The organism is Pantoea sp. 18069 (assembly GCF_902706035.1).
GTDB lineage: Bacteria > Pseudomonadota > Gammaproteobacteria > Burkholderiales > Burkholderiaceae_C > Comamonas.
Genome location: NZ_CACSJA010000002.1, coordinates 1 through 225687, shown reverse-complemented (window position 1 = coordinate 225687; position 225687 = coordinate 1). Strand labels below are relative to the sequence as shown.

The following is a 225687-nucleotide window of genomic DNA, read 5'->3' as shown; positions in this document are numbered from 1 at the left end:
GGGACCTCGCCTGCGGGCGTGGCCACGGTGCGCCAGCGATTGCGGGCCTGCAGTTGCGGATGGGCCCACAGCCGGGCCATGTCGTTGACCTGGGCGTTGGCAATGCCGGCTTCGTCCAGGCGTTGCACCACCTGGGCGGCCGTGAGGTGGCTGAAAATGCGCAGGATTTCGTCCTGCAGCACCTGGCGGTTTGCGTTGCGCCGGGCATTGCTGTCAAAGCGCGGGTCGGTCGCGAGTGCGGGCGCGCGCAGCACCAGGGCGCAGAACGCCGTCCATTCGCGCTCGTTTTGCAGACCCAGCATCACGGTGGCGCCATCGCCGGCGGCAAAGGGGCCGTAGGGGTAGATGCTGGCGTGCGAAGCGCCCGTGCGCGGCGGGGGCGCCGCGCCTTCATAGGCGTAGTACAGCGGGTAGTTCATCCACTCGCCCATGGCTTCAAGCATGGACACGTCGATGTGGCTGCCTTCGCCGGTCCTGCCGCGCAGCAGCAGTGCCGACAGGATGTTGGAGTAGGCGTACATGCCGGCCGCGATGTCGGCCACCGAGATGCCGGATTTGCTGGGTGTCTCGGGCGTGCCGGTGACGGACAGGAAGCCCGCCTCGCTCTGGATCAGCAGGTCGTAGGCTTTCTTGTCGCGGTAGGGGCCGTCGGCGCCGTAGCCACTGATGTCGCAGACGATGAGCTTGGGATTGTGTGCCTTGAGCGCTTCGTAGGACAGGCCCATGCGCGCGGCCGCGCCGGGCGCGAGGTTTTGCACCAGCACATCGGCCGTGGCCAGCAACTGCAGCAGCGCGGCCAGGGCCTGCGGCTGCTTGACGTCCAGTGCCAGGCTTTCCTTGTTGCGGTTGAGCCAGGTGAAATGCGAGGACTGGCCGTTGACGCGCTGGTCGTAGCCGCGCGCGAAGTCCCCGCTGCCGGGGCGCTCGATCTTGATGACGCGCGCTCCCAGATCTGCCAGCTGGCGGGTGCAGAACGGCGCGGCCACCGCATGTTCCAGCGAGACGACGGTGATGCCATCCAAGGGTCGGGTCATGGAAGTCTCCAGTGGAGTGGGCGGGCTGCGGTGTCGTTGCGGCTCAGAACGAGCGCGGCAGGCCCAGCACATGCTCGGCGACAAACGAGTAGATCAAGTTGGTGGAGATGGGCGCGACCTGGTACAGGCGCGTTTCGCGGAACTTGCGTTCGATGTCGTATTCGCAGGCAAAGCCGAAGCCGCCATGGAATTGCAGGCAGGCGTTGGCCGCTTCCCAGCTGGCCTTGGCCGCCAGGTACTTGGCCATGTTGGCCTGGGCGCCGCAGGACTGGTGGGCGTCGAACATCTCGCAGGCTTTCCAGCGCATCAGATTCGCCGCTTCGACTTCGATGAAGGCGTCGGCAATGGGGAACTGCACGCCCTGGTTCTGGCCTATGGGGCGGCCGAACACCTGGCGCTCCTTCACGTATTGGGTCACGCGGTCGATGAACCAGTAGCCGTCGCCTATGCACTCGGCGGCGATCAGCGTGCGCTCGGCGTTGAGGCCGTCGAGGATGTACTTGAAGCCCTTGCCTTCTTCGCCGATGAGGTTTTCTTCGGGGATTTCCAGGTTTTCGAAGAACAGCTCATTGGTCTCGTGGTTGACCATGTTGAGAATGGGGCGCACGGTCATGCCGTTTTTCTCGGCTTCGCGCAGGTCCACCATGAAGATGGACATGCCTTCGCTCTTCTTCGTGACTTCGGCTAGCGGTGTGGTGCGCGCCAGCAGGATCATGAAGTCGCTGTGCTGCACGCGGCTGATCCAGACCTTCTGGCCGTTGATCACGTAGCGGCCGTCCTTCTTGACAGCGCTGGTCTTGATCTTGGTGGTGTCGGTGCCGGTGGTGGGCTCGGTCACGCCCATGGACTGCAGGCGCCATTCGCCGCTGGCGATGCGGGGCAGGTACTTTTGCTTTTGCGCTTCGCTGCCATGGCGCAGCAGCGTGTTCATGTTGTACATCTGGCCGTGGCAGGCGCCGGAGTTGCCGCCCGCGCGGTTGATCTCTTCCATCACCACGCTGGCCTCGGTCAGGCCCAGGCCCGAGCCGCCGTATTCCTGCGGAATCAGCGCGGCCATCCAGCCGGCCTGGGTCAGCGCATTGACAAAGGCTTCGGGGTAGCCGCGCTCCTCGTCGATCTTGCGGAAATACGCATCGGGAAACTCGGCGCACAGCGCGCGCACGGCGTCGCGGATATCGTGGAAATTGTTGGAGCTGGTTTGTTCGATCATGGCGGTTTGCGGGAATCAAGAGGGCGGGTAGGGCGCAGGCAGGGCAGCTGGTGGCGCCGGGCTTCAGAGGATTTTTGCCGTGGCCTGCATGGTGAGCCAGCCTTCGTGGTCGCAGGCCCACAGCGCGATGGTCTTGCCGTCAGGTGACGGCTGGCCGAGCACGGTGAAAGGGTTGAGGTCGTAGGTGGGGCGCACGGCCTTGAAGGAGAAATCCGTGACCACCGCGCCGGGGGCGTTGCGGCGCAGCAGGTCGATGAGCAAGGTGGCGATCAGCGGCCCGTGCACGACCAGGCCGGGATAGCCTTCCTGCTGCGTGGCGTAGCTGCGGTCGTAATGGATGCGGTGGCCGTTGAAAGTGAGCGCCGAGTAGCGAAACAGCAGCACCGGATCGGGCGTGATCTGGCGCACCCAGGCGGCGCTGGTCTCGGCGGCCGTGGGCAGGGGCGCGGGCTCGCCCGGCTGCGCCGCGCCGCGGTAGACGATGTCCTGTTCCTCGGTCACCGCCACGCCGCGGGCATTGCCCGACGCATGGTGCAACTGCACGAACAGCAGTTCACCCGAGCGGCCTTTTTTGTGCTCGACGGACAGGATGCGCGATGTGCGCTGCACGGCTTCGCCCACGCGCAGCGGGTTGTCCGGGTTCCATTGCACGCGGCTGCCGGCCCACATGCGCCGGGGCAGCGGCACGGGGGGCAGAAAGCCGCCGCGCGCCGGGTGGCCGTCCGCGCCCAGCTGGCTTTGCGGTGCCACGGGCACGAAATTCATCCAGTGCCACAGCGGCGCCAGCGCGTCTGCCGGTTGCGGCGGGGGATCGTTGCGATCGAGCATGGCGCTGAAAGCGCCCACTGCATGGGCGCTGATTCGGTCGCTCAAGGTCTCGGTCTTGCCAACCCAGGACTGCAGCAGAGCGATCTGCTGCGGCGTCAGGGAAGCTGCGGATAGGACATTTTCGGAGTGCATGGCTGCATGCTCGCTGGCAATGCCGGTGCACGCAATCTGAGAAATTGAAACGTATCCTTAGCCTTCGGTGAAGACGGGGGTGCGCCGCAGGTGTTAACCCTTGGAAATTCAGGCCCCGCGGCCTGTGCAGGCCCCGGACCAGGGGGAACTTCCACGTTTCCGAACACCATCCTTGCGAATCCCGAATTGGCGATCCCGGCGGCTGGCGGCATGCTTGCCAGCAATGACCCGGAATCACCCGGGCACAACCGCAAGGACTGACATGAGCAAGATGCTAGAAGGCAAAGTAGTTGTAGTCACCGGCGCCGGCGGCGGCATTGGCCGTGACATGGCACTGTCCATGGCCACCGAAGGCGCGAAGATCGTGGTCAACGACATCGGCACGTCGACGACCGGCGAAGGCACGGACGCCGGCCCCGCGCAAAAGGTGGTCGAGGAGATCAAGGCCCTGGGCGGCCAGGCCGTGGCCAATACGGACAGCGTTTGCGAAGCTGCCGGCGCCGCGCGCATCATTGCCTGCGCCGTGGACACGTTCGGCCGCATCGACGGCGTGGTGAACAACGCCGGCATCCTGCGTGACCGCTTCTTCCACAAGATGAGCCTGGACGAGTGGGACGCCGTGATCAAGGTGCACCTGTACGGCAGCTACTACATGAGCCGCGCCGCCGCCAACCACTTCAAGGAGCAGGAAAGCGGCGCGATGGTGCACATGACGTCCACTTCGGGCCTGATCGGCAACCTGGGCCAGGCCAACTACAGCGCTGCCAAGCTGGCGCTGGTGGCGCTGTCCAAGTCCATCGCGCTGGATATGCAGAAGTTCAACGTGCGCTCCAACTGCATTGCACCCTTTGCCTGGAGCCGCATGATAGGCTCCATCCCCACCGACACGCCCGAGCAGCAGGCGCGCGTGGCCAAGATCCAGCAGATGACGCCCAACAAGATCGCGCCGCTGGCCGTGTACCTGCTGTCCGACCAGGCCAGGGACGTGAACGCCCAGGTGTTCACCGTGCGCAATAACGAGATTTTCCTGATGAGCCAGCCGCGCCCCGTGCGCTCGGTGCACCGCAGCGAAGGCTGGACCGCCCAGGGCATCGCCGAGCACGGCATGCCCGCGCTGCAGCGCTCGTTCGTGCCGCTGGAGCGCTCGGGCGATGTGTTCAGCTGGGACCCGGTCTGAGCAGGTGGCGGCCATGGCCATCTCCTATGCGTCTCTCAAGCAGCGCGTCTTCGCGCCCGTGCGCCAGCATTACAGCGAGCGCGACACCGTGCTGTATGCGCTCAGCCTTGGCTTGGGCAACGACCCGCTGGACGACAAGGCCCAGGCCTTCGTCTATGAAGGCGCTGCGGGCGGCCTGCAGGCCCTGCCTTCGCAGGCCGTGGTGCTGGGCTTTCCCGGCTTCTGGGCGCGTGAACCGGATACCGGCATCGACTGGGTCAGGCTGCTGCACGGCGAGCAGCGCATGCGGCTGCACCGTCCGCTGCCGGCCAGTGCCGAGGTGGTGGGCCACAACCGCATCACCCACCTGACCGACAAGGGCGAGGGCAAGGGCGCCATCATGGTGACCGAGCGCCGGCTGGAAACCACGGACGGCGAACTGCTGGCCACGGTGCAGCAGGTGACTTTTCTGCGCGGCGACGGCGGCTACAGCCTGCAAGGCGGCGGCCAGCCCAGCGATGCGCCGCTGCCCGCGCTGCAGCCCACGCCCGCGGACCGCGCGCCCGATTTCACCGACACCCAGGTCATCCGCCCCGAGGCCGCGCTGCTGTACCGGCTGATGGGCGACTTCAACCCGCTGCACGCCGATCCGGCCGTGGCGCGCAAGGCGGGCTTCGAGCGCCCCATCCTGCACGGCCTGGCCAGCTATGGCCTGGTGGCGCATGCGGTGCTGCGCCAGTGCTGCGACCACAATCCCGCGCGCCTGAAGGCGCTGGATATCCGCTTTGCCGCGCCGGTGTATCCGGGCGAGACGCTGGTCACCGAGATCTGGCGCATTCCGGGCCAGCCGCTGCAGCTGCAGCTGCGCGCCCGCGTGCTGGAGCGCGACAAGCTGGTGCTGAGCCACGGCTTTGCCGAGCTCGCGTGAATCTTCCATCACCAGGCTGTCGGCGCTTCAGGGTGAAGCGCCGCAGCCGCATTGGTTCATCAATCCTGCAATGGAGTCCGCCATGAGCGCATCCCCCGTATTGACCACCGTGAAGGATGGTATCGGCACCATCACCTTGAACCGCCCCGAGGCACGCAATGCGCTGAACCAGGCCATGCGCCCGGCCCTGGCCGCGGCCATCGCGCAGATGCGCGACGACGCGCAGGTGCACACCGTCATCCTTACCGGTGCAGGCGGCGCCTTTTGCTCGGGCGGCGACATCGGCCAGATGCTGGACACCCGCCAGGCGGGCCTGCCCTGGCGCGAGCGCATCCGCAGCCTGCACCAGTGGTTTCCCGAGCTGGTGAACATGGAAAAACCCGTGATCGCCGCCGTGGACGGCCCGGCCTTTGGCGCGGGCATGAGCCTGGCGCTGGCGGCCGATTTCGTGCTGGCCACGCGCCGCGCGCAGTTTTGCGCCGTGTTCGGCCGCATCGGCCTAATCCCCGATCTGGGCGCCATGCAATTGCTGCCGCGCATCGTGGGCCAGCAAAAGGCCAAGGAACTGGTGTTCACCGCGCGCACGGTGGCGGCCGAGGAAGCCAGGCAGCTGGGCATCGTCTACGAGGTCGTGGAAGACGGCGCCGCCTTGCAGGACGCGGCGCTGGCACTGGCGCGTCGCTTTGGCGAGGCCTCGACGGCCGCCATCGGCATGGCCAAGACCATCATGAACCAGGCGTTCGAGCTGGATGCCCGCGCCATGGCCGAGCTCGAAGCCTATGCCCAGACCATGTGCCGCAGCTCGGACTACCACCTGGATGCGGTGCGGCGCTTTGGCGACAAGCAGCCGCTGCGCTTCGACTGGGATCGCAAGGCGTGAGCACGGACGCTCTGGTGCAGGGGCTGCAGGCCCTGCTGCGCGCCGGCGATACCCTCTGGTGGGGGCAGGCCACGGCCGAGCCGCTGACCCTCACGCGCGCGCTGGTCGAGCACCGCCACGCGCTGGCCCGGGGCGGGCGGCTGCGGGTGTTCGTCGGTATCGGCGTGTCGGACACGCTGCGGCCCGAGCAGGCCGACGTGATCGACTTTCTGGGCTACTGCGCCGCCGGCCCGCACCGCAAGCTGGCCCAGGCGGGCGTGCTGGACATCGTGCCCAGCCATTACTCCCATTTGCCCGGCCTGATAGAGGGCGGCGTGCTGCCTGCCGACGTGGTGCTGCTGCAGGTCTCGCCGCCCGACGACCAGGGCCGCTACAGCCTGGGTCTGGTGCACGAATACCTGCCGGCCGCGCTGCGCAAGGCCCGCGTGGTGATCGCCGAAGTGAACCCCGCAATTCCCTGGACCCATGGCAGCGTTTACCTGACAGCCGACGATTTCGCCTTGCTGGTTGATGCCGAGCATCCGCCCTTGAGCCTGGAGCGCAGCGCGCCCGGCCCAGTGGAGCAGGCCATTGCCGGCCATATTGCCGCCCTGCTCGAGGACGGCGCCACGCTGCAGGTGGGCATAGGCAATCTGCCCGAAGCCGTGCTGTCGGCCCTGCATGGCCACCGCGACCTGGGACTGCACAGCGGCGCCGTAGGGGACGGCATTGCCGCCCTGGCCGAGGCGGGCGTGCTGACCAATGCGCGCAAGAGCCTGGATGCCGGCGTGGGCATTGGCGGCATCCTGATGGGCAGCGAGCGCCTCAGGAACTGGGCCCACCGCAACGCCGGCTTTGCGCTGCGCGAGACCGGCTACACCCATGACGCGCAGGTGCTGGCCGACAGCCACAAGCTGGCCGCGATCAACTCGGCCGTCGAGGTGGACCTCACGGGGCAGGTCAATGCCGAAGTGGTCGGCGCCACCTACGTCGGCGCCGTCGGCGGCGCGGTGGACTTCCTGCGCGGCGCGGCGCGCAGCCGCGGCGGCCTGCCCATCGTCGCCCTGCCCGCCACGGCCAAGGGCGCCACGCGCATCGTCGCCCAGCTGTCCGGCCCGGTGAGCACGCCGCGCAGCGATGCCGGCCTGATCGTCACCGAATACGGCGTGGCCGACCTGCGCGGCCAGCCGCTGTCGCGCCGCGTGCGCCGCCTGATAGCCATCGCCGCCCCCGAGCACCGCGCCGACCTGGAGCGCCAGGGCCATGCCCTGCTGCGCCAGTGCGGTGCAAGTTTCCACTGATTCTTTCGAACCTTCCATTGCAGGAGAAAACCATGCGCAGAGCCGCCATCGTCACCCCCCTTCGCACGCCTGTCGGCACTTTCGGCGGCAGCCTGCGGCCCGTAGCGGTCGAGGAACTGGCCGCCATCACCGTGCGTGCCGTGGTCGAGAAAAGTGGTATCGACCCCGCACGCATAGACGACGTGGTGTTTGCCCAGTCCTATGCCAGCAGCGAGACGCCTTGCGTGGGCCGCTGGGCGGCGCTGCAGGCCGGGCTGCCCGTCGAAGTGCCGGGAATGCAGCTGGACCGGCGCTGCGGCGGCGGCCTGCAGGCCGTGGTCACGGCCGCCATGATGGTGCAAAGCGGCGCCGCCGACGTGGTGATTGCCGGTGGCGTCGAGAGCATGAGCAACATCGAGTACTACTCCACCGACATGCGCTGGGGCGCGCGCTCGGGCAATGTACGCTTTTATGACCGCCTCGACCGGGGCCGTGAGCGCTCCCAGCCCGTGGAGCGCTTTGGCAAGATCTCGGGAATGATAGAAACCGCCGAGAACCTGGCGCGCGACTATGGCATCACGCGCGATCAGGCCGATGCCTTCGCGCTGCGCAGCCACCAGCGCGCCGCCGCTGCCTGGGAGGCGGGGCGCTTCGATGACGAGACCATTGCGGTGACCGTGCCCCAGCGCAAGGGCGAGCCGCTGCGGTTTGCGCGCGATGAAGGCTTTCGCACCGATATCTCGACCGAGAGCCTGGGCAAGCTGCGCACGCTGATCGCGGGCGGCACGGTCACCGCCGGCAACGCCAGCCAGCAAAACGACGCCAGCGCTGCCTGCCTGATCGTGGCCGAGGACAAGCTGGAGGAACTGGGCCTCACGCCCATGGCCACGCTGGTGGGCTGGGCCGCCGCGGGCTGCGAGCCTTCGCACATGGGCATAGGCCCGGTGCCGGCCGTCAGGAAGCTGCTGTCGCGCCTGAACCTCCAGCTCGACCAGATGGATCTGGTGGAGCTCAACGAGGCCTTTGCCTGCCAGGTGCTGTCCGTGCTCAAGGGCTGGGAGTGGAACGACAGGGATGCGATCGAGCACAAGCTCAACGTCAACGGCTCGGGCATCTCGCTGGGCCACCCCATAGGCGCCACCGGCGTGCGCATTCTGGCCACGCTGCTGCATGAGCTCGAGCGCCGCAAGGGCCGCTATGGCCTGGAGACCATGTGCATAGGCGGCGGCCAGGGCATTGCGGCGGTGTTTGAACGCTTCTGACCCTCATCTGCGGGCAAACCCTCGCTAAAGGCAGGTGAACACGGGCTTTGCCAAAAGCAGATTCCCACGGCGGTTCGCGCGCCGCATTATCGGTGCCTTGCCCAGCGGCACGCGGCCAGGCCCGTCCTGTCCGGTACCGCGCCCCACAACATTGATTGCAGGAGACAACACATGATCGCTTCCCGACGCCGACTGGCCGCAGCCACCCTGATCCTGGCCCCGATGACTGTTGCGATGCTTGCGGCGATGCCCGCCGCCGCGCAGGACGCGCAACCCGTGCGCCTGATCGTGGGCTATTCCGCCGGAGGCCCCGTTGACCAGGGCGCGCGCCTGTTCAGCGTGGCGCTCACCAAGGAGCTGGGCACTTCGGTCATCGTGGAGAACAAGCCCGGCGCCAATGCCACCCTGGCCGGCGGCGAAGTCGTGCGCGCCAAGGCCGATGGGCTGACGCTGTGGTTCGCCGCCAGCCCGACCATCACCATCAGCCCCAACGTGATGGGCAAGATGGCCTTCGACCCGGCCAGGGACCTCACGCCCGTGGCGCCCATCCTGAGCTACTACAACGTGCTGGTGGTCAACCCAAAGGAGCCCTACAAGAACACGCAGGAACTGGTGGCCAACGCCAAGGCCAACCCGCAAAGGCTCAACTACGGCTCGGCGGGCGTGGGCGGCTCCAACCACCTGGGCGCGCTGCTGTTCGCCAAGCGCAGCGGCATCGAGATGAGCCACATCCCTTACAAGGGCAATGCGCCGGCGATGACCGATGTGATCGGCGGCCAGCTGAACATGATGCTGGACATCATCAGCACCGCCAGCCCCTACATCCACAGCGGCAAGGTGCGCGCCATCGCCGTCAGCTCGCCGCAGCGCAATGCCTCCCTGCCCGATGTGCCCACCTTTGCCGAATCGGGCATTGACGGCCTCAAGGGCTTTGACGTGGGCGGCTGGTACGGCATTTACGGCCCCCAGGGCATGGCGCCCGAACTGGTGGCGCGCCTGAACAAGTCCATCAACGCGGCATTGGCCCAGCCGGAGCTGCGCAAGCGCTTCAAGGAACTGGGCTACGAGGAATGGACGGGCGCGCCCCAGAAGCTGGCCGAGCGCGGCGCCACGGAACGCGCCATGTGGGCTTCGGTGACCCAGGGCATCGTGGTGGACTGAGGACCGCATGAGTGCACGCATCCACCATCTGCTCGACCGCTGGCTTGGTGAAGCGCCCCAGCGCGCCTTCATCCATCTGCCTGACGGCCGCAGCCTGAGTTTTGCTGATCTCGGCGTGCTCACCGACACGGCCGAAGCCGAGTTGCGCCGCCTGCAGGTACGCGCCGGCGACCGCGTGCTGGTCGTGGCCGAGAACTGCCCCGAGCATGCGGCGCTGATCCTGGCCTGCAGCCGCGTCGGCGCCTGGTCCTGCGGGGTGAACGCACGCATGGCGCCTGGTGAGATCGATGCCTTCGCCGCCAAGGCCGATGCGCGCGTGGTGTATTTCACCGCCGCGGGCTCGGACAGCGCCGCCGCCCACGCCCGGCGGTTTTTCGCCCGGGACTCGGCCTTGCCGGGCATGCAGCACAGCCCCGTGCGCCAGGAGGCGCAGGCCGAGACCGGCGCGCTGCAAGGCGAAGTGGCGGCGCTGATCTTCACTTCGGGCACCACCGGAACGCCCAAGGGCGTGATGGTGGGCCATGACGCGCTGGCCCATTTCGCGCGTGTCTCCGCTCAATCGCGCGCGCTCGGCCCCGAGGACCGCAGCTATGCCTTCGTGCCGATGACGCATATCTTCGGCCTGGGCACGGTGCTGCTGGCCTCGCTGCATGCGGGCGCCCAGATGGTGATGCGCCCGCAGTTCGACCCGGCGCAGTTGCTCGAGGCGCTGGCCCGCCATGGCGTCTCGCAGCTGCAGGGCCCGCCCGCGCTGTACGCGCGCCTGCTCGCCTATCTGCAGGAGCAGGGCATTGCCCGCCCCGAGGCCCCCGCGCTGCGCTATGTCTACACCGGTGCCGGGCCGCTGGATGGGACGCTCAAGAAGCGCGTCGAAGACGCTTTCGGCCAGGCGCTGCACCACGGCTATGGCCTGTCGGAATACGCGGGCTCGGTGCACCTGACGCGCCAGGGCGAGCAGCGCGGCGACACCAGCGCGGGCTATGTGGTGGACGGCGCCGAGGTGCGGGTCACCGACCCGGCCACCGGCGTGCCCCTGGCGGCGGGCGAGCGCGGCGAGCTGTGGATTCGCGGGCGCGGCCTGATGCCCGGCTATTTCCGCGACAGCGAGGCCACGGCTGCCGTGATGCGCGAGGGGGGCTGGTATGCGAGCGGCGATCTGGGCGAGCTGCATGCCGACGGCGCGCTGTTCGTGGTCGGGCGGCTCAAGGAAATGATCATCCGCTCGGGCTTCAACGTCTATCCGGCCGAAGTCGAGCTGGCGCTGGGCGAGCTGCCCGGCATACAGCGCAGCGCCGTGGTCGGGCGCCCCGAGAAGGACGGCAACGAGGAAGTGATTGCCTTTGTCGAGCTGTGCCCCGGCGCCACGCTGGACCAGCCCGCGGCCCGCGCCCATCTGCGCAGCCGCCTCGCGCCCTACAAGCTGCCCTCGCACATCGTGGTGGTGGCCGAGCTGCCCACCAGCCCCAATGGCAAGGTGCTCAAGCGCCTGCTGCAGGAGCAGGCGCTGCAGGCCGGCTGAACCGGGAAGGCCCCAGCAAAGGGGCAGCGAGCCCTTCGACGGAGCTCAGGACGCCGCCCCGCAGCTGCGCCGGCGCCGGGCCGCCCATCCGGCGTCAGCGGCAGGTGGTATTTTTCAGCGCTCGCATCGTTCGCAGCCCACGCAACTGGCGCGTCCCAGCAAGGGGACACCGAGCAAGGGCCGCCCCGCAGCGACGGTGTTGTCCCCCTCCACCGAAGGTTGAGAGGGGGAAGACGCGTCAGCGGCTCAGGGGGTGCTTCAGTCTTCACTCACAAGCTTGATATCGCAATAGGCCTGCAGGCCTTCGATGCCGCACTCCGAGCCCCAGCCGCTTTCCTTGACACCGCCAAAAGGTGCTTCGGACATGGAGACATTGAGGCTGTTGATGCCCAGCATCCCGGTCTGCAGGCCGCGCGCCAGCTGCATGCGCGTGGGGCTGTGCTGGGTGAAGGCATAGCTGGCCAGGCCGTAGGGCAGGCGGTTGGAGCGCTCTATGGCTTCCTCCACGCTGTCCACGCGGTTGATCAGCGCCAGGGGGCCGAACGGCTCCTCGTTCATCAGGCGCGCATGCTCGGGCACGCTGGTCAGCACCGTGGGCTGCCAGAAGAATCCCGGCCCCGCTATCGCCTGGCCGCCGCACTCCACGCGCGCGCCGTGCTGCACGGCATCGTCGATCAGGCTGCGCATGGCCTGCTGCCGGCGCGGGTTGGCCAGGGGCCCCAGGTGGCTGGTCTCGGCGAGCCCGTTGCCCGGCACCAGCTTGCGCGAGCGCTCCACAAAAGCCTGAACAAAGGCGTCGTAGACCTGCGCATGCACATAAAAGCGCGTGGGCGCGATGCAGATCTGGCCGGCATTGCGAAACTTGCCGGCGACCAGCATGTCGGCCGCCTGGTGCACATCGGCGTCGGCACAGACGATGGCCGGCGCATGGCCGCCCAGCTCCATGGTGGCGCGCTTGAGCCCCTTGGCGGCTTGCTGTGCCAGCAGCTTGCCTATGGCCGTGGAGCCCGTGAACGAGAACTTGGCCACCACCGGGCTGTCCAGCAGATAGGAGGAGACTTCGCCGGGCACGCCGAACACGGCATTGAGCACGCCCGGCGGCAGGCCCGCATCGTGCAGGGCGCGCACCAGTGCCAGGCCCGTGGCCGGTGTTTCCTCGGCCAGCTTGAGGATCAGCGTGCAGCCCGCGGCCAGGGCGCCGGCGATCTTGCGCGCCGGCGTGACGGCCGGGAAGTTCCAGGGGGTGAAGGCCGCGCACACGCCCACGGGTTCGTGCAGGACGGTGATGCGCTGCGTGAGCGTGCGCCCTGGCACCACGCGGCCATAGTTGCGCCGGCCTTCCTCGGCGTACCAGTCGAAAGTGTCGGCGCTGGCCAGCACTTCCAGCCGCGCTTCGCGCAGTGGCTTGCCCTGCTCCAGCGTCATGGTCAGGGCGATGGTGTCGGCGCGCTCGCGCACCAGCGTGGCGGCGGCGCGCAGTATGCGCGAACGCTCCAGCGGCGCGACCGCGCGCCAGCCGGCAAAGGCCTGCCGGGCCGCCTGCAGCGCGGCATCCAGATCGGCGCGCGTGGCATGGGGCAGCCGGGCCAGCACCTGGCCTGTGGCGGGGTTCAGCACGTCTTCGGTGCGGCGGTCCCCGGCCTCCAGCCAGCGGCCGGCGATGTACAGCTGCGGCTGGGCGTAGCTCAGGGGCGTGGCGGATTCGTATTGCATCAGGCCTCCATGCGAATGATCTGGCGTATGGCTTCGCCGCGCGCGAGGCGGTCAAAGCCTTCGTTGATCTGGTCCAGCGTCAGGTAGCCGGTCACCAGCTTGTCCACCGGCAGCTTGCCGGCGGCGTGCAGCGCCAGGTAGCGCCCTATGTCGCGGCGCGGAATGCAGCTGCCCATGTAGCTGCCCTTGAGCGTGCGTTCCTCGGCCACCAGATGCCATACCGGCAGGCTGATGGCCTGGGCATGGGCCGGCAGGCCGGCCGTGACGGTCTGCCCGCCACGGCGTGTGATCCGGTAGGCCATTTCCAGTGCCTTGGCCGAGCCCACCATCTCGAAGGCGTGGTCCACGCCGCCGCCCGTAAGATCGCGTACCTGCTGTACTGCATCGGCATCGCTGGCGTTGACGGTGTCGGTGGCGCCGCACTCGCGCGCCATGGCCAGCTTGTCCGCATTGAGGTCCACGGCCACCACGCGGGCCGCGCCTGCGGCGGCGGCGCCCATCACCGAGGACAGGCCCACGCCGCCCAGTCCCACCACGGCCACGGTCTGGCCTGGGCCGACCCTGGCGGTATTGGCCACGGCGCCCACGCCCGTCATCACGGCGCAGCCAAACAGCGCCGCCAGCTCCAGCGGCACGGACTTGTCGATCTTGTGCACGCCCCGGCGCGAAAGCACGGCATGTTCGGCAAAGGCCGATACGCCCATGAAATGCGCGATGGACTGCCCGTCCTGGGACAGGCGCCTGGCGCCCGACAGCAGGGTGCCGGCCACGCCGGCCTGGGCCGCGGGCTCGCACAGCACGGGCCGGCCTTCGGCGCAGGGCAGGCAACTGCCGCAGCCGGGCACGAACAGCAGCACCACGTGGTCGCCGATGGCGAGATCGGTCACGCCTTCGCCCAGGCCCTGGATGATGCCTGCGGCCTCATGGCCGAGCACGATGGGCGTGTCGCGCGGGCGGTCGCCGTTGATGATGGACAGGTCGGAGTGGCAGATGCCCGCGGCGACCACTTTCACCAGCACTTCGCCAGCGCCGGGCGGCGCGAGGTCCACCTCCCGGATTTCCAGCGGGCGGCTGTCGGCATAGGGCGCGTCGGCGCCGGTTCGCGTGAGTACGGCGGCTCTTGTCTTCATGATGCCTTCACCAGTTTGCAAGTGCTCTTGGACAGGGGGCGGAAAGCCTGATCCCCGGGAATGGTGCTGAGCACCTTGTAGTAGTCCCAGGGGTACCTGGACTCCTCGGGCGTCTTGATCTGCACCAGATACATGTCGTGCACCATGCGGCCGTCCTCGCGCACCTTGCCGTTTTGCGCGAAGAAGTCCTCGATGGGCATCTGCTTGAGCTGGCGCGCCACGGTGGCGCCGTCGTCGCTCTTGGCGGCCTGCACGGCCTTGAGGTAGTTGGTGACCGCCGAATAGCCGCCGGCGTGGATCATCGACGGCATCTTTTTCATCTTCTCGAAAAAGCGCCGCGACCAGACGCGCGTGGCATCGGTACGGTCCCAGTAAAAGCCCGAAGTGAACACCATGCCCTGGCCATGGCGCAGTCCCAGCGCATGAACGTCGTTGATGAACAGCAAGTTGGGCACCAGCGTCTGCTTGGGCGTGATGTTGAACTCGCGCGCCGCCTTGATGGTGTTGACCGTGTCGCTGGTCGCATTCGCCAGGTTGATCACCGAAGCCTTGGAGGCCTGGGCCTGCAGCAGGAAGGAGGAAAAATCGCTGGCGTTGAGCGGGTGGGAGGTCGTGCCCACCACCTTGCCGCCGCCCTCCTTGAGGAACTCGGTCACATTCGCCGCCATGGCCTTGCCGAAGGCGTAGTCCACGCCCAGGATGAACCAGTCCTTCTTGCCCTGGGCCAGGATGCCGTGCACCGCGCCATTGGCCAGCGCATAGGTGTCGTAGGTGTAGTGGATGGCCGTGGGCGCGCAGTGCTCGTTGGTGAGAATGTCCGAGGCGCCGCCGGTGTTGATCACCATCTTTCCGCGCTCACGCGCCAGATTGTTCACGGCCACCGCCACGGCCGTGTTGTTAATGTCGACGATCAGGTCCACGCCGTCGCGGTCGAACCAGGTGCGTGCGTGGGTGGCCCCCACATCGGCCTTGTTCTGGTGGTCGGCCCAGACCACTTCGATCTTCTTGCCCAGCACCTGGCCGCCGAAGTCCTCCACCGCCATCTTCACGGCCTCCAGCGAGCCGCGCCCGGCCGTGTCGGCATACAGGCCCGACATGTCGCTGAGCACGCCTATGCGCACCACCTCATCCGAAATCTGCTGGGCCTGTGCCGCGGCACTGCACAGCAGGCCTGCGCCCAGGGCGCAGGGAAGAATGGCGCGGTGCCGTTCTAGAAAACGTCGCATGTTCATCTCCTTGTCGTTGTTGTCGGATGGGGTGGTGGGGCGGCGGCTGTCAATCGGGCCGGATGCCGGCCGTCTTGACCACCTGGGCCCACTTGCGCAGCTCGCTTTGCAGGCGCTCGTGCATCTGCTGGCGCGTGCCGGGATCGGCTTCGGCGCCGGCCGCCAGCAGGCGCTGGCGCACGCCGGGGTCGCGCAGCGCCGTGTTGAAGTCGGTGTTGATCTTCTCCAGCACGGCCGCTGGCGTGCGGGCCGGCGCGAACAGGGCGGCCCAGGAATAGGCCTCGTATTCGGGCAGGCCCGACTCCGCGATGGTGGGCACTTCGGGCAGCATGGCCGAGCGCTGGCGGCTGGCCACGCCCAGCACCTTGATGCGGCCCGACTTGATGTGCTGCAGCGCGCTGGGCGCGTCGGCGAACATCAGCTGCACCTGCCCGCCCAGCAGGTCGTTCATGGCGGGCGCGCTGCCCTTGTAGGGAATGTGCTGCAGGAGGGTGCCGGCATGCATGTTGAACAGCTCTCCGGCCAGGTGGGTGCCGCCGCCGTTGCCCGAGGAGCCAAAGCTCAGCGTGCTGCCGGGCTGCCCGGCCAGGGCGATCAGTTCGCGCACATTGCCGGCCGCCACCGAAGGGTGGGCGACGAGGAATACCGGAAACATCGCGGCAAAGCTCACCGGCACGAAATCGCGCTCGATGTCATAGCTCAGCCTGGCGTGCAGCGCCGGGTTCACCGCGTGGTGGATGGAGCCCACGAACAGCGCATAGCCGTCGGCCGGCTCCTTGGCGGCCGCCGCCGCACCGACCATGCCACCGGCTCCGGCGCGGTTGTCGATCACCGTGGGCTGGTGCCAGATGTCGCCCAGTTTTTGCGTGAAGGCGCGCGCCGTGGTGTCGACCGGGCCGCCGGGCGGAAAAGGCACGATGAAACGCACCGGCCGCGCAGGCCAGGCATCGGCGGCATGGGCAAAGGGGAGCAGGCTGCCGGCGGCCAGGGCACTGCCGGCGGCCAGTACCTGGCGGCGTCGGGGCGAAAAGGAAGATGGGGGCATCAGGATTCTCCGAAAGCGACGGTCATTTGCCGCCGAGCCCATTCTGGTCACGTCGCCTGCTGGCGTGCTTTGTGAATGCGAAAGGCGCGCTTTCAGCGCTCTCAAGCGGGAATAACCCTTGTTGATCGCGCTCAAGCGCCCTCGTGAAGCCTCCCTTTCAGATTGGCGAATTGAAGCGGGCGCTGGATGCAGGCATGCTGGCGGCACGCCGCTGCGTCCGGCATGGTTTGCCGGGCGCCCTGCCAAGAACCAGATCACGAAAGCCCTGTCCATGCATATGAGCGTACAGACCCACTACCAGGCCGAGCTGGATGCCGGCCGCTTTTGCCTGCAGCACTGTCCGCAGTGCCAGCAGCATGTCTTCACGCCGCGCGAGCTGTGCCCGCATTGCGGCGCCAGCCCCCTGCGCTGGGTAGGTGCCAGCGGCCTGGGTACCGTCTATTCCACGAGCACCATCTCGCGCAAGCAGGACGCAGGCGGCAACTACAACGTGGCGCTGATCGACCTGGACGAGGGCGTGCGCATGATGAGCCGCGTCGAAGGCCTGGCCCCTGAAGCGGTGCGCATCGGCCTGCGTGTGCAGGCCCAGGTGGTCCACAAGGACGGACGTGGCCTGGTGCTGTTCCAGCCTGCGCAGGAAAAGGGAGCGCCAGCATGAACGCCCGATCGAACATTCCCCGCTCGGCACTCGATGCGGCTGCCGTGAACCGCCCGCTGCGCGCACGCGTGGCCATCGCCGGCGCCGCCACCTATGGCTGCGGCGAAGCGCCCGGCATGGACGACATGACGCTGCTGGTGCGCGCCGCGCACGCCGCCGTGGCCGACGCCGGCCTGACCATGCAGGACATTGACGGCCTGGCCACCTGCAGCGTCAACGCCAGCATGTGGACCATGCCGGTGATCGAGCACCTGGGCATCAACCCGACCTATGTGGACGGCACCATGATCGGCGGCAGCAGCTTCATTGCCCATTTGCTGCCCGCGATGCGCGCCCTCGAGGCCGGCCAGTGCAAGGCCGTGCTCGTGTGCTACGGCAGCGCGCAGCGCTCGGCCACGTTCGGGCGCAAGGAAGGCCAGGCCGCGCGCCGCTTCCTCGACCCCCAGCCCTACGAGTTCCCCTTCGAGCCCGTACTGCCCGTCACGGCCTATGCGCTGGCTGCCGCGCGCCACATGCATGAATTCGGCACCACGCGCGAGCAGCTGGCCGAAGTGGCCGTGGCCGCGCGTGCCTGGGCCCAGCGCAATCCCGAAGCCTTCATGCGCGACCCGTTGAGCATCGAGGACGTGCTGCGCGCACGTCCCATTGCCAGCCCGCTGGGCGTGCGCGACTGCTGCCTGGTGACGGACGGTGGCGGCGCCATCGTGCTGGTGCGCGCCGATCGCGCCAGGGACCTGCCCCAGCCCCCGGTCTATGTACTGGGCAATGCCACGGCCATCTGGAATCGCCAGATCTCGTGCATGCCCGACCTGACGACGACTTCGGCCGCCCAGTCCGGCGCCCAGGCCTTCGCGATGGCGGGCCTGACCGCGGCCGATATGGACATGGCCCAGCTCTACGACGCCTTCACCATCAACACCTTGCTGTTCCTGGAAGACCTGGGCTTTTGCGCCAAGGGCGAGGCCGGCGCTTTTGTGCAGGACGGCGGCATCGCCCCCGGTGGGCGGCTGGCCGTCAACACCAATGGCGGCGGGCTGTCCTGCGTACACCCGGGCATGTACGGCATCTTCGCGCTGATCGAAGCCGTGCGCCAACTGCGCGGCCAGGCCGGCCAGCGCCAGCTGGGACGCCATCGCACGGCCGTGGTCCATGGCAACGGCGGCACGCTGTCGAGCCAGTCCACCGCCATCCTCGGCACAGCCGAAATGCTTTGAGCCCCCACAAGAAAGATGAAAGAACATGATCCGCGACCAAGAAACCCTGCAAGCCCTGCTCGACAGCGTGCGCCGCTTTGTGCGCGAGCGCCTGGTGCCGGCCGAAAACGAAGTGGCCGAGACCGACGAGATTCCCGAGACCATCGTGCAGGAGATGCGCGACCTGGGCCTGTTCGGCATGACCATTCCCGAACATTTCGGCGGGCTCGAGCTGACGATGGAAGAGGAAGTGCGCGTGCTGTTCGAGCTGTGCCAGACTTCGCCGGCCTTTCGCTCGGTGATCGGCACGACGGTGGGCATTGGCTCGCAGGGCATCTTGATGGACGGCACGCCCGAGCAGCAGGCGGCCTGGCTGCCCAAGCTGGCCACGGGTGAAATCATGGCCTCGTTTGCGCTGACCGAGCCCGAGGCGGGCTCCGATGCGGCTTCGCTGCGCACCACAGCCACCCGGGACGGCGACCACTACGTGGTCAACGGCAACAAGCGTTTCATCACCAACGCGCCGCATGCCGGCATGTTCACGCTGATGGCCCGCACCGACGCGGCCAACAAGGGCGCGGGCGGCGTCTCGGCCTTCATCGTCGACGCCGGGAGCCCCGGCATCAGCTTTGGCAAGAACGATGTCAAGATGGGCCAGAAGGGCGCCCACACCTGCGACGTGTTCTTCGACAATGTGCGCGTGCCCGCGGCCAACCTCATCGGCCTGAAGGAAGGCCAGGGCTTCAAGACGGCCATGAAGGTGCTGGACAAGGGCCGCATCCACATTGCCGCCGTCAGCGTGGGCGTGGCCCAGCGCATCTTGCGCGACGCGCTGGGCTATGCACTGGACCGCAAGCAGTTCGGCCAGCCCATCTGCGAGTTCCAGCTGGTGCAGGCCATGCTGGCCGACAGCCAGGCCGAACTGTATGCCGCCGAATGCATGGTGCTCGACGCCGCACGCCGCCGCGATGCGGGCCAGAACGTCTCGACCGAAGCTTCGTGCTGCAAGATGTTCGCCACCGAAATGGTGGGCCGCGTGGCCGACCGCGCGGTGCAGATCCTCGGCGGCTCGGGCTATCTGGCGGAGTTCGGCATCGAGCGCTTTTACCGCGACGTGCGGCTGTTTCGCCTGTACGAGGGCACGACGCAGATCCAGCAGATCATCATTGCGCGCAACATGATCCGCGAGGCCAGGAACGCATGAGCACCACCTTGTCGGAGCGCAGCTCCTTCATGCGCCTCATAGGCGCTGCCCAGGTGAGCGCTCCGCCCGGCAAGGTGCACATTCGCCTGCCGCACCTGCGCGAGGAGCTGCTCAACCAACTGCCTGCCGCGCACGGCGGCGTGCTGATGACGCTGCTCGATTCGGTGATGTCGCGCGCGGCAAGCGAGCTGCCCGAGGCGCCTTCGCAGACCGCGGTGACGGTGGAGATGAGCAGCCGCTTTCACCGCCCCGGTCGTGGCGCGTTGTTGGCCGAAGGCTGGGTGGTGCACGCCAGCCGCAGCCTGTGCAGCTGCGCGGCGCAACTGACCGACGAAGACGGACAACTGGTGGCCACGGCCCATGGCACGTTCAAGTATTGGCTGGCGCCAACGAAATTGGAGAGCACCCCCTGAGCCGCTAACGCGTCTCCCCCCTCTCATCCTTCGGTGGAGGGGGGCGGCAGCCTCGCTGCGGGGCGGCCCTTGCTCGGTGCCCCTTTGCTGGGGCGCGCCGGTTTCACAGGCTGTGAACTAAACAAAAGGCTTTGCCAGATGGCCGGCCCCCAACCGTTCGCTCTGAGCGGGGTAAGCGAGACGAGTCTCGCCAGGCGTTATCAAGAAACAGCGTGGCATGAGGACAGGCCGTTCATGGTGCGACGGGCGCGCCGAGCGAGGCTCACCACGAACGGTTTTTCCCCGTTCGCCCTGAGCAAGGTAAGCGAGGCCAAGCCTCGCAATGCGTTGACAAGAAACAGCGTGCTCAAGTTAAAGCACGGCCTCAAAATCCCGTTCGTCCTGAGCCTGTCGAAGGATGAACTGGCGCACTGGCCTAGGGTGGAGACACCCTTCGACGGGCCCGCCTAGGGAAGCTCAGGGCGAACGGCCATTAGCTATTCGTTTTGGAAAAAAATCATGACTTTGCGATCGCTGTTTGCATAAATCGGACCATTGCTAAGCCATTGATTTATTTGGAAAAAAAGCTGTTTCTTGAGAGCGAAGTCGAAGGGCTATTTGCGGCAAGGCGCCCGCTATCGCGTCCGTCGCCCCCTCAATCGAACTTCAACTGGCCCTGGGCGTCGGCGACCAGCAGCTCCACCAGTTCCTGCGCAAACGAGGGCAGGGCCTCCAGGCTGCGCACGCAGATCTTCATCTCGCGCACCGACCAGGCATCCGACAGCGGCACGAGGGCGATGGCCATGGCCTGCGCATGGCGGCTGGCCGCCGATTCGGGCAGCACGCCCACACCCACGCCGGACTCGATCATGCGGCAGGCGGTCTCGAAATTGCTGACCTGGATGCGCTGCTTGATGGGGCGGTGCAACTGGTCGCTGGCCTGGCGCAAAAAAGCATGGATGGCGGTGGATTCCTGCAGGCCGACGTAGTCCAGATCCAGCGTGTCGGCGAAGTCGATCTGCATCTGGCCGTCCAGCGGATGGCCCCGCGGCACGACCAGCACCAGCCGGTCGCGGCGGTAGGGGAGGGTCTCCAGGTTCTCGGTGCGCACCAGGCCGGCGACGATGCCGATGTCGGTCTGCCCTTCGGTGACGGCGCGCACGATGTCGTGCGATGGGCGTTCGCGCAGGTCGATGTTCACGTCCGGGTTGCGGCGCAGGTAATGGCGCAGCACGGGAGGCAGGAACTCGCCCAGCGAGGTGGTGTTGGCAAACACCCGCACATGGCCCTTGATGCCTTGCACATATTCCTGCATGTCGCCGCGCAGATGTTCGATCTGGCTTTGCACCATGCGCGCATGGGCCACGAAGGCCTGGCCCGGCGGCGTCAGCGTGACGCCCTGGCTGGTGCGGTACAGCAGCTTGGTGCCTATGCTTTCCTCGAGGTTCTTGATGCGCGTGCTGGCCGCTGGCAGAGAAATGAAGGAAAACTCCGCGCCGCGTGTCATGCTGTTGGCGTCGGCGATGTGCACCATCAGGCGCAGATCCACAAGATCAAAGTGCATAGTCATGGCAGGCATTCTAGGACCTGTCATCCGCTATCTTCCGGCCTTTCTCGACCTGCGAGGCGGCCGTGTCATGCATGGTTGCGAATGCCATCTTCCACAAATGTGAAGCCGCGCCCGGGGCGCGCGTCATAGGATGGCCGGGCACAGCCCGATGCGGCTTCCTCCTGAAATCCGAGTCCCCCCATGAGCGCCATCGAACCCACCTCCGCCCCTACTGCCGCAACCTCTCTCGCGCCTTCCATGGACACCCGCCCAGGCGCACTCGGCCACCTGCGCGTGCTCGATCTCTCGCGCGTGCTGGCCGGGCCCTGGTGTACCCAGAACCTGGCAGACATGGGGGCCGACGTCATCAAGATCGAGAAACCCGGCGAAGGCGATGACACGCGCCACTGGGGGCCGCCCTTCTTTCCCGACGCCGAGGGCCAGCCCACGGCGAACGCCTGCTACTTTGCCGCCTGCAACCGCAACAAGCGTTCGGTCACCGTGGACATGGCCACGCCCGAGGGCCAGCAACTGATCCGTGCGCTGGCCATGCAAAGCGACGTGGTGGTGGAGAACTTCAAGACCGGCGGCCTCAAGCGCTACGGGCTCGACTACGCCAGCCTGAGCGCCCTGAACCCGCGGCTGATCTACTGCTCGGTCACCGGCTTTGGCCAGACCGGCCCGTACGCGCCGCGCGCCGGCTACGACCTGCTGGTGCAGGCCATGAGCGGCATGATGAGCATCACCGGCCGCGCCGACAGTGAACCCGGTGGCGGGCCCATGCGCGTGGGCGTGGCCGTGATCGACCTGTTCACCGGCATGTACGCCACCACGGCCATCCTCGGCGCCGTCGAGGCCCGCCACCGCACCGGTCGCGGCCAGCACATCGACATGGCGCTGCTGGATGTGGCCATGGCCGTGCTGGGCAACCAGGGCACGGGTTACCTGAACACCGGTCATGTGCCCGGTCGCCAGGGCAACACCCACCCCAGCGTCGTGCCCTATCAGGACTTTCCCACGCAGGACGGCAACGTGCTGCTGGCCATAGGCAACGACGGGCAGTTCGGACGCTTTTGCGAGGCGGTCGCTGTGGACTGGGCGCGCGACGAGCGCTTTGCGACCAATGCCGGGCGCGTCATCCACCGCGAAGTGCTGGTGCCCATGATGGCCGAACTCACCCGCAGCCGCACCACGGCGGCCTGGGTGGCGCTGCTGGAGGACAAGGCCGTGCCCTGCGGACCGATCAACCACATAGGCCAGGCTTTCGAGGACCCGCAGGTGGTGGCACGCGGCCTGCGGGTGGAGCAGGAGCGCTATCCCGGCGCCCAGCCACCCGCGGGGCAGACCATCAACCGCGTGGTCACCACGGCCAGCCCGCTGCGGCTGTCGGACACCCCGGTCACGCTGCGCCACGCACCGCCGGCCCTGGGCCAGCATACCGACGAGGTGCTGCACGCATACCTGGGGCTCGATGCCGCTGCCCTGCAGGAATTGCGCGGCAAGAAGGTTCTGTGAGCGCAGTCCCGGACAGCGTCAAATAATGGCCGACTTGATTTGCCGGTCAAATTTCACTGTTATGATTCACGCTGTCGGATTCCTGAGCACGAGAACCTTATCGGTGATCGATGCAAAAAGGCTTCCAGGTCAGTGGTGGTTTCACTGCTTTCCGCCAAAGCGGCTGTAGCTCAGCTGGATAGAGTACTTGGCTACGAACCAAGGGGTCGTGGGTTCGATTCCTGCCAGCCGCACCAAACGACAAGCCCCAGAACAGCAATGTTCTGGGGCTTTTTCGTTTGTCCCGCGCACATGCAGCATGACGGCCGTCTGGTGCAACGCATGCGGGCATGCATTTGCGGGTCAGCGCCGGGACAGGCCTCGGGGCATTGCCTGCGGCAATACGCCATCGATTGGGCGGAATACATTGCAATTTGGTCGCATCGATGCCCGATGGAGTTGCTGGCGCTCGCGTCGCAGTTCATTCAAGACCACAAGGCCGCCGAACACCAGTGCCCAGGCGCCGAGCAGGAATGCGATGCAAGGCGTGACAACGCCTTTGATGATGCACAGCGCGGCGCCCATCGAAGTGGCAGCCAGAACAAGCTTGGCAAGCAAATGTTTCATCATGGCATTCGTCTATTGGATTTTGGGTTGCTTGTATTTTGGCTATCTGTCGTCCATGGGAAAAGAGCCTTTGCCGCCGGAAAGCCTGGGTTGTGCCGGTCGCGCCGCGCCCCGGGACTGCAGGTCCCGGGGCTGATCGTTCTCATTGGAAGTCTGCAGTGCGAGGCCGTGCGGTGTCTTCGATGGCCGATGGAGCCTCACGCCGCGAACGCCTCGACTCCAGCCAGATCAGAATGGCACTGAGCAGCAGCCCCCAGGCGCCGAAGAAGGATGCAATGGAAGACTGGAGAATGCCCCGGGCAATGCACAGTGCAGCTCCCATCAGTACGGTGACCAGAAGCAGGTCGGTAAACAATCGTTTGTTCATAGTGGTTTACTATTAAATAAAACAATTATTGTTATTTTGACTATTGACCGAATGTAGGCGAAGTTCCTCTGTGCTTGCCCTACGGCGGGAGCCAGCGATGTCGGTCAAAGAATTCCGGGGTTTCTTCTGCGGCGCAAATTTTTGGTCTATAATCGAATGCTTAGCGGCTGTAGCTCAGCTGGATAGAGTACTTGGCTACGAACCAAGGGGTCGTGGGTTCGATTCCTGCCAGCCGCACCAAACGACAAGCCCCAGAACTGAAAGGTTCTGGGGCTTTTTCGTTTGTGCGGTCCACTTTGGTGTGAAGATCGGTGCATGAGCAAGGCTTTCACCAAAGAATCCGACGCCGGGGATGACGAGGACGATCCGGGCGCGCTGGCGCCCATTCCGGCCGGCAGCAAGAACTACATCACTCCCCAGGGATACCAGCGCCTGCGCGACGAGCTGTTCGCGCTGATCGATACCGAGCGTCCGCAGATCGTCGATATCGTCCATTGGGCGGCGAGCAATGGCGACCGTTCGGAAAACGGCGACTATCTCTACGGCAAGAAGCGCCTGCGCGAGATCGACCGGCGCATCCGCTTTCTGACCAAGCGCCTGGAAATCGCCGAAGTCGTCGACCCTGCCGTGCACGCGGGCAGCGAACAGATTTTCTTTGGCGCGACCGTGACCTATGTCGAGAACGACGGCATGCAGCGCAGCGTGACCATCATGGGCATAGACGAAGCGAACAGCGCCCAGGGCGAAGTCAGCTGGATCTCGCCGGTCGCGCGCGCACTGCTCAAGGCGCGCGTGGGCGACGAAGTCGCGCTGCAGACGCCGGGCGGCGTGCGGCTGCTGGAGGTGCTGGAAGTACGTTACCCCGAAGCACGGGCATAGCTTGCTTGCGCGTCATCGATAACTACAAAGCATGAAACTGGCGTGCCCCAGCAAGGGGGCAGCGAGCCCTTCGACGGAGCTCAGGACGCCGCCGCGCAGCGAGGCTGCCGCCCCCCTCCCGCGCAGCGAGAGAGGGGGAAGCGGCGCCAGCCGCTCAGGGGGTGTCAGTCCACCGACGGCATGATGCGCATCGCCTTGATGACCACCGGGGCGCGGCGCAGGTTGCGCAGCGCGGCTTCTACCTGCTGCTGGTTCCTGACCGAGACCACGAAGCGCAGGTCGGTCGTGCCCATGGGCGCTTCATCGACCATTTCGAGGTGCTGGATGTCGACTTCGGCATCTGTGAGTTCGGAGGCCACGCGCGCCAGCACGCCCTTGCCGTTGCGCACGGTGACCAGGATGCCGCTTTCGAACACCTGGGTCAGGCCTTCGGCCCATTCGACGGAGATGAAGCGGTCCGGGTCCTTCTCGTAGAGGCGCTTGACGATTGCGCAATGCGCATGGTGCACCATCAGGCCTTCGCCGCGGCCCAGGTAGCCCAGAACCGGGTCGCCGGGTACCGGGCGGCAGCAATGCGCGAAGCGGATCGAGGCGTTGGTGCTGCCGTCGAGGCTCACCGTACCCTGGGAAATCTTGTCCTTGGCGCTGTAGCGTTCCTGGCTCAGCAGCACGGCGTTGGGCCGCTGGCCATGGTCGCCCAGCAGCACCATGATGCGCGCCGCGACCAGGCTGGCGATGCGCCGGCCCATGCCGATGTCGGTCAGCAGTTCGCTGCGGCTGCGGTTGCCCGTGTCCTGCAGCAGCCGGTCCCAGAGCGCCTGGTTCGCCTCATCCTGCGGCGGCAGGTGTTCGATGCCTTCGGCGCGCAATGCCTGCGACAGCAGCTTTTCTCCCAGGCTCGCGGACTCGCTCTGGGCCGAAGTCTTGAGGTGGTGGCGGATCTTGGAGCGCGCGCGCGCGGTTTTCACGAAGCCCAGCCAGGCTGGATTGGGGCGCGCGTTCTCGGCGGTGATGATTTCGATCACGTCGCCGCTCTTGAGCTCGGTGCGCAGCGGCACGTCCTCGTTGTTGATGCGCGCGGCCGTCGCATGGTTGCCGATCTTGCTGTGGATCGCGTAGGCGAAGTCGACCACGGTCGCGCCGCGCGGCATGGCCATGATTTCGCTCTTGGGCGTGAACACATAGACCGCGTCGGGGAACAGGTCGACCTTGACGTGGTCCCAGAACTCGGTCGCATCGCGCGTCTCGTTCTGGATGTCGAGCAGCGACTGCAGCCACTGGGTGCTCATCTGCTCGCTGTCGCCGGGGCGCTGCTGCGCCTGGTAGAGCCAGTGCGCGGCGACGCCGGCTTCGGCGACGATGTGCATTTCCTCGGTGCGCATCTGGAACTCGATGCTCACGCCCGAAGGGCCGACCAGCGTGGTGTGCAGCGACTGGTAGCCGTTGTTCTTCGGAATCGCGATGTGGTCCTTGAACTTGCCGGGCACGGGCTTGTACATCTGGTGCAGCACGCCCAGCGCCGTATAGCATTCGGTGACCGAAGGCACGATGACGCGAAAGCCGTAGATGTCCGTGACCTTGGCAAAGCTCTGGTGGTTCTTCTCCATGCGCAGGTACAGCGAGTACAGCGTGCTTTCGCGGCCCGCGAGCCGCGCCTGCAGGCCCTGGCGCGCAAACTGCGCATCGACTTCGGTCTGCACGCGCTGCACCAGGTCGCGGCGGCGCGTGCGTGACTTGGCAATCGCCTTGGACAGCGTCGAATAGCGCCACGGATGCAGGTGGCGGAACGACAGGTCCTGCAGTTCGCGGTAGGTCTGGTTCAGGCCCAGGCGATGGGCGATGGGCGCGTAGATCTCCAGCGTCTCGGACGCAATCCGGCCCCATTTGCTGCGCGGCATGTCCGACAGCGTGCGCATGTTGTGCGTGCGGTCGGCCAGCTTGATGAGGATGACGCGCACGTCGCGCGCCATGGCCAGCAGCATCTTGCGAAACGATTCGGCCTGGTTTTCCTCGCGGGTATTGAACTGCAGCTTGTCGAGCTTGGTCAGTCCGTCGACCAGTTCGGCCACGGGCGTGCCGAAACGCGCGGCCAGGTCGCCCTTGGTGACGCCGCAGTCTTCCATCGCGTCGTGCATCAGCGCCGCCATCAGTGCGGGTGCATCAAGCTTCCAGGAAGCGCACAGCGACGTCACGGCAATCGGATGGGTGATGTACGGGTCGCCGCTGCTGCGCCACTGGCCGGTATGGGCCTGGTCGGCGAACAGATAGGCCTGGCGCACCTGTTCGATGCTCGCGCTGTCCAGATAGCCGAGGTTGTCGAGCAGCGCGGAAAATGCGGCCCGGGAAACGGCAGTGGCCGAGGCGGCGGCCTGCGCGGATACGGCGGCCGCACTCGCCGGGCTCTCTGGTGCCGGGGCAGTGACAGGGAGGGTGGCGTCTGGGACAGGTGACTGGGGCTGGACCGCTTTCATACCTTTAATGTAGCGCGCTCGCTGTTGGGTTTCGCATTGCACAAAAAAAAGCACCGCAAAGCGGTGCCTCTGTTGCCGTTTCGGCTCGCCGTGACGGCAGCGTCCGGGGTCAGCCCGGAACCTTCTTGAGCATCTCCAGGCCGACCTTGCCGGCGGCGATTTCGCGCAGGGCGGTGACCGCCGGTTTGTTCTTGCTTTCGATCTTGGCCGTGTGGCCTTGGCTCAGCATGCGGGCGCGGTAGGTGGCGGCCAGAACGAGTTGGAAGCGGTTGGGGATTTGCTCCAGGCAGTCTTCAACGGTGATGCGTGCCATCAGGATACTCCAGGGAAATTCAGGTGATATTGAGCGACTCGAAGGTATCGGCACGCGCACTTCGCTGGGCCGCATACTTGAGTCGCTGGGCGTGAATGATCGCTTTCAGATCGAAAAGCGCAGTCTCGAACAACTCGTTGATTATAACGAAGTCGAACTTTTGCACCTGGGCCATTTCCTCGCAAGCGTTCTTCAGGCGCAGCTCGATCACTTCGGGGCTGTCCTCGCCACGGTTTTCCAGGCGCGCGCGCAGCTCTTCCCAGCTCGGCGGCAGGATGAAGATCAGCACCGCCTCGGGGAAGGCCTGCTTGACCTGCAGTGCACCCTGGTAGTCGATCTCGAGCAGCACGTCGGCGCCGCCGGCCAGGCGCTCGGCGAGCGCGCGCTTGGACGTGCCATAGCGCTTGCCATGGACATTGGCCCATTCGAGGAACGCATGGTTGGCGACCATGGCGTCGAATTCATGCTCGGACGCGAAGAAGTATTCGCGCCCGTGCTTTTCCTGGCCGCGCGGCGCGCGCGTGGTGTGCGAGACCGAGGGCGAGACATGGGCGTCGAGCTCGCGCAAGGCCTTGACCAGGCTGGACTTGCCGGCCCCACTGGGGGCGGCGACGACAAAGAGATTTCCGGGATGTTGCATAAGCGGATCGGTGCGCCGGGTTGGCGGCGTCTTGCAAAAAGGGCGCTTGCGCGCCCTGTGAAATGGTGGTTTATTCGATGTTTTGCACCTGCTCGCGCATCTGCTCGATCAGGACCTTCATGTCGACACTGATGCGGGTGAGCTCGAGCGCGGCGGACTTCGAGCCCAGGGTGTTGGCTTCGCGGTGCAGCTCCTGGATCAGGAAATCCAGGCGCTTGCCGATTTCGCCGCCTTTTTTCAGCAGGCGCTCGATTTCATCGAGGTGCGAGTCCATGCGCGTGATTTCCTCGGCCACGTCGATGCGGATCGCAAACGCCGTGGCTTCGGTCAGCGCGCGGTCCTGCGCGGCCTCGGGCGCGACCGAGCCTTCGGCCAGCGCCATCGCGTCTTTCCAGCGCTCGACAAAGCGCTGGCGTTGCTGCTCGACGAGCTGCGGAATCAGCGGGGTGGCGGTCAGCGCGAGCGCGCGCAACTGCTGCAGCCTGTCGTGCAGCATGTCGGCCAGGCGCTTGCCTTCGCGCGCACGCGCCTGCACCAGCGCTTCGAGCGCCTGGGTGGCCAGCGCGGGCAGCACGCTGCTCCAGTCCTGGCCGCGGTCGCCGTCGCCCGCGCCGCACAGGCGCAGCGCGTCGGACACGCTCAAGGGCCGCGCGTTGGGCAGCCAGGCCTGGATGGTGTCCTGCGCCGAGACCAGGCGCTGCAGCAACTGGGGCGAAGGCTGGGGGACGCTGCCACTGTCTTCGGATTCGATCGCGGCGCGCACTTCGACCTTGCCGCGCTTGAGGCGCGCGGTCAGCAGGGTGCGCAGGGCCGGCTCGTGCATGCGCAATTCGTCGGGCAGACGGAACGACAGGTCGAGGAAGCGGCTGTTGACCGAACGGATCTCGAGACCGAGTCGCCGGTTGCCCGCAGGCGCTTCAGCACCCTCGGCAGACGCGCCGTGCTGGGCGCTGGCGTATCCGGTCATGCTGTAAACTGACATTGGACTTTTGATGGTTGCTTGCAATCCGCTGATTATCCGGGTTCCGCCCCATTCACGAGGTTTACCCGTAAAAAATGTCTTCCAAGATCAAGCCTGCCCCCCTTCCTGCCGATAGCGTGATAGGGGGATACCGCATTGTGCGGCGCTTGTCTGCCGGAGGATTCGGCGTGGTCTACCTGGCGCTCGACGCCGCGGGCCAGCAGGTGGCGATCAAGGAATACCTGCCCGCGTCGCTGGCCTTGCGCGACCCGGGCGAGCGCCTGCCGCGGGTCGTGCCCGAGAAGCTGTCGCTCTACCGGCTGGGCCTCAAGAGTTTTTTCGAGGAAGGGCGATCGCTGGCCCAGCTGTCGCATCCGTCGGTGGTCAGCGTGCTCAATTTCTTTCGCGAGAACGAGACCGTCTACATGGTCATGAATTACCTCGAAGGCGCGAACCTGCAGGAATTCATTCTCACGGCGCGTGGCGTCAAGACCGACAAGGTGCTGCGCGAATCATCGATACGCTCGCTGTTCGACGAGGTGCTGCGCGGCCTGCGCATCGTGCACCAGCACAAGATGCTGCACCTTGACATCAAGCCGGCGAACATTTTCATCACCGACGACGACCGCGCCGTGCTGCTCGATTTCGGCGCGGCGCGCGAAGTGCTGTCCAAGGAAGGCAGCTTCATCCGGCCGATGTATACGCCCGGCTTCGCGGCTCCCGAGATGTACCGCCGCGGCGAGACCATGGGGCCGTGGACCGACATCTATGCGATAGGCGCCTGCATCTATGCCTGCATGCAGGGCGTGCCGCCGCCGGCGGCGCCGCAGCGGCTCGAAAAGGACCGGCTGGGCCAGGCCCTGTCCAAGCTGCGCGGGGTCTACTCCGACAAGCTGATCGAGGTCGTGGAATGGTGCATGGCGCCCGATCCGCTGTCGCGGCCGCAGTCGGTGTTCACGCTGCAAAAGGAACTCAACCGCGAAGCCGAGCGCCGCCATACCCGGCTCAGCATGGCCGAGAAAATGCGCCTGCAGATCGGCGCGCTGGTCAGCGACACCCGCAAGAGCGTGCAGAAGATCAGCGGCGCGCGCGGCACGCCGCCGGCGCCATGAAGTTCTCGGTGTTCCAGCTCAGCCGCCGCGGCGGGCGTGCGAAGAACGAAGACCGCATGGGCTACTGCTACACGCGTGAAGCCTGCCTGCTGGTGGTGGCCGACGGCATGGGCGGGCATGCCCAAGGCGAAGTCGCGGCGCAGATCGCGCTGCAGCAGTTCTTTGCGCTGTTCGAGGCGCGTGCCACGCCGCAGCTCGCCGATGTGCCGGCCTTTCTGGCCGAGGCCTTGCTGCAGGCCCATCACCATATCCTGCGCTATGCGCACGAGCGCCGCATGGCCGACGCACCGCGCACCACGCTGGTCGCGGCGCTGTTGCAGCAGGGCCAGGTGCACTGGATTCACTGCGGCGATTCGCGCCTGTATCTGCTGCGCGGCGGCGCGCTGCTGGCGCGCACGCGCGACCATTCCTATCGCGCGAGAGCCGAGCGTTCAGTCCCGCCGCAGGCCAGCGTCAGCCGCAACCTGCTGTTCACCTGCCTGGGCTCGCCGACGCCGCCGCTCTATGACCAGGCCGGGCCGAGCCGGCTCGCGCGTGGCGACCGCCTGCTGCTGTGCTCCGATGGACTGTGGGACCCGGTCAGCGATGCCGAGCTGCTCGCGGGCCTGGCGCGCGATCCAGTATCCCTGTGCGTGCCACGGCTGGTGTACGCGGCGCTGCAGCGTGCGGGCAGCAGCAGCGACAATGTCACCGCGATCGCGCTGGAATGGGAAATGCCCGGCCCGCAAAGTCCGCTGCAGCGCATTTCGACCGCAGCGCCGCACGACGATGTGCTCGCGTCGACGCTGCCGCCCGAAGCGCTGCAAGCGCCCGAAGACGAGCTCAGCGATGCCGCCATCGAGCGCTCGATCGCCGAAATCAACGCCGCCATTCGCCACCCCGGCGAGCCCCGGCGCTGAAAACTTTTTTGTCATCGCAGGCGCGCCCGGCGCGGCCCTGCCATTGGATCCATGAAAATTGTCCTAGCCTCCAACAACCGCGGCAAGCTCGTCGAGCTGCAAGCCATGTTCGCCCCGCTGGGCGTGGAACTCGTCTGCCAGGGTGACCTGTTCGAAGGCGAGGCGCCCGAGCCGCATTGCACTTTTGTCGAGAACGCGCTGAGCAAGGCGCGCTTTGCGGCCGAGCGCACGGGCCTGCCCGCGATCGCCGACGATGCCGGCATGTGCATCGATCACTTCGGCGGTCTGCCGGGCGTCGATACCGCCTACTACTGCACCCAGTTCGGCTACGAGAAAAGCGACGCCAACAATGTGCGCGCGCTGCTCGAGCAGCTGCAGGGGGTGGACAACCGCCGCGCGGCCATGGTCAGCACGCTGGTCGGCGTGCGCAGCGCGCGCGACCCCGAGCCGCTGATCGCCGTGGGCCGGGTCCAGGCGCTGATCGCACCCGCGCCGCGCGGCGCCAACGGCTTCGGCTTCGACCCGGTGCTGCTGCTGCCCGAACTCGGCCTGACCTTTGCCGAGATGGACCCCGCGCTCAAGCATGCGCACAGCCACCGCGGCCAGGCAACGAAGCAGATGCTGGCACTGGTGCGCGAACGCTGGATGTGATGATGATTCCGATCGAACCCGTGGCCTCGGGGCCTGGCGCAGACAGCGGGCCCGCGGTGCAGCGCGACATACAGCACTACATGCGCCCGGGCACGCTGCAGCTGGGCAGCCTGCCGCCGCTGTCGCTGTATATCCACCTGCCCTGGTGCCTCAAGAAGTGCCCGTACTGCGATTTCAACTCGCACGAATGGCGCAAGGGCGACGCGCAGACCGGCCTGCCCGAGGCGCGCTATGTCGACGCGCTGATTGCCGATCTCGAGGCGGCGCTGCCGCTGGTCTGGGGCCGCACGGTGCACAGCATCTTCATGGGCGGGGGAACGCCCAGCCTGTTTTCGCCCGCGGCCATAGACCGGCTGATCGCGGCCGTGCGCGCGCGCGTGCGCATGGAGCCCGACTGCGAAATCACGCTAGAGGCCAACCCCGGAACGTTCGAGAAGGACCGCTTTCGCGCCTACCGCGCGGCCGGCGTGACGCGGCTGTCGATAGGCGTGCAAAGCTTTGACGACCGTTTCCTGCGTGCGCTCGGGCGCGTGCACGACGGCGACCAGGCGCGCGCGGCCGTGGCCGAGGCGGCCGAGGCCTTCGAGACCTTCAACCTCGACATCATGTATGCCTTGCCCGGCCAGACGCTCGAGGACCTCGATCGCGATTTGCAGACAGCGCTGTCGTTCAAGCCGCCGCATATCTCGATCTACCACCTGACCATCGAGCCCAATACCTATTTCGCCAAGTTCCCGCCGGCCATTCCCGAGGACGACACGGCCTATGCGATGCTCGACCGCATCAGCGAAACGACGGCGCGCACCGGCATGCAGCGCTACGAGATTTCGGCCTATGCCCAGCCGGGCCACGCGTGCTTCCACAACACCAACTACTGGCAGTTCGGCGACTACCTGGGCATAGGCGCGGGCGCGCACAGCAAGCTGAGCTTCGCCCACCGCGTGGTGCGCCAGGTGCGGTTTCGCGATCCCGCGCGCTACATGGACCAGGCGCTCGCCGGCCATGCGCTGGCCCAGGACAACGAAGTGCGCCGCGCCGAGCTGCCGTTCGAGTACATGCTCAACGCGCTGCGCCTGCGCGAGGGCTTCACGCTGCAGCAGTACATGGAGCGCACGGGCCTGCCGTTGAGCGCCATTGCCAAGGGGCTGGACACCGCCGAGCGCAAGGGGCTGATCACGCGCGCAGCCGGGCGGGTGACGCCTACCGAGCTGGGGTTTGATTTCCTCAGCGATTTGCAGGAGCTGTTTTTGGCGGATTGAGGGGCCATGACTCGGCGCGAACAGCCTGCCCTCAAGTCAGGGAAATATCACCCGCAGCGCACCGCCAGAATGCGGCCCGTGGCATCGACTTCCAGATTCAGGCGCTCGGCATTGAATTCACGCGTTGTCACCTGGCCCGGATGCAGCACGCGCGCCATGGCCGCGCCCGCGCGCTGGCGTGCCTGTTCGAGGTTCTGCGAAGTGTTGGTGCGGCCTACGAAGCCTTGCGCGGGCTGGGCGTTGCAGATCTGCCTGGGCGCCGGTGCGGGCGCGGTGGTGGCGCCGCTGCTGCTCCAGGGGGTGCCCATGCTGCTGCAGCCCGCAAGAAGGGCCAGCGCGATGGCGCAAACGGAAAGGGAAGCAGTGCGCAGTGGCATGGAAATTCCTGACAGAGTGATACGTTGCCAGCACCTTAGCCTAAACCTGTGGCAATCGACGTCACAGACCGTAACCAGGGCGCGCGCGCACCCCTAGCCCAGCAAATCCATTTCGATGTGCGCGTACTCGCTGAGAAAGCGCAGTTGGGCCCAGTGCACGATCTGGCCCTTGCGGTCTTCGGCCCAGCGCAGCGTCTGCAGCAGCGGCGTGCCCAGCGGCACGCCCAGGTGGGTCTGGATCAGTTCATCGGCGGGCGCGACGCTCAGGCGCTGGCGGGCCGCCGTGAGCGGACGCGGGCCGCGCGTGAGCGCCTCGACCACGGTCAGCTGCGGCAATTGCGGCGCGATCCGGTCGTAAAGGCTTTGCTCTATGTACATCTGGCTCAGGCAAAACGGCTGGTCGCCGCAGCAGTGCAGGCCCAGCAGGCGCTGGTAGGCCGGGGCCAGCTCGCCCTGTACGCTGCTCAGGCCCGCGGGAATCACGGGCCGGCAGTCGGCTTCGCTGGCCAGCAGGCGGTAACCGGTGTTGCTGTGAAACACCACCAGGTCCTTCCAGGTCGAAGGCAGCAGAAACGACGGGGGGCGCAGGGGCGCGGCCATGACCTGGGTGCCGCCACGCTTGCGCGTCCTGAGCAGCCCTTCGCTGACCAGGTTGCCCAATGCCATGCGCACGGTGGTGCGCGAGGCGCTGTGCAGCGCTTCGAGCTGCTCCACGGTGGGAATCGAGCTGCCTACGGCCCACTGCCCGGTGACGATCTTGTTGCGAAACAGACCGGCAAGCTGGAGGTAGCGCTTTTCCTGGGGAGCGCGGGGTCCTGCATGTGTCTCGGGCGGCATGGCGTGCATCGTCTGTAAATATTGTGCTGATTCTGGTATTTAAATTGCAAAGCAAACCTAGGGGAAACCCAGGGTTCTGGGAGATGCCCGGGCGAGCCCCGGTTGCAGTGGGGCGCAAGGTTCACTGGAGTGGTCAATTTCCTGGCAAGCCATCGATTATTTGTAGGACTTTTACACTCCACGCACAGAAGGCCGCGGGTGCGGCCGGCGTTGGCCTGGAATCGGGCCGGGGATGAAACGGGCAGCGCCCGCAAGCAGGAAGTTGGATGCAAAAGCACGCATGGCAGTTTTTCCGTGCCGGAGGGGTGGACCAGGTGGCCATCCGTACCGGAGAAGATATCGCTCGCATTGGCGAGCTCGACCAGACGCTGTGGGTGGCGCTGGCCTGCCCGACGCGCGGCATCGAGTTCGACAGCGCGACGCTGGACCTGATCGACCATGACAAGGACGGCCGCATCCGTGCGCCCGAGCTGGTGCAGGCCTGCGAATGGGCGGTCGCCCAGGTCAACGACCCGGATGTGCTGACCAGTGGCAGCGATGTGCTGCAGCTCGCGAGCCTGCGCACCGATACCGAGGACGGCGTCGCGCTGCGCGCCGAAGCCGAGCGCATACTGCGCTGGGCCGGGCGTGCGGGTGCGCCCGAGCTCGCGCTCGCCGACGTGCAGCAGCGGCTGGCCGCGCTGCATGCCATGCCGTTCAATGGCGACGGCCTGATCAACCCCAAGACGCTGCCGGACGCTCCCGAACTCGCCGACCTGGTGGGCCGCATCATGGAGCGCTACAGCAGCGACCAGGGCAGCGATGGCGAGCCGGGCATGGGGCGCGCGGCGCTCGACGCCTTCTTTGCCGACCTGCGCGCCCTGCAGGCCTGGAACGACCAGGCGATGGAGCACGCCTGCGTGCTGCCGCAGCGCGAGCAGGCCGTGGCCGCGGCCCAGGCCCTGAACGCCGTGCAGGCGAAGATCGAGGATTTCTTCGCGCGCACGCGCCTGGCCGCGTTCGACGCCACGGCGCTGGTGCCGCTGAGCCCCAGCGTCGAAGGCTACGCGCTGCTGGGCCAGGACCTGCTGAGCAGCGCCAGTGCGTCGATTGCTGCGCTGCCCCTGGCGCCCATCGTCGCGGGCGGCGACCTGCCGCTCACGCATGGCCTCAACCCGGCCTGGCGCGAAGCCATGCAGGAATTTCGCCGCCATGTGGTCGTGCCGCTGCTGGGGCCGCACACGCTCATCCTCACCGCCGCGCAGTGGGAGGGGGTGCAGACCCAGCTCGCTCCCTGCCAGGCATGGCTTGCGAGCCACCCTGAGACCGCGCTCGGCGAGATGCCGCTGGCCGAAGTGCAGGCGCTGCTCGAGGACGGCACGGAGCAGCGGCTGCAGCAGCTGATCGCGCACGACGAGCTGGAAAGCGCGCACAGCGTGCACGCGCTGCGGCTCGAGAAGCTGATCCGTTTTCAGCGCGACCTGCTCAAGCTGCTCAACAACTTTGTCTCGTTCGCCGACTTCTACCGCCGCCAGGGCGCGGCTTTCCAGGCCGGCACGCTGTACCTCGACGGCCGCAGCTGCGAGCTCACCGTCGATGTCGCCGATGCCGCGGCCCATGCCCAGCTCGCGGGGCTGGCCAAGGTCTATCTGGCCTATTGCGACTGCCGGCGCAACGGCGAAAAGCGCAGCATCGCCGCGGCCTTCACGGCCGGCGACGTGGATTTCCTGCTGGTCGGGCGCAATGGCCTGTTCTACGACCGCGAAGGCAATGACTGGGACGCGACCATCAGCAAGATCATCGAGAACCCGACCAGCATAGGCCAGGCGTTTGCCGCGCCCTACAAGAAGTTCCTGCGCATGATCGAGGAACAGGTGGCCAAGCGCGCGGCGGCCAAGGACGAGAGCGTCACGGCCGGGCTGTCGGCCCAGGCCCAGTCGCTGGCCAGCACCCCGGCCGCGGCGGTGACCGCGGCCACGGCCCCGGCGGCGCGCAAGACCGATGTCGGCACCGTCGCGGCGATCGGTGTCGCGCTGGGCAGCCTGAGCGCGGTGGCCGTGGGCATCTTCGGCAAGTTCATCGAGCTCGGCCCCTGGATTCCGATCGCGCTGCTGGGAATGATCGTGGCGATTTCCGGGCCGAGCATGCTGATTGCCTGGCTCAAGCTGCGCCAGCGCAGCCTGGGGCCGATTCTCGACGCCAGCGGCTGGGCGATCAACGGGCGCATGAACATCAGCCTGCGGCTGGGGCGCTCGCTGTCGCAGACCGCCAAGGTGCCGGTGCAGGCGTCGCGTCTGCTGCAGGACCCTTATGCGGATTCGCACTCCGGTGCCTGGGTCGCAGGGGCCCTGGTGCTGGCGCTGTCCATGGGCGTGCTGGCCTGGCGCCTGCAGTGGATGGATCCATTCCTGTCATCGGCGTGGCAGTCGGCCCCGGCGGCGGACGCCGCGCCTCGGCCGGCCACGCCTTAGCCGGCCGCGCCTACCCCTTGAAGCGCAGCGCCTTTTCTATCTTGTTGCGCGCCACGGTGGTCCTGGGCACCTTGAACGGGAACCAGGTGCGCACGTCCTCTTCGACACCTATGCCGTGCATGTAGTTGTAGATGGCTTTCTTGAGCACCGCGCCCAGCGCGTCGTGGTCCACGCCGCTGGGGTCGTGAAAGCCTATGTCGTTCTTGGCGAACTGCACGGGCGGCATGGGCGTGAGCGTGATGCCGTATTCCTCGGGGTTGAGGCCCACGGGTGAGTGCACGGTGCAACTGAAGCGGTGAAAGAACCCGCTCTGTATGCAGCCGTTCTCGAACAGCTGGCGCACGTATTCGAGCGCGTCGACGGTGTCCTGCACGGTCTGCGTCGGAAAGCCGTACATCAGGTAGGCGTGGACCAGGATGCCGGCTTCGGAAAACGCCTTGGTCACGCGCGCCACCTGCTCGACCGAGACGCCTTTCTTCATCAGCGCCAGCAGCCGGTCGGACGCGACTTCGAGCCCGCCCGAGACCGCGATGCAGCCGCTGTCGGCCAGCAGGTTGCACAACTCGGGGCTGAACGTCTTCTCGAAGCGGATATTGCCCCACCAGCTGATGTCGCTGCCGCGATCGAGCAGCTCCTGGGCCAGTGTCTTGAGCGCCTTGGGCGGCGCGGCTTCGTCGACGAAATGAAAGCCCGTCTGGCCGGTCTCGGCGACGATGGCTTCAATGCGGTCGGCGAGCACGGCAGCGCTCGCGCCTTCGTAGCGGCCTATGTAGTCGAGGCTCACGTCGCAGAAGCTGCATTTCTTCCAGTAGCAGCCGTGGGCGATTGTCAGCTTGTTCCAGCGGCCGTCGCTCCACAGGCGGTGCATGGGGTTGAGCATGTCGAGCAGCGACAGGTAGTGGTGCAGTGGCAGGCCGTCCCAGGTGGGCGTGCCGACTTCGGCAAACGCCACGTCGGCCTCCATCATGTTGGTGTAGCGCACCACGCCTTGCGCGTCGCGCAGGTAGGTGCGCACCAGGCGCGAGGCGCCGCGCTGGCCCTGCAGGTGCTCGAGCAGCGCCAGCAGCGGGCGCTCGCCCGCGTCCAGCGTGACGAAGTCGAAGTAGTCGAACACGCGCGGCTCGGTGAGTTCGCGCAGCTCGGTGTTGACAAAGCCGCCGCCGAGCACCAGGCGGGTACCTGGTGCATGCGCCTTGATGGTCTGGGCGATGCGAAACGCCGCGTAGACCGAGCCCGGAAACGGCACGGACAGCAGCACCACGCCGGGCCGGTGGCGTTCGAGCATCTCCAGCGTGAGCTGGTGCAGGGCCTCGTCGACCAGCGTCATCGGCGCGGCCAGTGCCTGCGCCAGCGGCTCGAAGCTCGCCTGGCTGCCGGCCAGCGACTCGGCGTAGCGCACGAATTCAAAGCGCGCGTCGGCCGCGTCGCGCAGCACGTCGGCGACATCGTTGAGGTAGAGCGTCGCCAGGTGCTTGGCGCGGTCGTGCTGGCCCAGCGCGCCGAAGGCCCAGCCCAACGGGTCGCCGCTGCCGTCATCGATATAGCCTTCGAGCGCGTCGAAGCGCGGGCCTTCGGGCAGGTACTGGCGGCTCACGATGCGGTGCGACAAGGTGCTGTCGCGGCCTTGCAGGAAGGTGATCACGCGCGCGATGGTGGCCAGATAGCGGTCGCGCTGGCCCATGAAGGACTGCACGGCCGGGCTGAACGGCCGCTCGGGATTTTCCGCGTGCTGGGCCTCGACCAGGTCGATGACCTGCTGCAGGCCGGCCGGCGACAGCAGGCGCAGCACCAGCGCCAGTGCCAGGTCTTCCTGCACGGCCGAAATGCCGCGCGAACGCAGAAAGCCCGTGAGGTAGGCCGTCGACGGGTAGGGCGTGTTGAGCTGCGTCATCGGCGGAATGACGGAGAGGATGCGCAGCGGCGCGGTCGGTTCAGTGGGCATGTGAGGCGGTCGGGCGGGGCGGGGCGCGGAGGTGGGGGCCAAAAGAGGACGCAAAGGCGCAGGGTCCCTGGGCCTGATCGTCCGGCGTCCGCGCGACACGGCCGGTCTCAGGCAAAGCCCATGAGTATAAAAAGATTGGCGAAAACAGCGCTGGGTGAAGGTCGCTGCGCGCCTGGCGGCTTCAGCCGCCCGGGGCGCCGCTGCCTTCGGAAATCCAGACCTTGCTCGCGCTGCCGCTGCGCGAGACCTGCATGCGGTACTGGTAGCGCTCGGGCGCGTAATAGCCCAGCAGGTACTGGATGGGGCGCTTGCGCGCGTCGTAGACCACGCGCCTGACCTGCAGCAGCGGCGAGCCCGCGGGGATCTTCAGCGCCAGCGCCACATGCGCGGGCGCTATTGTGGCGCTCAGCTCCTGCTCGCCGTGGTCGAATGGGAAGCCGGCCTTTTCCATCAGCGTCAGCAGCGGCACGTCTTCCAGCAGGTGCTGCTCTATCGCCGCGCCGACGAAGTCGGGCAGCACCACTTCGGAATACATCACGGGCGCGCCGCCGGTCTTGCGCACGCGCCGGATGCTGAGCACGTTCGCGGCGGGCGGCAGTTGCAGCAGCCGCGCGATATCGGCGTCGCAGGGCTGGCGCCGGCTCGACAGCACCTGGATGCGCGAGCGCAGGCCCAGGCTCACGATGTTGTCGAGCAGGCCGTTGTGCAGCTTGGGGTGCCGGGTGGCCATGGCCTGGCCTATGGGCAGCGTGCCCTGGCCGCGCAGCCGCGTCACCAGGCCTTCTTCCTGCAGCCGCGCCAGCGCCGAGCGCACGGTGACCCGGGCCACGCCAAAGGACTCGGCCAGCGCGCGTTCGCCGGGCAGCGGAATGCCCACGGGGTAGGTGCCGTCTTGCAGCCTTTGCCGGATGGCTTCCGCGACCTGGCGAAAAAGAGGGGGCGGGGCAGTGCGGGGCATGGCAATCAGTCGGGTCGCCAGAAGGCTGGCAAGTGACAAATTATGCGCATGCCCCGGCAGGCGCGCCGCGCCTCAGGCGTAGGTTTCGCCCAGGGCCAGCAGTTCGGGCGTGCCGATGAGGGCGTTGAGGCCGTCGAAGCCCAGCATCCGGCCCTGCCAGGGCGCGGTCGTGCCATGGCTGCGCAGGCTCGCGAAGTAGGCTTGCAGCGTGTGCGCCAGCGCGCGCACCGTGCCGCCGGGGAAGATCACCAGGCTGAAGCCCAGGGCCTGGAGTTCATCGGCGGGCGTGATCGGCGTTATGCCGCCTTCGACCATATTGGCCATCAGCGGGCACAGGTGGCCCAGTTCGCGCTTGACGACAGCCATCTGCTCCCGGGTGCGCACGGCTTCGACGAACAGCAGGTCGGCGCCGGCCTCGGCGTAGCGCGCGGCGCGCTCCACGGCCGCGTCCAGGCCTTCGCTGGCGATGGCGTCGGTGCGCGCGATGACCACGGTGTCCTGGTTGCGCCGCGCGTCGACGGCGGCGCGGATCTTGCCGCACATCTCCTGCGTGCTGATCACCGACTTGCCCTGCAGGTGGCCGCAGCGCTTGGGGCTGGCCTGGTCTTCGAGCTGTATCGCCGATGCGCCCGCGCGCTCGAGGTGCTGGACCGTGCGCCGCACATTGAGCGCATTGCCAAAGCCCGTGTCGGCGTCGACGATCAGCGGCAGGTTCACGCGTTCGCGGATATGCGCCGTGACGCTGACCACATCGTCGAGGCTCAGAAAGCCGATGTCGGGGCGGCCGAAGCGCGTATAGGCGATGCTCGCGCCCGACAGATAGCAGGCCTCCATGCCGGCCTGCTCGACCAGCAGGGCGGTGAATGGGTCATAGACGCCCGGGGCGACGACGATCTGGGGCTGCTGCAGGCGTTGCTTGAAGTTCATGCGGTTTCCTCGGGAGTGGGATGGGGCCGGCTGGCCAGGCGTTTGCGCAGATGCGGCACCAGGCCGCCGTCGTTGACCAGGGTCAGCAGATGCTCGGGAATGGGGCTGCAGCGCAGCTCCAGCGCCTGCTGCGGCCCTTGTCGTGGCACTTTCAGCGTGGCCTGCGCGAGATCGAGCTGCGCCTGTGCCTGGTCGGCAATGCCCCAGGCGGGCGACGCCGCGGATTTCGGGCCGATCAGCAGCGGCAGGCCGAGGTTGAAACCGTTGCGGTAGAACAGCCCGGCAAACGACTGCGCGATCACGCAGCGCACGCCCAGGTGGCGCAGCACTTCGACGGCCTGTTCGCGCGACGAGCCCGTGCCGAAGTTCTTGCCGCCAATCACGATATCGCCGGGCCGCACGCTGGCGGCGAACGCCGGGGCGATATCTTCGAGGCAGTGCCGGGCAATGGTTTCAATGCCGAACTTCATGTACTTGCCCGGCGCGAGAAAGTCGGTGTTGATGTCGTCGCCAAACACCCAGCAGGTGCCCGGGGCGTTGTCCAGTGCGTTCATGCGAGCATCTCCCGCGGGTCGGTGATGCGGCCTGCGACGGCGGACGCCGCGACCGTGTAGGGCGAGCCGAGGTAGACGCGCGACGACGCCGCGCCCATGCGGCCCTTGAAATTGCGCGCCGTGGTGCTGATGGCCGTGGTGTCTTCGGCAAACGTATTGGCGCCGTAGCCCGCGCAGGCGCCGCAGCTGCTGGGCAGCAGGCGCGCGCCGGCGTCCAGAAGAATCTGCAGCGTGCCGTCGGCCTGCGCGGCCTGCCGGTCCCTGGCGCTTGCGGGCGCGACCATCAGGTCCACGCCCCGCGCGATGCGCCGGCCCTGGAGCACAGCGGCGGCCATGCGCAGGTCTTCTATTTTTGCGCCGGTGCAGGCGCCGATATAGGCGATGTCGACTTTCTCGTCGCCGCAGTCCTGCGCGGCTGCGGCCAGCGCGGGCGAGCCCGGCGCCGAGACCAGGGGCGCGAGGCTGCCGGCCGACATGCGGTGGTGGGCCAGCAGCGGCGCCTGGGCGTCGGTCTGCCAGTGCGTGAAATCCTGCAGGTCCCGGTCCGCAACGCCGCAGGCCACAAGCCAGTCGCGCGTGGTCGCATCGGGCGCGATCAGGCCGGCCTGGCCACCGAGTTCGGCGGTCATGTTGCAAAGCGTCATGCGCTCGTTCATCGACAGCGCGCGCACCGCCTCGCCGCAGTATTCGACGGCCTCGTACTGGCCGCCGTCCATGCCGAAGCGCGTGCACATGTGCAGCATCATGTCCTTGGCGCAGACCCCTGGCGCCAGCCGGCCGCTCCATTCCATGGCGATGGTGTGGGGCACGCGCAGCCAGATCTCGCCGGTGACGACCACGCCCAGCATCTCGGTCGCGCCAATGCCGAACATATAGGCGCCGAACGCGCCGCCGGTGCACGAATGGCTGTCGCCGCCGACGGCAAACATGCCGGGGCGGATATGGCCGTGCTGGGGCGTGACCACATGGCAGATGCCCTGCTCGTCGTAGAAGTTCTGTATGCCCTGCTCGCGCACCCAGTCGCGCGCGATGCGCACGATCTGCGCGCTGTCGGCGTCGGCCGCGGGCACGTAGTGGTCGGTGACGACGACGATCCTGGCCGGGTCCCAGACCCTGGCGCCCAGCGCGTCGAGGTGGGGCTTGATTCGGCGCGGGCCCCCCGAGTCATGCATCATGGCCAGGTCGACGCCGCAGGTCACGAGTTCCTCGGGCGCGACCTGCGCCCGGCCGCAGGCCCGGGCGACGAGTTTCTGGGCAAGGGTCTGCGGCATCATTCGACCGTGGCTCCCGACTTCTTCACGATGTCGCCCCAGAAGTCCACATCCTTCCTGATGAACTCGGCGAACTGCGCGGGCGTCATCGTCGGCACGGTCGCGGCTTCGCTGTCCATGCGCTTGCGGAAATCGGGCGAGGCGATCGCCACTTTCACGGCGCCGTAGAGCTTGTCGACCACGTCCTTGGGCATATGGGCCGGTCCGAACAGGCCGAACCAGGCCTGCGAGTGGTAGCCCGGCACGGCCTGGGCGATCGCCGGCAGGCCTTCGAACTGCGCCAGCGGCTTGGGGCTGCTCACGCCGAGGAACTTGAGCGTTGCGCTCTTGTAATGCGGCAGAACATTGATGGTGCTGGCGAACATCAGGTCGACGGTGCTTGCCGACAGCAGGTCGGTGAGCGCCGGGCCCGTGCCCTTGTAGGGGATATTGACGATCTCGGTCTGCGTGGCCAGCTTGAACTGTTCGGCCGCCAGATGCAGCGACGAGCCCTGTCCGCCGATCGCGAACGTCAGCTTGCCCGGATTCTTCTTCGCATAGTCGATCAGCCCCGGAATGTCGTTGAACGGCGCATTCTTGCGCGCGACGAGCACGCTGGGCACCTGGGCGACCATGGTGATGGGCGTGAAATCCGCGACGGGATCGAACGGCAGCTTCTTGAACAGCGTGGCGTTGATGGTGTGGCTGGTGAAGCTCATCAGCAGCGTGTTGCCGCTGGGGTCGCTCTTGGCGACCTGCTGCGCGGCGATGTTGCCGCCCGCGCCGGGCTTGTTCTCGACGATGACCGTGCGGCCCAGCGTGCTGCCCATCGATTGAGCGATCACGCGCGCCAGGGTGTCCGTGGAGCCACCGGGCGTCGCGCCGACGACGATGGTCAGCGGGCGGGTGTTCTGCGCGGCCACGGTCTGCACCAGGGCCATGGCCGCGAGCGCACCTATCGTCAAGCTTGTCCAGCGTCGGTTGGGTTTCATCTTGTCTCCTGTCGTTATGGGGCTGAGCGGCTATGGTCGGCGGCCCGCGCCGCGGTCTCAACAGAACCTGGTGGTTCCATCGGGTTTACACGCGGGCGGCGGCGGCGTTGTCGGACGCTGCCGCCTCTGCGGTTTTCCACCTACCGCTTCGCGCCCGGGCCGGGTAGAGTGCTGCGAGTCGCGCGTCTGCGCGTTGCGCTTTCACCCCCTGTTGTCTGCAAGGATTTCTGCCGTGGCTTCCATTTTCGATAGCGATCTTCCCCGCAATGGCGCGAATACCGCGCCGCTCACGCCGCTGGCCTTCATCGCGCGCACGGCCGAGGTCTACCCCGAGCGCCTGGCCATCGTGCACGGCGCGCTGCGCCAGACCTGGGGCCAGACCTATGCGCGCTGCCGCCAGCTGGCAAGCGCTTTGCAGCGCAACGGCATAGGCAAGAACGACACCGTGGCCGTGCTGCTGCCCAATACGCCGCCCATGGTCGAAGCGCATTTCGGCGTGCCCATGGCGGGCGCGGTGCTCAATGCGCTCAACACCCGGCTCGACCCCGAAGCGATTGCCTTCATGCTCGACCATGGCGAAGCCCGCGCGGTGATCGTCGACCCCGAGTTCGCGGGCCTGCTGGCCAAGGCGCTGACGCTGCGCCAGTCGACCGGGGAGCTGCTGGTCGTCGAAGTGCAGGACGCGCTGTACGGCGCGGGCAGCCAGCCGCTGGGCGGCATCGACTATGAGGATTTTCTCGCCAGCGGCGACGCGCATTTCGCCTGGACGCTGCCGGCCGACGAATGGGATGCGATTGCGCTGAACTACACCAGCGGCACCACGGGCAACCCCAAGGGCGTGGTCTACCACCACCGCGGCGCGGCGACGAATGCGATCAGCAATGTGCTCGAATGGGACATGCCCAAGCATGCGGTCTATCTCTGGACGCTGCCGATGTTCCATTGCAACGGCTGGTGCTTTCCCTGGACGCTGGCGCTGCGCGCGGCCGTCAACGTGTGCCTGCGGCGTGTCGACCCGCAGGCGATCTTCGATGCGATATGCGACCACGGCGTGACGCACTACTGCGGCGCGCCCATCGTGCACGGCATGCTGGTCAATGCGCCTGCTGCGATGAAGGACGGCCTGCCCACGGGCGTCAAGGCCATGGTTGCCGGCGCCGCGCCACCGGCGTCGATGATCGAAGGCATGGAGCGCATGGGCTTCGACCTGACCCATGTCTATGGCCTGACCGAGACCTATGGCCCGGCGGCTGTGTGCGCCCAGCATGGCGACTGGGGCCGGCTCGACATCGGCGAGCGCGCGCGGCTGAACGCGCGCCAGGGCGTGCGCTTTCACCTGCAGGGCGATGTGCGCGTGCTCGACCCCGAGACCCTGCAGCCCGTGCCCCAGGACGGCGAGACCATGGGCGAAATCATGTTCAAGGGCAATATCGCGATGAAGGGCTACCTCAAGAACCCCCAGGCGACGCTCGAGGCCTTCGCGGGCGGCTGGTTCCACAGCGGCGACCTGGCCGTGCAGTACCCCGACGGCTACATCAAGATCAAGGACCGCAGCAAGGACATCATCATTTCGGGCGGCGAGAACATCTCGTCTATCGAAGTCGAGGACGTGCTCTACCGCCACCCCGACGTGCTTGCCGCGGCCGTGGTCGCCAAGCCCGATGCGAAGTGGGGCGAGACGCCCTGCGCCTTCATCGAGCTCAAGGCCGGCTCCACCGCCACGCCCGAAGAAATCGTCGCGCATTGCCGCAAGTACCTCGCGGGCTTCAAGCTGCCGCGCGCCGTGGTGTTTGGCGAGCTGCCCAAGACCAGCACCGGCAAGATCCAGAAGTTCGAGCTGCGCAAGGTGGCGGGTTCGGCGTCGTCTATCGATGTCTAGCGGGATTGTTGAAGGTCCGACGGGGCGGGGCAGCGAGCGTCCAGTCTTCGGCGGAGCCTGCTTTGTCCGCCGTTCGTCCTGAGCGAGGTATGCGGGACAAAGTCTCGCCATGCGGTGACAAGAAACGGCGGGAAGTGAGACCGGTTGCCTGAATACCGGGGCTTCGATTCTTCGGCCGGTCTTTGGCGAGCAGGTCATGCATCGCCGCTGTTTGCCCAAATTGGGCGGGGCCCGCCGCCAGAGCCCTTGCGGCATGGGTCCAATGCGGGTTCGGTCTTTTGGCCCGGCTGTGGTATGGTCGGCGCGCTAAAAACGACAAGAATCCCGGGGACTTGCGCGACAGGCCCTGGAACACCGAGACCGCGCCATGAAATCCACTACCGAGTTCCAGCAGTTCAAGCGCGAGCAGCGCAAGATCGTCATGGTCACCGCCTATGACTATCCGGGCGCCCGCTATGCCGAGGCCGCGGGCGCCGACACCATTCTGGTCGGCGATTCGCTGGGCATGGTGGTGCTGGGCTATGACTCCACGGTGCCGGTCACCGTCGACGACATGGTGCACCATGCCAAGGCCGTGCGCCGCGGCGCGCCCGGCACCTGCATCGTGGTCGACATGCCGTTCGGCAGCTACCACGCCGGGCTGGAAAGCACCACGCGCTGCGCCGTCGACATGATGCAGCGCAGCGGCGCCGACGCGCTCAAGGTCGAAGGCGCGGGCGAAGTGATCGACGTGATCCGACGCCTGACCCATGTCGGCATTCCCGTGGTTGCCCACCTGGGCCTGACGCCGCAGTCGGCCGCCGTGCTCGGCGGCTACAAGGTGCAGGGCCGCGACACCGCGGCCGCGCAGCAGATCATGAACGATGCGCTGGCCTGCGAAGCGGCCGGTGCCTGTGCGCTGGTGCTCGAATGCGTGCCCCAGCAGCTCGCGGCGCGCATCAGCGCGCAGCTGGCCATTCCCACCATAGGCATAGGCGCGGGCCCGGGCACTGACGGCCAGGTGCTGGTGTTCCACGACCTGCTGGGCTATGGCAGCCACCGCGTGCCCAAGTTCGTGCAGCAGTTCGCCGACGTCGGCACCCCGGTGCAGGACGGCCTGGCCGCCTATGGTCAGGCGGTGCGCAGCGGCGCCTTCCCCACCGAGGCCCACAGTTTCAACATCAGCGATGCCGTGCTTGAACGGCTTTACGGCGGCATCGTGCCCGCCGCCTCCTGAATTTAGCCCCTGGAAGATTGGCTGTTATGCAACGCCTGACCCGAATCACCGACCTGCGCCAGTGGCTTGCCCATGCGCGCAGCCAAGGCAAGACCATTGCGCTGGTGCCGACCATGGGCGCGCTGCACACCGGCCACATGGCCCTGGTCGAGAGCGCGCGCCAGCAATGCGACCTGGTGGTGATGAGCATTTTCGTGAACCCGCGCCAGTTCGGCCCGAACGAGGATTTCGACGCCTACCCGCGCGACCTCGACGCCGACTGCGCGCTCGCGCAGGCGCATGGGGTGGATGCGGTGTTCGCGCCCGCGACCGAAGAGATGTACCCGCATGCCGCGGGGCCGCTGATCGTTGCCGGCCGCCAGGCAAACATGCTGTGCGGCGCCTCGCGCCCCGGGCATTTCGACGGCGTGCTGCAGGTGGTCTGCAAGCTGTTCAACCTGGTGCAGCCCGAGCGCGCGTTCTTCGGCCAGAAGGATGCGCAGCAGGTGGCGATCATCCAGACTTTTGTGCGCGACTACAACCTGCCGCTGGAGATCTGCGTCATTCCCGTGGTGCGCGAGGCCGACGGCCTGGCGAAATCGTCGCGCAACGTCTATTTGAATGTCGAGGAACGCGCGCACGCGCCCGCGATCCACGCGGCGCTGCAGCTGTGCCGCGAACGGCTGCAGGCCGGTCTGGCCCCCGATGCGGCGCTCCAGGCCGCGCGCGCCCTGATTGCGGGCATTCCCGGCAGCCGCATCGACTACCTCGAGCTGCTTGCCTGGCCGGACCTGCTGGCGCTGGGCGACGACGACGCGAGCTGCATCGCGCTGGCCGCGGTCCACGTGGGCCGCACCCGACTCATCGACAACATCACTTTCCAGAGGTAAGCCCATGTTCCGCATGCTGATGAACAGCAAGATCCACCGTGCCCAGGTCACCCAGGCCGATCTCAACTACGTCGGCTCGATCACCATCGACCAGGACCTGATGGACGCCGTGGGCATCGTCGCCAACGAGAAGGTGCACGTGGTCAACAACAACAACGGTGCGCGCTTCGAGACCTATGTGATCGCCGGCGAGCGCGCCAGCGGCGTGATCTGCGTCAACGGCGCGGCCGCGCGCCTGGTGCAAAAGGGCGACATCGTGATCATCATCGCCTACGCCTATGTCGACGCCAAGGAGCTCGCGACCCATGTGCCGCGCGTGGCCATCATGGGGCCCGACAACCGCATCAGCCAGTTGCTGTCCGCAGAACCGGCGCTGACCGTGCTCTGACCGCAGACGGACTCTCCTGGCGCCGGCCTGTGCCGGCCCGCACATTCCGCCCCGGCAGCCTTTGCGCTGCCGGGGCGTTTGTTTTTGCGGATTCACCGGGTCCCGCCGTGGCCCGGCCTTCGTCGCGTATCTCCGGGGTGTTTGGCGCGTCGTGCACCGTGTTTTGCGTGCAGATGCACGTTCAATCGCGTACAAAGTGCGAAAACGCAGCGAACAGCCCGCAACTGCCCGCTATGTTCCGTCTTTTTTGACGGAACATGCGGTGGCTAAAATGGCCCTGAAATTTGCGAGAAGTTGTTGAAAGAACGCGTGTTTTTAGTGGCAAGATGAGCGAAATTTGGTTTTGAAGGGCCTGCTTATGCGCCGGTCCGGACCATGGACTTTCTTCACGCGACTGCCTTATGCCTGCTTACTGCGCTCCGACCCCCTCCGGTCCGGGCATGATTTCTCCGCCCCGTATCGAACTCGCGCATGTTCGGCTGGTGCGCGGCCGCACCCAGGTGCTAGAGAACCTGAGCCTGGTCTGGGACCAGCCGCGCATAGGCCTGATCGGCGACAACGGCGCGGGCAAGACCAGCCTGTTCCGGCTGCTGTGCGGGCTGGAGGCGCCGGCCGCGGGCGAAGTGCTGTTCGACGGCCAGAACCTGCATGCGGCCGGGCGCGAGCGCACGCGCTGGGTCGGCATGATGTTCCAGAATCCTGACGACCAGATCATTTTTCCTACCGTGGAGGAGGAGCTGGCGCTGGGCCTGCAGTCGCGCAGCGCTTCCAGGCACGAGGCCAAGGCGCAGGCGCGCGAATTCCTCGCCCAGCGCGGCCTGGCGCACTGGGCCGAGCGCGCGATCAGCAGCCTGAGCCAGGGCCAGCGCCAGATGGTCTGCTGGCTGGCGCTGCTGATCGCGGCGCCGCGCACCGTGCTGCTCGACGAACCCTATGCAAGCCTGGACCTGCCGGGCCAGGCCCAGCTTGCGGACGACATTGCCGCGGCCTCGCAGCAGGTCATTGTCTCCACCCATGTGCTGGCCCATGTACGCGACTACCCGCGCGTGGTCTGGCTGGACCAGGGCCGCGTGCGCGGCGACGGCCCGGGCGAAGAGGTCTGCGCGGCCTATGAAGCCGCGGTGCAGGCCGCCGTCGCGGCCCGGCGCGCGCTGGGCACGGCCACTGCGGCCCACGGCCACTGACACCATGGGCAGCCTCTACAGCGATCTCCCCACCTGGCTGCACCGCTACAGCGCCGGCTTCAAGCTGGCCTGCATGGCGCTGGCCGGCACGCTGCTGTTCCTGATCGACAAGCCCTGGGTGCTGGCCGTCTGCGCGGCGGGCGCCGCGCTGCTGTGGCTCAGCCTGGGCGAGGCCACGCGCGTCGCGCGCCGGCTGATTTTCTCGGTGCTGCTGGGCGCGCTGCTGGTTGCGCTGTTCCATCTGTGGATGGGCCGGCCGGTGCTGGCCGCGGTGAGCTCGCTGCGCCTGGCCAGCGCCTGCGTGCTGGGCGTGGCGCTCACCGTGACCACGCGCCCCATGGACCTGCTCGAAGTGCTCGACCGCTGGCTTGCGCCGCTCGCGCGCCTGGGCCTGCAGCCTGAGCGTATTTCCCTGCAACTGGGATTGATGCTGCGTTTCACCGAGCATTTTTTCGTGCAATGGAAAAAACTCGACGATGCCTACCGCCTGCGCACCGGCCAGGCCGGGGGGCTGCGGCTGATCGCGCCGCTCACCGTGCAGATGCTGCAGGCCGCGCGGCGTGTGGCCGATGCCCTCTATGCCCGCCTCGGCGGCTGATTTCCTGTTTCCTGATTTCCGATTGACCCAACCCGAGTGCCAACCATGAAAACCGCCATTTCCCGCCGCCAGTCCGAATCCATGGCCCTGGTGGGCCTGTTTGCCGCGTTGATCGCGGTCATGGGCCTGATCCCGAAAATCGACCTGCCTATCGGCGTGCCGATCACGCTGCAGACGCTGGGCGTGATGATGGCCGGCTGCCTGCTCGGGCCCTGGCGCGGGCTGCAGGCCGTCCTGCTGTTCCTGATCGCGGTGGCCGCGGGCCTGCCTTTGCTCGCCGGCGGGCGCGGCGGCCTGGGCGTGTTCATGTCGCCAACTGCCGGTTATCTGGTCGGCTTTGCCGCGGCCGCATTTGCTACCGGCCTGGTGATGGCGATGCTGCCCAAGACCACGCCGCTGCGCGCGGCCTGGAGCGCGCTGATTGCGTCCGTGGTCGGCGGCGTGCTGGTGCTGCACAGCTTTGGCATCGCGGGCCTGGTGCTGGTCGCCAAGCTTTCGCTGGCCCAGGCTTTCTGGGGTGACCTGGTGTTCGTGCCCGGCGACCTGATCAAGTGCGTGCTGTGTGCGCTGGTGGTGCACACGGTGGCCAAGGCGCTGCCCGACTGGCGCTTTGGTGGTCGCAACGCCTGAGCGGGTTGTCGATGCAGATTTCCTGCGCGCTGTCGCTGGCTGTGCCTGACCTGGGCGCGTCCTTGCCCGCGCCGTTCGAACTGGTGCACGGGCCGCTCGCGCACTGGAGCCAGGTGCAGCCCGAGGCCGTGGCGCTGTCCAATGGGCACGAGCAACTGGGCTTTGCGCAGTTGCATGCGCTTGTCGAGCGGCAGGCTGCGGCGCTGCGCGCGCGTTCGGCGCCGGCCACGGTGCTGCTCCAGGGGAGCGGCTCGGGCCTGGAGCGCATTGTCGAGTTTCTTGCGGTGGTTGCGAGCGGGCGCTGCGCTGCCGTCGCCGACCCCGAATGGCCCGCGGGCGTGCAGGCGCGCATCGCCGCGCAGTTCGCGCAGCAGCCGCCGGCCGATATGCCTGAACCAGGGCCGCAGACACCGTTCTATATCGGTTTCACTTCGGGCAGCAGCGGCCTGCCCAAGGGGTTTCGCCGCGACCATCGCTCATGGACCGAGAGCTTTCGGGTCTCGGCCCAGGACCTCGGGGGCGCCGCGACGCAGCGCGTCTTCGCGCCCGGGCGCCTGTCGCATTCGCTGTTCCTGTTCGCCGCGCTCTGGGGGCTGTGGAGCGGCGCGGGCGCAGAGATCCAGGAGCGCTTTTCCGCGGGCCGCGCGCTCGCGCGCCTGCAGTCCGGCGAGTTTCCGTTGCTGGTGGCTGTTCCCAGCCAGTTGCAGCTGATGCTCGAATGGGCGCAGCGCCGCCATGCGCCGCCGATAGCCGGTGTGGCGCTGCTGCTGATCAGTGGCGCGCGCTGGATGCGCGAGCGCACGCCCGCGCTGCAGGCGCTGTTTCCCCAGGCGCGCATCATCGAGTTCTACGGCGCGTCCGAAGCCAGCTATATCGCCTGGATGGACGCCGATCCGCAGGCGCCCGCGCAGGCAGTGGGCCGGCCGTTCAGCAATGTGGCGCTGCGCATAGGCGCCGACCCGCTGGCCGAGGGGGCGGGCGACAACGGCGGCGAGCCGGGTCTGATCTGGGTGCGCAGTCCCATGCTGTTCATCGACTATGTGGGGCATTCCGACGGCTCGGCCGCGCTGCGGCGTGGCGACTGGCTGTCGGTGCGCGACATCGGCCATATCGACGCCCAGGGCTGGCTGCACCTGCGCGGGCGTGAAAGCCGCATGATCGTGACCCAGGGCAAGAACCTGTTTCCCGAAGAGGTCGAGGCGCGCCTGCAGGCCCATCCGCAACTGGGCCAGGTGTCGCTGCACGGCGTGGCGGACGGCCTGCGCGGCCATGCGGTGCACGCGGTGCTGCAGTCGCCGGTCGACGATGTCTGCCCCATGCCCGACGCGCTCGCCCTGGCGCAATGGTGCCGCGAGACGCTGGAAAGCTTCAAGGCGCCGCGCCACTGGTGGCTGTGGCAGGGCCCGTGGCCGCTCACGGCCAGCGGCAAGACCGACCACGCGACGATTGCGCGCGCGCTGCTGTGCCAGGAGCAGGGCGATGCCGCAGCCGGCACCGCGCCGCGGTATCTGCAGCCATGGTCATGAACCCGGTTTCCATTCCCGTCATTGCCTGGGCGCGCAGCCCCGTCGCCCCGGTGGGCGGCGCGCTGTCGCGGCTGCAGCCCCATGAACTCGCGGCGCCGCTGGTGCGCGCGCTGCTGGCCCAGGCCGGCTTGCCGGCCGAGGCGGTAGACGCCGTGGTGCTGGGCAATGCGCTGGGCGCGGGCGGCAATCCGGCGCGCATGCTGGCGCTGGCCGCGGGCCTGCGCGAGAGCGCCGCCGCCTATACCGTGGACACGCAGTGCTGCGCGGGGCTGGACGCGATCACGCTGGCCTGTGGCCTGCTGGCATCGGGCCAGGCGCGCATGGTGATTGCCGGCGGCGCCGAAGCCTGGAGCCGCGCGCCGATACGTCAGCACCGGCCGCTGCAGCCGCAAGACCCCGCGATTGCGTATGAGCGCCCGGCGTTTGCGCCCTGGCCCGCGCGCGACCCCGACATGCTGCAGGCCGCGGCCGACCATGCCCAGCGCATCCAATGCCAGCGCGTGGCGCAGGACGCCTATGCGCTCGCCAGCCATGGCCGGGCCGTCGCGGCACGCGCCGCGCTGGGCGCGGAAATCGTCGCGCTGCAAGGCCTGGACCATGACGCTTATCCGCGCGCGCTGCGCGCCGAGCGCGTGGCGCGCATGCCTGTTGCCGCTTTCGCGGCCGTGGCGCAGGCACCGGGCGGGGCCGATTGCGCCGTCAGCACCGTGGCGATTTCTCCCAAGGCCGACGGCGCGGCGCTGCTGCTGCTGGCTACGCCCGAAGCCTGCAGCGCGTGGGGGCTGCGGCCCGCGGCGCTGTGGCGCGGCGCCGTGAGCGTGGGCGGTGCGCCCGAAACACCCATGCTCTGCGCCGCGACCGCCGCGCGCGCATTGTTGGAGCGGCTCGCGCTGGGCGTGCACGACATCGACCGTTGGGAACTGCACGACGCGTTTGCGGTGCAAGGCCTGGCCTTCCGTGCGGAACTGGGGCTGGCGCCCGAGCGCATCAACGCCCAGGGCGGCGGGCTGGCGCGCGGCCATCCTATAGGCGCTTCGGGCGCGATCGCGGCCGTGCGCGTGCTCGCGCAACTGCAGGCGCAGACGCGAGGGCAAAATGCGGGTCCTCAGCGCGGGCTGGCCTGCATCGCCGGCGCGGGCGGCCTGGGCGCGGCCGCGATCTTTGAAAGCCTGCGCGCCTGAACGCGCAGCCACATGCATGCATTCTTCCTCTTCCGATTCCTTGACATCCACCGGGGCCGCAGACTATGTGGCGCTGGTGCGCAGCCGCCGTTCGGTGCGCGGTTTCCTGCCCGAGCCCGTGCCGCAGGCCTTGCTCGAAAGCCTGCTCGAGACCGCACGCCAGGCGCCCAGCGGCGCCAACCTCCAGCCCGGTCGCTTCTGGGCGCTGCAGGGCGCGGCGCGCGCGCGCGTGAGCGCGGCGCTGTGCGCGGCGGTGCGCACGCAGCAGCCCGCGCGCGAGGAGTACGACTACTTTCCCCAGCCCATGCCCATGCAACTGCGCAAGCGCCAGGTGGCCGCGGCGCAGGCGCTGTATCGCAGCCTGGGCATTGCGCGCGGCGATGCCGCGGCGCGCCAGCAGCAGTTCGAGCGCAACTACCGCTTCTTCGACGCGCCCGTGGCGCTGCTCGTGACGCTGGACCGCGATTTCGGCAGCGGCGGTTTCATGGACTTGGGGCTGTGCCTGCACGGCCTGCTGATGGCGGCCCATGCGCAAGGCCTGGGGGCCTGCGCCATCGGCGCGCTCGCGTCCTACCCGGAAATCGTGCGCCGCGAGCTGGGCCTGCCCGACAGCGAAGTCGTGGTCTGCGGCGTGGCCCTGGGCTGGCCCGACCCGCAGGCGCCTGACAACCAGACGCAGACCGAGCGCGAGCCGCTGGCCCAGTATTTCCAGGTGCTGGCTTAGGATTCCCGTTGTGCTATCGATTCGGGCCCGAAACGCAGGATGAAGCGCGTTTCCTCGGGCTGGCTGTCGACCAGCACCTGACCTTTGTGCATCTGCATGATGGACTGCACGATCGCAAGCCCCAGCCCGCCCGAGTCGCCGGGCTGCGCGCGCGCCGGGTCGCAGCGGTAGAAGCGATCGAACAGCCGGCCCAGGTGCTCGGCGGCTATGGGCTCGCCCTGGTTGACGACTTCGATGTCCAGCCCCAGGGCATGCGCCCGGGTGCGCAGCGTGATCACGCTGTCGGCCGCGCCGTAGCGCAAGGCATTGGACACCAGGTTGGCCAGCGCGCGCGCCACCAGGGAGAGGTCAGCGACCAGATGGCCCTGGGCCAGGTTGCGCATCTGCATCCGGCGCTCTTCGGCCATGCCTTCGAAATAGTCGCAGACCCGGCCGGCGAGCTCCGACAGGTCCAGGGGCCGCAATTGCAGCATGGCTTCGGGCTTTTCCGCGCGCGCGAGAAACAGCATGTTGTCTATCATGCGCGCCAGGCGCTCGTATTCCTCCTGCTTGGAGACCAGCAGGTTCTCATAGTCCTCGACGCTGCGCGGGTGGTTGAGCGCCTGCTGGTTCTGTCCCATGAGGTTGTTGAGCGGTGTGCGCATTTCATGCGCGAGGTCCTCGGAAAAGCGCGACAGCCGTGAATAGCCTTCTTCCAGGCGTTCGAGCATGAGGTTGAGCGCGCTCGTCAGGCCTTGCAGCTCCTGCGGCTGCCGTTGGGCATCGAGCTGCAGGCCCAGCTGCTGCGGGTGGATGGCCGCGGCCTGCAGGCTCAGGCGGCGCAGCGGCAGCAGGCCGCGGCGCACCACTTCCCAGCCCAGCGCAAAGGCCAGCAGCACGCCCGCCAACCAGGCAAGACCGAGGTTGGCGCGGTAGGCCGCGAGCATCTGGATGCGCGAGGTCAGCAGCGTGCCGGTGATCACGTTGAGGCTGCCGGGTGGGTATTCGACATGCGCCCAGGCCAGCCGTGCGGGCTCGGCGCCGGGGTTGTCGAACAGCACCGGGTCGCCGGCGGCGGGCAGGGCCGGGCGCTGCATGCCGGCGGGATTGATTTCCGCCACCAGCTCGCCGCTGTCGTTGGTGATCCAGAGAATGTTTTCCTTGCTGCCCAGCGTGTGGGCATAAAGGTGGAGGTGTTGCCGCAAGGTTTCCACATACTCGGGGTCGCCCGAAAGTATGCGCATGCGTTCGACGCGGGCGATCAAGGCTTGGTCGTCACGCTGCTCGAGTTCATTCTTGAGCGTGCTGTAGACATATATGCCCATGGCGCCAAACAAGATAGCGCTCACGGCCGCGAACATCAAGGCCAGCCGCAGGCGCAGGCTGATCTGCTCGAATCTCTTCATTCCGTTTCTGCCTCGATGCGGTAACCCATGCCGCGCACGGTCTGAATGAGCTTGGTGTCGTAGCCGTCGTCGATCTTGGCGCGCAGCCGGCGTATCGCGACGTCCACGACATTGGTGTCGCTGTCGAAGTTCATGTCCCAGACCTGGGAGGCAATGCGCGTGCGCGACATCACTTCGCCCTGGTGCTGCAGCAGCAACTGCAGCAGCGCGAATTCCTTGTTGGTCAGCTCTATGCGCTGGCCCTGGCGCGTGACGCGCCGGCGCAGCAGGTCCATCTCGAGATCTGCGAGACGGAACAGGTCGGGCTCGCGCAGCGGCGTGCGGCGCAGCAGCGTGCGCACGCGGGCCAGCAGTTCGGCATACGAGAACGGTTTGACCAGGTAATCGTCGGCGCCGAGTTCCAGCCCCTTGACGCGGTCTTCGATCGCGTCGCGCGCGGTCAGGAACAAAACCGGCGTCTGGTGGGTTTCACGAAACTTGCGAATGAAACTCCAGCCGTCCATTCCGGGCAGCATGACGTCGAGAATCAGCAGATCAAAATCGGAGTTGCGCGATAAATGCAGGCCATCGACGCCGTTATATGCGACTTCGACCTGGTAGCCGGATTCCGTCAAACCCTTTTGAAGATAATCCGCGGACTTGACTTCATCTTCAATGATCAATATGCGCATGGGGTGCTTTTCCCGTTCCGGTGGAAGGCAGTAATGGTAGTGGGTAATGCGATTTCAGACATGACAAAAACGTAATGTCTGCGCAATCTTCGCGTCAGCGCTCCTGTCACAGAATTGTCTTCATCCGCTTAGGTGCCGGCCCGTCGGACCGCTGCCTTCCTTGAACACCGTTTGAAAGGTTCCCATGAACTCCATCCGTCACAGCGCTTCGATTCTGATTCTGTCCCTCACGGCCGTGGTCGCAGGCCAGGCCCTGGCCGCCGAACCCGCCGCCGGCCTGAGCCGCGCACAAGTCCTTGCCGACCTGGCCGATGCCCGGCGCACGGGCAACATCATCGAAGGCGAAATCGGCCTGCCACGCAACGCACTCTACCCGCAGCAATACCCCGCGCAGCAGCAAGCAGCCGGCAAGACACGTGCCCAGGTGCTCGCCGAATTCGCGCAGGCCCGCGCCAATGGCGAGTTGTTCGAGCCGGTCACGGGCGCGCGCATGAGCGATCTGCGTCCCGACCTCTATCCCCAGGCCGCGCAAGGCCAGGCACTGACGCGTGACGAAGTGATCGCTGGCGTTCAGCAGGCGCGCGACGCCGGCCAGCTGTATTTCGGCGAAGGCGGTTGATCCCGGCCGCAGGCCTGTGAATGCAAAAACCCCGCCATGGCGCCATGGCGGGGTTTTTGCATTGAAGTGGTCCGAGGGGCTTCCTGGTTAATCCATGGTCAATTTCTGCTTGACGACCACGTCCTTGTAGACCGCGAGCTCTTCCTTCATCTGCTGGGCGAACTTCTCGGGGGTGTCGGCCTGGATGATGGAGCCGGTTTCCTCTATGCGCTTGCGGATTGCCGGGTCCTGCAGCACCTTGCGCACCGCAGCATTGACCTTGTCGACGATTTCCTTGGGCAGGTTCTTCGGGCCGAGGATGCCGTAGTAGGCCATGCGGTTCACGGGCTCGAGGCCGACTTCCTTGAACGTCGGCACGTCGGGCAGGGCGGGCACGCGCTCGGGCGCTGCGACCACGAGTGGGACCAGGCGCTTTTCCTTGATGAAGGGCAGGGCCGAAGGCAGGTTGTCGAAAATCAGCGGCACCTGGCCGGCAACCGCATCGTTGAGCGCCGGGCCCGAACCGCGGTAGGGCACGTGCATGATGTCCGTGGCCGTCGACAGCTTGAACATTTCCATCATCAGATGGGTGATCGAGCCCGTGCCGGGCGAGGCGTAGGAATACTTGGCGGGGTTCTTCTTGATTTCCTCGAGGAACTGCTTGTAGTTCTTGCCCGCGAACTGGGGATGGGCCGCGATCACGTTGGGCGTGGCCGCAATGTTGATGACCGGCGTGAAGTCGGTCGCGACGTTGTAGGGGATCTTGGGGTTGATCGCCGGGTTGGTCGCCGTGGTCGACACGGTGGCCATGCCCAGGTGGTAGCCGTCGGGTGCGGCACGCGCGGTTTCCGCAGCGCCTATGCTGCCACCGCCGCCGCCGCGGTTCTCGACGATCACGGGCTGGCCGAGCTCACGGCCCAGCGGATCGGCGATCACGCGGGCGATCAGGTCGGTGGTGCCGCCCGCGGCAAAAGGCACGAGCAGCTTGATGGGTTTGCTGGGATAGGCGGACTGCGCGAAGGCGCTGCCGAAAAGGGAAAGAATGCCCAATGCCAAAATGCTTTTGCGAACCATTGAATTGTCTCCAGGTAATATTTTGTTCAACGTGACAATATGCTAATGGAATTGTTGGTTGTTCAGTTTAGCGGCGACAGTTAAATACTTCAGTATTTTCCCTTGGTGGTATTTTTATTTGAGGCGTGCTGGTGCCTGCATAAAACCCGACAGGATTTTCTGCATATTAAATACGGGCCCGGATAAGGATATTGTCCGGCCCTGTTGCACGACGTGATGGCGGCCGGGTAGGCCGCATCCGCTGCGGCTTTAGATAGCGCGGGCCGTGCGCAGCGCGTCGATGCGTGCTGCGTCCAGCCCCAACTGCTGCAGCACCTCATGGGTGTGCTGGCCCAGTGCGGGCGGCGCGCGGTGGTAGACCACGGGCGTGCCCGACAGGCGCATCGGGTTGGCGACGCCGGCCACGGCCGGCATGCCGCCATCGGTGTCGCGCGGCAGTTCGATGCGCAGGCCCCGGGCCTTGACCTGGGGGTCGTCAAAGGCCTGCGCCACGGTATTGATGGGGCCGCAGGGCACGGCCTTGTCTTCGAACAGCGCGATCCAGGCGGCCGTTGTGCGCTGCAGCAGCACGGGCTCCATCAACGCCAGCAGCGCCGCGCGGTGCTGCACGCGTGCGGTGTTGGTCGCAAAGCGCGCATCCTGCGCCCAGCCGGGCTCACCGATGGCCGCGCAAAAGCGCGCGAACTGGCCGTCGTTGCCTATCGCCAGCAGCACGTTGCCGTCCTGGGTCACGAAGTCCTGGTAGGGCGCGAGGCTGGGGTGCACATTGCCCGCGCGGCCCGGCGCTTCGCCGGTCGCGAGATAGCCCGCGGCCTGGTTGGCCAGCACCGCCATGCCCACGTCGAGCAGCGCCATGTCGATGTACTGGCCCTGGCCGCTGCTGTGGCGTGCGTTGAGCGCCGCGAGAATCGCATTGCTTGCGTACAGCCCGGTGAACACGTCGATCACCGCGACCCCGGCCTTGAGCGGACCGCCGCCGGGCGTGCCGTCGGCGTGACCCGTGATGCTCATCAGCCCGCACATGGCCTGGACCATCAGGTCGTAGCCCGCGCGCTCGGCATACGGCCCATCCTGGCCGAAGCCGGTGATAGAGCAGTAGACCAGGCGCGGATTGAGCGCCTTGAGGCTGTCGTAGTCGAGGCCGTACTGGCGCAGGCCGCCGACCTTGAAGTTCTCGACCACGACATCGGCTTCGCGGGCCATCTCGCGCAGCAGCGCCTGGCCTTCGGGGTGGGCCATGTCGATGGTGATCGAGCGCTTGTTGCGGTTGCAGGCCGTGAAGTAGCTGGCGTGGCGCGAGTCCTGGCCGTTCTCATCGCGCAGGAACGGCGGGCCCCAGTGGCGGGTGTCGTCGCCCGCGACCGGGCGTTCCACCTTGATGACGTCGGCGCCCAGGTCGGCCAGCATCTGGGTGCACCAGGGGCCGGCAAGCACGCGCGACAGGTCGAGGACCTTGATGCCGGCGAGGGCGGTGGGGGGGGGTGTGGTCATGGGGGCTTCGACTGGAGGGAGGGCCGTTCATCCTTCGACGCGGCCGGCTAGGCAGGCTCAGGGCGAACGGGACAACCGTTCGTGGTGAGCTTGTCGAACCATGAACGTCCTGTCCTCAGGCTCAGGACGTAAGGAACTGCCGAGCGGCACGGAGGCCATGCCACCCGGCTGACTGCAATCAGTTCGCGAACGCCGCAATCCCGGTCTGCGCGCGGCCGAGAATCAGCGCATGCACATCGTGCGTGCCTTCGTAGGTGTTGACCACTTCGAGGTTCACGAGGTGGCGGGCGACGCCGAACTCGTCGCTGATGCCGTTGCCGCCGAGCATGTCGCGCGCCAGGCGGGCGATGTCCAGCGCCTTGCCGCAGTTGTTGCGCTTGATCAGCGAGGTGATCTCGACCACGTTCTGGTGCTCGTCCTTCATGCGGCCCACGCGCAGCGCGGCCTGCAGGCCCAGCGTGATTTCGGTCTGCATGTCGGCGAGCTTCTTTTGCACCAGCTGGTTGGCGGCCAGGGGGCGGCCGAACTGCTTGCGGTCCAGCGTGTACTGGCGCGCGGTGTGCCAGCAGGCTTCGGCCGCGCCCATCGCGCCCCAGGCGATGCCGAAGCGCGCGCTGTTGAGGCAGGTGAACGGGCCCTTGAGGCCGCGCACTTCGGGGAAGGCGTTTTCTTCGGGAACGAACACATCGTCCATGACGATTTCGCCGGTGATCGAGGCACGCAGGCCGACCTTGCCGTGGATGGCTGGAGCGGTAAGGCCCTTCCAGCCCTTTTCCAGGATGAAGCCGCGGATCTGGCCGACTGCACCGGTCTCGGAGACTTCCTTGGCCCAGACGACGAACACGTCGGCCACGGGGCTGTTGGTGATCCACATCTTGCTGCCCTTGAGCTTGTAGCCGCCGTCGACCTTGTAGGCGCGCGTGGCCATCGAGCCCGGGTCGGAGCCGTGGTCGGGTTCGGTCAGGCCGAAGCAGCCGATGAAGTGGCCGCTGGCCAGCTTGGGCAGGTACTTCTGCTTTTGTTCTTCGCTGCCGAATTCGTTGATGGGCACCATCACCAGCGAGCTTTGCACGCTGGCCATGGAACGGTAGCCCGAGTCTATGCGTTCGATCTCGCGCGCCACCAGGCCGTAGCTCACGTAGTTCAGGCCGGCGCCGCCGTATTCGGTGCCAATGGTCGGGCCCAGCAGGCCCAGCTCGCCCATCTCGCGGAAGATGGTGATGTCGGACTTTTCATGGCGGAACATTTCCAGCACGCGCGGCGCCAGCTGGCCGTCGCAATAGTCACGCGCGGCGTCGCGCACCATGCGCTCGTCTTCGGTGAGCTGTTGGTCGAGTTGGAAAGGATCGTCCCATTGGAATTGGCCGGCCATGTTGTGTCTCCTCGGATGCGGTGGATATGCGGGGCGCTTGCGTCACCTTGCTGCGGTTTGCGCATGGTGGGCAGGTACTGGCAGCGATCGTAGGCCGTTGCCTTTACCCGGGCAAACGATTTGTTTGCATCCAGATATGAGATTCATGCATGAATGGGTGGGTCGGGCGGAGCGGGCCACTGCTGCTGCACGCTCTGCGTGAGCAGCCCCGCGAAAGCCTGCGCGGCCGCGCTGCGCGAAGTGCGCGCATTCCACAGCAGGCTCGCGGTGCGCAGCAGCGGCGGCTCCAGCCCGAGCGCGCAAAGGCCCTGGCCATGCAGCGCCGCGGCGCGCTGCGGCACGATGCAGGCCAGTTGCGCGCCCCAGTGGCAGGCGGCGATCAGCGCGTGCACCGATTCCATCTCGACCATCACCTTGGGCTGCACGCCCGCGGCGCGAAAATGCTCTTCGAGCAGCCGCCGCGTCGCAAAGCGCCGCGACAGCAGCGCCAGCGGCACGTCCTGGAGCTGGCGCAGTTGCAGCGGTGCCCGGCCCGCGAGCGGGTGCGAGGCATGGGCGACGAACTGCATGTGCTCCTCGAACAGCGGTTCGGAATCGACGCCTGCGATGCCCGCGGGGTGAAAGGCCATTCCCAGGTCCAGGTCGCCGCTGAGCAGCAGGGCTTCGATCTCGGGCGCGAGCAGCTCGCGCAGCACCACATGGATCTTGGGGTAGCGCGCATTGAACGCCGCCACGGCCGAGGGCACCAGCGTGTGCAGCGACGTGGGAATCACGCCCACGGTGAGCTGGCCGGCCTGCAGGCTCGCCAGATCTGCCAGCGCCATGCGCCCGGCTTCGAGCTCCTGCAGCGCGCGCGCCGCGTAGTCCTTGAACACCCGCCCAGCCTGCGACAGCTTCAGGCCCCGGCCCACGCGCTCGAACAGCGGCACGCCCAGCTCCTCCTCGATCTGGCGCAGGCCGTGCGACAGCGTCGACTGGGTGACGAACAATTGCTTGGCCGAGGCGGTCAGGTGCTCGGTGCGGGCAATGTCCAGAAAGTAGCGCAGCTGTCGGATTTCCATGCAAGCAGTCCAGGCAAAAGGTAAACGTTCGAAATTATCGAATGAATCAACAGAAATAAATCATTGGATTGGATAAATAACCGACATTAAGCTGTACTCCAGCGGCATTTTTCTTCCTGCCCAGCCGCCGCAAAGAGATCCGCATGAGCAACGAATTCACCATCGAGCGCATCCAGGTGCGCATTCTGGACATCCCCACGATTCGCCCGCACAAGCTGTCGTTTGGTGCCATCCAGCGCCAGAGCCCGGTCATCGTGCAGCTGTGGCTGCGCAACGGCGCCTGCGGTTTCGGCGAAGCCGCGACCATCGGCGGCCCATCGTGGAACGAGGAGTCGCCCGAGAGCATCGCCCATGCAATCGAGAACTACCTCGCGCCGGCCGTGCTCGGGCAGCAAGCCGGCGGCATCGAGCAGGTGCTGGCGCGCATGGACCTGGCCTGCAAGGGCAATGCGTTTGCAAAATCAGCCGTGGAGATGGCGCTGATCGATGCGCTGGCGCGCACGCTGGACATTCCCGCCTGGCAACTGCTGGGCGGCAAGCTGCACCAGAGCCTGCCCCTGGCCTGGACGCTCGCCAGCGGCGACGTGGAGCGCGACCTGCAGGAAGCGCAACTGCGCCTGGAGCAGGGCCGCCACCGGATCTTCAAGATGAAGATCGGTGCGCGCGCCCCCCAGGACGATGTGGCCCATGTGAGCCGCATCGCGCGCGGCCTGCCCGCCAGCGCCACGCTCACGGTGGACGTGAACCAGGCCTGGGACGGCAACACCGCGCGCCGCTACCTGCCCCAGCTGATCGAGGCCGGCGTGACGCTGATCGAGCAACCCGTGGCCAGGTGGAACGTGCCCGCGCTGCGCCAGCTGACGCAGGAACTCCAGGGCGCGCTGATCATGGCGGATGAAACCGTCTGCACGCCGCAGGACGCGATGATGCTGGCGCGCGAGCAGGCCTCGCATGTGTTCTCGCTCAAGGTCGCCAAGCACGGCGGCCTGCTGCGCACGCGCAAGGTCGCGGCCGTGGCCGAGGCGGCCGACATCGGCTGGTATGGCGGCACCATGCTCGAGACCTCGATAGGCAGCGCGGCTTCGGCCCATGTGTTCTCTACGCTGCCCGGCGCCCACCATGGCTGCGAACTGTTCGGCCCGCAACTGCTGGTCGACGACATCGTCGAGCAGCAGATGGCTATTCGCGATTTCGAACTGCAGCTGCCCGACGGCCCGGGCTATGGCCTCACGGTCTCGCTCAGCCAGCTCGACCGCTTCGACCGCGCGCTTGCCGGCCAGCAGCCGCTGCACGTGGACCTGGGCGCAGCCCGCGCCTGACATTTCCCGGCCCCACGCCCGCAGCGTGCGGCCCCATCCTCAAAGGAGACGCCGATGTTATTTCTTGTACGCATGGATGTGCGCATTCCCCATGACCTGCCCGCAGAGCAGGTCAACGAGATCAAGCTGCGCGAAAAAGCCTATTCGCAGGAATTGCAGCGCGATGGGCGCTGGCAATCGATCTGGCGCGTGGTCGGCGAATACGCCAATTACAGCGTCTTCAACGTGGCGTCGAACGACGAACTGCACGACCTGCTGCAGGGCCTGCCCCTGTTTCCCTACATGGACATCGACGTGACACCGCTCGCGCGCCATCCCTCGGCGATCGCCTGAGCGCCGCTGTCCAGAACCAAGCACCTCTGAAGGAGACAAAAAATGAAAACCCGCTTTCTGCAAAAAACCCTGCTCGGCGCCGCGCTCGCCGCCTGTGCCGTTTCCAGCTTTGCCCAGGGCACCGTCGGCAACTGGCCCGACAAGCCCGTCAAATGGATAGTGCCTTTCCCGCCGGGCGGCGCAATGGATGCGATCGCACGCACGCTGGGTGAAGTCGCGGGCCGCAAGCTGGGCCAGCCTTTCGTCATCGAGAACAAGGCGGGCGCGGGAGGCAACATCGGCGCGGACGCCGTTGCCAAGTCGCCGGCCGACGGCTACACGCTGATGATCACCTCGATAGGCATGGCAACCAATGGCGCGCTCTACAACAAGCTCAGCTACGACCCGATCAAGGATTTCGCACCCGTGAGCCTGCTGGCCGTGGTGCCCAACATCCTGGTCGCCGGCCCCAAGCAGTCCGACGTGAAGAGCGTCAAGGACTTGATCGCCAAGGCCAAGCAGAATCCCGACAAGCTGACCTATGCGTCGGCCGGCAATGGCACTTCGATCCATCTCGCGGGCGCGAGCTTCACGTCACTGACCGGCGTGAAGATGCTGCACGTTCCGTACCGCGGCAGCGGCCCGGCCGTGACCGATCTGCTCGGCGGCCAGGTCGACTTCATGTTCGACAGCATCACCTCGGCGCGCCCCCACATCGAGGCCGGCAAGCTGCGTGCGATCGCCATCACCACCAAGACGCGTTCGCCGTCGCTGCCCGACGTGCCCACGGTCGCCGAAGCCGGCGTTCCCGGCTATGAAGTCTCGCCATGGTTCGCGACCTTCATGCCCGCGGGCACGCCCGCGCCCATCGTCGAGAAGCTCGGCAAGACGCTCAACGAAGCGATGAACGACCCCGAAGTCAAGAAGCGCCTGAGCGTGATAGGCGCCGAGCCCATTGGCAGCACGCCGCAGGCGCTGGCTGCCCACCTGAAGACCGAAACCGAGCGCTGGACCCAACTGATCAAGGAATCCAACATCAAGGTCGATTGACCTTATCCTTACCGGGCCTGCTTGCAGGCCCTTTTTTCATCCAGCCCCCATTTTTTTCGCTGCTGCCATGCCCGAATTGCATTCCATCGTCCAGGGACAAGGTCCCGTCATCGTTCTGAGCCACGCGCTGGGTTGCGACCTGCACATGTGGGACGAAGTCACCGAACTGCTGCAGGATCGCTACACCGTCGTGCGCTACGACCACCGCGGCCATGGCCGCTCGCCGGCCAGCGACACGGATTTCAGCATGCATGACCTGGCCAGTGACGCGGCGCAGCTGATCGCGCGCCTGGGACGCGGCCCGGTGCATTTCGCCGGCGTGTCCATGGGCGGCATGACGGCCCAGGCGCTCGCGGCGCTCCACCCGGACGCGGTGCAGAGCATCACCGTCGCCAACTCGGCCGCGCACTACGACGCGGCTGCGCGCCAGGGTTGGCAGACCCGCATCGAGACCGTGGCGGCGCAGGGCGTGGCGGCCATTGCCGATGGCGCCCTGCAGCGCTGGCTGTCGCCCGATTTCCTCGCAGGCAATCCGGCGCGCGTTGCGCAGATGCGCGCCACGCTGGTGCAGATTCCCGCCCAGCCCTACGCCCAGGCCTGCGCGGCGGTCGCGGGCATCGCCTTGCACGAAACCAATCCCTCGATCCGCTGCCCGGCGCTGGTGATAGGCGGCACGCTCGATGCGGCGACGCCGATGGCGCTGTCCGAGGAAATTGCCGCTGGCATTGCCGGCGCCGAACTGGCCTCTATAGAAGCCGCGCACATCAGCTGCGTGGAGCAGCCGGCGGTGTTTGCGCAGCTGCTCGATGGATTTATCCAGCGGGTCTGAGCGGCCCCTCAGTCCGCTGCAGGAAACGCCCCCTGCAGCAATTCCCGCAGCGTATTGGCCACGCCATGGCGGCCTTCGCGCCGCCAGGCGAGGTGCAGTTCCACATCGAGCCCGGTCACATTGGCCATTGGCTTGAAGCAGACGTTGGCGTAGCGCAGCTTCATTGCCGAGCGCGGCACCAGCGCAATGCCCACGTTCGCATCGACCAGCGCCAGAATCGAGTGCGTATGGCTCAGGGTCTGCACCGTTTCGGGCGCCACGCCGTTGGCGCGCAACTGGCCCGCGACGATCTCGTACAGGTAGCGTGACTCCGACGGGCAGAACTCTATGAAGGCCTGGCCTTGCAGCGCCGACAGAGGCACTTCGTCCTGCGCCGCCAACGGATGCTCCAGGGGCATGGCCAGCATGAACGGCTCGCGCAGCAAGGGCGCACAGGCACTGAAGCTGCGCGGCGCGAACGGCCGCACGATACCGATGTCGATGCGGTCGGCGCCCAGGGCTTCGATCTGATCGACCGACTGCATTTCGCGCAGCACCAGGTGCACGTCGGGCAGCCGCGCGCGAACGAACGCGAGCAGCTGCGGCAGTATCGTAAAGCTGGCTGCAGGGATGAATCCCATGGTGACGCTGCCGGCTTCGGCCTGCATCGCGCGGCGCGCCGCGAGCGTCGCCGCCTGGCTGCGGCGCAGTATGTCCTCGGCCTCGCGCAGAAAGATCCTGCCGGCCACCGTCAGGCGCACGGCGCCGCCCGAGCGCTCGAGCAGCTGCACGCCGACTTCATGCTCTAGCAGCTGGATCTGCCGCGTCAGCGGTGGCTGCGTCATGTTGAGCAGCACCGCCGCACGGCCGAAATGCAGCTCGGAAGCCACGGCCACAAAGCATCGGAGTTGGGTGAGTTGGAACATGATTCATTTATTGAATTGCGCCATCCGATGTCTGGATTGGACGCGACTGCCATGCGCTTCTAGAGTCACTGCATTCGTCCAACAGTACCCATGGGAAAGCACATGACCTCTTTTACCGGCCCGGCATTGCGCGCAGCGCTCAATGGCATTTCTGGGATTCTTGTCACGCCCTTCGATGCGCAGGACGCAATCTGCAGCGCACCGCTGCAACCCGTGGTCGACCGCGCCGTCGATGCCGGCGTGCATGTGCTGGTGGCGAATGGCAATACCAGTGAATTCTATGGGCTGCAGGCCCAGGAGGCCGAACGCATGGTGCATGTGGCCGCCGAGTGCGTCGCCGGCCGCGTGCCCTTGCTCGGCGGCGTGGGCCGCAGCGTGCACGAGGCGCGTGCCCTGGCCCGCGCGTCGGTCAAGGCCGGCGCCGATGCCCTGATGGTGCACCAGCCGCCAGACCCGTTTGTCGCGCCGCGCGGCGTGGTCACCTATGTGCAGCAGATCGCCGAGGCGGCCGAGGGCCTGCCGCTGGTGCTGTACCTGCGCAACGAGAACATCGGCCTGCCGACGATAGAAGCGCTGTGCCGCATCCCCGAAGTCGTGGGCGTGAAATGGGCCTCGCCCACGCCGCTGCTGCTGGCCGAAGCGATACGCCGTACCGCGGACCGCAATCTCGCCTGGGTCGGCGGCCTGGCCGAAGTCTGGGCGCCGCCGCTGTACGCGGTGGGTGCGCGCGGCTTCACTTCCGGGCTGATCAATGTGTTTCCCGAACGCTCGGTCGCGATCTACAACGCGCTAGAGCAAGCCGACTACGCGCTGGCGATGCGCCTGATCGGCGAGATGCTGCCGTTCGAGGAGCTGCGCGCCCAGGAGAACAACGGCGCCAACGTCACCGTCGTCAAGGCCGCGCTGCAGTGGATGGGCAATGACTGCGGTGCCACGCGCGCGCCGTCGGCATGGCCGCTGAGCGCCACGCAGCAGCAGCAACTCGACACGCTGCTGAACGGCTGGAAGGCGTAAGCGCATTTCCACCGCAGCGGCGGGATGGCCTGCCGCTGCGCCTCCTTTCCCTGTGAGCGACCCATAACTATTAAGGACAAACCATGCCTGCACGCCGCACTCTCCTCGCCCTTGCACTGCTTTCCTGCTCCGGCGTTTTCGCCCAAAGCTTTCCGTCACGGCCCATCACCATCGTGGTCGGCTCGACCGCGGGCAGCGCCACCGATGGCCTGGCACGCGCCGTGGCCGCCGAAGTGGGCAAGGAAACCGGGCAATCGGTGATCGTCGACAACCGCGCCGGCGCCTTTGGCGGCATTGCGGCCCAGCATGTGGCGCGCTCGCAGCCCGATGGCTACACCGTCTTCATGACGACCAACACCACGCAGTCGGCCAACCCCCACCTGCTCAAGAAGCTGCCCTACGATCCGCTCAAGGATTTCGCGCCGGTGGCGCTGCTGGCCAAGGGCCCGCTGCTGCTGGTGGTCAACCCCAAGCTGGGTGTCAACAGCATTGCCGAACTGGTGGCGCTGGCCAAGCGCCAGCCGGGCAAGCTCAACTACGGCTCGGGCAGCTCGTCGGCACAGGTGGCAACCGAGCTGTTCCAGCAGATGACGGGCACCAAGTTCAACTACGTGCCGTACCGCGCGAATCCGCCGGCGGTCATGGACCTGATCGCGGGCCAGACCGATCTGATGATTGTCGACCTGGCCACGACGGTGCCCCAGGTCAAGGCCGGCAAGCTCAAGGCGCTGGGGATCAGCAGCCCGGGCCGCCTGTCGCTGATGCCCGGCGTGCCGGCGATCAGCGAGTCCTTGCCGGGCTATGAGTTCGGTTACTGGAATGCGCTGTATGCGCCTGCGGGAACGCCCGCGCCCGTCGTGCAAAAGCTCAATGCGCTGATGCGCAACGCCATGCAGACCGCGACGGTGAGCGGTGTCGCGCAGCAGTCGGGCATGGAAACGGCGCTGTCGACGCCCGAGGAAATGGACCGCTTCCAGATCGCCGAGTACGAGCGCTGGGGACGCATCATCAAGGCGGCGGGCATTCAGCCGGAGTGAGTTTTCGGCCCGTCCATCTTTGACGGGCCCAGGATGCTCGAGAAGCAGCAGCGGCTTGTTCATGAGGACAGGCCGTTCATGGTTCGACAGGCTCGCCACGAACGGGTTTTACCCGTCGCCTCGGTTTTTGTTAATTGCCTCCACGGAAAGACTTTGATGCTGCAATCCACCGATGCCCGCAGTGGCGCCTTGCATGGCGCTGCGTGGGATGAATCCTCGCCCGAACAAATCGACGCGGCAGTTGCCGCTGCGGCTTCGGCGGCCGACGCCTTTGCGGCCAAGTCGAACGCGCAGCGCGCTGCGTTCCTGCGTGCCCTGGCCCAGGCCTTGACCGACAACGCGGCCGCCTTGCTGCCGGTTGCCGACCGCGAAACGGCGCTGGGCCTGCCCCGGCTCGAAGGCGAACTGGCGCGCACCGCTTTTCAGCTGCGCGGTTTTGCCGACGCCGTGGAGCAGGGCGCGGCGCAGGCGTTTCTCGACGAGACGGCAATGGCCGGCGCGCCGCCCGCGGGCCGGCCGCGCCTGAGCCGCATCCAGGCGCCACTGGGCCCGGTCGCGGTGTTTGCCGCAAGCAATTTTCCGTTTGCGTTCTCTGTGCTTGGCGGCGACAGCGCGAGCGCCTTTGCCGCGGGCTGCCCCGTGGTGCTCAAGGCCCATCCCGGACACCCGCAGCTCTCGCGTGACGTCGCGGCGATCGCCGCGACGGTGGTCGAACAATGCGGCCTGCCCGCGGGCGTGTTCCAGCTCGTCGAAGGCGCGTCGGTCGCGGTGGGCGTGCAGCTGGTGCAATCGCCCGCGATCGCCGCCGTGGCGTTCACGGGCTCGTTCAAGGGCGGCACGGCGCTCGCGCGCCTGGCGGCCGACCGCCCCCGGCCTGTCCCGTTCTATGGCGAACTGGGCTCGGTCAATCCGCTGGTGGTATTGCCCGCGGCGCTGGCCGGCGGCCCCGATGCACTGGCCCAGACCCTGGCCGATTCGATCTGCCTGGGCGCGGGGCAGTTCTGCACCAGTCCCGGCGTGATCGTGGTCTTCAAGGATGCGCCGGGCGATGCGTTTGTGCAGCAGCTGCGCACGCGCCTGGCCGCTGCTGCGCCGCATGCGATGCTCAATGCCGGCATTCGCGCGGCGTTCGAGCGCGGTGTCGATCAATGGCGCCAGCATGCCAAGCTGCAGGTGCTGGTCGATGGCCGGCAGCCGCAGGGCAATCCCCGGCCTTTTCTGGCGCAGGTCGATGTGGCGGACTTCCTGGCGGATCACCGGCTGCACGAGGAAGTGTTCGGCTGCGCGGCGCTGGTCGTGCGCGTCGATGACAGCGCGCAGGTGGTTGCGCTGTTGAACGCCATCGGGGGCACGCTCACCAGCACGCTGTGGGGCGTTCCTGCGGGCGACGTGCAGCCCGACGAGGCCGTGCTCGCGGTGGTGCGCACGGCGGTGCAGGTGTCTGGCCGCGTGCTGTTTTCCGGCGTGCCCACGGGCGTTGCCGTCACGGCCGCCCAGCACCATGGCGGACCTTTTCCCGCGTCGACGGCGCCATTCACCACCTCGGTAGGCTATGCGGCGGTGCAGCGCTTTGTGCGGCCGCTGGCGCTGCAGGATGCGCCTGGCTGGCTGCTGGCGCGCGAAGGCGCGTTCCTCTGAGCGATTGCCGGGCCGCGCGGGGCGTGGGTTCTCGGTGTGGCTACAATTGAATAGGAATGATTCTTGTTTATTGTGGGGTTTTCGTCCCGCAGGAGAATCGGGACCCGCCTCATGCCTGCCGTTCAGCCATCTGCCCACAGCGAAATCGCCGCGCTCTACACCGACCACCACGGCTGGTTGCAGGGATGGCTGCGCAAGAAAGTCGGCAATGCGTTCGACGCCGCCGACTTGGCGCAAAGCACTTTCCTCAAGCTGCTGTGCAGCCAGGGCGTGGGGCAATTGCAGGAGCCGCGCGCCTACCTTGTGACCGTGGCGCGCAATCTGCTGCTCAACCAGGTGCGCCGGCGCGCGATCGAGCAGGCCTACCTTGATGCATTGGCGGCATTGCCCGAACCCGTTGCGCCACCGCCCGAAGCGCGGCTGATGGTGCTCGAGACACTGGTTGAAATCGATCGCCGCCTCGGGCATCTGCCCGCGCTGGCCAAGCAGGCGTTTTTGCTCGCGCAGATCGAAGGCCTGGGCCACGCCGAAATCGCGGCCGAGCTGGGCATTTCGGTTTCCACGGTCAAGCGCCATCTGGCCAAGGCGGCGCTGCGCTGCTTTTTTCCGGAGTAGGCGCAATGCCGGCATTGCGCGAAACATCGGGCGAGGCCAGCCAGGCCATCTCCACCGAAGTCGCCCAGCAGGCGGTGCAGTGGTGGATGACGCTGCGTGGCGCGCCGGCTTCGGTGTCCGCGCGCCAGCGCGCGGCCTGGCAGCAATGGCGCGCGCAAAGCCCGGTGCATGAAGCCGCGTGGCAGCGCATCGAATCCGTGGGCCAGCAGATGGCCGGCATTTCGCTGCCGCTGGCGCGTGCCACGCTCGCCGGGCCGCATGCGCAGCGTCGGCGGCGCAGCGTGCAGTTGCTCGTGGCCCTGGTGGTGACTGGGGGCAGCTTTTCGTTGCTGCGGCAAACGCCCACGTGGCGCGCCTGGGCCGCCGATGAAGTTGCGGCCCTGGGCGAGCAGCGCCGGCTCGCGCTGCCCGACGGCGGCGCCATCGTGCTCAACACCGGCAGTGCGCTCAATATCCGCTACGGCAGCGCGCAGCGCGTGGTGCAGCTGGTGCGCGGCGAAATACTGGTGCAGACCGTCGCCGATGCGCAGCGCCGGCCGTTCATGGTCGAGACCGCGCTGGGCAGCGTGCGCGCGCTGGGCACGCGTTTCACGGTGCGCGAACGCGATGCCGGCGTCAGCGTCGAAGTGTTGCAGGGCGTGGTCATGTTGACGCCCGCGCAGGCACCGCAGGCCACGCAGCGGTTGCAGGCGGGCGAGCAAGGCATATTCACGTCGCTGCAGGCGCAGAGCAAAGGCGCGCTGGATGAGGCCGCAGGCGCCTGGGCCGACGGCATGCTGGTCGTGTCGCGCATGCGGCTGGACGATTTTCTTGCCGAGCTGGGTCGCTACCGGCGCGGCCGGCTGGGGTGCGAGCCGGTCGTTGCGCACCTCTTGGTGTCGGGCGCCTATCCGCTGGCCGACACCGACCGCGTGCTCGCGGCGCTGACCAGCGCGCTGGCCGTCGAAGTGCATTTCTTCTCGCGCTACTGGGTGATGGTGCGGCCGCAAAAATAAATGAGCTGATTGTGCACAGATGGGTGTCATCAGAGCAAGGAGCGCATCGGTATGCGCTCACGGCTCTTTTCATCCTCTCCTTTCCACAAGGCTTTCCATGCGCCCCCAGACTGTGCAGCAGCTTCCCTTTGCCGATTCCCTTGCCTGCGTGCCTTTGCGTCCCGGCCCGGTCGCGCTGGCGCTGCGCGTGCTGTGCGTGGGCACGCTGGCGAGCCTGGCCGTCGCGACCACGATGGCGCCGAAGTCGGCCCGGGCCCAGGCGGGAACGCAGCAGGGCGCAGCGCAGCGCCAGTACGCGATTCCCGCGGGCCCGCTGGAAACCGTGCTCAATCGCCTGGGGCGCGAGGCGGGCGCGTTGCTGACCTTCGATTCGACGATCACCGACGGCCTGCGCAGCGGCGGCGTCAACGGCCAGTACGCGGTGCAGCAGGCGCTGGAGCAGGCGCTCAAGGGCACCGACCTGATGGTCGTGCGCTCGGCCGGCGGCGGCTATGTGCTGCGCGCCATTCCCACGGCGTCCCAGGGCGCGGGCGGTGCCACGCTCGCGGCCGTGACCGTCACGGCAGCCGCGCGCGGCGATGGCCGCACCGACGGCTCGGGCAGCTACGCCGCCGGGCCGTCGGCCGGGGCCACGGGGCTGAGCCTGACGCTGCGCGAAACACCGCAGTCGGTCACCGTGGTCACGCGCCAGCAGATGGATGACCAGGGCAGCACCAGCGTGTCGGACGTGATGCGCCAGGCCGCGGGCATCACGGTGCAGAGCTACGACAGCGAGCGTTCGAACTTCAACGCGCGCGGCTTCTCGATCACCCAGTTCCAGTACGACGGCGTGGCCAAGGACTATGACGGTGTCTACGATTGGGGCGCGACCAACAGCGACATGACGATCTTCGATCGCGTCGAAATCGTCAAGGGCGCGACCGGGCTGATGGGCGGCACGGGCGATCCGTCGGCGGCCATCAACTTCATCCGCAAGCGCCCCGGCGACCAGTTCGCGGGCGCGGTCACGGCAAGCCTGGGCTCCTGGAACAATGCGCGCACCGAACTCGATCTGTCGAGCCCGCTCAACGCCAGCGCCAGCGTGCGCGGCCGCGTCGTCGCCGCCTTGCAGGACCGCGAGTCGCACCTGGACCACTATCAGCAGAAGAAAAGCGTTTTCTACGGCGTGGTCGAGGCCGATCTCACGCGCGACACGCGCCTCACCGTGGGCGCCGACTACCAGAACACCGATCCGCGCGGCTCGACCTGGACGGGTTTCCCTCTGTTCTTCAGCGACGGCAGCCGCACCGACTGGGAGCGTTCGTTCAACCCCGCGACCACCTGGAGCCAGCGCAAGCTCACGTCGCGCAACCTGTTTGCGACGCTGGAGCAGCGGCTGGCGAACGACTGGAAGTTCAAGCTCACGGCGAACAATGAAAGCAGCAAGCACCGCTCGCTGCTGGGCTCGGCCAGCGGCGGCTATCCCGACCCGGTGACCGGCGAAGGCATGTACTTCTTCATGGGCGACTTCCGCGGCAACCGCACGCAGAACACGCTCAGCGCAAGCCTGTCGGGACCGTACGAGCTGTGGGGCCGCACGCACGAAGCGATGTTTGGCGCGACCTGGTCCGACACCAGCACCGACGGCCCCTGGTCCGATTCGCTGTACCCGGCGCTGCCGGGCAGCATCTTCGGCTGGAGCGGCAACTATGCGCAGCCCGCGTTCCCGCCGATCGCCGCCTATGAAGACAAGCGCCGCCAGTCGTCGTTCCATGGCGCCACGCGGCTGCGGCCCACGGATGCGCTGTCGGTGATCGTCGGCGCGCGCGTGAGCCGGGTCGATGCCAGCGACAGCCGCGTCTACGCCGACGGCGTCACGCCGGCGCTCGAGAGCAGCATGCGCACGCGTGGCCAGGTCACGCCCTATGCGGGCCTGGTCTATGACCTCAACGACCAGTATTCGGTCTATGGCAGCTACACCAGCATCTTCTCGCCGCAGACTTCGCGCGATGCCAACCGCCAGTTCCTGCCCGAAGTCCAGGGCAAGAGCTTCGAAGCCGGCGTCAAGGGCGAGTTCCTCGACGGCCGCGTCAATGCCAGCCTGGCCGCGTTCCGCATACAGCAGGACAACCTCGCCGAGTACGTCGATTTCGTCGACGGCGAGTCGGTCTACCAGGCCATCAAGGGCGTGACCAGCAAGGGCCTCGAAGCCGAAGTCAGCGGCGAGATCGCGCCCGGCTGGAACCTGCAGGCCGGCTATGCCTACGCCCATGTGCGCAATGCCCAGGGTGGGCATGTCTATGGTTCCACGCAGATGCTGAGCCAGCCCGCGCAGACGCTGCGGCTGTCGACCAGCTATCGGCTGCGCGGCGACTGGAACGCGCTCACGGTGGGCGCCGGCGTGACCTGGCAGAGCGCGACCGATGGCCGCGTCTGGCACCCGGTGGCCAGCGACTACGCGGGCATCCGCCAGAAGGGCTATGCGCTCGTGGGCCTGATGGCGCGCTACCAGTTCAGCCCGCAGCTGTCAGCGGCGCTGCACATCAAGAACCTGTTCGACACCCAGTACTACTCGGGCCTGGGCCTGTTCGAGACCGGCTTCTACGGCGAGCCGCGCAGTGCGTCGGTGACGGTGCGCTACCAGTTCTGACTGGCCACGGGCGCGATCCTGTTCATCGTCAAGCGCCGGCCCAGGCATCTGGGCGAGTTCGGCGCCGCGCCTGCGCGCGTCTACCGGCTGATCGAAGCCGCGAACGTCGCGGCCGTTGCCGGCCCGGGCGCGGCCTGCATAGGCTATCGCTGGGCCAACCGCCTGGTGCCGCCAGGCCTGGCGCACCGCGACGATTGGGAGCTCGCGGTCTGTTTCGGCATCTGGGCGCTGGCGCTGGTGCATGCGCTCGCGCGCCCGGCCGCAGTGTTCGGATCGGCTGCGGTGCTGGCGCCGGGCCTGGCATTTGCGCGTTGATGCTGGCGCTTATCCCCACCACAGCGGCATCAGCCGCCGCACTTCATCGCGCGCGAAGCGGTCGTCCATCAGAAACAGTTCGCCGGTATCGTTCTCCGAGCGAATGACGCGGCCCGCGGCCTGCACCACCTTGCGCAGGCCGGGGAACAGATAGGTGTAGTCGTAGCCGGTGCGCGTGCCGAAGCGCTGCTGCATGCAGCGCTTCATGCTTTCGTTGACGGGGTTGAGCTGGGGCAGGCCCAGCGTGGCGATGAACGCGCCGATCAGCCGGTCGCCGGGCAGGTCTATGCCTTCGCCAAACGCGCCGCCGAGCACGGCAAAGCCTATGCCCTGGCCACCTGGCTGGAAGCGGGCGATGAACGCCTGGCGGCTGTCGTCGCCCATGGCGCGCACCTGGCGCCAGACCGGGGGCGCATCCGGGCACGCGCACAGCGCGTCGGCGACGCGCTCCAGATAGTCGAAGCTGCTGAAAAAGCTGAGATAGTTGCCCGGGCGCTTGTGGAACTGGTCGCAGATCAGCGCCACGATGCGGTCCACCGAAGCTTCCCTGTCCTGGTAGCGCGTGGACACGTCGCGCACGATGTGCACGGCGAGCTGCGCGGCCTTGAACGGCGCGGGCACGTCTATCCACGGTGTGTCGGCGGGCAGGCCCAGCGTGTCGCGGTAGAACGCGGCGGGGCTCAGCGTGCCCGAGAACAGCACCGTCGCATGCGCGGCCGCATGGCGCGCGAGCAGGTGCGGCGCGGGAATCACATTGCGCACGCACAGGATGGAAGCGCGCTTGCGCCCGCGCTGCGGCGCGAGCAAGGTGATGTCGAACAGTGCGTTGTCGTCGAGCTTTTCCTCGAGCACGGCGAACTGAAGGGCTTCGAGATAAAAGCCCAGCACCGGGTCGCCGGGCAGCATGGGGTGGTCGGCATTGGCTTCGGCGATCAGCGAGATGGCTTTTTGCAGCGCGGCCATGAAGTCCAGCGGCACCTGGGCATGGCATTCATAGGTCTGCTGCTGGCTCTCATGCAGCGTATTCCACGCGCGCTGCAGCGCGTTCAGCGCGGTGCGAATGCGGCCCTTGGCATTCTTGCGCGCCGCCGCGAGTGCGAGCGGCGACAGCTCGGCGGTATACATGCTGCGCGCGCGGTCGAGCAGGTTGTGGGCCTCGTCGACCAGCACGCCCACCTTCCACTGGTTGGCCTGCGTCAACGCATGCAGCATGGCCGCGCCGTCGTAGAAGTAGTTGTAGTCGCCGATCACGACATCGCTCCAGCGCGCCATTTCCTGCGTGAGGTAATAGGGGCAGACATCGTGCGCGAGCGCCACTTCGCGCAGGTGCGCGCTGTCCCAGACGGCGTTCACTTCAAGCACCGCGGCGCGCGCGTCGGGCAGGCGGTCGTAGAAGCCCTTGGCCAGCGGGCAGGAGTCGCCGTGGCAGGCCTTGTCGGGGTGTTCGCAGCTCTTGTCGCGCGCCTGCAGCGTGAGCGCGCGCAGCGGCGCGGCGCCCGTGGACTGCAGCTGCTGGTTGACCTGGGCCAGTGCCTGCGTCGCCAGCCCATGGCCCGTGCCCTTGGCGGTCAGGAAGAAGATCCTGTCCAGCCCCTGGTCGGGGCAGGCCTTGAGCATGGGAAACAGCGTGCCTATGGTCTTGCCAATGCCCGTTGGGGCCTGGGCCAGCAGGCAGCTGCCGCCTTCGGGTGCGCGCGCGCAGCGGTAGACGGCCACCGACAGCGCGCGCTGGCCCGCGCGAAAGCTGCCCCAGGGGAAGGTCAATGCCGTCAGCGCCTGGTCGCGCGCGCGGCGGTGGGCGTCCTCGCTTTGCGCCCAGCGCAGAAAGCGTGCGCACTGCGCTTCGAAGAACGCCTGCAGATCGGCGGCCTCGAAGACTTCGGTGATGGCATGCTCCTTTTGCGTGCCGATATTGAAGTAGATCAGCGCGACCTTGAGCCGCTGCAGCGAGCGTTCTGTGCACAGCAGGTGGCCGTAGATCTTCGCCTGGGCCCAGTGCAGCGCGCGGTGGTTGGCGCGGATCGCGTCGAGGTTGCCGCGGTAGGTCTTGATTTCCTCGAGCTGCCCGGCCACGGGGTCGTAGCCGTCGGCGCGCCCGCGCACCCGCAGCGTCTCGTAGTCGCCCTGCAGCGCCACTTCGGCCTCGTAGTCGGCGCTGCGCCGCGACTGCACCAGCATATGGCCTTCCATGCCCTGCTGCGCCGTGGGCGCGGGCGTGAAGCGCAGGTCGAGGTCGCCCTGCTTGGCGGTGAACTCGCACAGCGTGCGCACGGAGACGGTGTAGCTCATGCTGCGTCCTCGGCTGTGCGCCATTGCACATGGCAGACGCTGACCGGAATGCCGTGCTCGCTGCAGTACTGCAGCCAGCGTATCTGGTTGTCCTGCAGCTTGTCGCCCGGGCCTTTGACTTCGACGAGCTCATAACGTCTTTCGTCGGGCCAGAAGCGCACCAGGTCGGGAAGGCCGCTGCGATTGGCCTTGACGTCGGCCATCAGCCGCGCAAACAGCAGCTTCAGGTGCGCGGCGCTGATGCAGTCGAGCGCCAGGCGCAGCAGCGGCTCGGACAGCACGCCCCAGTACACGAACGGCGACTGCACGCCCTGCTTGTCGGCGTAGCGCGCGAGAATGGTCTGCGCGTAGCCGGGCGCGTCGAGCTGCGCGAGGCAGCGCGCGAATTCCTCCGCCCGGCGCGCGCTGAAGTCGGGCGCGCTCAGATCGGCGGGGCCGCTCTGGAACGGGTGGAAGAAAGCCCCCTGCACGGGCGCGAAGATCGCGGGCCAGCACAGCAGGCCGAACAGCGAATTGACCAGCGCGTTCTCGACATAGAACACCGGGCTCGCGTCGCTGTGCCAATGCGCGCGCAGCGCGAACTCCACCGACATCGGCACGGCGGGCGGATCGAGCACGAGGTCCGCGCGCATGCGCACCAGCGCCTGGTTGGCCGCCGGACGTTGGCGCGCCTTGGCCTGGCCCGTGTTGCGCAGCAGGCGCGGCAGCATGCGCCCCAGCTTTTGCAGCTCCTCGTCGCTTTCGGGCGCCTGCTGTGCCTGCAATGCGTGCTGCAAGGCTTCGCCATGGCGCCCGAGGCGCTCGAGCACGCGTATGCGCCGCTGGCGCGCGCCGGGGTAGGGGCACTGCGCATAGACGCGCAGCGCATCGTCCCAGAGCCCCGCGCGCTCGCAGGCATTGCCCAGGCGCAGCAGCAGCTTGGCGCGGCGTTTTTCCAGCCAGGGATTGCGGCTCTCGCAGGCGGCGATGGCCTGCAGTAGGGCCGCGGGGTCCGCTCCGTCTTCCATCGCCTGGCGGCAGGCCTGCAGCGCGAGGTAGGCATCGATATCCTCCCTTGTCTGGAAGGCGCGCGAGGCGGCGTCGAAGGCCACGCTTTCGTACTTGAACACGCCCAGGTCGGCGAGCACGAACTCGGTCCAGTTCTGGTGCAGGTTGCCAAAGAACATCAGCCGCAGGCGCTCGCTGCGTTCGCCCAGCATCACGCGCCATACGGGCTCGCTCGCCTGCGGATGCCATTCGGCATAGCGCCGGGGCGCGTCATGCACGCTGGCCAATGCCTGCAGCCAGTCGGACTTGCGCGTGCCGCCGCCGCGCTGCGCGCTCGCAAAGACCTCGGCAAGTTCGCTGCGGGTGTGCAGGTCGAACAGCTCCTCGAGTTGCATGGGGGCCTGGGTGTCGAGCCAGCCCAGGGCGAGCAAGGGTTCGGCGGCTGCCTGGATCTCGGGGATTTCCTCGTAGACCAGCCTGGACGCCCGGAACCACGGACCGCGCCGCATCAGCATGCGCACCAGCAAGGCCCGGGACAGGGGCGAGAGCGCGGCGAACTGCGCGAGGAAGTCGCGTTCGCCAGCGTCGAGCAGGTCGCTGTAGCGCTGCGCTATCCAGCCCAGGGCACGCTCGAAATTGTGCAGATAGTAGAAACGGTGCGGGGGCACCAGGCCGACGCTCGCCATCTCTTACTCCGCGGTCGCGGCCCCCTTGCGCTGCACGGGGACGCGCGTGCGGACAGCGGGGGAAGCAGGGCCATCGACAGGTGTAAACATGCACAGACTGTACATAAATACAGATTTTTTCGCAGCCCATAAACCCATGGTTGGCGCTTTGCTACTTTGTCTGTAGCGAGCTGCGCTGCCAGCGAGCGCGCTGTGGGCCGGGAAGGGGCAAGGCGCCAGGCCGCGAGCGTGTTCTGGCACGCGGCCGGCTTGTTGCCGCGGAGGTCGGCCATCCGCAGGCACAATCGCTGCTTGTCACAAATGGGGGATGCGTGCCGCATCCTTGGGGTTGGTCGCAATTTCAAATCCAAAGGTCACAATGTCTGCTCTTTTCGCTTCCCGGTTACTCAAGGGTGTTGCCACGCTTGCCGTGGGTTCGGTGTCCATGCTGGCCCAGGCGCAGGCGCCCGCGACCATCAAGGTGGGTGTGGCGCTGGATATTTCGGGCCCGTTCGCGGCGCCCGGCGCTGAAATCCGCGACGGCCTGAACCTGGCCATCAAGCTGTTGGGCAGCAAGCTCGGCGGCGTGCCCGCCGAGTTCATCCAGGCCGACATGGCGGGCAACCCCGAGCAGGCGCGCCAGCTGGTCGACCGTTTCATACAGCGCGAGAAGATCGACCTGTTCACCGGTCCCGTGGCCTCCAACGTGGCGCTGGCCGTGGGCCCCACGCTGTTCGCGGCCAAGGTGCCTTACCTGTCGGCCAACGCCGGCCCCAGCCAGCTCGCGGGCGCGCAGTGCAATGCCTACTTCTTCGGCACCAGCTACCAGAACGATTCCATGCACGAGGCCGCGGGCCAGTACGCGGCGAACAAGGGCTACAGCAAGGTCGTGATCATGGCGCCCAACTACCCTGCGGGCAAGGATGCGCTCAACGGTTTCAAGCGCCTCTACAAGAAGCCGCTGGCCGACGAGATCTACACCAAGGTCGGCCAGCTGGACTTCGCCGCCGAGCTGGCCCAGCTGCGCGCGGCCAAGCCCGAAGCGGTCTACATCTTCCAGGCCGGGGGCATGGGCATCAACTTCATCAAGCAGTTCATGGCCGCGGGCCTGAACAAGGACATCACGCTGATCTCCTCGCCGTTCACCGCCGACGAGGACATCATTCCGGCCGTGGGCAGCTCCATGGTCGGCCTGTTCAACGCTTCGTCGTACGCGCATGACCTGCCGGTCGCGGCCAACCAGAAGTTCGTTGCCGAGTTCCGCAAGGCCTACAACGGCCGCTACCCCTCGCTGTACGCGGCGTTCGCGTACGACGTGGTGATGAACATGGATGCGGCCGTCAAGCAGCTCGGCGGCAAGGTCGGCGACAAGCCGGCGCTGGCCAAGGCGCTCAAGACCGCGGCCTTCGACTCGGTGCGCGGCCCGGTCAAGTACGGCAACAACCAGTTCCTGGTCCAGGACTACTACCTGCGCAAGGTGGTGCAGGGCGCCGACGGCCGCGTGACCAACCAGCTGCAGCCGGGCAAGGTGCTGACCGCGCACCAGGATGCGTTTGCGGCGCAATGTCCGCTGAAGTGAGCGGATTCAGGGCGAACGGCTTTCCCCGTTCGCCCTGAGCCTGCCGAAGGGCCTTTTCAAACCAGCGATTGCCACTGAAGGCGCCCTGCATGGCGCGGAATGACGAATGGACCTGACTTTTTTTCTCGAACAGATCTTCAACGGCCTGGGCTATGGCTTCATGCTGTTTCTGCTCGCGGCCGGGCTGACGCTGGTGTTCGGCATCATGGACACGCTGAACCTGGCCCACGGTTCGCTGTTCATGGTCGGCGGCTATGTGTCGGCGACGGTGCATGCGCAGTCGGGCTCCTTCATTGCCGCGGTGCTGGTCGCCGTGGCGGTGACGGTGCTGCTGGCCGTGCTGCTCGAAGCGCTGCTGGTGCGCAAGCTCTACGGGCGCGACCACCTGTCCCAGGTGCTCGCGACGTTCGGCATCGTGCTCGTGGCGGATGACGTGGTCAAGTTTTTCTGGGGCCCGTCGCCCATCATGGCGCCCACGCCCGCGCTGCTTTCGGGCCCGGTCGATCTGCTGGGCCTGCCCTACCCGTCCTACCGCCTGCTGATCCTCACGGCCGGCCTGGCCGTGGCCGCGGGGCTTTATCTGCTGGTCAACCACAGCAAGCTGGGCATGCTGGTGCGCGCGGGCGCGTCGAACCGGGCCATGGCCGAGTTCATGGGCGTGCGCGTCTCCAGGGTCTTCACCATCGTGTTTGCGCTGGGCGCCGCGCTCGCGGCGCTGGCCGGGGCCTTGATGGGGCCGATCAGCGCCGTCGAAATCGGCATGGGCGAAGCCATCCTGATTCCCGCGCTGGTGGTGATCGTGATCGGCGGCATAGGCTCGGTGCGCGGCGCGTTTGTCGCGAGCCTGCTGGTCGGGCTGGTCGACACCGCGGGCCGGGCCTTCCTGCCGTCGCTGCTGCGTGAAGTGCTGTCGCCGGCGCTGGCCGCGGATGTCGGCCCGGCGATCTCGAGCATCGCCATGTACATGTTGATGGCCGGCGTGCTGGTCTTCAAGCCTTCGGGACTGTTCCCGGCCCGTGTATGAGTGAGTCCTCCATGAATTCCAAGGCTTCGCCCTGGGGCGCGCGCGCCGGCATCGCCGCGCTGGTGCTGGCCCTGGCGCTGTTTCCGCTGCTCGCGCCGCTGTTCGATCTCGGCTACTACACGGGCTTTGTGCGCCGCCTGATGATCGTCGCGCTGGCCGCGGCCAGCCTGAACTTCCTGATGGGCCGCGTGGGCCTGGTGGCGCTGGGCCATGCGGGCTTTGTCGGCGTGGGCGCGTACGCGGTCGCGGTGCTGGCCGAAGCGGGCTGGACTTCGGCCTGGGCTGTCTGGGGCCTGGCGAGCGTCGCCGGCGTCGGCGTGGCCGCGCTCATAGGCTCGGTGGCGCTGCGCACCCGGGGCGTGTACTTCATCATGATCACGCTGGCGTTTGCGCAAATGCTGTTCTATCTCGCGGTGTCGCTGCGCAAGTACGGCGGCGACGACGGCTACACGCTGTACGCGCCGCTCCATCTGGTCGGCGGCGAGGATGCGATCGCCGCCAGCGGCGCGCCGCTGTACTGGGTGGTGCTGGCCATCGTGGTGCTGGTGCTGCTGGGGCTGTGGCGTGTCGAAGCTTCGCATTTCGGCCGCGCGCTCGAAGGCATACGCGACAACGAAACGCGCATGCAGGCCATGGGCTATCCCACCTACCTTCTGAAGCTGTGCGCGTTTGCCGCGGCCGGCGGCGTGGCCAGCCTGTCGGGCGCGCTGATCGCGACGCAAAACGGCTTCATCAGCCCTTCGCTGATGCACTGGACCCAATCGGCGCTGTTCATCGTGATGGTGGTCATCGGCGGTGTGGGCCGGCGCTGGGGCGCGCCGCTGGGCGTGGCCGTGTGGCTGGTGTTCGAGGAAGTGCTCAAGCAGTTCACCGAGTACTGGCATGCGCCCATGGGCCTGCTGCTGATCGCCGTGGTGTTTCTCGCGCCAAAGGGCCTGTCGGCGCTTGCCTCACGAAAGGCCGCGCCATGACGCTGCTGGTTGCACATCAACTCGTCAAGCGCTTTGGCGCGCTGCTGGCCACGGACCATGTGAGCTTTGCGGTGAACGCCGGCGAAATCCATGCCTTGATAGGCCCCAACGGCGCGGGCAAGTCGACGCTGGTCAATCTGATTTCCGGGCTGTTGCCCGCCGATGGCGGCACGCTGTCGCTCGATGGCGTCGACCTGACGCACCTCGCGCCGCACCGGCGCGTGGCCGCGGGCCTGTCGCGCTGTTTCCAGGTGACCAGCATCTTCCCGCGCCAGACCGTGGGCGAGAACCTGTTGCTTGCCGTGCAGGCGCATGCGGGTTCGAGCTTTCGCTTCGTGAAGCGCCGCGAGACCGACCACGCGCTGCTTGCGGCCGCGCAGGCGCTGGCGCAGCGCGTGACGCTGGCCGGCGAGTGGGACCGCGTCGCCGGCACCTTGCCGCATGGCGCGCAGCGCAAGCTCGATGTGGCGCTGGCGATCGCGGCGCGTCCCAAGCTGCTGCTGCTCGACGAGCCCATGGCGGGCATGGGGCCCGTGGAGTCGGCCGAAATGGTGGAGCTGATACAGCGCCTGCGCCAGGACATGGCCATCTTGCTGATCGAGCACGACATGGACGCGGTGTTCCAGCTGGCCGACCGCATTTCGGTGCTGGTCTACGGCAAGGTGCTGACCAGCGGCAGCGCGGCCGAGATCCAGGCCGACGCGCAGGTGCAGGCGGTGTATCTGGGCACCGAATCCGATCTTGCCGACGAGGTGCATACATGAAATCCACTCCACTGCTTGCCTGCGAAGGCCTGGAAGCCGGCTATGGCGCGAGCCAGGTGCTGTTCGGCATCGATTTCCACATCATGCCCAGCGAGGTGGTGACCTTGCTGGGGCGCAATGGCATGGGCAAGAGCACCACCATCAAGACCATTATCGGCGCGCTCAAACCGAGCAGGGGCGACGTGCGCATCGCGGGCGAGTCGGTGCGCGCGAAGTCGCCCGATGCGATTGCGCGCCTGGGCGTGGCGATCGTGCCCGAAGGGCGCCACTGCTTTCCCAACCTCACGGTGCGCGAGCACCTGGTCGCTTTCGCCGCGCAGCGCAATGCGCAGCGCGACGCCTGGACCATGGAGCGCATCTACGGCGTCTTTCCCCGGCTCAGGGAGCGTGCGCACCACATGGGCAACCAGCTCTCGGGCGGCGAGCAGCAGATGCTGGCCATTGGCCGCGCGCTGTCGACGAATCCCCGCCTGCTGATTCTCGACGAGGCCACCGAAGGCTTGGCGCCTGTGATCCGCGAGGAAATCTGGCGCTGCCTGGCGACGCTCAAGGCCGCGGGCCAGACGATTCTGGTGGTCGACAAATACGTGCACCGGCTCGTGGGCCTGGCCGACCGCCATGTGATCCTCGAGCGCGGCAATGCGGTCTGGCAGGGCAGCTCCGCCGAGCTCAACGCCAACCGGCAACTGTGGCACGCGCATCTGGGGGTGTGAGCCCCATACCGGCGCCCGGCAACACCGGGTTGAATCCGCGCATTTTCAGGCCTGGCACCGGTGGCTTCAAAGCGACACGGTATGATTCAATTTGTGTGTTTTGTTGTTAATATGCATCTGGCTTTTACATCTTGGCCTGCTATGCATTCAAAAACGATAGGTGGTCGCGCCCATGGCTTCACCGTCATCGAGCTCTTGGTGGTGGTGTCGATGCTGGGAATTCTCATGGCCATCGCGCTGCCCAGCTTCAAGCTGCTGATCGATCGCTGGCGCGTGCAGCAGGCGGTGGACAGTCTGCGCTCGACGATGTTCTATGCCCGGTCCGAAGCCATTCGTCGCGGCGGCGATGTCTTTGTCGAGAAATTCCCCGGCACCACGCCGGGATGCACGCTCGCGGCCAGCGCCACCGACTGGGATTGCGGCTGGGTGGTGTTCATCGATGCCAACAACAACCAGCGCTGGGAAGCGGGCGAAGAGATTCAGCGTTTCGCGCCGTCGCCCAGCCTGACCGTGACCCGATCCACCGCGTCGGCCACCATCGCCATCGACCGCTGGGGCATGATAGACGGCGGCGACTCCGTTGGCTTCACCATTGCACCGCATCCTGCGGGAAGCAACCCGACGGCGTCCAAGAAGGTGTGCATTGCGGCCAGCGGCCGCATGCAGGTCGAGGCGTGCGCCGCATGATGTCCCGCCAGCGCGGAATCACGCTGATCGAGTCGCTGATTGCGATGGTGGTCATGGCCCTGGGCATTCTGGGCATCGTGGGCGTGCAGATGCGCACCCTCACCGATACGCAGGCCGGCGTGCGCCGCGCGCAGGCGATACGGCTGATCGATGATCTGGGCGAGCGCCTGCAGAACAACCCGGACGCCCTGAATAATCTGGAGACCTACACGACCAGCCCGGGCGCGGGCACGGACTGCACGGCCACGGCTTGCACGCCCCCGCAGCTCGCGGCGTTCGATATCCGCCAATGGCGCCTCAACGTCGCCGCCGCATTGCCCGCGGGCAGCGCCACGGTGTTCATCCCGCAGGGCGGGGCGCGGCAATTGGGCGTAATGGTCGGCTGGAATGAAAACCGCTACAACGCCAGCGGTACGACCGAGCAGACCAAGGCCCTCAATGCGCCGCTGACGGTCACCGGCACGAATGCGGCGGGCGTCACCATGAACTGTCCCGGCAGCCAGAACTGCCACATCCAGTACCTGCAGCCGACGCAGCGCTGCGCGCCCTGGACCGTGGGCGGCGCAGGCCTGTACTGCGCCAACTGAAAGCACCATGCCCATTTCGCGTCATATGCGCCTTCCATCGGCACGGCGTTCGCCTGCATATAGCCGAGGCGTCTCATTGATCGATCTGCTGGTCGGCATTGCGCTGGGCCTGGTGGTGGTCGCGGTGGCGATGGCCGCCCTCATGACGTCGCGCGGCATCACGAGTACCGTCACCGAAGCCACGGCGATGCAGCAGCAGGCGGCCTATGCGTTTCGGGTCATCAGCCAGCAACTGCGCCAGGCGGGCAGCCTCGAGTTGAATCTCGCCCCCGCGATCATGCCCAGCGCAGACCCCGACTCGGCCATGTCGCCGGTCGCGTTCGACCCGCCCGATCCCGCGGGCATGCGCGCGCAGTTCGACCGCGGCGCCAGCACCATCGCGGCCACGGGCACGGCCACGCCAAGCTTCACCGTCGGCTATCAGAACTATGTGGAAACGGTCACGCCGGCGGATGCCCCGGTCACGGCGTCCATGCTGCGCGACTGCCTGGGCAGGAACAGCCTCACTTCGGGCGTTCCCGATGCTGCCGTGCTCGTCAGCACGTTCGCGCGCAACGCGGACACCAACGAACTCGTCTGCACGGGCACGGGAAGCAATACCCGGCGGCCCATCATCTCCAATGTGACGGACATGCGGGTGCGCTACGTCGTGCAAATCCCCGGGACCACGAATCTGCAGTATTTTGCCAATCCGGCCGACGTCGGGAGCTGGCGCAATGTGTATGCGCTGGAGGTCTGCCTAGAGCTCAGCGGGACCGAACCGGTTTCCACCCCGGGTGCGACCTACACCAATTGCAGCGGCACCGCGACGTCCTACGGGGACCGCCTGCGCATGGTGTTCCGCAACGTCTACCAGATCCGAAGCCAGGGCCAGCGCTAGCCGCCGGACCTTCCACACCCACGCCATGCTCCGCCCGTTCTCGTCTTACCCCTCCTTGCGCCGCGCCCGCCGCTCCCAGCGCGGCGTGGCACTGTACGTGGTGATCGTCTTCGTCATGCTGTCGATGCTGCTGGCCTCATGGGCAGCACGCGGCAGCCTGTTCAACGAGATCGTGGTGGGCAACGACGCCGACTATCGCCGCGCTTTCGAGGCCGCGCAGGCGATGGTGCAGGATGCGGAATTCGACATCCGCGGCGTCAGGCCCAGCGGCGAAGCCTGCCTGCCCATCCAGACGAGCGGCAACGTCTGCCGCGTGACCACCGCGGTGTATTTCGATATCGAAACCAAGGACCTCGAAAGCGTTCTTGCCGTCGTCAGGGCCAACGGCCAGACGACCGGTTGCTACATGGGAATCTGCGAGAAGCGCACCGGGGTGCAGGATTTCTGGAACAGCAAGCCCTTGATTGATGCGATGACGGCCGAGAACGTCGGTGCGCGCTACGGCCAGTTCACGGGCGCCGATACGGCCGCGACGGCCAACCCGCTGCTGGCCACCGGGGCGGCGGGCCGCGGCGCCTGGTACTGGGTGGAAATGCTGCCCTATATCGACCCCAATGTGTCGCTGCTGTCGAGCATGCCCCCGGACTCCAACGTCGAGCGGTTTGCACCGTCGCGCAAGAAGTTGCTGGTCTACCGCATCACGGCACTCGCGCGCGGCAACAAGCCGAGCACCGAAGTCGTGTTGCAGTCGGTGCTGTCCATACAGGCCGTCGATTAGCGACGGCCTCCTTCATTTTTCCTCTATCTGTCAGCAGCCGCGCCCTGCGCACTGGAAGTCTGATCATGCGCGCTCCTTCCCATCTGCCCCGAATTACCCTTGCCCTTCTGATTGCCGCCATGGGCGCTCCGGCGTCGCTGTGGGCAGGCCAGATGAATCTGGCGCAGTATCCGGCCGGAACCGCCTACAAGGCGCCGATTCCGAATGTGATTCTCTCCGTGGATACTTCGGGCAGCATGGCCTATTGCGATGTCAATGGGGCGCAAAACACCAGCAGCTCGACCTGCAACAAGACCAACGCAGATATTCGGCGCATTACCTTTGTGAAGCAGGGGCTGGAATCCACGCTGCTCAATACCACCAAGTACGACGAACAGTTTCGTCTGTCCTGGCAGTCATTTGCGTGTGACAGCATTCCATCCAGTAACGGGAATTGCGGCGGCAAGAATGCCATGGCCAAGTTCTCAGGAACGCACAAGGCCAGTTTCAAGGACTGGGTTTCCAAACTGACCGCGACTGGCGCCACGCCATCCCATACGCTGGTCTATAACGCCGGTGAATACCTCAAGACCACGGGCAAGGACAGCCCGTGGAATGCCACACCAGGCACGGCAGATAGCAGTCCACTTGCCTGTCGACGTTCATACCATATCTTTCTGACGGACGGAGGCTGGAACTTTAAATATTCTGATATCAGTGGTGCATTCAAGGATGCGATGAAGCTGCCCAGCGCCAGTTCCACCATTCCGGTGCAGAACATCGACAGCAGGGCGACCACTTTTCCGGATGGCAAGAGCTATTCGGATTCCAGCGCGCAGACCCAAATCTATCGCGACAAACATGCCAATCAAACCCGCACCACGGGATCAGGAAACAGCACCGTTAATTACGCCTATCCCACCCTCGCCGAACTGGCGTTCGATTACTGGTCCACGGATTTGCAGCCTGGAATCAATAACGAATTGAAATCCAAGGTTCGCAAGACCGGGCAGGAAACGTTTACCTCCGAGGCGAAGTCGGTCACATTCGAAGAATACTGGAACCCGAGAAACGATCCCGCCAACTGGCAGCATCTGGTGCAATACACCATTGGCTATGGCACTTCCGCGGGCACACTCAAGAAGAATACGACGACTTCGCCTCAATTCACCGGCGGCGTGTTCGGCATGTATGACTCCGGCTTCGCTTCACTCGCGGCGGGTGCGACCACTTGGGACAATGTGATCTCAACCACCTCGGACAGCAGCTATGACGCTTATCGCCCCCAGGAAATGTGGCATATGGCCATCAATAGCCGCGGCAAGTTCTACCCGGTCACGGGCGGCGATCTGTCGGCGGTGTTTGCCGATATCTTCGATGACATCATTGTCGACACCACGGCGCCCGTGAGCGGTGCGACCTCGGTGTCGCGCTCGGTGAGCCGGGTCGGCACCTATTCGTACCAGACCAATTACATCGCCGCCGACGATGCGAATTCGCTGGACAACCGCTGGTATGGATATGTCACGTCCAACGCCATCTCGACAAGCGGAGTGTCCACGCCCAATACGGACTGGGGCGTGGTCGACGGCCGCAGCACCAGCACCGCGGACAAGCTCGATGTCCGTACCGACATCCCGCAGCGCCTGGTCGTTTCCTACGATATCCAGAAGACCGGCAACAAGGCGATTTCCTTCAAGTGGGCCAACCTGAGCACGCCGGCCGCGACGGCGGACACCACGGCGGCGTCGGCGAGAATGTGGCTGCAAAAGGGAACCCTGGGCAGCGCGGCCTCCATCGCCGGCGACGGCCGGGGCGAAGACCGGCTCAATTTCATCCGCGGAGACCGCACCAAGGAGCAGCGCAACGGCGGCACCGGCGCGACCTTTCGCAACCGCAAGAGCCGCCAGGGCGATATTGTCAATTCGGCGATCTGGTATGCGGGCGCGCCGAGCAATGGCCATGCGGCAAGCAGCTACCAGGCGTTTGCGGGCAATTACCGCACGCGGCTTCCCATGCTCTATGTCGGCGGCAACGACGGCATGCTGCATGGCTTCTCGGCAGAGGACGGCAGCGAGAAAATCGCCTACGTTCCGCATGGCGTGCTGCAGAACCTCGCCAAGCTGACGGACCGCGTCGACCCGGTGTATACCCACCAGTACTATGTCGACGGCTCGCCATTCACCGGCGATGTGGATATCGGAACGTCGACGCCCCAGTGGCGCACCTATCTTGCGGGAACGCTGGGCGCGGGCGGGCGCGGCTATTTCGTGCTTGACGTGACCCAGCCCGGGCCGGCCAGGAATACCTCGGCGGTCAGCAACGCCTTCACCGAAGTGAACGCACCCAATCTGGTCGTGCTCGACAAGACCGCGGCCGCGGTGAATGATGCCGTGCCGCCGGCCAGGCCCGCCGACCCGAATGCCGACCCGGATATCGGCCATATCCTGGGCACGCCCGTGGTGTCGGAAAGCAACCAGCAACGCGCCTTGCAGATCACGCGCACCAACGACAATCGCTGGGCCTTGATTCTGGGCAATGGCTACAACAGCCTCAATGAACGGCCGGTGCTGCTGATCCAGTACCTGGACGGCATCAAGGAACTCAAGACCATTCCCGCAGTCGCAACCACTTCGGCCGAGGCCGTGGGCAATGGCTTGTCGACGCCGCAGTTTCTCGATGTCAACAGCGACGGCGCGCCCGACTTCGTGTACGCGGGCGATCTGCGCGGCAATCTCTGGAAGTTCGATATTTCGAGTGCCAATGCGACGAATTGGGGTGTGGCCTTCAGTGGCAATCCGCTGTTCACCGCCAACTATTCGGCCGCTGCGGGCAACTCCAGCCGCCAGCCGATCACGGTGCCGCCGGTGCTGCGCCCGAACCGTACCGTGGGTGGCCTGATGGTCGCGTTCGGCACGGGGCAAAGCCTGACCGAGGAAGACCGCTCCGAAAGATCCGTGCAGTCGGTTTATTCGATTCTCGACAACACCCGCTACGCAATCGTCGCGACGGGCGCGGACAAGGGCAAGGTAAGGATAGACGCCACCAATCCCGTGCCCAGCGCCGTCGGCGGGCGTTCGGCACTGGTTTCCCTGGGCGTGGACACGGCAAGCCAGACCGCAGGCACGGACATCAGCGCCAGCCGCACGTTCTGGAAGCTCGACAGCTCGGAAGTGACCTATGAATGTGCCGCGGGCGCCGCGAACTGCACGGTCAGGAAGGGCTGGTACATGGACCTGCCGGTCTCGGGCGAGCGTGTGACCACCAACCTGGACTTCTACGACGGCAGCAACCTGCTCGAAATCATCAGCGAAGTGCCGGCTTCGGGCAGTGCGACCGCAGCAGGCGAGGAAATCTGCGCACCCACGCCACAGGCCGCGCAGCCTTTTCGCACGCTGATCCACATTGCCTCGGGCAAGGCACCTTCGGTGCCGGTGATGTACCTGGGCACGGGCTACGGCACGCACTATGCGCGCATGACGGCCTCGAGCAAGGAGCTTCGCGTCTCCACCAAGACCGAGCAGATTCGCATGGGCAATGACGGCAGGACCGACAAGCTCGCGCGTCTGCCGGAAGTGCTGATCCGCCCCAACTGGCGACAACTCAAATGAGGGCGAGCCCCGCGATGCAACATGTCTTACGCCAGCCTTCCAGGCGCCGCCAGCCGGGCTTCACGCTGATCGAAATGATGATCGTCGTCGCCTTGATCGGCATTCTCGCGGCAGTGGCCTACCCCAGCTATACCGAGTATGTGCGGCGCGGCCACCGGGCCGAGGCCCGGGCGGGCCTGCTGCAGGCCGCACAATGGATGGAGCGGGCATCAACCGCAACGGGTGCCTATCCGAGCATTGCGGCGTTCAGCGCCACGGCATTGTCCACCGTGCCTTCGGGCACGTATACCATTGCGATCGATGCAGGCCGCACGGATTCCACTTACTCCTTGACGGCGACCGCGCAGAATGCGCAGAGTGGCGACCGGTGCGGTGCGTTTACGCTCGGGCATGACGGGCTGCGCGGAGCGAAAGGCAAGAAGGCCAATGAATCGGGATATGAGGGCAGCTGCTGGACCCAATGAGGGTGATTGACCCAGGCCCTGGCCATTTCAGGAAGTATGTATGGATGAACCTGCAAGCCAGGATGCGGAGGTTTCCCCTCGGCTGACTTTTTCGGCCCCGGTGGTCGTGCCCGCGCTGCTCGTGCTCGGCGCGCTGCTGCTGTTGTGCGGCGTGTTTCCGCAGCATGCGGACCGGATCTTTTCCAGTGCGCAAGCCTGGGTGATCAGCCACTTCGACTGGTTCTACACCATGGTCGTCACGCTGTTCCCGGTGTTTCTGGTGATGCTGGCGTTCAGCCGCTACGGCGATATCCGGCTCGGGCCCGACGACGCCAAGCCCGAGTTCAATTTCGTCTCGTGGAGCGCGATGCTGTTTGCCGCGGGCATGGGCATAGGGCTGATGTACTTCGGCGTGGGCGAGCCGCTGCAGCACTACCTGAGCCCGCCCACCGAGGTCGCGGGCACGCCCGCTGCCGCGCGCGAGGCGCTGACCTCGACGTTCTTTCACTGGGGCATTCACGCCTGGTCGATCTACGGCGTGATGGGCCTGGTGCTTGCCTATTTCGGCTTTCGCTACAACCTGCCGCTGACCATGCGCTCGGGCCTGTATCCGCTGCTGCAGCAGCGCATCAACGGGCCCATCGGCCATGGCGTCGATACGTTTGCGCTCGTGGGCACGATCGCCGGGCTGGCCACGACGCTGGGCTACGGCGCCTTGCAGCTGTCCGCGGGCCTGCATATCGTGACCGGCTGGGACACCAGCACCGCCGCATTCCGCGTGGGCCTGATCGTGCTGGTCGTGGGCATGGCCGGGCTGTCGGCCGCGTCGGGCCTGGACAAGGGCGTGCGCCGGCTCTCGGAAATCAACCTCATCCTGACGTTCATCCTGCTGGGCTTCGTGCTGATCTTCGGGCCCACGGTCTACCTGTTCCAGGCGTTCAGCGAAAACATCGGCAACTATCTGTCCAACCTGGTGAGCATGTCGCTGCGCACCTTTGCCTATGAGCCCGCGCAGGACCCGGCCTGGTTTGGCAGCTGGACGATTCTCTACTGGGCCTGGTGGATCTCCTGGTCGCCTTTCGTGGGCATGTTCATCGCGCGCATCTCGCGCGGGCGCACGGTGCGCGAGTTCATCGTCGGCGTGCTGCTGATTCCTACGGCCTTCAACCTGCTGTGGATGACGGCCTTCGGCAACGGCGCGATCTGGATCGACACCCATGTGGCCCAGGGCGCGCTCGCGCAGACCGCGGGCAATGTCGATGCGCTGCTGTTTCGCTTCTTCGAGTACCTGCCGCTGGCCAAGACCGTGTCCTGGCTGGCGATCGTGCTGATCGCGCTGTTCTTCGTGACTTCGGCGGACTCGGGCGCCTATGTGGTCGATGCGATCGCGTCGCGCGGCCATCCGCGCTCGCCGGTCTGGCAGCGATTGTTCTGGGCGGCCGTGCTGGGCGTGACGGCGATTGCGCTGCTGCTCGCCGGGGGCCTGAAGGCGCTGCAGGCCCTGACCCTGATCGCCGCCTTGCCCGTGGCCGCGATCATGGCGGTGCTGTGCGTGGGCCTGTGGCGCGGCATGAAGGCCGACCTGCGCAATGCCACGCAGGACTGGGCGCCCGCGACCAGTTTCTGGAACGGCCAGCACTGGCGCAAGCGCCTGGAGCTGATCGTGCGCCAGCCCAGCGCCGTCGATGTGCAGAGCTTCCTGCGCAAGACCGTGCTGCCGGCGATGCGCGAAGTGGCGACGGAAATGGAGCGCCAGGGCGTGCACGCCGTGGTGCATGACGACAGCGAGAACACGCAGGGCGGCGATGCCGGATCGGTGCGCCTGGTCATTCCCATCGCCGAGTTGCGCGATTTTGTCTATGGCGTGCGACCGGTCAAGCGCAAGCTGCCCGGCTTCATCCTGACCGAGGTCACCGACGAAGAAGCCAATGTACGCCGCCATGTGGTCGAGCCCATGACCTTCTTTGCCGATGGCCGTGAAGGCTACGACGTCCAGTACCTGCGCCACGAGGAACTGATTGCCGACATCCTGCGCAACTACGAGCGCTACCTGTCGTTGAGCGCCGACCGGCGCAACCTGCTGCTCAACCGGGCGCCAGGGCATACAGGCTCGGCCTGAAGGGGCGGCGCCCCGCGGTTCAGTTCTTGCCGTACAGCGGCGAGCGCGGCCCGTACAGCAGGCCGTGCGAGCCACCAGCGGAAAGCAGCCGGTGCGTGGCGAGGCCCGCGATGTCGTGCGATGCGTCGGTGACCGTGCTCAGGATCTGACTGACCAGGGCGGTGATCAGCATGCCGGCCAGACCGCTGCCGCCGCTGCTGTTGTTTTCCTTGCTGGAGGCGGACGCCTGGCCGGACCACAGCACGGAGCCGGCGCGCAGGTCGACCAATTGCGCCTGGGCACTGACCACGGTCGCACTGTCGATCACCTGGTAGGTGGTGCCGTAGCGGGTGATCTTGATGTAGAGCGCCGCGTCCGCGCCAAAGATTTCCCTGAGCCTGGATGCAGGGAGGTCGTGGACATCGTCGGCGACGTCCATGCCGTTCTGGCGAAAGGTTTCAGCCACCAGCGTCACGGGCATGACGTAGTAGCCGGCTTCGGCCAATGGATAGGTTGCATGGGACAGAACACTTGCCGTGGCCTGCACTTCAGGGGCCTCGTTGACAGGAGGAAGCACCAGGATGGACGCCGGACTTGCCGCGCGAAATGCGCTGTAGTCCCCGGCTTGCGGCGCCGCGCAGCCCGTCAGCCAGGCGCACACAAGCAGCCCTGCGCACCACTGCAATGCCTTTGGAATCGAAGGTGTAGGCATGTCAGTTCCTGTTTTTCTTCATGTTGTCGATGAGGTAGTCGATGAACTGCGCCGACTCCGGAAACGACGCTTTTTCCTGCTGCCAGGCATGGAGCGCATCGTCGGTACGGCCGATGTTCAGGTACAGCAGTCCCAGATGGGCGAGGTAGCCGGGAGGCAGCGCGGCGTTCGTGGCCGCGGTCTGCGCAATGCCTTTTTCGAACCGCTGGATTTGTTCCTCATGGGACGCGTCGTCACTCTTGAGGTAGCTGTACACCTGGGCTGGATAGTCATTCCAGCGGTACAGCGACTGCGGCGCAGCGCAGCCCAGCAGCAGTCCCGCCAGGCTTGTCGCCGCGGCCCGCAGGAGCAGGGTGTGCGGTTTCATGGACAGGCCTTTCAACGGGGGGCCGAGGACAGCGCGGGCAGCAATCCCGCATCGACCACTTCGCCGAGGCGGTCGACGGCTTCGCGAATCGCCAGGTCGAGCACCTTGCCATTGAGGGTGGCGTCGTAGCCGGCGCTGCCGCCAAAGCCGATGATTTCGCGGTTGGAGAGCTGGTATTCGCCGGATCCTCGAACCGAGCGCACGACTTCCGACGTATGGATGTCGACAATGTTCAACGTGATCTGGGCATAGGCGATCTGGGTCTTGCCGCGTCCCAGTACGCCAAACAGCTGCCTGTCGCCGACTTCCTTGCGACCAAACTCGGAGACATCGCCCGTCACCACATAATCGGCGCCCTTGAGCTGCTGCGCGGCGCCTTTGATATGGGCCTCGAATTGCGTTTCCTCCATGTTGTCGCGGTCGAGCACATGAAAGCGCTGGGTCTGCTGGAGATGGCTGATGAGGATGGTCTTGGCCTGGCTGCCCAGCCGATCGACGCCGGCGGAAAAGGCGCCGCGCAGGTAGCTTGAACGGTTGTCGAACTTGCCTATGGCAATCGGGCGGCGAGGCCCCTGGTAGGAGCGGGTGGCGGCCTTGGTCTGTGAGACCGCCAGGGCCTGGGAAGTTTCAGTCGCGCAGCCCGTCAGAGCCAGCGGGGCGGAGAGTGCGGCGAATGCGGCGAGCAGGAAAAGAGGGCGCATGGAAAAGGCATTTTGGTTGAAAAATCTATCTTATTTTTATAATTGATAGTTTTCAACTATTTAAATTCAAAGAGCGTGAAGGCCTACACATACGGTGGTGCGCAATGGACACACCGGGCTGGCGTCATCGCCTGCGACGCCGCCGCCAGGAAGCCGTTCGCAATGGGGCGAACGCCGCGGCGCCCCGCCGGCTCCGCTATGCTTGGCGGTCTTTGCGTTCCTGCCCTCGTGATGCACTACCTCAACCACGCCGCCTGCGGCCCGCTGGCCGACGCCGCACTCCACGCCATGCACCGCTACGCGCAGTGCGAACAGCAGCTCGGCGGCTATGGCGCCGCGCGGGCCGCGCAGGCCGAACTCGCCCAGGTCTACGCAGGCATCGCCGCGGCCATCAATGCGTCACCGCAGGACATCGCGCTGACCCAGGGCAACAGCGACGGCTGGAGCCGCGTGGTCGGCGCGATGGATTGGCGCGGCGGCGGGCGCATTCTCGCGCCGCGCAGCGAATGGGGTGGCAACCTGGGCATGCTGATGGAGTTGTCCGCGCGCTACGGCGTGCAGGTCGAGCAAATTCCCAGCGATGCCCAGGGCGCGGTCGACCTGGACGCGCTCGAAGCGCTGCTGCGCACCCCGGCAAGCCTGGTGGTGCTGACCTGGATGCCGGCGAACGGCCCGCTGGTCCAGCCCGCGCAAGCCGTGGGCAGCCTCTGTGCGCGATTCGGCGTGCCCTTGCTGATCGACGCGGCCCAGGTGGTCGGCCAGTGGCCCGTGGACGTGCGCAGCCTGCAATGCGCGGCGTTGACGGCGCCGGGGCGCAAGTGGCTGCGTGGCCCGCGGGGAACGGGATTTGCCTATGTGCACCCGGATTTCCTGCCGCGTCTGCGCCCGCTGGGCGCCGACCACTTCGCGCGCCCATGGCTGGGCGCCGATACCTGGGCGTACCGCGACGATGCGCACCGGCTCGAACAATCAGAAGCTTCGGTGGCCCTGAGGCTGGGCCTGGGCGCTGCGGTCGCTGCCTGGGCCGCTGTGGACATGGCGCATGTTCAAACGCAAATCCAGCAGCGTGCCGACTGGCTGCGCGAGCGGCTCGATACCCTGCCAGGCGTTCAAACGCTGCGCGCGGGCGCCCATGGTTGCTCGGGCATCGTGACCTTCGCGTGCGCAGGCCATGGCGCAGCGGCCCTGCACCAGGCGCTGCAGCAGCGCGGCGTCGAAGCCGCGATCAGTCCCGCGGCGTTCACGCCCTGGGACATGCAGGCGCGCGGGCGCGATGCGCTGCTGCGGCTTTCGCCGGGCTACGACACGCCCTGGGAAAGCCTGCATTGCGCCTGCGATGCGCTCGAGGAGTTTGTGCGGGCGCGGTGATGGCGTGGCGGCCTGGTCTCAGGGAATCCGCAGGCCTGCAATCGCCGCCAGGCAGAACTGCGTCATGCTGTCGATCTGGTGGTCCAGGGTGCGCGAGCGGCTGGCCTTCACCGGCGCGGGGCGGCGGTGCACGCGCAGGATGGCCAGACCGTGTATCGATGACCAGAGCATCTGCAGCGCGTCCGCATGCGGCATCGCGCATTGCGCGGGCGGCGGCAGCAGGGGCTGGGCGATTTCGCAGAACAGCAGGTACGAGGCCCGGCCCTGCTCGACCAGTTCAGGGTACTGGAGCCGTTTGCTCAGGCCCGCGCCCAGCATCAATTCGAACAGGGATCCATTGGACTGGGCGAATTCCACGTAGCCGCGCACCAGCGCATGCATGCGGCCCTGCAGGTCATCGGCGGGCAGCTTGGCAAGGTAGCTGCGGCGCAGCGCGATCAGCTCCCTGAAGCCTTGCGCCGCCATGGCCGCGAGCAGGCCGTCCTTGTCGCCGAAATGGTGCGATGGCGCGCCCACCGAGACGCCCGCGGACTTGGCGATCTGCCGCAGGCTCAGCTGGTCGAGGTTGACCTCGCGCAGCAGCACCACGCCCCACTGCACCAGGGACTCGCGCAGATTGCCATGGTGCCATTGCCCCTGGGGCTTGACGGCGGGTGTGCTGGATTTATCAAGCTTCATTCCATCCTCTTCACACTCTCGTGTCAGCCGAGTCTAGTCATGTCGGAGACACCGGCCGCCCTGTTCGCAGAAAAACCAAGGGAAGTCCCTAGCATCCGGACCCTGGGCGCAGCGGATTCTATCGGTTAAATTGAACACTGTTTAGTTTGCGTGGCGTGGCAAATTCGGAGAAAAAATGGTCCCTTCCCTGGTCTTTGGAAATCAGCACTGGAGCAAGGCGGCGCTCGCGCTGCTGGCCGAGCGCGTGTCGCGCAGCCTGCATGCGCTGGGCGTGAAGGAGGGCGCCACCGTGGCGGTGATGCTCAGGAACAGCCCCAGCTATGTGGCCACCGTCATTGCCTGCAAGCGTGCGGGCGTCTACCTGGTGTCGCTCAACTGGCACTTCAAGGCGGGCGAGGTGCAGTTCCTGCTCGAGGACAGCGGCGCGCAGGCGCTGGTGGTGCACGAAGACCTGGTCGATGCGATACGCACCGGCGTGCCTGACAGCGTGGCGCTGCTGGTGGCGCCGCTGCATGAGGATGCCGACAACGTGGCCAGCCAGGCCTGGCCGGCGCCGGGCCAGCAAGGCGAGATGCTGGCCGAGAGCCGGCGCTTTCCGTTCAACGCCGTGGTCTACACCTCGGGCACGACGGGCAAGCCCAAGGGCGTGCGGCGCCTGTCGGTCGCGCCCGAAGTGCGTGCCCGGGTCGACGCCGAAGCGGGCCAGGTCGCGCAGGCGGTCTACGGCACGACGCCCGAATCGGTGGCGCTGCTGAGCGCGCCGATGTACCACAGCGCGACCATGTCGTTTGTGTCGCATGCCTGCGCGATGGGCGCGACGCTGGTGCTCGAGCCCGGCTTCAAGCCCGAGCGCACGCTGGAGCTGATCGCCGGGCACCGGGTCACGCATGCCTATCTCGTGCCCACCATGTACCAGCGGTTGCTGGCGCTGCCCGACGAAGTGCGCGCGGCCTACGATCTGTCTTCGCTGCAGCAGGTGTCTTCCACGGGCTCGCCCTGCGCGCGGGAGCTCAAGCTGCGCATGATCGACTGGTTCGGCCCGACCATCACCGAGGCCTATGGCTCCAGCGAAGCCGGCTACACCACGTTCATTACCGCCAAGGAGTGGCTGGCCAAGCCCGGCTCCGCGGGCAGGGCGCTGGGCAGCGCGCAGCTGTCCATCGTCGGCGACGAGGGCCAGGAGCTGCCGCGCGGCGAGATCGGCCTGATCTACGTGCGCCAGCCCGCGATGCCCGACTTCACCTATATCGGCCGCGAGGGCGACCGCCAGAACATCAGCCGCGACGGGCTGGTCACGCTGGGCGACATGGGTTTCATCGATGACGACGGCTACCTGTTCATCTGCGACCGCAAATCGGACATGGTGATCTCGGGCGGCGTGAACATCTACCCGGCCGAAGTCGAGGCCTGCATCCTGAGCATGGCCGAAGTCAGTGACGTCGCGGTGTTCGGCATTCCCGACGCCGAGTTCGGCGAAGCCATGGCCGCTGCCGTGCAGCTCAAGCCCGGCAGCGAGCTTGCGCCGGCGACGATACAGCAGCGCCTGCGCGAAAAAATTGCCAACTACAAGGTCCCGCAGACCATCACCTTCCACGACAGCCTGCCGCGCGAAGACACCGGCAAGATCTTCAAGCGCCTGCTGCGCGAACCCTACTGGGCCGGCGTGGACCGCCGCATCTGAACCCAGCACCCCCAGGACATCACCAGGACCCTCCATGGCATTGCCTTCCACGCTCAAAGACAAGCTGCGCCTTCCCCTGATTGCCGCGCCGCTGTTCATCATCTCCACGCCCGAACTGGTCATTGCACAGTGCAAGGCCGGCATCGTGGGCTCGTTTCCCGCGCTCAATGCCCGGCCCGCGGACCAGCTCGAAGTCTGGCTCGAACGCATCACGTCGGAACTCGCCGAATACGACCGCCAGCACCCCGACCAGCCTTCGGCGCCGTTTGCCGTCAACCAGATCGTGCACAAGAGCAATGACAGGCTGGACCATGACATGGAGGTCTGCGCGCGCTTCAAGGTGCCCATCGTCATTTCGTCGCTGGGCGCGCGCAAGGAAATCAATGACGCCGTGCACGCCTGGGGCGGCATCGTGCTGCATGACGTGATCGACAACCGGTTCGCGAAGAAGGCGATTGAAAAAGGCGCCGACGGCCTGATTGCCGTCGCCGCCGGCGCGGGCGGCCACGCGGGCGCGCAGTCGCCGTTCGCGCTGCTGCAGGAAATCCGCCAGTGGTTCGATGGCCCGCTGGCGCTGTCGGGCGCCATCTCCAGCGGCCGGGCGATTCTCACGGCCCAGGTCATGGGCGCAGACCTGGCTTATATGGGCTCGGCCTTCATCGCCACGCAGGAAGCCAACGCGGCCTCCGGCCACAAGCAGATGATCGTCGACAGCGCGGCCAACGACGTGGTCTACACCAACCTGATCACCGGCGTGCACGGCAACTACCTCAAGCCCTCGATGGCGCGCGCAGGCCTGGACCCCGACAACCTGCCCGCCGGCGATGCAAGCCAGATGAACTGGGCCGCGGGCAAGCCCAAGGCCTGGAAAGACATCTGGGGCTGCGGCCATGGCATTGGCGTGCTCGACGCCATCCAGCCCGCGGGCGATTTCATCGAGGGGTTGGCACAGCAGTACCGCGAGGCCTGCCTGTCCACCCAGCAACTCATTGCCGCGCGCGCCTGAGGCGCCTGAGCTCGGCACCTACCTATTACAAACAGGAGATAAAACATGAATTCCAAACGCAAGGTTCTGAAGATGGCGATGGTCGCCGGTATGGTGGCCGTGTCCGGCCTGTCCCTGGCCCAGTCGGGCAAGTCGGCACGCATGGTGCTGCCGCTCGCGCCTGGCGGCGGCTCCGACACCATAGGCCGCGCCGTGGCCAATGAAATGAGCAAGGCGCTGAACATCACCATCGTTGCCGAGAACAAGCCCGGTGCGTCGGGCACGCTGGCGCTGGGCGACGTCATTCGCGCGCCGGCCAGCAGCCCGACGTTCGGCCTGGTGCTGGGCTCGACGCTGGCCGTGGTGCCGCACCTGATGAAAGTACCCTACGACAGCGTCAACGGCATCAAGCCGGTGGTGCAACTGGGCGTCACGCCTTTCGTGCTGCTGGTCAACAGGAACCATCCGGCCAAGACGCTGGCCGAGTTCGTCGCACTCTCCAAGCGCACCCCGCAAAGCTTTGGCTCGTACGGCGCGGGCACGTCCAGCCATGTCACGGGTGAAGCCTTCAACAACACCGCCGGTCTCAAGCAGGTGCATGTGCCCTACAAGGGCACGGCACCCGCGATCAACGACCTGCTGGGCAGCCAGGTGGATTCGGTGGTCGCCGACTTCGGCGTGGCCGGCCAGCACCTGGGCAAGGACGGCAAGCTGCGCGCGCTGGCCGTGACCGGACCGAACCGCTCCGAAGGCTTCCCCGATGTGCCTACGTTCGGCGAGCAGGGCTTTCCGGCAATGAACGAGCTCGTGGGCTGGATCGCCTTCGTCACGTCGGTCAATACGCCCGACGACCAGGTCGCGACCTGGGCCAAGGCCGCATCGGATGCGTTGCGCGCGCCCGAAGTGCGCCAGCGCCTGATCACGCTGGGCTATGTGCCCGCCGGCACCCACGGCAAGGAGTTCGACAAGATCGTTGCCGACGAGCCCGTGCGCTGGGGTTCGATGATCAAGGCGTTCAAGATCACGCTGGAGAACTGAGCGCTGCGCCCTCAGCGCTGCCAGCCGGTCGCGCGCAGCGCGCGGTTGCGCGCGCCTACGAGCAGCGAGGCCAGGGCGCACAGCGCGCCGCCGCCGACCAGCGCCAGGCCGGCCGAAGCGCGCTGCGCCGCCCCGCCCAGCGCCAGGCCGCCCAGCGCGGGCGCGAGGTGCATTTCAAGCAGCCACAGCGCCGAGATCCGGCCGCGCAAGGCATCGGGCGTGTGCCGCTGCAGCAGCGCGCCGCGCACGATGTCGGCGACGGTGTCGAAGGCGCCGGCAAGCACCAGCAGCGCGAGCGCCAGCCAGGGCTGCGACGCCAGTCCCACGCACAGCAGGGCCAGGCCCCAGCCCACTGCCGCCGCGATCAGCAGCAGGCCCGGTCTATCGAGGCGGCGCGTCCAGCCCGAACCCGCCGCGGCCAGGAAGGCGCCGGCCGCGGGTGCCGCATGCAGCATGCCGACCAGTTGGGCATCGCCCGCGAACGCCTGGACGCCGAGCTGGGGCAGCAGCACCCAGGGCGTGGCGCACAGCGCCATCAACACGTCAAGCACCAGCAGGCCGCCGACCACGGGGTTGCCGCGCGCAAAGCGCGCGCTTTCGCGCCAGGCCTGCCAGGGGCCGACGCGCGCCGTCGCCGCTGCCGCCTGCGGGGGCGGCAATGCGGGCAGGCGCAGCAGCAGCAGCGGGGTCAGCACCGCGCCGGCCAGTGCCAGCGCATAACAGGCGCTGCTGCCGCCGTGCGCGATCAGCAGCCCGGCGAGCAGCGGCCCCGTGAGACGGCCGAGCTGTTCCGCCAGCGCGCCGAGTGCGCCGGCCGCGGGCAACTGGTGCCCCGGCACAAGCGTGGGCAGCGTGGCCATGAGCGCCGGCGCGCTGATGCCCCCGGCCAGGCCGCTGAGCACCGTGGCCGCGTAGATCCAGCCGAGCTGCGGCGTGGGCTGCAGGCTGTTGAGCAGCAGCACGAGCACGACCAGCACATAGGCCGCGCGCCCGGCGACCATCACCGTGCGGCGATTCGCGCGGTCCGCGATCACCCCGCCCCACAGCAGGCCCGCGACCGTTCCCAGCGCCAGGCCCAGGCCCACGCCCGCGACCTTGAAGGACGACTGGGTCAGGCTCCAGACCTGCCAGGCCACGGCGACGCCGAGCACGCCATAGACCAGCACCGATACCAGCCGGGCCGTGTACAGCAGGCGAAAGCCTGGCGACTGCAGCGGCGACAGGTCGAGCGCGTGTCGCGCGAACCAGGCGCGCCAGCCGGCGCGCGCGCCGGCGTCAGAAGGCTTGCGCACGTCAGGCCTTTTTCAACTCGTGTTCGGCCATGCCGTGGCGCCAGTAGGAGACGATCAGCTGCTCGTGCTTTTCCAGCCCGCGGGTCTCGCGCGCCCACTGGCGGATCGCCTGCGCGGCCTCGAACTCCGCGCCGGCCCAGACAAAGCGCGTGCCCCTGGCTTGCGGCCATGGCACGCCGCGCAGCGCATCGAGCAGAAGGCCCGTGGTGCCCGCAGCGGCCTGGCCGCGGTACAGCCAGTGCCATTGCAGGCCTTGGGGCGCGCGCACCGGCTGCTCGTCCTGCGGGCCCTGGATTTCCGCGAACACATGGCCCTGGGTGTGCGGGGGCAGCGACGCGGCGATGCGCAGCATCGCGGGCAGCGCGGTGTCGTCGCCCGCGAGCAGCATCCAGTCGGCCGGCGCGGCCGTGCGCCCGCCCGGGCCGCTCATGCCGATCTGCTGCCCCACGCTGGCCTGCGCGGCCCAGGCCGAGCCCGGGCCGGCGTCGGGGTGCAGCACGAAGTCCACGTCCAGCCAGCCCGCGGCGCCGTCGATCGCGCGCATGGTGTAGGTGCGCACATCAAGGCGCTTGTCGCCTTGCGGGAAGCGCGGCATGCCGCTGGGCGACAGCGTGGGCCATTCGGGCGCGGTGACGCCGGGCTGCGGGAAGATCAGCTTGCAGTGGATGTTCTCGTCCTGGGCATAGCGCGCGAGGTCGTCGCAGCCCAGGCGCACGCGCTGCATATGCGGGGTCAGCGCTTGCACCGACAGCACGCGCAGCAGGCGGAACGCGGGCGGGCGCTGGAGCGCGCCGCCATCGCCGTCCCAGATCAGCGCCGTCTCGTCGCTGCCGGTGGCGTCGAGGATCAGGTGGGCAAGCATCAGCTTGATGTCCTGCAGCGCTTCGATGCCGGACGCGCTGGCCGAAGCGTGGATGGATCCCTCCTGGGCCCAGAGGCTGGCAAGGCCCTGGTCATTGACCATGGTCCAGCGCGCGCCTTCGCGCTGCGGCGCGAGATCGTGTTCGCGCATATGTTCGACGATGGTCTGGACCATGGCCTGCGCCTGGTCGGTGCGCACGCAAGTGCGGGCCTGTAGCAATGTCATCCTGATTTCCTGTTAAGAGCGGCTAACACAACCCTTGATACGTCGTTGCTTCACCTTGCCGTGCTATTCGGTTTGCGCGGGCTGTGGCGCCTGTGGCGCCGGCCCGGCCGGGCCATCGACGAGCACGAACAGCCGGCCCTGCTCGCAGCTGCGCACGCGCGCGTCCACGCCGTAGGCGCTGCGCAGCCGCTCGGGCGTGATGGTCTGTTGCGGCGGGCCGAAAGCGCACAACTGGCCGGCCTGCAGCAGCGCCACGTCGTCGGCCCATTGCGCGGCCAGCGTCAGGTCATGCAGCACCACGATCACGATGCGCCCCGCATGCGCGAGCCGCTGCACGGTCTGCATGACCTGCCATTGGTGGGCCAGGTCCAGCGCGCTGACGGGTTCATCGAGCAGCACGACCGGGCAGTCGCGCACCACGACCTGGGCCAGCGCGGCCATCTGCCGCTGTCCACCCGACAGGTGGGCCAGCGGCTGCATCGCCAGATGCGCGATGCCCAGCTGTTCTAGGGCCTGCATGGCCGTGGCCGGCGCCGCCGGCGCATGCAGGCCGTGCATCGCCACCAGCGTCGCCTCGAGTACCGTGAGCGTGCTGCCCGAGGCGCCCAGCTGCGGCATGAAGCCGACGATGCGCGCGCGCTGCGCGGCCGGCATGGCGAGCAGCTCGCTGGCGCCATAGCGCACCTGGCCGCGCGTGGGCAGCAGGCCGGTGAGCGCGCGCAGCAGCGTGGACTTGCCCGCGCCGTTGGGCCCGACCAGGGCCAGCAGGCGCCCGGGTGCGAGCGGCGGCAGCGTGAGCCCCTGCAGCACGCGGCGCTGGCGGTAGTCGACCTGCAGGCCCTGGATTTCCAGCGGCGCCTGCGCGAGTGTGGGCGCGGCGCTCATGGCGCGCTCCGCGTGCGGCGCAGCACGAGCAGCACGAACACCGGCAGGCCGACCAGCGCGGTGATGATGCCCACGGGCAGCAGCACGCCGGGAACGATGGATTTGCTGACCACCGAGGCCAGCACCATCAGCAGCGCACCGACGAGCGCGCTCGCGGGCAGCAGATGGCGGTGGCCGTCGCCCACGAGCAGCCGGGCCACATGCGGGCCGACCAGTCCGACGAAGCCGATGGTGCCGGCCAGCGCCACGGCCACGGCCGCGAGCAGGCTGATGCGCAGCAGCGCCCAGCGGCGCAGCTGCGCGACATCGATGCCATAGCTGCGCGCGCGTTCGTCGCCCAGGCCCAGCGCGGTCATGGCGCTGGCCGCACGCCAGGAAAACGGCGCAACGCAGGCGATGACCAGCGCGAGCATGCCCACGCCGAGCCAGTCGGCGCGCGCCAGGCTGCCCATGCTCCAGAACACGAGTTGCTGCAGCGCGTCCTCGCTGGCGACGAACTGCACCAGCGACAGCAGCGCCGTGGCCGCAAAACCGATGGCGATGCCGAACAGCACCAGGATCTGCGCATCGGCGCCGGGCCGGCGCGCCAGCAACTGCAGCAGCGCGAGCGCGGCCAGCGCGAAAACAAAGGCATTGCCCGAGACCAGCCAGGCCGCGGGCAGTCCGGGAATGCCCCAGTTGAGCACGATGGCCAGCGAAGCGCCCAGCGCCGCGGCCGAGGACACGCCCAGCGTGAAAGGCTCGGCCAGCGGGTTGCCCAGCACGGTCTGCATCTCGACGCCGGCCGTCGCCAGCGCCATGCCGATCAGCACGGCCAGCAACGTCACGGGCAGGCGCACGTCCCAGAGCACGACCTGCAGGCTGCGCGGCAGCGACCCGGGTTGCCACAGGCCTTGCAGCGCCTGCAGGAAGCGCAGCGACGAGGGCCCGCTGGTGATGTCGAGCAGCATGGCGCCCAGCGTCAATGCCAGCAGCAGCGCGATCAGGCTCCAGCGCTTGCGCTGGCTGGCGCGGTAGTCGCGCAGCGGGCCGGCCAGGGCCGGTGGGGAAAGGGGAGGGTTCACGGTAGGTCGCGCAGTCATTTGCGCAGGGAAGTCCAGAAGCTGCCGCTCCACGGATGGGCGAGAAAGCGCTGGTTCAGCGCATCGAGCGTGGCCTGTGGCCGCACGTCGGCGAACTCGCGCGGGTGCAGCCAGGTGGCGATGCATTCGAGGTTGACGATGCCCAGGCCGCCGTGCCAGATGCCGTGGACTTGGCCGTTGCGCACGGCGCGCGTCTGCGCCAGGCCCGTGCGCTGCACGACGCGGCGCAGGCTGGCCTGGGCCTGCTCGGCCGCCACGCCGGGCCCGAGCAGCAGGCCGTCGCGCGCCTGCAGGTGCAGGCCGCCGGTGCCGATATAGATTTCCGGGTCCTGGGCGATCACGTATTCGGTGCTCAGCGTGCCGGCCATGCCGGCGATCATGTCACCGCCGATCAGCCGGCCGCCGGCCATGCGCACCATGTCGCCGAGGTTCTTGCCCGCGCCCATCGACAGGCAGCACGGCGCCGAGCCCGCATGCGGCTCCATCAGCACCAGCGGCAGCGGCGCATTGCGTGCGCGCAGGCGCTGCAAGCCTTCGCGGATGCGCGCCAGGTGCTGCTCGTGGAAGGCGGCCAGTTCGCGTGCGCGCGCCTCGTGGCCCGTGAGGATGCCGAACTGCACCAGGCCCTGCGTGGGCCGGGCTTCGCGCAGGTCGGGGTTGACTTCGAGCACCGCGACCGCGATGCCGGCTTTTTCGAGCCGGGCCACGGTCTGGCTGGCCTTGGCATAGAACGGGTCGAGCACCACCAGGTCGGGCTCGAGCGCGATCAGCGCTTCGGCATGCAGGTTCTGCGGCCCGTCGATGGCGAGCTGCGCCATGTGCTCGAAAGCGCGCGGGTCGGGGCCGCGCAGCATCTGCAGGCTTTGCGCGTCCAGCCGCCATTTGTTCCACGCGACCACATGCTGCGCGGGCCGGGGCGCGAGCATCGACAGCAGCACGAAGTCGTCGGTCGCGCCCAGCACCATGCGCTGCGCGGGCCGCGCCAGCCGCACGCTGCGCCCGCGCAGATCGGTGATCTGCACCGGCTGGGTGCTGGCGAGAGTCGGGCCCGCGGCGAGCGCGGCCGTGAGCGCCAGCCATTGCCGGCGCGTGCTGCCTGGCGCCATGTCAGAAGTCTGCATTGATGCCCAGCCAGATGCGCCGTCCTTCGTCCATCATCCAGTTGCCGTCCAGGCCCTGGGTGCGCGTGCGCAGGTCCACGGGCACCTTGCGGTCGGTGGCGTTGAGCAGCGAAAAGCGCAGCGCGACGTTCTTGCTCAGGCCGTAGGTGCCGCCCAGGTCCAGCGTGGCCGAACTGCCGCGCTGGCGCGTGACCGCGGCGCCGTTGCGGTAGCCTGCGTAGACCGCATTGCCCATGAAGTTCAGGCGGGCAAAAGTCTTCAGCGTGCCGGTGGCCTGCCAGTCGAGCTGGGCATTGAGCAGGTGGCGCGGCGTCTTCTCCAGCGGCTGGCCGTCGAGCGAGCTGCCGTCGAAGGCGGTTTCGGTGCCGCCCTGGCGACGCGACTGGGTGTAGGTGTAGCTGGTATTGAGCTGCAGATCACGGCGCAGCGGCAGTTGCAGGCCCAGCTCCAGTCCGCGGATGCGCACCTTGTCGACATTGTCGTAGACGTAGAGGTGGTTGGCCGACGCCGGGTTCAGCGGGTCGGGCCGGCCCGAGTCGAAGCTCACCACCTTGTTCTTGAAGTCGGTGTTGAACAGCGTGGCCGTGACGCGGCTTGCGGGCGCCCATTCGTAGGTCAGGCCGAATTCCTGGGTGGTGCTGGTCTCGGGCTGGAGGTCGGGGTTGCCGCACAGCGGGCCGTTAAAGCCTGAATTGCCACCGGTCGTCATGCAATAGCCGGCCGTGCTCTGGCGTATCGTCGGCGCCTTGAAGCCGCTCGTCACGCCGCCGCGCAGCGTCAGCGCGTCACTCGCATGGTAGACGCCATAGACCCGCGGAGACCAATGGCTGCCATAGCGCTCGTGATGGTCCATGCGCAGGCCGCCGGTCAGCGTGAACTGATCGGTCAGCAGCCAGTCGTCCTCGAGGAACAGCGCACGGCTGTCGAGCGAGACCTTGTCGAGGTTCACCGGATAGCCGCCGACCGCGGCTTCGTTGCGTATGCCTTGGAGTGCGCTGTGCTGGAGCTGGCCGCCCAGGCGCAGCACATGCCGGGTCAAGGGCAGCGTCAGGTTGCCTTCGAGCGTGGTGTTCGTGACTTCGCGCGGGCTGTAGTTCGCGGCCTGTGGCCAGTTCTCGTTCTGGCCCACCTCGCGGTACAGCGACAGCTTGGATTGGCCGAAGTCCCAGCGCCCGTTGTGGCTGATGCCATAGTGGTCGCGCGAATGGCGCACCCGGCTCCAGGCATAGGCCGGCAGCGTCGAGCGGCCCGGCGTGGTCTCGGTGGTCGTGCGCTCGGTGCCCAGGTCGAGCACGATTTCCTGGCGCTGGTCGGGCCGGGCCGTGAGCTTGGCGCCCAGGCTCTGGCTCTTGCGGCCATAGGCGCCTTCGGCGCCGGGATAGTAGGTGTCGCCTTCGCTGCGGCTGTCGTTCTTGCCCCAGAGCTGCAGGCCCAGCACGTCACTCTTGATCGGGCCGCCGATCCAGAATTCGCCGCCGCGCGAATTGCCGTAGTCGTTGTCGCCTTGCAGCGTGGTCGAAGCCGCGACACTGCCGCCCCAGCGGCTGGGCACTTTCTTGGTGATGATGTTGATCACGCCGCCCATGGCCTCGGAGCCGTACAGCGAGGACATCGGGCCGCGCACGACTTCGATGCGCTCGATCGCCGACAGCGGGGGCAGCAGGTTGGCCTGCACGCCCGTCGTGCCGCGGTTCATGGTTTCGCGCGTGTTCTGGCGCTGGCCGTCGATCAGGATCAGCGTGTATTCGCCGGGCAGGCCGCGGATCGTGATGTCCGTGGCGTTGGGGTTGTCGCCGACCACCGCCACGCCTTCGACCTGGCGCACGGCGTCGGCGACGGACGTGAAGTTGCCTTTGCGCAGATCTTCCTGCGTCAGCACGCTGATGGACGCGGGCGCATCCTTGATGCGCTGCTGCACGCCGCTGGCCGTCACGACGACGGTTGCGAGTGCTGCATCGACTTGCTGCGCGAGCGCTGGCGCGACGCTCGCGGCCAGGGTGGCGGCAGCGGCCCAGCGGACGGCTGCGCGGGAGACCGGTTGTTGCGTTGTGGTGTTCATGACCCTCTGACCTGTTGGTATGGTGGCGGGCAGCTCCCGGCCCGGCTTGAAGCGCCGGCGGATGCATATCCCTGCTTGGCAGCGGTAGATTTCAGCACCGAAGGCCGTGCAGGTGGTTTGCGCAAACACGGCAGATGTTTGCGTTGCAATTAAAAATGCTTCTCATTTGAATGTTGTGCCGAATTGTGGCGCGCCGCTGCGCTGCGGCCCGTGGCGCCTCAGATCCTGGCCCGCACGAGCTTGGGAGAAATGCCGAAGCGCCGCTTGAAGGCCGTGGCGAAGTTGGCCGCGCTGGTATAGCCCGCGCAATGCGCGACTTCCGCGACGCTGCAGCCCGTCTGCTCGAGCTGCGACCAGGCGCGCTCCAGGCGCCGGTCGCGCCGGTAATCGTCGATGGTCGAGCCATAGAGCTGCTTGAACTGGCGCTGCAGCGCGCTGGGGCTCAGGCCGACGTCGCGCGCGAGCTGGCCCAGGGGCTGCAGCGGCGGGTCGTTGCTGTCGAGCAGCGATTTGAGCCGCGCCATGCGCTGGTGCTCGCGCATGCCCAGCATGGCCGACGCGGCGTTGTCCGGCGCCGCGCCGGCGAGCGATTGCAGCGCTTCGTGCAGCAGCTCCAGCGTGCGGCTCAGCAGCAGCAGGGGCGCGCTGCCTTCGCGCGCGAGCTGGATGATCTGCTCGGTCACGGCGATCGCGCGCGGCGACGGCTGCCAGGCCTGGATGGCGAGTTGCTGCGTCTCCATCCAGTCACGCAGCAGCGCCGGCGTCGACTGGTCGGCAAGGCCCAAGGCCACGAGCTGCTGCGGCGCCACGCTCAGACTCAGCTTGCGCTCGTACTTGCCGCAGCGCCAATGCCGCTCGAACAGGTCTCCGGGCCGCGAATGAATGATTGCGCCGCAGGCCTGCACGCCGGCTTCGGACGGCACCTGCATCTGCAATGCCTGGCCGCCAAACGCCACGTCCACGCTGCCTTCGAGCAGCACCACGACGTGCACGCCGGGCTCGGCCGGCGTGGTCGTATGCAGCGTGCGCAGATCCCTGGCTTCGACCCCGTGCAGCCAGACGTCGGGCTGTATCTGGATCGACTGGACATGCCCGCTGAGCAAGGCATCTTGCTCCTCGACTTCGGCATCGAGGAACTGGTAGTCCGGGCCCTGGAAGTCACGCGCGTGCAAGGTCCCCAGGCCCATCCAGCGGGGCTGCTTGCGAGAAAGGGGGGCAAGGGACGAGGCCATCGGTGCCGACAGTGCAATGGATCTTATTGAGAATTATTCCTATTTTAAGCGGTTTCCGGAAAGGGCCTGCATTGCGGGCCGCGCCACTGGCGGCGCTCGCGCCGCGCATCTGTCAGCACCCTCATGCGTGGCTGCCGGGACATGCGGCGGTGAGGGCGCTGATACACGCAGGAGCATCGGGGCTTGCTGCGGTTTCTTTGCACGTCACGCATGGATGCATGCCCTGGCGAAGGTGCCGGGCAAGCCCTGTCGGAAGGCATGCTCCATTGCAGGCAATGCTATCTGTTCCCCCGGCAGAAGCCAAAGAACAAGATCGAATTTGGTAGCTCCGAATCGACATATGCAGCTGTCGGCAGTGAAAGGGAAACTGCGGCTGTATATCAGTGGACTGCCATGGGGCTTATCGGTATTCAGTCGGTTCGTTCATCGATAAAGATAACCATCTACAGATTTACTTTGCGCGTGATTTTGTGTTTGCAAGGCAGAACCCTGAAGCAGCGCACCTGCGCACCCGCGCCCTTGACCCCGGCCGAGCGCGCACGCGCCAATGACTGGCGCAGCAACACCTTGGCGGTCAAGCCCGGCGACAGCCCGCTGCGGCTCGAGATGCCAGGCCGTTGAATGTGCGCTCAGGCGCGCATCGGTGCCTGCGCGGCGCCGGGCTGGTGCATGCGGACCTTGAGGTTCTCGAACACCTGGCGGGTGATGGGGCTGACGACATGGCTGCGGACGTAGAGGCGATAGACCAGATCGGGCAACTGGGGCATGCCGTCGCCCTTGCCCAGCACGCGCAGGCCCGGGTCCAGCTGCTCGACGCCGCGCGCCGTCACGCCCAGGCCGGCGCGCAGCGATGCGCGTATGCCGACCAGGCTGGTGCACATATGGCGTTTGCTCCAGGCAATGCCTGCGGCATCCAGTGCGTCGCAGCCCACGCGGCTGAAGATGCTGGGGCCGTCGGCCAGCACCAGCGGTATCGGCTTGGCCGGGTCGTGCGCATAGTTGGCGCCGCAGAGCCAGACCGTGGGGCTGGAGCGCAGCACAAAGCCTTCGTAGCCCGGATCTTCCCGGTTCGAAATCGCCAGGTCGAGTTCGCCTTGCTTGAGTGATTCCATCAGAAAGGGGCTGCGCCCCACATGGACGGCGACCTGCATTCCGGGGAAGTTGAGCATGATCTCCTGTAGCACGGGCGGCAGCATGTTGTCGGCCGCGTCGTGTGGCGCGCCTATGCGCACCAGGCCTTGCACCTGGCGCTGCTGCAGGTTGCGCAGGGCTTCGTCATGGATGGCCAGGATATGGCGTGCATAGCCCAGCAGCCGCTGGCCCTTGTCGGTCAGCTGCTTCTGGCGTCCTTGTTTTTCGAACAGCGCATGGCCGATTCTGTCTTCCAGCCGCTGCATCTGCAAGGTGATGGCCGACTGCGTGCGCCCCAGTTGCACAGCCGCGGCGGCAAAGCTTTTCTGCCCGGCAATGGTCACCAGGGTGCGCAGCAGGTCAAGATCAAGTGTCTCCATACTTTAATTTTATTGAAGTGTTCGTTGGGCGGACTTGGATTGTTTCCTTGGCGGTGCTTGACTACAGTGGCCTGTACCGATTTGAAGAGGCATTCTATGAACACGATGACAGAACAACGCCAGCAGGCCGTGACCCAGGCCATTGACGTGATGAAAAACGCGATCGGCGCCGAGCCCGTGAACCGCAAGAGTCTGGAAACGGTGCTGCAGGCGCTCACGGGCCTGGCTGGCCAGACGGCGTTGTGGCAGCAGGCCGACTACCCCGCGCCCGAAGTGGGCGAGCACCAGGCGCGCTACCTCATCGCCGAGGACCCGGACCAGAGCTATGCGCTCTATCTCAATGTGATGCGCCCCGGCAAGCGCATCGTGCCGCACAACCACACCACCTGGGCCTGCATTGCCGCCGCCGAGGGCACGGAGCACAACCGCGTCTACGAGCGCACGGATGACGGCAGCGTTGCGGGCAAGGGCACGCTGCGCGAAACTGATCTGGTGGTGGTCGCTCCCGGCCAGGGCATTGCGCTGATGCCCGAAGATATCCACGCGGTGGAAATCCGTGGCGATCAGGTCATACGCCATCTGCACATGTACGGTCGGGCGCTGGAAACGCTCAATGAGCGCACCAGCTATGACCTCGAAGCCGGTACCTGCCAGACCATGGGAATCGGCGTTCAGACGCGCCGCTGAGAACCCGCTTCCTCCCCCGCATTCCCTGCATTTCCAGCTGTGTGCCTTGAAGGCGCACGGGAGCGGTGTTGTCCAAATTTCCCGAAATCCGCAATGATTGAATACGTCACCGCTCCCCTTCTGAAGTCCTGGCTGCATGATGGCCGGGAGATCGCGCTGCTCGACGTGCGTGAACACGGCCAGTATGGTGAGGCCCATCTTTTCTACGCGACGCCCTTGCCGTTGAGCCGGCTGGAAGTGGATCTGCCGCGCCTGGTGCCGCGCCAGGGCGTGCGCACCGTGGTCTACGACAGCGGCGACGCCGACGGGGTGGCCGAGCGCGCCGCCGCGCGTCTCGCGGCACTGGGCTACAGCCAGGTGGCCGTTCTCGAAGGCGGAACGCATGCCTGGACCGCGGCCGGCTACCGGCTGTTTGCGGGGGTCAATCTGCCGTCGAAGACTTTCGGCGAGCTGGTCGAGCATGCCTATGGCACGCCGCGCATCACGGCGCAGCAGCTCGCGGCCAGACAGGCTGCGGGCGAGCCGCTGGTGGTGCTCGACGGCCGGCCCGTGGCGGAGTTCCACAAGATGAACATTCCCGGCGCGCTGTGCTGCCCGAATGGCGAACTCGCCTACCGCATTCGCAGCCTGGTGCCCGACGAGCGCACGCCCATCGTCATCAACTGCGCAGGCCGCACGCGCTCCATCATGGGGGCGCAGACGCTGATCAACCTGGGCCTTCCCAACCCGGTGTTCGCGCTGGAAAACGGCACGCAAGGCTGGTATCTCGCGGATTACGCGCTCGAACATGGCGGCGCGCGCCGCTATGGCGCGGAGTCCGGCGGCCAGGCGCTGCTGGCCCCGGCGCGGCAGTTGGCTCGGCGCTTCGAAGTGCCCCATGTCGACGCCGCCACGGTGCAGGCCTGGGCCGCCGATGGCGAGCGCAGCCTGTTTCTCTGCGATGTGCGCACGCCCGAGGAATTCGAGGCCGGCTCCCTGCCGGGCGCGCAGCACACGCCCGGCGGCCAGCTGATGCAGGCGGGCGACCAATACGTGGGCGTGCGCGGTGCGCGGCTGGTGCTGTTCGACAGCGACGGCGTGCGCGCTCCCGTGGTGGCCAGCTGGCTGCGGCAGATGGGGCATGACGCCAGTGTTCTGCAGGACGGACTGCACAGCGGGCTGGCGCTGGACCTGCGCGCCGCGGCACGGCCGTCCGCCTTGCCCGAAATCAGCGCGCAGGAACTCGCGCAGCGCCTGCAGCAGGGCGAGGTCGCGCTGGTCGATCTGCGTCCCAGCATGGCCTACCGCGCCGGCCATGTGCCCGGCGCGCAATGGTCCATACGCCCGCATCTGGCGCGCGATCTGTGCGCCGAAACCCGTCCTGTGGTGCTGATCGCCGACGAGCCCTTGCTCGCCCAATGGGCCGCGCTGGAACTGCCACGCACGCCGTCGCTGCTGCAAGGCGGCATGGCGGCCTGGAAGCAGGCCGGACTGCCGGTACACAGTGCGGCCGACCGCCCCATGGATGCCCAGTGCATCGACTATCTGTTCTTCGTGCACGACCGGCACGACGGCAACAAGGAAGCTGCCCGGCAGTACCTGGCCTGGGAAACCGGCCTGCTGCCACAGCTCGACGCGCTCGAGCGCTCCGCCTTCAAGCTGCCTCAGACAGCGGCGGAACACGCCTAACCGATCCATAACCAGGAGACAAGATCATGACCCGAATCGCATCCTTGAAGAAAGTGCTGGCTTCCACCTTGGTGGGGCTGGTTTCGCTGGCCGCGGCCGAGCCGCTGGCCAAGCGCAACGGCTTTCCCGATCAGCCCATACGCTTCATTTCGCCGTTTCCTCCGGGCGGCGGCAATGATGCGAGCACCCGCTGGGTGACCGCGCGCCTGACCGACGCCACGGGCCAGCCTTCGGTGGTCGAGAACCGGGGCGGGGCGGGCGGCAATATCGGCGCGCGCGCGGTGGCCGAAGCCAAGCCCGATGGCTATACCCTGCTCACGGGCCAGGTGTCGCTGCTCGCGGTGAATCCATCGCTGTACAAGTCGCCGGGCTTCGATTCGCTCAAGAGCTTTGTGCCGGTCACGCAGATCAATGCCGCGCCCATCGCCATCGTGGTGGCGGCTTCCTCGCCCATCAAGAGCTTTGCGGACCTGGCCGCACGCACCAAGAGCGATCCGGGCAAGATCACTTTTGCCACGCCCGGCAACGGAACGCTGTCGCATCTGGTGGGCGTGGTGCTCGCCAAGGAAAACGGTGTCTCCATGACCCATGTGCCCTACAAGGGCGCGGGCCCGGCGCTTAATGATTTGCTGGGGCAGCAGGTCGATGTGATGATCACCTCCACTTCCTCGGTCGGCAGCATGATCCAGGCGGGGCAGATCCGCGCGCTGGCCGTGACCAGCCCGCGGCGCATAGGCGTCTTCGCCAAGGTTCCGACGCTGGAGGAAATGGGCTACCGCGACACCCACTTCGAGGACTGGTATGGGTTTTTTGCGCCCGCAGGCACTTCGCCCGAACGCGTGGCCTACTTGAATGAATCCATTGTCCGCACGTTGCGCACGCCCGAAGTCACGCGCATGGTCGTGGAAGGCGGCAGCGAAGTCGTGGCAAGCACGCCCGAAGCGTTCGCGGCGCAGCTGCGCCAGGACGTGGAGCGCTGGAGCAAGCTCGTCAAGCTGTCCGGCGCCAAAGTGGATTGACCTGCAACGCGGACCGCCTGGCCAGCCAGCGCGACGCGCGCGCCGGGCGGAACTGCACTTTTCACGCATACCATGACGACCGACAGCAACTCTTTTCCGGATGCAGGACTGCGCACCCGGCTGCTCAGAGCCGGCAGGAACCCTGCCTACACGGGCGGCACCGCGGTCAATCCGCCGCTGGTCCGTGCGAGCACCGTGACGTTCGACAACACGCAGCACCAGCGCCAGATGCGCGCCGCGCGCGAGCATGACCGGGTCTTCAGCTACGGCGCGCGCGGCACGCCCACCACGTTCGCGCTGGAAGACGCGGTCAGTGAGCTCGAAGGCGCCTACCGCACGCGGCTGCTGCCCACCGGGCTCGCAGCCATTGGCATGACGCTGCTGAGTTACCTCCAGCCCGGCGATCATGTGCTGCTGACCGACAGTGCCTATCAGCCCGTGCGGCATCTGACGCAGCAGTTCCTGCAGCCCTATGGCATCGAGTACAGCTTCTTTGCCGCGGACGGCAGCGATCTGCAGGCCAAACTGCGGCCCAACACCCGCATGGTGTATGCCGAGTGTCCCGGCTCGCTGGTCTATGAAATGTGCGATCTGCCCGCGCTGGCCGCCATCGCCCATGCGCACGGCGCGCTGGTCGTGGCGGACAACACCTGGGGCTCGGGCTGCCAGTACCGGCCGTTGACGCTGGGCGCCGACGTGTCCGTCATGGCTGCGACCAAATACCTGTCGGGCCATTCCGATGTGATGATGGGCACGGTGGCGACGACGCGCGCAGCGTGGGGCGCGCTCGCCGCGCGCTGCGATGCGTTCGGCATGACAGTCAGCCCCGACGACGCCTGGCTGGTGCTGCGCGGCATGCGTTCGCTTGCCGCGCGCCTCAAGATGCATGAGGCGCATGCGCTGCAGGTCGCGCACTGGCTGCAGTCCCATCCCGCGGTCCGCACGGTGTTCTGCCCGGCGCTGCCGTCGCATCCGGGGCATGCGCTGTGGCTGCGCGACTGCCAGGGAACGAATGGCCTGCTCTCGATCGAACTAGCGCCAGGCACCTCGAGTGCAGCGGTGGACCGCTTCATTGATGGCCTGCAACTGTTCGGACTGGGCGCGTCCTGGGGCGGTTATGAAAGCCTGGTGACCGCGGCCCACATGGACCAGGCCCGCAGCGTCACGGACTGGCGCGCGCGCGGCCCGGTGGTTCGCCTGCATATCGGCCTGGAAGACCCGCGCGACCTGATCGCCGACCTTGCCCAGGCGTTCGAAAACATGCAGCCGGTCGAGGGCTGACGGCGGCGCGCGCTGCGCCTTTCAGCCCAGCGTGTGCAGGAACTGCTCCAGCGCCGCAGCCACGGCGAGCAGCTCGCGGTCACCGTGGCGCTTGCCCACCAGCATCCAGCCCACGGGCATTTCGCCGCTCTGGCGCGGCAGCGGCAGCGAGACCGCGGGCAGGTCGTAGAAGTTGAACACCGAAGGGTTGCGCAGCACCAGCATGTTGGTGCGGTGGAACATGTCCTCGTCGTCCAGGCTGGCGATCGACGGTGCGATCACCGGCACCGTGGGCAGCAGCAGAATGTCGAAGTCGGCGATCGCGGCATCGAGCGCGGGCAGCAGTTGCGCACGCGCCTGCTGAACGGCAACGTAGTGCGAGGCCGCAATGGTCTCGCCGCGGCGAACCCGCGACAGCACCAGCGCATCGAGCTCGCTTTCCTTGCCCGCGGCGAGCAGCGCGCCATGGATGTGCGCGGCTTCGGCCGCGATCAGCGTGCCTTTTTCCTGCAGGCGAAAGGGCGCGCCCAGAAGTTCGTCCAGTGCCACGTCGCTGACGCGCGCCTGGGCATTCCTCAGCGCGGCGACGGCCGTCTCGAACGCGCCAAGCACCTGTTCATCGGTCTGGGTGAACAGCAGGCCACGGGGCACGCCCACGCGCAGCCCGGCCACGGCACGCGCGGCCAGCGGCGTCCATGGCTGGCCCGACAGCACGGCGTCGGTCCGGGCGCAGTCGGTCACGTCGCCCGCCAGCGGGCCCACGGTGTCGAGGGAAAACGACAGCGGGAACGCGCCTTCGCGGCTCACGCGCGCCTGGGTCGGCTTGAAGCCGGTCACGCCATTGAATGCCGAAGGAATGCGCACCGAGCCGCCGGTGTCCGAACCAATGGCGATCTCGCACATGCCGCGTGCCACCGCCACACCCGCGCCTGCCGAGGAGCCGCCTGGAATGCGCGTCACGTCACGGGCATTGCCCGGCGTGCCGTAGTGGGGGTTGATGCCTATGCCGGAGAAAGCGAACTCGGTCATGTTGGTCTTGCCGATGAGGATCGCGCCCGCGGCCCGCAGGCGCTGAACGATCACCGCGTCCCGGGCGGCGGGCGGCGCATCGCGCAGCACCTTGGAGCCGGCCGTGGTCGCTTCGCCGGCGACGTCGAACAAGTCCTTGATCGAGACGATGCGGCCATCGAGCGGGCCGAGCGTGATGCCGGCCGCGGCGCGTGCATCCGCGGCGGCCGCGGCCGCCAGCGCCGGCGCGCGGTAGACCTGGGTGAAAATGCGTGCGCCTTCATCGCCGGCATCGGCAATGGCGCGCAGGGCCTGGTGGGTACGTTCTACGGAAGTCATGTGCATGGGCTGCGACTCTATCAGGCGATTTCGGGCAGGACGGCGCGGCGAGCGCCGGGGTGCGGGGCCGATTCACGGGCCCTGGTTCGCAGCAGCGGCGCCTGCGTCTGTGGCCGACCATTCCGCATGGGCCTGGTCGGCGAGCCAGGCCGCAAACTTGTCGCGCGCGGTGAACGCCGGTGTGTCGCGTTTCCAGCAGACGAAGTAGCCGCGGCCGCACGACACATCGATGTCGAACGGCATCACCAGTTCGCCCTGCAGCAACTCGCGCTCGACCAGACAGCCCGGCACTACGGCGACACCCATTCCGGCCTTGGCGGCGACGATCAGGTGCATGGTGAGATCGAAGCCGGGCCCGAGCGTGGGCGTGCAGGGCGCGCCGGCCTTGGCAAACCAGCGCTCCCAGTTGTCGGGGAAGTTGGTGTGGTGCAAAAGGGTGGCGCGACGCAGGTCCTGCGGCGCGCGAAACTCCTTGCTCCAGCGCGGCGTGCACACCGGAATGAGTTCGCGGCCCAGCAGATAACGCGTCTGGACATGGTCGGGCCAGCGCCGGCGCGGGCGCTTGACCTCTATCCACAGATCGACGTCGTCGCGCGTGAAATCCTCGTCGTGCTTGAACTGGCGCAGCTCGACGTTCATATCGGGGTGGCGCTCGTTGAAGGCGGGCAGGCGCGGCATCAGCCACTGGATGGCCAGTGTGGGAATCACGCTGAGCCGTACGCGCTGGGGCTGGGCCTGGCGCCCCATGGTCTCGGCCGCCGACTCGAGCGCCAGCACATGGCGCTCGGTCAGCTTGCGCAGCTGCACGCCGCGCGGCGTGAGCGTCACGCCTGCCGGCGAGCGTTCGAACAGCCGCCCGCCCGCGAGGTGCTCTTCCAGGCGCTGCACGGCGCGGCTCACGGCCGCCTGGGTCACGCACAGTTCCTCGGCCGCACGGCGGAAACTGCCTTCGCGGCAGACCGCCAGAAAGGCATGCAGTTCGACCAGGGACGGCGAGTGGATCTTCATGATGGGTGATTACATTATGTCATCGCCCCTGATGAAATTGTCGTTTGTCGGCGCTGAGCGGCGTTCGTAATATCGCGCCTTCTTCATCGAGGCAAGACATGCACTTCAACAGACGCGAATTCGTAAGCCTGGCTGCTGCCGGAACCCTGGTCCCGCTGGCGGCTGCGAACGCCCAGGCCGCATACCCATCCAAGCCCATCACGCTGGTCGTTCCTTTCACGCCCGGCGGCTCGGTGGACAACTCGGGCCGATTGATGGCGGACCGGTTGAGCCGCGAGCTCGGCGTTCCCGTGCTCGTCGAGAACAAGGGCGGCGCGGGCGGCGCCATGGGTTCGGTCCATGTGGCCAAGGCCAGGCCCGATGGCTACACGCTGATCGTCACGTCGCAGAGCACGCATGTGGTGAACCCTGCCGTGAACCCGAATCTGCCGTACGACGCGGTCAAGGATTTCGCGCCGATCACGCTGATCGACCGCCTGGCCAACGTGCTGCTGGTCAATGCCGATCTGCCGGTGCGCACGTTCGCCGAACTCGTCCAGTACGCCCAGGCCAACCCCGGCAAGCTGAACTACGCGAGCGCCGGCACGGGCTCGGTCTCGCACCTGAGCATGGAGCTGATGAAGAACCAGGCCAGGCTGCCGATGATGCATATCCCCTACCGCGGCTCGGGCGTGGCGCTGAGCGATCTGCTTGCCGGCCAGGTGCAGCTCACCTGGAACAACCTGTCGTCGAACCTGGCCAACATCCGCAATGGCAAGCTGCGCGCGCTGGCCGTGGCCGCGCCGCAGCGCGTGTCCCAGCTGCCCGACGTGCCCACGTTTGCCGAACTCAAGCTGCCCGACCTGAACCTGACGTCGTGGACCGGCCTGGCCGCGCCCGCCAACACGCCCGCGCCCATCGTCGAGCGCCTGTACCAGGCCATGCGCAAGGTGCTGCAGGACCCCGCGACCCGCGCCACCTGGGTGGAAAAGGGAATGATGGTGCCCGAGGACGTGTCGCCCAAGGCCTACCAGGCCGAGATCATCGAGCGCATCAGGTTCTACCAACGCATCGCCAAGGCCAATCACATCGTTCTCGAATGACCGACACCCTCGCACGCGCGGGCGCCTACACCCGCATAGCCCAGTTCCTGCCCTACGAGCAGGAGCTCGTGGCCATACGCCGCCATCTGCACCGCAACCCCGAGCTGGCGTTTGCCGAGCACGGCACGTCGGACTTCATCGCCGGCAAGCTGCAGGAATGGGGCTACGAGGTCACGCGCGGCATAGGCGGCACGGGCCTGGTCGGCACGCTGCGCCTGGGCGACGGCGCGCGGCGACTGGGAATTCGCGCCGACATGGACGCGCTGCCCATCCAGGAAGCGACGGGCGCCGAACACGCGAGCTGCGTTGCGGGCCGCATGCACGCCTGCGGCCATGACGGCCACATGACCATGCTGCTGGGCGCGGCCAGGTACCTGGCGCGCCACCGGCGCTTCAGCGGTACCTTGCACCTGATCTTCCAGCCCGCGGAGGAGCGCGGCTTCGACAGCGGCGGCAAGGCCATGGTCGATGAAGGCCTGTTCGAGCGCTTTGCCTGCGACGCGGTCTATGCGATGCACAACCATCCCGGCATTGCCCAGGGGCGCTTTCTGCTGCGCAGCGGAGCCTTCATGGCCGCGGGCGACCGGGTGTTCGTGAAGATCGTCGGCGTCGGCGGCCATGCGGCAAGGCCCCACCTCGCGGTCGACCCGCTGGTCGCGGCCGCGGCCATCGTCACGGGCCTGCAGACCGTGGTGGCGCGCAATGTCGACCCCGCGGAATCGGCGGTGGTGACCGTGGGGCGGCTGCGTGCGGGCGATGCGCTCAACGTCATTCCGGACCATGCCGAGATCGGCATCAGCGTGCGCTCGTTCTCGCCCGAAATGCGCGCGCTGCTCAAGGAGCGCATCTGCGCGCTGATCACGGGCGTCGCCGAAGGGCATGGCTGCCGCGCGGAAATCGACTATGTAGAAGGCTACCCCGTAGTCGTCAACGATGCCGACGCAGTGGAACTCGCGGCCCAGGTCGCGACCGATCTGGTGGGCGCGGACGCCGTGGAGCGCGAGTTTCCGCGCCTCATGGGCAGCGAAGACTTCGCCTACATGCTGCAGCGCTGCCCGGGCGCGCTGGTGCGCATAGGCAACGGCCCGGCCGAAGGCGGGCGCGGCCTGCACAACCCGAAGTACGACTTCAACGACGTCAACCTGCCCTATGGCGCGGCGTTCTGGAGCCAGCTTGCGGAGCGCTTTTTGCGCTGAGGCGCTGCCGGAGCGATCCACCGCCGCAGTTGTGGGCGCGCCAGGCGGGCGATGGTCTGGAGCGCGCGGTGCCGGGCCCGGCAAAGCCGCCGGCGGTCTCGCCGGGAGCCGGGTCCAGATGCTGCAGCGTGGTTTCCTTGGGCTGGCCCTGTTGACATCCTCCCCCACCGTGGCCTTCGGCCACCGCTTGCGCGCAAAGAAGGGGGGATTCCTGCTGCGCTACGCATAAGCTGTCTTCTGCATGGTCGCCTCGGCGGGTTCCTGCTTCATTGAGGCGGGTTGCGGATTCTTGCGGCGGGTCTTATCGGTACTTCTGCTCCAGCCCATCCCAGAAGTCCTTGTTCACCAGACGCTGGCGCTCGAGAAACGGGGCGACGATGGCCGGGTCTTCGTCCACCTTGTGTTCGTCGCGCAGCAGCGTCAGGCACTTTTGCATGCCGGCCACGGCACCTTGCAGCGTCGCGTTGGCATACAGCACAAAGCCAAATCCCAGCTGGCCCAGCGCGTCGGCGTCAAAGATGGGCGTTTTGCCGCCAATCACCATGTTCATGAGCTGCGGGCGGTCCAGCAACCGGGGCAGGGCGCGCACTTCGTCTTCCTTTGTGACGGCTTCGACAAACAGGATGTCGGCGCCCGCTTCGGCAAAGGCCCGGGCGCGGTCGACGGCGGCGTTGAAGCCGTGCACGGCGGCGGCGTCGGTACGGGCCATGATCAGGGTGCCGCTATCGCGGCGTGCGTCCACGGCGGCGCGGATCTTGCCGAGCATCTCGCCGGTTTCAATCACGCTCTTGCCGTTGAAGTGGCCGCAGCGCTTGGGGGACACCTGGTCTTCGAGCTGGATGCAGTCGGCACCCGCGCGCTCCAGCGTGCGCACGGCGTGGTAGGTGTTGACGGCGTTGCCAAAGCCCGTGTCGGCATCCACCAACAGCGGCACATCGACGGCATCGCGAATGCGGGCCGTGTGGTCGGCGATATCGGTCAGGCCTATGAAGCCCTGGTCGGGCATGCCGAGCCACATATTGGTCACGCCGGCGCCAGTCACGTAAATGGCTTCGAAGCCGAGGTCGGCCACCAGCCGGGCCGACATGGCGTTGAATGCGCCGGGCACGATGACGCCGCGGCGGGCATCGGCCAGGGCTCTGAGTTTTTGCTTGGGGTTCATGGAGTCTTTTCGGGCAAAGCGGTGCGGCGGCGATGGCAAGCAAAGGCTGCTGGACGGTGGGGGGCCACCCCACCGAGGGCATCAATCCAGCGGCTTACTGCTCCTGCATGCGGGCTGCCTTAACGATTTCTCCCAGGCGCTTGCGTTCCGCATCGACGAATTTCACGAACTCGGGGCGCGTGCCGCCTATGGGCTCTATGCCCAGTCCCTTGAGCTTGTCCGCTGTGGCCGGGTCCTTCATGGCCTTGTCCACGGCGGCGGCCAGCTTTTCCAGAATGGCGGCCGGCGTGCCCCTGGGAGCGTGAATACCGGCCCAGTGCGCGATCTGCAGATCGGCAAAACCCTGTTCCACGGCCGTGGAGAGCTGGGGGTAGGCCGAGATGCGCTGCGTCCAGGTGGTGGCCAAGGGCTTGAACTTGCCTTCGTGCAGGATGTGGGGCAAGGCGATGATGCTGGCTTCGGAAGTGCCTTCCACCTGGCCGCCGAGCACGGCGGTCGTGCTTTCGGAGCCACTCTTGTAGGGCACGGGCTGCAGTTGGGCGCCGTACTTCACATTCAGCATTTCGGCGACGAAGTGGGGCGTGCTGCCCGTGCCGGCCGTGGCAAAGTTGAAGCCCTGGCCTTTCTTGGACGCTTCCACGAAGTCGCGCAGGTTGTTGTAGGGCGCATTCTTGGGCACCACGATCACCGACGGGGCGAGGCCTATCATCACCACGGGCTGCAGCGCTTCATCCTTGAAGGGCATGCTCTTCTTGATCATGCTGTTGGAGATCACGCCGGCGGCGCTCACCAGCAGCGTATAGCCGTCCGGAGCTGCCTTGGCCACGATGTCGGCGCCCACGGTGCCGCCCGCGCCGGCGCGGTTGTCTATCACCACGGGCTGGCCCAGGATCTTGGAAGCGCCTTCGGCGGCCGAACGGGCCATGAGGTCATTGGCGCCACCGGGGGCAAACGGCACGACCAGGCGGATGGGGCGGGCAGGCCATTGATCCGCCGCGTTGGCGGCATGGGCCGTGCCGCAAAGGCCGGCCAGAGGGGCCATCACGGACAGTGCGACAGCATGGGCAACAAGATGGCGGCGGTGCAGAAACATCGGATCTCCTGGGTTGGTGTAGGTATGGTGCTTCACAGCGCAAGCCGCGTGCCAAGCGTGTTAGTGGTAAACCCTGAATGCTTAAGTCATTGAATTGTTTGGGTTTTCTGTCCATTGCACGGCCTGCGGCGGGTGGTTTCTCTTCAGGAATATTGCATCGATGAAATAATCGATTTCATGAGTGAAACTTTTGGGTTTGATCCACCGCCAGAGCGCGCTGCCCTGGCCGCCGACAGCCGCCACCTGCCGCACATCGTGACCGTGGGGCGCCATCGCATTGGCCGGGTGCTGCAGCGCCTGTCGCAGCTGCGGTCGGAACATGCGCGCTTCACGCATATCGCCGCCTCGTTCGAGGACGCCGTGGCGCAGGTGCATGCGCTGCATCGCCGCGAGCCCATCGATGCGCTGGTTGGCGCGGGGGCCAGCGGCGCCTGGATTCGAGAGCGGGTGGATATTCCCGTGGGCATGGTGGAAGTGCGTGGGCTGGATCTGCTGCAGGCCTTGCGCCAGGCCAAGTTGCAAGTGACCGAAGACGCACCCAATGTGGGCCTGGTGACTTTCGAGGCACCTTCGCCTGTCGTGGCGCAGTTCGACGCCTTGTTCGGCCTGGGCCTGGTGCAGGTCGGCTATCTGGGGCCGCAAGACGCTGCCGACTGTGTGCTCCAGCTCAAGGCGGCGCGCGTGGGCGCCGTGGTGGCGCCGGGCCTGGTGGCGGATCTGGCCGAGCAGTCCGGCATGGCCAGCGTGCTGCTGTATTCGGACAGCTCCGTGCGCCAGGCGCTCAGCGATGCCATGCTGCTGGCCCGCCACCGGCTGGCCGAGCGCGACCGCCACCAGCGGCTGGAAACCGTGCTGGGCCAGTTGCAGGACGGCGTGGTCGCGGTCGACGAGCAAGGCCGCATCCGCGCCCTGAATCCGCGCATGGCCGCGCTGCTGGGCGCGTCGGTGCCGGCGCTGCACGGCCGCCTGCTGGACGAAGTGGCCCCGTCCCTGGGCGCGGCGCAGGCGCTGGCCGGGGGGGAGGGCGGCGAAGAGGTGGTGCAACTGGCCATGCGCACTCTGGTCGTGCGGCGTGCACCGATTGTGGAAAACGGCCTGCTGACGGGCGCGCTGCTGGTCTGCCGCGACCCGGCCGTGATCCAGCGGGCTGACCGCCATCTGCGTGCCGATCAGCGCCAGCGTGGTGCCGGAGTGCGCTGGCGCATCGAGGACTACCTGGGCAGCAGCCCCGCCGCCCAGCGCGTGCGCGCGCTGGCCTACCAGTTCTCGGCCAGCGAGGCCACGGTGCTCATCCTGGGGGAAAGCGGTACCGGCAAAGAGCTCGTGGCCCAGGGCATACACCGCGCCGGCCGCCGTGCTTCCCAGCCGTTTCTGGCGGTGAACTGCGCCGCGCTCAGCGAAAGCCTGCTGGAAAGCGAGCTCTTTGGCTACGAAGACGGCGCCTTCACCGGCGCGCGCCGGGGCGGCAAGACCGGTTTGATCGAGGCGGCCCATACCGGCACGCTGTTTCTGGACGAGATCGGCGATATGCCGCTGGCCCTGCAGTCGCGCCTGCTGCGCGTGCTGCAGGAGCGCGAAGTGCTGCGCGTGGGCTCCACCACGCCGATTCCCGTGGATGTGCGCGTCATCGCAGCCACCCATGCGGACCTGGCGGCCCAGGTGGAGCGCCAGCAGTTTCGCCGGGACCTGTACTACCGCCTGGCGGTGTTGCGCCTGGCAACGCCCACGCTGCAGGCGCGTGGCCCCGCGGATGTGGCCGAACTCGCACTGGCCATGCTGGCCCGGCGCCTGGGCTTGCCGGGCGCCAAGGCCTTGGCCGCATCGCCCCAGGCGCCGCTGGCCGGCTTGCTGGATGCCGTCCTGGTGCATGCGGGTGAGCACCGCTGGCCCGGCAATGTGCGCGAGCTGGACAACTGGGTGGAGCGCCTGGTGGCATGTCAGGACTACCTGTGCGTGGCTGGCGACGGACCGGCAGGCCGGAGCCCGGCGCTGGATGCTGCGCGCCTGCTGGAAATTTTCCCCGAGTGCTCCGCAGGGATAGCGCTGGCCGCCCCGGTGGCCGCGCGCAAGTCCCGGCTCAGGGACGCGGGCCGGCAGGCCGAGCGCGAACGTGTGCGCGAGGTACTGGAGCGCGTCAATGGCGACCAGGGCCTGGCGTGCGAGCTCCTGGGGATCAGCCGCGCAACGCTGTGGCGGCGGATGAAGAAGGCTTGAGTCCGGCCGGCAGCACGTCTCCCGGGACGCGGTTGAAGCCTTCCATGGGAATGCGCGCGCTGCGGCGCATGAGGGTCTTGGTGGAGCACCCATTCGCCATCGACCTGAGGGGCCTGCGCGCCCCACACGCAGCGTTGCGCCGGGGTGCGGGCTGTATCGATCAGCCCCATGTGGATGGTGGCGATGCTGATTTGCGGGCCGTGCCGCCGTGTCTCGGTCATCTCGATGCGTCTCATTGGGCAGGCGGCAGCGGCGGCCTTCGGTGCGGCTGAGCTGGCCAGCGCCTGGCCGCCCACGGCGAAGGCTGCGCGCTCTGCCGGTCTATGCCGAACCGCTATAGCTCTCCAAGAAAGATGTGAATTGTCTCGCTGAAGCGGGAAATCTACTATTCCTGCACCGATTCGTGTAGCTCCAGATCGGCGTGCGGAATCAGTGGGGCTGGGTATTTCAGGCCCACGGATCACGGCAGCTCCTGCCTTTTTTGGAAAGCAGCAATTGAATACCTTGGCCAGCAGTGGAATAAGCGTTGATGCGGATGCGGCGCCCTTGGGCCATTTCGGGCTCGATGTGCCATTCATGCACCACATTGGCCTCGAAAGCATCAGCCTCCAGGGCGACGGCTGCCATACCCGTCTGAAATTGAAACGCGATCTGGTGAACAGCCGCGGAGATATCCACGGCGGCGCCCTCATGAGCGCGCTGGACTTCACGTTGAGCGTCGTTGCGCGTGCGCATGACCCTCTCAACGTGGGCGCAGCGACCATCGACATGAGCACGCATTTCTATGCGCCTGCGGCAGCCGATATCGACGTGTTTGCGGTTTGCAAACGCCGCGGCAAGCGCATCGCCTTTTGCGAAGGCGAGGTCAAGGACGCAGAGGGAAATGTGCTGGCCGTCGCAAGGGCCGTATTCAAGCTGGTCCCGCGCGCGCCATAGCTTTCGTCCAAGGCAATCCACCCCCTTTGCGCTGTAGTCCGCAGCGACATCCTTGAGAAAAAGACCAGGAAAATGATGAAAAGAATTTTGGTTGCAAACCGCGGTGAGATCGCCATCCGGGTCTTGCGCGCAGCCCGCGACATGGGCATTCAAGGCGTTGCCGTCTATTCCCGCGACGATGCGAATTCCCAGCATCGCATCCTCGCGGATGCGGCCGTGGCGTTGAATGGCACGGGGCCCGCCGCCTATATCGATATCGACGCCATCATCGCCGCAGCCCAAAGCCAGGGTTGCGACGCCATTCATCCAGGCTACGGTTTTCTGAGCGAACGGTCGGATTTTGCCCAGGCCTGCGCTGAAGCTGGGATTACCTTCATCGGCCCGGCGATTGAACACCTCGCCCTGTTCGGCGACAAGGGCACGGCGCTGGCACTTGCGAAGGAATGCGAAGTTCCCGTAATGCCCGCGACGCACGGCGGCGCGACGCTGGAAGAAATTGACCACTTCTTCGACGCACAAGGCGGTGTGGGAATCGTCATCAAGGCGGTGGGCGGCGGTGGCGGACGCGGGATGCGGGTCGTCAAGACGAAGGCCGAGATCCCGGCGCTCTACGCGCGCTGCCGTTCCGAGGCGATGTCGGCCTTTGGCGTCGATGCGCTGTATGCGGAGCGGCTGGTCAATCGTGCGCGCCATATCGAGGTGCAGATCGCCGGAGACGGCGTCCACGTTGTCGCCCTCGGCGACCGGGACTGCACTTTGCAGCGCCGCTTTCAGAAAGTGGTCGAGATTGCGCCAAGCCCCGTGCTCACGGCGGACCTGCGCGCGCGCATTCTTGCGGCGGCGAAGAAACTGGCTTCCAGGGTGAAGTACCAAAGCCTTGGGACTTTCGAGTTCCTGGTCGAGGAAGACGAGAGCGGTACGCAGACCGACTTTGTCTTCATCGAGGCCAACCCGCGCCTGCAGGTCGAGCACACGATTACCGAGCAGGTCACGGGCATCGACCTGGTTGCCTTGCAAATCGGACTGGCCCAGGGGCGCAGCCTTGAAAGCCTGGGCATAGACCCGGCCAACCCGCCGCAGCTCAAGGGCTACGCCATCCAGGTGCGCGTCACGGCCGAATCCACGGACGCGGCCGGGATGGCGCGTCCAGCCCATGGGCGCCTGGAGCGTTTCGACCCGCCGGCCGGCCCGGATGTGCGGGTGGATACGCACGCCTACAGCGGATATTCTCCCGCGCCGGCCTTCGATACCTTGCTGGCCAAGCTGATTGTCTCCAGCCCCAGCGCGGACTTCACGAGCGTGGTCCGGCGCCTGCGCCGCAGCCTGGCCGAATTCAGAATCACCGGAGTGCCGACCAATATTCACTTGTTGAGTGCACTCGTTGGGCGTGAAGACTTCGAAAAGCAGCAAAACCATACCCGTTACCTGGAATCGATTCTTCCCGAACTGGTGTGCGCCGCCGCACTGCTCAAGAGCCAGCAGGAGGCAAAGGACGCGCTGATCGGTGAAATGGGCCGCCAGGCAAGCGCGCCATCGGTGGCGCTGCAAGCCGTGCGCGAGCAACTGCAGGAGGGGCAGGTCGCGACCTATGCGCCGCTGAGCGGGCGCATCGTCGAAGTGTCCGTGGGCGTGAATGAATCGGTGCGGCAAGGGCAGCCCATCGCGGTCATCGAGGCGATGAAGATGGAGCACTCCATCGTCGCGGAATTTAACGGGCGCGTGATGGAAGTCCGGGTCACCAAGGGGGAGCAGGCGGCGGAAGGCGACGTCCTGGTCGTGCTGGAGCCCGAGAGCGGCAGCGCCAGCACGGCAAGCGAAAGCCAGGCCATCGATCTGGAGGCCGTTCGGCCCGACCTCCAGGCGGTTCTGGACCGCCATGCCGTGCTGTATGACGCGGCGCGGCCTGACGCCGTGGCGAAGCGGCGCTCGCGGGGGCAACGCACCGCCCGGGAAAACCTTGCCGACCTCTGCGACGACGACACCTTCGTCGAGTACGGTGCCTTGGTCGTGGCGGCGCAGGCGAGCCGCCGCACCAAGGAGGACCTGATCGCGAATACGCCGGCGGACGGCATCGTGACCGGCATAGGCAACATCAATGGCGCTGAATTCGGCTACGAACGCTCGCTCAGCGCGGTCATGGCCTACGACGCCACCGTGCTGGCGGGTACCCAGGGAAAACGCAACCACATCAAGACGGACAGGCTGGTGGAGCGCGCGCGCCGGGATGAACTGCCGTTCGTGCTTTTTGCCGAGGGCGGCGGCGGCCGGCCGGGCGATGTGGACTTTCCCTTCGTGTCCGGTCTTTACCAGCCCTCGTTCGCCGCGCTGGCCGAGCTCAGCGGCGAGGTTCCTCTGCTGGGCATTGTCTCGGGGCGCTGCTTTGCCGGAAATGCGGCCTTCCTGGGTGTCTGCGATGTCATCATTGCCGACAAGAGCTCCAACATCGGCATGGCCGGCCCGGCGATGATCGAAGGCGGGGGCCTGGGCATCTTCAAGCCCGAAGAAGTCGGGCCGGCATCGGTGCAATTCGCGAACGGTGTCATCGACATTCTTGTCGAGAACGAGGCGCAGGCCGTTGCGGCCGCAAAGCACTATCTCTCCATGTTCCAGGGCCGGGTGAAGGACTGGTCTGCGCCGAACCCGCTGGCGCTGCGCCATGTCGTTCCGGAAAACCGCCTGCGTGTCTACGACAGCCGCAAGGCCATCGAAGGGATTGCGGACGTGGGCAGCGTGCTGATGCTGCGCTCAGGCTTTGGCCACGGCATGCACACGGCGCTGGCGCGCGTCGAAGGGCAGCCGGTGGGCATCATCGCCAACAACCCGCAGCATCTGGGGGGCGCCATCGATGCCGACGCCGCGGACAAGGCGGCGCGCTTCATGAATCTTTGCGATGTCCACGGCCTGCCCATCATTTCCCTGATCGATACCCCGGGCTTCATGGTCGGCCCCGACGAGGAGGCCAAGGCCCAGGTGCGTCACGTCTCGAGAATGTTCGTGACCGCGGCGAAACTCAGGGTCGCGATACTGGCGATTGCCCTGCGCAAGGGCTATGGCCTGGGCGCCATGGCCATGGCGGGAGGGGGGTTCCGTTCTTCGAGCTGCTCCGTGTCCTGGCCCACAGGCGAGTTCGGCCCCATGGGCCTGGAGGGCTCGATCCAGCTGGGATTCAAGAAGGAGCTCGAGAGCGTTCCCGATGGTCCGCAGCGGCGCGCCCTCTACGACCAGCTGGTGGCAAGGGCCTACGAGCGCGGCCATGCCATCAATGTGGCATCCACCACCGAAATCGACGCCGTCATCGACCCGGCACAGACCCGGACCTGGATACGGCAAGGCATTGCATCCGCGCCACTGCGCGCCGGCCGTGCCCGCCGCTCCTTCGTCGATACCTGGTGAGCCCTCCACACAACAAGCGGGATACTGACTGTGACCAAGGTTGAACCATCGGGCCAGCTCGCCCTGGCTGGAATACGGGTGCTTGAAATAGGCACGGGCTCGGCCCTGGCCTATGCGGGCAAGCTCTTTGCCGACTTTGGTGCCGAAGTCATCAAGGTGGAAGACGCCGACGGTGACGAACTGCGCAACTTCCCGCCCTTGCTGAAGAATGCCGGCCAGGCGCCGCAGAGTGCGCTCAATGCCTGGCTCAACACCAACAAGCGCAGTGTCACGCTGCGCGGCCAGGGCATCGAGGAGCATGCCTGGCTGTCGCGCCTGGCCATGACATGCGACGTGGTGCTCGACGCCCGGGCGCTGCGCCAGGGCGTTGAAATACTGGGCCGTCCGGTGTGCCGCCGAAGCGGTGATATCGAAGGCGCGAAAGTACCCATCGAGGTGTATCTCACCTGGTTCGGCGAAAGCGGACCCTACAGCACGTTCATGGGCTCGGATGCGGTGTGCCGGGCGCTGGCCGGAGCGGTCCACGGCAGCGGCGCGGTGCAGGGGCCGCCGCATCTGCCGCACGACATTCAAACGGGAATCGTCGCCGGTCTGGGGGCGTTTTCCAGTGCCATTGCCGCCTTGCTGGGCGCGTCCGACGGCAGCCGGCGTTATGTGCTGAGCATCCATGAGACGGCTTTCACGCTCGTCGAGATGGAAGCCGGCATGGTCCAGGACGGCCGCCATCCGCTGTCACGGCTGGGCGTCAATCGCTTCTGCACCACCCATCCGGGAGGCATCTACCAGACCAAGAAAGGGTGGATCGGTCTTTTTGCGCACACCTTGCCCCAGTGGTCTGCACTGTGCGTGGCCCTTGGCCGTGCGGAATTCGCCGATGACCCTCGCTTTGTCAGCGGCCCGACCCGGATCACGTACGCCGATGAGATAGACGAGTTCCTGCAACCGGCGCTGCTGACCAGAACGGCCAGCGAATGGTTCGAGCTGCTGGGAAGCGTCAAATTTCCGGCCGTTCTCGTTCCCACGATGGACGAGTTGCTGGCGCAAAAAGTGCACCGCGAACGCCATGCATTTGTTCCCATCGAAGCCGGTGCCACCCGTTTCGAAGGCGTCGGCGTTCCTTTTCCCCTGGGCGACGCGGGGCCGCTTCGGGGCGGAGCCGCTGCACAAAAAGCTGCGGACAACGATTACTACCGCACAGATGCCGCGTTGGCTTCGGAGCGAGGTCGGACAAGGGCGGCCGAGGGCTTGCCGCCGCTGCGCAAGACAAGAGTCATTGACCTCACGATGGGATGGGCCGGGCCTTTGGCCGCGCGGACGCTGGCGGACTTTGGCGCCGAGGTCATCAAGGTGGAGGGGACGCAATATCCCGATTGGTGGCGAGGCACCCATTTCACCGAGGAGTTCTACCAGGACCGGCTCTACGAGAAGAACTCCAACTTCGCCTTGATGAACCGCAACAAGCTGGGCATCACGCTGGACCTGACGCATCCGCAGGGCCGGGAGGTCCTGCTCCAGCTGGTGAAAACCGCCGACATGGTCATCGAGAACTATTCGACCGAGGTGCTGCCAAAGCTGGGCCTCGATTACCAATCCCTTTGCAAGGTGAACGACCGGCTGGTGATGGTCTCCATGCCGGCATTCGGCATAGGCAACGAATGGAGCCGCGTACGCGCCTATGGCGGCACGCTGGAGCAGGCGAGTGGCTTGCCGCACCACACCGGCTTTGCGCACAATCCGCCGTCTCTCACATCGTATGCCTATGGTGACCCGATAGGGGGGTGGAGCGCAGGAGCCGCTGCGCTGCTGGCATTGCTGGTGCAGGCGCGCACGGGCAAGGGCCGGCATGTCAATCTTTCGCAAGTGGAATGCATGCTTCCCTTGGCCGCGCCTTTTCTTGTCCAGCAATCCCTGTGCGGGAATACCAGCCCACGCCAGGGAAATGCCCACCCCGTTTTCGCGCCGCACGACATATACCGCTGTGCCGGCGAGGACGCGTGGCTTGTGGTCAGCGTTGCCAACGACGCCCAGTGGAAATCCCTGGCGCAAGTCTTGCAGGCGCCTCAACTCAGTCTTGACCCTGCGTTGTCGGGTGTGGCGGGGCGGCGCGCCCTGCGGGAAAAGATAGATGCCGCGATTTGTGCCTGGACGCGCGGGCGGCCGGCAGACGAGGCCATGCGTTTGCTGCAGTGCGCCGGTGTCAGTGCGGGCGTTGTGAAACCGGTATGTGACGTTCTGCAAGACCCCCATTTGAGAAGCCGCGGCTTCTTCAGGAAGGTGCATCGCGAGCACCTGGGCGAGTACCTGGCGACCACGCCGTGGTTTCGCGAAATGGAACAGCCGCTGGACATTTCCCGGGTGGCGCCGACGCTTGGCGAGCATAGCCGCGCGGTGTTTTCGCGGGTGATCGGGTTGACGGGAGAGCAAGTGGATGCGCTGGAGAAAAGCGGGATAACGGGGACGGTGGCCACGAAGAAGCGCGCCTAGCCGCCCCATGGTTTTCGAGGCAGTTTCAAGTCAATAAACTTTAAGGAGACAAAACATGCACAAGTTCAGTTCGCGCCGTGAATTCCTGGTCGCTTCCGCAGGTGTTGCCGGGGCAGCGATGCTGCCCCTGGCGTCGTCCACGGCCCTTGCCCAGGATGCAAAGTGGCCGGCAAAAGTCATTCGCATCGTCGTTCCGTTTCCGGCCGGCTCCATCACCGATACGATGGCCCGAATGCTTGCCAACGGGATGGCAAAGTCCCTGGGCCAGCCGGTGATCATCGACAACAAGGGCGGCGCCAACGGCTCCATTGGCGTTGCCGAGGTCGCGCGGGCTGCACCCGATGGCTATACGCTGCTTGCCACGAACAGCAGCAGCATTACCGTGAATCCATTGATTTACAAGAACTCTGCGTACAAGGCCAGCAGCCTTGCACCCATCACGGTGGTCCTGGATGCGCCGTTCATCCTCAACGTGAACGCCGAGTGGGCGAAGAATAACGCCATCAACTCCGTGCAGGATCTGATGGCCTACGCCAAACGCAAGCCCTCAGAGCTGACCTACGGTTCGGGCGGATCGGGCAATCTTGCCCATCTGGGCTATGCGATGTTGAGCAACAGCGCGAAGATTCAAACCACGCATGTTCCCTACAAGGCGGCATCCCAGGCGAGCATGGCCGTCATGGCAGGTGAGGTGAACAGTTCATTCGACACCCTGGCAAGCATTCCGCATATTCTCTCGGGAAAACTGAAAGCCTTGGCGGTCACCTCGTCCGAGCGCCTGGCGCAAATGCCCGACGTGCCCACGATGGCCCAGGCGGGATTTCCGGATATCGACGTGAGATTCTGGTTGGGCCTGCTCGCTCCCGCTGGCACACCGCCTGCCATCATTGAAGAGATCTACGCCCATGCCAAACTGGCCATGGCGGCACCCGCTGCCAACGCGGCACTGGGTGCGCAGGGCGCGGTGGTCATGCAAAGTCCGCAAGATTTTGCAGATCGCATTGCAACAGAGACAAAGCAGTTGGTAGAAGTGATCAAGCGAGAAAGCATCTCGCTCGATTGATCGGGCGGAGTTGCGGACGGCCTGTGCCGTAAAAGTGGAAGGAAAAGTATGAGTCATTTCAAGAATGTCGCCATAGCGGGTGGCGGAAGCATTGGCGTTGCTTTTGCTCTGCAATTTGCCCGCGCCGGGAAAGCCGTCCGGATTTTCGAGCAGTCGCCTGAGCGCTGCGCCTTGATTCCCGGCGAAATCGGCGCAAGGCTGGAGATGCTCGGCGCTGCAGGCTTGCTCGAAGGCGAGGCCGGGGTGGTTGCCGCACGCATTCAGGTCACGCCCGAACTGCACAGCGCAGTGGCGGATTGCCATCTCGTGGTGGAATGCGTGCCGGAAATCGTCGATATCAAGCGCGAACTCTTTGCGCAGCTCGAGCGCCATGTGGGGCCCGATGTCCCGTTGTGCAGTGCATCGTCCGCGCTGCCGGTATCGCGCTTTTGTTCGGAACTCGCCACGCGCCAACGCTGCCTGATTGCGCACCCGGGCAATCCGCCCTACCTGATTCCAGTGGTGGAACTGGTTCCCGCGCCGTTCACGGATGCGGCCGTGGTGGCGCGGTGCACCTCCTATTTCCAGGAGGTAGGCATGAGCCCTGTCCTGGTGAAGCATGAAGTGGAAGGCTTTGTTTTCAACCGCTTGCAGGGCGCGTTGCTGCGGGAGGCCTATTGCCTGGTACGCGATGGCGTGGCGTCGGTGGAAGATGTCGACAAGGTCGTTCGCGATGGATTGGGCCTGCGCTGGTCCGTGATCGGCCCGTTTGAAACCGTGGACCTCAACACGCGCGGCGGCATCGCTGCCCATGCGCAAAAGATGGGCCCTGCCTATCAGCGCATGGGCCAGGAGCGTGGTCAGAACGACCCTTGGACCGATGCGCTGGTGCAAGACGTGGCGGCGCAACGCCGGGCGGTTCTGCCGCTGGACCAGTGGGAGGCACGCGTTGAATGGCGCGACCGGCAACTGATGCAGCTCGCAAAAATGCGCAAGGCGCGCGCGGCCAACGACGACGCAGGCACGTCCGGCTAGCTGGCGCATGCAGGCCGGCGGTCAGGCGTCCTGGGCAAGCCATTCGACCCCGGCATCCGCGAACCCCAGCACGATGGGCTTGAGCAGGCCGACCAGCTCGGCGTGCAGGGCCTTCACCGTATGGGGGTTGCGATTGATCACGGGGCTGCCGACGATGATCGTACGGCGCAGATGCGGCGTGATGATGGGCGCTCCCACCAGGCGCCTGGCCTTGAGCATGGGTGTGATCGGCATGACGGGCAGGATGGTGAACCCGACGCCGCGCTCCACCAGTTCCAGGAGAACGGCCGTGCTGTCCGACTCCGCAACGAGATTCAATTCGGCGCCGATGATGGTGCAGGCCCGGTCAATCACATTGCGCAGGCTTTCGGCTTCGGGCACCACCAAGGGCATCCTGGCCACGTCCGCCAAGTCCACGGGGGTGCAGGGAGATAAGCCCGAGCTTGGCAAGCCCACGACGTACAGGGGCTCGCGGAATACGGGGGAGGTATGCAGCAGCTCCGATTGCAGGTAGTCGCCCATGAGGCAGATATCGAGCTTGCCGTGCTCTAGACCGTCCTGCAGGAAATCCGTGAAGCCCGTGGCGATGCGTACCTTCAAATCCGGGTATTGGCGTCTGAGCGATATCACCAAGGGCCCGGCCAGCGTGGTGGCCAGGCCGGGCAGCATGCCAATCGACACCGACCCCATCAGATTCGCCGCTGCCGCGCCTATGTCCGCCTTGGCCTGGTACAGGCCCTGCAGTGAAACCCTCACTTGATCGACAAAGCGACGGCCAGGCACGGTCAGCACCATTCCCAGTCGATTGCGCTCGAACAAGGGCGTGCCCAATTCCTCTTCAAGTTGCCGAAGCTGTCTCGATAGCGCCGGCTGAACCACATGCAAAAGCTCCGCCGCCCGCGTCAGGCTGCCGGTTTCGGCGATGGCCAGGATGGTCCGCAACTGTCTTATATCCACTGTCACCCCGCTTCGGTCTGCTGTCACTGTCCAGGCAAGAGGTGAATTGTGTCGCAGAAGCGGGGAATCCACCATGCCGCAGGCGGCATCGCAGATGAGCCTGTCAGAAATTTTGTGTGTAAGGCATAACATGTCATCCAGGAGCATGAATGCCACGCAAGACAAAAACCACCGCTGCGGCGGACAAGGCGGCGCAGCCGCAATTCTCAGCCGAGCTGCTCGAGCAGCTCATCCCCGGGCCGGTTACGCCGGCCGAGCTCGAAGGTATCTTTCAGCAGTTCAAGAAGTCTGTTCTTGAGCGCGCCCTGGGGGCCGAGATGAGCCATCATCTGGGCTACGCGCCCGCACAGCCCAAGCCCGAAGGGGCCAGCGCCAACCACCGCAACGGCAAGAGCACCAAGACGTTATTGACCGACGCCGGCACCCTGCGCATTGATGTTCCCCGTGACCGCGAGGGCACGTCCCAGCTCATTGGCAAGCACGAGCGCCGCTTCACCGGCTTTGACGACAAAATCATCGCTATGTACGCACGCGGCATGACGGTGCGCGAGATTCAGGGCTTTCTGGCCGAGATGTACTCGGTGGACGTTTCCCCCGATCTCATCAGCAGCGTCACCGACGCCGTGATTCCAGTCTTGGGAGCATCTGCGAAATGCCAGCGGTGCTCGCATCCACTGGATGTTCTCTACGGACAAGGCCAGGCAAAAGCTGGGCAAGGCCTATCCTGTACCAACTTGCGGCAAACCGTCATAACCTCTGTGCAGAACTACTAGTGAGGGCCTTTCCCCCTGCACTCCATTCCCTTGCCCTTTCGGCCATTTGGCCTTCAACCATTTGGGTATAGGGCGTGGGGCATTGACCGTCCACGGCCAATGCGGGGTTCAGCGGGCCGGATTGATGCGTGAAGGCGCGCTGTTCCCGTCCTGCGATGGGCCGACTCTTGGACTCAGGAGGGAGCCATGAGAACTCATATTGATCAGGTAAGGAATATTCCTTACGATGGGCATCGCTATGAGGAGAACGGCCATGCCTGCCATTCATGAAGTTGCCACCCTGACCTCCAAAGGCCAGATCACGCTGCCCAAGCCCATCCGGCAGGCGCTCGGTGTCGATGCCGGCGGCAAGATTGCGTTCGACCTGCGTGGTGCAGAAGTCGTCGTTACCCGCGTCGATGTCGAAAACGAAGACCCCGCTATTGGCGCATTCCTGAACTTACTGGCCCGCGATATCGAAGCTGGCCGGAGCGTCCATGGCCTGCCCGAGGATCTGGCCCGCGCCATGCTGGAGCAGGCGGGTCACGGCGTGAATCTGGACGAGGAGATCGACGGGGACGTGGCGCTCTGATGCAACGGCACGGCTGGACGCTGCTATTCCACGACTGCGTCATCGAGCAGTTGCAGAGGCTGCAAGCAGCCACAAGACGCGCGCAGGAGAACGATCCGAAGGGCTTCGAGTCCAATGCCAGCGTCAAGCTCTTCCGGGCCTTGAGCCAGTTGATGCTGGATGTGGTGCCGAGTGATCCGGCGCGCGACGAATACCGCCAGGGCAATACCCTGGGGCCGGCCCACCGCCATTGGCGACGGGCCAAGTTCGCAAGGCGGTTCCGGCTGTTCTTCCGGTACGACTCAAAGGCGAAAGTCATCGTGTACGCCTGGGTCAACGACGAGCAGACCTTGCGCTCGTCGGGTAGCCAGTCAGACCCCTGCGCCGTTTTTGAGAAGATGTTGGGGCGGGGCAATCCACCAGACGACTGGAACGCATTGGTACTGGCAAGCAAGCAGGATTGGAGCAAGCCGGGATAGCTCTCCCTGTGCAGCAGGAGACGAGCATGAGCACGACAACCCGCATCAGCACCGCATAACGGCCTGGCCGTGGATGGCGCGTCTATGCGCGCGGAGAACGGCGAGTATCGAACTGGTTGGCATCCAAGGGTGTGCCTTTGGCTGGCGCTACCGTGCTGCTGTGGTTGGTCAAGTTGGCCGTGCTCGGTGTGCTTCTGTACACCACCTTCTGGCTGGCTCTGCTGCTGGTGTTCGCAATGGCTGCCGCTTGGATGGTCCGCAACGCTGATCTGGATGACGAGTTACCCGAGCCAGAATGGCGAAACGGACCTGCGGGATTTGGCCTGTACACCTATGGCGGTTTTCGCATCGATCCGCATGTCGAGCATGACTAGCAGCGCTCACTTCTTCGACACGGCGTTGCACCTCTTTTACCCCCTGCAGCCTTGGCATCTCCTGTGGCCCCAGCGAGGCCTTGAAAAGCCCCAGCCTGCGGGCATGTTCTTCTGTCCCCTGCGCGTCCACACAGGCCCGCACCGTCTCCAGCGTAGCGCCGCCCTCGCTCCCCACAAAGTAGGCCCGGTGCCAAAACAAGGGCTTGCTATGGAAAGGCGCCAAATGCGCGGCAAAGCGATTTCTGGTGCGCCGGGCACTGGCTGTCTTGAGGTTGTTGATCAGCACCGAAATATCCAACTCAAGCACTTGGGGCGAGAGCGTCTTGTGCCGGTATTTCGTCACAAAAACGATTTGTAGCTCGATGTTAAAAACAGCGGGAGAGCTAAGAACGTGTTCAAAGTCTTTTGAGCAAGAGCGCCAAGAATGCCAGATGCAGGAACTGCAAGCTGGTGTTGATCCAGCGCTCGCAGTTCTTCCACAATCGCCGATTCTTTTCCAGCCACGCAAAGCTGCGCTCAACAACCCAGCGCTTGGGCATCACCTTGAAGCTATGCAACTCACTGCGCTTTGCTATCTGCACAGTGACATGCTCGCCCAGAATCTCGCGCACGCCCTGCGCGAAAGGCTGACCCACATAGCCGTTGTCGCACAGCACACTTTGCACACGAGCGAGCCCAGACTTGCAACGACCAAGCGCCTGCAGTGCTCCCTTGCGATCCGTCACTTCAGCCGTAGTCACCGCCACTGCATGCGGCAATCCTTGGGTGTCCACTGCAATATGGCGCTTGATGCCAGACACCTTCTTGCCCGCGTCATAGCCCTTCAGGCCTGCCGTATCCGTGTTCTTCACGCTCTGCGCGTCCACGATCAAGAGCGTGCTGCAGGCGTTGCGCCCCAGTTTCTCGCGGGCCGCGCCAACCTGATTTTTTTAAAGCCTGCTCCAGCAGGCTGCCACCCTCGCGCGGCTCGCTCCAGATCGCAAAGTACGAGTGCACCGTGCGCCATTTGGGAAACTCCTCGGGCAGCATGCGCCATTGGCAGCCACTGCGCAGCAGGTACAGCACCGCGCAGAACACCTCGTACAGGTCCACTCGCCTGGGGCTGGTCTTCTTTCGCGCGCTTTCCAGCAGCGGCTTGATGATCTCGAATTGTTCGCGACTGATGTCACTTGGATAGCTTTTTCTCACCCCCTGAGCTTCTCATACCTCGGAGACTTTGAACACGTTCTAAGGGTTGTTACTTTTCGTGCTGGCGCCTTACTGATTTCTCCACGAGCATGGCGACATGCAGATCGGCCATCGTTTTCGCTGCTATCCCACGCCTGCGCAGGCACAGACCCTGCTGCAATGGATAGGCTGCCAGCGTTTCATCTACAACGCCAAGGTGGGCGAAGACCGGTATTTCAGGCGTTTTGCACGCAAGTCCCTGGCACACACGGGTCAGTTCGCGCCCGTCGATCAGCAGTACAGCCATTTCAAGACCGAGCTCACACCTTGGCTGTCCGAAGTGCCCAGCCAGATTCTGCGCAATGGCGCGGTGCTGTGGAAGCAGGCCTACAGCCGTTATTTCCGCAAACTCGGCGGCCGGCCCACGATGCACAAAAAACACGGCAGACAGGCTGTCTGGCTGACGTCCGAGCTGTTCGAGTTCAAGCCTGTCGTGGACAGGGCCACGGGAGAAATCACTGGCCACCAGCTGTGCATCGGCACCAGAAAACATCCCGTGGGTGTGCTGGCATTCAAGGCGCACCGGGCCTGCCAGCCGCCCGCTTCATTGCACATCAGCATCCATGCCGGCCAATGGCATGTCTCGTTCAATGGCGACGATGGCCTGATGGAGCCCAGCGACAAGGAAACCACGGCCTGGCTCATGCAGTTCGATGCGCCAGAGCTGCTCGCAATGACCCTGGGGCTCGATCGTGGCGTGGCCCTGCCACTGGCGGGCAGCGACGGGCAGCAATTCGATTTTTTACCGATTCAGGTCAAGCGCCTGGCCGCGCAGGAAAAACACAGAAAGCGCTGGCAAAAGCGCCAGGCCCGCAGAACCAGGGGCTCCAGCAACTGGGTCAAGGCCAGGCGCAAGGTGGCACGCTACCAGCGCTATGGCGCTGATGCGCGCCGGGAGTTGGCGCACCAGACCAGCCATGTCCTGGCGACAGACACGCGCTACAAGCTGTTTGTCTTTGAGGCGCTGAAGATCAAGAACATGACCCAAAAGGCCAAGCCCCAACAGGACGCGCAAGGCCGTTGGCTGCGCAATGGGGCTGCGGCCAAGTCCGGGCTAAACAAAGCGATTCTGGCCTCTGCCTGGGGCCGGACCCAAGTGTTTTTGCAATACAAGGCGCGCCGCCAGGGCAAGCTGGTGATAGAAGTGCCGGCGTTTTATTCTTCGCAGGAATGCGGCGCTTGCGGCCACATTCACCAGGGCAACCGGGTTTCCCAATCCGGTTTTGTCTGTCAAAGCTGTGGACACACTGCACATGCCGACCACAACGCGGCAAGCGTCATTGCCGGGCGCGGGGTCAGGCAATTGCTGGCGGGCAAGAGTGTCGAAAAGGAGAAGAAGACCTGCCGGATCGCAAGACAGAAGGTAGGGGTGGAAGGCTCCGAACCGGGTGTAGAAATGCGCCCTACGCTTGGTGAGACTGGGGTAAGTCGCTGGGGTGGCAACACGCCGGCGCACTGGTCTTTGACCCAAGAAACCCCCGCTATAACGCCTGTTTAGCGGGGGGAGTCTTCATTGGACTTGGCCAGGGGCTGATTGCACAGTCGCAACCGTTGATACGACCTCGGCACCTTGCCGGCTGATGCCGGTGCTGGTCGGTCGGCAGTGCTTTTTTCAACATGCCCACTACCAAGAAAGTTCGGTTGATGAACTACAAGAAACCACTGACATTTGCGCTCGGTTTGTTGGCTGGCGCCAGCTTTGCCCAATCTTCCCTGACCGTGTTCGGCGTCGTCGATAACGCCATACGCAATTCTCACAGCACTGGCGCAGGCAGCGTGACCACCTTGGCCAGTGGCGCGTATTCGAGCAGCCGCTACGGTATTCGCGGGCGCGAGGATCTGGGCGGCGGCCTGGCCGCCTCGTTCTGGCTGGAGTCCTTTCTCAGTGCCGATTCCGGCACCGTCTCACCCGCAGGTTTCCAGCGTCGATCGACGGTCAGCCTTTCCGATCGCAGCTACGGCGAATTGCGCATGGGGCGCGACTACACGCCCTCCCATTCCAACTGGGCGCGCTTCGACCCCTTCGGCTATGTCGGCCTGGGGTCGGTCCAGCTGTTCTCGCTGGCAGCCCGCGGCAATACACCCGTGACAGCGGCGTTTGGCACTGCCCCGAATACAGTGCAGCGCATCAAAAATTCCGTACAGTACCTCCTGCCATCGAACAGCTGGGGTCTGGAAGGCGGCTTGATGTACGCCTTCGGCGAACGAGGTGCCGCGGCCGACAACCTGCACAAGGGCATGGGGGGACGGCTTGGCGTCAAGTTCGACAATGTCTTCATCTCGGCGGCACACATGCGCACGCGCAACGCGTTGACGCAGCTGGGCGCTTTCAAGGACTCGGCGCTGGCGGCATCATGGGACGCCTCGTTCGCGCGATTCACGGCCGGCATCCGGCGCCTGCAGTACGCAGATGCGCAGCAGAACAACTACCTCCTGTCGGCGCGCGTGCCTTTCGGCGCGCAGGAAGTCAAATTCTCCTGGAACCGCGCCGATGCGCGTGGCCGTGCAGGCGGGGTCGCCATCTCGGCCAACGATGCCGACCAGTTCGCTCTGGGATACGTTTACCACCTGTCCAAGCGTACCCGTGCCTACACCACGGTCGCCATGCTCCGCAACAAGGGCGCGGCCGCTTATGCGGTGCCCGGCGCACCGGTAGTCCAGCCTGGCGGCAGATCGCGTGGCATCGAGCTGGGCCTGAACCACGAGTTCTGAACGAGGCCCGCAGCGCGACCGATGGCGCAGCCGGCTCCACGCCTTTGAGGTAGTGCAGCACCGCCGAATAGGTGCCGGCCTGGACCATCGTCGGCATCTTCTTTTTCTGGGCCAGAAAGCGCTGGGACCAGGCGCGCGATTCGGCATTGCGGTCCCAGTAGAAACCATCGGTCAGATACATGCCCTTGGTGGATTTGAGGCCCAGGCCGTGGATGTCGGTGATGTGGATCAGCGATGCGGCAATGATCTGCTTGGGGGTGACGCCGAAGCTGGTCACCTGTTTGACAAAGTTGGCGGAGTCGCCAGCAGCATTGGCCATGCCGATCACATCGGCCTTGGAGGTTTGTGCCTGCACGATCTGGGATGCAAATTCAATCGCCCCCAACGGGTGCTTGGCCGAGCCAACCACCTTGCCGCCGGCCGCCTTCACCGCGTCTTCGAAGCCCGCGCGCAGCGCCTTGCCGCCCGCGTAATCGGCCTCGATGAAAAACCAGTTCTTGTGACCTGCCTCGGTGATGGCGCGTGCTGTGCCTTGCCCTTGGGAGTATTCGTCGTAGGCCCAATGCAGGGCAGTGGCCATGCAGTCTTCATTGGTGATGCGCAGCGATGCCTGGCCGGTGGGAATCACCACCTTGTTCTTCTCGGCCGCCAGATTCATGGCGCCATCCCTCACCGTGCCGCGCAAGCGGCAGGAAATCCCTTCCCGTGAAACGCAACAGGGGGTCGCGACAGGCCGCGCAGGTTTCCCGGCAAGTCCATGGTGGCGCAGGCACGGCCAGGAGAACATCGTCTGAAGCGATGATTTTTGGGGCTAGGCTGCTTGAGCGCAGGCGCTGCGGACGCGGGCGTGCCGCTGCGTGCCGGCCCCCGGCAGCAGCAACTACATCCGTGCGGGTTCAGGCGCGGCCGGCTTAGGCGCGGCCGGCTCAGGCGCGGCCGGCGTCTGCCTGCGCCTGCTTGCGCGTGATCTCGTCACGCACATTGCGCACATGGGCCATGCCCGCCGCGTCCGCCCCCGCCTCATCGCCGCCGATCACGGCCTTGCTGATCGCGCGGTAGTCGGCCAGGCGGATTTTCTGCAGTGCCGGCAGCCGGTGCTGGGCGTACACGATAGGCATCTGGATGGACGGAAAGAGCCTGCGCAGTTCGCGGCTGCCCGCGGCATCGAGCAGGGCGCGGTAGAAGTTGCGGCGCGCACGCGCGAAGGCGTCCGCATCCTGCTCCTTTTCCGCGGCGATCAGCCGCTGCAGTCCTGCCTGGATGGGTTGGGGTGAATGCCCGGCGCGCACGCCCTGCGCGGCCGTGCGCGCCAGCAAGCCGGTCATGCGCTCCGCCACGTCGAGCACATGCATGGTCTCCTGGATCGTCAGGGACTTGATGGTCGCGCCCTTGTGCCGCAGCACATCGACGATGCCATTGGCCGCCAGGCGTTGCATGGCCTCGCGCACCGAATTCCTGCCCACGCCGAACTGGATGGCCAGATCCGCTTCCACCAGGCGCTGGCCGGGGACAAAGCGCTGGACCTCCAGGCCGTTGAAGATGCCGAAAAAGACTTCATCAGCCGCACTCGCCACGGTCTGTGGGCGAACGTCCTGCGCGTCTTCGGGGGCATGGTGGATGGTTTCAGTGGTCACGTGTCTGCATTCCTGTGGGGGCGCGGAAAGTGTACACAGGCGGCCAGGCATCGGAACCTGCTTCATGCAATTTGTTGGTGTATTTTTGTTTTCAATATTGTCCTACAATGTTGAAAGCATTCAGCCATGGCTTGCGTAGTTATAGGAGACACATCGATGAACTTCGAATTGAGCGCCGACCTCTGTGCGCTGCGGGACAGAACGCGGCAATTCATCGCCGAGCAGGTGATTCCCCTGGAAAACGACGAGCGCCAGTCGCACCACGGCCCCAGCGAGGCGCTGCGCCGCGAACTGGTGTCGCGCGCCAAGGCCGCCGGCCTGCTCACGCCGCACGCCTCCACCGAAATGGGCGGCATGGGCCTGAGCCATGTGGCCAAGTCGGTGATGTTCGAGGAGGCCGGCTATTCGTGGCTGGGCCCTACGGCGCTCAACATCCACGCGCCTGACGAAGGCAACATCCATCTCATGGAAGAGGTGGCCACGGCCGCGCAGAAGGCGCGCTGGCTGCGCCCGCAGGTGGCCGGCCTCACGCGTTCGTGCTTTGCCATGACCGAGCCCTCGCCCGGCGCGGGCGCCGACCCGTCGATGCTGGCCACGACGGCCGTGCGTGATGGCGATGACTATCTGATCAACGGCGTAAAGTGGTTCATCACGGGCGCGGAAGGCGCGAACTACGTCATCATCATGGCGCGCATGGAAGACGGCTCGGCGACCATGTTCCTCAGCGACATGGATCGCCCGGAAATCACGCTGGAGCGCAGCATGGACGCCATGGATGCATGCTTCACCGGCGGCCATGGCGTGCTGCGCTTCGACAACCTGCGCATTCCCGCCGCCGACGTGCTGGGCGAGGTCGGCAAGGGCTTTCGCTATGCCCAGGTGCGCCTGGCACCGGCGCGGCTGACGCACTGCATGCGCTGGCTCGGGCAGGCGCGGCGCGCGCACGACGCAGCGCTGGAGTACACGCGCCGCCGCCAGGCCTTCGGCAAGCCGCTGGCCGAACACGAGGGCGTGGGCTTCATGCTGGCCGACAACGATATGGATCTGCACACGGCGCGGCTGCACATCTGGCACACGGCCTGGCTGCTGGACCAGGGCGAGAAATGCAATTTCGAATCGAGCCGTGCCAAGGTCGTGTGCTCGGAGGCGCAGTGGCGCGTGGTCGACCGCAGCGTGCAGATGCTCGGTGGCCAGGGCGTGACGGGCGAGTCGCCCGTGATGCGCATCTTCACCGACATGCGCGCCTTTCGCATCTATGACGGCCCGAGCGAAGTGCACCGCTGGAGCATGGCACGCAAGCTGGTCCACATGGCCGAAAAGGCGGCGGCGGAGGGCCGGGCATGAGCGGCGCCATCGATCGTTTCCGCCTTGACGGGCGCATCGCGCTGGTCACCGGCGCCTCCAGCGGCCTGGGAATGCACTTTGCCGCGCTGCTGGCCGGCGCCGGTGCGCGCGTGGCGCTGGCCGCGCGCCGCGCCGACAAGCTGCAGTCCGTGGTCGACGCGATCACGCAGGCGGGAGGCGAGGCGCGTGCGCTGTCGCTGGACGTGACGGACAGCGCCAGCGTGCGCCAGTGCTTTGATGCACTCTCCAGCTGGGGCGCCCCCGATGTGCTGGTGAACAACGCCGGCGTGACCGTGACGCGGTCGCTGCTGGAGCAGACCGAGGCCGACTTCGACAGCGTGCTGGACACCAACCTCAAAGGTGGCTGGCTCATGGCCACCGAGGCCGCGCGGCGCATGGTGGCGGCCGGTCGGGGCGGCAGCATCGTCAATGTCGCGTCCATCCTGGGCGAGCGCGTGGCCGGCGGCGTGGCGCCGTATGCGATCTCCAAGGCCGGCGTGATCCAGGCCACCAAGTCCATGGCGCTGGAGCTGGCGCGCCACCGCATCCGCGTGAACGCCTTGCTGCCCGGCTATGTGGTGACCGACCTGAACCGGGAATTCCTTCACAGCGAAGCCGGCGACAAGCTGCGCGCCAGGATTCCCAGCCGCCGCTTCGGCGAGATGAGCGATCTGGACGGCCCTCTCTTGCTGCTGGCCTCCGACGCGGGAGCGGCCATGTCGGGCGCCACCGTGGCGGTGGACGGCGCACACCTGGTGAGTTCCCTATGAGCGACGTTTCCACCGCACTGCCTCTGGAGGCCCTGGCCCGGTACCTGCATGACCAGGGCCTGGGCAGCGGCGAGCCGCTGGCGATCACGCCCTTGACCGGCGGGCAATCCAACCCGACCTACAAAGTCAGCGCCGGGCAGCGCAGCTATGTGCTGCGCACCAAGCCCCGGGGTCTGCTGGTGGCCTCGGCGCATGCCATTGACCGCGAGCACCGCGTCATGAGCGCCTTGCAGGGCAGCAGCGTGCCGGTGCCGCGCATGTTTGCTTATTGCGAAGACGAGAGCCTCATCGGCACGCCGTTCTACCTGATGGAGTTTCTGGACGGCCGTGTGCTGATGGACCAGTCCCTGCCGGGCATGGACCCCGCCGAGCGGCGCGCCATCTACCGCGAGATGAACCGGGTGATCGCCGCGCTGCACGGCGTGGACTACAGTGCCGTCGGACTGGATGGCTATGGGAAGCCGGGGAACTACTTTGCGCGCCAGATCAACCGCTGGTCACGCCAGTGCCGCGAATCCACGCTGCCCGTCAACGACGCCATGCGCTGGCTGATGGACTGGCTGCCCGAGCATGTTCCGCAAAACGACGAGACGACGCTGGTGCATGGCGACTTCCGGCTGGACAACCTGGTGTTCCACGCGACCGAGCCGCGCGTCATCGGCATACTGGATTGGGAGCTGTCGACCCTGGGCCATCCGCTGGCGGATTTCTCCTACCAGTGCATGTCCTGGCGCATACCGCCGGCGCTGTGGCGCGGCATCGCCGGGCTGGACCTGGCGGCGCTGGGCATTCCGGGCGAAGCCGAATACGTCGCCTGGTATGCAGAAGCGACCGGGCGCGATCCGCGCGAGCACTGGGAGTTCTACATGGCCTACAACCTGTTTCGCATGGCGGCCATCCTGCACAGCATTGCGCAGCGCGCATCGGACGGCAATGCGGCCTCCGACGATGCGGTGGAAACCGGGAAAAAGGCGGGTCCGCTGGCCGACCTGGCATGGCAATGCGCGCAGCAATACGCGGTGTCCCGCGGCATGGCCTGAGGCGTCGATCCATGGGGGCATGCCGGAACATGTTCGACAGGGGTGACTAGCTTCTGCCATGGACAGAATTCAGCCCTTTTCTTCCCGGCAAATTGAAGCCGTTAATCCGCAACTGCCCGGTCTGGACCACATCGTGCGCTTGCAGGGGCGGAGCCAACACCTCGGTGGCATAGGCACGGAACACCGGTGCATCGGCCGCATCCTCGCTGCTCATCAGCGCGTCAAGCCCCTGACACGACAGCGCGCCCAGCACGGTCACATTGCGGCCCCAATTTTCCGGCACCGCATCATGCACGCGCTGGCCACTACAGGCGCGCCCGTAGTGGCGCGTCATCGCGATGTTTACGTGTCGGAAACTGCGAAAGTGGGCAGCTGATGACTGGCAGGGATCGATGGCGGGCTCGCGGATTCCTGCCGGCGCGGCGCTCGCCGCGCCTGCTTGTCCGCATACATGCGCTGGTCGGCAGTCTTGAGAACCGTTTGCGGTGAACTGGCGCAGGGATCCACGCTGACAATGCCAAAGCTGGCACCGGGATAGTCGAAACTGCACTCGGCAAAGGCATAGGTGCCGGCCAGCAGCGGCGCCAGTCTGCTGCGCATGGCTTCTACGGCATCGTCCCGACCCTCAGCCCCTGGCGGAGTGGCCAAGCCGATCACGACGAATTCATCACCCCCAAGCCGTCCGAGCATATCGCTGCTGCGCAGGCCTGCGGACATGCGCCGGCCCACCTCGACCAGGAACTGGTCGCCGACCTCGTGCCCGTAGTTGTCGTTGATTGCCTTGAACCCGTCGAGATCGATGAAGGCCACCAGAACCCACTGCTGCGTCCGCTTCGCCAGAGCGAACAATCGCTCCAGTTGGGCCAGCACATGGCGGCGGTTCGGCAGGTCGGTCAGTGCGTCGTAATTTGCCGCATACCGCTCATCCTGACGGCGTATCAACATCTGTGCGACCACGTGACTGGACAGCAGAATGAAAAGCAGGCCCACCGTCGCGACCAGCCCTGCGACCCACAGGTGCTGCGTTCGCATCGGCGCCAGATGATCCAGGGGCGCGAGCGTCAGCAACTGATATTGGGTATTGGAAAGGGGCTCGCTGCGCAGCAGATAGGGCCTGCCGTCAATCAACCATTGGCCGGTTTGATCTGTGCCGGCAATCGCATGCACGTCCAGAGGCCTGCCTGGATCTTCATCATTGTCCGGCGATGGGGCCGCGCCAGCAGACAGTGCCATATCTGGCGGTAGAAGTGCGGCCGCATTGCGCAGCATGAATGGCGCCGACGATGCCGTGGTCACCCGCCCCTGGCGATCCACGATCAGTGCGATGTGGCGTCCTGTGAGATAGAGCGCCACTTCCGAGGCGTCGAACTTCACCGTGACGGAACCTTGCGGCACACTGTCTTCATTCTCGATGCGGCTGGCGACAAAATAGGAGGGTGTCTTGTTCAGTTTGGCGATTCCGAACGAATGACCATTGCCGTCACGCAGGGCATCAACGAGATAGGGGCGACCCGCGTAAATCATGCCCACGATGCTGCCGGATTCGGCCCAGTTGCTCGCCGTCACCGTGTCGTCCGACATATTGTTCATGTAGATGCGGGCGTAGCGCAGATCGCTGGAGAGCGCATTCATGAAGTCGCCGACTTTGCGCACCAACGGGTCCTGTGTAAATTGCTCCGCGCGCTGTTGACGCGTCAGCTCGGCGGCACCGGGTGCATCGGTGCGATAGCGAGCGGCCAGCTGGATCACCGATCCCTGGCGCGCCACCATATTGGTCACGCTCACCATTTCGGTGAACAGCCGGTCCATGATGCGCGCGGTCGTCTTGGCTTCGTATTCGGCGCTGGCCGCCAGGTTGTCCAGCTCCGTTGCCACGATGCGTTTCGACATCCACCACCCCAGGCTGGCCACCAAGGCCAACCAGGCAAGGGCCAGCCCCAGTGTCACCATGTGCACGACAGACCGCAGGGGGCGTCTGCGCTGAGCTTGCTGCGGTAATGTGTTGTTCACGTACCCTTTCCAAACGCTGTTGGAGAAATGGTAACAAGTGCGCCTGAAGCCAAAAAGTCAGGAAATGTCATTGATGCGGCAGATGTTTTAACTTCTGAATGCTTGCGGACCATGCACTCAGGGTCCGCACGACGATTGGCTATGAAGAGTTTCTAAGGATCGCTTTCTGAAGCCGACTTTGAGGAACCCAGTCTGCTTTGCAGCATGAGTCAGGGTGTCGCTCGCGTCACATACCTGAGGCAGGAGCCGTATGCGGTAATTCTGCACGCACGGATCTGTGCGGGGGGCGGGTGGGGGCAACCTCCGTCCCTGCCGCAACCCGAGCCTTCTGGCAGCATCGATTTTAAGTTGATTGCGATACGTAGTTGTCGCAATGCTTGTATTGCGTCATAATTTGCGTCATGAATAACGTCAAACCTCAGCAAGAACTCGACCTGTTGGTCAGTGTCATTGACCGTCACCCAGAAGGGGTGAGCGCAGAAGAACTGCTGCAGGAGTCTGGGTTGACGTTGCAGCCCCGCAGCCTTCAGCGCCGACTTGCTGTCTTGGCCGAGCAGGGGCGCATTCGTCTGCAAGGCAAAACGCGGGCAATGCGCTACTTTCCGGTTTTGCAGGTTGAAGGCCCCATTGGCAAGGCCGCCGAAGTTATTGCTCCAAGTGGAGGTGCTGAGATCGAGCCCTATGTTCCTTTCAGCGCTGAAGGTGAAGCCATCAAGGCGTATGCCCGCCGGCCCCGGCATCTGCGCAAGCCTGTGGTCTATCGCACTGAGTTTTTGGAGCAGTACCACCCCAACCACACGGCGTACCTGCCCTTGAAGCTGCGTGAGCAGCTACATGCTTTGGGGCGCTCACCTGCCGAGCAAACACCGGCAGGAACCTTTGCCAGGGACATTCTCAACCGCCTGCTGATCGACCTTTCCTGGGCTTCTTCACAACTGGAAGGCAACACGTACAGTCGCTTGGATACAGCACGGCTGATTGAGTTTGGCCAGGCGGCTGAGGGCAAGGACGCCTTTGAGACGCAGATGATCTTGAACCACAAGCAGGCCATCGAATTTTTGGTGCACTCGCCCGAGCAAGCCGTTGTCTCACAAGACACCATTGTGGCCTTGCACGCTTTGCTCTCCGATGGCTTGATGCCTGACCCCGCCATGTGTGGCCGCATTCGCCGCCGTGCCGTGGAAGTTGGCGGCAGCGTGTACTTGCCGGTGGCTTTGCCTCAACGCTTGGAAGCGCTTTTCGGCATCGTGGTGGGCATGGCCGCAGAGATTGAAGATCCTTTCGAGCAGGCGTTCTTCCTGATGGTGCACTTGCCTTACTTGCAGCCTTTCGAGGATGTGAACAAGCGTGTGTCGCGCCTGGCTGCCAACATTCCGTTCATTCGCCATAACCTGTGCCCGCTGTCATTCATTGACGTGCCGCAGCAAGCCTATGTAGATGCCATGATTGGTGTGTACGAGCTCAACCAGGTTGACCTGCTGCAGGATGTCTTTGTGTGGGCCTATGAACGCTCATGTCAGCAGTACGTGGCTGTGCAGCAAAGCTTGGTGCCGCCAGACATCTTGCGTCTGCGTTATCGGCAAGTGCTCGGCGAGGTGATCGCCGCCATTGTGCGAAGTGGCCAGCCCGTGAATGAGGCGAGTGTCAAAACCATGCTGCCTGGCAGTGTGCAGCCTGAAGACCGCGAGCATTTCACACAGCTGGTGCTCACGGAGCTGGCGGGCTTGCATGCAGGGAATGCAGTGCGTTTCGGGTTACGTCCCCTAGACTTATTGGGCTGGAAAAAATAGTCCAACTGCATATCGTCAAAGCTATCCGCAGAACGCCTGGAGCGGCTTTGTTTCATGCGGAATCCAGCGCTGAAGGCGCGGCACCAGCCCAGGCCCCGGAGTCATCGGCCGGATCTTCTGTGTTGAGCGCTGCCGATCGGATGGACCAGCTCGAGGCCTCGGCTGCAGATGCCGAGGCACGCGCTGCCGACTGGACGCGCCGGGAGTACTGGCCCAACAACACACCGCTGCCCCAGTACGAAGCTGCGGGCGGCCCCGTCGATGTGCAGGAGGCCAGGTGATAGAGGGTCTCGATCAGAACGATCAGACCCAGGCCGAGGCAGGCGCGATGCTGCAGGCCGTCATTGATGCCTTCCCCAATGAGGGGTGGCGGAGGCTGTGGGATTCGAACCCACGGACAGTTACCCGTCGGCAGTTTTCAAGACTGCTGGTTTAAACCACTCACCCAAACCTCCGAATCCCGCGATTCTACACACAGATTGCCGGGCTCAGGCCTTGAGCAGGCCCTGGGTTTCGATGAAGGCGATCACCTGGGCCAGGCCTTCCTGGGTCTTGAGGTTGGTCATGGCGAAAGGCTTGGGGCCCTTGGGCGTGGAGCGCATGCGTACGGTGTCGGCATGCATCACTTCCAGGTTGGCGCCTACATGCGGGGCCAGGTCGGTCTTGTTGATGATGAACAGGTCGCTCTTGGTGATGCCGGGGCCGCCCTTGCGCGGAATCTTTTCGCCCGCCGCGACGTCGATCACGTAGATCGTCAGGTCCGACAGCTCGGGGCTGAAGGTGGCCGCGAGGTTGTCGCCGCCCGACTCGATGAAGACGATGTCGGCATCGGGGAACTGGGCCAGCATGCGGTCTATGGCTTCGAGGTTGATCGATGCGTCTTCACGGATCGCTGTATGCGGGCAGCCGCCGGTTTCCACGCCCATGATGCGCTCGGCGGGCAGGGCGCCGCTCACCGTCAGCAGGCGCTGGTCTTCCTTGGTGTAGATGTCGTTGGTGATCGCGACCAGGTCGTACTGCGCGCGCATGGCCTTGCAGAGCATTTCGAGCAAGGTGGTCTTGCCCGAGCCCACGGGGCCGCCTATGCCCACGCGCAGCGGGGGCAGCTTCTTGCTGCGGTTTGGGATGTGGTGGAGTGGCGAAGTCATGAGCGGAACAGTCGTGAGTATTGGTTTTCATGCTGGGCCGAGAGAATGGCCAGCATGGGCGAAAAGGCCTGGCGCTGCGCGTCGGGCAGGGCCAGCGCCTGGTCTACGGCGGCGGGAATCTGGGCCGCGAGTTGCGCCAGGATGCGCTGGCCCGCGCTCTGCCCCAAGGGCACGGCCTTGATCGCGGCCTGGACCATGTTCTCGGCCCAGCCGAACGCATAGGCGAGCAGAGCGGGGTGCGCCGACGCGCCGCTGAAATGCGCGGCCAGCGCAAACGCCAGCGGGTAGCTTGCGTCCTGCGCGCCCAGCCATTCGATGGCGTCCAGGCGCGCGGTGTCGCCGGCATGCTGGTTGCGCAGCCAGGCAATCAGCGAGCGCCCCATCTGTTCGGTCTGCAGGCGCAGCTCGCTGCTTTCGCGCGTCTCGCGCACCCAGGCGTTGAGCGCGGCCAGTCGTGTGCGGTCATTGGCGTGCCAGGCGGGCAATGCCTGGGCAATGGCCGCCATGTCGCCGCGCGCCTGGGTGAGCTGCAGCTGCTGCACCAGCCATTGCGCGGCATCGGCTTCGCCCTCGACCCAGCCGCTGCTGATCGCGGCTTCTAGCCCCTCCGAATAGGAGAAGCCTCCGATGGGCAGCGCGGGCGAGGCCAGCCATATCAGCTGCAGCAGGCTGTGCGGCGCGATGGCGGGCGCGGCCTGCGCAGCAGCGGCCGCGGCCTGGCGGCGGCGCCAGGCCGTCGTTGTATTCGGATGGGGACGAGAGGCCATGGGAGGTCAGTGCGCGTGATTGCAGCCCGGCCCATGGACATGGCCGTGATCGTGGTTATGCGCGTGGTCATGGTCATGGGCCTTGCCATGCGCATGGTGGCTGTGGCCGTCGTTGGTCACATGGCCGCCGTAGGCGCCGCCTTCGGGCTCGAACGCCATGTCGACCGCGACCACGGTCAGGTGCATGCTGCGCAGCATGTCGGCAAGCACATGGTCGGGTTCTATCTTGAGGTGGTCGGGCTGCAGCTCTATGGGCACATGGCGGTTGCCCAGGTGGTAGGCGGCGCGCATCAGGTCGAACGCCGAGCCATGCTCGGCGCAGGTGGTGATGTAAAGCACTTTCTGCGGCGCGGCAATCACGCGCACCATGGAGCCGTCTTCGGCGATCAGCACATCGCCGCCGCGCACGGCCTGGCCGCGCGGCAGGAAGATGGCCAGCTCCCGGCCTTGCGAGTCGGTGGCCGCGAAGCGGCTTTTCTGGCGCACATCCCAATCAAGTTCGATGGTCGTTGCACGTTGCAGCAGGACACGGGCCAGGCCTTTGCCTTGGGGGATGAGTTTTTGGATGGAGAGCATGGGGATCAAAAAATGGGTCGGAGGCGGTCGAGCGCCGGCTGGTGAAAACGCTTTAGCATGCAGACATGATGCCGTTGAACGATGCTACTCCCCATCACCCCTGCGGCTGCCCCCAGGTCGCGGTCTACGGCACCTTGCGCCGTGGCGGAATCAACGATATCCGGCGCTTTCAGGCCGATGTGCGCTGGCTCGGGCATTGCCGGCTGCCGGGCCAGCTCTATGACCTGGGCGCCTATCCGGGGCTGGTACTCGATGGCGCGCACGCGGTGCTGGCCGAAGTCTATGCACTTACGCCCGCGCTCGAGCGCGATCTGGACCGGCTGGAAGAAGTCTGGCCCGTGGACATAGGCGAATACGCCAAGCGCATCATCGACGTGCAGATGACGCCGCTGGGCGGCGGGCCGCCGCAGACGCTGCCGGTGCTGGTCTATGAAGCCTTGCCCGCGGGCGTGCGCGGCCGGGCGCGCATAGCCGCGGACGACTGGCTGGGCTGGTGGACGCAGCGGCAAGGCTGAGCCCTCAGAACAGGAAATAGCGCTGCGCCATGGGCAGCGACACCGCGGGCTCGCAGGTCAGCAACTGGCCGTCGGCGCGCACGCTGTAGGTCTGCGCGTCGACTTCCATTGCCGGCGTGTAGTCATTGAGCAGCATGTGGCGCTTGCCTATGCCGCGGATGTTCTTCACGGCCGACAGCGTCTTGGCCAGGGCAAAGCGCTCGCCTATGCCGTTTGCCAGACCCGCCTGCGAAACGAACGTCAGCGACGACTTGGCCAGCGCGCCGCCAAAGGAGGCAAACATGGGCCGGTAATGCACGGGCTGGGGCGTGGGAATCGAGGCATTGGGGTCGCCCATGGCCGCCATCGCAATGCTGCCGCCCTTGAGAATCAGCGCCGGCTTGACGCCGAAGAACGCCGGTTTCCAGACCACGATATCGGCCCATTTGCCGATTTCGAGGCTGCCGACTTCATGGCTGATGCCGTGGGCGATCGCCGGGTTGATGGTGTACTTGGCGATGTAGCGCTTGATGCGGAAGTTGTCGTGGCGCGCGCTGTCGCCGGGCAGGGCGCCGCGCTGCAGCTTCATCTTGTGCGCGGTCTGCCAGGTGCGCAGTATCACTTCGCCGACGCGGCCCATGGCCTGGCTGTCGGAGCTGAACATGCTGATCGCGCCCAGGTCGTGCAGTATGTCCTCGGCGGCAATGGTTTCCTTGCGGATGCGGCTTTCGGCAAAGGCCAGGTCTTCGGCGATAGCCGGGTCGAGGTGGTGGCAGACCATGAGCATGTCGACATGTTCGTCCAGCGTGTTGATGGTGTAGGGCCGGGTCGGGTTGGTCGAGCTGGGCAGCACGTTTTCCAGGCCCACGACTTTCAGGATGTCGGGCGCATGGCCGCCGCCCGCGCCTTCGGTGTGGAAGGTGTGGATGGTCCGGCCCTTGAAGGCCGCGATGGTGTCCTCGACAAAGCCGCTTTCATTGAGCGTGTCGGTGTGGATCGCGACCTGGGTGTCGGTGGCTTCGGCGACGCTCAAGCAATTGTCGATGGCTGCGGGCGTGCTGCCCCAGTCTTCGTGGAGTTTCAGGCCAATCGCGCCGGCGTCTATCTGTTCGTGCAGGCCCGCGGGCAGGCTGGTATTGCCCTTGCCCAGAAACCCGAGGTTCATAGGGAAGGCATCGGCGGCCTGCAGCATGCGCTCCATGTGCCAGGGGCCGGGCGTGCAGGTGGTGGCGAACGTGCCCGTGGCCGGGCCCGTGCCGCCGCCTATCATGGTGGTGATGCCGCTGGTCAGCGCTTCCTCGATCTGCTGCGGCGCGATGAAGTGGATATGCGTGTCGACGCCGCCGGCCGTCACGATATTGCCTTCGCAGCTGATGATCTCCGTGCCCGGGCCGATGATGATGTCCACGCCGGGCTGGGTGTCTGGGTTGCCGGCCTTGCCTATGGCGACGATGCGGCCGCCCTTGAGGCCTATGTCGGCCTTGACGATGCCCCAGTGGTCGACGATCAGCGCATTGGTCAGCACCGTGTCCATCGCGCCTTCAGCGCGGCTTCTCTGGCTTTGCGCCATGCCGTCGCGAATCGTCTTGCCGCCGCCGAATTTGACTTCCTCGCCATAGCTGCCCGCGGCCAGCGTGTAGTCGCGCTCGACTTCGAGCAGCAGGTCGGTATCGGCCAGGCGCACGCGGTCGCCCGTCGTGGGCCCAAAGGTTTCCGCATAGGCGCGGCGTTCCATGGTGGCCATGTCAGTGGTCTCCGGGCAGGTTGTCGAGCGCGCCCTGGACCAGGCCGCGAAAGCCGTAGACCAGGCGCTCGCCCGCGAAATCGACGAGTTCCACCGTGCGCTGCTGGCCTGGCTCGAAGCGCACGGCCATGCCGCTGGCGATGTTCAGCCGCATGCCATGGGCCGCGGCGCGGTCGAAGGCCAGGCCCGCATTGGTTTCGGCGAAGTGGTAGTGCGAGCCGACCTGTATGGGCCGGTCGCTGGCGTTGCGCACCAGCAGCGTGGTGCAGCGGCGGCCTGTGTTGAGGGCGTGTTCGCCCGCGTCGAGTATCAGTTCACCGGGCACCATGGCTTTTCTCCTCAGGCCAGACGGGTCAGCATGAACACGCCCAGCGCGGCCGTGGCCGCGCCGCCGAGCGCCGTGAACAGGCGGTGGCGCTGCAGCACCACGCGGCCCAGCAGCATGCCGGCCAGGTGCAGCGTGGCCGAGCCCAGCGCGATGCCGGCGAGCGCGGCGACGGCCGAAAGGCCGGTGTCGCCCGCGAGTTCATAGCCATGGGCCGCACCGTGGAAGAACGCGAACACCCCGGCCAGCGTGGCCGCCGCGCCCCAGGGCATTTTCTTCTGCAGCGCGAGCAGCAGGCCCAGCACCAGCACCGAGGCCGCGATCATGGGCTCCACGCCAGGCAACTGCAGGCCCGCGAAACCCGCGAGCGCGCCGGCCACCAGCAGCGCGACAAAGGCCGCGGGCGCGCGCCAGGCGGGGTTCACGGTGAGCGCGCTCCAGGCGCCCACGGCGACCATGGCCGCGAGGTGATCGGCGCCGGTGAAGGGGTGGGCAAAGGCGTGCAGGGCGGTGTCGAGCACGCCGTGACTGTGCGCGCCGCCTGCGGCCGGGTGGGCAAGGGCGGCAAGAGGCAGCGCAGCGAGGGCGGCGCCGGCGGCGGCGATCAGAGGTTTGACTTGCATGGCGAAAGCTTGAAAAGGGGTTTAGACAATCGGGTCGTGCACCGTGACCAGCTTGGTGCCATCGGGAAACGTGGCTTCGACCTGGATGTCGGGAATCATTTCGGCAATGCCGTCCATGACATCGGCGCGCGTGAGCACCGTGCGGCCTTCGCTCATCAGCTGCGCCACGGTCTTGCCGTCGCGCGCGCCTTCCATCACGGCCGCGCTGATCAGCGCCATGGCTTCGGGGTAGTTGAGCTTCAGGCCCCGGGCCTTGCGGCGTTCGGCGACCAGGGCGGCGGTGAACAGGAGCAGCTTGTCTTTTTCGCGAGGAGTGAGTTCCATGGCGTCGTGGCGGGCGCGCAGCCCGCAGGGCGATGCAGATGGGTGGTTTGCAGCAAGGTGCGTGCCATGTGGGCTCCCGCGCCTCCCGGGCTGCGGTGACATGGCACAGAAGCTGCAGGCAGCTTTGACGCCATGGACCACACGACGCACGCCGCGCCCCGCCCCGAAACCGACAGCGCGCCCGCGCCCGCGCAGCAGCGCGTGGTCAAGGTGCGGCGCGACTACAACCGCTGGGTCGCGACCGAGACGCTCGAGGACTATGCGCTGCGCTACACGCCGCAGCGCGCGCGCCGCTGGTCGGAGTGGGGTGTGGCGCATACCGCGTTTGGCGCGGCCTCGTTCCTGGTGCTCGAAGCCGTGGGCGCGACGCTGCTGGTGCAGTACGGCTTCATCAATGCGTTCTGGGCCATCGTCTGCACCGGGCTGATCATCTTCGCGGCGGGCCTGCCGATCAGCGTCTATGCGGCGCGCCACGGCGTCGACATGGACCTGCTCACGCGCGGCGCGGGCTTCGGCTATATCGGTTCGAGCATCACGTCGCTGATCTACGCGAGTTTCACCTTCATCTTCTTCGCGCTCGAGGCGGCCGTGATGGCCTATGCGCTGGAGCTCGCGCTCGATATTCCGCCGCGCTGGGGCTATCTGATCTGTGCGCTGGTGGTGATTCCGCTGGTCACGCATGGCGTGTCGGCGATCAGCCGGCTGCAGGTCTGGACGCAGCCGCTGTGGCTGCTGATGCTGATCGTGCCCTTCGTGTTTGTGTTGCTGCACCAGCCTGGGGTGTTCTCCGAAGTGCTGCACTATCCGGGTGCAAGCCAGCTGCGCGAAGGCCAGATGGCAGGCTTCAGTCTGCCTCTTTTTGGTGCCGGGCTGACGGTGGGCATTGCGCTGATCACGCAGATGGGCGAGCAGGCCGACTATCTGCGCTTCATGCCGGTGCGCACGCAGGCCAACCGCTGGCGCTGGTGGGGCGCGGTGATGCTGGGCGGGCCGGGCTGGGTGCTGCTGGGCGTGGCGAAAATGCTGGGCGGCGCCTTGCTGGCCTATCTGGCCATTTCGCAGGCCGTGCCGCCCGACCATGCGGTGGACCCGAACCAGATGTATCTGGCGGCCTACAACTATGTGTTCCCGGATTACGGCTGGGCCGTGGCGGCGACGGCGCTGTTCGTCGTGCTGTCGCAGCTCAAGATCAATGTGACCAATGCCTATGCGGGCTCGCTGGCCTGGAGCAACTTCTTCTCGCGCGTCACGCACAGCCACCCGGGGCGCGTGGTGTGGGTGGTGTTCAACACGCTGATCGCCTTGATGCTGATGGAGATGAACGTGTTCCGCGCGCTGGGCGAAGTGCTGGGCCTGTATTCAAATCTCGCCATCGCCTGGATCATGGCCGTGGTCGCCGATCTGGTGATCAACAAGCCGCTGGGCTGGTCGCCGCGCGGCATAGAGTTCAAGCGCGCGCGGCTGTACGACATCAACCCCGTGGGCGTGGGCGCGATGGCCTTGTCGTCGCTGCTGTCGGTGGCCGCCCACCTGGGCGCGTTCGGGCCGCTGGCGCAGGCGTTCTCGGCGCTGATCGCCATGCTGGTGGCGCTGGTGGCCTCGCCGCTGATCGCCTGGTGGACGCGCGGGCGCTACTACCTGGTGCCGGCTTCGACGTCCGCGCAGGCCATGGAGGCGACCGGCTGTGCGGCGCAGCGGTCCGCGGGCCCGCCGCGCCTGCAGCGCTGCGTGGTCTGCGAGCGCGAATACGAAGCACCCGACATGGTGCACTGCCCCGCCTACCAGGGCGGCATCTGCTCGCTGTGCTGCACGCTCGATGCGCGCTGCGGCGACCTGTGCCGGCCCCAGGCGCATCTGGCGGTGCAGTGGCGCGCGGCGGCGCGGCGCCTGTTGCCGGCGCGCATGTGGCGCCTGCTCGACAAGGGACTGCTGCACTTCATGCTGCTGATGCTGCTGATCGTGCCCACGCTCGCGGCCGTGATCGGCCTGCTGTATCTGCTGGAGCTGCAGACGCTCACGCGCAGCCTGCCGGGGGAAGGGCAGGCCGCGGCGCTGGCCGGGGCCCAAAGCCTGGTGCAGACGGTGCTGCTCAAGGTGGGCGTGGGCCTGCTGCTGATCTCGGGCGTGGTCGCCTGGTGGCTGGTGCTGGCCCAGCACAGCCGCAAGGTCGCGCAGCAGGAGTCGAACCGCCAGACCGGGCTGCTGGTGCGCGAAATCGCACTGCACCGCGCGACCGATGGTCAGTTGCAGCAGGCGCGGCGCGCGGCCGAGGACGCACGCACCGTGGCCGAAGATGCGCGCCGCGCGGCCGATCTTGCCAACCAGGCCAAGAGCCGCTATATCAGCGCCATCAGCCACGAGCTGCGCACGCCGCTCAACAGCATCCTGGGCTATGCCCAGCTCATGGGCGAAGACGCCGAAGTGCCGCCCCACCGGCGTCAGGCCGTGGCCGTGATACGCCGTGGCGGCGAGCACCTGTTGTCGCTGATCGAAGGCACGCTGGACATCGCGCGCATCGAATCGGGCAAGCTCGCGCTGCAGGTCCAGCCCATGCAGTTCGCCGCGGGCCTGCAGGAGATGGCCGGCATGTTCGAACTCCAGGCCGCAGCCAAGGGCCTGAGCTTCCACTACGAGCCCGAAGGCCTGCTTCCCGAATGGGTGCGCACCGATGAGAAGCGCCTGCGGCAGATCCTGTTCAATCTGCTGGGCAACGCCATCAAGTTCACGGTGCGCGGCTCGGTCACCCTGCGCGTGCGCCACAGCCGGCAGATGGCCTATGTGTCGGTGATCGATACCGGCCCGGGCCTGAGCGAAGCCGAGCAGGCCCAGGTCTTCGAGCCGTTCGCGCGCGGCTCGGGCGCGCAGGCGAGCGCGGGCGCGGGTCTGGGGCTGACCATGGCCAAGATGCTGACCGAACTCATGGGCGGGGCGCTGAGCGTGAGCAGCCAGACAGGGCAGGGCGCGGCCTTCCATATCCGCCTGTTCCTGCCGTCGCTAGAACGCGGGCCCGCTGCGCGGCCCGCCGCGCCACGGCCCGTGGGCTATCTGGGCGCGACGCGCCGGCTGCTGGTCGTCGACAACGAGGAGGCCGACCGCGAGCTGCTCGCGCAACTGCTGGTGCCGCTGGGCTTTGCGGTGCAGCACGCGGCCAACGGACAGGAAGCGCTGGCGCTGCTGGCCGCGGGCTACCGCCCGCAGGCGATCTTCATGGACCTGGCGATGCCGGGAATGGACGGCTGGGAATGCCTGCGCCAGTTGCGGCAGATGCCGCTGGGCGAAGTCGCCTGCGCCATCGTTTCGGCCAACGCATTCGACCGTGAAATGCCCAACGACGTAGGCATCACGCCGCAGGATTTTCTGGTCAAGCCGGTGCGCCACAGCGAGCTGCTGCAGTGGCTGGAAGACCGGCTCGAACTCGTGTGGCGCAGCGCGCCGCCGCCGCCGCGGGTCACGCACGCCGAAGACACCGATACCGGCCTGGACGGCGTGCCGCCGGCCGCGCTCACGGCCTTGCGCCAGGCCATCGAATGGGGCTATGTGCGCGGCGTGGTCCAGGCGCTGGCCCAGCTCGCGCAGGACTACCCGCAGGCCGCACCCGCCTGGCGCAGGCTGCAGGCGCAGGCCCAGCAGTTCCAGTTCGAGGCCATGGCCGCGCAACTTCACCAACCCGGCTCCGCACAACAGGCTTGATGATGGATTTTTCCCCCACCCCCACCCGCGACGCCAACCTGGTGCTGATCGTCGACGATGTGCCCGACAACCTCGCGATGCTGCATGACGCGCTCGATGCCGCGGGCTATATCGTGCTGGTCGCGACCAGCGGCGAAGCCGCGCTGGCACGCGCCGCCCAGGCCCTGCCCGACATCGTGCTGCTCGACGCCATGATGCCCGGCATGGACGGCTTCGAAGTCGCGCGGCGCCTCAAGGCCGATGCGCACACGGCCGCAATTCCCATTGTCTTCATGACCGGCCTGACCGAGACCGAGCACCTGATCGCCGCGCTTGCGGCCGGCGGCGTCGACTATGTGACCAAGCCGATCAAGCCCGCCGAAGTGCTGGCGCGCATGGGCGTGCACCTGGGCACGGCGCGGCGCGCGCGCGCCCAGCAGCAGCAGGCCGTGCAGGCGCGCAGCGCGCTCGACGCGTTCGGCTATGCCAGCCTCACGGTGCGCGCCGCCGATGGCCGCGTGCTGTGGCAGACGCCGCTGGCGCGCGAACTGCTGCGCCGCCACCTCGGGCTCGAAGGCCTGCGCGCCGTGCTGCCCGACGACATCACGGCCTGGATTCAACGCCAGCAGCCCACGCTGGCGCTGCAGCTGGAGCCGCCGCGCTGGACCTTCGATCACGGCCATGGTCCCGTGGTGCTGCGCCTGCATCCGCCTTCGCCCGAAGCCGATGAGTCCGGACCAGGCGAGCTGCTGCTGGTGATGCGCGAGGAATCGGATCTCGCCGCGCGCGAAACGCTGCGCCAGGGCTTTGGCATCACCGCCAAGGAAGCCGAAGTGCTCTACTGGCTCGCCCAGGGCAAGATCAACCGCGACATCGCCGACATCGTCGGCTGCAGCCCGGCGACGGTGAAAAAGCATCTCGAGCGCATCTTCGCCAAGCTGGGCGTGGAAACGCGCACCGCCGCCGCGGCCATGGCCATGGCGCGGCTGCCGGCGTGATGAGGATTGGCAATCTTCGCCATCCAGATTTCCAACCCCGGCGCGGTGCCGGCCTGTCTACACTGGTCGCCATGACGCAAGAAACCTCCACTTCCCCCGCGCCCGAAGGCCTTGACGATGCAACGCTGGCCTTTGCCGACAAGGTGTTCGACGCCGCGCGCAGCGGCGATGCCGACAGCCTCGCGCAATGGCTGGCCGCGGGCCTGGCGCCCGATCTGCGCAACGCCAAGGGCGACAGCCTGCTGATGCTCGCGAGCTACCACGGCCATGCTGCCGCGGCGGCCTTGCTGCTGCAGCATGGTGCCGACGCCGCGCTGCCCAATCTGCGCGGCCAGACGCCGCTGGCCGGCGTGGCCTTCAAGGGCGACCTGGCCATGGCCGAGCTGCTGCTCGACCATGGCGCGGGCGTAGACAGCCCGTCGCTCGACGGCCGCACGCCGCTGATGTTCGCGGCCATGTTCAATCGCCTGGACATCATGCAATTGCTGATAGCGCGCGGCGCGCGGGTGGACGCCACTGATGCGCAAGGCACGACGCCCCTGGGCTGCGCGCTGGCCATGGGGGCGCAGGAGGCGGTGGCGGTGTTGCGCGGGCAGGGGGCTCAGCCCTGAGGGTTTTTGCCCGGCCCTTCTACAGGGTGCCCTGCGCCAAGCTCAGGGCCAACGGTGGCTCAGGGCATGCCGAAAAAATCCGTTCGGGCTGAGCCTCGCTCGGCGCGCCCGTCGAAGCCCCGGTATTCAAACAACTTTCAGGACTTCGTTCGTCCTGGTCCGGTCGCGGCGGCCATGTCGAAAGACCAAGGCTGAGCGTTCGAATGAACTCCCGGCCGCAGATGCCGCACCTCGATGACAACCATTCGCTTGGCGGCTTGCTCCAGCAGCAGATCAATCTTCCCGCAATTGTCCTCATCCAGATTGGCATCCCACTCATCCAGCATCAACACCGGTGGATCCATTGAAAGCGCATTCTCGATTTCCTTGAGCCGCCTCTGGCCTGTCGAAAGATCGCTGCGGGATTCGAGAAAATGGGTCTCCGGCGTGACCAATATCGCGTCGGCAGCCCTGTCCTTGATGATCTTCAGCAAGGTCGATTTTCCCGAGCCGTTCTCTCCTGTCACCAGGTAGCGCCCACTTCCTTTGCTTTGCAGTTTCTTGAGCAAGTCTGCGGGCTGAATCTCCTTTTGCGCAAAGCTGTCCCAGACGGAAACGGATTGCAATGGCGCTTCATGCATAGGCACGTATCTATCGAGGCCGGCGCAGAATCCATCGAGATTGCGCAACTTGGCCCTGATCAGAAAGAATTGGCTCAGATAGATGCTCAGCGCATGCACATTGCCAAACACCTGCAGGCTGCGCGGAAGCAGCGCGACCAGCGCGCCGGCAATGGAAGCCGTCAACAGATCCGTGAACTGAAGGAGCCCAATCAGCGCCATGGTTGAAATGATGATGGGGCCGCAAGCAACGAACTGCTCCAGCAGCACATACCTGTTGATCTCGCGGAAATAGCGCTGCGTTTTCTTATCGAGGGAGCGAAGGCCTGCATCCCGCATCTTTCGGTTGCCGAACAAAGAGGCTGTCCAGGTGGGCTCGATGGACAGCAGCGCGTCCTGCCGGCGTTGTTGCATTGCTCCGGCGGAAATCTCGATGGTGTGGCGCAGCATCACCACCAGCGCAAAGGAAACCAGCAGTGAAGCCGCGATGGCCGAAGCGATCTTCCAGCCCACGGTCACGTAGAAAACCGCGAGCGTCAAAACAATGTTGAGGGCCACAGAAGCCATGCCGAGATAGAAATCACAGGCATGCGCAATGGTCGGCAAGGCTTCTGCGCCAAGCCATTGGGCAATGGACTTGCTGTTTTTGACCGAGGCGTATTGCAGGCTTTGGGTCGATTCACGCAGTGTGGTGCTGGCGTACTTTTTCCAGATTCGATTGGCTGCTCGGGTGGAGAAAAGCGTCGCAATCGAGCTGGCGATATAGGCCAGCAGCGCGAAAGTGAAAAAGAGAGAAATGAGCGACAGCACGCGATCGGTGTTTCCCAACGCCAGGCAGGCACCCGCCAACGCGATGTAGTAAGTGGAAAGCGCCAGCATCACTTGCTGAGACAGCGTGCAACCCAGCGCCAGAAGAAAGCGTTTGTCGCGAAAAACCATGGTGTGAATGATTCCGCGTAAGCCTGTGTGAGACTGATACTGAACCGTTGCTGGGGCCATTGCATGCCGGAATATGTCGCTTTTTCTCGCATGTAGAACTGGCTACCACCATCCGCTTCGACCAGGACGTGCTGGCCGCGCTCAAGGCCACAGGCAAGGGCTGGCAGACGCGGGCGAACGATCTGCTGCGGGCCGACATAGAGGCGGGGCGGTTGTAGTCCATACGGACCTTGCAGCCGGGCATTCAGTCAGAACGCGTTCCCGGCGCTCGCCCCATACGCCATCCGGCGTATATCCCGAAAGCGGCTCCCTCCCTAGCATTGGTTCCATGGTGCGCAACAAAGCCGAGGGTTTTCGCGGCACCTGTTCAACCACCTCAGGAGCCGCTGACCATGCATCGTCGTTTCACCCTTCAATCCCTTGCTGCCGCGGCAGCCGTCGCCGGCCTGGGTTTCGGTGCCATGCCGGCATGGGCCGCGGACACCATCAAGGTCGGCGTGCTGCACAGCCTGTCGGGCACGATGGCGATTTCTGAGACCGTGCTCAAGGACACGGTGCTGATGGCCATCGATGAGATCAATGCCGCGGGCGGCGTGCTGGGCAAGAAGCTCGAGCCCGTGGTGGTCGACCCCGCATCGAACTGGCCGCTGTTTGCCGAGAAGACCAAGCAGCTGCTGGGCCAGGACAAGGTCGCGGTGATCTTTGGCGGCTGGACCAGCGTGAGCCGCAAGTCGGTGCTGCCCGTGGTCGAGGAAATGAACGGCCTGCTGTTCTACCCCGTGCAGTACGAAGGCGAAGAGCTGTCGAAGAACGTGTTCTACACGGGCGCGGCGCCCAACCAGCAGGCGATTCCGGCCGTCGATTACCTGATGAGCAAGGACGGCGGCGCAGCCAAGCGCTGGGTGCTGCTGGGCACCGATTACGTCTACCCGCGCACCACCAACAAGATCCTGCGCGCCTATCTCAAGACCAAGGGCGTGAAGGACAGCGACATCGACGAGAAGTACACGCCGTTCGGCCACAGCGATTACCAGACCATCGTTGCCGACATCAAGAAGTTCAGCCAGGGCGGCAAGACGGCTGTCGTGTCGACCATCAACGGCGACTCCAACGTGCCGTTCTACAAGGAACTGGGCAACGCCGGCCTCAAGGCCACCGATGTGCCCGTGGTGGCCTTCTCGGTGGGTGAGGAAGAGTTGCGCGGCGTGGACACCAAGCCGCTGGTCGGCCACCTTGCGGCCTGGAACTACTTCATGTCGATCAAGAACCCCGAGAACACGGCGTTCATCAAGAAGTGGAGCGATTACGCCAAGGCCAAGAACATCGCCGGCCACAAGGACAAGCCGCTGACCAACGACCCGATGGAAGCCACCTACATCGGCATCCACATGTGGAAGCAGGCCGTCGAAAAGGCCAAGACCACGAACGTGGACAAGGTCATCGCCGCGATGGCCGGCCAGACCTTCAAGGCGCCCAGCGGCATCGTCAGCAAGATGGACGAGAAGAATCACCATCTGCACAAGAACGTGTTCATCGGCGAGATCAAGGCCGACGGCCAGTTCAACGTGGTCTGGAAGACGCCCGCACCCGTCAAGGCCAAGCCCTGGAGCCCGTACATCCCCGGCAACGACAAGAAGAAGGACGAGCCAGAGAAAAAGTGATCTGACCGCGGCAGCAGCGCGCCGCGCTGCTGCGCCTCGCTTGGCGCGGTCTGCAGAGCAGGCCGCGCGTCTTTATTGGAATCGGCACCACCATGCTTGGACATTTACTGACCACGGGCTTGCGCCCGGCCCTGGCAGCCCTGCTGCGCCGGGCGGCGCTGGCTTGTGCGCTGCTCGGCGCCACGGCGGCCCAGGCGCTTACGCCCGCGCAGGCGCTGGCGATGGCGCAGGGCGACTCGGATGCGCGCATTGCCGCCATCCAGTCGGCGCTGCAGCAACCCGATGCGTCCCTGGCGCCCTATCTGCGCGCGCTCGCCGATGACGCCGTGGTGCTGGCCGACGGCCGCGCGCTCGTGGTGCGCGGCGGCCAGGCCAGCGACCCCGTCACGGGCGCGGCGGCGGCGCTTCCCGACAACGCCGAGGAAGTCATGAACAACAACCGGCTGCGCGGCGAGATAGCTGCCGCGCTGGCCGCACTGAATCTTTTTGCGCCCGACACCGCGCTGCGCCGCGCAGCCGCGCAGGCGATGCTCAAGCAGGCCTCGCCCGCGGCCATTCCGCTGCTCGAGCGCGCGCTGTCCGAGGAAAAGGACACGGCCGTGCGCCAGTCGCTGGAACTCGCGCGCTCGGCCGCGCTGCTGGGCAGCGACGACGCGGACCAGCGCCGCGAAGCCGCCTGGTCGCTGGGCGAAAGCGGCTCGCCGCAGGCGCGGCTGATGCTGCAGACGCGGCTGGCCGAAGAGAGCGACGAGAAGGTGCAGGCCCAGTTGCGGCGCTCGCTGGCCCAGGTCGACGACCGCCTGGCCTGGGGCGAGCGCCTGGGCGTGGTATTCACGGGCATCAGCCTGGGCTCCATCCTGCTGCTGGTCGCGCTGGGCCTGGCGATCACTTACGGCCTGATGGGCGTGATCAACATGGCGCATGGCGAGCTGATGATGATAGGCGCCTATGCGACCTATATGGTGCAGAACCTGTTCCAGGCCTACTTGCCCGGTGCATTTGACTGGTATCTGCTCGCGGCCGTGCCGCTGTCTTTCCTGGCCGCGGCCGCGGTGGGTGCGCTGATGGAGCGCTCGGTGCTGCGCTTTCTCTACGGCCGCCCGCTGGAAACCTTGCTCGCCACCTGGGGCATCAGCCTGGTGCTGATGCAGACCGTGCGCACCTTGTTCGGCGCGCAGAACGTGGGCGTCGAAAACCCGGTCTGGATGAGCGGCGGCTGGCATCTGCTGCCCAATCTGACGCTGCCGCTCAACCGCCTGGTGATCATCGTCTTCGCGGCCGCGGTGCTGCTGGCCATGGCCTGGACCATCAGCCGCACGCGCCTCGGACTGTTCGTGCGCGGCGTGACGCAAAACCGCGCCATGGCCGCCTGCATGGGCGTCAACACCGCGCGGGTCGACACCATGGCGTTTGCGCTGGGCTCGGGCGTGGCGGGTCTCGCGGGCTGCGCGCTGAGCCAGGTGGGCAACGTGGGCCCTGACCTGGGCCAGAGCTACATCGTCGATGCCTTCATGGTCGTGGTGCTCGGCGGCGTGGGCCAGTTGCTGGGCACGGTCTATGCGGCGCTGGGCCTGGGCATCCTGGGCAAATTTCTCGAGGGCTGGACCGGAGCGGTACTGGCCAAGATCGCGGTGCTGGTCTTCATCATCATCTTCATTCAAAAACGTCCCCAGGGCATTTTTGCAATGAAGGGCCGCAGCGCGGAGGCATAACATGCAGTTGAATTCTTCTGTTCCCTCTGTCGTGCTGCCCGGCCCCAAGCCACTGCTCACGCGCACCGGCTGGTCGGTGTTTCTCGCCGCGCTGGTGGTCATCTGCGCCGTCGCGCCGCTGCTCAATCTCTGGGTGCCGGCGGGCAGCGCCTTCCATATGTCCGACTACGCGGTCTCGCTGGTCGGCAAGATCATGTGCTATGCGATCTGCGCGCTGGCCATGGACCTGATCTGGGGCTATGCGGGCATTCTGAGCCTGGGCCACGGCCTGTTCTTTGCGCTTGGCGGCTATGTGATGGGCATGTACCTGATGCGCCAGATCGGCGCCGACGGCAACTCGGGCAGCACGCTGCCCGACTTCATGGTGTTCCTCGACTGGAAGGAGCTGCCCTGGCACTGGCAGCTCAGCGACAGCTTTGTCGCCACGCTGTTCCTGGTGCTGGCCGTGCCCGGTTTCGTGGCCTTCGTGTTCGGCTACTTCGCGTTCCGTTCGCGCATCAAGGGCGTGTACTTCTCCATCATCACCCAGGCACTGACCTATGCGGCCATGCTGCTGTTCTTTCGCAACGAGACGGGTCTGGGCGGCAACAACGGCTTCACCGACTTCAAGCGCATCCTGGGCGTGGCGATCGCGACGCCGCAGATGCGCATGTTCCTGTTCGTGCTCACGGGCTGCATGCTGCTGGGCTGCTACCTGTTCGCGCGCTGGTTGGTGCAAAGCAAGTTCGGCCGCGTGCTGCAGGCGATTCGCGATGCCGAGACGCGCGTGATGTTCTCGGGCTATTCGCCGCTGCCCTACAAGCTCACGATCTGGTGCATCAGCGCCATGATGTGCGGCATCGCGGGTGCGCTCTATGTGCCGCAGGTGGGCATCATCAACCCCGGTGAAATGAGCACGGCCAACTCCATCGAGATGGCGGTCTGGGCGGCTGTCGGCGGGCGCGCAAGCCTGATCGGGCCCATCGTCGGCGCGTTCATCGTCAACGGCGCCAAGAGCTGGCTCACCGTCAGCGCGCCCGAGTTCTGGCTGTATTTCCTGGGCGCGCTGTTCATTGCCGTGACCTTGTTCCTGCCCCAGGGCGTGGTGGGCTGGGTGCGGCAGATGCGCTGGGGCCGCCGCAGCAAGCCCGAAGAAGGAGGTGGGCAATGACCCCCGACCAAATGGAAGCTGGCGCCGAGCGCCTGGAAGCACTGGCCCGGCGCCGCGCAGCGCAGCAGCAGGGCGACTCGGGCGGGCGCACCGCGAGCTACGCGCGCGCGGCCGTGCCCGGCGAAGTCGACGTGACGCACGGGCGCATTCTGTACCTCGAGGACGTGCATGTGAGCTTCGACGGTTTCAAGGCCATCAACGGCCTGAGCCTGGACATCGCGCCCGGCGAGCTGCGCTGCATCATCGGCCCGAACGGCGCGGGCAAGACGACGATGATGGACATCATCACCGGCAAGACGCGGCCCGACCGCGGCACGGTGTTCTTCGGCTCGACCATCGACCTGCTGCGCCACAACGAGCCCGAAATCGCCCAGCTGGGCATAGGCCGCAAGTTCCAGAAGCCCACGGTGTTCGAAAACCTCACGGTGTTCGAGAACCTCGAGCTCGCACTCAAGACCCACAAGGGCGTGCGCCACTCCATGTTCTTTCGCCTCGACAGCGCGCAAAAGGACAGGCTTGCCGAAGTGCTGCACACCATCCACCTCGCCGATGCGCTGCGGCGCATGGCCGGCGTGCTCAGCCATGGGCAAAAGCAGTGGCTGGAAATCGGCATGCTGCTGATGCAGGAGCCCAAGCTGCTGCTGCTCGACGAGCCCGTCGCCGGCATGACCGACGAGGAAACCGTGCGCACCGCCGAACTGTTCCTGCGCCTCAAGGGGCAGCACTCGCTGATGGTGGTCGAGCACGACATGTCTTTCATTGCAGCGATTTCCGAGAAGGTCACGGTGCTGTGCGACGGCGCGGTGCTGGCCGAGGGCCCGCTGGCCCAGGTCCAGGCCGATGAGCGCGTCGTCGAGGTCTATCTGGGGCGCTGAACATCATGCTAAAAGTACAGAACCTTCACCAGTACTACGGCGGCTCGCACATCCTGCGCGATGTGAGCCTTTGCGCCGAGCCCGGCCAGGTCACCGTGCTGCTCGGGCGCAACGGCGTGGGCAAGACCACGCTGCTCAAGAGCCTGATGGGCCGCGTGGCTATCCGCAGCGGCTCCATTGAATGGCAGGGCCGTCAGATTGCGGGTCTCACGCCCTACGAGCGCGCGCGCGCCGGCATAGGCTTCGTTCCCCAGGGGCGCGAGATCTTCCCGCGGCTCACGGTGCAGGACAACCTGCGCATGGGCCTGGCCTACTGCAGCGGCTCGACGCCCATCCCGCCCGATCTGTTCGAGTTGTTCCCCGTGCTCGCGCAGATGCTGCAGCGCCGCGGCGGCGATCTTTCGGGCGGCCAGCAGCAGCAGCTCGCGATTGCGCGCGCGCTTGCGCCCGGGCCGAAATTGCTGATTCTCGACGAGCCCACCGAAGGCATTCAGCCCAGCATCATCAAGGACATAGGCCGCGTGATCCGCATGCTCGCGCGCGAGCGCGGCATGGCCGTGCTGCTGTGTGAGCAGTACTACGACTTCGCCGAAGAGCTTGCCGACCAGTACCTGGTGATGCAGCGCGGCGCGGTCATTGCCCAGGGGCCGGGCAGCGAGATGCAGGAAAAAGGCATACGCCAGCTGGTGGCAATATAGAAAAACACCCCCTGAGCGCCTTCGTGGCACGGGCCACCCGCGCTTCCCCCTCTCAACCTTCGGTGGAGGGGGGCGGCCGGCTAGGTACGGCAGCCTCGGTGCGGGGCGGCCCTTCCTCGCTGCCCCCATGCTGGGCCATGCCAGTTGCAGACGCAGTGGGCTTGACCATGGATTGTAGAAACGTCAGCCGGCCGCCTCGCCCAGAGAAATCCCGATATCCCGCGCCATCACCAGCAGGCTGTGGTCCAGCGCAATGGTGCGCTGAACGTTCGCGACCTTGGATATCTCGACGCTGCCGATTTCGCCGCCCTGCAGCGTGACCATGCGCCCGAACGCACCGCGGATCACGAGCTGCGCCGCATGGTGGCCGAAGCGCGTGGCAAGCACGCGGTCGAACGGCGTGGGGTCGCCGCCGCGCTGCACATGGCCCAGCACCGTGGTGCGGACTTCGCTCTTGAGATGCGGCTGCAGCCTCTCGCGCAGCACATGGCCCACGCCGCCCAGGCGCACCGGGTCGGGGCTGTGCGCGACCTGCTCGCGCACGGTCTGGCTGCTGCCGTTCTCCTTCGCGCCTTCGCCTATGCAGATGATGGTGTAGCGCTGGCGCGCCTCGCGCGCGCGGCACACATCGATCACGGCCTGCAGGTCATAGTCGATTTCGGGCAGCAGGATGATGTCGGCCGCGCCCGCGATGCCCGACTCGAGCGCCAGCCAGCCCGCATGCCGGCCCATGGTCTCGACGATCATCACGCGGTGGTGGCTCATGGCCGTGCTCTCGATGCGCCGCAGCCCTTCGGTCACGGTCGCCACGGCGGTGTCGAAGCCGAAGCTGCGCTCGCAGTTCGCGATGTCGTTGTCTATGGTCTTGGGCACGCCCACGCAGCGCAGGCCGACTTTCTCCAGCCCATGGGCCAGGCTCATCGTGCCGTCGCCGCCAATGGCCACGACCACGTCCAGGCCCAGTGCGCGGATGTTCTCGCCGGTCTGCGCGAGCGTCGCCGCGTCGCGCAGCGGGTTGGCGCTGTTGCTGGTGCCGAGAATGGTGCCGCCCTGGTGCAGGATGCCCGAGACCTCGTCCCAGGCCAGCGGCTTGACGCGCGGGTTCTCGCCCATCAGGCCTTCGAAGCCGTCGGCAATGCCCAGCACTTCGGCATTGCCATGATGGATCAGTGATTTGGTGACCGCACGGATGACGGCATTCAGGCCGGGGCAGTCGCCGCCCCCGGTGAGTATGGCTACGCGCATGGCAAAAGAGGTTCTTTGTTCATTGGGGGCAGGCCGGTTGGGGGCGCAGGTGAGCACTGCATTTTGCCCCAGACCGGTCAGCGCCGGGCGCGTACCTGGAATGCGCATGGGAACTTACGCCAGCGTTGTGTGACTCAGGAACATGGCACCCATTCGCCATGCCGCGATTCCCGCGCGAACGATCTTGAGGAAATACCATGCACGACCCTATCAACCGCTTGTTGGCCGATTTTGGCAATGCGCTGGGGCTGGACGGCCTGTCGCTCGATGAGAGCGGCTACTGCTGCCTGAGCTTTGACCAGGTGGTCGTGAACATCGAATCCGTGGGCGAGAGCTCCCTGGTGCTGCTCTACAGCAGCCTGGGCGCACTGCCCGCGGATGCGGGCCCTGAAGTCTGTCGTCGTCTGCTCGAAGCCAATTACTTTTTCCAGGGTACGGCGGGTGCAACGATAGGCCTGGATACGGCTAGCGGCGCCGTGGCCATTACCCGGGTGGTGGACGCCGCAGGCATGGACACGCTGGACTGGGAGGCCGCCATCAAGGCCTTTGTCGATGCGGCAGAAAGCTGCGCGGGGCTGTTGAGTGCCGAGCCGCTTTCTACAGAGCGTATTGCGGCGCCACCCCAGGTCGATGCACATATTCTTCGTGCTTGAAGGAGCTGACAATGACCAATGTTCAATCTTCGGGCCCAAGCCTCAACAGCTTTCTGGCATTGGCGCAGACCAACGAAGCGCTTGTATTGAAAGGGGGGGAGCTCAAACCCACTTCAGAGATTCCAGCCAAGCTGGGTTTCTTTGGCCGTGCCGTGCAGTGGTTGAAGACGAGCATTGGAATGGGGCCCGACAAAGCCAATGAGGCAACCAGGGCGGCCTTCACCGCCGCCCTTGCGAAGCAGTACGGCGAAATAATCGCTGACGCCACCCTGCACCAGGTGAAAACTTACCAGAGCAACGACAAGCCGTTGAGCAGTCGAGACATCCAAGCGGTGGCCAGCAGAGCCGATCAGCTGATATTGCTGAGGAATCATGCGGCGCTATGCAAGCTAAAGCTGGCGGAGGCTGAAGGTCGCAGAGATCTGAAGCTGTTTGGCCTGGAGTTGAAGGCGGCCGAAAAGGGAGGGAAGGTGCCGATTGTTGTGAAAATGGCGGCTGGTTCCGAGTTTTTTCTGGCGAAGCAGCAAGCGGATGAGGCAGAGCAAGCATTCAAGGCAGAATTGTTTAAAAAGGTTTAGGCCTACATAGCCCAGATCCGCGGCGCCACGGCAGGCATGTCCCAGAAATGGCCGCGCCATAGCCGCCAGACCTGTTGCCACAGCTGCATCACGGGCTCGACCATGGGCGCAAGCGCGCGCAGCACGATCACCCGGTCATGCGGGCTGGTGACGCCGCAGCGCGGCGCCAGCACGTGGGGCTCGATCAGCGCACGCGTCATTTCTAATGCCGCTTCGCGGCGCTCGCGCGCGATCGCGCTGCCGGTGACAAAGAACAGCGAGGCCAGGCAGCGCTGGCCGGCCAGGCCCAGTGCGCCGTCCATCAGCAGCGTGTCGTGCGCCTCCAGCGTGCCGCGCTCCAGCCACTGGCCGGGCAATTCCAGATGCTGCGTGTAGCGGCCGGCGACAAACGGCGCCTCGGCATGCGGCAGGCCCAGCGCCGTGATGTCCCAGCCGATCAGCTCGGCGCCGGGTGCGAGCTGCAACTGCAGCCGGTTGTGGGCGTCGCAGCCGCTATAGGCAATGGTTTCCAGCGGCAGCCATTCCATGCGCGCGCCTTCGGCCAGCGTCAGGCAAGTGTCCTGCAGCGCGGGCGCGCCGTTGGCGCGGTAAAAGCGCGTGGCGCCCGGCGTGGTGACCAGTGCATGGGCGCCGGCTTCGACGCGCGCGCGGATGTCCAGCGTGTCGCCGCCGACCAGGCCGCCGGGCGGATGCACCAGCACGTTGTGGCAGACCGCATCGCCTTCGGGGTAGAGACTGCGCAGCACGCGCAGCGGGCCATCGTGGCGGTGGTGCACCACGCTGCGGCCGTGCGAGACGGCATAGTCGAGTTCAAGTTGCGCAAGCCAGGGCATGGGGAAAATCCAAACAGATCCAGATGCGCAAGATAAGCAAGAAGCGCGCCGTCTGCACTGTTGTGGTGCCAGGCACCCGTTCAATTGCCCCAATAACCGGCGTGGGGTTCCAGTGCTTCCTCGGTCAGCAGCGGCCCTATGCAGGCAATCGGCTGGGGCGCGAGCGCCAGCAGTTCGGCCGCGGCCATGCTGCTGCGAAAGCTGTCGATGCGCTGGCCGCAGAGCTGGCGCAGATGGTCGTTGGCCAGGCCGTAGACCACGCGGCGTATGCCGCTGCACAGGATCGCGCCGGCGCACATCATGCAGGGTTCGGCCGATGCATAGAGCGTCGCCTGGGCCAGGCTTTCGAGCTGGGCCGGGGTGCGCAGCTGGCGCAGCGCATTGATTTCGGCGTGGCCCGTGCAGTCACCGCTTTCGCTGATGTTGCAGAAGGCTTCGGCCAGCAGTTGCCCTTCGGCCGAGACGATGACCGCGCCAAACGGCCGGTTGCCGCGCGCGCGCGCGGTTGCCGCCCATTGGAACGCCAGCCGCAGCGAGGCCTTGTCCCTGGCCTGCTGTGCGCTGTGCAGCGAAAGTTGCGGCTCGTGGGGTGCAGGCAGGGTCAAGGCATGTCTCCGGGGTGGGCGAGCGGCGTGGCGTGCGTTCAGTGGTTGTTCGAGCCGCGGTGGGCCCAGCCGGTGGTGCGCTTTTCGACCCAGCTGAACAGCTCGTACATCGCCATGGCCATCGCGCCGACCACCAGCAGGCCGGCGAATGCCAGGCCCATCTGCATCGACGAGCCGGCCGAGATCAGCAGATAGCCTATGCCTTCATTGGCGGCCGTCATTTCCGAGACCGTCGTGCCGACAAAGGCCAGCGTGATCGCCACCTTGAGCGAGCCATAGAAGTAGGGCATGGAGCGCGGCAGGCCGACCTTGGTCAGCACGTCCCAGCGTTTGGCGCCAAGCACGCGCAGCACGTCCTCGAGCTCGGGCTCGAGCGTGGCCAGCCCGGTGGCGATGTTGACCATGATGGGAAAGAAGCTGATCAGGAACGCCGTCAGGATCGCCGGGCCCGCGCCTATGCCGAACCAGACCACGAGAATCGGCACGAACGCGGCCTTGGGCAGCGCGTTGAAGGCCGTCATCAGCGGGTACAGCGCGGCATAGGCCAGGCGCGAGCTGCCGATCAGAAAGCCCAGCAGCACGCCGACGACGATGGCCAGGCCGAACCCGGCCATGGTCACCCAGTAGGTGCGCCAGGCATGGGCGGCGATCACGCCGCTGAATTCAACGAACTGGGTGAAGATCAGCCAGGGGCTGGGGAAGATGAATTCGGAAACCTGGAAGGCCGAGCAGATGACCTGCCACAGGATGATGATGGCCAGCATCAGCAGCCAGGGGGACCAGCGTTCGACGCGCGGGGAGATTTTCATAAATCGGCTTTCTTGCGGCGTCTCAGACGCTGGCTGTTGTGCTGGGAGCGCTGTGGCGCATGGCGCCGATATGTCCGCGCAGCTCGTGCACGATGTCGCTGAACTCCTTGGTATAGGTCACTTCGAGCTCGCGCGGGCGCGGCAGTTCGATCTCGCGCTTGACGACAAAGCGCCCCGGGCTCTTGCTCATCACATAGACCGTGTCGGCGAGGAATACCGATTCGCGCAGGTCGTGCGTGACCAGGATCACGTTGAATTTCTGTTCGGTCCAGAGGTCGCGCAGAATGCACCAGAGTTCCTCGCGCGTGAACGCGTCGAGCGCGCCGAACGGCTCGTCGAGCAGCAGCAGCTTGGGTTCGTGGATCAGCGCGCGGCAGATGCTCGCGCGCTGCTGCATGCCGCCCGACAGCTGCCAGGGGAACTTGTCCTCGTAGCCGGCCAGGCCCACTTTCTGCAGCAGGCGGCGCGCGCGATCTTCATATTCGGCACGCCGCGCCTTGAACTGGCTGCGGTGGGGCTCGACGATTTCCAGCGGCAGCAGCACGTTCTCGACCGTGGTGCGCCAGGGCAGCAGCGACGGCGCCTGGAAGGCCATGCCCGAGATCTTCAGCGGCCCGGTGACGGGCTGGCCATCGATCAGGATGCGGCCGATGGACGGCATGCGCAGGCCCGTGGCGAGCTTCATGAAAGTCGACTTGCCGCAGCCCGAAGGCCCGACGATGGCAATGAATTCGCCTTGCTGCAGTTGTAGGTCGATGGCTTCGACGGCGAAGTGGTTCTGCGCGCGCAGTTCTTCGTTGTAGGCGAGCCAGACGTTGCGGAAGTCGACGAAGGGAGGAGCGGAGTCCGTCATGCGGTTCATTTCTTTGGAGGGATGTCGGCCGGCGGGCGTCATTTCCTGGGCAGCACGTCCAGGGCGGTGGCTGCGGGCAGGAAGCTGCCGTTCCAGACGGCGTTGGCCGGCACGGGGTTCCTGGTGCCATAGGCCTTGGCGACCTGTTCGGCCATCAGTTGCAGCCGCGGCAGGCGCAGCTGGCCAAAGCCTTCCTCGCGCGCGCCGGGGCTGTCGATGGCGGTGTCTATGGTCAGTTGCAGGCGCTTGATTTCGACGTCGGTGTTGACCAGACCGTCCTTGGCCTTGAGCGAAGCAATCGCGGCCGCGGGCTGGGCGATGACTTCCTTGGCGCCCTTGGCAAAGGCCTGCAGGAAGGCCTTGAGCGCTTCGGGCTTCTCGGCGATCAGCTTGGGGCTGGCGATGATCACGTTGCCGTAGAGCTGCACGCCGTGGCTGGCATAGGGCAGCACGACGATGTCCTCGCGCTTGACGCCGCGCGCCTCGAGGTTGAGCAGGCTGGTGAAGGTGTAGCCCGTGACGGCATCGACGTCTCCGCGCACCAGCATGGTTTCGCGCAGCGGCGGGTCCATCGTGGTCCACTGCACTTCGCCGACATTGTTGGCCTGCGCGAACAGCGGGAAGGTGCGCCGGCCCGCGTCGAAGATGGGCGCGCCCAGCTTCTTGCCGGTCAGGTCGGCAGCCGTCTTGATGCCGCTTTTCTTCAGCGCCATCACCGAGGCCGGCGTGGTGTTGTAGATCACCATCACGGCCACGGGCTTGATGGGCGCGTCGGGGTTGTTGGCGTGGAATTCCATCAGTGCCGACAGGTCGGCAAAGCCCAGGTCATGCGTGCCCGACGCCACGCGCTGGATCGCGCCCGCGCCGCTGGCCGCTTCCACCGTCACGTCCAGGCCGCTTTCCTTGTAGTAGCCCTTGGCGCCGGGATGCACGAAGAAGGCCGCCGGCCCTTCGAAGCGCCAGTCGAGCTGGAACTTGAGGGGCGTGATCGCGGGCGCCGCGGCAATGCTCCAGGCGGAGGCGGTCAACGATGCGATGGCAACGGCGGTCTGGAGGAAGGAGCGTTTGTTCACGGGAGGTTCCTGGTGGGGTGGGGCGGCGTGGCGCACAGGTCTTATTTGCGCGGCAGGATGTCGAGCGCGGCGGCGGTGGGCAGGAAGCTGCCGTTCCAGACCGTGGCCGTGGGCACGCGCTGCTTGGTGGCGTAGACGTCCGAGACCTGGGAGGCCATCAGCGCCATGCGCGCGGCGTTGATCTGGCCGAAGCCTTCGGCGCGTGCGTCGGGGCTGTTGACGACGGTGTCGATGGCCAGTTGCAGGCGGCGTGTTTCCAGCGGCACATTGACGATGCCGTCACGCGCCTTGACGGCAGCGATCGCATCGGCGGGCTTGGCGATGACTTCCTTCGCGCCCTTGGTGAAGCCGCGCAGGAACTTGCGCACCGCTTCGGGGTTCTCCTGGATCAGCTTGCTGCTGGCGATGATCACGTTGCCGTACATCTTCACGCCGTAGTCGGCGTACTGCAGCACCACCACGTCCTGGGCCTTGACGCCGCGCGCCTCGAGGTTGAGCAGCGAGGTGAAGGTGAAGCCGGTGATCGCGTCGATGTCCCCGCGCACCAGCATGGTTTCGCGCAGCGGCGGGTCCATCGTCGTCCAGGCCACGTTGCCGACCTTGTTGGCGGCGGCGAAGATCGGGAAGGCCTTGCGCCCGGCGTCGAACACCGGCGCGCCCAGCTTCTTGCCCGACAGGTCGGCCGCCGTCTGGATGCCGCTTTTCTTCAGCGCCATCACCGACGACGGCGTGTTGTTGTAGACCACCATCACGGCCACGGGCTTGTTGGGCGCATCGGGGTTGTTCGCATGGAACTCCATCACCGCGGCCAGGTCGGCAAAGCCCATGTCATAGGTGCCCGAGGCCACGCGCTGCACCGCACCGCCCGAGCCGCTGCCCGCATCGACCTGCACGTCCAGGCCTTCGGCCTTGAAGTGTCCCTTGGCCACCGGCTGCAGGAAGAACGCCGCCGGGCCCTCGAAGCGCCAGTCGAGCTGGAACTTGATCGGCGTGTCGGCCGCATGGACGGCAGCGCACGACAGGGCGAGGGCGGCCGCGCTGGCCTTCAGGAAGAAACGCTTTTGCATGGTGGTCCTTGAAAGGAATGGGCAGGTAATACCCATGACAGCGCAAAAACAATGCCAGCTTGCGCAGACCGGTGTGTGGCACTCCATGGGGCTGTCTGCACCGATGCAGTGCGACAAAAGTTGCATACAGTCATTGCCGTATTGGTGTGTACCGAATTGGTGCGCTGCCGTGTGCTGTCCACGGCATGCTTATTGCGAAAATCGGATCAGCCGCTGCGCTTGCATCCAGGCGCGTGCCCACGACATTCACGCAAGGCCCTTCATGACCGAGATCGATTTCACCCAGATAGACAGCTATGCCCGCTACAAGCTGATGGCCAGCCTGATCGTGCCGCGCCCGATCGCGCTGATCACCACGCTGGCCGAGGACGGCACCGTCAACGCCGCGCCCTTCAGCATGTTCAACATGGTCGGCGAGGACCCGCCCATCGTGATGGTGAGCATCAACAAGCTCAGCGACGGCCACCTCAAGGACACGGCCGCCCACATCCTGCGCACGCGCGAATTCGTGGTGCATATCGCCGACGAAGCGATTGCCGAAGCCATGCACCGCTGTGGTGACCGACTGCCGGTCACGCACAGCGAATTGGTGCATGTGGGGCTGAGCGCCGTGCCTTCGCACAGCGTGCAGCCGCCGCGCATTGCCCAAGCTCCCGTGGCCTTCGAGTGCCGGCTGCACGAAGTCATGGAAACCGAAAGCCGCTATGTGTTCATCGGCCGTGTGGTCTGGCTCGCGGTGCGCGACGGACTGGTCGACACCGAGAAGTGGCGCGTGTCGCTGCAGGACTATTTCCCCGTGGGGCGCTTTGGCGCGAGCTTCTATGTGACTTGTCGTGACCGCTTCGCGATCACGGCCGATCAGACGCAGGCGGCGCAGGCGAGTACGGCAATCGACGAGATCTAGGGCCGTTTCCCGTTCGCCCTGGGTCCTGGGCTTGTCGAAGGGCCCCCCCGTTCGCCCTGAGCTTGTCGAAGGGTGAGCGGCCTGCGCTCCAGGCATGGGTACAGGCCGTTCATGGTCGGATGGACGCGTCTAAGCTCACCATGCGTCATGGATGCAAAAAAAAGCACGCCCGAAAGCGTGCTGTTCACCGCAGGCCCTGCCAGGCAGGGCGCGTGATCAGGCGTGCAGCGTCTGCGCCTGGGCCGCGGCCAGTGCGGTCATGTTGACCACGCGGCGCACCGTGCTCGAAGGCGTGAGCACATGGGCGGCGGCGGCGCTGCCCAGCAGGACGGGGCCTATGGTCGTGCCGTGAGAGGCCGTGGTCTTGAGCACGTTGAACAGGATGTTCGCGGCGTCGAGATTGGGGCAGATCAGCACGTTGGCTTCGCCTTGCAGCGAGCCGTCAAGCAGCGCGCGCTCGCGCACATCCGGCGACAGGGCTGCATCGCCGTGCATTTCGCCGTCGCACTCGATGTGCGGCACATTCCTGGCGAATAGATCGCGCGCGGCGCGCATCTTCAGCGCCGAGGCGCGGGTCGACGAGCCGTAGTTCGAGTGCGACAGGAACGCGACCTTGGGCGGCAGGCCAAAGCGCTGCACTTCCTCGGCCGCCATCTGCGCGATGCTGGCCAGCAGGTCGGTGTCGGGGTTCTCGTTGATGTAGGTGTCGGCGATGAACAGCGTGCGGCTTTCGAGCATCAGCGCATTCACGGTCGCGAAACCGGGTGCGCCGTCCTTGAGGCCCAGCACCTTTTCGATGTGTTCGAGGTGGCTGTCGAAGCGACCCACGAGACCGCAGAGCATGGCGTCGGCATCACCCAGGTGCACCATCAGCGCGGCGATCAAGGTGTTGGAGCGGCGCACCGCGGCCTTGGCGTTCTCGGGCGTGACGCCGCTGCGGCCCATCAGCTTGTGATAGGTCTCCCAGTACTGGCGGAAACGCGGGTCGTCTTCGGGGTTGCAGACTTCGACGTCCTTGCCCGGCTGCAGGCGCAGGCCGGCCTTGGCGATGCGCGCGGCGATGACCGCGGGGCGGCCGATCAGGATGGGCTTTGCCAGGCCGTCGTCGACGGCGACCTGCACGGCGCGCAGCACGCGCTCGTCTTCGCCTTCGGCGTAGGCCACGCGCTGCAGGTTCTGCTTGGCCGCGGCGAACACCGGGCGCATGAACATGCTGGTCTGGTAGACGAAGCGTGTGAGGCTTTCACGGTAGGCCTCGTAGTCGGCGATAGGGCGCGTGGCGACGCCCGAAGCTTCGGCGGCGCGCGCCACGGCGGGCGCGATGCGCAGGATCAGGCGCACGTCGAACGGCGTGGGAATGATGTAGTCGGGGCCGAACGACAGTTCCTTGCCCTGGTAGGCCGCGGCGACTTCGTCGCTCATCTCGGCCTTGGCCAGGTTGGCGATTTCGCGCACGCAGGCGAGCTTCATTTCCTCGGTGATCTTGGTCGCGCCGCAGTCGAGCGCGCCGCGGAAGATGTAGGGGAAGCACAGCACGTTGTTCACCTGGTTCGGGTAGTCCGAACGGCCGGTGGCGATGATGCAGTCGGGGCGGATGGCCTTGGCCAGCTCGGGGCGGATTTCCGGCTCGGGGTTAGCCAGCGCCAGGATGATGGGCTTGTCGGCCATGGTCTTGACCATTTCGGCCGTGAGCACGCCCGGGGCCGAGCAGCCGAGGAACACGTCGGCGGCATTGACGGCGTCGGCCAGCGTGCGGCCTTCGGTCTTCTGCGCGTACTGGGCCTTGGACGCGTCGAGACCACCGGGGCGGCCTTCGTAGATCAGGCCCTTGGAGTCGCACATGAACACGTTCTCACGCTTGACGCCCAGGCCGACCATCACGCCCACGCAGGCAATGGCGGCAGCGCCCGCGCCCGACACGGCGATCTTGACCTTGTCGATGTCCTTGCCGACGAGCTCCAGACCGTTGAGCAGCGCGGCGCTGGAGATGATGGCCGTGCCGTGCTGGTCGTCATGGAACACCGGAATGTTCATGCGCTTGGACAGTTCTTGTTCGATATAGAAGCACTCGGGGGCCTTGATGTCCTCGAGGTTGATGCCGCCGAGCGTGGGCTCGAGCGCGGCAATGATGTCGATCAGCTTGTCCGGATCGCGTTCGGCGAGTTCGATGTCGAACACGTCGACGCCGGCGAACTTCTTGAACAGGCAGCCCTTGCCTTCCATGACCGGCTTGCTCGCCAGCGGGCCGATGTCGCCCAGGCCCAGCACGGCCGTGCCGTTGGTGATCACGCCGACCAGGTTGCCGCGCGCGGTGTACTCGGCGGCCAGCGACGGATCGGCCTCGATGTCCAGGCAGGGATAGGCGACGCCGGGCGAGTAGGCCAGCGACAGATCGCGCTGGTTGGACAGCGGCTTGGTCGGGGTGACCGAGATCTTGCCCTTGTTGGGGCTGCGGTGGTATTCGCGCGCAGCTTCGCGCAGGGCTTGCTCGGCGTTTGACAGGTTCTGGGTCATACGAAAATTCTCGACAAATGGCTCGGGGTGAGCTTACCTGATGGCGGTGCGCGGCACGGCCCAAAGAGCCATGCCACGGGGGCTGGAAAAGCAATTCTCCCAGGCCTTGCGGCCGGGGCACGGGTCCGGAGATAGCCAGAGGCGGCTGCGGGCCTGAGCGGCGCTCATTGGGCGCCGGCCTGGCGCGCAGCGCGCACAACGCCGGCAATGTCGCCGGGCGCTCCGTGGAAACAGGCATTGCCACAGTGGCAAGCGAGGCCAGCAGGATACCGGATTCGGTGGCGCGATGGCGGGACTGCGGCATCGCTGCGCAAATTAGCTGTCACAGGGCCGGCATGTAGTGCTGTGTCCCACAAAGATTGATAGATTTATACTATTGAATAGTGGTATTTGTTAGTCATAATTTTATTCATCCGAATGCTCCCATGCAGATGTCGGCCGGGACCAGCCACTGCGGTCCGGCGCTGCATTCCTTTTCACCCACAAAGCTTTTCCATCACATGCCCCGCAACACAAACCCCCATGCGAAGAACCCCTCGAACCCTTATGCGAGCTTGGTCAATAAACTGGACAAGCTGGAACTGATAGAAATCCTGCATGGCTTGTTGTCGCCTGCGGCGTTGATGGGTGGGGTGGACGGTGCTTTCCATCAGGCGTCCCAAACCCTGGCGGTGTCGCAGTACATTCTTTTCGAAGGGGAAGAGCGCGCCCATCCAGACGATCTGCAAGAACTCAACAGATTTCATTATCTGCACGATCACGAGAATTTCTATTTCGCAGGTGCCGAATACAGCGATGTGATCGCGCTGTTCGACTTCGAAGGCTTTGAGGACGCACTGGAAGTGTTATGCCTCATTGCACTGGAGAACATCGAGGAGGAGCAGGATCGGATGCCCGGCGATGGCCTGGACGACGCGCAGCGCCTGCTGCAGGCGAACACGCAGCACAACGCGCGCGTTGCCGTGGACGCCGACGGCCGCAGAGTGTTCCCGGCCCCGGAGCCGCTGGATGCACCTCCCGCCGCTGACCAGCACAGCGGCCCAGCGCCGCACGAGGACAGCAGCCTGCGCTTCAACCCGTTCACCACGGTGAGGCTGTATGTGCCCGGCGATGCGCTGGATTTTCCGGGGCACGCCGCGCAAGTAGCGTATGACTATCCAAAATGGCGCGCAGATTTGCCGGACGCCGATATCGATCGGAGCGCACAGGCGATTTTGCGTGGCGATGGCATTTTCGTGCGCTACGACGCTGCGGACTATGGCTGGTCGCTGTCCGGCGACGGGTTCTGGGACGCTGTCGAGCAAGGCTTGGCGGCTGGCGGGGCATACGAAGAACCGCTGCCGCTGCCGTCCATGCAGATGCCGTCTTTTCAGGACGTAGAGCCACTGATCACGTCGCCCGAGGTCGCTGCCTGCCTGGTGGCGCTGAAGGATATCCACGCTCAAGGGTACTCGGAACCGGGCGATACACACGGCCAGGGCCACTGAGATCGTGAACACGTTCTGAGGGCGCGCAGCGGCGCCTTCCCGCGCGGGCCTTCAGCCCAGCAGGTCGTGCAGGCTGCGCGCGATGACTTTCGTTGCACGGCGCAGGTCTTCAAGCTGCAGGCGCTCGTCGGCGCGCTTGGCGTGCGATTCGAGCACCGTGCGCGGCCCGGCGCCATAGATCACGCCGGGAATGCCGTGTTCGCCATAGAGGCGCACATCGGTATAGAGCGGCGTGCCCACGGCCGGCGGCTTCTGGCCGAACACGGCTTCGCCATGCTGCTGCAGCGCGTCGACCAGCGGCTGGTTGCCGGCCAGGGGCGTCATGGCGCGCGCCAGCAGCAGGCGCTTGATGGCGATGTGCACCGCGTCCTCGCCTTCGAGGCCATGCAGGCGATTGAAGTCGGCCGCGGCCTGGGCGATCAGCGCGCGGATGCCGGCTTCGACGGCGCTCGGATCTTCCTCGGGAATCATGCGCCGGTCGAGCTTGAGCACCACTTTTCCAGGCACCACGTTGGTATTGGTTCCCCCCTGAATGGTGCCGATGTTCAGGTAGGGGTGGGTGATGCCCGGTACTGCGGACGTGATCTGCCGGTACCTGGCGTTCTCGGCGTAGAGTGCGTTCATCAGCGCCGTTGCGGCCTGCAGCGCGTCCACGCCGGTTTGCGGCACGGCCGCGTGCGCCATCTTGCCGTGCACCGTGACTTCCATCTGCAGACAGCCGTTGTGGGCCGTGACCACTTCGTAGCTGAAGCCCGCGGCAATCATCAGGTCGGGCTTTGTGAGCTGATGGCGCAGCAGCCAGCCCGGGCCGAGTTCGCCGCCGAATTCCTCGTCATAGGTGAAGTGCAGCTCGATGGCGCCCTGGGTGGGCCGGGCCACGGCTTCGAGCGCACGGACGGCGAACGTGAAGCTCGCGAAATCGCTCTTGCTCACGGCCGCGGCGCGGCCGTAGAGCTTGCCGTCCTCGATCTCGGCGCCGTAGGGGTCGCGGCTCCAGCCTTCGCCCGGCGGCACGACATCGCCATGCGCGTTGAGCGCAATCGTGCGCCCCGAGCCCACGGGGCCGTAGGGGCGGCGCACGATCAGATTGGTGATCGATTCCATGCCGTAGGCCTGGACCTCGGGCGTGGGCACGGCGTGCTTTTCGGCCTGCATGCCGAAGTCCTGCAGCAGCGCGGCGGTGCGCTCTGCATGCGGCGCGTTGTTGCCCGGCGGGGTGTCGGTGGGCACCTGCACCAGCGCCTGCAGGAATTGCACTTCGGCGTCGAAATGCGCGTCGATCCAGGCGTCGAGTGCAGAGTAAGTGGCGCAGGCGGTGTCTGCGTGGTCGTGGGCTTGGCTCATTGCGCTTCGTCGCTCAATTGGTTCAGGACATGGGTGAAGGCCTCGACCGCGAGCTGCATGTCGTCGGCCGTCGTGCTTTCCAGCGGGTTGTGGCTGATGCCGGCGTTGAGGCCGCGCACGAACAGCATGGCCTGGGGCATGACTTCGTGCAGCTTCATCGCGTCGTGGCCCGCGCCGCTGGGCAGGCGAAATACCGGCAGGCCCAGCGCCGCTACGGCTTTCTCCCAGCGCTGCTGCCAGGCCGGATCGCTGGGCGCGGCGGCCGCGCGCATGGCGAGCTCGCTGCTGCAGCGCAGGCCGCGGCGCGCGGTGATCGCCTCCAGTTCGGCGAGGATGTCGGCCGCCAGCGCGTCGCGCTGCGCATCGGTGGGCGCGCGCATGTCGAGGCTGAACAGGCAGCGCCCGGGCACGACGTTGATCGAGCCGTTGGGCACCTGCCATTGGCCTATGGTGGCCACCGAGTCGCCGTCGCGCGCCGCGCGCTGCTCGACGAACAGCGCGAGTTCGGCGACGGCCGTGGCCGCGTCGCGCCGGCGGTCCATGGGCGTGGTGCCCGCATGGCTGGCCATGCCGGTCATTTCGCACAGATAGCGCACGCTGCCGTTGATCGAGGTCACGACGCCCAGCGGAATGTCGAGTTCGTTGAGTACCGGGCCCTGCTCGATATGCACTTCGACAAAGCCCAGATAGTCGGCCGGGTCGCGCTTGAGCGCAGGAATGCCGTCGGGCTCCAGGCCCGCGTGCTGCATGGCCGCGCGCATGGTGACGCCATCGGCATCCTGCTGCTCCAGCCATTCGGGGCGGAAGTCGCCGATCAACGCGCCCGAACCCAGGAAGGTGGCCTTGTAGCGCTGGCCTTCCTCTTCGGCGAAGGCCACGACCTCGATGCCGAAGGGCAGTCGCCGGCCCGCGCGGTGCAGCTCGCGCACGCAGGCCATGGGCACGAAGATGCCCAGGCGGCCGTCGTACTTGCCGCCGTTGCGCACGGTGTCGTAATGGCTGCCCGTGAGCAGATAGCGCCCGGCCGCGTCGCTCGGATGGTAGCGGGCTACGACATTGCCCACGGCGTCGATGGCGACTTCATCAAATCCGCAGTCGCGCATCCCGTCGCTGATGCGCTGCGCGCAGGCGCGGTGGGCGTCGGTGAGATACGTCACGGTGAGCTGGCCGTGTTCGGCAAAGCCCGGGTCGGAGTATTCGGCCAGCGCTTCCTGCCAGTCCCAGACATCGTTGCCCAGCGCGGGCACATGGCCGAACTTGTCGTTGAGGCGGATCTCGGCGATGCGGTGGATGTTGCGAATCGCCTCGGCGCATTCGAAGTCGGGGTGGTTGTGCAGGCGGCGCGCAAACGTCGCGATGATTTCCTGCTTGGCCAGGCCCAGCCCGCGCGGGCCGCGCACCGCGAGGATGAACGGAAAACCGAAGCGCGCGTTGTAGTCGGCGTTGAGCTGCTGGATGCGCGCGAACTCCCCGGGCGTGCATTGCGTGAGCCCGGCGCGGTTCTGTTCGTTGGTCGACTCGGCCGTGAGGCTGCGCGCCACCATGGCCTTGCCCGCGAGTTCGGGGTGGGCGCGGATCAGGTCGAGCCGGGCCTGCGCCGGCGCGGCCGCGAGCACCTGCACCATCGTGTGCTTGAGGTGATCGAGCGAACGGAACGGTCGTTGTGCCAGCGCCGCCGCGGCAATCCACGGGGAGTGTTCGTAGAGGCCGTCGAGCAGGGCGAGGGCCTGGGCCGGGTCGGCCTGATTCAGCTGTTCCAGCGTCAAGGGCATGGCGTTCAATCCTGGCAGGGGTGGGTCTGTGCCCAGTGGCGTGCGATGTCGATGCGCCGGCACACCCAGACCGCCTCGTGCTGCTGGATGTGGTCGAGAAAGCGCTGCAGCGCCGTGATCCGGCCGGGCTTGCCCAGCAGCCGGCAGTGCATGCCTATGCTCATCATCTTGGGCGCGTTGTCGCCCGCGGGGTCGCCTTCGGCGTAGAGCACGTCGAACGTGTCCTTGAGGTACTGGAAGAAGGGATCGGCGTGCGAGAAACCCTGGGGCAGGGCGAAGCGCATGTCATTGCAGTCGAGCGTATAGGGCACGATCAACTGGCGCGCGCTGGTGCCGTCGCTTTTCGCGACCTTCATCCAGAACGGCAGGTCGTCGCCGTAGTAGTCACTGTCGTAGGCAAAGCCGCCGAAATCGGCGACCAGGCGGTGGGTGTTGGGGCTGTCGCGCCCGGTGTACCAGCCCAGGCCATGCGTTGCGCGCTCGCCGAACAGCTGCTGGAAAATCGCCATCGCCTGCTGCATGTGGGCGCGTTCGACTTCCTCGGCCACGCCCTGGTAGTGGATCCACTTGAGGCCGTGGCAGGCGACTTCATGGCCCAGCTCGACAAACGCCTGGGTCACGTCGGGGTGGCGCTGCAGGGCGCTGGCGACGCCGAACACCGTGAGCGGCAGGCCGCGTTTGTCGAATTCGCGCAGCAGGCGCCAGACGCCCGCGCGCGAACCGTATTCGTAGATGCCTTCCATGCTCATGTGGCGCTCGGGATAGGCCGCGGGATTGAACATTTCGGACAGGAACTGCTCGCTCGCCGGGTCGCCGTGCAGCACGGCGTTCTCGCCGCCTTCCTCGTAGTTGAGCACGAACTGCACTGCGATCCGCGCCTGCCCCGGCCATTGGGCGTGGGGCGGCTTGCGGCCGTAGCCCACCAGGTCTCGGGGATAGGGGGCGGTGGCGTCGTACAGCATGCGGGAAAACTTCAGAGTGAGGACAGGGCCTGGGACAGGTCGTTGGCGGGCAGTTCACGGTCGAACGTCAGCCCGGCCTCGACATGCAATAAATGTTCCTGCATCAGGCGCACGGCCCGATCGGCGTCCCGGGCCGCGAGTGCCGAGACGATCTCGGCATGCTCCTCGTGCGAGTGTTCGGCGGCCGAGGCCGACTGGTACATCAGCATGATCAGCGCGCAGCGCGACGTCAGGTCGCCGATCAGCTGGGCCAGCACCTCGTTGCCCATCAGTTCGGCCATGCGCACATGGAAGTCTCCGAGCAGTTCGGTGCGCTGGCTGACATCGGAACGGTCCAGCGCGGCCTGCTCCGCGGCCACATGGGCGCGCAGGGCCTGGATCTTGGCCGGCGTGACGCCGGCAACAAAGGCGCGCGTCATCTCGGTCTCCAGCATGCGGCGCACGGCGAACACCTGGCGCGCTTCCTGCACCGACGGTGTAGAGACATAGGCGCCGCGCGCGGGCTCGAGCGTGACCAGCCGGTTCTGCGTCAACTGGAACAGCGCCTGGCGCACCAGCGTGCGTGACACGCCGAAGTGATCCGCCAGCTTTTGCTCCCCAAGCTTGGTGCCGGGGCGCAGCTTGTGCTCCACGATGGCGCGGGTCAGCGCCTCGGCGATGGTGCGGGTGGTCGTGGGTTCCATGGCGCAATTTTAGTGTTGCTGGACAAAATTTGTATACAATTTTGTTACGCAAACTGCCATCCGGCAAGGCTTTTGCACACAGGAGATTCCCTATGGGCCTGAGCACCCACGTTCTCGACACGATGCACGGCTGCCCTGCGGCCGGCATGGCCGTATCCTTCTACCGCACCGAGGGTGAGCAGGCGACGCTGTTGCGCCAACTGGTGCTCAATGCCGATGGCCGCACGGATGCGCCGCTGTTCGACAACGCGAGCCTGCAGACCGGCACCTACCGGCTGACCTTCGACGTGGGCGCGTATTTCAAGGCGCGCGGCGTGGCGCTGCCCGAGCCGAACTTCCTGGACCGCGTGAGCCTGGATTTCGGCGTCGCCCATGCCGACCAGCACTACCACGTGCCGTTGCTGGTCAGTCCCTGGAGCTATTCGACTTATAGGGGGTCGTGATAGCCGGCCCTTCGGTCCTTCGACTGGCTCAGGACGCAGGGCGAACGGTGGCTCGGGGCGCGCTCAAAAAAACCGTTCGGGCTGAGCCTGTCGAAGCCCCGGTATTTCCTGGCATCCTGTGACAAGACTTGTCTCGCCCAGGGCGCGCTGAAAAATGTTCGCCCTGCGCCTGCCTGGCCGGCCGCGGACGAACGGGATTTCGAGGCCATGCCTCAAGAAGGACGCGATCAGCGCTGTCCCTCCGTCAACGTATCGAGCTGGAACTGCCCGGATTTGTCCCACAGCCAGGTATCGGTATAGGTCACCTTGCCCATGCGTGCCGGCACGGGATAGGGCGCGGCGCTGCGCACGGTGCGCTCGATTTCGGCGATGACTTCGGGCGCATGTCTGGGCGCGCGCATCCAGCTCAGGCGCTGGACGCGGCCATTGCGGTCGATATCGACTTCGAGCACGCCGATCGCATACAGCATCGGCGGCAGCGGGCCTGCGTAGATGCGCTGGGCATTGCGCGCATACAGGTGCTTGGCCGCATCCTGGCGGTAGGCGCGCGGCGTGGCCGCGCCCGAAGACGCGGGCGCGCCGGCGGCCTGGTCCTGCAGCGTCGCGTCAGGGCCGCGCTGGGGGGGAACGGGAGGCGACTTGCAGGCGGCGACCAGGGAGGCGACGCCGGCCATCAGGCTGGCCCAGAGCCAGGAACGCGGGCGGCCTGCGTCGGAGGGCGTGGAAGGAGAGGGGGAACGCTTATCGGGCATGGTGCGAGGTTATCCTGAAAGCCTGCCGGGCCAGGGATGGCAACGTCCAAAACCATGCACTGCGCTGGCAAAGCGAAGAAGGATTTTCGTTTGAATACATTAAAAACGGCCTGTGACAGGCTTGGTGCGGCGCCCGCCTGTTGGGTCGAAGTAGTGCGCTGCCAGGGGTCGGTGCCGCGCGAGGCCGGTACCTGGATGCTGGTGCTGGCCGACGAACTGGTCGGCACGATTGGCGGCGGCCACCTCGAATTCGAGGCCATGGCGCAGGCGCGTGCACTGATGACAGAAGGCGGGGCAGGCCTGGAGCGGCGCTATGCGCTGGGCCCCAGCCTGGGCCAGTGCTGCGGCGGCGTGGTCTGGCTGCGCTACGAGCCGCTGGCCCGGGGCGATCTGGCCGGGCTGCGGCGGCTTGCCGCGCGCAGCGCCCGGCGCCTGGCGCCCGCGCTGCGGGTGGCCTTGTTCGGCGCGGGCCATGTGGGCCACGCGCTGGTGCGGCTGCTCACGACGCTGCCCTGCGAGTTGCACTGGATAGACAGCCGCGACGCGGTGTTCGCGCTGCAGTGGCTGGACGACGCCACAGGCGCCGTGGTCTGCGAGCATTCCGCGCCTGTCGAAGCCGCGGTCTCCGATCTCGCTGCGCATTCGCAGGTGCTGATCATGAGCTTCAGCCATGCGGAAGACCTCGAGGTGGTTGCCGCCTGCCTGCAGCGCCAGCGCGCGCGCGCCGACCTGGATTTCATAGGCCTGATAGGCAGCGCGACCAAATGGGCGGTGTTTCGCCGCCGGCTCGCGCAGCGCGGCTTCAGCGCGCAGGAGCTCGACCAGGTCACCTGCCCCATAGGCCTGCCCGGAATCCACGGCAAGGAGCCCGAAGTGATTGCCGTCGCGGTGGCCGCGCAATTGCTGCAGCGGCGGGGCTGAGCCTGCGTTTTAACACTGGCGTGCACCAGCGGGGGGCACCGAGCAAGGGCCGCCCCGCAGCGATGGTGTCGCCCCCCTCCCGCGAAGCGAGAGAGGGGGAAGCGCCGAAGGCGCTCAGGGGGTGCGTTAGTTTATTGGGGCTGAATGTTGGCCGCCTTGATGGTCTGCGCCCATTGCGCGCGGTCCTTGGCCAGGTACTTCACGAAGTCGGCCGACGACACGCCGGGCACGGGCTCGGAGCCCAGCAGTGCCATCTTTTCATGCGTAGCGGGGTCCTTGAGCACTTCCTGCACGGCCTGGAAATAGGTCTTCATCACGTCGGCGGGCAGGCCCGCGGGTGCGAACAGGCCTTGCCAGGTGGGCATGTCGAAGTTCTTGATGCCCTGCTCCTGCAAGGTCGGCACATCGGGCAACTGGGGCGCGCGCTTGGCGGTGGTCACGCCCAGGGCCTTGACCTTGTTTTCCTTGACCAGCGCCGCGGCGGTGGTGATGTTGTCGACGGTCATCGCGATGTGGCCGCCCAGCAGGTCGGTGATCACGGGCGCGGCGCCCTTGTAGGCCACGGCTTCCATCTTCACGCCCAGGCGGCTGAGCATGGACTCGGCGATCAGGTGGTTGGAAATGCCTATGCCGGCGATGCCGTAGCTGGCCTGCGGCGTCTTCTGGATATAGCTCTTGAGGTCGTTGATGTTGGCCGCGGGCACGTTGTTGTTGACGATCACCACGTTGGGCTGGGTCGCCAGCAGCGTCACGGGCGCAAAGCTTTCGGGCTTGTACTTGGTGGCCGCGGGGTTCAGGTGGAAGGTCACCGACATCGAACCTGCGGCGCCCATGCCCAGCGTGTAGCCGTCGGCGGGGGCCGTGGACAGGCGCTGGGCCATGATGTTGCCGCCCGCGCCGGGGATGTTCTCGACCACCACCGGCTGGCCCAGCTTGCGGCCCAGCGGCTCGGCGATCAGGCGCGCCAGCGTGTCGGCCGAGCCGCCGGGCGCAAAGCCCACGAGCAGCTTGACGGGGCGCTCGGGCTTCCATTCGGCGAGGGCCGCAGTGGAGCCGAGGGCGGTGGCGGCCAGGGTCAGGGCGCAGACACCGGCGCGTATCATTGGACGAATCGACATGGAAGACTTCCTCAAACTCGGAGTGGAAAAACGGGTGGACAGGACACTCAGGCCAGCAACTGGGCCAGCGCGTCGGCGACGATGCGGTTGGACAGCAGCGTGGGGCGGCCGCTGGCCTGGGCGACGCGCGCGCGCATCGCCTGGCCGTAGCCCATGCAGTGCATGACGATCAGGTCGCACTCTGCGAGTGCGCGGCCCGCGGCGTCGAACGCCGCGTCCGCGGCTGCGGGGGCGGTCTCGTAGGGCGAGGCATGCACGGTCTTGACGGCGCAGGCCACGGGCTGGGCCAGATGGAAGGTCGCGACCTGGGCCGCGAGCGGAACGATCAGGCCCAGCGCCCGGCAGTGCGCCGACAACGCCGCGACATGGTGGTCTACCACCTGCTGCGGCTCGACCACAAGGCTGTGCATGCGCGGGATCAGCGTGCCGGTGCACAGCGGCACGAGCGCGTCATAGCCCTTGTCATCGGCCTGCTGCATCAGCGCCGCCAGGCGCGCCTCGGTCGCGTGGTGGTCCAGCTCGACCGGCGTGCCGTCGCGCAGGCGCGAAGCGAAGCGGTGGCTGCCCAGCCGGGGCGAGAGCGCTGCGCGCTGCGCGGCGTCGAGCCCGTCGAGCACGCCGAATTCGTCTATCCGTACATGCTCGCCCAGGCAGCGTGCCATTTCAGGCACGACGTCGGAGCGCGGCGATTCGCCAATGGTGAAGAAGGCAATGCGGCGTGCCATGGCGGCTGCCCTTATGCGTTCGCGGGCGCGTTGCCCGTGGTCTGCAGGTGGGCCAGCGAGCCGTAGCGCGCCTGCAGCTGGGCCCAGTGCTCGGCATGCACGAAAGCGAGCTTGCCCGCGCCGAACATCTTTGCCACTTCGACGCAAAAGCGCATGGCGACGTCGGTGTCCCAGGCATTGGTCACGCCGGTGGCGCAGCCCGGCACCGTGGTCTGGGCGGTCAGCGCCACGCCGACCACGGGCGCGTCGGTGGCGATGGTCGGCTGCATGATGGAGTTCACATGCGGCAGGCCGTTCTCGTAGGGCGTGATGTCCTGCGTTGTGAGCGGCAGCGTCAGCGGCAACTGGCCGCTGACCCAGCCCATGAGGTCGAGCATCAGGTCGGGAATCGGCAGCAGGTAGCCCTGCTTGGCCACGGGCGTGAGCGCCACGCCGCGCTGGTTCACGAGGCGGTTGCCGCGCGTGGTGTCCACGGCCAGGATCGCGTCCATGCGCTGGCTGACTTCGTGGCGCATCATTTCGCGCATCGCGAACGGCGACTTCATCATCGGCACCGGGTGCTGCGGGCGGGTGCCGGCGCGCGGGCAGATATGCGTGTGGATGATCACGCTGCCTTCGAGTACGTCGCCGCGGTTGTGCATTTCCATCAGATGGGCCGCGGCTGCGAGCGCCACCACGGCGCCGTCGCTGTCGGAGACCAGGCCGGTCACGCTGGGGCGTGCGCCCACGCCGCCCAGGCGCCCGACGATGCCCAGGCGCGGCGCGTCGGGCTTGCTGCCGGGGATTTCAATGGCGATGAAGTCGGTCGACAGGCCGTCCTGGCTCACGGGCGTGACGGTGATGCTGCCGACGCCGAAGCCGCGCAGGTACTCTGCGATGCCCGCGCCACTCACATGGGCGCTGGACAGAAGGTCAATGAGGTGGGAGACGTGTTTCATCGGGTCAGAATTTCAGAACTTCAGAGTTTCCAGGGGCCCATGGGCAGGATTGCCGGGGCCTCGGTATCGGTGAACCAGCGGGCCGGTGTTTGCGGGTCACCCTGCAGGGTGTATTGGTTGCCATCGACGCGCAGGCCCGTGCCTTCGGGCAGGCCCAGCACAGCCACGCCGGGGTTGAGCAGCGCGAACTCGCGCAGCCGCTGCTGGCGCGTTTCGCCGCGGTGGCCTTCGGGGTGGGCTTCGGTGTAATGCGGGTTGATCTGGAACGGCACCAGGCCCAGCGTGTCGAAGCCCAGCGGATCGACGATGGGCATGTCGTTGCTGGTGCTCAGGCGCGGGCAGGCGAGGTTGGCGCCCGCGCTCCAGCCCAGATAGCGCGCGCCGCCCGAGCGCACGCGCTCGGCGATGGCCGCGAGCTGGCCGGTCTGGCGCAACTGGCGCACCAGTGCGAAGGTGTTGCCGCCGCCCACCACGATATGCGTGGCGCGCGCGATGGCTTCGAGCGGCGTGGCCTCGCGGTGCAGTGAATGCAGCTGCAGGCCCGCGGGGCGCAGCGCATCGGCGACCAATGCTTCGTAGGCATCCCAGGTGCGGGTGACGCCGGCGTAGGGCACGAACAGCACGTGGGCAGGTTCTGTTCCCAGCTGCGCCCATTCGGTTATCGCGGGCAGCGCATGGGTCAGAAAGCCCTGGGGGCTGGTGGAGTTGCTCAGGAGAAGAAGTTGCATGGCGGAAAACCTCACAGGGTGGGTGACCACTGCGCGCTGGGCAGTGCGGGTTCGGTCCAGAAGCGGTCGCTGACGCGCCGGCCCAGTGCGCCGACTTCGTCGAGCATCAACTGGCGGTAGCGGTTGATCGACGGTGCATCCATGGGCGCGTGCACGCCGGCCACGAACGACACGCAAAAGCCGCGCAGCTCGCCGCTCACCGGGTGGCGTACCGCGGCCGCGATCGCGCCCACGCCGGGCAGCGCGGCGTCTATCAGCACCGCGTGCCGCTGGCGCGTGGCCACAGCCACTTCCTCGGCCAGCGCGCCCACATCGGCCAGCCGTGCCTGGCTCGGTGGCTCGAGCGCGCGCAGCGCATCGTTGCCGTACAGCGTCTGGAATTCGGCGGGGCTCAGGCGCGAGAGCATGGCCCGGCCCATGGCCGTGTCGCAGGCGGCGCGCAGCGCACCCGGCGGCGACACCACCTGCACCGGAGAGCGGCCGTCGAGGCGCTGGATGACCATGGTCTGCGCGCCGTTGAGCGTCGACAGGTAGGCGGTGAGGCCGGTGCGCTCGGACAGCTGTTCGAGCACCTGCCAGCACAGCGCATCCCAGGAGGCGTTCTGGCTCTGGGGGTGCGACGCCTGGGCGAGCAAGGCGCTGGTGCGGTAGCGGCGCGTGCGCGGGTTCTGTTCGAGCAGGCCGAAGCGGTGCATCTGGTGCAGCAGATGCGAGGCCGAGCTTTTGGGCAGATCCAATTGCTCGGCCACCTCGCTGAAGCTCAGGTCGCTCACGCCCTGTGCGTACACCGTCAGCAGGCGCTGCACGTTTTCCAGAATACTCATGCGAATTTCTCTGTTCGGTTTTTTGGAACTTGGTTCGATATTTAAGTTCATCATACGGGATGGGCATGGGCGCCTGCGATGGCATGCATGGCAATTGAATCAATCGCAACTGCCTTTGCCGGTAGTCTGTGGCTATTCGCTGATGCGTCGGCTCCAGTGAAGTGAGCCATTGCTATCGTCGTTTGCCTTGATGGAAAACCCTGTAAAAAAGGTGCACCAATGCAGTGAGTGCGCTTGCATCCGTGCGGTGCGCAATGCGTGCGCGTGGTGCGGCCGCGTTTTCTCGCAGGTTTCGTGACTTTTTGTATACACTCGCGCCAGTACAGACTGGTCGCAGCGGTGCCCGTGACGGTGGTTCAGCCACCACAGGTGCGCGATCTTCTCCTGCCCAGAGCGCCCGCAGTGGTGGGCAGGTGGATTTTCACGGCAGCCCCACGCTGCCAGGGTTGAGAGCTATGGAAAGCTACATTCTCGATTGGGCCAATCTGCTGCTGCGGTGGTTGCACGTCATCACGGCAATCGCCTGGGTCGGGTCCTCGTTCTACTTCGTGTTTCTCGACAGCAGCCTCACGCCGCCGCAGGACGAAGACTTGAAAAAGCAGGGCGTGAGCGGCGAGCTCTGGGCCGTGCACGGCGGCGGCTTCTACCACCCTGTCAAGTTCGCGGTCTCGCCCCCCAGGCTGCCCGAGCATCTGCACTGGTTCTACTGGGAAAGCTATACGACCTGGCTCAGCGGTTTCGCGCTGCTCACGGTGTCGTACCTGTGGAACGCGAACATCTACCTGGTCGACCCGTCCAACCCCCACGCGCTGCACCCGCATGCGGCGATTGCCGCGGCGCTGGCGTTCCTGGTGGTGTTCTGGCTGCTCTACGACGGCATCTGCCGCATCTTCGGCCAGCGCGAGCGCGGCGACGCCATCGTCGGCGCGCTGGTGCTGGTGCTGGTCTGCTTCGCGGCCTGGCTCGCCTGCCAGATCTTCCCGGGCCAGGCCGCTTTCCTGCTGGTGGGCGCGATGCTCGCGACGTCGATGAGCGCCAACGTGTTCTTCTGGATCATTCCCGGCCAGCGCACCGTGGTCAAGGACCTGCAGCAGGGCCGGCCGGTCGACCCCATCCACGGCAAGCGCGGCAAGCAGCGCAGCGTCCACAACACCTACTTCACGCTGCCCGTGCTGTTCGCGATGCTGTCCAACCACTATGGCTGGCTGCACAGCCATGCGCAGAACTGGCTGGTGCTGATCCTGATGATGTTCGCGGGCGCGGCCATACGCCAGTTCTTCGTGATGCGCCATGGCTTCAAGCTCGGCCGCAATCCCCATCCCTGGCCCTATGCGCTGGCCGGCGTGCTGGTGCTGGTGGCGACGGCCGTCTGGCTCAAGCCCGTGCCCAAGGCGGCCGCGGCAGCGCCCGTGGCATCGGCCGCTCCCGGCGCGGCGCCCGTGGCCGCGGCGGCCGGCGTTCCCGGCTATGAGGCGCTGGGCCCGTTGCTCACGCAGCATTGCGTGGTCTGCCACAGCGCGGCGACGCTGGCGCAGAAGAACGTCAAGCTCGACGCGCCCGACGAAATCAAGCAGCACGCGACCCAGATCTACCAGCAGGTCGTGGTGCTGCGCAAGATGCCGTTCGGCAATCCGGGCGCACTCAGCGACGCGGAGCGCGACCTGGTCAAGCGCTGGTACGAAGGCGGTGCTCCGATAAACTGAGCACCCCCTGAGCCGCTTTGCGGCATGGGCCGCCGAGGTGCGGCCCTTGCTCGGTGTCCCCTTGGTCCGTGCACAATGGCGAGCCATGACTACTACTACCCTTAGCGAGACAAGCGCGCTGCCCGATCCACACCGGCAGCCGCGCGAATTCCTGAACGCCCTTTTTGCGACGGCGGTGCGCAGCGCGCTGCCGCTGCATGCGATTGCCGAGCACCTGCCCGCGCCGCCGCGCGGGCGCACGGTGGTGATAGGCGCAGGCAAGGCCGGCGCGTCCATGGCCCAGGCGGTCGAGGCGCTGTGGCCCGCCGACGCCGCGCTGACCGGCCTGGTCGTGACGCGCTACGACCATGTGCCCGCGCGCCCCGCGGGACTGGCCGAGCGCATCGAAGTCGTCGAAGCTTCGCACCCCGTGCCCGACGCGGCCGGCATGCGCGCTGCCGAGCGCATCCTGGCGCTGGTTCAGGGCCTCACGGCCGACGATCTGGTGCTGTGCCTGATCTCGGGCGGCGGCTCGTCGCTGCTGACGCTGCCCGCCGATGGCCTGACGCTTGAAGACAAGCAGCGCATCAACCGCCAACTGCTTGAAAGCGGCGCCGACATCGCCGAAATGAACTGCGTGCGCAAGCACCTGTCGCGCATCAAGGGCGGGCGCCTGGCCGCGGCCTGCGCGCCGGCGCGCGTGGTCACGCTGACCATCAGCGACGTGCCCGGCGACGATCCTGCAACCATCGCCAGCGGGCCTACCGTGGCCGACGCGGGCAACTGCGCCCAGGCGCTGGCCATCATTGACCGGCTGGGCATTGCGCTGCCGGACAGCGTGCGTGCGGCGCTGCAAAGCGGTGCGCTCGAAACCCCCAAGCCCGGTGACACGTGCTTCGACGGCCATACGCTGGCCGTGATTTCCGCGCCCCAGCAGGCGCTCGAAGCGGCCGCGGCCCAGGCCCGTGCGGCCGGCATCGACGCCTGGGTGCTCAGCGATGAAATCGAAGGCGAGTCGCGCGAAGTCGGCTGCGTGCATGCGGCGCTGGCGCGCGCCGTGGCGCGCCGCGGCCAGCCGTTCAAGACGCCCTGCGTGCTGCTCAGCGGCGGCGAGACCACGGTCACGGTACGCCCGCGGCTGCCGGGCGCGGCCAGGGGCCGGGGCGGGCGCGCGGGCGAGTTCTGTCTGGGCCTGGCCCAGGCGCTGCAAGGCCAGGCCGGGGTCTGGGCGCTCGCGGCCGACACCGATGGCATAGACGGCGTGGAGAACAACGCCGGCGCGCTCGTGGCGCCCGATACGCTGGCGCGCGCGCGCGGCCTTGCGCTGTCGGTGCAGGACCACCTCGACCGCAACGATGCCTGGAGCTACTTCGACGGCCTGGGCGATCTGGTGGTCACCGGCCCGACATTCACCAATGTCAACGATTTCCGCGCGCTGCTGATTCTCGGCTCTGACGCATAGCCCGGCGCAACGGCTTCTTGACATGGCGCAAGATGCCGGCCGGCGCGCTGCGGCACAGTGGCGCAATGTTGCCTTTGTCCCGCATCGATGCTTTCTCTCCGGTTGAACGGCGCAGCGCCGGCGCGCTGCTGCGCGCGCGCGCCACGCGCTGCGAGGATGTGCTGTACCTCGACAGCGGCCGGGTGGCGCTGGGCATACGCGAAGCGCAGGGCGGACTGCGCCACCGGTTGGGCATGGTGCAGGGCCCGGCCTGGCTGGACGCGGCCTTTGTACTGCGTGGGCGCCACTGCAGCCTGGACATGGTCGCCGAGGGCGCGGTCCAGCTGCGCCGCGTGGCACTGGGTACGTTCGAGGCCGGGCTGCAGGGCCTGCCGCCGCTGCTGCGCGGGCTGGTCGACGACATGGCCCGGGCCTATTGCGAGCAGACCGATCTGGCCATCAGCCGCCTGCTGCAGGACGCCGAAGGCCGCTGCGCGCAATGGCTGCTGCAGCATGCCCAGGTCGCGCCTGGGGGGGGCCTGCAGGTGCTGCTGGGCGAGCGCAAGCGCCTGATCGCCGCGCAACTGGGTATCGCCCCCGAAACCTTTTCGCGCGCGCTGCGCCGGCTGCGCGACCAGGGCCTGATCGCGGGCAAGGGCAATCAGCTGAAGTTGCCGCAGCCTGAAGGACTGCGCGAGCTGGCAGGGCACTTTCCCTGAGCCCTGAGCCTGCCTAAGGAGCGAAGGGTCGAAGGGTTACAAATGGTTTCTCCGTGCTATGAGGGTTCCACCCCTGGAGGCGGCGACAGGGGCTGTTTATATTGGCTGAACATTGGTTTCGCCCTACGCCCATGGCCCTTGATGCCGACCTCTCCCGTGCTGCAGGCCTGTCTGACGAAGGCCGTTTGCTGCCGCGTGCACGCCTTGGCCCGCTGCTGCGTTGCCTGCTGCTGCTGATGGTCGTGGCCGTGCTGCTGGCCAGCGCGGGCAGTGCCTGGTATGTGCACCGCGGCGTGGCGCAGGAGTCGCTGGCGCGCGCCAGCGACCAGCAGACCGACGAAGTCGAACTCGTCGCGCGCCTGCTGGCCGCGCGCGTCGAGCAGCAGCAAAAAGTGCTGCTCACGCTCGCCGATGCGATACCGCTCACGCGCCTGCAGGACAGCCAGGCGCTGGCCGTCGCGCTGCACGAAGAGCTGCCGCTGGTCGACTGGTTCGATTCGGTGAGCGTGGCGCTGGCCGACGGCCGTCTCATGGCCTATATGCGAGCTGGCAAGGACAGACCGCTCGATTCGCTCGATGCCAACGAGCGCGAGCTGCTGCGGCGCACGCTGGCCGGCGGCAAGCCCATGGTCGGCACCGTGCTTCAGGCCGAGAACGATGACTTGCGGCTGTTGTTCACCGCGCCGCTGCGCACCGGCGCGGGCGAGGTGGTCGGCGTGATGGCCGGCGGCATGCGGCTGTCGTCCCAGGCGCTGCTGCCGCCCGCGGCCTCCGACGGCTGGACTGCGAGCCGGCTGATGCTGGTCGCGCCCGATGGCGGCATCGTCGCCCACTCCAACCCGGCGCGCTGGCTCGGCCATGTGCGCGACGAGGCCGGCCTGGGCCTGCCTTTCGTGCGCGCGCTGCAGCAGCAGTTGCCGGTCCAGATACGCAGCGCCAGCCAGACCCAGGGCGACTATCTCTACACGCTGGCCGGCATGCCGCTGCCGCAATGGTTTCTGGTGCGTGTCACGCGGCTCGACATGGCGCCGCTGTGGGGGCTTGCGGGCTGGGGCAGCGCGGCGCTGTCAGGGGCCGCGCTGCTGGCGCTGCTCGCCGCCGCGGCCATGGTGCTGCTGACCCAGCCCTGGATGGAGCTCACGGCGCGCGCGGCGCAGATGCTGCAGCGCCATGTGCCTGGCGGCATGCCGCGGCTCGCCTGCCTGCCGGCCCTGTCCCATGCCTGGGGCGAAGTGGCGGTGCTGTGGCGCGCACTGCACGCGCTGTCGCGCCAGCGCGATACGCTGGCCCGGCGCGCGGCGCGCTTTCAGGCGCAGACCGTGACCATTCTGGAGGCGGCGCCGGTGGCGATCGTGGTCACGCGCCACGACCGCGTCGAGCTCCTCGGCACCCAGGCCGCGCGCATGCTGGGCTACGAGCCGCAGGAGCTCCAGGGCTACCCGATACGCCAGCTCTGCGCGAGCGACGCCGAGCACCGCCGGCTGATGGAGCGCGTCCATTGGGAGATGCGCGCCTATGGTCAGTTCGATGGCGAGGTCTGCCTGATGCGCAGGAACGGCAGCCCGGTGTGGCTGCGCATGCAGGGCCGGCGCGTCACGTCGACGCTGCGGCGCGAGGCGGGCGCAGGCGCGGCCATGGTCTGGATGGTCAGGGACGTGACCGATCAGCGCGAAGCGCGTACCCGCCCGCAATGGCTGGCCCAGCACGACGCACTGACGCAGTTGCCCAACCGCGACGCCTTGACGATGCGGCTGCAGTACTGGCTCGACGAACGCCGTAAACCACTGCGTGCCGTGGGCGAGGCCGAGCCTGCGCCCGGCGAAGGCGGGGTGCTGCTGTTTCTCGATCTCGACCATTTCGCCAGCGTCAACGACCTCGCCGGGCACGATGCGGGCGATACCCTGCTGCGCCACTTCGCGCGCCTGCTCGAAACGCTGGTGCGCCACCCCGGCTCGGTGGCGCGCCTGGGCGGCGACGAATTCGCGGTGCTGCTGCCCGATGCGAGCGCGCGCGAAGGCCGCGTGCAGGCCGACCAGCTGTGCCAGGCCATCAGCGCCTGGGAGGCGTCGTACCAGGGCCAGCGCTTCTGGCTGGGCGTGAGCATAGGCATGGTGGTGCTCGATGCGCAGCGCAATATCGCGGCCATGCTGCATGCGGCCGACATGGCCTGCTACGAAGCCAAGCGCCAGGGGCGCGGGCGCGTGCATGAGCACAGCGAGGCATTGGCCGAGAACGTTGCGCCGGATTGAATTCCCGTTCGTCATGCGCCCTGCGCCTGCTGACGGATAGAAGGGCTGACGAGCGCTTGAGGGCGGGCCGTTCATGGTTCGACGGGCGCGCCTAGCGAAGCTCACCACGAACGGTTTTTATCAATCTCGCCGCTGTTTTCCTAAATCGGTCACTTTCTAAGTCATTGATTTAGTTGGAAAAAAAGCTGTTTCTTGAGAGCTTGTCGAAGGGCGCTTCAGGGCGCAGCGTATGTTCGGTCAGCACCTGGCGCCAGGCATGCAGGAGGCTGCTGCCTTCAATCGCGGCTCAGGGCAAATGGTCTGGCTCGCCCCTAAACCCGCCCCAACGCCCGCAACAGATTTTCCGCGGTCGCGGGCGCGGTCAGCGTCAGCGGCTGCCGGGCCGACGCGCCACTGCGCGTCGCGGCGAGCGCATTGCGCAAGGCCTCGTAGACGCTGATCGCCAGCATGAACGGCGGCTCGCCCACGGCCTTGCTGCCGCCGACATTGTCTTCGCGGTTGGCCTCGGGCCAGAGGTCGACGCGCAAATGCGCGGGAATGTCGCCCGCCGTGGGGATCTTGTAGGTGCTGGGCGCATGCGTGGTCAGCAGGCCCTTGTCGTTCCAGACCAGCTGCTCGGTCGTGAGCCAGCCCATGCCCTGCACGAAACCGCCTTCGATCTGGCCGATGTCGATGGCCGGGTTGATGCTGTGGCCGACGTCATGCAGGATGTCCACGCGCAGCACCCGGCTCTCGCCGGTCAGCGTATCGACGGCGACTTCGGTGCAGGCCGCGCCATACGAGAAGTAGTAGAACGGCCGGCCCGTGAGCGTGTGCTTGTCGTAGTGGATCTTGGGCGTGCGGTAGAAGCCGTCGCTCCACAGCTGGATGCGGTTGGCAAAGGCCTCTCCGACCACATCCTCCCAGCGGCGTTCGCTTTTGGGCGTGCGCACCAGGCCGCCGACGAAATCGACGGCGCCCGCGCCGCAGTTGTCGAGGCCGGCGACAAAGGCCGCGAGGTTGTTGCGCACGGTGCGCGCCGCGTATTGCGCCGCGCGGCCGTTGAGGTCGGTGCCGCTCGATGCCGCCGTGGCGCTGGCGTTGGGGATCTTGCTGGTGTCGCTGGCCGTGACCAGCACGCGCGCCAGCGGCACGCCCAGTTCGTCGGCGACGATCTGCGCGACCTTGGTGTTCAGGCCCTGGCCCATTTCCGTGCCACCATGGTTCACCTGCACGCTGCCGTCGGTGTAGACATGGACCAGTGCGCCGGCCTGGTTGAACAGCGTGGCCGTGAAGCTGATGCCGAACTTCACGGGCGTGATCGCCAGCCCGCGCTTGATGATGGGCTGGCCCGCGTTCCAGGCCGTGATCTCGGCCTGGCGCGCGCGGTAGTCGGCGGACTCGGCCAGCGTGGGCAGCAGGTCGTGCAGGATGTTGTCCTCGACGCGCATCTGGTAGTGCGTGAGGCTGCGCGGGCCCTGCGGGTCGGCGTCGTAGAGGTTGTGCAGGCGCACATCGAATGCATCCAGGCCGAGCTGGCGCGCGATGTCGCCCAGGATGGCCTCGATCACGATCACGCCCTGCGGGCCGCCAAAGCCGCGAAACGCAGTGTGGCTCTGGGTGTTGGTCTTGCAGCGGTAGGAGGCGATCTCCACGTCGCTGAGGAAATAGGCGTTGTCGGCGTGGAAGATCGCGCGGTCGGCGACCGGGCCCGACAGGTCGGCCGAGAAACCGCAGTTGACCAGCATCTCGAGCTGCAGCCCGGTGATGCGGCCGCTGTCGTCGAAGCCCACATCGTATTCATAGGCAAACGGGTGGCGCTTGCCGGTGATCATGAAGTCGTCGTCGCGGTCCAGCCGCAGCTTGACCGGGCAGCCGAACTTGTGCGCGGCCACGCTGGCCCAGACCGCCAGATGCCCGGCCTGGGTTTCCTTGCCGCCAAAGCCTCCGCCCATGCGCCGGCACTCGACCTTGACCGCATGGTTCTCCAGGCCCAGCGCATGCGCGACCCAATGCTGGACTTCGCCCGGGTGCTGGGTGCTCGAGAAGATCTGCCACTGGCTTTGCTCGAGCGGCAGCGCATAGGCGATCTGGCCTTCGAGGTAGAAATGCTCCTGGCCGCCGACTTCGAGCCGGCCGCCGAGCCGGTGCTCGCTGCGCATCAGCGCGTCCTGGGCATCGCCGCGGCGCACGAACACCGGTGGCAGCACATAGCTTTGCTGCGCATGGGCGGTGTGCACGTCGAGCACCGCGGGCAGGGCTTCGATATCGCATTCCACCAGGCGCGCGGCGCGCCGCGCCTGGCGCATGCTGCCCGCCACCACCAGGCCAATGACCTGGCCCACATGCTGCACGCTGTCGATGGCAAACACCGGCTCGTCATGGCCGAACGCGGCCAGCAGCTTGTCACCGGGCACATCGGCCGCTAGCACCACGCCGCGCACGCCGCGCAGCGCCTGCGCCGCCTGGCTGTCGACGCCGCGCAGGCGGCCGTGGGCGACTTTCGACAGGATAGGCGCGGCGTAGAGCGTGCCTTTGACTTCAGGCAGGTCGTCGATGTAATGCGCCGTGCCCAGCACCTGGGCCTGGGCGCTTTCGTGGAAATGCGACTGGCCCATGGCCGGCAGGGTGCGCGCCGGCGCCAGCGCCGCGGCGACTTCGGGGGAGAGCGGGTGAAGGACTTTCATGCCTTGGCTTTCTGGACAGCGGCCGCTTGTGCCAGCGGAATCAGGGTGGCGAGCACGGTGTCTGAACCCGTGCTTTCAAGCCAGTAGCGTTCGAGCAAAGAGGCGAGCAGCGCGCGGCGGTACGCGCCGCTGGCGCGCATGTCGGACAGCGGCTGGAACTCGTGGCGCAATGTATCGGCGGCGCGCGCGAGCGTGGCTTCGTTCCAGGGCGCGCCGGTCAGCACGGCTTCGGTGGCGCGCGCGCGCACCGGTGTGGCCGCGACACCGCCCACGCCTATGGCCGCCGCCTGCACCTGGCCGCCCTGCAGCGTGAGCTGTATGGCCAGGCAGACCGCGGAAATATCATCGTCGGTGCGCTTGGAGACCTTGTAGGCGCGCAGCATCTCGCCCGCGCGCGGCTTGGGCACTTCGATGCGCACCAGCACTTCGTCGGCCGCGAGCTGGTTACTGCGGTAGCCGGTGTAGAAGTCTTCGAGCGGCAGGCGGCGCTCACCCTGCAGGCTGGCCAGCACCACCTGGGCGCGCAGCGCGATCAGCAGCGGCATCGAGTCGCCGATAGGCGAGCCGTTGGCGACATTGCCGCCCAGCGTGCCCGCGTTGCGCACCGGCAGGCCCGCAAAGCGCGCGGCGAATTCATCGAGCTGCGGCCACAGCGCCTGCAGGGCCGCGAACGCCTGGGTCAGCGTTGCGGCCGCGCCTATTCCCAGATGCTCGCCGCTGGCGTCTATCTCGCGCAGCTCGGCCACGCGCGTCACATCGAGCACCTGGCCGAATTCGCGCAACTGCTTGGTGACCCAGAGGCCGACATCGGTGCCGCCGGCAACGATCTGCGCCTGGGGGTGGGCGGCACGCGCCTGCAGCAGCTCGGCCAGGCTGCGCGGCGCGAGGTAATGGGCGCCTTCGAGTGTGGGCGCCTGCAGCTGTTGCAACTGCGCGAGCAGCGCGGGCTCGTCGACCTGGGCGCGCGGCAGATCCGCCATCTGCTGGGCGGCGTCGAGAATGGGGCGGTAGCCGGTGCAGCGGCACAGATTGCCCGAGAGGTCATGCTGGGCGAGTTCGCGCGTGATGGTCTGGCCCTGGCAGACGCGGTTCTGGTACATGCCGAACAGGCTCATCACGAAGCCCGGCGTGCAAAAGCCGCATTGCGAGGCGTGGCAGCTGACCATTGCTTCCTGGGCCGGGTGGATGCGGGCCGGGTCGGCGCGTTCTATCAACGGGTCGCGCACCAGGTCTTCGACGGTCCACAACGCGAGCCCCTGTACCGAGTGGGCCAGGCGTATGCAGCTGTTGATCGCCGAATAACGCAATTGCCCGCCTGCGGGCGTGGCCACGGCCTCGCCGATGACCACCGTGCAGGCGCCGCAATCGCCTTCGGCACAGCCTTCCTTGGTGCCGCTGCAGCCCAGGTCTTCGCGCAGGACTTCGAGAAGCGTGCGCTCGGGCGGCACATCGTGCAGTGTCACGGTTTGGCCGCGGCGTATGAATTGCAAGGCAGAGAGGGTCATGGATAGACGTGGAGAAGGCAGCGGGAAAAATGCAGCGGGTCTGGGGCCATGGTGTCATGGCCCTGTGACACAAGCAATTTTCATGCGCTGCGCGGCTGGCGTCCATCGGTGCCGCACCCGAGGCGCATGCGATTGATGCGGTAAAGCACCAATGCGCACGGGTTTTGCTTGCAGCAGACTGGTCGATTGCGCGTTCACGCACGGGGTGCAGGCGCAGTTGTTGCGCATGCATAGTGCCTTCCGGCCGCTGGGCGAGCTGTTCCGAGGCGGGTGAAGGAATGCGCCGTGCAATGCAAATCGTGACTTTGTTGCTATATTTTTAATAGCTTGTTGGCTAAGCCAGGCAAGCACTTGCAGGATATCTTATGGAATGTGTTTGTAAAATTGAGAGACAATCGCGCCCATGAATCCCCCTGAAACAAATTCCGCGCCCGGTATGACACCGCCGCGCTTGCAATTGACGGGCATTACCAAACGTTACCCGGCCGTCGTGGCCAACAGTGGCGTCTCGCTGACGGTGCAGCCTGGCGAAGTGCACGCCGTGCTGGGCGAAAACGGTGCAGGCAAGTCGACCCTGATGAAGATCATCTACGGTTCGGTCAAGCCCGACGAAGGCCTGCTGCAGGTCGACGGCAAGGTGGTGCAGATCCGCAATCCCCAGGAAGCGCGCCAGCTGGGCATCGCCATGGTGTTCCAGCACTTCAGCCTGTTCGACACGCTCACGGTGGCGGAAAACGTCTGGCTGGGCCTGGACAAGCAGATCGCGCTCGCCGAAGTCGTGCGCCGCATCGAGGAAACCGCCAGCCTCTACGGCATGGTCATCGATCCCCAGCGGCCGGTGCACACCTTGTCGGTCGGTGAAATGCAGCGCGTCGAGATCATCCGCGCGCTGCTCACGCGCCCGCGCGTGCTGATTCTCGACGAGCCCACCTCGGTGCTCACGCCCCAGGCCGTCGAGAAGCTGTTCGTCGTGCTGCGCAAGCTCGCGGCCGAAGGCTGCAGCATTCTCTACATCAGCCACAAGCTGCATGAAATCCGCGCGCTGTGCGACAGCTGCACGGTGCTGCGCGGTGGCAAGGTCACGGGCGTGTGCCGTCCCGGTGAAGAGTCCAATGCCTCGCTGTCGCGGCTGATGATAGGCGCCGAGCCGCCCGCGCTGACCCACCGCGAAGTCGCCACGGGCGCCACGGTGCTGCGCGTGCAGGGCCTGACGCTGGCGCGCACCGACCATTTCGGTGTCGATCTCTCGGGCATCGATTTCGAGGTGCGCGCGGGCGAAGTCGTGGGCATTGCCGGCGTTTCCGGCAATGGCCAGAAAGAGCTGCTCTACAGCCTGTCGGGTGAAGACCGGCGCGCCGCGCCCGCGATGGTGCAGGTGGCGGGTCTCGAAGCCGGGCGCATGTCGCCGCGCCAGCGCCGCGCGCTGGGCCTGCATTTCGTGCCCGAGGAGCGGCTGGGCCGCGGCGCCGTGCCGTCGATGAGCCTGGCGCACAACCTGCTGCTCACGCGCGACGATGCCGTGGGGCGCGGCGGCTGGCTGCACATGGATGTGCTGCACAGCCAGGCGCGCGCGATCATCGAGCGCTTCAAGGTCAAGGCCGGCGGGCCGAACGCGGCCGCCAAGTCGCTGTCGGGCGGCAACCTGCAGAAATTCATCGTCGGTCGCGAAATCGATGCCAGGCCCAAGCTGCTGATCATCTCGCAGCCGACCTGGGGCGTGGACGTGGGCGCGGCCGCGCAGATCCGCGGCGAAATCCTGGCGCTGCGCGATGCGGGCTGCGCTGTCTTGGTGCTCAGTGAGGAGTTGGACGAATTGTTTGAAATCTGTGACCGGCTGCATGTCGTGGCCAAGGGCCAGTTGTCGCCTTCCGTGCCCCGGGCCCAGGCCACGGTGCAGCGCATAGGCGAATGGATGAGTGGGCTGTGGCATGCCGAGGCCCCCGCGGCCCCGCCCGACGCGACGGCGCAGGGAGGTCAGCATGCTTAAGCTCGAACCCCGCCCCCAGGTCTCCAAGGTCTGGACCTATGCGTCGCCGGTGCTGGCGCTGGCGATCACCGTGCTGGTTGGCATCGCGCTGTTCATGCTGCTGGGCAAGGACCCGGTGCGCGGCCTGCAGGCCTTTTTCTGGGAGCCGATCAAGTCGGGCTACGCGTTGGGCGAACTGGTCATGAAGGCCACGCCGCTGCTGCTCGTGGCGCTGGGCCTGGCGGTGTGCTTTCGCTCGAATATCTGGAACATCGGCGCCGAAGGCCAGTTCGTCATGGGCGCCGTGGCCGCGGGCGGCCTGGCGCTGCTCGCCGACAAGGACACCGGGCCCTGGATCGTGCCCGCGATCCTCGTGGCCGGCGTGCTCGGCGGCATGGTCTGGGCCGGCATCGTCGCTTTCCTGCGCGACCGCTTCAATGCGAATGAAACCCTGGTCAGCCTGATGCTGGTCTATGTGGCCATCCTGGTGCTGGGCTATCTGGTCTACGGCCCGTGGAAGGACCCGCAGGGCTACAACTTCCCGCAGAGCAAGACGTTCGAGCGCGTGACGCAGATCCCCAAGCTGATCGACGGCATGCGCATGAACATCGGCGTGATCCTCGCGCTGCTGGGCGCGGGCCTGCTGTGGGCGTTTCTGGCGCGCACGCGCGCCGGCTTCGCGCTGCAGGTCAGCGGCCTGGCGCCGGCCGCCGCGCGCTACGCCGGCTTTTCCTCGCGTCGCGCGCTCTGGACGGCGCTGCTGATCTCGGGTGGCGCGGCCGGTCTGGCCGGCGCGCTCGAAGTCGCGGGCCCTATGGGCCAGCTCACGCCCTATGTTCCCGCCGGCTACGGTTTTGCCGCCATCATCGTGGCCTTCGTCGGGCGTCTGCACCCCGTGGGCATGATCTTTTCCGCCATTCTCATGAGCATGTTCTATATCGGTGGTGAACTCGCGCAGTCGCGCCTGGGCCTGCCCAAGTCCCTGACGGGTGTCTTCCAGGGCCTGCTGCTGTTCGCGCTGCTGGCCTGCGACACGCTCGTGACCTACCGGCTGCGCTGGCGCCGTGCGCCGCGACCTGTGGCTGCAAGCCCTGTCGCCGGCACCTCGGCCGCAGCAAAGGGAGGTCTGTAATGGAGTCGTATGCATTGCTGTTCGGCTCCACGCTGAGCGCCGGCACCGTGCTGGCCCTGGCAGCCCTGGGCCTGCTGATCAACGAGAAGGCCGGCATCATCAACCTCGGCGCCGAAGGCATGATGCTGTGCGCGGCGATCGCCGGTTTCGCGGCCGTCGTGCACTCGGGCAATACCTGGGTGGGCTTTGGCGCCGGCATGGCCGCCGGTGCGCTGCTCGCGGGCCTGTTCGGTCTGCTGGTCATCTGGCTCAACACCAACCAGCAGGCGACGGGCCTGGCGCTGACGCTGTTCGGTGCGGGTTTCTCGGCGTTCGCCGGCCTCAACTATGTGCAGGCCAAGCTGCCCGAACTGCCCAAGTATGCGATTCCCGGCCTGGCCGACATCCCGCTGCTGGGCCCCGCGCTGTTTCGCCACCATCCGCTGGTCTATATCGTGGTGCTGCTGGCCATCGCCATGATCTGGTTCCTCTACCGCTCGCGCGCCGGCCTGGTGCTGCGCGCGGTCGGCGAGGCGCCCGAGTCGGCGCATGCGCTGGGCTACAACGTGCGCGGCATACGCCTGGCGGCCGTGATGTTCGGCGGCGCGATGTGCGGCCTGGCCGGCGCCTTCATCTCGGTGGTCTACACGCCGCTGTGGGTCGAGGGCATGGTCGCGGGGCGCGGCTGGATCGCGCTGGCGCTGACCACCTTCGCCACCTGGCGGCCGGCGCGCGTGCTGCTCGGCGCCTACCTTTTCGGCGGCGTGACCATGCTGCAGTTCCACCTTCAGGCGTCGGGCGTGCAATTGGCGAGCCAGTTGCTGAGCATGTTGCCCTACCTTGCGACCATCGTCGTGCTGGTGTTGATTTCGCGCAATCCGGCCTGGATTCGTGCGAACATGCCGGCCTCGCTGGGCAAGCCGTTCTACCCCGGCTCCTGAAGCGTCCCTTTCCATAACAAGCTCCGAGGAACAAGAATGACGAACCTGCAAAAACGCTCCCTTCTCAAAGCTGCCGCGCTGTCGGCTGTCAGCCTGGCCGTGCTGGCTGGCTGTGGCAAGAAAGAAGAGGCCGTTGCGCCCGCCGCCGAGCCCGTGGCAGCCGCAGCCGCCGAGCCCCTGAAGATCGGCTTCATGTATGTGAGCCCGGTGGGTGACGGCGGCTGGACTTTCCAGCATGAGAAGGCGCGCCAGGCGCTGCAGGCCGAATTCGGTGACCAGATCCAGACCTCGCTGGTCGAAAGCGTGCCCGAAGGCCCGGACGCCGAGCGCGTGCTGCGCGACATGGTCGGCCAGGGCAACAAGCTGGTGTTCGCCACCAGCTTCGGCTACATGGAGCCGGTGCAGAAAGTCGCGGCCGACAGCAAGGACGTGAAGTTCGAGCACGCGACCGGCTACAAGACCGCCGACAACGTGCGCACCTATGACGCGCGCACCTACGAAGGCGCGTACCTGGCCGGCATCATCGCCGGCGGCATGACCAAGACCAACCAGATCGGCGTGGTTGCCTCGGTGCCGATTCCCGAAGTGCTGCGCAACATCAACAGCTATGTGCTGGGCGCGCAAAGCGTGAACCCGAGCATCACGGCGCGCGTGGTCTGGGTCAACGAATGGTTCAGCCCGCCCAAGGAATCCGAGGCCGCGACGACGCTGATCAACGGCGGCGTCGACGTGCTCTACCAGAACACCAACTCGCCCGCGGTGCTCAAGACCGCCCAGGAACGCGGCGTGCGCGCTTTCGGCAAGGATTCGGACATGAGCGCCTATGCGCCCAAGGCCCACCTGGCTTCGGCGGAAATCAACTGGCTGCCTTACTACAAGAAGATCACGCAGGACACGCTCAGCGGCACCTGGAGCACGGGCCAGGACTGGTGGGGCGTGAAGGAAGGCGCGATGGACCTGGTGAGCATCGCCGAGGACGTGCCCCAGGACCTCAAGGACAAGGTCGCCACGGCCAAGGCCGGTCTCAAGGACGGTACGTTCCACATCTGGAAGGGCCCGCTCAAGGACAACACCGGCAAGGAACTGCTGGCCGATGGAGCCAACGGCGACCATGCCTTCCTGAGCGGCATCAACTTCTACGTCGCCGGCATCGACGGCAACGTGCCCGGCGCAGCCAAGTAATCGCGGGCCAGGCGCGTTACTTGCTAACACCTCTTGTTGATACCTCTTGCTGATACCTGTTGATACATGCTGTCAGGCAAGGACGTGCCTCCCCGGGCCGGCCACGGCCATGTTTCCCGTTGTTTTGACCCTGCTTTTTTCCAAGGAAGAAATATGACTGATCTGCACAAGCGCTCGATGTTCAAGCTCGCGGCGCTCACGGCCGTGGCCGCGGCGGCCCTGGCCGGCTGCGGCAAGAAGGAAGAGCCCGCGCCCGCACCGGTTGCGGCACCCGAAGCCGCTGCGCCGGCCAAGCCCGAGCCCTTGAAGATCGCGTTTGCGTATGTCGGTCCCGTCGGCGATGGCGGCTGGTCGTATGCCCATGACCAGGCGCGCAAGAAGCTCGAGCAGGAGTTCGGCGACAAGATCCAGACCAGCTATGTCGAAAGCGTGCCCGAAGGCCCGGACGCCGAGCGCGTGCTGCGCGACCTGGCCGGCCAGGGCAACAAGATGATCTTCGGTACGACCTTCGGCTACATGGAAGCGCTGCAGAAGATCGCTCCCGATTTCTCGGACGTGAAGTTCGAGCACGCCACGGGCTACAAGACCGCCGCCAACGTGCGCACCTATGACAGCCGCACCTACGAAGGCGCGTACCTGGCCGGCATCATCGCCGGTGCGATGACCACCAGCAACACGCTGGGCGTGGTCGGCTCGGTGCCGATTCCCGAAGTGATCCGCAACATCAACAGCTTCACGCTGGGTGCGCAGTCGGTCAACCCCCAGGTCAGGACCAAGGTGGTCTGGGTCAACGAATGGTTCAGCCCGCCCAAGGAAACCGAAGCCGCCACCTCGCTGATCAACGGCGGCGCCGACGTGCTGTTCCAGAACACCGACTCGCCGGCCGTGCTCAAGACCGCACAGGAAAAGGGCAAGCGCGCGTTCGGCTGGGATTCGGACATGACGGCCTACGGCCCCAAGGCCCACCTGGGCTCGGCCATCATCAACTGGGCGCCTTACTACACCAAGGCCACCCAGGAAGCGCTGGACGGCAACTGGGCCACGGGCGCGAGCTGGTGGGGCGTGAAGGAAGGCGCGATCGACCTGGTGTCCATCGCCGAAGACGTGCCTGCCGAAATCAAGGCCAAGGTCGAGGAAGTCAAGGCCGGCCTCAAGGACGGCAGCTTCACGATCTGGAAGGGCCCGATCCTGGGCCAGGACGGCAAGCCCGTCGTGGCCGACGACACCGTCGCCGATGACCAGTTCCTGTCGGGCGTGAACTTCTACGTCAAGGGCGTGGAAGGCAACGTGCCCGGCGGCGATAAAAAGTAAGCTTTTACTTAAATACTGGGTCATAAGGGCTGCCATAGGCGGCCCTTATGCCTTGTGAATACACTCGGCGCGATGGAAAAAACACTCTGGCACCCGGTGGCCCTGGCCGAGGCCGTCGTGCATGCGCCGCTGGCCGTGCAATTATTGGAACAGGATCTGGTGCTGTGGCGCGATCTGGCGGGGCAGGCGCATGCGTTTGTCGACCGCTGCCCCCACCGCGGCGCGCGGCTGTCGCTGGGCCGTGTGCACGCCGACCGGCTCGAATGCCCGTACCACGGCTGGCAGTTCGAAGCCGACGGCCATTGCGCGCAGGTGCCGGCCGTGCCCGACTTCGTGCCCCCGCCCGCGCACTGCGTGCGCGCGTTCGCCGTGCAGGAGCGCCATGGCCTGGTCTGGGTGCAGCTCGAAGCCTCGGACATGCCGCTGCCGCAGTTTCCCGCGGAAGACGACGAGCGCCTGCGCAAGCTCAACTGCGGTCCCTACGATGTGGCCGCGAGCGCGCCGCGCATCATCGAGAATTTCCTCGACATGTCGCACTTCGGCTTTGTGCACGAAGGCTGGCTGGGCTCGCGCGACGCCACGGCCATGGAGCGCTACGCTGTCGAGACCACGCCCACCGGCGTCAAGGCAACGAACTGCAAGGCGCGCCAGCCGCAGTCGAACCTGCATTCCACGGCCGCGGCCGACGTGCACTACACCTACGAAGTCACCGACCCATATACCGCCTTGCTCAACAAGCTGCCCGAGGCGGGCACGAGCCGCGACGGCTGGTATGAATCTATAGGCCTGTTCGTCTGCCCGGTCACGCCCGAGCGCAGCCGCGTCTGGTTCCGCCTCGCGGTCGCCGACTTCGAGACGGCCGATGCGCAGCTGCAGGCGTTCCAGCACACCATCTTCACCCAGGACCAGCCCGTGCTCGAGTCGCAACAACCCAAACGCCTGCCGCTCGATCCGCGTGCAGAATTGAATTCCGCAGCCGACCGCATGTCGGTCGCCTACCGCCGCTACCTGAAGTCGCGCGGCATTTCCTTTGGAGTCTGCTGATGTCCCACGCCCTGACCAATGCCTCTTTAGCGGCCTTGCTGCGCGACATGCCCAAGGCCGAGCTGCATATCCACATCGAAGGCTCGCTCGAGCCCGAGCTGATCTTCGCGCTGGCCCGGCGCAACCAGGTCGAGCTGCCCTATGCCGACGTCGAGGCCCTGCGCCGCGCCTATGCGTTCACCGACCTGCAGAGCTTTCTCGACATCTACTACGCGGGCGCGAGCGTGCTGCTGCACGAGCAGGACTTCTACGACATGGCGCGTGCGTATCTCGCGCGCGCGGTCAGCGACCATGTGGTGCACGCCGAAATCTTCTTCGATCCGCAGACCCATACGGCACGCGGCGTGCCCATGGCGTCGGTGATCAACGGCCTGTACCGCGCCTGCCGCGACGCCGAGCGCGACTGGGGCATTTCCTGCGCGCTGATCCTGAGCTTCTTGCGCCATCTGAGCGAGGAAGATGCATGCATGACGCTGGCCCAGGCCATGCCGCTGCGCGACCGCTTCATCGGCGTGGGCCTCGACAGCAGCGAGCTGGGCCATCCGCCCGAGAAATTCGCGCGCGTGTTCGCGCAGTGCCGCGCGCTTGGCCTGCACCTGGTCGCGCATGCGGGCGAGGAGGGCCCGCCGGCCTATATCTGGGGCGCGCTCGACAGCTTGCAGGTCGAGCGCATAGACCATGGCGTGCAGGCCCAGCACGACAGCGCGCTGATGCAGCGGCTGGCGCGCGAGCGCATCGCGCTCACCGTGTGCCCGCTGTCCAACCAGAAGCTGCAGGTCTTTCCCGATCTCGCCAAGCACAACCTGCCGCAGATGCTCGAGGCGGGCCTGGCTGTGACGGTGAACTCCGACGACCCGGCCTATTTCGGCGGCTATATCAACGAGAACTTCGAGCAGCTGTTTGCCGCGACCGGCATGGGCGCCGCCCAGGCCTACCAGCTCGCGCGCAACAGCCTGCAGGCGAGCTTTGTCGGCGAGGCCAGCAAGCGCGCGTGGATCGAACAGCTTGACGAGTGCTTTGTGCGCCATGGCGCCGAGGATGCGATTCCCGCGGGGTGAGGCGGCCTGCGCCTGCCGAAGCGCTGCTCAACCCAGCGCCGCGCGTAGCTGCGCCGCATAGCCCGCAATCACCTCGCCGCCCGGCTCCTTGCGCGGCCAGGCAAAGCTCACGCCATCGCCCGCCTTGCGCGCCACCACGTGCACATGGAAGTGGGCCACGGTCTGCCCGCCGGCCGCGCCATTGGCCTGCAGCAAGGTGATGCCTTCGGGCGCGAACGCTGCCTGCTGCGCCCGCGCCATGCGCTGCGCGGTCTGCATCACGGCCGCGGCCTCGGCTTCGGTCAGGTCCAGCAGCGTGGCCGCATGGCGCTTTGTGGCGACCAGCACATGGCCGGGCGTGACCTGGCCGATATCCATGAAGGCCAGGGTCAGGTCGTCTTCATAAACCCGCGCCGCGGGCAGCTCGTTGCGCACGATGCGGCAGAAAATGCACTCGCCCGGGGGCGAACGGTCGACAAACTCAGGCATTGCAAGGGTCTCCTCGGTGAATGGGTTTGATGCCCATTGTGGCAGCGCGGCCACTTGAAGCCGCTGTCCGCGCTAGAATCCGCCCCGCCTGTCGCAGTGCCCGCTGCGGCAGGCGTTGTTTTTTCGGGCCATGTAGAGGACCACCATGTACAAAAACCTCGCAGCCGCGCTCGCGGTCGCCTGTTTTTTCGCTCCCGTTTTTTCCCAGACGCCCGCCAAGGCCGACGCCGACCAGCCGTTGTCGGCGGCATTCGTCTATGTCACGCCGGTATTTGACGCCGGCTGGACGCACCAGCACGACGCCGGCCGCAAGGCCGCCGAAGCGGCGCTGGGCAAGCAGCTCAGGACCACCGTGGTCGCCGATGTCGCCGAAGGGCCTGACGCCGAGCGCGTGCTGCGCGATCTCGCGCGCAACGGCCACCAGCTGATCTTCACCACCAGCTTTGGCTATATGGAGCCGGCGCTGCGCGTGGCGCGCGACTTTCCCGACGTCAAGTTCGAATCGATCACCGGCTACAAGCGCGCGGCCAATGTCGCCACAGCCAATGCGCGCTACTACGAGGGTCGCTACCTGTCGGGCATTGCCGCGGCGCGCATGAGCAAGAGTGGTGTCGCGGGCTATGTCGCGGGCTTTCCGATTCCCGAAGTGCTGCAGGGCATCAACGCGTTCACGCTGGGCATGCGTTCGGTCAACCCCGGCGCCCGGGTCAAGGTGGTCTGGCTCGACACCTGGTTCGACCCGGCCAGGGAGCGCGACGCGGCAATGACGCTGATGAACCAGGGCGCCGACGTGCTGGCGTTTCATTCGGCCTCGAACGCGGTCATGGTCGCGGCGCAGGAGCGCGGCAGGTTCGCCATTGCCTACCACTCGGACATGCGCCAGGTCGCGCCCGACGCGCAGATCCTGGCCGTGACCCACCAGTGGGGCGACTACTACACGCGGCGCGCGCGCGCCGTGCAGGACGGCACCTGGGCCAGCGGCGATGTCTGGGGTGGCGTGCGCGAAGGCATGATCCGCCTCGAAGCCTTTGGCCGCAAGGTGCCGCAGACGGTGCAAAAGGAAGTGCTTGACCAGCAGCGGCTCATGGCCCAGGGCCGGATCCAGCCGTTCGCCGCCGCCAGGGCCGATGTGCGCGACAACGCCGGCCATGTGGTGATCGCCAAGGGCTCGGCGCTGACCGACGCACAGATACTCGACATGAAATGGCTGGTAGAAGGCGTGCAAGGCTCGCCGGGCCATTGAATACAACACGGTTTTCTACCGCCTGCCGTTAAGCTTCTCCCATGCACATCTACCGCAGCGCCCTGTTGCGCTTCACCCCAGAGGGCCAGCCCCTGTACGAAGAAGACGGCCTGCTGGCCGTGGCGCGCACGCCCGACGGCCGTGCGCGCGTGCAGGCCGCGGGCAGCTGGGCCACGCTGTCGCCGGGCTATGCAGGCCTGCCCGTGCAGCACTTTCCCGGGCGGCTGATCGCGCCGGGTTTTGTCGACCTGCATATCCACTACCCGCAGACCGACGTCATCGGCGCGCCCGCCGATGGTTTGCTGCCCTGGCTCGAGAACTACACCTTCCCGCACGAGCAGCGGTTTGTCGATGCGGCATACAGCGCCGAAGTCGCCGATTTCTTCATTGCCGAGCTGCTGCGCAACGGCGTGACCACGGCGCTGGCGTTCGCGACCAGCCATCCGGCGTCGGTCGACGCCTTGATGGGCGCGGCGCAAAAGGCGCAGATGCGCCTGGTCACGGGCAAGGTGCTGCAGGACCGGCATTCGCCCGATGGCGTGCGCGACGCGACCGAGCAAAGCCTGCTCGACACCGAGGCGCTGATCCAGCGCTGGCACGGCGTAGCCCGGCTGGGCTATGCGATCACGCCGCGCTTTGCGCCCACGAGCTCCGAAGCGCAACTGCGCGGCGCGGGCGAACTCGCCGCGCGCTACCCCGATGTCTGGATACAGTCCCATGTCGCCGAGAACCTCGACGAAGTGCGCTGGGTGCGCGCGCTGTTTCCGCAGGCGCGCAGCTACCTGTCGGTCTACGACGATTTCGGCCTGCTGCGCGAGCGCGCGGTCTATGCGCACTGCATTCACCTCGATGCCGCGGACCGCGCGCTGATGCGCGCGCGCGGCGCGGCTGCGGCCGTGAGCCCGACGAGCAACCTGTTCCTGGGCAGCGGTTTCTTTGACTATGCAAGCGCACAGGAGGCGGGCTTTGCCTATGGCCTGGCCAGCGACGTCGGCGCGGGCACGAGCTTTTCGCCGTTTCAGACCATGCTCGCGGCGTACGCCGTGGGGCGCGAGGGCCAGACCAAGCGCGGGCTGAGTCTCGCGCCCGCCGATCTGTGGTGGCAGCACACGGGCGGCGCGGCCGCGGCCATGGGATTGGGGGGCGTGGTCGGCAACCTGCTGCCCGGCTGCGAAGCCGACTTTCTGGTGCTAGACCCCGCAGCCACGCCGCTGCTGGCGCGCAAGACGCAGGCGGCGCGCAATCTCGATGAATTGCTGTTCGCGATGATCGTGCTGGGCGATGACCGGTTGGTGGAGCAAACCATTATTTCTCAAGCAAAATAGCCTGTTACGCTTGGTTTTCAAGCGTCCGAAGCAGTACTGGCAGGAAATCCCATGAGTATCAAGAGCGACAAATGGATCCGTCGCATGGCGGAAAGCACCGGCATGATCGAGCCCTTCGAGCCCGGTCAGGTGCGCGAGGCCGACGGCCGCAAGATCATCAGCTACGGCACCAGCAGCTATGGCTATGACATCCGCTGCGCGCCCGAATTCAAGGTGTTCACCAACATCCACAGCACCGTGGTCGACCCGAAGAACTTCGACGAGAAAAGCTTTGTCGACTTCGAAGGCGACAGCTGCATCATTCCGCCCAACAGCTTTGCGCTCGCGCGCACCGTCGAATATTTCCGCATTCCGCGCAACGTGCTGACGATCTGCCTGGGCAAGAGCACCTACGCGCGCTGCGGCATCATCGTCAACGTGACGCCGTTCGAGCCCGAGTGGGAAGGCTATGTGACGCTGGAGTTTTCCAACACCACGCCGCTGCCCGCGCGCATCTATGCGGGCGAAGGCTGCGCACAGGTGCTGTTCTTCGAAAGCGACGAAGTCTGCGAAGTCAGCTACAAGGACCGTGGCGGCAAATACCAGGGTCAAAGCGGCGTCACGCTGCCGCGCGCATAAGCTTTGGACAGGCGGGCTTGCCCGTCTATCGGTAATTTCCGACATCCGTCAGCGCGTTTTTCCCTACGCTCCTGTCACATTCCACTCTTACCATGCACTGTCGAGGTGGCATGCATGGGGCGTGCCGCAGTGATCAGGAGGTCTTCTTATGCTGGCGATGTTGAGGTTTGCGTGGCGTGCCCCGCGTGACCGCGCAGCGCATGCGTGCGGGCTGGCCGGCGGATCGGACTGCGCTGTGTCGGGCGAGCGCGACAGCGCCTGGCGCGCAGGCAATTGCCACAGTGCCTATTGGCCTCAGCATGAGCTCGATGCCTTCATCCTGCAGATGGCCGGCCATGGCCGTGCCGTGCATGCGGCGATGATGCTCGGTGATTTCGACTATGCGCGCCAGCAGCTGGCTGCGGCCCAATCCATAGGCTGCCCGCAGCTGCACCGCCTGAGCGCGCGCCTGTGCGCCTATTTCGACCAGCCGGCCTGCGCCAGCACCGTCGATACCCATTGAGGGGCGTTGCGCGGCCTGCTCAGACCTGGGCCACGGCGCGGTTGCGCCCCGCGGTCTTGGCGGCGTAGAGCGCAGCGTCGCTGCGGCGCAACATCGCGCTGCCATTCTCGTCGTCGGGTCGCAATGCCGACACACCGGCGCTGATGGTGATGTTGCCCACCACGTCGCGGGCATGGCTTGCGACCGATACCAGCAGTTCCTCGGCCATTTCGAGCGCGGTATGGGGCGGGGTATCGGGCAGCAAGATAATGAATTCCTCACCTCCCAGGCGGGCGACTGCATCCGATGCGCGCAGCCGTGCCTTGAACTGCTGGGCCAGCGTGCGCAGCACGTTGTCGCCGACTCCGTGGCCATAGGTGTCGTTGACGCGCTTGAAATGGTCTACGTCGATGGTGATCACGCTGAGCGCGCGGCCGCTGCGCTGCGCGAGCGCGACCGCGGTCACAAGGCGTGCATCGAAGCCGCGGCGGTTGAGCAGCCCGGTGAGCGGGTCGCTGCTCGCCTGGCGCTCGAGTTCCTGGTTCGCATGCTGCAACTCCAGCGTGCGCTGGCGCACGACTTCCTCCATGGCCTCGTTCATGTGCAGCAGGCGGCGCGTCATGTTGTCGAGCGTGCGCGACAGGCGTTGCACTTCGCGCGTGCTGTGCGTCTGCGGCACGACGGCGCCGGGCGTGCCGGCCTCGATGTGCAGCGCTGCGCGCGACAGGCTGTTGAGGTCTTCGCTGAGCCGGCGCGCGGCCAGCGACGCGATCACCGCGGCCAGCAGGGCGGCGCCGACGCCGCCGGCCAGCGCCTGGGCGACGGCGGTGTCGGCGCCGACGAAAGCCGTTGCCGTGGGCTGGCGCACGACCACGTACCAGCCCAGGTCACTCGCGAGATTGCGCGCCGGCAGCCGCGTCACGGCGGTGAGGAACGGTGGCTTGGCGTCCTTCCATTGCGCCAGGCCCGCGAGCCCCGGGGTGGTCATGCTGTCGCGTCCGCTGGCCGACGGCTGTTCGGTCTGCGGCAGCTTCTGTCCCAGCGCGGCATAGGGCGCGATGCGGCCATCGGGGGCATAGATGATCTCGCCCGTGTGGTCGAACACGAACAGCTCGATCTGCGCGTGGTCGGCATAGGTAGGGCGCAAGGCTTCGAGCGTGTCGCGGGCCCAGTCCCAGCTCAGATGCAGGCCGAGCACGCCCAGGGTCTCGCCATTGCGGTAGATGGGCGCGGAAAAATCGAGAAAGCGCTGGGGCTCGCCGCTGCTGCTCGGCGCGAGCCTGTCGGCCAATGCCATGAACGTATGGACGTCGCCGACGTACACGTCCTTGAGCCCGGCCTGGAACCAGGGCAGGTCGGAGACGTTCTTGCCCTGCAGGATGTTGTTGGTGTCGGTCGCGACGTTGCCGTGGACGTCGGCCACGCCTATCCAGCGGCTGTAGGGCCGGCTCGAATGCATGCGCTGCAGCAGCGGCAGGACTTCGGGCGCGTCCATGCCTTTTTCCCAGAGGTCCTGGGACGCGCCCAGCACCTGGACCAGCCGGCTGGGCTCGAACAATCCTTCGGCCAGCACCTTGGCCGCATTGTGGGCCACCATGTGCAGCGATGCCGCGGCCTCCTTCTGTATGCGCCATTTGAGCAGTTCGCCAAAGGCCAGCGACAGCAGCACGGCGACCAGCGTGACCAGGCTGCCGAAGACCACGGCAATCTGCGAGCGCAGGCTCCAGGGCCGGCGCTCGGGCGTCTCGGCAGGGCTGGGGTGCCGCGGCGGCTGCGTCATGCGCGCACCTTGATCACCGGCGCCAGGCCCGCCCGGGCGACGGCCGCAAGGCGTCCATGCAAGGGCATCCGGAGCAGCGCTGCGCGCCAGGCAGTGAGGAAGTGCATGGTCTCGAATGTACACAGGTCAAGTCCGGCCTGCTTGTAGGAGTCCAGTCCTGCTTGCCTGACATTTCGGTCGGCGCGCGCCGCGCCAGGGGCTGCAGCGACGTAATATGCCCTTGCACGCGCCGCGCATGCCGGCGCCAAGGAGTTCTTATGCGCTGGGACGGCAACCGGGAATCGGAAAATATCGAGGACAGACGCGGCCAGGGGGGCGGCTCGCCGGTCTTTGGCGGGCGCAGCATCGGCATCGGTACGATCGTGGTGGCGCTGGTCGGCGGCTGGGTGCTGGGCATCAACCCGCTGACGCTGCTGGGCATGCTCAGCGGCGGGGGCAGCCCCGTGGCGGTGCAGCAGCCCGCCGTGGTCGGCAAGCCCCCGGCCGACGACACGCTGGCGCGTTTTGTGTCCACGGTGCTGGCCGACACCGAAGATGTCTGGGGCGACCTGTTTCGCAAGAACGGCGGCAGCTACCAGCAGCCCCGGCTGGTGCTGTTTCGCGGTGCGACTTCGACCGCCTGTGGCACGGGCCAGGCGGCGATGGGGCCGTTTTATTGCCCCGCTGATCAAAAGGTCTATATCGACCTGGGCTTCTACCAGACGCTCAAGAACCAGCTCGGTGCGCCCGGCGATTTCGCCCAGGCCTATGTGATCGCGCATGAAGTCGGCCACCATGTGCAGCACCTGCTGGGCATCAACGAACAGGTCGACCGCATGCGCGGGCGGGTCGGCAAGGCCGAGTACAACCAGCTGTCGGTGCGGCTCGAGCTGCAGGCCGACTGTCTTGCGGGCGTCTGGGCCCACCATGCGCAGAATGCGCGCCAGATCCTCGAGCAGGGCGATGTGGAAGAAGCGATGAACGCCGCGGCCAGGATAGGCGACGACGCATTGCAGCGCGCCGCAGGCGGCGCGGTGGTGCCTGACAGCTTCACCCACGGCACCAGTGCCCAGCGTCAGCGCTGGTTCCAGCGCGGCCTGCAGCGCGGCGAACTCAAGGGCTGCGACACGTTCAGCGCCAGGCAACTGTGAGCTGCGGCAGGCCTGCGCGCAGCCATTTGTCGCACATAAGCACCGCATGAAGCCCTTGAATCGGCGGGGCAAATACGTGTGTTCGCCGCTAGGTGCGACAATAGTAGGCTAAATGACAAGTTCTTTTTCCAATTTATCCCTGTCGGAACCCCTGGCCCGTGCTGTTGCCGAGATGGGCTATGAGTCGATGACGCCCATTCAGGCGCAGGCCATTCCCGTTGTCTTGACCGGCAAGGACGTGATGGGCGCCGCCCAAACGGGTACCGGCAAGACGGCGGCTTTCTCGCTGCCGCTGCTGCAGCGTCTGCTCAAGCACGAAAACAGTTCGACCTCGCCCGCGCGCCATCCGGTGCGTGCGCTGGTGCTGTTGCCCACCCGTGAGCTCGCTGACCAGGTCGCCCAGCAAATCGCGCTGTACGCCAAATACACCAAGCTGCGCAGCATGGTGGTGTTCGGCGGCATGGACATGAAGCCCCAGACGGCCGAGCTCAAGAAGGGCGTCGAAGTGCTGGTGGCCACGCCCGGCCGGCTGCTGGACCATATCGAGGCCAAGACCGCCATCCTCAACCAGGTCGAATACGTGGTGCTCGACGAGGCCGATCGCATGCTCGACATCGGCTTCCTGCCCGATCTGCAGCGCATCCTGTCCTACCTGCCCAAGACCCGTACCACCTTGCTGTTCAGCGCGACCTTCTCGCCTGAAATCAAGCGCCTTGCGGGCAGCTACCTGCAGGACCCGGTGACCATCGAGGTGGCACGGCCCAACGAAACCGCGTCGACCGTGGAGCAGCGCTTCTTCAGCGCCGCCGACGAAGACGAAAAGCGCCTGGCCATCCACAAGATCCTCAAGGAACGCGGCATCCGCCAGGCCTTCATTTTCTCCAACAGCAAGCTCGGCTGCGCACGCCTGACGCGCACGCTAGAGCGTGACGGCCTGCGCGCCACGGCGCTGCACGGCGACAAGAGCCAGGACGAGCGCCTCAAGGCGCTTGAAGCCTTCAAGGCCGGCAATGTCGACCTGCTGGTCTGCACCGACGTCGCTGCGCGCGGCCTGGACATCAAGGACGTTCCCGCGGTGTTCAACTACGACGTGCCGTTCAACGCCGAAGACTATGTGCACCGCATCGGCCGCACCGGCCGTGCCGGCGCTTCGGGCCTGGCGGTGACGCTGGTGTCCTCGCGCGACGCGCGCCAGGTCGGTGAGATCGAGAAGCTGATCAAGAAGAAGATCGACGTCGAGGCGCTGCAGCTCGAGCAGCCCCGGCCGCAAGGACGCATGAACGACGGCCGCCGCGCCTGGCGCGGTGAAGGCGAAGACGCGGCGCGTGGCGTCGTCGGTCGCCCGGCTCCGGCCCCGCGTTCCTCCCGCCCGGCCTCGCGCCCTGCGGCCGATCCGTTCTTTGACCGCCCTTACGTCGCTTCGGCCGCGGCCCCAGCGGCGACCTGGGACGATACGCGCCAGCCCGCGGCCCGCCCGTCCATCAAGTCCAAGCGCAAGGTAGCCGCGTTGTTCCGTGCTCCTGAACTTGCCCAGTCCTGAGCGGCTGTAAATACAAAAAAAGCGCCTTGAGGCGCTTTTTTTGCTTGTGGCAGCGGTTGGCTTGACACTCAGCCGTCTACTTTGACATTCGCTTCCTTGATCACCGTCGCCCATTTGGTGACTTCGGCCTTCTGGAATGCGGCGACCTGCGTAGGCGACAGCGTCGAGGGCTCCATGCCCATGGTCTTCAGGCGGCCCTGCATGTCGGGCGTGGCCAGGATCTTGGCGATTTCCTGGTGCAGGCGCTGGACGATGGCATCGGGCGTATTGGTCGGCGCGAAAATCGCCTGCCACGACGTGACTTCGAAGTCGCCCAGGCCCTTGAGGCCGGACTCGGCGACAGTGGGCACGTCCTTGAGCGAGTCGAGCCGCTGCCTGGAAGTCACGGCCAGCGCGCGCAGCTTGCCGCTTTGAATGTGCGGCGCCGCGACCACGGTGGTGTCGAACATCATGTCGACCTGACCGCCCATCACGTCCTGGATGGCCGGGCCGCTGCCCTTGTACGGCACATGGGTGAACTTGACGCCCGACTTCCAGGCCAGCATTTCCAGCGCCAGATGCTGGGAGGTGCCCGCGCCCGCCGATGCCGAGGACAGGCCGCCGGACTTCGTCTGCGAGGCTTCGAGCACGTCCTTGAGGCTCTTGTACGGGCTGTTGGCCGGCACGACCAGCACCAGTGGGTTGGTGCCGATCAGCGTGATCGGGGTGAAGGACTTGATCGGGTCATAGCCCAGCTTGGGGTACAGGCTCACATTGATGGCGTGCGAGCTGATCGTGCCGCCCAGGATGGTGAAGCCATCGGGCTGGGTGCGGGACGCGAGTTCGGAGCCCACGCTGCCGCCGGCGCCAGCCTTGTTGTCGACGACCACCGTGGTGCCCAGCACGGGGCCCAGTTGCTGGGCAATCAGCCGGCCCAGCTGGTCCGTGGTGCCGCCTGCGGCGAAAGGCACCATGTAGGTGATGACCTTGGCCTTGGGCCAGTTGCTCTGTGCCATGACAGCTGCAGGCATGCAGGCCAGGGCCAGTGGAGCGGCCGCGGCCTTGAGTAGTTGTCGACGTTGCATGAGATTTGTCTCCTGGTTGAAAAATGCCGCCTGTGGGTTCAGGCGTGCAGGGGTTGTCGTTATCAGGTCACTGGTGCAGGGTTGAAGAGCACGAGAGCGTTGTGCAGCTTCCAGTGCTCGGCCCAGGTCTTCTTGCGGCCGCTGGCGATTTCAATCATCAGGTGGAACAGCTCCCAGCCCGTGTCTTCTATCGTCGCGTCGCCGTCGGCAATGCGCCCGGCGTTCACGTCCATCAGGTCGTGCCAGCGGCGCGCCAGGTCGGTGCGCGTGGCGACCTTGATCACCGGGCAGGCGGCCAGGCCATAGGGCGTGCCGCGTCCGGTGGTGAAGATGTGCAGGTTCATTCCGGCCGCGAGCTGCAGCGTGCCGCAGATGAAGTCGGAGGCCGGCGTGGCGGCGTAGATCAGGCCTTTTTCGCGCAGCTTCTCGCCCGGGGCGAGCACGCCCGTGATCGGCGTCGAGCCCGACTTGACGATGGAGCCCATGGCTTTCTCGACGATGTTGGAGAGCCCGCCTTTCTTGTTGCCCGGCGTGGTGTTGGCGCTGCGGTCGGCGCGGCCGCGCGCGAGGTAGGCGTCGTACCAGGCCATCTGGTCTATCATCGCCTGGGCGACTTCGGGCGTGCTGGCGCGTGAAGTCAGCTGGTCTATGCCGTCGCGCACTTCAGTGACTTCCGAGAACATCACGCTGGCGCCGGCGCGCACCAGCAGGTCGGTGGCGAAACCCACGGCCGGGTTGGCCGTGACGCCGCTGAACGCGTCGCTGCCGCCGCACTGCACGCCGACCACGAGTTCGCTCACCGGCACGGTCTCGCGCCGGCGCTGGTTCAGGCGCTGCAGATGCACATCGGCCTGGCGCACGATGGAGTCGATCATGCTCATGAAGCCCACATGCTCCTCGGCCTGCAGGCACACCACGTCGAGTGCGGCATCGGCTACGGGCAGGGCAGGGGCCGTGCCCAGGCGCTGCATGGGCACCAGCGGCGCCTCCGCTGGCAGCAGGCGTTCGGGCTGCAGTTTTTCGCAGCCCAGGCTCACGACCATCACTTCACCGCCGAAATTGGGGTTGCGGCTGATGTTGCGCAGCGTGCGGATGGGAATGATGGCGTCGGGCGCGTCGATGGCCACGCCGCAGCCGTAGCTGTGCTCCAGGCCCACGACGTCGTCGACCTGGGGGTAGCGCGGCAGCAGCTCGCGCTTGATGCGTTGCACCGCGGTGTCCACCACGCCGGCGACGCATTGCACGGTGGTGGTGATAGCGAGGATATTGCGCGTGCCCACCGAGCCGTCGGCATTGCGGTAGCCTTCGAAGGTATAGCCCGTGAGCGGCGCGAGCGCGGGCGGCTTCACGGTGGCCATGGGCAGGCCCTGCAATTCCGGGGCCGCGGGCATGCGCAGCGTGCGCTCGTTGATCCAGCTGCCGCGCGCCAGCGCGTGAAGTGCATAGCCTATGACCACGTTGTAGCGCCGCACCACAGCCCCTTCGGCCAGATCCTCTAGCGCGACCTTGTGGCCTTGCGGGATGTGTTCGACCAGGCGCAACCCATCGGGAAACACCGTGCCCGCAGGAAGGCCGCCGTCGTTGGCCACGATGGCCACGTTGTCGGCGGCATGCATGCGGATATAAAGGGGACTGCTCATCAGCTACTTTCGATTCTTGAATTCATCACGGCATCCCAGGCATGGGTCGCCATTCCAAAGCGCATCACTGACAGCCTTGCAGTCCGCCGGGGCAGGGCGGCTATCAAGGTGGTTGCTCGCTGCGGGAATCCTCCTGAACGGGCGCCACCTTGTCGCATTGGTACAGCAGAAAACGGATGTCAGTGATATGTTGTCGTACAACTAAAACCCATTATCATCAGAGCCATGAGCACCCCGACATCGGAATTACCCCAATCTGCTGGATTTTTATCGCCTGGAGACGGGACCGCGCTGCGTGGCAAGACCGGCCGCGGCAGCCGCAGCCTGGCCAACCTCCTGTCGGAGGAGTTCGGCCACAAGATCCGCCAGGGCCTGCTGCACGAGGGCGACAAGCTGCCCACCGAGTCCGAGCTGGTGCGCAGTTACGACGTCAGCCGTACGGTGGTGCGCGAAGCGCTGTCCAAGCTGCAGGCCGCCGGACTGGTCGAAACCCGCCATGGCATAGGCACTTTCGTGCTGCCCACGCGGCAAAACCCGGGCATGCAGCTCAATGCGCACGAACTCAGTGAATCCGTGGATGTGCTGGCCGTACTGGAGCTGCGCATCAGCCTGGAAACCGAGGCGGCCGGCCTGGCCGCACAGCGCCGCGAGGCGGCGCACCTGAGGGTCATGCGCGAAGCATTGCAGGCGTTCGAGCACAATTTCGCGCTCGGCCACGAGACCGTGAGCCATGACCTGGCGTTTCACCTGAGCATCGCCCAGGCCACAGGCAACCGTTACTTTCAGGACATCCTGCAGCATTTCGGCAGCATGCTGATTCCGCGCAACCGCATCGCGTCCATCCACACTCCGGCGCGCGACCCCGACTACCTGCGCCGCGTCAACCGCGAGCATGAAGAGATCTATGCCGCGATCGAGCGCCAGGACGCGGACTCCGCGCGCGCGGCAATGCGCATTCACCTCACCAATTCGCGCGAACGCCTGCGCCTGGCCCAGCGCCTGAGCCAGCTGCCCGCGCCGGTTGCGCCGGCATAGCGCGGGCCGCCCCCCCTGCCGGGGGCGTGTGTTGGCTGTCGATGGCGCCTGGTGTTTACCCCTAGAAATTTTTGCGTGAGTTTTTAGAAATCCAGTTGTATGATGACTGACCACTATACGGAGACACTTCACCATGCTTTCCCGCTCACGCTTTCTGTGTTCAGCCCTGGCCCTTGCTGGTGCCGGTCTGGTTTGTGCTCCCGCATTCGCGACGCAGGCCTGGCCCAGCAAGACCATCCGTCTGGTGGTCCCCTATCCTCCGGGCGGCAGCTCCGACATCATTGCCCGCTCCATCGGGCAGGTGATTTCCCAGGAACTGAAACAGACCGTCGTGATCGAGAACAAGGCCGGTGCCAACGGCAATCTGGGCGCGGAGTTCGTGTCCCGTGCAGCCCCTGACGGCTACACCTGGCTGCTGGCCGACCTGGGGGCGCTGGCGATTTCGCCTTCGGTCTACACCAAGCTCAGCTTCGACCCCTCGAAGGACCTGCGCGGCGCGGCCATGCTGGCCTACTCGCCCCACATGCTGGTGGTCCACCCTTCGGTGCAGGCCAGCAATCTGAAGGAGCTGGTGGAGCTGTCGAACAAGCAGGATCTGAATTTCGCCGTCACGGCCACGGGCAGCGCGCCCCATCTGGCCGGCGTGGAGCTGTCCCGCCTCACCGGCGCGAAATGGGTCTACGTGCCTTACAAGGGCGGTGTGCAAGCGGTGCAGGACACGGTTGCCGGCCAGACACAGGTGCTGATGAACGGCATGCTGGCCACCTACCCCCATGTGCAAAGCGGCAAGCTCAAGCTGCTGGGCATCTCCAAGACCACGCGCATGCCGCTGATCTCCGACGTGCCCACGCTGGCCGAACAGGGGGCGAAAGATTTCGCCTCGGGTACCTGGCAAGGCGTGGTGCTGCCGGCCAAGACGCCCGAAGCCATCGTCCAGCGCGTGAACCAGGTCCTGCTCACCGCCATCCGTTCGCCTGATGTGCGTGCGCGCCTCACAGGCCAGGGCGCCGAAGTGGTCACGATGACACCCGTCGAGACCGACAAGTTCTTCCGCGCCGAGCGTGACCGCTGGCGCACGGTGGTGCAGACCTCCAATTTGCAGCTGGACTGAAGTCCAGGCCTTTTTTTCATTCTGTTTTTCCCAAGGATTGCCATGAGCCCCCAAGAAGTCAAAAGCGTGATGAGTTCCGGTCTGTTGTCGTTCCCCGTGACCGACTTCGACAGCCAGGGCAACTTCAATGCCAAGAGCTATGCCGAGCGCCTCGAATGGCTGGCCCCGTTCGGCGCCACCGCGCTGTTCGCCGCCGGCGGAACGGGCGAGTTCTTCTCGCTGACGGCCGAAGAGTACCCGGCGATCATCCAGACCGCGGTGAATACCTGCAAGGGCAAGGTGCCCATCATTGCCGGCGCCGGCGGCCCGACGCGTTTCGCCATCCAGTGCGCCCAGGAAGCGGAGCGTGCCGGCGCCCACGGCATCCTGCTGATGCCCCACTACATGACCGAAGCCAGCCAGGAAGGCCTGGCCGCGCACGTCGAAGCCGTCTGCAAGAGCGTGAAGTTCGGCGTGATCATCTACAACCGTGGCGTGAGCCGCTTCACGCCCGAAACCGTTGCCAAGCTGTGCGAGCGCAATCCCAACCTGGTCGGCTTCAAGGACGGCGTGGGTGATATCGAGGCCATGTCCGCGATGTTCCTGACCATGGGCGATCGCCTGGCCTATCTGGGCGGCCTGCCCACGGCCGAAGTCTATGCCGCTGCCTACAAGGCGCTGGGCACGCCGGTCTACTCGTCGGCCGTCTTCAACTTCATTCCCAAGACCGCCATCCGTTTCTACGAAGCGGTGAAGAACGACGACCACGCGACGCAGCACCACCTGCTCAAGACCTTCTTCATGCCCTACCTCGAGATCCGCAACCGCAGCGCCGGTTACGCCGTGTCCATCGTCAAGGCCGGCGCCAAGATCGTGGGCCACGATGCAGGCCCGGTGCGCGCACCGCTGGCCGACCTCAAGCCGGGCGAAGTCGAAGAGCTCGCTGCGCTGATCAAGCTGGTCGAGCAGTAAGCCCGTGCCGCAGGGGCCAGCAGCGCCCCTGGATGTGCCGCCCGCCGCCTCGCCGCACTGGTGGGGGCGCTGGCGGCACGCTGTTTTCTCCTTTCTCACCGAATGACCCAAGGACTTCCCGGCATGGCGCTCTCCCGACCCCGCGTTCTCCAATACGGCAAGATGCCGCTGCCCCAGCTCGATGCCGACCTGGCGCAAGCCTACGATGTGCACCTCCTCTCCCAGGAAAGCGATCCCGAACGCTTCCTGGCGGAGCAGGGCGCGCAGTTCCCGTATCTGGTCACGTCGGCGGCCATGGGCCTGCCCGCGCGCGTCGTGGACGCACTGCCCGAACTGAAGTTCGTCAGCAGCTTTGGCGTGGGCTTTGATGCGCTGGACAAGGAGGCGCTGCTGCGCCGCGGCGCGCGCGTGGGCTATACGCCGGGCGTGCTTGACGATTGCGTGGCCGACATGGCCTGGGCGCTGCTGCTGGACGCGGCGCGGTCCTTGAGCGCCGCCGACCGCTTCGTGCGCCGCGGCGACTGGAGCCGCCAGCGCTTTGGCATCACCACGCGGGTGTCGGGCAAGCGCCTGGGAATCTTCGGCATGGGCCGCATCGGCAGCACTGTGGCGCGCCGCGCCGCGGGCTTCGACATGGAAGTGGCCTATCACAACCGCCGGCCCATCGACGGCTGCCCCCATCTGTACCGCACGTCGCTGCTCGAGCTGGCGCGCTGGTCCGACTTTCTGATCATCACCGCCGCGGGCGGCGACAACACCCGCCACCTTGTGAGCACCGAAGTGCTGGCCGCCCTGGGGCCCCAGGGCTTCCTGGTCAACGTGGCGCGTGGCAGCGTGGTCGATGAGGCGGCGCTGGTCGCCGCGCTGCGCGGCGGGCGCATCGCTGGCGCAGGCCTCGATGTGTTCGAGGACGAGCCCCGCCCCCATCCCGACCTGCTCACGCTAGAGAACGTCGTGCTGGCACCGCATATCGCCAGCGGCACGCACGATACCCGCCGCGCCATGGCCGATCTGGTGCTGCAGAACCTGCAGCAGTTCATTGCCACCGGCCAACCCGTTGCCGAAGTGCCCTGGTCTGCGGCACGCTGACCCGAACCCGCTGCCCCGATTTTCCCGCTTTCCTTCAGGACCTCACCCCATGACCCCATTCGACAACCTCATCAACGGCCAGTGGACTGCCGGCAAGGGCTACAGCCCCAATGCCAACCCCAGCGACCTTGCCGATGTGATCGGCCAGTACGCCCAGGGCGATGCCGCCGATGTCAACGCCGCTGTCGCGGCCGCCGCGGCAGCCTTTCCCGCGTGGAGCACCTCGGGCATCCAGGTGCGCCACGACGCGCTCGACAAGATAGGCACGGAAATCCTCGCGCGCAAGGAAGAACTCGGCGACCTGCTCGCGCGCGAGGAAGGCAAGACCCGCCCCGAGGCAATAGGCGAAGTCGCCCGCGCGGGCCAGATCTTCAAGTTCTTTGCGGGTGAATGCCTGCGCCTGGCCGGCGAGACCCTGCCGTCGGTGCGCCCGGGCATAGGCGTGGAGATCACGCGCGAGCCCGTGGGTGTGGTCGGCCTGATCACGCCCTGGAATTTCCCCATCGCGA

199 protein-coding genes, 3 tRNA genes and 5 pseudogenes (1 of these 207 only partly in view) are annotated in these 225687 nt (G+C 66.4%); 120 read left to right on the top strand and 87 right to left on the bottom strand.

What is annotated here, in order from left to right:
• From GVL12_RS03155 to GVL12_RS03145, 3 genes are all read right to left on the bottom strand, one after another.
• Window positions 1–1034, bottom strand: the 5' portion of a protein-coding gene (locus GVL12_RS03155) for a CaiB/BaiF CoA-transferase family protein (RefSeq protein WP_159911191.1). Its footprint begins 163 nt before the window's first position; the window shows 1034 of its 1197 coding nt (coding positions 1–1034); its start codon is at window positions 1032–1034; the stop codon falls past the left edge of the window.
• Window positions 1035–1077: 43 nt separating this feature from the next.
• Window positions 1078–2244, bottom strand: a complete 1167-nt coding sequence (locus GVL12_RS03150; protein WP_159911190.1) for an acyl-CoA dehydrogenase family protein — start codon at window positions 2242–2244, stop codon at window positions 1078–1080.
• A gap of 63 nt (window positions 2245–2307) precedes the next feature.
• Window positions 2308–3204 carry a MaoC family dehydratase N-terminal domain-containing protein gene (locus tag GVL12_RS03145; RefSeq protein WP_159911189.1) on the bottom strand — a complete coding sequence of 299 codons (897 nt, stop codon included), beginning with the start codon at window positions 3202–3204 and terminating at the stop codon, window positions 2308–2310.
• A 262-nt stretch (window positions 3205–3466) separates the two neighbouring features.
• Between GVL12_RS03145 and GVL12_RS03140 the strand changes: the two genes are divergently transcribed.
• The 7 genes from GVL12_RS03140 to GVL12_RS03110 all read left to right on the top strand — a co-directional run bounded on the left by GVL12_RS03140 (window position 3467) and on the right by GVL12_RS03110 (window position 11369).
• The gene (locus tag GVL12_RS03140; protein ID WP_200843458.1) at window positions 3467–4381 is read left to right on the top strand and encodes an SDR family NAD(P)-dependent oxidoreductase; all 915 of its coding nucleotides are present in this window, start codon (window positions 3467–3469) and stop codon (window positions 4379–4381) included.
• Between the two features lie 13 nt (window positions 4382–4394).
• A complete protein-coding gene (locus GVL12_RS03135; RefSeq protein ID WP_159911188.1) occupies window positions 4395–5288 on the top strand; it encodes a MaoC/PaaZ C-terminal domain-containing protein in 894 nt (297 codons plus the stop codon).
• Window positions 5289–5370: 82 nt separating this feature from the next.
• Window positions 5371–6168 (top strand): enoyl-CoA hydratase/isomerase family protein, encoded by a 798-nt coding sequence (locus GVL12_RS03130; RefSeq protein ID WP_159911187.1) that lies wholly within the window; start codon window positions 5371–5373, stop codon window positions 6166–6168.
• The gene (locus GVL12_RS03125; RefSeq protein ID WP_159911186.1) at window positions 6165–7448 is read left to right on the top strand and encodes an acetyl-CoA hydrolase/transferase family protein; all 1284 of its coding nucleotides are present in this window, start codon (window positions 6165–6167) and stop codon (window positions 7446–7448) included. The genes GVL12_RS03130 and GVL12_RS03125 overlap by 4 nt, the downstream gene beginning before the upstream one ends.
• A 32-nt stretch (window positions 7449–7480) precedes the next feature.
• Window positions 7481–8689: an acetyl-CoA C-acetyltransferase gene (locus GVL12_RS03120; protein WP_159911185.1), complete on the top strand. Its 1209-nt coding sequence runs from the start codon at window positions 7481–7483 to the stop codon at window positions 8687–8689.
• A gap of 171 nt (window positions 8690–8860) precedes the next feature.
• Complete coding sequence (locus GVL12_RS03115) at window positions 8861–9850, top strand: tripartite tricarboxylate transporter substrate binding protein (protein ID WP_159911184.1); 990 nt, start codon at window positions 8861–8863, stop codon at window positions 9848–9850.
• Window positions 9851–9857: 7 nt separating this feature from the next.
• Entirely contained in the window at window positions 9858–11369 is a 1512-nt protein-coding gene (locus GVL12_RS03110) for a class I adenylate-forming enzyme family protein (RefSeq protein ID WP_159911183.1), read from the top strand.
• 258 nt (window positions 11370–11627) lie between these two features.
• On the opposite strand, the gene GVL12_RS03105 is transcribed toward GVL12_RS03110, so the two are convergent.
• The 4 genes from GVL12_RS03105 to GVL12_RS03090 are packed head-to-tail and all read right to left on the bottom strand — an operon-like array spanning window position 11628 to window position 16483.
• Complete coding sequence (locus GVL12_RS03105; RefSeq protein ID WP_159911182.1) at window positions 11628–13082, bottom strand: NAD-dependent succinate-semialdehyde dehydrogenase; 1455 nt, start codon at window positions 13080–13082, stop codon at window positions 11628–11630.
• On the bottom strand, window positions 13082–14212 hold the full coding sequence (locus GVL12_RS03100; protein ID WP_159911181.1) for a zinc-dependent alcohol dehydrogenase family protein: 1131 nt from the start codon (window positions 14210–14212) through the stop codon (window positions 13082–13084). The genes GVL12_RS03105 and GVL12_RS03100 overlap by 1 nt, the downstream gene beginning before the upstream one ends.
• Complete coding sequence (locus GVL12_RS03095) at window positions 14209–15438, bottom strand: ABC transporter substrate-binding protein (protein ID WP_200843457.1); 1230 nt, start codon at window positions 15436–15438, stop codon at window positions 14209–14211. Before GVL12_RS03095 ends, GVL12_RS03100 begins: the two co-directional genes overlap by 4 nt.
• Window positions 15439–15487: 49 nt before the next feature.
• Window positions 15488–16483 carry a tripartite tricarboxylate transporter substrate binding protein gene (locus tag GVL12_RS03090; RefSeq protein WP_159911179.1) on the bottom strand — a complete coding sequence of 332 codons (996 nt, stop codon included), beginning with the start codon at window positions 16481–16483 and terminating at the stop codon, window positions 15488–15490.
• 271 nt (window positions 16484–16754) lie between these two features.
• On the opposite strand from GVL12_RS03090, the gene GVL12_RS03085 reads away from it, so the two are divergent.
• Genes GVL12_RS03085 through GVL12_RS03070 form a run of 4 tightly spaced genes read left to right on the top strand, consistent with a single transcriptional unit; the run spans window position 16755 to window position 19951 of the window.
• A complete protein-coding gene (locus GVL12_RS03085) occupies window positions 16755–17141 on the top strand; it encodes a Zn-ribbon domain-containing OB-fold protein (protein ID WP_159911178.1) in 387 nt (128 codons plus the stop codon).
• Window positions 17138–18355 (top strand): thiolase, encoded by a 1218-nt coding sequence (locus GVL12_RS03080; protein ID WP_159911177.1) that lies wholly within the window; start codon window positions 17138–17140, stop codon window positions 18353–18355. The genes GVL12_RS03085 and GVL12_RS03080 overlap by 4 nt, the downstream gene beginning before the upstream one ends.
• Before the next feature lie 25 nt (window positions 18356–18380).
• A complete protein-coding gene (locus GVL12_RS03075) occupies window positions 18381–19538 on the top strand; it encodes an acyl-CoA dehydrogenase family protein (RefSeq protein WP_159911176.1) in 1158 nt (385 codons plus the stop codon).
• Window positions 19535–19951, top strand: coding sequence for a PaaI family thioesterase (locus GVL12_RS03070; protein WP_159911175.1), 417 nt, complete (start codon window positions 19535–19537; stop codon window positions 19949–19951). The genes GVL12_RS03075 and GVL12_RS03070 overlap by 4 nt, the downstream gene beginning before the upstream one ends.
• 634 nt (window positions 19952–20585) lie before the next feature.
• Here the strand turns inward: GVL12_RS03070 and GVL12_RS03065 are convergent.
• Window positions 20586–21500, bottom strand: coding sequence for a LysR substrate-binding domain-containing protein (locus GVL12_RS03065; protein ID WP_159911174.1), 915 nt, complete (start codon window positions 21498–21500; stop codon window positions 20586–20588).
• Window positions 21501–21737: 237 nt separating this feature from the next.
• Between GVL12_RS03065 and GVL12_RS03060 the strand changes: the two genes are divergently transcribed.
• Window positions 21738–22994, top strand: coding sequence for a CaiB/BaiF CoA-transferase family protein (locus GVL12_RS03060; protein WP_200843456.1), 1257 nt, complete (start codon window positions 21738–21740; stop codon window positions 22992–22994).
• A 159-nt stretch (window positions 22995–23153) separates the two neighbouring features.
• A tRNA-Arg gene (locus GVL12_RS03055) sits at window positions 23154–23230 on the top strand.
• 106 nt (window positions 23231–23336) lie between these two features.
• Here GVL12_RS03055 and GVL12_RS03050 read toward each other — a convergent pair.
• Window positions 23337–23600 (bottom strand): hypothetical protein, encoded by a 264-nt coding sequence (locus GVL12_RS03050; RefSeq protein ID WP_235033789.1) that lies wholly within the window; start codon window positions 23598–23600, stop codon window positions 23337–23339.
• Window positions 23601–23742: 142 nt separating this feature from the next.
• Window positions 23743–23967 carry a hypothetical protein gene (locus tag GVL12_RS03045; protein WP_159911171.1) on the bottom strand — a complete coding sequence of 75 codons (225 nt, stop codon included), beginning with the start codon at window positions 23965–23967 and terminating at the stop codon, window positions 23743–23745.
• A gap of 163 nt (window positions 23968–24130) precedes the next feature.
• Between GVL12_RS03045 and GVL12_RS03040 the strand changes: the two genes are divergently transcribed.
• Together GVL12_RS03040 and greB are read left to right on the top strand one after the other, a co-directional pair.
• A tRNA-Arg gene (locus GVL12_RS03040) sits at window positions 24131–24207 on the top strand.
• 75 nt (window positions 24208–24282) lie between these two features.
• Complete coding sequence (gene greB / locus GVL12_RS03035; RefSeq protein WP_159911170.1) at window positions 24283–24846, top strand: transcription elongation factor GreB; 564 nt, start codon at window positions 24283–24285, stop codon at window positions 24844–24846.
• A 164-nt stretch (window positions 24847–25010) separates the two neighbouring features.
• On the opposite strand, the gene GVL12_RS03030 is transcribed toward greB, so the two are convergent.
• The 4 genes and pseudogenes from GVL12_RS03030 to GVL12_RS03015 all read right to left on the bottom strand — a co-directional run bounded on the left by GVL12_RS03030 (window position 25011) and on the right by GVL12_RS03015 (window position 29237).
• Window positions 25011–27317 carry a bifunctional (p)ppGpp synthetase/guanosine-3',5'-bis(diphosphate) 3'-pyrophosphohydrolase gene (locus tag GVL12_RS03030; protein WP_159911169.1) on the bottom strand — a complete coding sequence of 769 codons (2307 nt, stop codon included), beginning with the start codon at window positions 27315–27317 and terminating at the stop codon, window positions 25011–25013.
• Window positions 27318–27465: 148 nt separating this feature from the next.
• Window positions 27466–27630 (bottom strand): annotated as a pseudogene (gene rpoZ, locus GVL12_RS03025) (DNA-directed RNA polymerase subunit omega); the annotation flags it as partial.
• A 19-nt stretch (window positions 27631–27649) separates the two neighbouring features.
• The gene (gmk, locus tag GVL12_RS03020) at window positions 27650–28270 is read right to left on the bottom strand and encodes a guanylate kinase (RefSeq protein WP_159911167.1); all 621 of its coding nucleotides are present in this window, start codon (window positions 28268–28270) and stop codon (window positions 27650–27652) included.
• A gap of 70 nt (window positions 28271–28340) precedes the next feature.
• A complete protein-coding gene (locus GVL12_RS03015) occupies window positions 28341–29237 on the bottom strand; it encodes a YicC/YloC family endoribonuclease (protein WP_159911333.1) in 897 nt (298 codons plus the stop codon).
• Window positions 29238–29326: 89 nt separating this feature from the next.
• Between GVL12_RS03015 and GVL12_RS03010 the strand changes: the two genes are divergently transcribed.
• From GVL12_RS03010 to hemW, 4 genes are all read left to right on the top strand, one after another.
• Window positions 29327–30343, top strand: coding sequence for a serine/threonine-protein kinase (locus tag GVL12_RS03010; RefSeq protein WP_159911166.1), 1017 nt, complete (start codon window positions 29327–29329; stop codon window positions 30341–30343).
• Window positions 30340–31242, top strand: a complete 903-nt coding sequence (locus GVL12_RS03005) for a PP2C family serine/threonine-protein phosphatase (RefSeq protein WP_159911165.1) — start codon at window positions 30340–30342, stop codon at window positions 31240–31242. Before GVL12_RS03010 ends, GVL12_RS03005 begins: the two co-directional genes overlap by 4 nt.
• A gap of 51 nt (window positions 31243–31293) precedes the next feature.
• On the top strand, window positions 31294–31893 hold the full coding sequence (locus GVL12_RS03000; RefSeq protein WP_159911164.1) for a non-canonical purine NTP pyrophosphatase: 600 nt from the start codon (window positions 31294–31296) through the stop codon (window positions 31891–31893).
• Between the two features lie 101 nt (window positions 31894–31994).
• Entirely contained in the window at window positions 31995–33152 is a 1158-nt protein-coding gene (gene hemW, locus GVL12_RS02995) for a radical SAM family heme chaperone HemW (protein ID WP_235033796.1), read from the top strand.
• Between the two features lie 47 nt (window positions 33153–33199).
• Here the strand turns inward: hemW and GVL12_RS02990 are convergent, their stop codons facing one another.
• Window positions 33200–33529, bottom strand: a complete 330-nt coding sequence (locus tag GVL12_RS02990) for an I78 family peptidase inhibitor (RefSeq protein ID WP_159911162.1) — start codon at window positions 33527–33529, stop codon at window positions 33200–33202.
• Window positions 33530–33622: 93 nt separating this feature from the next.
• A complete protein-coding gene (locus GVL12_RS02985) occupies window positions 33623–34366 on the bottom strand; it encodes a GntR family transcriptional regulator (protein ID WP_159911161.1) in 744 nt (247 codons plus the stop codon).
• A 266-nt stretch (window positions 34367–34632) separates the two neighbouring features.
• Here GVL12_RS02985 and GVL12_RS02980 point away from each other — a divergent pair, with 266 nt between their 5' ends.
• Window positions 34633–36816, top strand: coding sequence for a hypothetical protein (locus tag GVL12_RS02980; protein WP_159911160.1), 2184 nt, complete (start codon window positions 34633–34635; stop codon window positions 36814–36816).
• Window positions 36817–36826: 10 nt separating this feature from the next.
• Here the strand turns inward: GVL12_RS02980 and GVL12_RS02975 are convergent, their stop codons facing one another.
• The 6 genes from GVL12_RS02975 to GVL12_RS02950 form a co-directional block, all read right to left on the bottom strand.
• Window positions 36827–38758, bottom strand: coding sequence for a radical SAM protein (locus tag GVL12_RS02975; RefSeq protein ID WP_159911159.1), 1932 nt, complete (start codon window positions 38756–38758; stop codon window positions 36827–36829).
• 181 nt (window positions 38759–38939) lie between these two features.
• Complete coding sequence (locus GVL12_RS02970) at window positions 38940–39716, bottom strand: GntR family transcriptional regulator (RefSeq protein WP_159911158.1); 777 nt, start codon at window positions 39714–39716, stop codon at window positions 38940–38942.
• 72 nt (window positions 39717–39788) lie between these two features.
• Window positions 39789–40643, bottom strand: coding sequence for an oxaloacetate decarboxylase (locus tag GVL12_RS02965; RefSeq protein WP_159911157.1), 855 nt, complete (start codon window positions 40641–40643; stop codon window positions 39789–39791).
• On the bottom strand, window positions 40640–41197 hold the full coding sequence (locus GVL12_RS02960; RefSeq protein WP_159911156.1) for a 3-isopropylmalate dehydratase: 558 nt from the start codon (window positions 41195–41197) through the stop codon (window positions 40640–40642). The genes GVL12_RS02965 and GVL12_RS02960 overlap by 4 nt, the downstream gene beginning before the upstream one ends.
• Window positions 41194–42471: a 3-isopropylmalate dehydratase large subunit gene (locus tag GVL12_RS02955; protein ID WP_159911155.1), complete on the bottom strand. Its 1278-nt coding sequence runs from the start codon at window positions 42469–42471 to the stop codon at window positions 41194–41196. Before GVL12_RS02955 ends, GVL12_RS02960 begins: the two co-directional genes overlap by 4 nt.
• A complete protein-coding gene (locus GVL12_RS02950) occupies window positions 42468–43439 on the bottom strand; it encodes a tripartite tricarboxylate transporter substrate binding protein (RefSeq protein WP_200843453.1) in 972 nt (323 codons plus the stop codon). Before GVL12_RS02950 ends, GVL12_RS02955 begins: the two co-directional genes overlap by 4 nt.
• A gap of 232 nt (window positions 43440–43671) precedes the next feature.
• On the opposite strand from GVL12_RS02950, the gene GVL12_RS02945 reads away from it, so the two are divergent.
• From GVL12_RS02945 to GVL12_RS02900, 10 genes are all read left to right on the top strand, one after another.
• On the top strand, window positions 43672–45318 hold the full coding sequence (locus tag GVL12_RS02945) for an acyl-CoA synthetase (RefSeq protein ID WP_159911154.1): 1647 nt from the start codon (window positions 43672–43674) through the stop codon (window positions 45316–45318).
• A gap of 367 nt (window positions 45319–45685) precedes the next feature.
• Window positions 45686–46534 (top strand): 3-methyl-2-oxobutanoate hydroxymethyltransferase, encoded by an 849-nt coding sequence (gene panB, locus GVL12_RS02940; protein WP_159911153.1) that lies wholly within the window; start codon window positions 45686–45688, stop codon window positions 46532–46534.
• A gap of 26 nt (window positions 46535–46560) precedes the next feature.
• Window positions 46561–47403 (top strand): pantoate--beta-alanine ligase, encoded by an 843-nt coding sequence (panC, locus tag GVL12_RS02935; protein WP_159911152.1) that lies wholly within the window; start codon window positions 46561–46563, stop codon window positions 47401–47403.
• A 4-nt stretch (window positions 47404–47407) separates the two neighbouring features.
• On the top strand, window positions 47408–47791 hold the full coding sequence (panD, locus tag GVL12_RS02930; RefSeq protein WP_159911151.1) for an aspartate 1-decarboxylase: 384 nt from the start codon (window positions 47408–47410) through the stop codon (window positions 47789–47791).
• A 440-nt stretch (window positions 47792–48231) separates the two neighbouring features.
• Window positions 48232–48975 carry an energy-coupling factor ABC transporter ATP-binding protein gene (locus GVL12_RS02925; protein WP_159911150.1) on the top strand — a complete coding sequence of 248 codons (744 nt, stop codon included), beginning with the start codon at window positions 48232–48234 and terminating at the stop codon, window positions 48973–48975.
• Window positions 48976–48979: 4 nt separating this feature from the next.
• A complete protein-coding gene (locus GVL12_RS02920; protein WP_159911149.1) occupies window positions 48980–49573 on the top strand; it encodes an energy-coupling factor transporter transmembrane protein EcfT in 594 nt (197 codons plus the stop codon).
• A gap of 45 nt (window positions 49574–49618) precedes the next feature.
• Entirely contained in the window at window positions 49619–50203 is a 585-nt protein-coding gene (locus tag GVL12_RS02915) for a biotin transporter BioY (RefSeq protein WP_159911148.1), read from the top strand.
• Between the two features lie 11 nt (window positions 50204–50214).
• On the top strand, window positions 50215–51729 hold the full coding sequence (locus GVL12_RS02910) for an AMP-binding protein (RefSeq protein WP_159911147.1): 1515 nt from the start codon (window positions 50215–50217) through the stop codon (window positions 51727–51729).
• Window positions 51726–52910 (top strand): thiolase family protein, encoded by a 1185-nt coding sequence (locus GVL12_RS02905; RefSeq protein WP_159911146.1) that lies wholly within the window; start codon window positions 51726–51728, stop codon window positions 52908–52910. The genes GVL12_RS02910 and GVL12_RS02905 overlap by 4 nt, the downstream gene beginning before the upstream one ends.
• Before the next feature lie 40 nt (window positions 52911–52950).
• Window positions 52951–53634, top strand: coding sequence for a nitroreductase (locus GVL12_RS02900; RefSeq protein ID WP_200843452.1), 684 nt, complete (start codon window positions 52951–52953; stop codon window positions 53632–53634).
• Here the strand turns inward: GVL12_RS02900 and GVL12_RS02895 are convergent.
• Together GVL12_RS02895 and GVL12_RS02890 are read right to left on the bottom strand one after the other, a co-directional pair.
• Entirely contained in the window at window positions 53631–55019 is a 1389-nt protein-coding gene (locus GVL12_RS02895) for a heavy metal sensor histidine kinase (protein ID WP_159911144.1), read from the bottom strand. The genes GVL12_RS02900 and GVL12_RS02895 overlap by 4 nt on opposite strands.
• Window positions 55016–55690 carry a heavy metal response regulator transcription factor gene (locus GVL12_RS02890; protein ID WP_159911143.1) on the bottom strand — a complete coding sequence of 225 codons (675 nt, stop codon included), beginning with the start codon at window positions 55688–55690 and terminating at the stop codon, window positions 55016–55018. Before GVL12_RS02890 ends, GVL12_RS02895 begins: the two co-directional genes overlap by 4 nt.
• 184 nt (window positions 55691–55874) lie before the next feature.
• Between GVL12_RS02890 and GVL12_RS02885 the strand changes: the two genes are divergently transcribed.
• Entirely contained in the window at window positions 55875–56309 is a 435-nt protein-coding gene (locus tag GVL12_RS02885) for a DUF4148 domain-containing protein (RefSeq protein WP_200843451.1), read from the top strand.
• Between the two features lie 87 nt (window positions 56310–56396).
• On the opposite strand, the gene GVL12_RS02880 is transcribed toward GVL12_RS02885, so the two are convergent.
• The 4 genes from GVL12_RS02880 to GVL12_RS02865 all read right to left on the bottom strand — a co-directional run bounded on the left by GVL12_RS02880 (window position 56397) and on the right by GVL12_RS02865 (window position 61286).
• On the bottom strand, window positions 56397–57362 hold the full coding sequence (locus GVL12_RS02880; protein ID WP_159911142.1) for a tripartite tricarboxylate transporter substrate binding protein BugE: 966 nt from the start codon (window positions 57360–57362) through the stop codon (window positions 56397–56399).
• 249 nt (window positions 57363–57611) lie between these two features.
• A complete protein-coding gene (locus tag GVL12_RS02875) occupies window positions 57612–58853 on the bottom strand; it encodes a CaiB/BaiF CoA-transferase family protein (RefSeq protein WP_159911141.1) in 1242 nt (413 codons plus the stop codon).
• A 178-nt stretch (window positions 58854–59031) separates the two neighbouring features.
• On the bottom strand, window positions 59032–60225 hold the full coding sequence (locus tag GVL12_RS02870) for an acyl-CoA dehydrogenase (protein WP_159911140.1): 1194 nt from the start codon (window positions 60223–60225) through the stop codon (window positions 59032–59034).
• 143 nt (window positions 60226–60368) lie between these two features.
• Complete coding sequence (locus GVL12_RS02865; protein ID WP_159911139.1) at window positions 60369–61286, bottom strand: LysR substrate-binding domain-containing protein; 918 nt, start codon at window positions 61284–61286, stop codon at window positions 60369–60371.
• A 143-nt stretch (window positions 61287–61429) separates the two neighbouring features.
• On the opposite strand from GVL12_RS02865, the gene GVL12_RS02860 reads away from it, so the two are divergent.
• The 4 genes from GVL12_RS02860 to GVL12_RS02845 all read left to right on the top strand — a co-directional run bounded on the left by GVL12_RS02860 (window position 61430) and on the right by GVL12_RS02845 (window position 64796).
• Window positions 61430–62605 carry a muconate cycloisomerase family protein gene (locus GVL12_RS02860; protein ID WP_159911138.1) on the top strand — a complete coding sequence of 392 codons (1176 nt, stop codon included), beginning with the start codon at window positions 61430–61432 and terminating at the stop codon, window positions 62603–62605.
• 54 nt (window positions 62606–62659) lie between these two features.
• Window positions 62660–62938: a muconolactone Delta-isomerase gene (gene catC / locus GVL12_RS02855; protein WP_159911137.1), complete on the top strand. Its 279-nt coding sequence runs from the start codon at window positions 62660–62662 to the stop codon at window positions 62936–62938.
• 42 nt (window positions 62939–62980) lie between these two features.
• Complete coding sequence (locus GVL12_RS02850) at window positions 62981–63967, top strand: tripartite tricarboxylate transporter substrate binding protein (RefSeq protein ID WP_159911136.1); 987 nt, start codon at window positions 62981–62983, stop codon at window positions 63965–63967.
• Window positions 63968–64034: 67 nt separating this feature from the next.
• The gene (locus GVL12_RS02845) at window positions 64035–64796 is read left to right on the top strand and encodes an alpha/beta fold hydrolase (RefSeq protein WP_159911135.1); all 762 of its coding nucleotides are present in this window, start codon (window positions 64035–64037) and stop codon (window positions 64794–64796) included.
• Window positions 64797–64804: 8 nt separating this feature from the next.
• Here the strand turns inward: GVL12_RS02845 and GVL12_RS02840 are convergent, their stop codons facing one another.
• The gene (locus tag GVL12_RS02840; RefSeq protein ID WP_159911134.1) at window positions 64805–65701 is read right to left on the bottom strand and encodes a LysR family transcriptional regulator; all 897 of its coding nucleotides are present in this window, start codon (window positions 65699–65701) and stop codon (window positions 64805–64807) included.
• A gap of 102 nt (window positions 65702–65803) precedes the next feature.
• Between GVL12_RS02840 and GVL12_RS02835 the strand changes: the two genes are divergently transcribed.
• The 7 genes from GVL12_RS02835 to GVL12_RS26215 all read left to right on the top strand — a co-directional run bounded on the left by GVL12_RS02835 (window position 65804) and on the right by GVL12_RS26215 (window position 73944).
• A complete protein-coding gene (locus GVL12_RS02835) occupies window positions 65804–66715 on the top strand; it encodes a dihydrodipicolinate synthase family protein (RefSeq protein WP_159911133.1) in 912 nt (303 codons plus the stop codon).
• 83 nt (window positions 66716–66798) lie between these two features.
• The gene (locus GVL12_RS02830) at window positions 66799–67752 is read left to right on the top strand and encodes a tripartite tricarboxylate transporter substrate binding protein (RefSeq protein WP_159911132.1); all 954 of its coding nucleotides are present in this window, start codon (window positions 66799–66801) and stop codon (window positions 67750–67752) included.
• A 156-nt stretch (window positions 67753–67908) separates the two neighbouring features.
• Window positions 67909–69390: an aldehyde dehydrogenase (NADP(+)) gene (locus GVL12_RS02825; RefSeq protein WP_159911131.1), complete on the top strand. Its 1482-nt coding sequence runs from the start codon at window positions 67909–67911 to the stop codon at window positions 69388–69390.
• A 111-nt stretch (window positions 69391–69501) separates the two neighbouring features.
• Entirely contained in the window at window positions 69502–70005 is a 504-nt protein-coding gene (locus GVL12_RS02820) for a sigma-70 family RNA polymerase sigma factor (RefSeq protein WP_159911130.1), read from the top strand.
• A gap of 5 nt (window positions 70006–70010) precedes the next feature.
• The gene (locus GVL12_RS02815) at window positions 70011–71000 is read left to right on the top strand and encodes a FecR domain-containing protein (RefSeq protein ID WP_159911129.1); all 990 of its coding nucleotides are present in this window, start codon (window positions 70011–70013) and stop codon (window positions 70998–71000) included.
• A gap of 97 nt (window positions 71001–71097) precedes the next feature.
• The gene (locus GVL12_RS02810; RefSeq protein ID WP_159911128.1) at window positions 71098–73629 is read left to right on the top strand and encodes a TonB-dependent receptor; all 2532 of its coding nucleotides are present in this window, start codon (window positions 71098–71100) and stop codon (window positions 73627–73629) included.
• 165 nt (window positions 73630–73794) lie between these two features.
• Window positions 73795–73944, top strand: a complete 150-nt coding sequence (locus GVL12_RS26215; protein WP_200843450.1) for a hypothetical protein — start codon at window positions 73795–73797, stop codon at window positions 73942–73944.
• A 9-nt stretch (window positions 73945–73953) separates the two neighbouring features.
• Here GVL12_RS26215 and GVL12_RS02800 read toward each other — a convergent pair whose 3' ends face one another.
• Window positions 73954–76233 (bottom strand): ATP-dependent DNA helicase, encoded by a 2280-nt coding sequence (locus GVL12_RS02800; protein ID WP_159911127.1) that lies wholly within the window; start codon window positions 76231–76233, stop codon window positions 73954–73956.
• Entirely contained in the window at window positions 76230–77906 is a 1677-nt protein-coding gene (locus GVL12_RS02795) for a VRR-NUC domain-containing protein (protein WP_200843449.1), read from the bottom strand. The genes GVL12_RS02800 and GVL12_RS02795 overlap by 4 nt, the downstream gene beginning before the upstream one ends.
• A gap of 358 nt (window positions 77907–78264) precedes the next feature.
• On the opposite strand from GVL12_RS02795, the gene GVL12_RS02790 reads away from it, so the two are divergent.
• From GVL12_RS02790 to GVL12_RS02735, 12 genes are all read left to right on the top strand, one after another.
• Window positions 78265–79464 (top strand): ABC transporter substrate-binding protein, encoded by a 1200-nt coding sequence (locus GVL12_RS02790; protein WP_159911126.1) that lies wholly within the window; start codon window positions 78265–78267, stop codon window positions 79462–79464.
• Between the two features lie 106 nt (window positions 79465–79570).
• On the top strand, window positions 79571–80488 hold the full coding sequence (locus tag GVL12_RS02785; protein WP_159911125.1) for a branched-chain amino acid ABC transporter permease: 918 nt from the start codon (window positions 79571–79573) through the stop codon (window positions 80486–80488).
• A gap of 11 nt (window positions 80489–80499) precedes the next feature.
• A complete protein-coding gene (locus GVL12_RS02780; RefSeq protein ID WP_159911124.1) occupies window positions 80500–81459 on the top strand; it encodes a branched-chain amino acid ABC transporter permease in 960 nt (319 codons plus the stop codon).
• The gene (locus tag GVL12_RS02775; protein WP_159911123.1) at window positions 81456–82223 is read left to right on the top strand and encodes an ABC transporter ATP-binding protein; all 768 of its coding nucleotides are present in this window, start codon (window positions 81456–81458) and stop codon (window positions 82221–82223) included. The genes GVL12_RS02780 and GVL12_RS02775 overlap by 4 nt, the downstream gene beginning before the upstream one ends.
• On the top strand, window positions 82220–82936 hold the full coding sequence (locus GVL12_RS02770) for an ABC transporter ATP-binding protein (protein ID WP_159911122.1): 717 nt from the start codon (window positions 82220–82222) through the stop codon (window positions 82934–82936). Before GVL12_RS02775 ends, GVL12_RS02770 begins: the two co-directional genes overlap by 4 nt.
• A 141-nt stretch (window positions 82937–83077) precedes the next feature.
• Window positions 83078–83623: a GspH/FimT family pseudopilin gene (locus GVL12_RS02765; RefSeq protein WP_159911121.1), complete on the top strand. Its 546-nt coding sequence runs from the start codon at window positions 83078–83080 to the stop codon at window positions 83621–83623.
• Window positions 83620–84210: a type IV pilus modification protein PilV gene (gene pilV / locus GVL12_RS02760; protein ID WP_200843448.1), complete on the top strand. Its 591-nt coding sequence runs from the start codon at window positions 83620–83622 to the stop codon at window positions 84208–84210. The genes GVL12_RS02765 and pilV overlap by 4 nt, the downstream gene beginning before the upstream one ends.
• Window positions 84211–84286: 76 nt before the next feature.
• Window positions 84287–85090, top strand: a complete 804-nt coding sequence (locus GVL12_RS02755) for a PilW family protein (RefSeq protein WP_159911120.1) — start codon at window positions 84287–84289, stop codon at window positions 85088–85090.
• 25 nt (window positions 85091–85115) lie between these two features.
• The gene (locus tag GVL12_RS02750; protein ID WP_159911119.1) at window positions 85116–85868 is read left to right on the top strand and encodes a PilX N-terminal domain-containing pilus assembly protein; all 753 of its coding nucleotides are present in this window, start codon (window positions 85116–85118) and stop codon (window positions 85866–85868) included.
• A 65-nt stretch (window positions 85869–85933) separates the two neighbouring features.
• Window positions 85934–89458, top strand: coding sequence for a pilus assembly protein (locus GVL12_RS02745; RefSeq protein WP_159911118.1), 3525 nt, complete (start codon window positions 85934–85936; stop codon window positions 89456–89458).
• Window positions 89455–89922 carry a type IV pilin protein gene (locus tag GVL12_RS02740; RefSeq protein WP_306770570.1) on the top strand — a complete coding sequence of 156 codons (468 nt, stop codon included), beginning with the start codon at window positions 89455–89457 and terminating at the stop codon, window positions 89920–89922. The genes GVL12_RS02745 and GVL12_RS02740 overlap by 4 nt, the downstream gene beginning before the upstream one ends.
• A gap of 40 nt (window positions 89923–89962) precedes the next feature.
• Complete coding sequence (locus GVL12_RS02735; protein WP_159911116.1) at window positions 89963–92020, top strand: BCCT family transporter; 2058 nt, start codon at window positions 89963–89965, stop codon at window positions 92018–92020.
• 19 nt (window positions 92021–92039) lie between these two features.
• On the opposite strand, the gene GVL12_RS02730 is transcribed toward GVL12_RS02735, so the two are convergent.
• The 3 genes from GVL12_RS02730 to GVL12_RS02720 are packed head-to-tail and all read right to left on the bottom strand — an operon-like array spanning window position 92040 to window position 93779.
• Window positions 92040–92711 carry a DUF799 domain-containing protein gene (locus GVL12_RS02730; RefSeq protein ID WP_159911115.1) on the bottom strand — a complete coding sequence of 224 codons (672 nt, stop codon included), beginning with the start codon at window positions 92709–92711 and terminating at the stop codon, window positions 92040–92042.
• Window position 92712: 1 nt separating this feature from the next.
• On the bottom strand, window positions 92713–93078 hold the full coding sequence (locus GVL12_RS02725) for a DUF4810 domain-containing protein (RefSeq protein ID WP_159911114.1): 366 nt from the start codon (window positions 93076–93078) through the stop codon (window positions 92713–92715).
• Window positions 93079–93089: 11 nt separating this feature from the next.
• Window positions 93090–93779: a CsgG/HfaB family protein gene (locus GVL12_RS02720; protein WP_159911113.1), complete on the bottom strand. Its 690-nt coding sequence runs from the start codon at window positions 93777–93779 to the stop codon at window positions 93090–93092.
• A gap of 231 nt (window positions 93780–94010) precedes the next feature.
• Here GVL12_RS02720 and GVL12_RS02715 point away from each other — a divergent pair, with 231 nt between their 5' ends.
• Window positions 94011–95147, top strand: a complete 1137-nt coding sequence (locus tag GVL12_RS02715) for an aminotransferase class V-fold PLP-dependent enzyme (protein ID WP_159911112.1) — start codon at window positions 94011–94013, stop codon at window positions 95145–95147.
• Between the two features lie 18 nt (window positions 95148–95165).
• Here GVL12_RS02715 and GVL12_RS02710 read toward each other — a convergent pair whose 3' ends face one another.
• Window positions 95166–95825, bottom strand: coding sequence for a TetR/AcrR family transcriptional regulator (locus tag GVL12_RS02710; RefSeq protein ID WP_159911111.1), 660 nt, complete (start codon window positions 95823–95825; stop codon window positions 95166–95168).
• A 175-nt stretch (window positions 95826–96000) separates the two neighbouring features.
• On the opposite strand from GVL12_RS02710, the gene GVL12_RS02705 reads away from it, so the two are divergent.
• The 3 genes from GVL12_RS02705 to GVL12_RS02695 are packed head-to-tail and all read left to right on the top strand — an operon-like array spanning window position 96001 to window position 99529.
• Entirely contained in the window at window positions 96001–97506 is a 1506-nt protein-coding gene (locus GVL12_RS02705; protein WP_159911110.1) for an AMP-binding protein, read from the top strand.
• Window positions 97507–97540: 34 nt separating this feature from the next.
• A complete protein-coding gene (locus tag GVL12_RS02700; protein ID WP_159911109.1) occupies window positions 97541–98512 on the top strand; it encodes a nitronate monooxygenase family protein in 972 nt (323 codons plus the stop codon).
• 45 nt (window positions 98513–98557) lie between these two features.
• Window positions 98558–99529 (top strand): tripartite tricarboxylate transporter substrate binding protein, encoded by a 972-nt coding sequence (locus GVL12_RS02695; RefSeq protein WP_159911108.1) that lies wholly within the window; start codon window positions 98558–98560, stop codon window positions 99527–99529.
• An 11-nt stretch (window positions 99530–99540) separates the two neighbouring features.
• Here GVL12_RS02695 and GVL12_RS02690 read toward each other — a convergent pair whose 3' ends face one another.
• The 7 genes from GVL12_RS02690 to GVL12_RS02660 form a co-directional block, all read right to left on the bottom strand.
• Window positions 99541–100821, bottom strand: coding sequence for an MFS transporter (locus GVL12_RS02690; RefSeq protein ID WP_159911107.1), 1281 nt, complete (start codon window positions 100819–100821; stop codon window positions 99541–99543).
• A gap of 1 nt (window position 100822) precedes the next feature.
• Window positions 100823–101908, bottom strand: a complete 1086-nt coding sequence (locus tag GVL12_RS02685; protein WP_159911106.1) for a siderophore-interacting protein — start codon at window positions 101906–101908, stop codon at window positions 100823–100825.
• 63 nt (window positions 101909–101971) lie between these two features.
• Window positions 101972–102793, bottom strand: a complete 822-nt coding sequence (locus GVL12_RS02680; protein ID WP_159911105.1) for an ABC transporter ATP-binding protein — start codon at window positions 102791–102793, stop codon at window positions 101972–101974.
• Entirely contained in the window at window positions 102790–103875 is a 1086-nt protein-coding gene (locus tag GVL12_RS02675; protein ID WP_159911104.1) for an iron ABC transporter permease, read from the bottom strand. The genes GVL12_RS02680 and GVL12_RS02675 overlap by 4 nt, the downstream gene beginning before the upstream one ends.
• Window positions 103872–104996 carry an ABC transporter substrate-binding protein gene (locus GVL12_RS02670; protein ID WP_159911103.1) on the bottom strand — a complete coding sequence of 375 codons (1125 nt, stop codon included), beginning with the start codon at window positions 104994–104996 and terminating at the stop codon, window positions 103872–103874. The genes GVL12_RS02675 and GVL12_RS02670 overlap by 4 nt, the downstream gene beginning before the upstream one ends.
• Window positions 104983–107055, bottom strand: coding sequence for a TonB-dependent receptor (locus GVL12_RS02665; protein ID WP_159911102.1), 2073 nt, complete (start codon window positions 107053–107055; stop codon window positions 104983–104985). The genes GVL12_RS02670 and GVL12_RS02665 overlap by 14 nt, the downstream gene beginning before the upstream one ends.
• A gap of 218 nt (window positions 107056–107273) precedes the next feature.
• Complete coding sequence (locus tag GVL12_RS02660; protein ID WP_200843447.1) at window positions 107274–108242, bottom strand: AraC family transcriptional regulator; 969 nt, start codon at window positions 108240–108242, stop codon at window positions 107274–107276.
• Between the two features lie 228 nt (window positions 108243–108470).
• On the opposite strand from GVL12_RS02660, the gene GVL12_RS02655 reads away from it, so the two are divergent.
• Window positions 108471–108908 (top strand): hypothetical protein, encoded by a 438-nt coding sequence (locus GVL12_RS02655; RefSeq protein ID WP_159911100.1) that lies wholly within the window; start codon window positions 108471–108473, stop codon window positions 108906–108908.
• 8 nt (window positions 108909–108916) lie between these two features.
• On the opposite strand, the gene GVL12_RS02650 is transcribed toward GVL12_RS02655, so the two are convergent.
• Window positions 108917–109798 carry a LysR substrate-binding domain-containing protein gene (locus tag GVL12_RS02650; RefSeq protein ID WP_159911099.1) on the bottom strand — a complete coding sequence of 294 codons (882 nt, stop codon included), beginning with the start codon at window positions 109796–109798 and terminating at the stop codon, window positions 108917–108919.
• A 96-nt stretch (window positions 109799–109894) separates the two neighbouring features.
• Here GVL12_RS02650 and GVL12_RS02645 point away from each other — a divergent pair, with 96 nt between their 5' ends.
• From GVL12_RS02645 to metC, 4 genes are all read left to right on the top strand, one after another.
• Entirely contained in the window at window positions 109895–110485 is a 591-nt protein-coding gene (locus GVL12_RS02645) for a cysteine dioxygenase family protein (protein WP_159911098.1), read from the top strand.
• Between the two features lie 93 nt (window positions 110486–110578).
• Entirely contained in the window at window positions 110579–112153 is a 1575-nt protein-coding gene (locus GVL12_RS02640; RefSeq protein WP_159911097.1) for a rhodanese-like domain-containing protein, read from the top strand.
• 26 nt (window positions 112154–112179) lie between these two features.
• On the top strand, window positions 112180–113172 hold the full coding sequence (locus GVL12_RS02635) for a tripartite tricarboxylate transporter substrate binding protein (protein ID WP_159911096.1): 993 nt from the start codon (window positions 112180–112182) through the stop codon (window positions 113170–113172).
• 72 nt (window positions 113173–113244) lie between these two features.
• Entirely contained in the window at window positions 113245–114453 is a 1209-nt protein-coding gene (gene metC, locus GVL12_RS02630) for a cystathionine beta-lyase (RefSeq protein WP_159911095.1), read from the top strand.
• Window positions 114454–114474: 21 nt separating this feature from the next.
• On the opposite strand, the gene GVL12_RS02625 is transcribed toward metC, so the two are convergent.
• Window positions 114475–115785, bottom strand: a complete 1311-nt coding sequence (locus GVL12_RS02625; RefSeq protein WP_159911094.1) for an amidase — start codon at window positions 115783–115785, stop codon at window positions 114475–114477.
• Between the two features lie 66 nt (window positions 115786–115851).
• Window positions 115852–116787: a LysR substrate-binding domain-containing protein gene (locus GVL12_RS02620; protein ID WP_159911093.1), complete on the bottom strand. Its 936-nt coding sequence runs from the start codon at window positions 116785–116787 to the stop codon at window positions 115852–115854.
• 98 nt (window positions 116788–116885) lie between these two features.
• On the opposite strand from GVL12_RS02620, the gene GVL12_RS02615 reads away from it, so the two are divergent.
• Both GVL12_RS02615 and GVL12_RS02610 read left to right on the top strand, forming a co-directional pair.
• On the top strand, window positions 116886–117869 hold the full coding sequence (locus tag GVL12_RS02615) for a tripartite tricarboxylate transporter substrate binding protein (protein ID WP_159911092.1): 984 nt from the start codon (window positions 116886–116888) through the stop codon (window positions 117867–117869).
• On the top strand, window positions 117866–119065 hold the full coding sequence (locus GVL12_RS02610; protein ID WP_159911091.1) for a M20 aminoacylase family protein: 1200 nt from the start codon (window positions 117866–117868) through the stop codon (window positions 119063–119065). The genes GVL12_RS02615 and GVL12_RS02610 overlap by 4 nt, the downstream gene beginning before the upstream one ends.
• Before the next feature lie 301 nt (window positions 119066–119366).
• Here GVL12_RS02610 and GVL12_RS02600 read toward each other — a convergent pair whose 3' ends face one another.
• Complete coding sequence (locus GVL12_RS02600; RefSeq protein WP_159911089.1) at window positions 119367–120227, bottom strand: oxaloacetate decarboxylase; 861 nt, start codon at window positions 120225–120227, stop codon at window positions 119367–119369.
• Between the two features lie 94 nt (window positions 120228–120321).
• Entirely contained in the window at window positions 120322–121320 is a 999-nt protein-coding gene (locus GVL12_RS02595) for a tripartite tricarboxylate transporter substrate binding protein (RefSeq protein ID WP_159911088.1), read from the bottom strand.
• Window positions 121321–121497: 177 nt separating this feature from the next.
• On the opposite strand from GVL12_RS02595, the gene prpR reads away from it, so the two are divergent.
• From prpR to GVL12_RS02565, 6 genes are all read left to right on the top strand, one after another.
• Window positions 121498–123534 carry a propionate catabolism operon regulatory protein PrpR gene (gene prpR / locus GVL12_RS02590; protein ID WP_159911087.1) on the top strand — a complete coding sequence of 679 codons (2037 nt, stop codon included), beginning with the start codon at window positions 121498–121500 and terminating at the stop codon, window positions 123532–123534.
• A gap of 576 nt (window positions 123535–124110) precedes the next feature.
• Window positions 124111–124470, top strand: coding sequence for a PaaI family thioesterase (locus GVL12_RS27010; protein ID WP_368855037.1), 360 nt, complete (start codon window positions 124111–124113; stop codon window positions 124468–124470).
• Window positions 124471–124542: 72 nt separating this feature from the next.
• Window positions 124543–127863 (top strand): carboxyl transferase domain-containing protein, encoded by a 3321-nt coding sequence (locus GVL12_RS02580; RefSeq protein ID WP_368855036.1) that lies wholly within the window; start codon window positions 124543–124545, stop codon window positions 127861–127863.
• Between the two features lie 30 nt (window positions 127864–127893).
• On the top strand, window positions 127894–130347 hold the full coding sequence (locus tag GVL12_RS02575) for a CoA transferase (protein WP_159911085.1): 2454 nt from the start codon (window positions 127894–127896) through the stop codon (window positions 130345–130347).
• A gap of 55 nt (window positions 130348–130402) precedes the next feature.
• Window positions 130403–131410, top strand: a complete 1008-nt coding sequence (locus GVL12_RS02570) for a tripartite tricarboxylate transporter substrate binding protein (protein WP_159911084.1) — start codon at window positions 130403–130405, stop codon at window positions 131408–131410.
• 48 nt (window positions 131411–131458) lie between these two features.
• Complete coding sequence (locus GVL12_RS02565) at window positions 131459–132424, top strand: 3-hydroxyacyl-CoA dehydrogenase (RefSeq protein ID WP_159911083.1); 966 nt, start codon at window positions 131459–131461, stop codon at window positions 132422–132424.
• A 21-nt stretch (window positions 132425–132445) separates the two neighbouring features.
• On the opposite strand, the gene GVL12_RS02560 is transcribed toward GVL12_RS02565, so the two are convergent.
• On the bottom strand, window positions 132446–133528 hold the full coding sequence (locus tag GVL12_RS02560) for a LysR family transcriptional regulator (protein WP_159911082.1): 1083 nt from the start codon (window positions 133526–133528) through the stop codon (window positions 132446–132448).
• Window positions 133529–133530: 2 nt separating this feature from the next.
• Here GVL12_RS02560 and GVL12_RS02555 point away from each other — a divergent pair.
• From GVL12_RS02555 to GVL12_RS02540, 4 genes and pseudogenes are all read left to right on the top strand, one after another.
• A pseudogene (locus GVL12_RS02555) lies at window positions 133531–134010 on the top strand (transposase); the annotation flags it as partial.
• Between the two features lie 397 nt (window positions 134011–134407).
• Complete coding sequence (locus GVL12_RS02550) at window positions 134408–134725, top strand: type II toxin-antitoxin system PrlF family antitoxin (RefSeq protein WP_159911081.1); 318 nt, start codon at window positions 134408–134410, stop codon at window positions 134723–134725.
• Complete coding sequence (locus GVL12_RS02545) at window positions 134725–135183, top strand: type II toxin-antitoxin system YhaV family toxin (protein ID WP_159911080.1); 459 nt, start codon at window positions 134725–134727, stop codon at window positions 135181–135183. Before GVL12_RS02550 ends, GVL12_RS02545 begins: the two co-directional genes overlap by 1 nt.
• A 26-nt stretch (window positions 135184–135209) precedes the next feature.
• Window positions 135210–135557: pseudogene (locus GVL12_RS02540) on the top strand (DUF3742 family protein).
• Window positions 135558–135690: 133 nt separating this feature from the next.
• Here the strand turns inward: GVL12_RS02540 and GVL12_RS27005 are convergent.
• Window positions 135691–135843: pseudogene (locus GVL12_RS27005) on the bottom strand (transposase); the annotation flags it as partial.
• Window positions 135844–135952: 109 nt separating this feature from the next.
• Window positions 135953–136745, bottom strand: a protein-coding gene (locus tag GVL12_RS02530) for an IS5 family transposase (protein WP_200843445.1) whose coding sequence is annotated in 2 segments (ribosomal slippage) — window positions 135953–136487 and window positions 136486–136745 — 795 coding nt in all. Because the reading frame shifts where the segments join, the coding sequence is not laid out codon by codon here.
• Between the two features lie 97 nt (window positions 136746–136842).
• Here GVL12_RS02530 and GVL12_RS02525 point away from each other — a divergent pair.
• A complete protein-coding gene (locus GVL12_RS02525) occupies window positions 136843–138282 on the top strand; it encodes an RNA-guided endonuclease TnpB family protein (RefSeq protein WP_159911078.1) in 1440 nt (479 codons plus the stop codon).
• 146 nt (window positions 138283–138428) lie between these two features.
• Entirely contained in the window at window positions 138429–139496 is a 1068-nt protein-coding gene (locus GVL12_RS02520; protein WP_159911077.1) for a porin, read from the top strand.
• An 85-nt stretch (window positions 139497–139581) separates the two neighbouring features.
• On the opposite strand, the pseudogene GVL12_RS27000 reads toward GVL12_RS02520, so the two are convergent.
• Both GVL12_RS27000 and GVL12_RS02510 read right to left on the bottom strand, forming a co-directional pair.
• Window positions 139582–140154: pseudogene (locus tag GVL12_RS27000) on the bottom strand (ABC transporter substrate-binding protein); the annotation flags it as partial.
• Between the two features lie 268 nt (window positions 140155–140422).
• Window positions 140423–141130 carry a GntR family transcriptional regulator gene (locus GVL12_RS02510; RefSeq protein WP_200843444.1) on the bottom strand — a complete coding sequence of 236 codons (708 nt, stop codon included), beginning with the start codon at window positions 141128–141130 and terminating at the stop codon, window positions 140423–140425.
• Window positions 141131–141286: 156 nt separating this feature from the next.
• Here GVL12_RS02510 and GVL12_RS02505 point away from each other — a divergent pair, with 156 nt between their 5' ends.
• From GVL12_RS02505 to GVL12_RS02495, 3 genes are read left to right on the top strand one after another with little or no spacing between them, the layout of a single operon-like run.
• A complete protein-coding gene (locus GVL12_RS02505; RefSeq protein WP_159911075.1) occupies window positions 141287–142474 on the top strand; it encodes an acyl-CoA dehydrogenase family protein in 1188 nt (395 codons plus the stop codon).
• On the top strand, window positions 142471–143244 hold the full coding sequence (locus GVL12_RS02500; RefSeq protein WP_159911074.1) for an SDR family NAD(P)-dependent oxidoreductase: 774 nt from the start codon (window positions 142471–142473) through the stop codon (window positions 143242–143244). Before GVL12_RS02505 ends, GVL12_RS02500 begins: the two co-directional genes overlap by 4 nt.
• Window positions 143241–144284: a phosphotransferase family protein gene (locus GVL12_RS02495; protein ID WP_159911073.1), complete on the top strand. Its 1044-nt coding sequence runs from the start codon at window positions 143241–143243 to the stop codon at window positions 144282–144284. Before GVL12_RS02500 ends, GVL12_RS02495 begins: the two co-directional genes overlap by 4 nt.
• 46 nt (window positions 144285–144330) lie before the next feature.
• On the opposite strand, the gene GVL12_RS02490 is transcribed toward GVL12_RS02495, so the two are convergent.
• A complete protein-coding gene (locus GVL12_RS02490) occupies window positions 144331–144618 on the bottom strand; it encodes a hypothetical protein (RefSeq protein WP_159911072.1) in 288 nt (95 codons plus the stop codon).
• Window positions 144619–144626: 8 nt separating this feature from the next.
• Window positions 144627–146294, bottom strand: a complete 1668-nt coding sequence (locus GVL12_RS02485; protein ID WP_200843443.1) for a sensor domain-containing diguanylate cyclase — start codon at window positions 146292–146294, stop codon at window positions 144627–144629.
• A 401-nt stretch (window positions 146295–146695) separates the two neighbouring features.
• Between GVL12_RS02485 and GVL12_RS02480 the strand changes: the two genes are divergently transcribed.
• The gene (locus GVL12_RS02480; protein WP_159911071.1) at window positions 146696–148084 is read left to right on the top strand and encodes a Fic family protein; all 1389 of its coding nucleotides are present in this window, start codon (window positions 146696–146698) and stop codon (window positions 148082–148084) included.
• A gap of 122 nt (window positions 148085–148206) precedes the next feature.
• Window positions 148207–148365 (top strand): hypothetical protein, encoded by a 159-nt coding sequence (locus GVL12_RS02475; protein WP_159911070.1) that lies wholly within the window; start codon window positions 148207–148209, stop codon window positions 148363–148365.
• A gap of 86 nt (window positions 148366–148451) precedes the next feature.
• On the opposite strand, the gene GVL12_RS02470 is transcribed toward GVL12_RS02475, so the two are convergent.
• The 4 genes from GVL12_RS02470 to ureE form a co-directional block, all read right to left on the bottom strand.
• Window positions 148452–148539 (bottom strand) — tRNA-Ser (locus GVL12_RS02470).
• 33 nt (window positions 148540–148572) lie between these two features.
• On the bottom strand, window positions 148573–149232 hold the full coding sequence (gene ureG / locus GVL12_RS02465) for an urease accessory protein UreG (RefSeq protein ID WP_159911069.1): 660 nt from the start codon (window positions 149230–149232) through the stop codon (window positions 148573–148575).
• Window positions 149229–149999 carry an urease accessory protein UreF gene (locus GVL12_RS02460; RefSeq protein WP_159911068.1) on the bottom strand — a complete coding sequence of 257 codons (771 nt, stop codon included), beginning with the start codon at window positions 149997–149999 and terminating at the stop codon, window positions 149229–149231. The genes ureG and GVL12_RS02460 overlap by 4 nt, the downstream gene beginning before the upstream one ends.
• A 6-nt stretch (window positions 150000–150005) precedes the next feature.
• Window positions 150006–150575: an urease accessory protein UreE gene (ureE, locus tag GVL12_RS02455; RefSeq protein ID WP_159911067.1), complete on the bottom strand. Its 570-nt coding sequence runs from the start codon at window positions 150573–150575 to the stop codon at window positions 150006–150008.
• Window positions 150576–150643: 68 nt separating this feature from the next.
• Between ureE and GVL12_RS02450 the strand changes: the two genes are divergently transcribed.
• Window positions 150644–151090, top strand: a complete 447-nt coding sequence (locus GVL12_RS02450; protein WP_159911066.1) for a gamma-glutamylcyclotransferase family protein — start codon at window positions 150644–150646, stop codon at window positions 151088–151090.
• A 4-nt stretch (window positions 151091–151094) separates the two neighbouring features.
• Here GVL12_RS02450 and ureC read toward each other — a convergent pair whose 3' ends face one another.
• Genes ureC through GVL12_RS02430 form a run of 4 tightly spaced genes read right to left on the bottom strand, consistent with a single transcriptional unit; the run spans window position 151095 to window position 154085 of the window.
• Entirely contained in the window at window positions 151095–152813 is a 1719-nt protein-coding gene (ureC, locus tag GVL12_RS02445; RefSeq protein ID WP_159911065.1) for an urease subunit alpha, read from the bottom strand.
• A gap of 1 nt (window position 152814) precedes the next feature.
• Window positions 152815–153141 carry an urease subunit beta gene (locus tag GVL12_RS02440; RefSeq protein WP_159911064.1) on the bottom strand — a complete coding sequence of 109 codons (327 nt, stop codon included), beginning with the start codon at window positions 153139–153141 and terminating at the stop codon, window positions 152815–152817.
• Between the two features lie 11 nt (window positions 153142–153152).
• Complete coding sequence (locus GVL12_RS02435; RefSeq protein ID WP_159911063.1) at window positions 153153–153761, bottom strand: HupE/UreJ family protein; 609 nt, start codon at window positions 153759–153761, stop codon at window positions 153153–153155.
• 21 nt (window positions 153762–153782) lie between these two features.
• Window positions 153783–154085, bottom strand: a complete 303-nt coding sequence (locus tag GVL12_RS02430; RefSeq protein WP_159911062.1) for an urease subunit gamma — start codon at window positions 154083–154085, stop codon at window positions 153783–153785.
• 132 nt (window positions 154086–154217) lie between these two features.
• Between GVL12_RS02430 and GVL12_RS02425 the strand changes: the two genes are divergently transcribed.
• The 3 genes from GVL12_RS02425 to GVL12_RS02415 all read left to right on the top strand — a co-directional run bounded on the left by GVL12_RS02425 (window position 154218) and on the right by GVL12_RS02415 (window position 159363).
• Window positions 154218–157775: an ATP-binding protein gene (locus GVL12_RS02425; RefSeq protein ID WP_159911061.1), complete on the top strand. Its 3558-nt coding sequence runs from the start codon at window positions 154218–154220 to the stop codon at window positions 157773–157775.
• Window positions 157776–157777: 2 nt separating this feature from the next.
• Entirely contained in the window at window positions 157778–158752 is a 975-nt protein-coding gene (locus GVL12_RS02420; RefSeq protein ID WP_200843442.1) for a response regulator, read from the top strand.
• 71 nt (window positions 158753–158823) lie between these two features.
• Window positions 158824–159363 (top strand): ankyrin repeat domain-containing protein, encoded by a 540-nt coding sequence (locus tag GVL12_RS02415; RefSeq protein ID WP_159911059.1) that lies wholly within the window; start codon window positions 158824–158826, stop codon window positions 159361–159363.
• Window positions 159364–159500: 137 nt separating this feature from the next.
• Here the strand turns inward: GVL12_RS02415 and GVL12_RS02410 are convergent, their stop codons facing one another.
• A complete protein-coding gene (locus GVL12_RS02410; protein ID WP_200843441.1) occupies window positions 159501–160901 on the bottom strand; it encodes a hypothetical protein in 1401 nt (466 codons plus the stop codon).
• Window positions 160902–160948: 47 nt separating this feature from the next.
• Here GVL12_RS02410 and GVL12_RS02405 point away from each other — a divergent pair, with 47 nt between their 5' ends.
• The 6 genes from GVL12_RS02405 to urtE all read left to right on the top strand — a co-directional run bounded on the left by GVL12_RS02405 (window position 160949) and on the right by urtE (window position 166997).
• Entirely contained in the window at window positions 160949–161119 is a 171-nt protein-coding gene (locus tag GVL12_RS02405) for a BrnA antitoxin family protein (protein WP_200843440.1), read from the top strand.
• Between the two features lie 174 nt (window positions 161120–161293).
• Window positions 161294–162562: an urea ABC transporter substrate-binding protein gene (gene urtA, locus GVL12_RS02400; RefSeq protein WP_159911058.1), complete on the top strand. Its 1269-nt coding sequence runs from the start codon at window positions 161294–161296 to the stop codon at window positions 162560–162562.
• A 92-nt stretch (window positions 162563–162654) separates the two neighbouring features.
• The gene (gene urtB, locus GVL12_RS02395; RefSeq protein WP_159911057.1) at window positions 162655–164274 is read left to right on the top strand and encodes an urea ABC transporter permease subunit UrtB; all 1620 of its coding nucleotides are present in this window, start codon (window positions 162655–162657) and stop codon (window positions 164272–164274) included.
• A gap of 1 nt (window position 164275) precedes the next feature.
• Complete coding sequence (urtC, locus tag GVL12_RS02390; RefSeq protein WP_159911056.1) at window positions 164276–165424, top strand: urea ABC transporter permease subunit UrtC; 1149 nt, start codon at window positions 164276–164278, stop codon at window positions 165422–165424.
• On the top strand, window positions 165421–166299 hold the full coding sequence (urtD, locus tag GVL12_RS02385) for an urea ABC transporter ATP-binding protein UrtD (protein ID WP_159911055.1): 879 nt from the start codon (window positions 165421–165423) through the stop codon (window positions 166297–166299). Before urtC ends, urtD begins: the two co-directional genes overlap by 4 nt.
• A 5-nt stretch (window positions 166300–166304) precedes the next feature.
• Entirely contained in the window at window positions 166305–166997 is a 693-nt protein-coding gene (urtE, locus tag GVL12_RS02380; protein ID WP_159911054.1) for an urea ABC transporter ATP-binding subunit UrtE, read from the top strand.
• 183 nt (window positions 166998–167180) lie between these two features.
• On the opposite strand, the gene GVL12_RS02375 is transcribed toward urtE, so the two are convergent.
• Window positions 167181–168242, bottom strand: a complete 1062-nt coding sequence (locus GVL12_RS02375; RefSeq protein WP_159911053.1) for a 6-phosphofructokinase — start codon at window positions 168240–168242, stop codon at window positions 167181–167183.
• A gap of 197 nt (window positions 168243–168439) precedes the next feature.
• Here GVL12_RS02375 and GVL12_RS02370 point away from each other — a divergent pair, with 197 nt between their 5' ends.
• Together GVL12_RS02370 and GVL12_RS02365 are read left to right on the top strand one after the other, a co-directional pair.
• Window positions 168440–168895 carry a type III secretion system chaperone gene (locus GVL12_RS02370; protein WP_159911052.1) on the top strand — a complete coding sequence of 152 codons (456 nt, stop codon included), beginning with the start codon at window positions 168440–168442 and terminating at the stop codon, window positions 168893–168895.
• Between the two features lie 11 nt (window positions 168896–168906).
• The gene (locus GVL12_RS02365; RefSeq protein WP_159911051.1) at window positions 168907–169473 is read left to right on the top strand and encodes a hypothetical protein; all 567 of its coding nucleotides are present in this window, start codon (window positions 168907–168909) and stop codon (window positions 169471–169473) included.
• 2 nt (window positions 169474–169475) lie between these two features.
• Here GVL12_RS02365 and GVL12_RS02360 read toward each other — a convergent pair whose 3' ends face one another.
• From GVL12_RS02360 to GVL12_RS02335, 6 genes are all read right to left on the bottom strand, one after another.
• Window positions 169476–170306 carry an urease accessory protein UreD gene (locus GVL12_RS02360; protein ID WP_159911050.1) on the bottom strand — a complete coding sequence of 277 codons (831 nt, stop codon included), beginning with the start codon at window positions 170304–170306 and terminating at the stop codon, window positions 169476–169478.
• A gap of 80 nt (window positions 170307–170386) precedes the next feature.
• Window positions 170387–170911, bottom strand: a complete 525-nt coding sequence (locus GVL12_RS02355) for a nucleoside deaminase (protein ID WP_200843439.1) — start codon at window positions 170909–170911, stop codon at window positions 170387–170389.
• 38 nt (window positions 170912–170949) lie between these two features.
• Window positions 170950–171720: an ABC transporter permease gene (locus tag GVL12_RS02350; protein ID WP_159911049.1), complete on the bottom strand. Its 771-nt coding sequence runs from the start codon at window positions 171718–171720 to the stop codon at window positions 170950–170952.
• Window positions 171721–171742: 22 nt separating this feature from the next.
• Entirely contained in the window at window positions 171743–172573 is an 831-nt protein-coding gene (locus GVL12_RS02345; protein ID WP_200843438.1) for an ABC transporter ATP-binding protein, read from the bottom strand.
• Window positions 172574–172611: 38 nt separating this feature from the next.
• Window positions 172612–173646, bottom strand: a complete 1035-nt coding sequence (locus GVL12_RS02340; protein WP_159911047.1) for an ABC transporter substrate-binding protein — start codon at window positions 173644–173646, stop codon at window positions 172612–172614.
• Between the two features lie 41 nt (window positions 173647–173687).
• On the bottom strand, window positions 173688–174713 hold the full coding sequence (locus GVL12_RS02335) for an ABC transporter substrate-binding protein (protein WP_159911046.1): 1026 nt from the start codon (window positions 174711–174713) through the stop codon (window positions 173688–173690).
• A gap of 262 nt (window positions 174714–174975) precedes the next feature.
• Between GVL12_RS02335 and GVL12_RS02330 the strand changes: the two genes are divergently transcribed.
• A complete protein-coding gene (locus GVL12_RS02330) occupies window positions 174976–175617 on the top strand; it encodes a flavin reductase family protein (protein ID WP_159911045.1) in 642 nt (213 codons plus the stop codon).
• Between the two features lie 216 nt (window positions 175618–175833).
• Here the strand turns inward: GVL12_RS02330 and GVL12_RS02325 are convergent, their stop codons facing one another.
• Window positions 175834–178131, bottom strand: coding sequence for an NADP-dependent malic enzyme (locus GVL12_RS02325; protein ID WP_159911044.1), 2298 nt, complete (start codon window positions 178129–178131; stop codon window positions 175834–175836).
• Window positions 178132–178556: 425 nt separating this feature from the next.
• Between GVL12_RS02325 and GVL12_RS02320 the strand changes: the two genes are divergently transcribed.
• Entirely contained in the window at window positions 178557–179618 is a 1062-nt protein-coding gene (locus GVL12_RS02320; protein ID WP_159911043.1) for a hypothetical protein, read from the top strand.
• Window positions 179619–179669: 51 nt separating this feature from the next.
• Here the strand turns inward: GVL12_RS02320 and GVL12_RS02315 are convergent, their stop codons facing one another.
• From GVL12_RS02315 to GVL12_RS02300, 4 genes are read right to left on the bottom strand one after another with little or no spacing between them, the layout of a single operon-like run.
• Window positions 179670–180962, bottom strand: coding sequence for a M20/M25/M40 family metallo-hydrolase (locus GVL12_RS02315; protein ID WP_159911042.1), 1293 nt, complete (start codon window positions 180960–180962; stop codon window positions 179670–179672).
• On the bottom strand, window positions 180959–182734 hold the full coding sequence (gene uraD, locus GVL12_RS02310; protein WP_159911041.1) for a 2-oxo-4-hydroxy-4-carboxy-5-ureidoimidazoline decarboxylase: 1776 nt from the start codon (window positions 182732–182734) through the stop codon (window positions 180959–180961). Before uraD ends, GVL12_RS02315 begins: the two co-directional genes overlap by 4 nt.
• 5 nt (window positions 182735–182739) lie before the next feature.
• Window positions 182740–183696, bottom strand: a complete 957-nt coding sequence (puuE, locus tag GVL12_RS02305) for an allantoinase PuuE (RefSeq protein WP_159911040.1) — start codon at window positions 183694–183696, stop codon at window positions 182740–182742.
• 11 nt (window positions 183697–183707) lie between these two features.
• Window positions 183708–184379 (bottom strand): GntR family transcriptional regulator, encoded by a 672-nt coding sequence (locus tag GVL12_RS02300; RefSeq protein WP_159911039.1) that lies wholly within the window; start codon window positions 184377–184379, stop codon window positions 183708–183710.
• 92 nt (window positions 184380–184471) lie between these two features.
• Between GVL12_RS02300 and uraH the strand changes: the two genes are divergently transcribed.
• A complete protein-coding gene (gene uraH / locus GVL12_RS02295) occupies window positions 184472–184822 on the top strand; it encodes a hydroxyisourate hydrolase (protein ID WP_159911038.1) in 351 nt (116 codons plus the stop codon).
• Between the two features lie 227 nt (window positions 184823–185049).
• Here the strand turns inward: uraH and GVL12_RS02290 are convergent, their stop codons facing one another.
• Window positions 185050–185574, bottom strand: a complete 525-nt coding sequence (locus GVL12_RS02290; protein ID WP_159911037.1) for a hypothetical protein — start codon at window positions 185572–185574, stop codon at window positions 185050–185052.
• A gap of 90 nt (window positions 185575–185664) precedes the next feature.
• Between GVL12_RS02290 and xdhC the strand changes: the two genes are divergently transcribed.
• Window positions 185665–186495 carry a xanthine dehydrogenase accessory protein XdhC gene (xdhC, locus tag GVL12_RS02285; RefSeq protein ID WP_200843437.1) on the top strand — a complete coding sequence of 277 codons (831 nt, stop codon included), beginning with the start codon at window positions 185665–185667 and terminating at the stop codon, window positions 186493–186495.
• 131 nt (window positions 186496–186626) lie between these two features.
• On the opposite strand, the gene GVL12_RS02280 is transcribed toward xdhC, so the two are convergent.
• Genes GVL12_RS02280 through GVL12_RS02260 form a run of 5 tightly spaced genes read right to left on the bottom strand, consistent with a single transcriptional unit; the run spans window position 186627 to window position 190828 of the window.
• Window positions 186627–187613 (bottom strand): tripartite tricarboxylate transporter substrate binding protein, encoded by a 987-nt coding sequence (locus GVL12_RS02280; protein ID WP_200843436.1) that lies wholly within the window; start codon window positions 187611–187613, stop codon window positions 186627–186629.
• Between the two features lie 47 nt (window positions 187614–187660).
• Window positions 187661–188338: an AroM family protein gene (locus GVL12_RS02275; protein WP_159911036.1), complete on the bottom strand. Its 678-nt coding sequence runs from the start codon at window positions 188336–188338 to the stop codon at window positions 187661–187663.
• Window positions 188339–188349: 11 nt separating this feature from the next.
• Window positions 188350–189276: a DUF1177 domain-containing protein gene (locus tag GVL12_RS02270; RefSeq protein ID WP_159911035.1), complete on the bottom strand. Its 927-nt coding sequence runs from the start codon at window positions 189274–189276 to the stop codon at window positions 188350–188352.
• Window positions 189277–189296: 20 nt separating this feature from the next.
• Complete coding sequence (gene pepE / locus GVL12_RS02265; RefSeq protein ID WP_159911034.1) at window positions 189297–190004, bottom strand: dipeptidase PepE; 708 nt, start codon at window positions 190002–190004, stop codon at window positions 189297–189299.
• Between the two features lie 11 nt (window positions 190005–190015).
• Window positions 190016–190828, bottom strand: coding sequence for an IclR family transcriptional regulator (locus GVL12_RS02260; protein ID WP_159911033.1), 813 nt, complete (start codon window positions 190826–190828; stop codon window positions 190016–190018).
• Window positions 190829–191283: 455 nt separating this feature from the next.
• On the opposite strand from GVL12_RS02260, the gene GVL12_RS02255 reads away from it, so the two are divergent.
• From GVL12_RS02255 to GVL12_RS02240, 4 genes are all read left to right on the top strand, one after another.
• Window positions 191284–192531, top strand: coding sequence for a urate hydroxylase PuuD (locus tag GVL12_RS02255; protein ID WP_159911032.1), 1248 nt, complete (start codon window positions 191284–191286; stop codon window positions 192529–192531).
• Between the two features lie 85 nt (window positions 192532–192616).
• Window positions 192617–193972: a glycerate kinase gene (locus GVL12_RS02250; RefSeq protein ID WP_159911031.1), complete on the top strand. Its 1356-nt coding sequence runs from the start codon at window positions 192617–192619 to the stop codon at window positions 193970–193972.
• Between the two features lie 65 nt (window positions 193973–194037).
• Window positions 194038–194670, top strand: coding sequence for a Crp/Fnr family transcriptional regulator (locus tag GVL12_RS02245; protein WP_159911030.1), 633 nt, complete (start codon window positions 194038–194040; stop codon window positions 194668–194670).
• Window positions 194671–194801: 131 nt separating this feature from the next.
• Window positions 194802–196919 carry a diguanylate cyclase gene (locus GVL12_RS02240; protein ID WP_159911029.1) on the top strand — a complete coding sequence of 706 codons (2118 nt, stop codon included), beginning with the start codon at window positions 194802–194804 and terminating at the stop codon, window positions 196917–196919.
• A 311-nt stretch (window positions 196920–197230) separates the two neighbouring features.
• On the opposite strand, the gene xdhB is transcribed toward GVL12_RS02240, so the two are convergent.
• Together xdhB and xdhA are read right to left on the bottom strand one after the other, a co-directional pair.
• Window positions 197231–199585, bottom strand: coding sequence for a xanthine dehydrogenase molybdopterin binding subunit (xdhB, locus tag GVL12_RS02235; RefSeq protein WP_159911028.1), 2355 nt, complete (start codon window positions 199583–199585; stop codon window positions 197231–197233).
• Window positions 199582–201090 (bottom strand): xanthine dehydrogenase small subunit, encoded by a 1509-nt coding sequence (xdhA, locus tag GVL12_RS02230; protein WP_159911027.1) that lies wholly within the window; start codon window positions 201088–201090, stop codon window positions 199582–199584. The genes xdhB and xdhA overlap by 4 nt, the downstream gene beginning before the upstream one ends.
• A gap of 403 nt (window positions 201091–201493) precedes the next feature.
• Here xdhA and GVL12_RS02225 point away from each other — a divergent pair, with 403 nt between their 5' ends.
• The 7 genes from GVL12_RS02225 (at window position 201494) to GVL12_RS02195 (ending at window position 209703) form a co-directional block, all read left to right on the top strand.
• A complete protein-coding gene (locus GVL12_RS02225) occupies window positions 201494–203077 on the top strand; it encodes an ABC transporter ATP-binding protein (RefSeq protein WP_159911026.1) in 1584 nt (527 codons plus the stop codon).
• Window positions 203070–204188 (top strand): ABC transporter permease, encoded by a 1119-nt coding sequence (locus GVL12_RS02220; protein WP_159911025.1) that lies wholly within the window; start codon window positions 203070–203072, stop codon window positions 204186–204188. Before GVL12_RS02225 ends, GVL12_RS02220 begins: the two co-directional genes overlap by 8 nt.
• A complete protein-coding gene (locus GVL12_RS02215) occupies window positions 204188–205108 on the top strand; it encodes an ABC transporter permease (protein ID WP_159911024.1) in 921 nt (306 codons plus the stop codon). The genes GVL12_RS02220 and GVL12_RS02215 overlap by 1 nt, the downstream gene beginning before the upstream one ends.
• A gap of 36 nt (window positions 205109–205144) precedes the next feature.
• Window positions 205145–206290: a BMP family ABC transporter substrate-binding protein gene (locus tag GVL12_RS02210; protein ID WP_159911023.1), complete on the top strand. Its 1146-nt coding sequence runs from the start codon at window positions 205145–205147 to the stop codon at window positions 206288–206290.
• Between the two features lie 153 nt (window positions 206291–206443).
• Window positions 206444–207601: a BMP family ABC transporter substrate-binding protein gene (locus GVL12_RS02205; RefSeq protein WP_159911022.1), complete on the top strand. Its 1158-nt coding sequence runs from the start codon at window positions 206444–206446 to the stop codon at window positions 207599–207601.
• Between the two features lie 72 nt (window positions 207602–207673).
• Window positions 207674–208645, top strand: a complete 972-nt coding sequence (locus GVL12_RS02200) for an aromatic ring-hydroxylating dioxygenase subunit alpha (RefSeq protein WP_159911021.1) — start codon at window positions 207674–207676, stop codon at window positions 208643–208645.
• Window positions 208645–209703, top strand: a complete 1059-nt coding sequence (locus GVL12_RS02195) for an adenosine deaminase (RefSeq protein WP_159911019.1) — start codon at window positions 208645–208647, stop codon at window positions 209701–209703. The genes GVL12_RS02200 and GVL12_RS02195 overlap by 1 nt, the downstream gene beginning before the upstream one ends.
• A 27-nt stretch (window positions 209704–209730) precedes the next feature.
• Here the strand turns inward: GVL12_RS02195 and GVL12_RS02190 are convergent, their stop codons facing one another.
• The gene (locus GVL12_RS02190) at window positions 209731–210171 is read right to left on the bottom strand and encodes an HIT family protein (protein ID WP_159911017.1); all 441 of its coding nucleotides are present in this window, start codon (window positions 210169–210171) and stop codon (window positions 209731–209733) included.
• 145 nt (window positions 210172–210316) lie between these two features.
• Between GVL12_RS02190 and GVL12_RS02185 the strand changes: the two genes are divergently transcribed.
• From GVL12_RS02185 to GVL12_RS02170, 4 genes are all read left to right on the top strand, one after another.
• Window positions 210317–211414, top strand: coding sequence for a BMP family ABC transporter substrate-binding protein (locus GVL12_RS02185; RefSeq protein ID WP_159911015.1), 1098 nt, complete (start codon window positions 210317–210319; stop codon window positions 211412–211414).
• A gap of 41 nt (window positions 211415–211455) precedes the next feature.
• On the top strand, window positions 211456–212739 hold the full coding sequence (gene guaD, locus GVL12_RS02180) for a guanine deaminase (RefSeq protein ID WP_159911014.1): 1284 nt from the start codon (window positions 211456–211458) through the stop codon (window positions 212737–212739).
• Window positions 212740–212790: 51 nt separating this feature from the next.
• Entirely contained in the window at window positions 212791–213357 is a 567-nt protein-coding gene (dcd, locus tag GVL12_RS02175; RefSeq protein WP_159911013.1) for a dCTP deaminase, read from the top strand.
• Between the two features lie 235 nt (window positions 213358–213592).
• Window positions 213593–213859, top strand: coding sequence for a hypothetical protein (locus GVL12_RS02170; RefSeq protein WP_159911012.1), 267 nt, complete (start codon window positions 213593–213595; stop codon window positions 213857–213859).
• A gap of 19 nt (window positions 213860–213878) precedes the next feature.
• Here GVL12_RS02170 and GVL12_RS02165 read toward each other — a convergent pair whose 3' ends face one another.
• Window positions 213879–215618 (bottom strand): diguanylate cyclase, encoded by a 1740-nt coding sequence (locus GVL12_RS02165; protein ID WP_159911011.1) that lies wholly within the window; start codon window positions 215616–215618, stop codon window positions 213879–213881.
• 257 nt (window positions 215619–215875) lie between these two features.
• Here GVL12_RS02165 and GVL12_RS02160 point away from each other — a divergent pair, with 257 nt between their 5' ends.
• Both GVL12_RS02160 and GVL12_RS02155 read left to right on the top strand, forming a co-directional pair.
• The gene (locus tag GVL12_RS02160) at window positions 215876–216748 is read left to right on the top strand and encodes a neutral zinc metallopeptidase (RefSeq protein ID WP_159911010.1); all 873 of its coding nucleotides are present in this window, start codon (window positions 215876–215878) and stop codon (window positions 216746–216748) included.
• A gap of 112 nt (window positions 216749–216860) precedes the next feature.
• Window positions 216861–218288 (top strand): DEAD/DEAH box helicase, encoded by a 1428-nt coding sequence (locus GVL12_RS02155; protein WP_159911009.1) that lies wholly within the window; start codon window positions 216861–216863, stop codon window positions 218286–218288.
• 68 nt (window positions 218289–218356) lie between these two features.
• Here the strand turns inward: GVL12_RS02155 and GVL12_RS02150 are convergent, their stop codons facing one another.
• Both GVL12_RS02150 and garD read right to left on the bottom strand, forming a co-directional pair.
• Complete coding sequence (locus tag GVL12_RS02150) at window positions 218357–219352, bottom strand: tripartite tricarboxylate transporter substrate binding protein (RefSeq protein WP_159911008.1); 996 nt, start codon at window positions 219350–219352, stop codon at window positions 218357–218359.
• 62 nt (window positions 219353–219414) lie between these two features.
• Window positions 219415–220992: a galactarate dehydratase gene (garD, locus tag GVL12_RS02145; protein ID WP_159911007.1), complete on the bottom strand. Its 1578-nt coding sequence runs from the start codon at window positions 220990–220992 to the stop codon at window positions 219415–219417.
• Between the two features lie 225 nt (window positions 220993–221217).
• Here garD and GVL12_RS02140 point away from each other — a divergent pair, with 225 nt between their 5' ends.
• From GVL12_RS02140 to GVL12_RS02120, 5 genes are all read left to right on the top strand, one after another.
• Window positions 221218–222027 (top strand): FadR/GntR family transcriptional regulator, encoded by an 810-nt coding sequence (locus GVL12_RS02140; protein ID WP_159911006.1) that lies wholly within the window; start codon window positions 221218–221220, stop codon window positions 222025–222027.
• Window positions 222028–222160: 133 nt separating this feature from the next.
• Window positions 222161–223138, top strand: coding sequence for a tripartite tricarboxylate transporter substrate binding protein (locus GVL12_RS02135; protein WP_159911005.1), 978 nt, complete (start codon window positions 222161–222163; stop codon window positions 223136–223138).
• A 42-nt stretch (window positions 223139–223180) separates the two neighbouring features.
• The gene (gene kdgD, locus GVL12_RS02130; RefSeq protein ID WP_159911004.1) at window positions 223181–224089 is read left to right on the top strand and encodes a 5-dehydro-4-deoxyglucarate dehydratase; all 909 of its coding nucleotides are present in this window, start codon (window positions 223181–223183) and stop codon (window positions 224087–224089) included.
• A gap of 102 nt (window positions 224090–224191) precedes the next feature.
• Entirely contained in the window at window positions 224192–225178 is a 987-nt protein-coding gene (locus GVL12_RS02125) for a 2-hydroxyacid dehydrogenase (RefSeq protein ID WP_235033786.1), read from the top strand.
• A gap of 49 nt (window positions 225179–225227) precedes the next feature.
• Window positions 225228–225687, top strand: a 460-nt coding sequence (locus GVL12_RS02120) for an aldehyde dehydrogenase family protein (RefSeq protein ID WP_159911003.1), incomplete at its 3' end; no start/stop codon positions are given.

What these genes read in the sequence shown, in the direction of transcription:
- GVL12_RS03150 (WP_159911190.1), bottom strand. Translation starts at nt 2,244, where the DNA reads ATGATCGAACAAACCAGCTCCAACAATTTCCACGATATCCGCGACGCC.
- GVL12_RS03145 (WP_159911189.1), bottom strand. Translation starts at nt 3,204, where the DNA reads ATGCACTCCGAAAATGTCCTATCCGCAGCTTCCCTGACGCCGCAGCAG.
- GVL12_RS03140 (WP_200843458.1), top strand. Translation starts at nt 3,467, where the DNA reads ATGAGCAAGATGCTAGAAGGCAAAGTAGTTGTAGTCACCGGCGCCGGC.
- GVL12_RS03135 (WP_159911188.1), top strand. Translation starts at nt 4,395, where the DNA reads ATGGCCATCTCCTATGCGTCTCTCAAGCAGCGCGTCTTCGCGCCCGTG.
- GVL12_RS03130 (WP_159911187.1), top strand. Translation starts at nt 5,371, where the DNA reads ATGAGCGCATCCCCCGTATTGACCACCGTGAAGGATGGTATCGGCACC.
- GVL12_RS03120 (WP_159911185.1), top strand. Translation starts at nt 7,481, where the DNA reads ATGCGCAGAGCCGCCATCGTCACCCCCCTTCGCACGCCTGTCGGCACT.
- GVL12_RS03115 (WP_159911184.1), top strand. Translation starts at nt 8,861, where the DNA reads ATGATCGCTTCCCGACGCCGACTGGCCGCAGCCACCCTGATCCTGGCC.
- GVL12_RS03110 (WP_159911183.1), top strand. Translation starts at nt 9,858, where the DNA reads ATGAGTGCACGCATCCACCATCTGCTCGACCGCTGGCTTGGTGAAGCG.
- GVL12_RS03105 (WP_159911182.1), bottom strand. Translation starts at nt 13,082, where the DNA reads ATGCAATACGAATCCGCCACGCCCCTGAGCTACGCCCAGCCGCAGCTG.
- GVL12_RS03100 (WP_159911181.1), bottom strand. Translation starts at nt 14,212, where the DNA reads ATGAAGACAAGAGCCGCCGTACTCACGCGAACCGGCGCCGACGCGCCC.
- GVL12_RS03095 (WP_200843457.1), bottom strand. Translation starts at nt 15,438, where the DNA reads ATGCGACGTTTTCTAGAACGGCACCGCGCCATTCTTCCCTGCGCCCTG.
- GVL12_RS03090 (WP_159911179.1), bottom strand. Translation starts at nt 16,483, where the DNA reads ATGCCCCCATCTTCCTTTTCGCCCCGACGCCGCCAGGTACTGGCCGCC.
- GVL12_RS03085 (WP_159911178.1), top strand. Translation starts at nt 16,755, where the DNA reads ATGCATATGAGCGTACAGACCCACTACCAGGCCGAGCTGGATGCCGGC.
- GVL12_RS03080 (WP_159911177.1), top strand. Translation starts at nt 17,138, where the DNA reads ATGAACGCCCGATCGAACATTCCCCGCTCGGCACTCGATGCGGCTGCC.
- GVL12_RS03075 (WP_159911176.1), top strand. Translation starts at nt 18,381, where the DNA reads ATGATCCGCGACCAAGAAACCCTGCAAGCCCTGCTCGACAGCGTGCGC.
- GVL12_RS03070 (WP_159911175.1), top strand. Translation starts at nt 19,535, where the DNA reads ATGAGCACCACCTTGTCGGAGCGCAGCTCCTTCATGCGCCTCATAGGC.
- GVL12_RS03065 (WP_159911174.1), bottom strand. Translation starts at nt 21,500, where the DNA reads ATGACTATGCACTTTGATCTTGTGGATCTGCGCCTGATGGTGCACATC.
- GVL12_RS03060 (WP_200843456.1), top strand. Translation starts at nt 21,738, where the DNA reads ATGGACACCCGCCCAGGCGCACTCGGCCACCTGCGCGTGCTCGATCTC.
- GVL12_RS03050 (WP_235033789.1), bottom strand. Translation starts at nt 23,600, where the DNA reads ATGAAACATTTGCTTGCCAAGCTTGTTCTGGCTGCCACTTCGATGGGC.
- GVL12_RS03045 (WP_159911171.1), bottom strand. Translation starts at nt 23,967, where the DNA reads ATGAACAAACGATTGTTTACCGACCTGCTTCTGGTCACCGTACTGATG.
- greB (WP_159911170.1), top strand. Translation starts at nt 24,283, where the DNA reads ATGAGCAAGGCTTTCACCAAAGAATCCGACGCCGGGGATGACGAGGAC.
- GVL12_RS03030 (WP_159911169.1), bottom strand. Translation starts at nt 27,317, where the DNA reads ATGAAAGCGGTCCAGCCCCAGTCACCTGTCCCAGACGCCACCCTCCCT.
- gmk (WP_159911167.1), bottom strand. Translation starts at nt 28,270, where the DNA reads ATGCAACATCCCGGAAATCTCTTTGTCGTCGCCGCCCCCAGTGGGGCC.
- GVL12_RS03015 (WP_159911333.1), bottom strand. Translation starts at nt 29,237, where the DNA reads ATGACCGGATACGCCAGCGCCCAGCACGGCGCGTCTGCCGAGGGTGCT.
- GVL12_RS03010 (WP_159911166.1), top strand. Translation starts at nt 29,327, where the DNA reads ATGTCTTCCAAGATCAAGCCTGCCCCCCTTCCTGCCGATAGCGTGATA.
- GVL12_RS03005 (WP_159911165.1), top strand. Translation starts at nt 30,340, where the DNA reads ATGAAGTTCTCGGTGTTCCAGCTCAGCCGCCGCGGCGGGCGTGCGAAG.
- GVL12_RS03000 (WP_159911164.1), top strand. Translation starts at nt 31,294, where the DNA reads ATGAAAATTGTCCTAGCCTCCAACAACCGCGGCAAGCTCGTCGAGCTG.
- GVL12_RS02990 (WP_159911162.1), bottom strand. Translation starts at nt 33,529, where the DNA reads ATGCCACTGCGCACTGCTTCCCTTTCCGTTTGCGCCATCGCGCTGGCC.
- GVL12_RS02985 (WP_159911161.1), bottom strand. Translation starts at nt 34,366, where the DNA reads ATGCCGCCCGAGACACATGCAGGACCCCGCGCTCCCCAGGAAAAGCGC.
- GVL12_RS02980 (WP_159911160.1), top strand. Translation starts at nt 34,633, where the DNA reads ATGCAAAAGCACGCATGGCAGTTTTTCCGTGCCGGAGGGGTGGACCAG.
- GVL12_RS02975 (WP_159911159.1), bottom strand. Translation starts at nt 38,758, where the DNA reads ATGCCCACTGAACCGACCGCGCCGCTGCGCATCCTCTCCGTCATTCCG.
- GVL12_RS02970 (WP_159911158.1), bottom strand. Translation starts at nt 39,716, where the DNA reads ATGCCCCGCACTGCCCCGCCCCCTCTTTTTCGCCAGGTCGCGGAAGCC.
- GVL12_RS02965 (WP_159911157.1), bottom strand. Translation starts at nt 40,643, where the DNA reads ATGAACTTCAAGCAACGCCTGCAGCAGCCCCAGATCGTCGTCGCCCCG.
- GVL12_RS02960 (WP_159911156.1), bottom strand. Translation starts at nt 41,197, where the DNA reads ATGAACGCACTGGACAACGCCCCGGGCACCTGCTGGGTGTTTGGCGAC.
- GVL12_RS02955 (WP_159911155.1), bottom strand. Translation starts at nt 42,471, where the DNA reads ATGATGCCGCAGACCCTTGCCCAGAAACTCGTCGCCCGGGCCTGCGGC.
- GVL12_RS02950 (WP_200843453.1), bottom strand. Translation starts at nt 43,439, where the DNA reads ATGAAACCCAACCGACGCTGGACAAGCTTGACGATAGGTGCGCTCGCG.
- panB (WP_159911153.1), top strand. Translation starts at nt 45,686, where the DNA reads ATGAAATCCACTACCGAGTTCCAGCAGTTCAAGCGCGAGCAGCGCAAG.
- panC (WP_159911152.1), top strand. Translation starts at nt 46,561, where the DNA reads ATGCAACGCCTGACCCGAATCACCGACCTGCGCCAGTGGCTTGCCCAT.
- panD (WP_159911151.1), top strand. Translation starts at nt 47,408, where the DNA reads ATGTTCCGCATGCTGATGAACAGCAAGATCCACCGTGCCCAGGTCACC.
- GVL12_RS02925 (WP_159911150.1), top strand. Translation starts at nt 48,232, where the DNA reads ATGATTTCTCCGCCCCGTATCGAACTCGCGCATGTTCGGCTGGTGCGC.
- GVL12_RS02920 (WP_159911149.1), top strand. Translation starts at nt 48,980, where the DNA reads ATGGGCAGCCTCTACAGCGATCTCCCCACCTGGCTGCACCGCTACAGC.
- GVL12_RS02915 (WP_159911148.1), top strand. Translation starts at nt 49,619, where the DNA reads ATGAAAACCGCCATTTCCCGCCGCCAGTCCGAATCCATGGCCCTGGTG.
- GVL12_RS02910 (WP_159911147.1), top strand. Translation starts at nt 50,215, where the DNA reads ATGCAGATTTCCTGCGCGCTGTCGCTGGCTGTGCCTGACCTGGGCGCG.
- GVL12_RS02905 (WP_159911146.1), top strand. Translation starts at nt 51,726, where the DNA reads ATGAACCCGGTTTCCATTCCCGTCATTGCCTGGGCGCGCAGCCCCGTC.
- GVL12_RS02895 (WP_159911144.1), bottom strand. Translation starts at nt 55,019, where the DNA reads ATGAAGAGATTCGAGCAGATCAGCCTGCGCCTGCGGCTGGCCTTGATG.
- GVL12_RS02890 (WP_159911143.1), bottom strand. Translation starts at nt 55,690, where the DNA reads ATGCGCATATTGATCATTGAAGATGAAGTCAAGTCCGCGGATTATCTT.
- GVL12_RS02885 (WP_200843451.1), top strand. Translation starts at nt 55,875, where the DNA reads ATGAACTCCATCCGTCACAGCGCTTCGATTCTGATTCTGTCCCTCACG.
- GVL12_RS02880 (WP_159911142.1), bottom strand. Translation starts at nt 57,362, where the DNA reads ATGGTTCGCAAAAGCATTTTGGCATTGGGCATTCTTTCCCTTTTCGGC.
- GVL12_RS02875 (WP_159911141.1), bottom strand. Translation starts at nt 58,853, where the DNA reads ATGACCACACCCCCCCCCACCGCCCTCGCCGGCATCAAGGTCCTCGAC.
- GVL12_RS02870 (WP_159911140.1), bottom strand. Translation starts at nt 60,225, where the DNA reads ATGGCCGGCCAATTCCAATGGGACGATCCTTTCCAACTCGACCAACAG.
- GVL12_RS02865 (WP_159911139.1), bottom strand. Translation starts at nt 61,286, where the DNA reads ATGGAAATCCGACAGCTGCGCTACTTTCTGGACATTGCCCGCACCGAG.
- GVL12_RS02860 (WP_159911138.1), top strand. Translation starts at nt 61,430, where the DNA reads ATGAGCAACGAATTCACCATCGAGCGCATCCAGGTGCGCATTCTGGAC.
- catC (WP_159911137.1), top strand. Translation starts at nt 62,660, where the DNA reads ATGTTATTTCTTGTACGCATGGATGTGCGCATTCCCCATGACCTGCCC.
- GVL12_RS02850 (WP_159911136.1), top strand. Translation starts at nt 62,981, where the DNA reads ATGAAAACCCGCTTTCTGCAAAAAACCCTGCTCGGCGCCGCGCTCGCC.
- GVL12_RS02845 (WP_159911135.1), top strand. Translation starts at nt 64,035, where the DNA reads ATGCCCGAATTGCATTCCATCGTCCAGGGACAAGGTCCCGTCATCGTT.
- GVL12_RS02840 (WP_159911134.1), bottom strand. Translation starts at nt 65,701, where the DNA reads ATGTTCCAACTCACCCAACTCCGATGCTTTGTGGCCGTGGCTTCCGAG.
- GVL12_RS02835 (WP_159911133.1), top strand. Translation starts at nt 65,804, where the DNA reads ATGACCTCTTTTACCGGCCCGGCATTGCGCGCAGCGCTCAATGGCATT.
- GVL12_RS02830 (WP_159911132.1), top strand. Translation starts at nt 66,799, where the DNA reads ATGCCTGCACGCCGCACTCTCCTCGCCCTTGCACTGCTTTCCTGCTCC.
- GVL12_RS02825 (WP_159911131.1), top strand. Translation starts at nt 67,909, where the DNA reads ATGCTGCAATCCACCGATGCCCGCAGTGGCGCCTTGCATGGCGCTGCG.
- GVL12_RS02820 (WP_159911130.1), top strand. Translation starts at nt 69,502, where the DNA reads ATGCCTGCCGTTCAGCCATCTGCCCACAGCGAAATCGCCGCGCTCTAC.
- GVL12_RS02815 (WP_159911129.1), top strand. Translation starts at nt 70,011, where the DNA reads ATGCCGGCATTGCGCGAAACATCGGGCGAGGCCAGCCAGGCCATCTCC.
- GVL12_RS02810 (WP_159911128.1), top strand. Translation starts at nt 71,098, where the DNA reads ATGCGCCCCCAGACTGTGCAGCAGCTTCCCTTTGCCGATTCCCTTGCC.
- GVL12_RS02800 (WP_159911127.1), bottom strand. Translation starts at nt 76,233, where the DNA reads ATGAGCTACACCGTCTCCGTGCGCACGCTGTGCGAGTTCACCGCCAAG.
- GVL12_RS02795 (WP_200843449.1), bottom strand. Translation starts at nt 77,906, where the DNA reads ATGGCGAGCGTCGGCCTGGTGCCCCCGCACCGTTTCTACTATCTGCAC.
- GVL12_RS02790 (WP_159911126.1), top strand. Translation starts at nt 78,265, where the DNA reads ATGTCTGCTCTTTTCGCTTCCCGGTTACTCAAGGGTGTTGCCACGCTT.
- GVL12_RS02785 (WP_159911125.1), top strand. Translation starts at nt 79,571, where the DNA reads ATGGACCTGACTTTTTTTCTCGAACAGATCTTCAACGGCCTGGGCTAT.
- GVL12_RS02780 (WP_159911124.1), top strand. Translation starts at nt 80,500, where the DNA reads ATGAATTCCAAGGCTTCGCCCTGGGGCGCGCGCGCCGGCATCGCCGCG.
- GVL12_RS02775 (WP_159911123.1), top strand. Translation starts at nt 81,456, where the DNA reads ATGACGCTGCTGGTTGCACATCAACTCGTCAAGCGCTTTGGCGCGCTG.
- GVL12_RS02770 (WP_159911122.1), top strand. Translation starts at nt 82,220, where the DNA reads ATGAAATCCACTCCACTGCTTGCCTGCGAAGGCCTGGAAGCCGGCTAT.
- GVL12_RS02765 (WP_159911121.1), top strand. Translation starts at nt 83,078, where the DNA reads ATGCATTCAAAAACGATAGGTGGTCGCGCCCATGGCTTCACCGTCATC.
- pilV (WP_200843448.1), top strand. Translation starts at nt 83,620, where the DNA reads ATGATGTCCCGCCAGCGCGGAATCACGCTGATCGAGTCGCTGATTGCG.
- GVL12_RS02750 (WP_159911119.1), top strand. Translation starts at nt 85,116, where the DNA reads ATGCTCCGCCCGTTCTCGTCTTACCCCTCCTTGCGCCGCGCCCGCCGC.
- GVL12_RS02745 (WP_159911118.1), top strand. Translation starts at nt 85,934, where the DNA reads ATGCGCGCTCCTTCCCATCTGCCCCGAATTACCCTTGCCCTTCTGATT.
- GVL12_RS02740 (WP_306770570.1), top strand. Translation starts at nt 89,455, where the DNA reads ATGAGGGCGAGCCCCGCGATGCAACATGTCTTACGCCAGCCTTCCAGG.
- GVL12_RS02735 (WP_159911116.1), top strand. Translation starts at nt 89,963, where the DNA reads ATGGATGAACCTGCAAGCCAGGATGCGGAGGTTTCCCCTCGGCTGACT.
- GVL12_RS02730 (WP_159911115.1), bottom strand. Translation starts at nt 92,711, where the DNA reads ATGCCTACACCTTCGATTCCAAAGGCATTGCAGTGGTGCGCAGGGCTG.
- GVL12_RS02725 (WP_159911114.1), bottom strand. Translation starts at nt 93,078, where the DNA reads ATGAAACCGCACACCCTGCTCCTGCGGGCCGCGGCGACAAGCCTGGCG.
- GVL12_RS02720 (WP_159911113.1), bottom strand. Translation starts at nt 93,779, where the DNA reads ATGCGCCCTCTTTTCCTGCTCGCCGCATTCGCCGCACTCTCCGCCCCG.
- GVL12_RS02715 (WP_159911112.1), top strand. Translation starts at nt 94,011, where the DNA reads ATGCACTACCTCAACCACGCCGCCTGCGGCCCGCTGGCCGACGCCGCA.
- GVL12_RS02710 (WP_159911111.1), bottom strand. Translation starts at nt 95,825, where the DNA reads ATGAAGCTTGATAAATCCAGCACACCCGCCGTCAAGCCCCAGGGGCAA.
- GVL12_RS02705 (WP_159911110.1), top strand. Translation starts at nt 96,001, where the DNA reads ATGGTCCCTTCCCTGGTCTTTGGAAATCAGCACTGGAGCAAGGCGGCG.
- GVL12_RS02700 (WP_159911109.1), top strand. Translation starts at nt 97,541, where the DNA reads ATGGCATTGCCTTCCACGCTCAAAGACAAGCTGCGCCTTCCCCTGATT.
- GVL12_RS02695 (WP_159911108.1), top strand. Translation starts at nt 98,558, where the DNA reads ATGAATTCCAAACGCAAGGTTCTGAAGATGGCGATGGTCGCCGGTATG.
- GVL12_RS02685 (WP_159911106.1), bottom strand. Translation starts at nt 101,908, where the DNA reads ATGACATTGCTACAGGCCCGCACTTGCGTGCGCACCGACCAGGCGCAG.
- GVL12_RS02680 (WP_159911105.1), bottom strand. Translation starts at nt 102,793, where the DNA reads ATGAGCGCCGCGCCCACACTCGCGCAGGCGCCGCTGGAAATCCAGGGC.
- GVL12_RS02675 (WP_159911104.1), bottom strand. Translation starts at nt 103,875, where the DNA reads ATGACTGCGCGACCTACCGTGAACCCTCCCCTTTCCCCACCGGCCCTG.
- GVL12_RS02670 (WP_159911103.1), bottom strand. Translation starts at nt 104,996, where the DNA reads ATGCAGACTTCTGACATGGCGCCAGGCAGCACGCGCCGGCAATGGCTG.
- GVL12_RS02665 (WP_159911102.1), bottom strand. Translation starts at nt 107,055, where the DNA reads ATGAACACCACAACGCAACAACCGGTCTCCCGCGCAGCCGTCCGCTGG.
- GVL12_RS02660 (WP_200843447.1), bottom strand. Translation starts at nt 108,242, where the DNA reads ATGGGCCTGGGGACCTTGCACGCGCGTGACTTCCAGGGCCCGGACTAC.
- GVL12_RS02650 (WP_159911099.1), bottom strand. Translation starts at nt 109,798, where the DNA reads ATGGAGACACTTGATCTTGACCTGCTGCGCACCCTGGTGACCATTGCC.
- GVL12_RS02645 (WP_159911098.1), top strand. Translation starts at nt 109,895, where the DNA reads ATGAACACGATGACAGAACAACGCCAGCAGGCCGTGACCCAGGCCATT.
- GVL12_RS02640 (WP_159911097.1), top strand. Translation starts at nt 110,579, where the DNA reads ATGATTGAATACGTCACCGCTCCCCTTCTGAAGTCCTGGCTGCATGAT.
- GVL12_RS02635 (WP_159911096.1), top strand. Translation starts at nt 112,180, where the DNA reads ATGACCCGAATCGCATCCTTGAAGAAAGTGCTGGCTTCCACCTTGGTG.
- metC (WP_159911095.1), top strand. Translation starts at nt 113,245, where the DNA reads ATGACGACCGACAGCAACTCTTTTCCGGATGCAGGACTGCGCACCCGG.
- GVL12_RS02625 (WP_159911094.1), bottom strand. Translation starts at nt 115,785, where the DNA reads ATGCACATGACTTCCGTAGAACGTACCCACCAGGCCCTGCGCGCCATT.
- GVL12_RS02620 (WP_159911093.1), bottom strand. Translation starts at nt 116,787, where the DNA reads ATGAAGATCCACTCGCCGTCCCTGGTCGAACTGCATGCCTTTCTGGCG.
- GVL12_RS02615 (WP_159911092.1), top strand. Translation starts at nt 116,886, where the DNA reads ATGCACTTCAACAGACGCGAATTCGTAAGCCTGGCTGCTGCCGGAACC.
- GVL12_RS02610 (WP_159911091.1), top strand. Translation starts at nt 117,866, where the DNA reads ATGACCGACACCCTCGCACGCGCGGGCGCCTACACCCGCATAGCCCAG.
- GVL12_RS02600 (WP_159911089.1), bottom strand. Translation starts at nt 120,227, where the DNA reads ATGAACCCCAAGCAAAAACTCAGAGCCCTGGCCGATGCCCGCCGCGGC.
- GVL12_RS02595 (WP_159911088.1), bottom strand. Translation starts at nt 121,320, where the DNA reads ATGTTTCTGCACCGCCGCCATCTTGTTGCCCATGCTGTCGCACTGTCC.
- prpR (WP_159911087.1), top strand. Translation starts at nt 121,498, where the DNA reads ATGAGTGAAACTTTTGGGTTTGATCCACCGCCAGAGCGCGCTGCCCTG.
- GVL12_RS27010 (WP_368855037.1), top strand. Translation starts at nt 124,111, where the DNA reads ATGCACCACATTGGCCTCGAAAGCATCAGCCTCCAGGGCGACGGCTGC.
- GVL12_RS02580 (WP_368855036.1), top strand. Translation starts at nt 124,543, where the DNA reads ATGATGAAAAGAATTTTGGTTGCAAACCGCGGTGAGATCGCCATCCGG.
- GVL12_RS02570 (WP_159911084.1), top strand. Translation starts at nt 130,403, where the DNA reads ATGCACAAGTTCAGTTCGCGCCGTGAATTCCTGGTCGCTTCCGCAGGT.
- GVL12_RS02565 (WP_159911083.1), top strand. Translation starts at nt 131,459, where the DNA reads ATGAGTCATTTCAAGAATGTCGCCATAGCGGGTGGCGGAAGCATTGGC.
- GVL12_RS02560 (WP_159911082.1), bottom strand. Translation starts at nt 133,528, where the DNA reads ATGCTCCTGGATGACATGTTATGCCTTACACACAAAATTTCTGACAGG.
- GVL12_RS02550 (WP_159911081.1), top strand. Translation starts at nt 134,408, where the DNA reads ATGCCTGCCATTCATGAAGTTGCCACCCTGACCTCCAAAGGCCAGATC.
- GVL12_RS02545 (WP_159911080.1), top strand. Translation starts at nt 134,725, where the DNA reads ATGCAACGGCACGGCTGGACGCTGCTATTCCACGACTGCGTCATCGAG.
- GVL12_RS02525 (WP_159911078.1), top strand. Translation starts at nt 136,843, where the DNA reads ATGCAGATCGGCCATCGTTTTCGCTGCTATCCCACGCCTGCGCAGGCA.
- GVL12_RS02520 (WP_159911077.1), top strand. Translation starts at nt 138,429, where the DNA reads ATGAACTACAAGAAACCACTGACATTTGCGCTCGGTTTGTTGGCTGGC.
- GVL12_RS02505 (WP_159911075.1), top strand. Translation starts at nt 141,287, where the DNA reads ATGAACTTCGAATTGAGCGCCGACCTCTGTGCGCTGCGGGACAGAACG.
- GVL12_RS02500 (WP_159911074.1), top strand. Translation starts at nt 142,471, where the DNA reads ATGAGCGGCGCCATCGATCGTTTCCGCCTTGACGGGCGCATCGCGCTG.
- GVL12_RS02495 (WP_159911073.1), top strand. Translation starts at nt 143,241, where the DNA reads ATGAGCGACGTTTCCACCGCACTGCCTCTGGAGGCCCTGGCCCGGTAC.
- GVL12_RS02490 (WP_159911072.1), bottom strand. Translation starts at nt 144,618, where the DNA reads ATGACGCGCCACTACGGGCGCGCCTGTAGTGGCCAGCGCGTGCATGAT.
- GVL12_RS02480 (WP_159911071.1), top strand. Translation starts at nt 146,696, where the DNA reads ATGAATAACGTCAAACCTCAGCAAGAACTCGACCTGTTGGTCAGTGTC.
- ureG (WP_159911069.1), bottom strand. Translation starts at nt 149,232, where the DNA reads ATGACTTCGCCACTCCACCACATCCCAAACCGCAGCAAGAAGCTGCCC.
- GVL12_RS02460 (WP_159911068.1), bottom strand. Translation starts at nt 149,999, where the DNA reads ATGGCCTCTCGTCCCCATCCGAATACAACGACGGCCTGGCGCCGCCGC.
- ureE (WP_159911067.1), bottom strand. Translation starts at nt 150,575, where the DNA reads ATGCTCTCCATCCAAAAACTCATCCCCCAAGGCAAAGGCCTGGCCCGT.
- GVL12_RS02450 (WP_159911066.1), top strand. Translation starts at nt 150,644, where the DNA reads ATGCCGTTGAACGATGCTACTCCCCATCACCCCTGCGGCTGCCCCCAG.
- ureC (WP_159911065.1), bottom strand. Translation starts at nt 152,813, where the DNA reads ATGGCCACCATGGAACGCCGCGCCTATGCGGAAACCTTTGGGCCCACG.
- GVL12_RS02440 (WP_159911064.1), bottom strand. Translation starts at nt 153,141, where the DNA reads ATGGTGCCCGGTGAACTGATACTCGACGCGGGCGAACACGCCCTCAAC.
- GVL12_RS02435 (WP_159911063.1), bottom strand. Translation starts at nt 153,761, where the DNA reads ATGCAAGTCAAACCTCTGATCGCCGCCGCCGGCGCCGCCCTCGCTGCG.
- GVL12_RS02430 (WP_159911062.1), bottom strand. Translation starts at nt 154,085, where the DNA reads ATGGAACTCACTCCTCGCGAAAAAGACAAGCTGCTCCTGTTCACCGCC.
- GVL12_RS02425 (WP_159911061.1), top strand. Translation starts at nt 154,218, where the DNA reads ATGGACCACACGACGCACGCCGCGCCCCGCCCCGAAACCGACAGCGCG.
- GVL12_RS02420 (WP_200843442.1), top strand. Translation starts at nt 157,778, where the DNA reads ATGGATTTTTCCCCCACCCCCACCCGCGACGCCAACCTGGTGCTGATC.
- GVL12_RS02415 (WP_159911059.1), top strand. Translation starts at nt 158,824, where the DNA reads ATGACGCAAGAAACCTCCACTTCCCCCGCGCCCGAAGGCCTTGACGAT.
- GVL12_RS02410 (WP_200843441.1), bottom strand. Translation starts at nt 160,901, where the DNA reads ATGGTTTTTCGCGACAAACGCTTTCTTCTGGCGCTGGGTTGCACGCTG.
- urtA (WP_159911058.1), top strand. Translation starts at nt 161,294, where the DNA reads ATGCATCGTCGTTTCACCCTTCAATCCCTTGCTGCCGCGGCAGCCGTC.
- urtB (WP_159911057.1), top strand. Translation starts at nt 162,655, where the DNA reads ATGCTTGGACATTTACTGACCACGGGCTTGCGCCCGGCCCTGGCAGCC.
- urtC (WP_159911056.1), top strand. Translation starts at nt 164,276, where the DNA reads ATGCAGTTGAATTCTTCTGTTCCCTCTGTCGTGCTGCCCGGCCCCAAG.
- urtD (WP_159911055.1), top strand. Translation starts at nt 165,421, where the DNA reads ATGACCCCCGACCAAATGGAAGCTGGCGCCGAGCGCCTGGAAGCACTG.
- urtE (WP_159911054.1), top strand. Translation starts at nt 166,305, where the DNA reads ATGCTAAAAGTACAGAACCTTCACCAGTACTACGGCGGCTCGCACATC.
- GVL12_RS02375 (WP_159911053.1), bottom strand. Translation starts at nt 168,242, where the DNA reads ATGCGCGTAGCCATACTCACCGGGGGCGGCGACTGCCCCGGCCTGAAT.
- GVL12_RS02370 (WP_159911052.1), top strand. Translation starts at nt 168,440, where the DNA reads ATGCACGACCCTATCAACCGCTTGTTGGCCGATTTTGGCAATGCGCTG.
- GVL12_RS02365 (WP_159911051.1), top strand. Translation starts at nt 168,907, where the DNA reads ATGACCAATGTTCAATCTTCGGGCCCAAGCCTCAACAGCTTTCTGGCA.
- GVL12_RS02360 (WP_159911050.1), bottom strand. Translation starts at nt 170,306, where the DNA reads ATGCCCTGGCTTGCGCAACTTGAACTCGACTATGCCGTCTCGCACGGC.
- GVL12_RS02350 (WP_159911049.1), bottom strand. Translation starts at nt 171,720, where the DNA reads ATGAAAATCTCCCCGCGCGTCGAACGCTGGTCCCCCTGGCTGCTGATG.
- GVL12_RS02345 (WP_200843438.1), bottom strand. Translation starts at nt 172,573, where the DNA reads ATGACGGACTCCGCTCCTCCCTTCGTCGACTTCCGCAACGTCTGGCTC.
- GVL12_RS02335 (WP_159911046.1), bottom strand. Translation starts at nt 174,713, where the DNA reads ATGCAAAAGCGTTTCTTCCTGAAGGCCAGCGCGGCCGCCCTCGCCCTG.
- GVL12_RS02330 (WP_159911045.1), top strand. Translation starts at nt 174,976, where the DNA reads ATGACCGAGATCGATTTCACCCAGATAGACAGCTATGCCCGCTACAAG.
- GVL12_RS02325 (WP_159911044.1), bottom strand. Translation starts at nt 178,131, where the DNA reads ATGACCCAGAACCTGTCAAACGCCGAGCAAGCCCTGCGCGAAGCTGCG.
- GVL12_RS02320 (WP_159911043.1), top strand. Translation starts at nt 178,557, where the DNA reads ATGCAGATGTCGGCCGGGACCAGCCACTGCGGTCCGGCGCTGCATTCC.
- GVL12_RS02315 (WP_159911042.1), bottom strand. Translation starts at nt 180,962, where the DNA reads ATGAGCCAAGCCCACGACCACGCAGACACCGCCTGCGCCACTTACTCT.
- uraD (WP_159911041.1), bottom strand. Translation starts at nt 182,734, where the DNA reads ATGCCCTTGACGCTGGAACAGCTGAATCAGGCCGACCCGGCCCAGGCC.
- puuE (WP_159911040.1), bottom strand. Translation starts at nt 183,696, where the DNA reads ATGCTGTACGACGCCACCGCCCCCTATCCCCGAGACCTGGTGGGCTAC.
- GVL12_RS02300 (WP_159911039.1), bottom strand. Translation starts at nt 184,379, where the DNA reads ATGGAACCCACGACCACCCGCACCATCGCCGAGGCGCTGACCCGCGCC.
- uraH (WP_159911038.1), top strand. Translation starts at nt 184,472, where the DNA reads ATGGGCCTGAGCACCCACGTTCTCGACACGATGCACGGCTGCCCTGCG.
- GVL12_RS02290 (WP_159911037.1), bottom strand. Translation starts at nt 185,574, where the DNA reads ATGCCCGATAAGCGTTCCCCCTCTCCTTCCACGCCCTCCGACGCAGGC.
- GVL12_RS02280 (WP_200843436.1), bottom strand. Translation starts at nt 187,613, where the DNA reads ATGTCGATTCGTCCAATGATACGCGCCGGTGTCTGCGCCCTGACCCTG.
- GVL12_RS02275 (WP_159911036.1), bottom strand. Translation starts at nt 188,338, where the DNA reads ATGGCACGCCGCATTGCCTTCTTCACCATTGGCGAATCGCCGCGCTCC.
- GVL12_RS02270 (WP_159911035.1), bottom strand. Translation starts at nt 189,276, where the DNA reads ATGAAACACGTCTCCCACCTCATTGACCTTCTGTCCAGCGCCCATGTG.
- pepE (WP_159911034.1), bottom strand. Translation starts at nt 190,004, where the DNA reads ATGCAACTTCTTCTCCTGAGCAACTCCACCAGCCCCCAGGGCTTTCTG.
- GVL12_RS02260 (WP_159911033.1), bottom strand. Translation starts at nt 190,828, where the DNA reads ATGAGTATTCTGGAAAACGTGCAGCGCCTGCTGACGGTGTACGCACAG.
- GVL12_RS02255 (WP_159911032.1), top strand. Translation starts at nt 191,284, where the DNA reads ATGGAAAGCTACATTCTCGATTGGGCCAATCTGCTGCTGCGGTGGTTG.
- GVL12_RS02250 (WP_159911031.1), top strand. Translation starts at nt 192,617, where the DNA reads ATGACTACTACTACCCTTAGCGAGACAAGCGCGCTGCCCGATCCACAC.
- GVL12_RS02245 (WP_159911030.1), top strand. Translation starts at nt 194,038, where the DNA reads ATGTTGCCTTTGTCCCGCATCGATGCTTTCTCTCCGGTTGAACGGCGC.
- GVL12_RS02240 (WP_159911029.1), top strand. Translation starts at nt 194,802, where the DNA reads ATGGCCCTTGATGCCGACCTCTCCCGTGCTGCAGGCCTGTCTGACGAA.
- xdhB (WP_159911028.1), bottom strand. Translation starts at nt 199,585, where the DNA reads ATGAAAGTCCTTCACCCGCTCTCCCCCGAAGTCGCCGCGGCGCTGGCG.
- xdhA (WP_159911027.1), bottom strand. Translation starts at nt 201,090, where the DNA reads ATGACCCTCTCTGCCTTGCAATTCATACGCCGCGGCCAAACCGTGACA.
- GVL12_RS02225 (WP_159911026.1), top strand. Translation starts at nt 201,494, where the DNA reads ATGAATCCCCCTGAAACAAATTCCGCGCCCGGTATGACACCGCCGCGC.
- GVL12_RS02220 (WP_159911025.1), top strand. Translation starts at nt 203,070, where the DNA reads ATGCTTAAGCTCGAACCCCGCCCCCAGGTCTCCAAGGTCTGGACCTAT.
- GVL12_RS02215 (WP_159911024.1), top strand. Translation starts at nt 204,188, where the DNA reads ATGGAGTCGTATGCATTGCTGTTCGGCTCCACGCTGAGCGCCGGCACC.
- GVL12_RS02210 (WP_159911023.1), top strand. Translation starts at nt 205,145, where the DNA reads ATGACGAACCTGCAAAAACGCTCCCTTCTCAAAGCTGCCGCGCTGTCG.
- GVL12_RS02205 (WP_159911022.1), top strand. Translation starts at nt 206,444, where the DNA reads ATGACTGATCTGCACAAGCGCTCGATGTTCAAGCTCGCGGCGCTCACG.
- GVL12_RS02200 (WP_159911021.1), top strand. Translation starts at nt 207,674, where the DNA reads ATGGAAAAAACACTCTGGCACCCGGTGGCCCTGGCCGAGGCCGTCGTG.
- GVL12_RS02195 (WP_159911019.1), top strand. Translation starts at nt 208,645, where the DNA reads ATGTCCCACGCCCTGACCAATGCCTCTTTAGCGGCCTTGCTGCGCGAC.
- GVL12_RS02190 (WP_159911017.1), bottom strand. Translation starts at nt 210,171, where the DNA reads ATGCCTGAGTTTGTCGACCGTTCGCCCCCGGGCGAGTGCATTTTCTGC.
- GVL12_RS02185 (WP_159911015.1), top strand. Translation starts at nt 210,317, where the DNA reads ATGTACAAAAACCTCGCAGCCGCGCTCGCGGTCGCCTGTTTTTTCGCT.
- guaD (WP_159911014.1), top strand. Translation starts at nt 211,456, where the DNA reads ATGCACATCTACCGCAGCGCCCTGTTGCGCTTCACCCCAGAGGGCCAG.
- dcd (WP_159911013.1), top strand. Translation starts at nt 212,791, where the DNA reads ATGAGTATCAAGAGCGACAAATGGATCCGTCGCATGGCGGAAAGCACC.
- GVL12_RS02165 (WP_159911011.1), bottom strand. Translation starts at nt 215,618, where the DNA reads ATGACGCAGCCGCCGCGGCACCCCAGCCCTGCCGAGACGCCCGAGCGC.
- GVL12_RS02160 (WP_159911010.1), top strand. Translation starts at nt 215,876, where the DNA reads ATGCGCTGGGACGGCAACCGGGAATCGGAAAATATCGAGGACAGACGC.
- GVL12_RS02155 (WP_159911009.1), top strand. Translation starts at nt 216,861, where the DNA reads ATGACAAGTTCTTTTTCCAATTTATCCCTGTCGGAACCCCTGGCCCGT.
- GVL12_RS02150 (WP_159911008.1), bottom strand. Translation starts at nt 219,352, where the DNA reads ATGCAACGTCGACAACTACTCAAGGCCGCGGCCGCTCCACTGGCCCTG.
- garD (WP_159911007.1), bottom strand. Translation starts at nt 220,992, where the DNA reads ATGAGCAGTCCCCTTTATATCCGCATGCATGCCGCCGACAACGTGGCC.
- GVL12_RS02140 (WP_159911006.1), top strand. Translation starts at nt 221,218, where the DNA reads ATGAGCACCCCGACATCGGAATTACCCCAATCTGCTGGATTTTTATCG.
- GVL12_RS02135 (WP_159911005.1), top strand. Translation starts at nt 222,161, where the DNA reads ATGCTTTCCCGCTCACGCTTTCTGTGTTCAGCCCTGGCCCTTGCTGGT.
- kdgD (WP_159911004.1), top strand. Translation starts at nt 223,181, where the DNA reads ATGAGCCCCCAAGAAGTCAAAAGCGTGATGAGTTCCGGTCTGTTGTCG.
- GVL12_RS02125 (WP_235033786.1), top strand. Translation starts at nt 224,192, where the DNA reads ATGACCCAAGGACTTCCCGGCATGGCGCTCTCCCGACCCCGCGTTCTC.